Origin of the sequence: Paenibacillus sp. ACRSA, from assembly GCF_022346845.1 — a bacterium.
GTDB lineage: Bacteria > Bacillota > Bacilli > Paenibacillales > Paenibacillaceae > Paenibacillus.
This window is the reverse complement of sequence record NZ_JAKRNP010000003.1, coordinates 576,715-807,400: the sequence shown is the minus strand read 5'-3', so window position 1 is coordinate 807,400 and position 230,686 is coordinate 576,715. Positions and strand designations below refer to the sequence as shown.

The window sequence follows — 230,686 nt, the reverse complement described above, 5'->3', positions numbered from 1 at the left end:
TATTTGATACTGAGTCGATGTATGTAAAGAGAAGAAGTAAACGATTTATTTAGTCTATAGACCTGCTGGTATTGGGAGTTCAGTGTAATTATTATTGGGACAATGTATTCAGTGGCGAAAGCAATATAATTAGTTCTTATACGCTGAGAGGGATGGATCAGATGCAAAATAAGTATGTATCTTTTATAACTGATGAGGATTTACTTGAGTGTGTAGGGTTTCTATATGAGAAGTATAGAGAGGCTTTGAAAGAAAAGGACATTAAGGATTTCTTTCATAATAGAATTGATCCTGTTAAGTTCTTATTCGATTCCACCATACTGAATATAGATATGAAGAAGTACCTAGAGAACGAACTATTAAGACAAACAGACAAAACGATCTCTAATGCGATAGGAACCTTTCAAGAGAAATTAATCGGGAAGATAGAGGGATGTTGTAATTTATCTGTTGGTCAAGATATTGATATCGTATGTGAAGGCAGGAATCTCATAGCGGAAATCAAAAACAAACATAACACGTTAAAGGGAGAAAATAAGAAGGATCTATTCTCAAAAATTAAGGAGCAATTAAGAGAAAGGAACGTAGAAACCGGCTATTACGTTCGAATCATAGATCAAACCTCAAAGAATGAAGAGTGGAAATTTACACATAAGAATGAAGAGTATTCTGACCCTAATGTGAAAATAATTTCGGGTGATCAATTTTATTATTTATTGACTGAAGATAAAAAAGCATTTGCAAAGTTATATAAAGCTCTACCCATCGCATTACGAGATTACATAAACAGTTTAAAGGAAAATGAAAAAATTAAACCAAGTGAAGTGACAGTAATTGAACAATTAGCCACATTGATTAATGGTAATCAAGTAAGATTAGGGAAAGACGAGAATAAAAAATTGCTAGAAGGAATCACTAAAATAAATTTTGAAAACTATCTAGGCTTCGAAGCAATCAAGGGGAAAAAGAAGAAGAAAAAAGCTAAGGGTAAAAAGAAAGAAGAGGAAAGTAAAAAAAGAAAAAAAGTGAAGTAAACAAAAAACGATTCATAAAAGGTTACGCTAAAGCTGATAGATTCAAGTCTTTAGCGCAAACCTATTCTACTCTTCTTAAAATTCGCCTTTACTGTTTAATGATATCAATGATTTTGCGCTGAGCATCTTTGGCTTCAGGGATCGGGTATAACACGAAGACATGATTCATTTTGGGATAAACAAAGGTATTGTGCACAATGCCTTGATCCGTAAGCATTTTATCAAGCTTCATATTATCGGGAAATAATCCCTCGTGGGTTCCAATAAAGATACTAATTTTGCCAAGCCCTCCAAAATCACCGTAGATCGGGCTGATGAGTGGATCGTCTAAAGGTTTATCGGCTGCCCAGATCCGTCGAATCACATCATATCCTTCTAAGGCGAGCATCGGATCTCTAGTTTCATAATCAAAGATGACTGGGTTGTCTAGTACCATATCAACGCATGGTGATAACAAAATAATATCTTTGGGCTGTGGTAGAGAATTCATGTTGATGTAATGAGCGAAGCTAAGTGAAATATTGCCCCCTGCTGAATCTCCCATAATGGTGAGTTGAGAGGGAGATTTTACGGATTTAATCATTTCTCGGTACAGATTTAGGAGTTTAGGGTACGTATGCTGATAATTAAAATGAGGCACTTTGGGATAGATTGGAGCGATAACTTTGGCATTCAGCGCTTGTGCCATGCGATCCATGAACCGCCAGTGAAAGGACAAAGGCTGATGGGTATGCGCACCTCCATGAATATATAGAATTACGTTTTGGCTAGTAGACTGCTGATCATGCAAGGTGAATACCTGCATATCTTCAAAGGAGCCTTCGACTATGTTAGACGTTAGCTTAACCTTCCCTAGCTGATACGGTTTGGTATTCTGGGTACCCATGTGCTCAAGATGCTTCATTGTGTTTTCCCGTGAAGATAAATTTTTCTTGGTGTCTAGCAATCCGATATATTTCTCAAAGAGATAGCTCATAACAGAACGTTTGTTAGGATATATGTTTAGACTCATCTATATGCCGCCTTTCATGGTAGAAAAGTAATACATCTACAGTATAAAGGTTGAAGTATACTTCAAGGTCAATGCTGGAAAAGCGGGTAGGCTATGTATGTTAGTGTGAAACTCAAAGTACTGACATGTTATAATTTAGGAGATTGATTGCACATTGTGGAATAATAAGGAGGGTGCCAATGGCGAAGTTCAACGGTAAGGTGAAAATGTTTAACAAAACCAGAGGATATGGCTTTATCTCAGGTAATCATGGTAGTAAAGATGTAAATGTACATTTTAGCAACATCCAGGCAGAAGGGTTCAAAACATTAATAGAAGGCCAGAGCGTTGAATATGGTATAGAAGAGACACCACGCGGATTAACCGCGATTCAAGTTCGGGTTCTGGAGCGAAATCAAGCGATTGAGCATAACACCGAGGATAAGCTGTATTGGTGCCGGGCAGGGGAGATTGAAGAAGAGGCATTTGTCCGTGAGATTGTTCCCCGCATCCATCGTAATCTTATTGTTCATCCAGACAAAAAGACTCGCAAAACGATGATAGATCTACTGAACACGGATCAAGGAACACTAGCCGATCTCAAAACACAGAAGACACCCTTTTTCTCAGCAGGTCGTTATGGATACGATCCCCAGTACACGGTGACTTTCAATCACAAAGATTATGATCATTATAAAAGATTGTATCCGACAGCCGCCATATACTTCTGGGTACACTGGGAGCAGCTTCAATATAAAACGTACACGGTAGAACCGATGTATGGCGTTTGGGAAGTATCATTTACATATCTTCAAGAACGGATTGAAGCTAACGAAGTAGCTTTACACCAGTATAAACATCGAATTGGTGACACGAAGAACGCCACGGAAAGTTATTTATTTAATCTAAATGAGTTTCATAGACTACTCTAATCCAGATTCAAATACATAAAAACTGGTAATTCAATGTTAACTATAATATGTTATACATAAGTTGGACTGCGAGGTTCAACTTGCAATATTGTGGTATCGCTTTCATTACTGACTGAATCAGGGTTGTTATAAATTTAACTTGAAGGAGAATAGTGCATGTACACCCAACCGAAAGCTTTGCGATCTGTACTAGATGGTAGATACTTAGAATACATGATGAGTGAGCAGTTTGACATTGGAAATTGGCAAGAATGCGTGTACTGGCTACGAGGTCTAAATGACACATATCGAGTAAAGACGTCAAAAGGACTGTATATTCTGCGTGTGTATCGTACGGAGATCAAGGAAGCAGATGTGAAGTATGAATTAGAAGTATTATCTCAATTGAAGGAAACCTTGGCTTCTGCGAGCCACACAGATGTCGGAGAGCATATTGCGAAGAAAGATCATAGTACATATACCGTTATAGATGCCCCGGAAGGTACACGGATTGCCGTAATGTTCCGCTATATTGATGGAGTAGAGAACAATCTTGAGGAGGAGGCATCGTGTTATGCATTTGGTCAATCTGCCGCACAGCTGCATGAGGCGTTAGATCACGTCGTTGTCAATCAGCCGCGTTATGAACTGGATACATCATTTCTTATTGATCAACCACTTGAGCGGATTATTCATTATATTGGTGAAACACATGAAGCGACTGCTTTCCTACAGACATTCGCGAGTACATTGAAAGAACGCATTAACATTGCGTCCCAACATGGGTTAGATGTAGGCTTATGCCATGGAGATATGCATGGAAATAATAATGTGTTTCAGCAGGGGGAAGTGTTTACTCATTATGACTTTGAATGGGTAGCTAAGGGATGGCGAGCTTATGATCTGGCTCAGGTGAAGGCACGTAAGCGGCAATCTGGCGAGAAGAAGGATGTGTTATGGCAGGCGCTTCTGTCCGGCTATCGTTCTATTCGAAACTTCTCTTCCGAGGACGAACAAGCCGTTGATCTCTTTATCATGGCTCGGCGCTTCTGGGTCATGGGTCTGGACGTTGCCTTTATTGATAATGATATGGGGGCACTAGATTATGGTGAGGATTGGCTTAATGATTTTGTGGATGAATTTCGGGGTATGGGAATCGTAGTTTAACGGGTTGTTTCTAACAGACGGTTTCGCAAAGCGAGTGGTTAGCAAAGGAGAAAGGAGAATTCCTTCTCCTTTGCGCCACTTTTTACATCGTTCGAATCTGACGTTTACTGAAGTGCTAACCATATCAAATGAATGGTTGCACCCAGTCCCATGAAGTAGACGATGGATCTGGAGAAGCTGTTTTTGAACTCATTGCGCGGATGCTTTTCGAAGAAGAAGTGTAACACAGTATGTATAATGAAAAAGATATCGAGTACCCAGAAGGTAATACTCTGATACGAACTAAATAGAAGCGATAGAATGACGGTGTACAGCGGTAGGTGAATCCAAGTGAAGTACTTAAAGGCTTTGTCGTCTTCCATATCTTTCAGTACGATAAACAATCTCCATTCGGATCGCCTAATGGCATCCATTTCGTGCAGAAGAAATAGAGAGAGGTTGAATAAAAATAAGACCAACAATAGATCGGGCATGCGGAGCCTCCCCTCATTCGGAATGAACATCAGATATAGATACGAGCGTTGAGTTGCGTTGGTTCCAAGAACGCGTTGAGGCTGATGAAGTACGAGAAAATGACCCTCCGATCCATTCGATCTCGGAGAGTCTTTTAAATTTCGGGAATTCCCAATAGAATGATGAGTTGCACGATGAACTCTAACTATTATTTCACTAGAGCCTGCTCAACAAGTTCAAGTGATTCAACCTTAATATTAGGATAATCCCCAAACACCCACTGTGGCATGATGTGAATGTTTCCCGCTTTTACGGCCTTCAGATTGCTCCAGACGGCAGATTGCTTCATCTCTTCGAGCAGCTTCTCTGCTTCATCATCATGGCTAACTGTGGATTTGCCTATGGTCATGAAGATATGATCCGGGTTCAACTCTGGGAGTGTTTCTAGAGATAACGTCTCGTACGTATCCGTCATGTTTGCCAATTGAGGCACATACTTGAGCCCTAGATCATTGGACAAGGTTGCCCCCAGATGAACATTAGGGCTAGCGACCTGTACATTTTTTTGAACACGCATGAATAGGAACGTCTCATCTTCACCGATATGCTGTGCCATTTTTTCTTTCAACTGTGCTGCTTTGAGATCGTACTGTGCTAGCCAGTCTTCGGCCTGTTGCTCTTTACCCACGACAGTGGCAATCTCCTTCATTTCTTCTCGCCAATCGCCATCCCCACGGAATACGATGACCGGAGCTACTTTGCTCAATTGCTCATAGACGGCGGGTTCAATGTGACGAGCGATGATAAGATCTGGCTCGCTTTCCACAGCGGCTTCAAGATTGATCTTATCCCCTAAAGGCAGAATATCTGGATTCTGCTGATCTACATCCATATATGGCAGAACCGTAGAGCCCCCATAAGTGGTTGTGGCATGAGGATGTACACCTAACGCATACAGGGTATCCATGATTCGATAATCGGCAGCTGCAATTTTATTCGGTGTGCCTTCGAGCTTCGTGACGCCCATATCATGCTGATATTCAACAGACGTGCTTGTCTGAGCAGTTTGAATGCTGGTACCGCAGGCACTGAGCATAATCATCATGCACATGAGCAATGCTACAGCTAGTGGTGTCTTGTGTTCTTTTGACATGAATGAATCTCCCTTCTCGCCTACATGATCGACAGCGTTGCTACGCCATTCAGTATAGTTCAGAGAAGCAGAGTTCCATATGGATGATGTGAGCCTCTTGTATGTAACATTCGATAACTGCTGCTCAGCGGCTTGCTTTCGAAATTGTCCAGGGACGAGACCCGTATGTTTTTTGAATCGTCGTATAAAATAAAACAGATCATCGTAACCGACTTGCCGCGCAATATCTTGAACTGTCGCATCGGTTTCTGATAACAGAACAATGGCTCTCTCCATGCGAAAATGAATCAAGTAATCAATGGGGCTACGTCCCATTTTGGATTTGAACTTGCGAGATAAATACTGCACGTTATAATTCAGCGCTCGCGACAGAGCATCCAGCGTTACGGATTCGGCAAAGTGTTCTTCAATGTATCGAATCGCCTGATCTACAATATCCGGCTTAACGGTTACCGCCGACTGCTGATCCAGTTGGTGCATGATTTCATGTAGAAACAATTGAAACATGGCGCGTGCTTTAAAGCGTGCTAGATCTCCGCCATCCATCCAAGTATGATACAACTCCTGTGCATGTTGGTGCAGTACAGCGGGATAATCTGTTTGGAGGGCAAAAGAGTCTTCCAATGCGTTATGCAAACCATCCAGCACATGAAGAGGATCTGTGTTTGCTGTATGTTCTGTCTTATACAAAATGAGATAATAGGCCAACGGCTCCTGACTGATGACCTCCATATGAAGTCCTTTGTTACCATGAAGCACATGACTGTGGGAGACAAGGTAGGAAGTCTGATTCAGGACAAATTCTCCTTGCCCTCGGGAGACAAGTAAGAAGGCGTTCGCGGGAAATCGATAAGGTGGAAGCTGTTTACCCGTTGGGATTAGCGTATAACGAACATCAAGTATATGTAAGGACGATTGAGTCCATTGCCGAATATAGGTGGATAAATCCATGATGCCTCCTCATCCATAGTGAATGTCAGAATGGGATTTTTGTTGTTATTATAGTTGATAATAATTCTCATTTCAATCCTTCCTCACATTCCTTGTTGTATTTCTGCGACACATCTCGTACAATTTGGTGAAGTAATTCTGCATTGCGTTAATGTGGATGTGAAAAGGCGGTTTTTTACAACATGAAGAATGTACACAAGAAAAGGGGAATGACGTTTGGAATCGAAGCAACTATCTAGAGGGCTGAAGCCTAGGCACGTTGAGCTGATTGCACTCGGCGGCACGATTGGCGTAGGTTTATTTATGGGATCGGCAAGTACGATTAAATGGGCTGGCCCCTCCGTATTGCTCGCCTACCTGCTGGCTGGAATTGTGATCTTTTTTGTCATGCGTATTATGGGAGAAATGTTGATTCAGGAACCGGTAACAGGCTCCTTTGCTACATTTGCCCACAAATATATTAGTCCACTTGCTGGCTTTCTCACCGCCTGGAGTTACTGGTTCCTATGGGTAACGGTCGGTATGGCAGAGGTTACGGCGATTGGTATTTACGTGGGGTATTGGTTCCCGGATATTCCGCAGTGGATTCCGGCGCTTGCTGGGGTGCTAATTATTGCTGCCGCGAATTTGGCTGCGGTGAAGTTCTATGGTGAATTCGAGTTTTGGTTTGCCATGATTAAGGTGACGGCCATTGTTGCAATGATCGTGATTGGTACAGGGCTGATCTTCTTCGGCTGGGGGAATGGCGGTCAAGCGATTGGGCTATCGAACCTGTTCAGCCATGGTGGATTCTTCCCAGGTGGGCTAAAAGGATTCCTATTTGCACTATGTATTGTCACAGCAGCATACCAGGGCGTTGAGATGGTAGGTATCACAGCGGGAGAAGCGGAGAATCCCAAGTATACCTTGCGCAAAGCGATCAAAAACATCGTTTGGCGTATCCTTATCTTTTATGTAGGGGCGATCTTCGTTATTGTAACCTTGTATCCGTGGAATGAGGTTGGGGAGACAGGAAGCCCGTTCGTGCTGACGTTTGCTAAGGTAGGCATTGTGGCTGCAGCAGGGATCATTAACTTCGTTGTACTTACGGCTGCGATGTCAGGCTGTAATAGTGGTATTTATAGTGCAGGACGAATGCTGTATACCCTCGCGGAGAATGGACAGGCGCCAGCCTTTTTCAAAAAGTTATCCAAGGGCGGGGTTCCCCGCAACAGTATTATCGTTACGATTTCCTTGTTGCTTATTGGTGTAGTTCTGAATTATCTAATGCCAGATTCGAAGCTGTTCTTATATATCTACAGTGCGAGCGTTCTACCAGGGATGGTTCCGTGGTTTGCACTGGCGTTTAGCCAATTCAGGTTCCGTAAGCGCTGGGGCAACGAGATGGGCGATCACAACTTTAGATCCAAATGGTTCCCGATCAGTAACTACATCATCATTGTATATCTAGTGCTTGTTATTATTGGGATGTGTTTCAATCCAGATACACGGCTACCGTTGCTGGTGGGAGCGACCTTTATGGCGATTGTAGTCATCGGTTATTTCCTGTTCGGAATCGGGAAAAAGCAGCGAATCGAGCAAGATCCAACTCGACATTAATAAGCTATGGGATAGATGAAAAAGGATTAAGCCTCTTAACTATTAATGGTGGTAAGATTTCAAATTCCAAGATGAAGCTGAGAAAATTTCAGCTTCATCTTTTTTTTGTTCTTGAATCTCCTGTAACTGGAGGTTCTAGGATAGGAGATAGAAAAGCTGCTCTATTTTACAGTGTTACATATTTATGCGAAGCAGCGAAGGAGGGAGTAGAACGATGAGATGGTTAGAGTGGATTTACATCATTTTCAATGTAGTCATGTTGGTAGGGTTGGTGGTTAATCCACGTAAACGCCGCCCAATGATATGGGGCGGATTCGCAATATCGCTGCTGTTACTGTTGTTACATGGTTGGATGGAAGGGCTGCGGTGGCCGATGATTCCAGGGTACGTCATGACATTTATCCCAATATTAATGTTAATTTCTAGTAGAGGAAAGCAACGTTCCGCAGAACCGTGGAGCCGTCTACGGGTCGCTGCAACGTCGCTATTCGTGTTGATTTATGCTGCAGTTACCATAGGACTGCCGCTGTTATTTCCGGTATTTACTTTTGCAGAACCAGTGGGTTCATACGGAATTGGTACGGTTTCTTATGACTGGACAGACGAAACTCGTGAAGAGTTGTTCACAACACAAACTGGGAATCATCGCGAACTAATGGTACAGGTATGGTATCCAACGAATAAAGATGTGAAGGGAACACCAGCACCTTATGTTTCTGATTCGGCAGTGTACAGCACCGCCTTCAATGAAGTGCTGAAACTGCCCAAAGCACTCTTCTCCAGCTTAGGTGACGTTAAGACTCATGCTATCCAAGATGCAATGCTGTCGGATGCAGAGGCCAAGTATCCTATACTTATTTTCTCGCATGGACTGCATGGTTATGAGAAACAGAATACATTTCAGGTCGAACAGTTGGTGAGTCAGGGATATATTGTGGTTGGCATTAATCACACGTACAGCAGCTTGGTCTCCATCTTCGAAGATGGGCGTGTGGCACAGTTCGAGTCTGAGGGGAAGGAAGGGTTCGACCAACTGCAATTTGAATATATGGACAAGCTTAACGAGACTTGGGTGAAGGATGCCCAATTTGTACTGAATCAGATCGAGCAATTGGCATCGAGTGACCTGGAAGGACGCTTTACAGGTTATATGGATCTGGAACGTATCGGCATGTTCGGTCATTCCTTTGGCGGGGCAACAACCGTACAGATATTGATGGATGATCCTCGTGTCCAAGCAGGCATCAACATGGATGGCGTATTATTCGGAGAGAAGCGCATTCCAGCTCAAGGCGTGGGTAAGCCGTTCCTGATGATGAGTGCTGATGAGACATTGGCTGGAACAAGTGTGATGGATGACAATGCCATTGCCGCTCTAGGAGCCACTCGTCCAGAAGCAGAGAAGTATTATGAAGAGGTATATGCAAGGTACGAGCCTGTCACTGCAGGCGGGAACTACTGGATGACACTGAACAATACAAAACATCTCAGTTTCTCGGATCTTTATCTCATATCCCCAATTCTGGAATGGTCGCAGGGTGTAGATGCTAGAGGAACACAGGAACTCGTGAACGAGGCAACGCTCGATTTCTTCAATCATGTGTTAAAAGGCGAACCATTGAAGCTCTTGAATGGCGAAGCTGGAGATCATCCGACATATGCATTGCAAAAAGGATGATCCTTACGTTCGTCATTGCACTCCGTCCAAATTTTAAAAAAGGAGTAAGATCGCCCTACTCTGGACGATCTAACTGCTGTAGTCTCCAGCGCATTCCTCTCTGTAACAATTCAATGCATTCCACCAACTGACCCCATTCAGAATTCAGGACGGAGCATAGTTTGTTAAACCGTAGAATGCGTTCTGTGACGGAATCAAGCATGTATCGGGACTGTTTACGAAAAAAATCCTCTGGATTACTGGACTGTTCGCTACTGCCGTACATCATCACGAAATCCCAGACGATGGATTGTACTGCCGGGCTGTCTTCCGGCCACTGGTTTTCCAGCGCCTCAATGGCTCGGATATGGATCGCTTCCATTTTCTTAACCCAAGTCGTAGCTTGAACCTGTGGATGGTTAGCCATCGTGAAGAAGGGAAGCTCCAAACGAGCCAGATCGGCGAGATAGACTGGATCATTGAGTAAGGCTTGGATTTCTTTCCAAGCAACGTCTTGTTTGGCGGACAGCTTCGTGTCTTTCATGATGTATTTATCGAAAAAGTGAAGAAATGAGACTCTCCACTCCTGTGGAATATTTTCCAATAAGCGAGACTGTTCTAACTTGGCAGAGACAAATTGTTTCCGTCTAGCTGCACTGGCGTTCATCGATTCGACCAGGCTGGATACATAACCAAGAGATTGTTCTGTACTTAGAGCGGATTCAGCTTCATATTGTTTGGCTTGATGCAAAATGGAGAGCATGGAATGGAGGGTATGCACCTGGGATTCCAACGCTTCAATCTGTAAGTCCAGGGCTTGTGACATACCAAGCTCACCGGACATGAGTTTGCGAATATCGGGTATGCCAAAATTCAAATAACGAAGCGTTGTGATAAGTTCTAATCGCCACAGATCTTGTAGTGTATAGAGACGGTGTCCGCCTTCTGTATATTGGGACGGCTGGAGCAGTGCAATTTCATCATAATACCGAATTGTTTTGACCGTAGATCCAATCATCTTGGCCGCTTCACCTATGGAATATGTCGTCTGTTGTTGCATAATGAAGTTCACCTCAAGATCCATTATACAGGTTCAAGTTCTTGGAGATTTATCTGTAGGAGCATATGGTAAATAGGAATGCTCAGTTTAAACTTTGTCCATCTCGGTTACAAAGGAAGGAGTGAGACTTTTATAACAACCTATATCAAATTAAACGATAATAACCGAGGAGGAAATTGACGATGGCAAACCAAGACCAACACACCATACAAGATCCGACTACACAATATCCGAAGGCTACACAGGAGTGGAAACAACAGCAGGAAGAGCCGGGATTACAGCGTAAGATGACCCCTGTTCCGGATTGCGGTGAGAAAACATATAAAGGCAGCGGTCGGCTGACAGGTCGTAAAGCGGTCGTTACTGGTGCGGACAGCGGGATCGGTCGGGCAGCGGCGATTGCATATGCTCGTGAAGGTGCAGATGTGGTACTCTCCTATCTGCCGGAGGAAGAAGCGGATGCGAAGGAAGTCGTGCAATTAATCGAGGAAGCTGGCCGAAGAGCTATTGCTGTTCCAGGTGATCTAAAGGATGAGAAATACTGCGAGAAGTTGATTGAAACTGCGGTCAAAGAACTAGGCGGCATAGACATTCTGGCTAATGTGGCAGGGAAGCAGCAGTTTGTCGAGCAGATTGCAGACCTGACAACTGAACAATTCGATGCGACGTTCAAAACCAATGTGTATTCCATGTTCTGGCTCTGCAAAGCAGCCGTGAAACATATGAAGCCAGGTGGTTCGATCATTAATACATCGTCGATTCAAGCATACAGTCCGTCACCGATTCTGTTGGACTATGCGACTACGAAGGCTTCGATCAATACCTTCAGCAAAGCACTTGCTCAACAAGTTGGTAGCAAAGGCATTCGTGTGAATGTTGTCGCGCCAGGGCCAGTGTGGACACCGCTTCAGATTGTCGGTGGACAACCTGTAGAGAAGTTGGCTGAATTCGGCAACAATACACCGCTGGGTCGTCCGGGACAACCTGTTGAGATGGCTCCAGCATACGTATTTCTCGCGAGCCAGGAATCCAGCTATGTGAGCGGAGAGACCTTGAATGCCAATGGCGGTACAGTGAGTCCGTAACCGTAGCATGTATTGTACAGATAAACGATTATTTGGGGACGTTACGTCTCATAGGTTTAAAAAAGAAAACGGGACAATGCAGTGGTAAGCTGCGTTGTCCCGTTTTGTCTGTCGCGTGTTAGGTTAGAACTTGAACTATTTCTGTTCTGGCTTAGATTCCAGAATAGCATAGCTGCCGAGGGTGGCAAGCTGTGCCGTATTCAGCAGTGATTCGTCCACTGCAGCGAGCGCCTCACCAGCGGCTGTCATCAGTTCATCTGAGTTAACAGGTGAAGCAAACCGAAGGATGACAGATGTCTCCCCTTTTTTCAACTCTGTCTCGGCCTTGGTTTTATATTCGCTAATGGATGCGACCTCAAGGTTGTTCTGTACATAATAATCGTTGGCGTCACTTTCGCCTTTGAACAGATCCAGCTCGGAATCCAGCCAATAGTCTTTATCTGCGATCGTCTTCTGACTCTGAGCCGTTTCATCATTGGCATTGTATAGGAAATAAGGAATTCCGGAGTTGGTCAGGTTATTGGTTGCATCAACGTGTAACCATTCGTCTCCAATCTTGACCTTGTTCCATGCATGAGGCACCCCGCTGGAAGTTCCAGTGACAACGATACTTTCCAAGTCTGAAAGGTCTGAAAGCAGCTTGTATACGGAAGCGTAACTTGCACAGACGCCTACACCTTTCACCAAAATACCGTACGTGGTAAACGAGTCATTAAACTGTGCATCCACTTGCTTGAAATTGTTCTGCTCCGCATTTTCCAGCGCGGCATTATCATAAGTTGCATTGTCATTGAGATAATCATAGATCGCTTTGCGCTTCTCGTCATCGCTCATGCCTTGTTTGATAATGGAAGCAACAACCTCTTTGGCTTTTGTGATGATTTCGCTCTGTTTTCTCTGAATATCCGCCGCCGATTCTTCGTAATAAATGGACAGGGTAAGTGTACCGTAGTTGTATTCGAAGCCTTCAACCCCAAGAATCAGCGGGTTCTGGTACATTACTTTCAAGACGACATCCGAGAGCGTGGTGAAATTCTGGGCTTCAGGAAAAGCTTTCAGTGAGATTTTGTCTTGAGCGGCAATCATATTTTTAGCTAAAACTTCCTCAAGTGCAGAATCTGCATTGATGAAATCATCACCGGTAGCGGGCTCCGGCACGATCTCCTGATTGCCTTGTTCAACATTTTGCTCGGTATTGGACTTTTGCTCATCTACAAGGTTTTGCTGGGAGTCTGTCTGAGTATCTGTCTCAGTACCTTTATCTGTATCTGGAGCAACTGACTCATTTGAAGTATCACCAGTAGATTCATTTGCCGGTTCATTGGAGCTTTCATCCGTGCTGTCATTGGATTCCGTTGTTGTCGCTGCTGAAGAGTCTGCATTATCCTCTACAGCGGGTGTCTCATGATTATTGATAATCGTTGGTACATCAGGTGCAGGTACATAAGGTGTATCATTTCTGGGTTCAACCAATCCATTGCTGGAATCTGCCACACGCTGCTGTGTAAGCTTGTCTAGATCCTCTTGAGTAACATTCTCTACGCGTACGTAGCTTTTAAGTGCCGTTCCTTTGATGTGAAAAGGAATTTCGGTTTCATTGAACTCTGAAATTTTCACATTAGCTGTATCATAGACAAGCGTTTCACGGGCTAGTGTGCCATCATTGTACTCTACCGTTATTTTCTGAGGTAGTCCGGTAACGCCGCTATATTTATGGAGATAGAGTTGTTCTTTCAACTCTGACGGTAACTGCGATGCGAGTGGAGCTGTGGCAACGCCGTTACTAAAATTAGATTCTTTGCCTTCACCGAGTGCAGTTACGTAGTACTCGCCCTGAATGCCGAAATTTTGATGCGTTGTAATCATGTCATTATGTATACTAAGGCCGCCTTGTCCATCTTTCATAAAATCGTTAAAGGTCGTTTCGGTTGTCGTTGCGATAACCAAAGGATTACTATCACTATAAGCCTCTTCTGCACCTTGCAGAGGAAGGTTGTATGGATCAAAAACTCTACTGCGGTCGATCCGTTTATAAATTTTATATTGGGCCGCACCGTCAACCTTGTCCCATACCAAAGAGAATCGTCTATCTTTATCGATAACATAATTCAGTTTAGGAACAGGTAACTCCGATTTCACCGTAAAAGGGATAATGAGTGGTTGATCCAGCAAAGTAATCTTCTCCGCATCTGGATCATAGTTCAGACGGATGTAATAGATCGGAGCGCCACCCCAACCACTTTCTCCAGTAGTCATCATTGCTTCAGAACTTAATACACCCCAGCCCAGCGGTTTGATGGATACGCTGTCTCCGTTGATCTCAGGAAGAGCATAGACTTTACTGGCTTTAAGTCCTTTAATATCGGTATGTACAGAAATAATATCATCGGAAGACAATCTCGATTGGCTCATATCTGCTCTAAACTTAAACGTAAATTCTTCATCCTGTGCTACATTGTACATGGGCATAATGGCTTTGTCGGATGCCGAGCCATACTTTTCTTTTAAGCTTAAAATGCTGGAGCCTTGCTGTAATTCGGTAGGTTCATTCTCGGATGGACTGCTCTCTTGATCATTACTCTGGCAACCAGCCAGCATCAGGGTAAGAGCGAACATAATGAAAAATAATCGTTTCATGGTACACCGCTTTCTACTTGTTCTGATTTTCTACGTTTGTCTTGGTCGCGCTACATAAGATTCTATCTACATTCTAAATACTAAGAAGCTTTCATCCGAAGATGAACATAGATGGGTAAAACTCGTTCAGAATCCTCTTACCACTTAAACCTCCTATTAATTCCCTAATATCTTTGCTAGTTTATGGTCATATTAGCTTATTGTCAAGGAAGTGTAGGGGGTTCATAGACCTAGGAAAACGCAAAAGGGCCTTTCTTATTTAATAAGAGAGACCCTTGTTGGCTTTGAATCGATTACTCCAACACGATGGAACTTTATGGTATGTATTTCTTAATCCGATACCAATACGTATAGGCATGGGTATAACCCAATTTTGCATATAGCCGTCGTGCGGGGGCATTGTTTTCGACCACTTGCAGATAGCTTGAAACAGCACCATGACTTTTACCCCAGTGCAACAGATGCAGAATCATCTGTTCCGCAAGGCCGCGATTACGGTAGGTTATATCTGTAATGATGTCATGCAGTCCAACGACTCCCCGCTCAACCACGCCAAGTCCGCAGGCCGCCACGAGCCCATCAACAGACAGAGTGATGAATGCCGTCTTTGCAGGAATATTTAAGAGCATCTGTGTCATCGTTTCCTTGGATTCTTCGTTGACCGCATTCAAACGACAGAAATGATGTAACCATTCGTCAGTTAACTGTTCGTTGATATGTACCTCCAGATGCTCAGGAGCTTTCAGATCCTCAAGACGTCGAAGCTGTACAAGGGTACGATCTATGACGACATAACCTTTATCCTGCAAAAGCTGATCCAATTCTTCTGGCTGAACAAACGGTGTAATTTTGAAAATAGTACTTAACTGGTTAGACGTATAGAATTGCTCACAGGCCGTGATTTTCTCATGTACATCCAGGGTAGAAGGGTAGAGCGCTTGAACTGAGTTGGCTCGCTTTGTATACCCTTTGGCAAAACGCAGCACCCATCCGTCATACAGTGAGGTTGATAAAGGCTGCCAGTGGTTAAGCGTCAGTTCTTCAATATGCCGATACGTATACTCTATTGCATACATTTTGTTCATCCTCCCAGTGTAATGATCAAGTATATGTAAGATTTTAATTTAATAATAATACATATAAATGAATAAAAATTCAATTGGAGTTATTCGGATGTTAAACATTTGATTATTGGTATACAATTTGTAGGATAGAGTAAAATGCAGCAATAAAAAGTTAGGATAAATAAGAAATTACATCAGTAAACAAGCATTAGCATACAGCTTAAGTTGCAGAAATGGAGTACAACATGATTACTATAGAGATCCAGGGACAGATCATTACATGTCATATCGAATATGGCAAACGAAAAAAAGCTTCCATCACGATGGACTTGCCCTACATGGTTACGATTAAGGCACCTAATGGCACTAGTGAAGAGGCGTTAACAGCACTCGTGAAGCAGCACGGAGAGGTCATCCTCACAAAGTCGGCGCTTATGCAGCAGGCACTGGAAGGCCCTCAGGCTAAGGAGTACGAGCAAGAGGGCAAGGGAGCATTTTTACATTTTGGTAAAGAGCATGCTCTGCATGAACTAATTCCTGTCGAAGGATTAGGGGAGGATGAGCTGAGAGCGACCCTTAAGAAGTTCTACTTTGCTGAGTGTAAACGGGTAATTGGGGAGCGCATCGGTCGCTATCAACAGGAGCTTAAGGTGAAGCCGAAGTCTGTAGACATTGTGGAATCAGCCACGAAGTGGGGGAGCTGTAGCTGGGACAAAAAGCTTACCTTTAACTATCGTTTAGCTATGGCACCGTATGAAGTTATTGACTATGTCATTATCCATGAGCTCTGTCACATTCATCATATGAATCATGACCGCTCGTTCTGGCGTCGTGTCGGCAGCATCATGCCTGATTACAAATCGAAGGAAGACTACCTAATGAGACATGGACGAGCTATGACGTTGTAAATTACAATGAATCCAAATACCCGTACCACGAGGTTTACTCTGTGGTGGAAGGAGTTAATGATGCCAGATAGTACCCCCTTTTCTGTGCAGGTGGATGAATACATTATGGGATTTGCACCTGAGGTGCAGACACGACTTCAAGCTTTAAGGCAGATGATACGGGAAACAGCCCCGAATGCAGAAGAGAAGATCAGTTACAAGATGCCCACGTATGCACAGCATGGAAATTTGGTTCATTTTGCTGCATATCAACATCATATTGGGTTCTATCCGGCTCCTAGTGGGATCATTGCGTTTCAAGAGGAACTCTCCACATTCAAGGGAGCGAAGGGATCGGTTCAGTTCCCGCACAATCAGCCGTTACCCGAAGAGTTGATCCGGCGAATCGTCGAATTCCGGGTGAAAGAGAACGTGGAGAAGGCAGCAACGAAGAAGCAGAAGAAGAAATAAACCGACCTGATCAAAGGAGAGTTTAGATGAATAAGGCTTTAATTGTGCTGGATGTGCAGCAGGGTATTGTACGTTTGCGTGATGTATCAGAACCAGTTGCCAAGATTCAATCTGTCATTGCCGAGTTTGAGGAACGAGACTGGCCAATTGTATATATGAAGCATGTAGATTACGAGCAAGAGGATTCGTCTTTGTACTATAAGGAGCGTGCCAATCTAGAGATTGTGCTCGATACGAAGCTGCATCCTGTGCTGGAGAAGAGCAAGCCAAGTGCGTTCAGCAACTCGGAGTTAAAGACATGGATGGTAGAACGGCACATTGAGCATGTATTTATTGTAGGGTTCAATACGGAATACTGTTGTCTGTTCACAGCAATTACAGCGGAGCATGAGGGTTTCCAGGTGACCTTGATCGAAGATGCGACGGGTACTGTCAACAACGAGGAGACGTATGAGATGAAGGGATTAGACATTCAGGACTTTGTCGGCTCGATTCTCAATTGGTCTGGGTGTATTGAAGTGTTATATGTGGATGAGTTCAAGGAAATATACACCTAAGTTTATCTATAAAAAGATTTCTGCCACAGATTCCTGATCCCTGATAGAATGGAAATAAATCTGTACAAGAAAACAGTCGGAAATGCCTTTCAAGGCTTTCCGACTGTTTTTGTTGTTGTGGATACTATTTAATCTGAGTTTTAGATTGAACTATATATTTACACAAGAACGGAGAGGACAGAAATAACGTGAAAAAGCGTAGCGTTCGGCTGAAAGCTTTCTGAAAGAAAGCTACATCGAAAGCATATGTTATCACCGGATTTTTCCCTTTTAGAGAAGGGGATCAATAGAATCTGGGGATAACAGCGATCGGAGCGTTGTTCTGTCATCGGAGTGGTTCGTGTAAACAGTTACAGTTGAATCTAGTTAATTAATATAGTAGGTCACGTTTGAGTTGCCAGCCGCTGTAATGAGATAGGTAATATCATCGCTGACCTTCATGTAAATGTTGAGATCGGAAGCGGACAGGTTAGGCAGTGTAAGACCGAATCTACCACGTGCATCTACATTTACAGTGACTGTTCTGATATGGCTCTCATCAGGTGATGGCCCATAGATCTGGAAGGTGAAGCTTTGGTTAGCGTATTTCAACAGTGTCCCATTAATCTTTAACGTACGGTCTGCTGTGTATTCAAATTTAACTAGGAAATTATCCAAGATATCTTGGGGATCTGGTTCCTGTGTACCGGGGTCTACTCCCGGATTCGGTTGTGTCTTATTTACAGAGAAGAATCGGGTTTGATACGAAATCTCGGCATTGGAGCCGTCTTTCTTCTTCAGACCTGTGATTCGGATGTTAAACGTGTCATTTTCTTTCAAAGACTGGATCTGATCTGGACGGAAAATGATAGCGTAATTGTATGCATAAGAATCGTTATTTACATTAAAGTATGCCCCTGAAGGGTCAGTGCTGTTCTTATGGTTGGCTCCTAATACCCACGTCCGTTGATCTGATGAACGAACAACCTCAACTCGCACATTCGATTGGGAAGGCTTTGCGAAGACATCGGGGTTCAGTTGTACGGACCAAGCTTGAGAGCTTTTGAACGCTTCAATCGGGAAATCCCCTTTATTCGGATACAAGGTGTAATTATAGTTTACCTTTTCCGCACGGCTGGTATCGAGAACCTGCATGGTACTGAACTGGTTGGCATATGACTTGTTATCACGGTACGCAACACCGAATCCAGTCTTCTTCAATTGTGTGCTCAAAATCCAGCGCCGATGACCTAGTGCAGCAATGTTGCTCGCATCTGAATCATCCATATAAGCTTCAACACTGTTGACCGCGACGTTCCCTCTGGAGCTGTAGGCTGCAAACAGGTTGGAACTTGATGCCGACTTGGCACCTAAGTCGTAAAAGTCCTTTGGCATGTCCGCCGGTTGAGGTGGGTAATGCGACAGCGCCGATGTAGAAATAACGACTGCACCATGTTGTGCTTGTTGATTGAGCGTAGCATCTAGAACGAGATCTCCTTCGAGTCCTGACAGGAAACGATAAAAGTTAGCTGCATTCAGAGCGTGCTCTAAGGAAGCATCACTAATTTTCCCCGCAATATAAGGAGCCATAGCGGAAGGTGTCTCGGTGAACGTAACTGATTTATCTTTCTCACTCATCCATTCATTCCACTTCTGAGTAATTTCTTGCTCGCTCCGCTCAGGTAACAAACTGTCGATGGGAGCTGCCGAAGCCTGCTGGGATGCAAGCAAAACGAGTAGTAGACCAGCTAAAGGTACTGCTAATAACGAACGGATGTAGCGTTTTCCATTAAACATGTTTCAATCTCCTTTTTTAATTATAAATTTTAATATTATGTATCCAATGGTTATTATCGACAGTGGAGGTATCTTTCGTTAGCTTTGCTCTCCTTGAATTCAGCGATTTTTCAGTTAGAGACCTTATAATACTCCATCATGATCTGGTACCAAGACAACACGGAGAAGGTAGAGCGGATTGTGATCAACTCTTTCTGATGTTTGTGGATGTTATATGGTAAGCGTGAAGTGGTGAGGCAATTTTGTAATTGCTTACATGAAATATATGGATTAATATAGAAATAACTCTGTTTCTCGAAGGGAGTGAGCGTCATGAAACGACGGGCTAAGATGAACGCAATGACTACAACCATTAAGGTGATTATGAACTGAATAGATATGGCAGACATCGGGGGTAGGCGCGGCAATATGCTGCTCAGGATACCATTCGATGGCTGCTGACCATAGGGATATAACTGCATTTTTTCCTGGTGATCACGAGGTTTATTTGCTTATGCACTTCTTCTCGTACACCACGAATTTTAAAAGCCGCAGGCATAGCCTGCGGTTTTTTGCGCGCCAAAACAGCCATTTAACCCGGCGGCGGGTCAAGGGAACGATCCATTGCAGGCAATAGCTGCTGGGAATCATTTCTTTTATCAGGCAAACCGGAGAAGTATTAACGAAATCAAATAATGAGGAGCTCGATGCCTATGTTAAAATTAAAATATTTATTCCACAATCATGATCTGGCTGAGATGATATTGAAGCAATGGGACTATGACGCAGAGTCGCTGGATATGTTCCGACATTACCGGATATCGTCGAATGCGGTGTACCCGTTCCGGTTTCAAGATGAGGTTCGATTGCTGCGTTTTGCACCTGTGGACGAAAAGGATAAATCGAATATAGAAGCCGAATTAGCATTCCTGCATGAGCTTCATCGACAGCAATATGGAGCGCTAGAGGCTGTTCCAGCACATACCGGGGAGGAGCTTGTTCAGGTTCATACACCGTGGGGAGCCTATTATGCATCGGTGTTCAAGCGGGTTCCAGGGATTTCGCTGGCTCGTGTTGATCTGGATGAGACGATTGTTCACGGTTATGGTCAGGCGTTAGGCGAGCTGCACAACGTGTCCCGTCAATATGCGCCTGAGCATACGGTTCGCTGGACTTATACAGAAGTGCTGGACTGGATGCAAGGTGTGTTAGCAGGTTTTCCTGATGAGACAGAGGCTCTGAACGAGGTGGATGCTGTACGGACGGTATTAGCCTCATGGCCTGTTACGAAGCAGAACTTTGGTCTCATTCATTATGATTTTGAACTGGATAATGTATTTTATGATCAGGCGGAACATGCATTTTATGCCATTGATTTCGATGATGCTATGGTTCACTGGTATGCGATGGATGTGCAGCAGTCATTGGATAGTCTACAGGAGGAGATTGAACCAGAGCACTGGGAGCAGATGAAACAATTCTTTATGCAAGGATACTGGTCTGTATCCGAAGAAACGGTTGATATGGAGACGATGTTTCCGGCATGTCGCCGCTTCTCCAACCTGTACGGCTATGTACGAATACTTCGATCTACCTCGCAGCAATGGGCGCATGAGCCTGAGTGGATGTGTGAATTAAGAGCGAAGCTGGAAGAGGCAAGGATAGCCAAAGCGAAGCTATTCGGTCAACCGCTGTCGTAGAGTTGTATGAGCTGCAATGCGTACGTAGTATGACGTAAACCTTATCAGAGTTCAAATCGTGCAAATAGCACCTGATAGCACCCACAAGCAGCACTCATAAGCAACATGCCAAAGGGACATTATGCTTCACTATCATCAAAGAGCGCAGGTTAACCCACGTCAGAGGGAACCTAGCGCTCTTCATATTATGTACCGCCAAACTATGATTCCGAAGCATGAATGGTTAGATCGAAATCGGGTTTACGCATGTAGCTAAGGGGATAGAGATCATCCCTGGCAGAGATTAAGGCACGAAAATGAAGCATACCGTAGCGCTGACCTGTGGTTGAAGTAGTGGAGTAAGGAACAATCTCGCCTACTACAAATACGTCTTCTTCATTCGTACATCGATAAATGACATTGTTTGGATTGCGCACTTCTTCAGCGTATCCGTAAGTCATTACGTGAAATGTCCTACCACGCCAATTCGTACGGATTACTTGATAGGATTGTGTCTGTACCAGGTCAATATAACGCTCCAGTGGGAACGTATGCTCAAACTCTGTAATGTACCCATTCTTGTCCACATCAATGGTAAATTCAACATCATAACTCTTCCCAAATTCCTCTTGATAGGTGCCTTCCATCATGCTCATTGTGTCGAAGCACGCGCCGTATTCTTCATCTTCCACGTAGGGGATGGCGATTCGTTCAGGATCAACCACATTGGTGATCTGGCTGCTGGAGCAGTCTACGTCCAGTGTCTCTGGTTGAAGTGCAATCATTCCAATCGTAAATCCAGTACCAGCTTCACAAGTTATCCGCATAGTCATCTCCTTATTCCGTAATTAGTGATTAGACGAACGGCGGCAGGAAAGGTTGCGTATTTCCATTCGATAGATTCTTTTGATAGAGTAGTTATAGATCATCCTGGAGGAAGACACGAGCGCGCGAATTGGAGAGGGGAATTTGTGATGAATGTAAAGTATAACGTTATTGAGCAGCAGGCTCTTCATTTTGTTGGGATCAAACGAACCTTCTCTTGCGTAGACGGTGAGAATCTTAGAGGCATTCCCCTAATGTGGCAAGAAGCTCTGGCTGAAGGAATTGAGGATCGTTTGAGCGAGCTGAATAACGGGATAATCGCTGGTTTGGTGGGTATCTGTGTAGATCAGAGACAATTGCATGATGGGCAAATGGAGTACTGGATTGCTACCTCTCATTCGGATGAAATCCCAGCAGGCATGTATGGAATAGAGCTTCCCGCAGTGAAATGGGTTGTATTTGAAGCAGATGAACTTGCGCCAGAAGCGATACAGCGCTTGTGGAAATATATTATGTCTGAATGGTTGCCTACAGGCTCTTATGAGCATGCAGGCATTCCAGAGCTTGAAGTATACAGTGGTGAAGGTGCTCCGCCTCAAGTGTGGATCCCAGTAAAGTCGTAGATGGGTTAATTTCTAAAAGGCTCAATCATTAGGAGGCGTATCATGTTATCAACTCGGGTAATGGAGTATTGTGAGGATCAAGGCTGGTGGCATGAAGATGTCCCGGCAGATTATGAAGAAGCATTACGGAAACTGGGTATTGCTCTGGAGTCCGATTTTGCGCAATTTTATTTGCATGCTGAGGATGGGCCTACATTCTATAGTAGAAATCAGGAGCTATATCAGATTTGTTGGTTTATGGTGAATACCGTTTATATGGAAGACATTACTATGGCTCAACTGACGTTAGGGCTGCCGGATGCTTATATCCCGCTGGATAGCTTCGAGGGTGAAGGTGGGTTCTTTTATAATCGAGTGACGGGGGAAGTCATTTTGGTTGAGCTAGGCGAATCGATTGAGCGTTTCCTTCGGGGAGAGAGTACACCGCAATGGTCGAATTTCAACGTATTTCTAGAATGGTATTTCAAGCTCAATGAGGAACCTACGCAATGAAGGAACGATAATATTGAAGTGAAATTGAAGTGAATCTCAGCGGAGAGCAAGTTACGACCTAGCCTAGTGACATACCCAAGTGTCATAGCCAGAAATCATGCAAAAAAGACGAGCCTTGGCTCGCCTTATTTGTTTCACCTCTGTACAACGGCTTAGCTTGGTGCTATGTAGTGTGCAGCGGGCAAGTGGTATTGCTCTAATCAGAGATGTTGCGCGTATAGTATTCGATAATGTCTTTGCGGCGGATGATGCCGAGGAACACACGATCTACATCAACAACAGGTACGAAATTTTGATCGGCTGCCAATGTCAGCATATCCTCCATCTCGGCCTCAATGTATACGCATTCATTGTACACACGGTTGTTAATCTCATGTACCTCAACCTGATCCATATTATCAAAAGTCAATCCAGGCGTACTTCGCATTTTCCATAACAAGTCACCTTCGGACAGGGTAGCAACATATTTTCCATCCTGATCAATTACGGGTATGGCAGTATAATGCTGCGCTTCAAGCTGCTCGATCGCATCCTTCATGGAAGCGGAGGACTTGATATAGGCCACTTCGGCTTTGGGGAGTAAAAAATAGCTGATTTCCATCATCGGGCTCCTTTGCAGTAATTTCACTCTCCTTATTTAAACATATTATGTGAGTATTCGGCTATTTTTTATGATAAAATCGTCAGATTTGTGCCATTGTTTAAATGAGCTTGGAAATCTATAGTATATTGTAGAGGTGATATGACCATGAAAAAGAAACATAAAATTTTGTACGGACTACTTCCGATCTTGTTTGCGGGTGGAGTTGGAATGTACCTATATATGCAGAACAGCAAAGCTGAAGAAGCGAAGCCAGAGGCCACTGTAACACAGTACATAGACCATTTGCAGAAGAAGGAATTCGATCAGCTATATACGATGATGACGCCTGCTTCACTGGATGAGTCTGGACTGAGTAGAGAACAGTTCGTGGAAAAGTATAACGCAATCTACTCCGGCATGGAGGTATCCGAGGTCAAGGCAGAAGTGAAGCCACAGGCCACCGAAACGACAGCGGATTCCAATGAATCAGAATCAGGAGCAAGTGGAGAAGCAAGTGCCGACGCACCCAACCCTGACATCTACGAAGTGGACTATAATCTGCAGTTGACAACCTTGCTTGGCGACGTGAACGAGACCCAGTCCTTGAAGCTTGTCAGACAAGAGCTTGAGGATGGCACCAAAGTCTGGCGGATTGATTGGCAGCCGTCGATGATTCTCAAAGATATGGTTAAAGGCAGTAAGGTGAGAGTCCGGACACTATTTCCGGAACGTGGCAACATTGTAGATCATGAAGGAATGCCTCTTGCGACAAAAGGGTCGGTCAATGAATGGGGCATCGTACCAGGAGAGCTAGGCGAGAGCCCGGAGGCTAAGATTGCCCAGATTGCTCAGCATTACAAGGTATCTGAAGATGCCATTAATACAGCATTAGCCCAGAAGTGGGTGAAGCCAGAATATTTTGTACCGATTGCTACGACCGATGAATCCATGGTGCCTGACGGGCTAAATGGCGTGAAGCTGCAATCCAAGACGATTCGATACTACCCGCTGGGTGAAGCGGCTGCTCATCTGGTTGGTTATGTGCGTAAAGTGACAAAAGAGGATCTGGAGAAAGATACCGAGGGTTATTACCGGGCTGAGGACTGGATTGGTAAAGCCGGTCTGGAGCAATCAATGGAGAAACAACTTCGCGGCGAGCGAGGTGGCTTGATTGAGATTACGGATGAACTAGGCAATGTCCGCTCTGAGCTAATTCGCCATGATGCAGTTGATGGACAAGATGTGCAGCTGACCATTGATGCGCAAACACAGCAAAAATTGTATCAGACCCTTTCCAGCGGTGGAGATGCCGGAGCGATGGTGCTGATGAACCCGACAGATGGCCATCTACTTGCTATGGTTAGTGCACCAGCCTATGATCCAAATAAAATGGTTACAGGTCTTACGCAGGCAGAGTGGGATGCATATTCCGCTGATGAAGGGCTACCTTTTATCAATCGATTCACGAATCGTTATGCACCAGGGTCAACCTTCAAAGCAATCACAGCAGCAGCAGGACTCATGGAGAACGTAACTACTGCGGATAAAGAACATGATATCCCTGGTTTACAATGGCGTAAGGATGAGAGCTGGGGTGGTTATTATGTGAAACGTGTGAAGAGTGTATCACCTGTAAATATGGTCGATGCCTTGGTATATTCAGACAATATCTACTTTGCCCAAGAAGCCATTGAGATGGGCAGTGCCAAATTTATCGAAGGTATTCAAAAGTTTGGATTCGGTGATAACTTCGGATTGGACGAATTGTACTTGAAGCCAAGTCAGTATGCGAATGAGGCACATCTCGATCTCGCATCAGAGGTACTTCTCGCTGATACGTCCTACGGTCAAGGAGAGATGTTAATGTCTCCGATCCATCTAGCAACTTCGTTTACGCCCTTTATTAATGAAGGGAAAATGGTGAAGCCTGTACTGATTGTAGGCAAAGAAACGTCTGAGCCCGAGGTGATCATCACACCTAATGTCGCAGCTACGGTTAAGGATGCACTCGGTCAAGTCGTCACCCGTTCAGGTGGAACAGCTCATTCCCTTAATCCGCTTCCAGGTGCATTAGCCGCTAAGACGGGAACCGCTGAATTAAAAGCAAAGAAGGGAGAGAAAGGACAAGAGAACGGATTTGTCGTGGTGTTTGATACCGAATCCCCCTCCTTCCTCATCTCTGCGGTCATTGAACAAGTGAACGGCCGTGGCGGAAGTCATTATGTCGTGGATAAACTAGAGCCGTTTCTGGAGAAATTGAACGTACCCGCATCATGATAATATATAACAGCCCACTAGACCCGATTGCGTTGCCAAAGGTCTGGTGGGCTGTTTCTTTGTTATTTTTTAGCTAAACTATAGAGCTTTATTTGTGAGCTGTTATCATGAAACGGGCGGCGTTTGTACGGATGCCCTGATCACACTGATATTGCTGAATAAAACGTTGGAGTGTCTGCACATCTGTAACTTGTTCTCCGAAGCCGGGAATAATCGGCGCATGAGCCAGCAGGAAGAGCAGATCTTCTGGGCGAGCATAATACTCGGTCGCATTATATTCCTTGAGGTGAATATCACGGAATCCAGCCTCACGCAGTTCGTTCAGATATTTCTCCGCTAGTGTACTTGTTGGCAAGTCTTCGGTTGCCTCTAAGCCGAAAGCTTTTTTAATGTTATATTTATCATTTTCCCGAACCTGCTGGGTCAGGAACATACCTCCATCAGCAAGTACACGATATGCTTCTGATGCGCAGAAGGGGGCATGTCTGCTAGAAATAATATTGAAAAATTGATCGGGGAATTGAAGCTGCTCTGCATTCATCTGTATGAATCGGACGTTGGAGCGCCCTGACGCAAGAAGATTACGCTGTGCAGTCTGTATCATGCCGTGGGAAAGGTCGATCCCTACAAGTAATGATGCAACCTCGGCATGGGAGAGCAGTGCTTCTCCGCCACCTGTGCCAATATCGAGTAAGTGGTCAGAGGGAAGGGTATGGTGCATAACTTCAGTATACAGATCCCATAGGACTCCTTCGGATACAACCTGTATGGAACTGAAATCCCAACCGTTGATTGCCCCGATCTGTTCATAAAAAGCTTCGTATTGCATGGTTTGTTTCATTCGTTATTCCTCCAAATTTGTGTGGATACAATGAGTAGTTGTTATTCACGTTCGATACAATAATCTACCGAGTTAGGTCAAGAAGACAGACGTATCCCTCTATAGCTGGTACGCGTTTTGACCCAGCCCGACCTCTAATTACTTCGAACGAATTGGAATAACATCCTTGTCACCTCACCATTTGGAATATAACTAGTATAATTCATTTGACAGCCTATATGCGAAATGTTATTTTGATTTGGGAAACTAATCCAATAGATCGAGGTGATCGATGGTGGCTGTAAGTGCTAAGCAGATTTTTGTTAACCTACCCGTCAAAGATTTGAATAAATCGGTGGAGTTTTTCACCAAGATTGGGTTTGAGTTTAATGCTAATTTTACGGATGAGTCAGCTACCTGTATGATCATTGGGGACAACATTTATGCTATGCTGCTGGTGGAAGAGCGTTTCCTATCGTTCATTCCTAAGAAAATCTCTAATGCTGCCGAGACAGCCGAAGTCATCGTTGCTCTATCCGTAGATAGCCGTGAACAGGTCGATCAGATTGTACAAGCTGCTCTGGATGCAGGTGGTAAGCATTACAATGATCCGCAGGATCATGGATTTATGTATGGCTGGAGCTTTCAAGATCTGGACGATCACCTGTGGGAAGTATCCTATATGGATCTGAGTGCATTCCCGACAGCGGAATAATTGGAAATGAAGCAAGTTAACATTCAATTGTATATATGAAATTGAGATAGCCTTCCTATTCAAATAGGAAGGTTATTTTTTGGGGAATTCACTATAAATCCAGCATTCACACAACTCTTCAGGTATGGACATGAATAACATAGAACATGCATGACCCACAACGATGTACAGGAGAGATGGATATGAACCGTTCCAACGTGAAAAGTTACCGGTATCGTGTCGGGAAGAATCAATATATTGTTATTCAGATTCACCAAACCGCCAAAGGCTATGCGGAGTCAGGGAATGTGCTCGCGAGTAATGCTGTTAACGTTCAGATTATAAAAGAGAAGAAGAAGGGACGCCGATCTTCGCGTAAACGCTAGTCTACTGGTCTAATTAACGTAGCAATAATCGTGAAATGTCCATGATGCATCTATTTCTGTAGAGAAGAATAATAAGAGGAGGCGGATCGGTATGGCTAAAAAACCAAAACATGCTAAACACGTTAACCGGGTAGAGGTAGACAAAAGTCGTCTGAAGTTTAATGCGAGACAATCTGCGAAGGCTTCGGTGGGTCAAGGCGGTAATGCATTTGCCATCAATGCCAATGAACTCGGGAATATTCGGGTACGTGCAGGACAACAATAAATGGTATGAAGTAAGTAAATAACAGTAGCTAAGAAGGTGCCATCCGGCACCTTCTTTGTTGTACATCTCACTGTCGTTAGTGCTGGGAAAAAGGAAGGATTGCGAAGAGGCCAATTTGGTATGTAATTTTTGTCATGAAAACAAGCTGGCTAGATATTGCTTATTCAACATTCATCCGTTAAAATATAGAACGAATGTTCAGTATGCAAGCAGTATAAAAGCAGTATGTAAGAAATGGAGTGAAAGAATGAACAAAAAGCAACTTCAAACAGAGCAGACGAAGAAGAAACTAGCGGATGCCTCTAGAGCTCTTTTTATACAAAAAGGCTATAAGGCAACATCCATTGAAGATATCGTGGCGGCAACAGGGAGCAGCAAGGGCAATATTTATTACCATTTCAAAAGTAAGGAAGGTCTCTTTCTATATTTGATTGATGAGTGGGATCGGGAATGGGATGAAAATTGGACAGCCAAAGAACATCTCTATCGTACCTCTACCGAGAAAATTTACGGTTTAGCTGAACAGCTTGTCCTGGATGAGATGAATCACCCACTGACCAAGGCAGCCGATGAATTTTTCACCAAGGAGAAGAAAGAGAACGATATCGAAGAACGCATCACGGTGATGTTTGAGCGGCATATTCAATTTAACCGGCAACTGGTACAAGAGGGGATCGATAACGGAGAGTTCAAGGCTGACAATGTAGATCACCTCGCGCTTATATTAGAAAGTACCATAATCGGATTGAGCCACATGTCGCGCAACATGGAGCCAGAACAGGCTCTTGCCTTATATCGTCACGCTGTAAGTGTATTCTTGCACGGCATTGCAAAAGATAAGGATTGAACACAGGTTGCCAATTGAGCGGAGTATATGAGAAGGCAACATTTTGACAACTACGGAGGATGCAATCATGGCTTTACTAACGCGCAATAGGGGCGCACTACTACTATTAATGGTTAATATTTTTATCGTCTTTACAGGTATAGGTCTTGTTGTGCCCATTATGCCTGCGTACATGGAGCTACTGCATATCACCGGATTCACGGTGGGGCTGCTGGTAGCGGCATTTTCCTTCACACAGTTTCTATTCTCCCCGGTTGCGGGTCGTTGGTCCGATGCTTTGGGGCGTAAAAGGATTATCGTCGTCGGCATGTTAATTTTTGCTGTATCCGAATTTATGTTTGGTGCGGTTAATGAACCTGTTCTGCTCTTCGCTGCACGTATGCTTGGTGGAATTGGCGCGGCGTTGATCTTTCCGGCAGTTATGGCCTATACTGCAGATATTACGACAGAGGAAGAACGCGGTCGAGGAATGGGATTAATCAATGCTGCGATCTCCACCGGGTTCATCATTGGACCTGGTATCGGCGGCTATCTAGCTGAGTTCGGTATTCGTATTCCGTTCTATGCTGCAGGTGTTGCCGGTTTGTTAGCTGCAATCATCACACTGACCATTTTGCCAGAGTCGACACGTAGTCCCGCAACGAGTAAACCTGATATGGGGGCTGCCAAAGTTAAGGTCAAAACGCAGAGTTTGGCAACTCAATTGCTACGTTCATATCAGGCGCCTTACTTTTTCAGTTTAATTATCGTATTCGTGATGGCATTTGGACTTGCAAACTATGAGACGGTATTTTCGCTATTTGTATATCAAAAATTCGGATTTACAACACAAGATATTGCATTTATCATTACGTTTGGCTCCATTGCAGGTGCTGTAGTGCAGGTCGCTCTCATCGGCTGGTTGCTGAACCGGTTTGGGGAGAAAAAGGTCATTTCGGTATGTCTGTTCTTTGTAGCGTTGTTTGTCATGCTGACCTTATTCGTGCATACGTATTGGCTGATTCTGGTCGTTACCTTTATTGTGTTCCTCGGAATGGATATCTTACGCCCGGCAATCAGTACGCAAATGTCGAAATTGGCGGAGGAGCAGCAAGGTTTTGTGGCGGGATTGAATTCAGCGTACACAAGTCTAGGCAATATTGCAGGACCGATTGTTGCTGGGGCATTATTTGATGTGAATATTAACTATCCGTACGTTTCTGCTTCAATTGTACTGGGGATTTGTTTCCTATTGTCCATGTGGGTGCTTCGAGGAGGCAAACAGGCTGGACAATTGAAAGCTGAAATGTAACGATTAACGATATTTGAAGTGATATTTTGTTATAATAATATATGCTGGAAGTGAATAATTGGGCTGGGTCACGATGAACGTTATCTAGGATGGTCATTTTTAAGCATATACAGGATTATTGGAGTGATACGATGAGTAAATCTAAAGGTGGCGGAACAGGCCGCGGTACAGGCAAAAAAGGCTGGAATCGCTGGCAAGCGAGTGCCAACCGTGCCAAAAGTGCACCGAAACCCTATAAGAGTAAGGGTACGAAGAAAAAGGATGATAACGAAACCTCAGATGACAAGTCCCAGTAAATGGGGAATGGCGAAGCGAGAGGTATTCATGATGAAGAGATCTGACCTAAAGACAAGGGTAGGTCTCTTTTTTATATTGATCCCCCTTTATTATTACATCCAAATTGCCGATATAAATGGTAAAATTCACCTTTGTACTCTAGGGTGATTCTCAATATTTTATCAAAGGAGTCTTTACCATTGGCTAAGCATGTTGCTAAAGTTATTTTACGTACCGCTATACTGAGCTTGTCCGCGATGGCTACACTTACTGGATGCAGTACACCTTCTACACCGTCCTATGTATCTGAGCCCACCATCAACTCTGAGTCCATCGTTTCTTCGAAGGATGCTTTGGAAAAGCTCGTAACGTTTTATCCTCAGCAGAAAGAACTATCAGTCAGCCTCCCTTCCGAATGGGAAGTTGTCACGGAGGAAATCAGCCCGTCCCTTTTAAAATTAGCTACAAAGGATCAAACGAGATCACTTCGAATTGACCGAGTGAACCGTGAAGACTATATTCCAGACATGTCATTGACGGATTATATGGTTCGGCATCAGGAAAACATAAATGCAGCACAAGAGTCGGTAGATACAAGTTATGAGGTGATTAGAACAAGTCAGTTGATAATTGACCACCAAAAAGCTTATGTAAAAGAAGGACGCACGAAATATGGCAAACATCAATTCGGACACATTACCGCATTTCTAGAGACAGATCAGCATTTCTATATCATTACATACACGAAGATGTACCAATTTACGGCAGCAGATCAGGAGTTTTTTGAACAACAAGTGGCTAAGCATTTTAATATTTTGAATGACCAGCCAACGGACTATAGCACATCTTCGGCAGAATTGGTTGCCCATCAAGGAAAATACGCACAGTTCCAGATTAGCATACCTTCTAACTGGCAGGTTCATGAATTTGATCTGTCGGAATCAGCGCTGGATGTATCTTTGGCTGAGAATAATGAGCAGTTGTCGGTATACCTTGCATCCAAGGATGAGTTCGATTCAGATCTAACATTGGAGGAATACGGACGATACGTCGCCGAAGTCTACGCAGATGGCAAGGATACTCCCATACCAGATCTGAAACCTGTTGAGATTAACGGTCTGAAAGGCATACAGCTGGAAGGACATTACGTCGATAATGAACGCCAAACCGCTGAGTTAAGAACTATACTAGAGTCCCAAAATCATTTTGTAGAGATTGTGTTCTATACCACAGAGAGCCGATTTGATCGGGTGAAAAAAGACTATGAAACGTACACGAGTACGTATGAGGAGCCTGAGAAGTAAGATTCACAATCAATGTGAACTTGAACTTGTATCAGAATAGTTCACAAAAAATAGCTCAAACTATAATATTACAGCGGTTCTTAGGATACGGTACGTCGTATCTAGGGGATCGCTGTTTTGTGTATGACATACGAATATGTATTTGCTTTAACAGTTAAGTCATCATTCTGTGTCCTTGGAGGTGCAGTTATGACATCATATCTGCATGTTATGACCATATAACGTAGGTAGTTTAGCGGGATGCTACACTCAATTTACATACAAGGCATGAAGTGATTGGGAGGTAGTATTAATGCAAACCGTATTCGCAGGAGAGAATATTCAGTTCAGTTATAACAAGAAGAAACCTGTATTAAAGCAACTAACATTGTCGGTAGGGGATCGTCAAATTTATGGATTGCTTGGCCCCAATGGTGCGGGCAAATCCACGTTAACCAGAGTGATGTTGGGACTGGATAAGCCCCAAAGTGGGAAGATTCAATGGTTCAATGAATATCTCAATGCAAGTACAAATAAACGTGTAGGATACGTTCCACAGGATCTAGCGTTGATCTATGATTTATCTGCCTATGAGAATGTGTTTTTTTTCGGTAAGTTGTATGGCTTAAAAGGAGAACGCTTGAAAAAACAAGTTCGCTTCGCGCTTGAATTCGTCGGACTGTGGGAAGAACGCAAACAAAAACCTAAAAAGTTCTCCGGCGGTATGAAAAGAAGGCTAAACATCGCATGTGGCATTGTCCACAATCCCGATGTCATTATACTTGATGAACCAACGGTGGGAGTTGATCCGCAGTCCCGCAACCGAATCTTAGATGCCATTATAGAGCTGAATCAGCTCGGAACGACGGTTATTTATATCTCGCACTATATGGAAGAGGTTGAGAAGATCTGCTCTCATGTCGGTATTATGGATGATGGACAATTGTTGTGCCAAGGCAAATTAGATGACGTTATACAGGAGTATACCGATCAGGCGATCATTCGATTGGAGCTGCAGCAGAAAAGTACAGCGTATGCTAAGCAGCTTGAAGATTACGTTGTACTCCTGTCAGAAGGCAACCGTGTAGAGCTTGGTGTTCCCAAAAATGATATAAATACGTTAAGTCAGATCAGAGAATCGTTCGGGGAAGACATGAAGAGTTTTCAATATGTAACGCCGAATCTAGAGCAAGTTTTTTTCCAATTAACAAGAAAGAACTTGAGGGATTAGAGCGATGTGGACGATATTTGCTACTAGTATGAAGCGCAAGCTTCAGAACCCTGTCGTGTTTGTAAATTATATTCTGCTGCCCCTGTTGTTAATTCTGATTCTGGGAAACGCATTGTCAGGGGTGTTCCAGTCAGAGAATCAGGAAGCGAAGCATTCTCTTATCCCACAGATCTCTACTGTTGTTGTGAATGAAGATGATGGGGAGGTCGGCAAAAATGTAGTTGCCTTCTTGACTAGTTCAGCGAATGAAGAGATGTTCAATATCCAGATGCAGACGAGTAGTGAGATGGCTATGGAGATGCTTGAGTCTGGTCAAGTAGAACAATATATCTATCTGCCTAGTGATTTAACGATGGACTATGAAGCACATCAGATTGGTAACATCACCGTATATGGAAAAGACAATCATATTGAAAAAGTAAATATAACCGATTTGGCGTTATCTGCCTACGGGGATGGATATATGGCGATGGAAATCGCAAGTGCAAGCAATCAGAATATCGTTTACTCTCATCAGTACAGCAATATGTTAATTGCATCTGGAGAAACCGATCAGGCATCTGTCTCATCAAGTGGCTCCAGTATTTCAGCAATGAGTTATTACGGTGTGACCATGCTCGTTCTAATCCTGGTATATGGTCTGGCTAACACGATGAACTTTGTACAGGAAGAATACAGTGAAGCGTTGGGGGATCGTTATCTGGTTACTCCAATCTCCAAGACAGCGTTAATTCTGGGACAATTTCAGACGGGTGTGACGATCTCCATCATGCAAGGGGTAGTCATCGTCGTATGTGCCAAATTGTTTTTCGATGTTAGCTATGGAGACAGCATTATGTTTGTGTTGTTCATTATCCTTGCAGGTGCAATCTTCTTCAATGCACTGGGATTGCTGCTCGGTGTGATTGCCCGTCGAATCAAGCAAGTGGATGGTCTAGTTACTGTATTGATTCCAGTGATGACGTTTGTGGGTGGTGGATTCGTTAAACTGGATATGGGAGAGCTGAGTTCAATAAGTATCAATGAAGTGTTCCAACGTCCAATGTTTGATTATATTCAGCAGGGCGTCATAGATCTGATGCCTGTATTTACAGCGCTTATTACCGCAATGGGTTTTGTCCTCGTTTCGGTGTACTCCCTGACTAGAAAGGTGGTTCGATAAGGTGCGGGTATTCGAACTATATCTCAAGCGTATTTTCAAACGAAAGCTAACGTTTATCCTGATTTTATTGTTGCCCGTTGTATTTACGTACTCGGTAGTTGCACAGTATGAGGAAGCGACGAAGGTTACACTTACAATGTATATAGAGGACGCAACGGTGAATTCATACGTATCAGACATGCTGAAGAAGCAAAATGTCACCATTACACAGGCCTCATCCGCAGATGATGCCATTCATCATCGTACTAATCTGGGTATCGTGTTTACGCCAACGATTGCGGATATCACCGCTAATCCGGATACACTGAATGTGAGTAGCTATGTGAACGAACCAAGCGTGAACTCGAATTCATTGCAGGTTAAACTGAACAGTGTGTTTTCCGTGTTGAAAACACTCGCCAAAAATACAACAAGCGAACAATCTTTAACCACAAGTATGCAAGAAGCCGCTGCAGCGAGCGCTCCAATTCAAGTGGAACAGAAGATTCTAGGAAACCCTAATGCAGTTGTCTTGACGAGTTCATTTAATATGATCGTGTTTATTATTATGTTTCTTACGATGACGAACACACTATTATTCCTAGGTGATAAAGTGCATACAACAACCCAACGCCTATTACTGGCTGCGGGTAGCAAATTAAGTTACTATCTACAGACCGTTAGTGTGTTTGCGGTGATTGGTGTGGGACAATTTATACTTATGGTTGCCTTGATGACAGGCGTTTTCCAAATAGATCTTTCCCTATCTGTGGGGGAACTACTGTTACTCGTGCTAGCCTATGGACTATTAAACATGATTGCAGCAGGACTTGGGTTGCTACTCATAAGTCGTACATCCAAAATGTCTACGGGACGGTTGCTTATTACTGTTGTATCGCTACCTCTGGCGATGCTAGGAGGTACCTTATGGCCAAGTTCAATTATGCCTGAAGGTATGCAGAAGCTGGCGCAGATTCTGCCAACTCAGTGGATTACTGAACTAAACAATGATATGTTCAGTGGTTTTACAGGTAACAGTAGTATGATTGCTGTGCATATCATCAGTCTGTTCGCCTGTGCTGCGATCATTTTCTTATTGCTGACAAGAGTGAGGACAGAAGATATATAATAGATTCGGAATTCTATAATAGGCTATCTTATCGTATTCTCAGTTAAAGACTGATGAAGGTAAGATAGCCTGTTTCATTGATAAATGTTATATTGTTCCATATAGTCATTATCACATAGAGAGATTCAGTATAACGTTGAAAGAAGGATTTTGATCATGTTATTGTTCTTGGCCACTATCATACAGATGGCAACGTTTAGCCTGTCCATCCCGATCATGTTGAAGCATCAACTTAGCAAGAATTCGATTGCTTTTATGTTCGTTGGCTCAATCATCATTGGCTACTCACTGTTTGGAGTGATGGGCTCAGCAAGTAGTTTTGTCGTCTTATTCTTCTTGGTCATCAGTTTATATTTTAAGCTGAGAAAGATCCTTCTCAGTATTTTATTTCCAACGATAACGCTGATTTTCATGGTCATCAGTGATTATATGTGCGGGATAATCAATATTAATGTGTTTGGTGGTTCGAGTGCATCGATTCATACTAATATGTTCTATACGGTGATCTATGTAACAGGCATCATGATCATGACATTTCTATTGAGCGCACTTGTCAGAGTACTGCTTACGAAGCTGAAGAACCACGATGCATTTTTCAGAAGATATGGTCTATTTCTTACGATTCTGACCTTCTTCACCGTTGTCATTTTCTACATCAATATATGGATCGGCCAAAGCCAAGGTTTCTCCGATGATAACATTCAAGCGAATAGTATTTTGTTCCTGTTTTATTTTGCCTTACTCATTGGTGTATTTGTGATATTAAGCCGAACGATTATGAAGGAAGCAGCGATGCAGAACCAGCGGGAACAGTACGAGCAATTAACGGAATACACAGAGAATCTAGAACATTTATACACCGATATGCAAAAGTTTAGGCACGATTATATTAATATTCTTCTTAGTATGTCTGAATATATTCGTCATAAGGATATGGATCAATTACAAGCTTATTTTGAGCAGAAAATTATGCCGATCAGTCAAGGAATGCAGTCCAATACATATAAACTGGGAGCCTTACATCATCTAAAAGTACAAGAATTAAAAGGCATTATCTCTGCGAAGATGATCAAGGCACAGGAGCTTAACATCGATGCTATTATTGAGGTTACTGAGCCAATCGAACGTATCCACATGGATGCCGTACTACTATGCCGCTGTGTAGGAATCTTACTGGATAATGCCATTGAAGAGGCAATTCATTGTGAGTTGCCAAGTGTGCATATGGCGTTGATTCGCCAAGAACATGGCACATTAATTGTGGTCAGCAACAGTTGCCGCGAAGAGACACCTGAGTTGTACAAACTGTTTGAGAAGGGCTTTTCAACCAAAGGCAGTAATCGCGGTCTAGGTCTTAGTAATTTGAGAGAGATGGTTGCTCAATATCAAGGAGTTGTGCTGGATACTCAACGTAGAGAAGGTACATTTATTCAGCTATTAGAGGTTGTTCAAAAAGTCCGCTTTTGATTACGAAGTATGCCCTGAGGCATCTCGGCGTCAAAGTTGGGATTCAGCCGAAATAAGTCGAGGCTTACGAAGTTTGTTTCCTTCGGAAACAATGTAGTTGCTCACGTAGTTTTGCCTACGCTCCGCTACTCTATTTCTATCTTCCTCCCATCTTCTCGGTACTGAAAACCGCCCTTTTTGAACACGCACTATTAGACATAACGATGCTCCGGCAATCCAAACTGGGGATAATAGCGATCGGAAGGTTGTCGTGTCATCGAAGTGATTAGCATCAATATTCTTTAGTTGAACCTAAATAAAGAATTAAAGCACAGAGGAGATGAGGCAATTGTTAGAGATTTTTATCTGCGAGGACGATGAGGAGCAACGTAAACGTCTAACCCAATATGTGTCCGATTACATCATGATTGAGAATCTGGACATGAAGGTTGTGATCTCTACTGCACACTCCAAAGACATTATTAATTATCTACAGCAGAATGATACAACCGGTTTATATTTTCTAGATGTTGATCTACAGGAAGAAAAGAGTGGAATAGCGCTAGGCGCGGAGATTCGGCAATATGATACGCAAGGTGCGATCGTATTCATAACCACACATCCAGAATTAACGTATCTGACATTTACATATAAAGTGGAAGCGATGGACTATATCACGAAAGATCAGTTTACCGACATTCAGAAACGGGTTATTGACTGCATTGATACAGCGTATCATCGCTACATGCAAAACAAGCATAATCATCGAAAATTGTTTCAAACCAAGATGGGGGATAAGGTTATCAGCATTGAGTACAATGACATTCTATTTTTTGAAACCTCCTCCCAACTTCATAAAATCATCCTGCATGCCCACAATCGTCAGGTTGAATTCTATGGGAAGTTAAAGGCGTTACCTGAGATGGATAATCGCTTCTATCGCTGTCACAATTCTTATGTGGTAAACAAAGATAATATCGCCGAAATTGATATTGCTAAGCGGGAAATCCGAATGGTTAATGGACAAATTTGCTATGCCTCCAGTCGGTTTCTAAAAGGGCTGAAGGATATTGTCCCAAAATAAGGTTACAACCCAATAGCACAATATGAAGCAGATAGAATAACCTTCTTACGATTACCTAAGGTCAGGTCAGATCACAAGAAGGTTATTCTTATTTCTAATTCCAGCGTATGGAACAAAAAAAAGTCTGTTCACTAGAGAAGTAAAGGAGAAGCTTTGCTTTGCAGCACAAACGGAAGTCAATCTTCGCAATAACTTACTTACTGCTCCTCGCGGTAGCTCTCCGTATATTCCATGTACGCTTCCTTCGTTTGGTCATATCGACTGCTCGCCGCAGCGAAACTAATGACCGCAAAGTGATCGGGATATTCAAGAATCGTATATAAGTAGCCGTATTTGGCTTTGTCCACAGAGGCATGAAGTTCAAGCTGAATACCTGGTCTGCCATCAATCTCTACAGCCAACCGATCTGACTCCGCGATATCACTCAGGAATTCCATCTCATATTCCATATACGCGTCGAAATACTGATCCAGTGTTGTTCCTGGGTCGAATTCAGACTTCAAATGCTTCAGGTGCATCATATATTCTTCACCGTTTGGCGAAGTGGCTTCTAGATCGGCATCGGGAATCATTTTTAATTCACTGAGCCAAATAGAAGGAACACGGATCGAGGTTTTCTCGTCATCCGATTTGATCACTTTAGTAAAACTAGACGCTGGAGCGGTCTCCACTACAGTAGGTTGGTCGTCCAGAATTCGCAGCGATTGGGCTATCTGGTTGAACAATTCTCGATCTTCATCATTCATTTCACGCTGTAGGGAGAAGAGTAGACGATAGAAGTGATTCTCCTTCTCTAGTGAAGCACTGATAAAGTGCCCTGTCGTTTCAGGCAAAGTCATTGTCCCTTCAGTAAGATAGGCTTCTTCTGTATCGATCGTCATACTTCCTGTCCGTTTTGATTCAAACGTACTGCCTTCACCGAAGGAGAACTCGTCCTCCCAATTTTTCATAAAATCCTCAATAGATGCATCAGCCGTTGTATCTGCTCGACTTGAACGATTAATCATAATCATTCCATCGCCTTTTTTGTTCATTGCAGTAAACAGCGCTGGCAACCCAGCATAGTCAAAAGTATTCCACTCAAGTGGGGCGGTGATTTCAACTTCATTCTTTGTCGAAGACAGAACATGATTTTTTTCTTCGTTCTTTGTTGCTGTTTCCGTAGTTACAGGTGCTGGGCTAGAGGTACTAGCTTGGGTAGCACAACCTGTTAGCATTAGAGTAAGTGCAGTGGCCATCGTTATCGTTCGAGGAAGTGAGCGTGTTGTCTTCATGAATTGGTGAATAATGTTCAGCAATCTAATTCTCTCCTTAGAGCATCATGAGATGTCGTGGTATGTAGGCTCGATAGTCTTGTAACTGTAATTAAATAATATAATAATAGTAAGAGGGTTATTTTACCATTTATAAAATCATTTGAATATATAACTTTAGACTTAAAGTTCCAAAAGTGGGGATAAGGTCTTTCATCCGATGAATCATTGGCTCTGTTACGTGAATGTGCATAATATTCATTTAATACATAAAATACTGGCCTTCGATGCCACGAAGCTGTGATACAATAGGTGAGGTCTATAGAGAAACGGAAACACGCATAAGCACGAGGAGGAACAGGAACACGATGAAATCAGCCCCATTTATTGCTGTGGAGGGTCCAATTGGTGCTGGGAAAACAACACTCGCAACAATGCTTTCTCAGGAGTTGAATCTTCCACTAGTGAAAGAGATCGTAGAAGAGAATCCATTTCTGGCTTCCTTTTATCAGGATATAGATGAGTGGAGCTTCCAGCTTGAGATGTTTTTCTTATGTAATCGATTTAAGCAATTGGAAGACACCGGCGCTCACTATGTACAGCAGCATTCACCCGTCATTTCAGATTATCATATCTACAAAAATATGATTTTTGCCGAACGCACTTTGAAAGGCACGAAGCGGGACAAGTACCGTCAAATCTATCATCTGTTAACCGATGACCTGCCAAAACCTAACTTGGTACTGTATATCGAGGCAGAGCTTGATACATTGATGTATCGGATCAACAAGCGAGGCAGATCCTTCGAGCAGGATATGGATCCTGCGTATATGGAACAGCTTATTGCTGATTACAAAACAGGCATGGCCTATTTAGCAGACAGCCCTAATCCTCCGATTATTATTAAAGTGGATGCGGAAGCACTCGATTTTGTAGAGCATCCTGAACATTTCAAGCAGATCGTTAATCAGGTAAAGGAGTATATCACATGAATAACTATGGCATTCCGAACAATGCATTAATTACCGTTGCAGGTACGGTTGGTGTGGGGAAATCCACACTGACAGCAGCGCTTGCGGAGCGTTTGAATTTCAAAACCTCTCTGGAACAGGTGGATCATAATCCGTATCTGGAGAAGTTTTATCATGATTTTGAACGGTGGAGCTTCCATCTACAGATCTACTTCTTGGCAGAACGCTTTAAGGAGCAGAAGAAAATTTTTGAAATGGGTGGAGGATTCGTACAGGATCGTTCGATCTATGAAGATACGGGGATCTTTGCACAGATGCATGCGGATCAAGGTACAATGTCTGCAACGGATTTCGAAACCTACAGCAGTTTGTTCGAGGCTATGGTCATGACGCCATATTTCCCGCACCCGGATGTACTGATCTACCTGGAAGGCAGCTTGCCATCCATTCTGAACCGGATTACCGAGCGTGGACGTGAGATGGAGATTCAGACAGATCGCTCGTATTGGGAGCATATGCATGAGCGCTACTCCGTATGGATTGATCAATTCACAGCTTGTCCGGTACTGCGCTTGAACATTGATGAATATGATGTGCATGATTCGGCATCGGTTGATGCCATTCTGGCTCAGATCGCGGCTGTGATTACACCAGCGAAGGAAGCACAGCGTTAAGCATATCAGCTTGTTGAGGCTCTAAGAATTAATTAGCAGAAGAAAAGTACGATTAAATAGAATGGAATGGACTCTCCTTATGTCATGTTGAATAGTGGGGAGTTTTTTTTGTTTGTTTGGCTGCGGGTTGACGGTGTCCTATTCGGAATTGCGCAATTATACACGGGTCATGAAATGCACGGCATTGAGCCAGCTCGGGTATCGCTTACAACTTCATCATCATAGAAAATGGTTGAATTAACGAATGAAATGTGGTTTTATTAGTTAGGTGAATTTTGGAAAATAAGCCTATGCATGACTCAGGAGGGAAAGACATCGTGGAAGAAAAGCAAGGAATTAAGATTGGTATGCCTATTGTGGGCGCTCTAATTTCGGCAATTGTTGGGGGTGCCGTATGGGCTGCAGTTGCAGCAATGACGGAGTATGAGGTAGGTTTGATTGCCATTCTTATTGGTGCGCTGACAGGTTATGCTGTCGTGTTGTTATCCAATAAACGGATTGCAACAGTACATAAAGTGATTGCGGTCATTTTTGCACTTGTCGGGATTGTACTAGGGAAATACTTGACGGTAGTTTATTTTGCATCCGAGATGTTTGATGAAAGCTTTATGCAATTGATATTTGACGGCGAGATAGTCAATGCGTATATCGAGACATTCTCGGACTATTTCGGTGAACCGATGGATCTGTTATTTATTGGTCTTGCGATCGTATCAGCATGGCAGATTCCTGGCCGAATGGCCAAAACCAGTATGGCAACCGAAGCCTCATCCACAGACCACGCTCCACGAGCGTAATCGGTTGAGATTGGGAAGTAGTAGGGTAGAGTTGGACAAGATCGTAAGAAGTAGAAGAGTAGGAGAGTATGCTTCCACTGTGGGCAATCGAACGAATCGATAGCATTTGCCAATAAAAAAGCAGGGCTAGTAAATCCAGCAATTCTGAATAATCCTATATTCTTCATTCAAAAAAATCTCAGAGTGAATGCGCCAAGAAGGCTCCTTCACATTGCGGCTGAGAAACAAGCAAGAAGGGACGTAACGCCAGAAGGCGTGTGTCCCTTTTTTTGGTGATGATATTTTACCTTGTGAATAGATTTGGATCTACCGTGTGTGAATCTACAGAGAGCCTGAGTCTAGAGCGTGTCTGTAAATACTAAAAGTGGTCTAAAAATGCTCTAAAAATGCTCTGAAAACACGCTGGAGGAAGTAGTGTTTGAAATTTTTGTTCCAAGCAGGGATGTTTTCCGCAGGTATGCCTAAATAGATGGCCTAGGCAGGACAGGGAAAGTGACACAACCTGGCGAGAAGACGGCGGATGATGCACCACCTCTAACGAACTCAGACGGCCTTATTGGCGGCAAAATCACATTCAGGGAATGCTAACGAATAGTTGACACGCTAATGGGCCGTTGGGGTGTGAGAATTAGCCCTATTGCATGGTATTTCGGCATATAACGTTGCTCAGATTCGTTACCATTTTTATTCCTCGCGATACAGCTGAATAAGGTGTCTCAGATTCGTTAGCATCGAAGCAGCGGGCTATATCTAGTCTGCTTGCTGCTGATCCGCAAAGATCGCCATGGCTTCTTTCATAAAGGTAGCTAACCCTTGACCAAATTGGTCAATGTTACGTGTGAAGCGTTCATCATCCACATACATCTGACCTAATCCTCGAAAAGCCTCAGGTGAATAATGTCCCATCTGATTCAGATAGGTGTACCACTCCGCAATGACCGCTTGGGATTCAGCCGATGCGGGTGAAGTGTCACGAAGCTTTGCCAAATGAGTAAAGATGCTATTCATTTGATCTGACATTGCCTTTTGTTCGTTGGGTGATGAGCGTTGTAACTTTTCATTCGCCTGGTCTACAGCTTTATTCCCCCAGCGCTGATGCGCTTCTTGTTCGTATGGGTTCTCCTTGAAGTTAAAACCTTCAAATTGTTCCTTCGTCGTCATATCGATGTCTCCTCTCATATGCAGAACACTTTTATCAATGGTGGCAATCATACGGTCTATTCGTTCTCTTTTCTCCATAAGGATCTGGCGGTGCATCTGAAGTGCTTCCTCCCGATTGAAGGAAGGGCTATTTATGATGTCTTTGATATCTTTTAATGAGAAGTCGAGTTCTTTGAAAAATAAAATCTGCTGCAGCATGTCTAGATTACCATCTGAATAGAGTCGATACCCTGCTGAAGTGACTTCATCCGGTGTTAACAAACCAATCTCATCATAGTGATGCAGTGTGCGCACACTGATCGAGGCGAGCTTAGCGACTTCTTTTACCTTCATGGCCATGTTCCAACCTCCTTACATCACCGATTGTACAGTGTCACGTTACGTGAGAGTCAACCCTGTGGATTTGAATGTAGCACCTAAACTAAATTTTAAGGAGAAGCACAGTAGGAAGGAGAAACTGAAGTGAATGATATGAAGCCGAGAGGGAGCAAACAAGAAGAGAGCAAGAAGAAAACAAGAAGCATACAGGATATCAATTCGGCAGCTGCTCATATTTTGTATGTAGTGTTGTGAATCATTACGCCATACTAATTAATGATTGCGAGCTGTTAACAAAAGTTACTCGTAGACAAACCATTCACAGACTGTTTATGAACATGAATGAGGTTACATCAACATTATAGGTATAGACAATCTTGCTAATATTGATGCAAATGAAGTCTTTGAATTCAAGCGTAAATTCAATGCGGAGTTTTCTGGGGTATATCTAGAGCTGTGCCGGAGGTTGAGGTGTGGAACTTACATAGTTCATAATGCATAATGCTTAATCCATGATTCATAATGCAATAAAGCTAAATGATGTAGATGCGAGGCATCGGCTCAGCGCGTAAACCCTATGCAATAAAGCTAAATGATGTAGACGCGACGCACAGGCTCAGCGCATAAACCCTGCGCCCCTGCGGGGTTGCCGCGGTGCAGGGGCGCATGGCTACGCCAGCATCCCACGCACCGCTGCAGCGAACCGCGCAGCCGCTGCGCGCACGTCGGCCGCGCCCGCAATGGCGGAGATGACGGCTACGCCGTCGGCTCCAGCCGCCATCACGGCGGCCGTGGTATCGGGCGTAATGCCGCCGATACCCACCACCGGAACTGCGATGCCTGCGGCGCGCAGTTCCGCAACCCCTGCGGGGCCCAGCACAGCATGGGCATCCGCTTTGGAGCGCGTCGGGTACATTGGCCCGACGCCAAGATAGTCGGCGCCCGCCTGCACCGCACGGCGGGCTTCCTCCACGGAGTGGGCGGATACGCCAAGCATCCGCCCAGCTCCAATGCGGGCGCGTACCAGCGCCGCGTCCGCATCGTCTTGGCCGACATGTACGCCGTCGGCCTCCACAGCTACAGCCAGCTCCACATCATCGTTCACGATGAACGGAATCCCGTGCTGGCTGCACACCTCGCGAAGCTGCCATGCCAGAGCCAGGCGGGCTTCGCCAATCAGGGCACCAGTTCCTTTTTCCCGGAACTGGAACAGCGTAATGCCGCCAGCAATCGCCTGGCGCAGCACCTCCACAGGGTCTTGCGTGGTATTCACGCTGCCCATCACCAAATACACCTGCATTGCGCGTCGCACCGCGTCTGCATTCAGCTCATGCATCACTGCTCACCTCGCTGCCTGCGCTGATACGCAAAATGATTCGTCGGCCCATGTCCAGCTCCAATGCCGAGCTCATCTTCTATGGCTGCCTGAATAAATGCTCGCGCAGTCGTAACGGCAGCCAGAACGGATGAACCCTTCGCTAGTTCAGCTGTAATGGCAGCTGAATAGGTACAGCCCGTTCCGTGGGTATGAGGAGTCACGATACGAATATTCTCTAGATAGTGAAAAGACTGCCCATCATAGAGTACATCGATAATCATACCACCCGTATCATGGCCGCCCTTGATCAGGGCATACGTGGAACCCATCTGCACAAGACGTCGGGCTGCCTCTTCCCGATCACTTAAATTTCGAATGGCCATGCCTGTTAACAGTTCAGCTTCAGGGATGTTTGGCGTGGTGATCTGTGCATGCGGGATCAGCTCCGTAATCAGTGTCTGAATAGCCTGTTGCTGAAGCAGCGGGGCACCGCCCTGAGCTACCATAACGGGATCGATGACCAGATTAGACCATTCATAATGGCGCCATTTCTCGGCAACCAATTGAATAATTTCTGTACTGTAGAGCATGCCTGTTTTTACTGCATTTGGCTTGAAATCAGCGCCGGTCGAATCGAGCTGTTGGGCTATGCCTTCATACGAAATGGGAAACACACCTTGAACGCCCGTCGTGTTCTGCGCCGCAATGGCAGTGATCACGGTCATGCCGTATACATCAAGTTCCTGAAAGGTTTTGAGATCGGCTTGAATCCCAGCGCCGCCGCCATTATCTGATCCAGCAATCGTTAGAGCCTGAGCTATACGCATGGTGTATCTCCACCTCCATTGCTGTGGCGAATAAGAGCACGCTGCTGTAGTTCCAACGGGGATACATGGTCGAGTTGGTTCAACAGCTCGATCTGGAAACTGCCGGGGCCCTGGCTCTCCGTACGATCTGCAGCAATCTCAGCGGCAACGCCGTAGAAGGCGAGGGCTTCTACAACGCTATCCAGAAGCTCCTTGTCATCAGTTGCCACAGCTGCAAATGCACCAATCACAGCACTGAGCAGACATCCCGCACCTGTGACCTGAGTTAAGAAGACATGACCGTTACTTACCAGATAGGTCTGATGTCCATTCGTAATGACATCTTCGCGACCTGTGATCACAACGATACAGTTTAACTGTTGAGCTGCCCGCTCGGCTATTCCGATACGATCTCCTTCACCTTGTCCAGCATCTACACCTTTGCTATTCCAATGCTCACCAATTACATTAGCGACTTCTGCCACATTGCCACGCAAGATCGTGAGACGTAGCTCACGAACGAGCATTTGCACCTGCTCAGAGCGATAGGATGTCGCACCAGCACCAACAGGATCAAGCACGACAGGCACTTGATGGGTGTTGGCAGATATACCAGCGAGCAGGATGGACTGCACAACATCTTTATTAAGTGTGCCAATGTTGAGGACGACCGCGCCGGACATTTTCGCAACATCGGCAACCTCCTCGTGTGCATAAGCCATAAAAGGTGATGCTCCAAGTGCAAGCAAGCCATTGGCTACAAAGGGAGCTACTACAATGTTGGTGATATTGTGCACTAACGGATTCTGAGTGCGTATACGTTCCAAGTAAGACATCTGTGTTCCTCCTTAAATTCATTTTCATAACTTACTAGCATTTCCCAGAATTACATGTAGGCCAAGCGCCTGAGATATGCTATATTCTGACCTGCGATGACTCATTTTTTATCCTAAAAATGCAAAAAGCCCCGCCCATTTCCGGAGAAATGAGTGGGGCTGTAGATTCAATTCGCAATTGGTTTTCATCATCCATATTCTGTATGATGAAACGCATTATGTTTATTGAAAGGCCGCTCCACTTCCCTCCGCTGGTATGATCCAGATCAGGTTCAAAGGGTCCGAAAGTTCATTCGTCTCAGCCGTTAGGCTCCCCCAGTGCATTGCTATATTCAGTTATAAGAGGTTGTTCCAAAAGTCCAATTTTGATTACGAATGATGCCATTAGCATCATCAGCATCGAATATGGGATTCAGCCGAAATAAGTGGGATGCTTACGAAGTTTGTTTCCTTCGGAAACAATGTAGTTGCTCACGTAGCTATATCTACGCTCCGCTACTCCATTTCTAGCTTCATCCCATCTTCTTGGTACTGAAAACCGTACTTTTTGAACAGGTATTTATAGCTCCAGCATATATCACATGCAAGTCAGATGTAAAGAAGGGATGTGCCAGATGTTTGCTTTGGCCGAGCAGCAGGAATCTGATTTGAAACGTTGTTGTTCCCTACTTCCTAACCCGATATAATAGAGGTTGTTCCAAAAGAACACTTTGATCGCGCACTAGTGAAAGTGTTATCGTTATATCACGAAATGAAGGTGGGACGCTCTCCCTCCGGAGAAGAATGGGGATCCGAGTTGAAAACATTCAAGAAAGTCTACATCGAAATTACAAGCATCTGTAACTTGGCGTGCAGCTTCTGTCCGCAGACCAAGCGTGCCAAAAATTTCATTGACCCTGACGTCTTTAATAATATACTGGATCAGATTAAGCCACATACCAAACACATATATCTTCACGTCAAAGGTGAGCCGTTACTGCATCCCAAAATCGATCTGCTGCTGGATTCTGCACACGAGAAAGGGTTCAAGGTTAATATTACGACCAATGGTACGCTGCTGCCCAAGACACAACATAAGCTGCTAGGCAAGCCAGCGTTACGTCAGATGAACTTTTCCTTGCACAGCTTCGACGGACATGAAGGCTCGACAGACCGTGAAGGATATTTGAATAACATATTGACCTTTGTTCGTGAAGCGGTGAAACATAATGTTATTATTTCATTCCGACTATGGAACCTGACACAAGATAACTTCACGAATGCTCAGATGAACCGAAACCGGGAAACGCTTGAAGTATTGGAGCGAGAGTTTGACTTGGATTTTCGGATCGAAGAAAAGGTTTTACCAGGTAGCGGTGTCAAAATCGCTCCGAATGTATACCTCAATCAAGATCATGAATTCCAGTGGCCAAGCTTGGATGCACCAGAGGATGACGGCAAAGGCTTCTGTCACGCACTTCGTAGTCAGGCTGCTGTATTAGTGGATGGCACGGTTGTACCGTGTTGCCTGGATGGCGAAGGTGTAATTAACTTAGGCAACGTACATGAGAAGTCCTTCTCAGAGATCGTTGATGGGGAACGAGCCAACAATTTAGTATATGGATTTTCCAAGCGGGAAGCTGTTGAAGAGTTGTGCCGCAAATGTGGGTATCGCCAGCGGTTTGGAGCATAGTTAGCATCGTTAGACATAACAAATATTCAATTGAGATCACGTTATCTGGTTACAGATGGCGTGATTTTTTGCTGTTTTTGCACAATATTCATGTGTTCATCTGCCCTAAATAGAGCATATATGAAGTTCAGAATAGCATACTGCTCGGATAACCCAGCGTACAAAATGTGCTGATAAGGGAGGCTCCAAGGCGAATACCAAGACATATCATCTAATGATTATTCTCGTTACATTCCTTATTTGGTAGGATCAGGATACGTTCCAAGCAGAGGTGCACATCTGGGGGAACCGTGAGGACAAGCTTAAGCTTATGCGCCACCAATTCATATGAATAGAGGAGGACATGTTCGATGAAAAAATTGTTAACGGTGTTATTGTCGGTTGGTCTGGTCGCTTCCGTATTTGGGGCAATCCCTGCGTCTGCTGCTCCCGAGATTGTGAAGACAACCATCATTGTAGAGAAAGGCAAGACGTATGATGGAAAAGGGAAAAGCGTCGCTGCCGATCCGAATACACTTGGTGATGGCAGTCAGAAGGAAAATCAAAAGCCTATCTTTCGCCTTGAGGCAGGCGCCACATTGAAGAACGTAGTCATTGAAGCTCCAGCAGCTGATGGCGTGCACTGTTATGGAAGCTGTAACATTGAGAATGTCACCTGGAAGGATGTTGGAGAGGATGCATTGACCTTGAAATCATCAGGAACGGTGAACATTACGGGTGGAGCAGCTTACAAAGCATATGACAAAGTATTTCAGATGAATGCATCCGGAACTATTAACATCAAAAATTTCAGAGCAGATGATATTGGCAAGCTCGTTCGTCAAAATGGAGGCACCTCGTATGCCGTGACCATGAATGTAGATAATTCGAACATTTCCAATGTGAAGGATTCCATTTTGCGAACAGACAGCGGCAGTACGAAGGGGAAAATAACGAACACCAGATATTCGAAGGTACCTACGTTATTCAAAGGGTTCTCTTCAGGCAATACAAGTCAATCAGGGAATACGCAGTATTAATGCAGTGTACAGATAAAAGGCATCCCGCGGGATGCCTTTTATGCGACCAGTAATTAACTGACTCTCTCGTGAAAAGGTATAAAGTCATCGTATTTATATAGCATTGCCATAATAACCCAGATGGTGTACATTAGAGGCAATGAAATAAGTGAACCGGGTGCTCAATGAAGTTGGGCTGAGAGGGTGGCCTTATGCCGCTGACCGTATCTGATCTGGGTAATGCCAGCGTAGAGAACATAGAATCACAGTGAACAAGACGTTGAAAATAGCGTAATGAGTATCATTTCGAAGCTAGTGTGAGTCCGATCACGTAATGAAATGCACTTGTTATATTTTTGGTATATTGTCTACTGCTGATCACCATGACGATACGTAGGTCTGCCTGGAAACCGGGGAGGCTTTTTTTGTGTTCTACCAATCTAGGACGAGGAGTTTTCGGACACGCCCTAAACAAGACAAAGGAAGGAAGTTGTTTATATGGGAAATGCAGTGCGCAGTAATAAGTTGAGGTTGACGGATATTTTGGTAACGATTGTGATTGCGGTTGTATTTGGCGTGATCTACAAAATATGGGGGCCTACTTACGACCTAATGAAGCCTTTCGGTATTCATGCCGAGCAGATGATCTATGGCATGTGGTTTATGGCGGGAACCTTTGCATTTATTGTGATTCGCAAACCCGGCGTAGCGATCTTAGCCGAGGTTGCCGCAGCAACGGTAAGTGCTTTTCTGGGAAGTGAATGGGGCATGTCTACGCTAGTCTATGGATTACTGCAGGGATTAGGTGCCGAGGTCTTTTTTGCAGCATTTCGTTATCGTCTTACAAACCTGATGGTAACCTGTCTAGCAGCAGTTGGTGCAGCAGCGGCTTCACTTATACTGGATTACCAATATGGCTACATCGATTCATTATCGGCATGGAATTACACCTTGTTTATCGGTTTCCGCTTCCTTGGAAGTATTATCATCGCTGGTGTGTTTGCTTATTACTTAGCCAAAGCACTTGAACTTACAGGCGTGACACGTTCACTCCGACCTGTATCCAAACAGGATTACGAGGCATTGGACTAAATGCATGAAAAAGAGCGCCCGCAGGTGGTAGGGGTAACCAATTTAAGATGTAAGTTCCCTGGAGAGCAGGGCTTGTTATTTCAAGGCTTGTCTCTCTCTGTACGCCAGGGGGAAAAGGTACTGTTGCTTGGGCCGAGCGGCTCTGGCAAGTCAACGTTATTGCAAATATTGAGTGGCATCATCCCGAATTCGGTAGAGATCCCGATGAAATGTGATGATATTCAGGTGCCGAAGCAAGCCGGGTTTGTTTTTCAGGATCCGGATACCCAGTTTTGCATGTCCTATACAGATGAAGAAATTGCCTTTGTGCTGGAGAACCGGAATATACCGCGGGAACATATGCCTGAGCTAATTAGCCAATACCTGAACCAGGTGGGATTAAGGTTCGAACAGAATCGCCTATTGATCCATTCGATGTCCCAGGGCATGAAGCAACGCCTAGCTATGGCCTCCATGCTTGCGATGCAACCTGATGTGCTGTTTCTAGATGAACCGACAGCTTTGCTGGATGACGAGGGAACTACGCAAGTGTGGGATACGGTGAAGCAGATCATGCAGAAAAAAACGCTGATTATTGTGGAACACAAAATTAATGAGATTGTGGAATTAGTTGATCGCATTATCGTGCTGTCACCAGACGGAAAGATTGTCGCGGACGACCGTGCAGCGCAGATCTTTGCGAATCATCGTGAAATGCTGCGAGACTATGGAATTTGGTACCCAGGGGTATGGGATGAGCAGGAACAAGAACATGGGCAAAATCAGAAACAAGAGCAAGGGTTGCATCAATCAAGTAATAGATTAGCATTAGAGGATTACCGAGTGATGACCGATACGGGGCCTGGCAAGACAGATTCCCTAAATGATCCTGTCAAGGTGAGTACACCAGAAGCTAAGCCTGCACTTGAGTTACAGCATTTCACCGGATGGCGAGGGAAAACGCCGTTTATTGAGATTGAACAGGCACAGGTGTGGCATGGGGATTGGATCGCGGTTGTTGGAGCTAACGGTGCTGGCAAAAGCTCCTTGTTATTAGCTCTCATGAACATATTGAAAACAACAGGTTATTATCGCGTAGAAGGGCAATTACCTGGTAAAACAGAGAAATTGGCTGATCATATTGCGTTTGTATTCCAGAATCCAGAATTTCAATTTGTTGCTCATTCCGTCAAGGATGAAGTGGAATTTTCACTTCTGTCTGGAACGCTCTCTGCGGAAGAGCGGCATCAGCAGACGTACGCCATGCTGGAGCAATTTAACCTGCAGGATTTAACGGATCGACATCCGTATCAATTATCCATGGGACAGAAACGGCGGTTAAGTGTTGCTTCCGCTCTGGTACGTGAGCAACGCATTCTGTTGCTGGATGAACCGACATTTGGTCAGGATGCCCGTAATACGTTTGCGATGTTATCACAACTGGAGCGTCTACGCCGCCAAGGAACAGCAATCATTATGGTCACGCATGATCGAGAAATCGTGAAGAGGTATTGCACACATGTCTGGACGATTGATAAGGGGAGGTTGACCAATGCAGATCTCGTTTCCACACCGTGAAACCTGGCTCCATTCGGTTAACCCGGGTCTCAAGCTCGTTATTTTGACACTGATGTTTATTATGGTTATTCTCATACACAATCTGAATGTTATGGCTAATGTAGCGATTGTCATGCTGCTATTACTATGCTGGTCAGGTCACCCGTGGTATAGGCTGCTTTTGTACGCCTCGCCCTTCATCCTGGTGTTCATCTCTACTTCAACCGGGATGATGATGTTTGGTACGGGGCAAACCACTTGGTTCCGCTTGGGACTTATTCATATTACAGAAGAAAGTTTCTATCGTGGGATGCATCTGGGATTCCGTTCTTTAAGTATGGCAGCAGCGGGTTTGTTATTTGGACTTACGACCAAACCTGTTCGTTTATTCTATTCATTAATGCAGCAATGGCGGTTACCAGCCAAGTATGCGTATAGCTTTCTTGCGGCGATGCGTATGATCCCGATTCTATTGGATGAGTTTCAGACGTTACGCTATGCCATTCGTATTCGAGGTACGAAGCAGCGTAGTTCTCGCTGGAACTTATATGGCACGTTGAAACGGTATGCCATTCCTCTACTCGCTCAGAGCATCCGTCGCGCGCAACGAATGGCGATTGCGATGGAGGCAAAAGGGTTCGCAGAAGGACAGCATCGCACCTATTACGTGCAGGTTGGTTACTCACGTGCGGATCTATGGTTCACATTGTATTATGTTATCCTGTTATCCACCGCCTTTGCTATGGGAATCCTGTATCCTTATCACCCTCATCTGGTGGACGTTAGATAGCTTCGTGAGAAAAAAAGTTGTGATGAGGCGGTAACTTTATCTGGTTCCAAACGTCTTTAATGGAAATAACTTCTACCTGAGTGGAGTGAATATAGTGAAGACTGGGCCAAATGGAAGAAAAGCAAGGTATGCATGGGTTACCGTTATGGGAATTTCCTTCCTGCTCGTCACAGGTTGTACGTTAATGGATAATCGCACGGATGTGGGAGCAGTTGAATCAAGCTCTGGCGCAGTAAAACAAGTTAATCCTACGAAAGTTAGTTATAAACAAGGCGAAGCCGTGACGGTTGTGTCCGATACACCTTTGTACATCCAGAGAGTAGATCGTCGTGAAGATCTAGACAGTGTGAAACTGCAATCGTACACGACCCATATGGAGAAATGGAAAGTGCGGTCTGCAGCAGGGGAATGGATTAAGGTTCAGGATGAGAATCGGGGAACGGTGTGGTTCCCGGCGTGGTATGCATCGAAAGAGAGTCGAAGTATTGAAGCGGTCACTCCACAGACTTTCAAACTGCATCCAGGCCGTAAATTATATTTGTATCCAGGAAGCACAACAAGTTGGCCAATCGGTGCTGAAGAAGCATTTCTAATAAAAGAATGGAATGGATGGTATGGTGTCTCAATAACGCCACGCAACTGGACGAAGAATAGTTTGGATTACCTTCCTCCACTGCTCTGGGTTAAGGCAGAGGATATTGACCAATATGAAAATATAACGGATGGTTGGTTGCAGCAGAATTCTTCGCTGACCACTACATCGATAAGGCATCTAACCTATCTTAAGTTCAATAAGGAAGCAACTTCCAAGCAGGTGAAGCAATGGCTTGGTGAACCGGATTGGAAAGAGCATTCAAGCAATCTCTCCGATACAGGCCAGAAGATGAGTATTGGCGAGACTTGGCGGTATGAACGTGAGGATAGTCAGTTTCTTGTTACCTTTACTCAAGCGGGTAAGATTGCTCGAACAGAGTGGCGGATTCTACAGGGTGGACAGACTTACAGTTGGGATAAGTATTATTTTAGTACCGGTGAAGAGTATGAACATACGAACAAGACAGACGCCAAAGTGCTGCCAGCTACGTTGCCATGGAAGCCAATCTGGACGAACCAGGGCGGAATTAATTATACCTTCTTACAGGCGGCGAATGAGGATGTGCTTTTAATGGAAGGTGACGATGGTGGATTTAGCGGTTTCCATTACGAGAGTTCAATGTATGCCCTGGATCGACACTCTGGAGAGAAGCTGTGGGAGATCAATGCCGGTTTTGGTATACAGCAAGCTCAGATGGATATTGAACGTGAGCATGTAACCTTGTTCACAGATTTTAATCCGGATAAGAAAAGCTACAATGATCGTGTCCGTCAACTCAGACTGAACGATGGTAAGGTGATGTGGGGTTTCAATCCTAAGCAGGGATATGAAGTGAACTATGTAACGGCAGCGAAAAATGTGGTCGTTGTGGATAGTCGTCTGAGCGAAACATCCAATGGTGGGCATCTATCCGTACTTAATAGCAAGAATGGCAAGATATTGTGGACACGTAAGCTTAACATGGACTACCAATTGTTGAACCAGCGTGCTGAAGATCCTTATGTACTCTATTGGGACAAAGGTAAATTGACGGCTGCTGACCCCTTAACAGGGCGTGTCGTTTGGAATATCGTAGCTAAGAAGTCTACGGTAGATCACCCAGAGAACAATCCGTACTTTGATGGGATATATCGTAAAGATCCGTTTCAGAGTGCCAAACCTGAACGCTGGATGCTGCTTGCAGATCAGTGGACGCTAGTCGATTTGAATACAGGCAAGAAGCGGGAACATTTTGCTGCTAAACAAGAACAACAGATCGAGGTATTGAACGATGGGATGGTATTGATTCGTGAAAATAAACATGGAGATCAATATGGTGAATACGAAGATTTCACAACTACACTCTATGATCCACAGCGTGGACAGAAACGTTGGAGTGTGAACGCTAAGATTGAACGTGGCCTTGTAGAAAATGAACAAGTATACGTGATCAGGAATGGCTCCCCGGCTGCACTGGAGTATAAGACAGGAAAATTGCGCTGGAGTGTTAAGCAGACGTTAGGCACGGTAAGCCACACGATCAATCAAGGAAGTTACACCCTTATTGATGATCAATTATTGCTTCCCATGAGGGCAGATCTGCTCGTCTTCAACTCACAGAATGGAGAACTATTAGGCAGAGTGTATGATATTGTAACAGGCGAGCCGGAGCACAGAGAACGACAGGCGAAGAACGGAGCGATAAACCGCATTGGAGATGAAGTCTATATCGGCTCATCCAATGGGCGATTCAGTTTATATCAATCAAAAGACTTATTAACAGAGATGGTTCAATAATGATCCCTTTTGAACTCTCATTCATAGAGGTTGCGCCTTAAGGGTTGTCTCATAGTGCATGTTGATTTATTATAAATAAACAGGATTGCTCGCGCTCCGGTTATCGGCTGTGCGGGCTTTCTTCATGTGTTCGCGAAGAACCATGCACGATTAATCGCGGGAGGAATCTCCATGATTTCATTATACGGAGTAAGCAAACGTTATTACGAGCGGGGCGAACGTGCAGATCAGTGGTTCGAGGCGTTAAGCTCTGTCTCGCTTGAGATAGGACAAGGGAAGATTCATGGCATTATCGGTGCCAGTGGTGCCGGCAAATCCACGCTGCTACGACTGCTTAATGGGCTGGAGAAACCGGATGAAGGCGACGTGCTTGTCAATGGACAGAACCTCACGGGGATGAGTGAACAACATCTTCGTCTGGCTCGTCAATCGATCGGTATGATTTTCCAGCATTTTAATCTGGTCAGCAATCGCACCGTGATTGGTAATGTCTGTATGCCTTTGGAGCTGGCAGGTGGATTATCCCGTTCTGAACGGACTGTACGAGGCATGGAGGTCTTAAGATTTGTTGGTCTTGAGGATAAAGCGAAGCAGTATCCTGCACAGTTAAGCGGTGGGCAGAAGCAGCGTGTGGCGATTGCCAGAGCGCTCGCTAGTCGTCCCAGTGTGCTCCTCTGTGATGAGCCGACGTCCTCACTCGATCCACAGACGACGAGTGGACTCTTGGATGTGCTTCGTCATATTAATCAGACGCTAGGTGTGACGATTGTTGTGGTTACCCATGAGATGGAGGTTGCACGTAGGCTCTGTCACCAGATATCGGTGATGAGAGAAGGACGTATCATCAGAACCTTATCTGAAGCAGAAGTTAACAGCATTCCAGAACCTCAACCCGACATGCTGACATCATTATTGTTGCATGATGAGGCGGAGAGTAAGCCAGAGTGGACTGGCTCAGTCTCAGGTCACACGGAACAAGGGGGACGTAAGCATGATACCTGAATCCGTGATCAAATATCAGGATGAGATATGGCAAGCGATCGGAGATACCTTTGTCATGGTCGGTATCTCCATTGCGGCAGCAATTCTGATCGGGTTGCCTCTGGGAACGCTGCTATATTTGTTCAGAAGGGGTCAGCGATACGAAAATAAACCGTTGTTTACGATTCTCGGAAGCCTGGTTAATATTATTCGTTCGTTTCCCTTCCTGCTACTAGTTGTATTCATGATTCCGTTCACTAGGATTGTGGTGGGCACGTCCATCGGTACACTTGCGGCATCTGTTCCACTATCAGTGATTGCTATTGCTTTATACGCTAGACTCGTTGAACAGGCCTTGCTCGATGTGCCCAAAGGCGTGGTTGAAGCGGCTACATCGATGGGAGCATCAACCTTACAGCTTGTTGTGAAATTTCTATATGTAGAGGCTCGATCAAGCCTTATATTGGGTCTTACGACGGCGACCATCAGTTTTATCTCCTACTCCACAGTGATGGGGATTGTTGGTGGAGGCGGCGTTGGTGATTTTGCGATTCGGTATGGTTACCAGCGGTACGAAACGGATATTATGTTATTTACGATTATCATTATGATTATCTTGGTACAGACGATTCAATTTACAGGCAGCCGATTATCTCGCTGGCTTGATCGTCGATCTTGAGCGTATAATGAGGTCGAAATGAATATGTCACACACAGACTACATAATGAAGGGGTTAACGATGAAATGAAAGCAAAATTAATGCTCACACTGCTTGCAGTGATGCTTGTAGTAGCTGGTTGCGGACAGAAAGAAACAGCACCTGCGGCGGAAGGTACGAACACAGACAACGAGGCAGCACAGGAAGTTACATTGAAAGTGGCTACATTAATTCCACCAATGACGGATGTGTTGGACATTGTTAAACCATTGCTGAAAGAAGATGGTGTGAATCTGGAAGTTGTGGTGTTGTCCGATAATGTGCAGCCGAATACAGCACTGGCGAACAAAGAGGTGGATGCTAACTTTTTCCAGCATTTGCCTTATATGACGCAATATAATGAAGCACATAACTCCAATCTGGTTGGCGTTCAACCTATCTACAATGCGATCTATGGTGCGTATTCCAAAACATACAAGTCAATGGATGAACTGCCGGATGGAGCGACGGTTGCGATTGCCAATGATCCTTCGAACACAGGACGTTCTTTGGTCATGATGGAGCAGAATGGTTTGATTAAGCTGAAAGAGGGCGTAGGCTTCGATGCTACACCATCGGATATTATCGAGAATCCTAAGAACTTCAAGTTTAAGGAAGTAGATCTGTTGATGCTGGCTCGTATGTTGGATGATGCAGATCTCGTTGCGATGACACCTGCTTATGCAAGCCCACTGGGTCTTACGCCGAAGAAGGATGCACTTTTCACGGAGAAGGATGATTCTCATTTTGCCATCACATTGGTTGCTCGTGAAGATAATAAGGACTCTGAGGCAATCCAGAAATTGGCGAAACGGATGGCTGGTCCTGAGGTAAAAGCATTCTTCGAAGAAAATTATGCAGATATCGCAATTCCAGCATTTGAATAAGATGTGAACCTGAACACGTAAATTTAATAAAATAAAAACTTGAAGATCTGAGCGATGATGCTCAGGTCTTTTTTGTTGGCTGTTGAGTAATAGACACTTTTCTTCATATGTGTTTAAAAAGTTAACATTTTGGTCATATCGCTAATTTACTTTATTTAATAACTTTTTCTTATAATTAACTTGAAAAATAGTTCTTTAGCATTAGGGAATGCGAAATTCGAAAGAATTTTTGATGAAAAAAGTGTCGTTTTATAGTTGTTAGACCTATTTTTAGTAATTGGATGAAGTACGTCTAGCAGACCGAGCCTTGTCATGTGTTAGAAGAAAGGAGTAGAACGAAAATCTAAAGGAAAGAAATAATCTAAACTAAATATATGTTGGAAGAGGTAGAGAAACTTGGTGAGAAAAAAGAGGAAGTTGATTTCATTTACAAAAATTCATAAAAATTTTAAGGCTAAACTAGCGTTGTCATTAATCGCTTTTTTGGTCATACCTTCGTTTTTGGTTGGCATATTAGCATTTAACAATGCCAGAGCTGAAATAGAGAAACAAATCTTACATAGTGCGATAGAGAATGTTAATCTAGCAAATTCAACCATTAATATTGTGATAAATGCTAAACGTAGTCACATCGAATTCTATGCAGATAAGCTAACAGAAGTAATGAGTCAAGAAGATGCGGAGACATCGATTGTGGATGAATTGAAGGACTATGCCGGGCAAAATCCAGATATTATTACCATTGGTCTGGGGACGGAGGACGGTGTGTACCTCATGTCATCTGACGGTGAAATGCCGGATGGCTATGATCCAAGAACAAGACCGTGGTATATCGAAGCGATGGGAAACCCGGATGAAGTTATTGTAAGTGATCCATATACTTCTGTTGAAACGAACGATGTTACCATCACCATTGCGAAGGCGCTTCGTGACAGATCTGGTGTGGTAGAGCTGGATCTGGATTTGACCGACATTAGTGGTTTGGTTAGCGGAATTAAGGTAGGGGAAGAAGGATATATGATTTTGCTGGATAGCAGTCAAAAGTATATTTATCATCCAACTCAGCCTGCTGGAACAGATGCGACAGAGGATCTGTGGACACAGGTGTACGAGAATGCATCAGGGCAATTCAACTATACACTGGGACAAGACGAGAAAATTATGTATTTCGATACTAACGCATCGACAGAGTGGAAAGTGGCTGGAACGATGTATGCCTCTGAAATCGACACTGCGGCTGCGCCTATTTTGCATCGGATGATTATTATCATTTCCGCTTGTCTTATCGTAGGCTGCGTCATTATCGTGCTGGTCATGCGTTCTATTGTTCGACCGATTCGCCGTCTGAAAGACCAAGCGATCCAAGTGAGCGAGGGGGATCTTACCCAGACGATTGTTAGTACAAGTCATGATGAGATCGGTGAGCTAAGTGATGCGTTTGGAAAAATGCAGGGCAATCTGCGATTGTTAATTCAAAATGTTGAGAAAAGCGCAAGTGAAGTTGTTGCTTCCTCAGAGGAAATGACACAGAGTGCAGAATCCACCAGTGCCGCCAGTGAGCAGGTTGCACGGGCTATCCAGGAAATTGCGAGTGGTGCAGAAAGACAGACAAGTGGCATCGAACATAATCATGGCGCGATGAACGAAATGACGGTAGGCATTACTCGTATTTCCGAAAGCTCTATGCGTGTGGCCGACTTAGCGAAGCGTACAACCGTTCAGGCGGAAGAGGGCGGGGAAGCGGTCAAACAGACCGTCAGCCAGATGCACTCCATCCAGGACACGGTAGAAGAGACCAATCAATTGATTCAGGCATTATATGAACGTTCTAACCAGATTTCTGCAATTACAGAACTGATCGGTAACATAGCCAAGCAGACGAATTTGCTTGCCCTTAATGCATCGATTGAAGCTGCTCGTGCAGGTGAACACGGTAACGGTTTTGCCGTCGTAGCGGGTGAAGTGCGCGTATTGGCGGAACAATCCCAACAATCTGTGAGCGAAATTACGGCTCTCACGAATGCTGTTCAGGAGGATATGGCTGCCTCGGTTCGTATGATGGCAAAGGTAACTACAGAGGTTGGTGATGGTATGACCATCTCAACAGAAGCGATTCAGAAGTTTGAATATATTTTGAATAGCATGAGAGATACAACACCACAGATTGAAGAGATTGCAGCGACGTCACAGCAGATTACAGCAGGTGTGCAGGAAGTAGCAGCGATCTCTAAAGAGTTGGCAGGCATTGCTTCGGCTAATGCGGCAACGTCCGAAGAAGTTGCGGCCTCGTCAGAGGAGCAACTAGCAGCGATGGAGGAGATTTCATCTTCAGCGCGAAGCTTAACGTCCATGGCTGAGCATCTACAAGGTGTGATCCAGAAATTCAAATATTAAAACTCTTATAGGATGTAGGAGTGTTCTCCGAAGGGATAAGTTAGTTTACATCATGTTACATCAAGAGGAGGTATTTTCGATGCAACTAGAACTTAAAACATTTTTATTGTTAGAGGATGCGGTCATGATTACTGATGAACATGGTGTAATTCTGGAGGTGAACTCCATCTATGAGGCCAAAACAGGTTGGACTAGGGAGCATATGGTTGGTCAGCCTGCTCGCTTAGACATTAATACACATTGGAGAGGGAATCAGACCTGGTCTGGTGTTGCACAAATTGCAAGAACCGATCAAGAGGTTTGGGAAGCAGAAGTGACAATCACCTCTGTTTATTTGGATGATTCACTCTTTTATATTAGTATTTTCAATGATTTGTGTGAGTGAGGCGTCGTTTGGGTAAGATTAAAAATAGTTTAATTGATTAAGATAGATTGGCATAATATGATTTGTTTACTCGGAAGCTGCAAACGTGAATCCAGCTCAATTCATGAATGCACATACCAGAATCCGCGATTTGGACGGTGACCTATTGCTGCGCGATCTTGTACTGAATATTACGTTGATTCTGATCTTCGTTTTTCTCACACATTATTATCTAAACCAGACGAGTACGAAGCGTGTTTCATTCATTGTGCATCGTATGTTTGTTGGTGTTCTTTATAGCATTCTTGGCACGGCTTTATATTATTTTAGTGTTCAAATCAGCGACGGTTCATTGTTAAATTTTAGAGCGAGTGTCTATTTTCTAGCCGCATATTTTGGTGGAGGTCTCTCTGCATTCGTCACTTTTGCGTTAATGTTAAGCCTCAGATTGGTTATTGGTGTTACCCCTCAATTCGGTAATTTGCAATTTTTAATTGTTGAAATTTTATTTGTCGTTATCATATGTCTGATCTTCAAGTATGTTAGGCATTTTGTGCTGAAATGGATATGTGGAGCAGTGCTGTTGAACTCGGTGTATATCTTCACTGTGAGCGAAATACAGTCACTGTCTTTGCCCATTTTGGGCATTCATTTATCGTTTCAGAGTGCGTGTATCTTGTTAGTTTCGTTATTTTTGCATTATCTTAATCAGAATCATAACTATCGGTTACTTGTTATTCAGAAAGATCGGGAAATGCTAGAGATGCTGCGTATGCAGACTGGCTTTGCCTTTAAAATACAGAAGCGGAACACTAATTTTGAATATTTAGTATTAGAAGGAGAGATGCTCTCCCGCATGGGCTTGGACATGAAAAACGTAATGGAAAAAAACAAACGAGGAGGAACGAGCCTTTTACCTAAGGAAAAAATGGATTTTCTGAATGAACAATATGAGCGGGCTTGGCAAGGAGAGTCCTTGTTTTATGAGTTTGAATATAGGGGTTATTATGCAATTGTGAAAATACAGCCTCTACTGGAAGACGGCGAAGTGAAGTATATCATTGGTCACGGACTTGATATTACGGAACATCATGCCGTGAAGCGAAGAGTTCAGGAGAGTGAAGAGCGGTATCGAACGTTGGAGCGTGTCTCACAGGATTGGTTTGTCGGATTTGATGCAAATAAACGCATTGTGTCGGTGAATCAGAGGTTTCTCGATGCGCTTCAGACCAGCAAGGAGCAGGTCTTCGCACAGCAGCTTGAGCACTTGATTACAATTGAGGAACTGGAGAGCTGGTCATTACTATTGCAACAATCCTTGTATAATCAGTCTTCTCAAGAGATGGAGCTTAGCCTGAGGCTTGGAGATGGACAGCTACAACATTATCGGGTGCACTTACATCCAGTTCAGCTTGTTAACTCATCAGAACGTATCAAGGGTGTATTTCATGATATTACGGATCAGGTTCAACGCTTGAAGGCTGACGAGGCCAGTCAGGCAAAAAGTAATTTTCTCGCATGGATGAGCCACGAGATTCGCACCCCGCTAAACGGCATCATCAGTTTTACATTATTGCTTCAACGTACAGGTCTTAACACCATGCAAATGGAATATTTGAATAAAATAAATACGTCATCTCAATCCCTGCTTACCTTAGTGAATGATATCCTCGATTTTTCCAAAATCGAAGCAGGCAAGCTTACCATTGAGAGAGTCCCCTTTTCTCTAGAAAATTTCTTCAAAGGTATTGCTGATCAAGCGGGCGCGGCAGTGGGTTACAAAAATATTGATGTTATCTTCAATACAGATCCAGATCTGCCTTTGCGTGTATTCGGTGATCCGGTGAGACTTGAACAGATTCTGCTGAATTTACTCAGCAATGCAATCAAATTTACAGAGTATGGTCATGTTCTTGTTACGGCTGAGCTCATATCGCTGGATACTGAGCAGGCCGTTGTTCGGTTTGTTGTAGAGGATACGGGCATCGGTATAGCACCAGAACATATGGAGCGGTTATTTGTACCCTTCACACAGGGAGATCCATCAACGTATCGTAAATATGGAGGTTCCGGTCTGGGCTTAACCATCTGTTATCATTTGGTAAGCTCATTAGGAGGAATCTTACAAGTGGATAGTGTACAAGGGGCATATAGTCGTTTTTCCTTCGAGTTGGTAATGGATTTGGCGGATACGGAAGAGAACTTCTTCCTTCACATGTATCCTCAACTGCAGCCTCTGATGGGTGCGGCGATCATTGAAGACAATCAACGACTGGGTGAAAGCTTGATTCAAATGATGCATTCCTTTGGTGTCCATGCAGTGTTATATCCTGAACTAGTTGAGATAGCAGCAGGTCGTGAGTTTACTTCCGATCATGATGGCACATACTCGGTATTTATGATCGATATGGACATCATAGAGACGGGTAACGGGACGGATTGGAACCGCTTTATCGATAGTCTCGATCGATCAAAAGTTAAGGTGGTCGGATATACCCATCCGTTCAGCGATCATGATATCTGGGAAGAGGGAAATTTAAGCCGCCCTGATCTCATGCTGTTCAAACCGATTACTCGTCTAGGCTTGTTCGAAGCGTTGCTTACCCTTCAGGGAAATGGGTCAATAGAGCAACAAAGGGGCGATTATGATTTAGTTGATTCGCAGATACATCATAAGGGACATATTCTTGTGGCAGAAGATCATGAAATTAATCAACTCGCCATACGTGCAACACTCGAACATATGGGGTTTGAGGTCACATTGGCGGCTAATGGGCAAGAGGTCATGAAGAAGCTGGATGAACAGAGATGGAAACTCATTATGTTGGATCTGTATATGCCTGAAATGAATGGGTTCGATACAGCACGTCATATCCGTCAGATTAGGCGGTATGATCATACGCCGATCCTTGCTCTAACGGCAAATGGGTTACAAAGCGATTATGAGAAATACCTTGAAATGGGTATGAATAGCATCTTGTTTAAACCCATCAATGAGCAACAAATAGCAGAGAAATTATCACTATGGATCAACCTGAGAGGTATGAAAGAGATCAGGGGTATGCATGTGGAGCAGGCCATCAAACAGATGGGCGATAAGCCGCATATCTTACAATATGCGCTTACGAAGTTTAAGGCGGAGTACAGTTTGTTTCAGAAAAGGGTAGAGTTGCAGCTTCAATATCATCGGCTGGATGATGCCATTCGCAATGTTCATTCACTCAAAGGTGTTGCTGCAAACCTGCATGCCGAAAGGTTATTGGAGCTTGTTCTTGAACTAGAGACATGTTTAGTTAATCTGTCACCTAGAGCTGATGTGGCTGCACAACTAGAGAAGGTGCAACAAGAAATAGATGTGATTACTACGTCTTTGCCATGGTGAAACAAAACGATAGATGATGGTTCACATTAAGGTGTGAACTTATATCCCACCCCCCAGATGGTATGGATGTATTGGGGGTTTTTTGGGTTGATTTCAATTTTTTTGCGTAATTTTGCAATGTGAACATCGATGGTACGATCATTAATATAGGCATCCAAACCCCGAATGGCTTCAATCAAGGCATAGCGACTGTATACCCTGCCTGGATTAAGTACAAATAATTTCATGATTTCAAATTCAGAAAATGTAGTTTCAATCTTCCGATGATTGAGCAGAATCGTTCTGCGTTCCAAATCAAGAGAGATTCCTGGCTGCTCTTTAGACATGATGGAGTTATGATGTATTGCCGTTCGGCGCAGTACAGCTTCTATGCGTGCTTTGAGCTCTTGCATGCTAAAGGGCTTACATACATAATCATCGGCTCCATCCGATAAGGAACGAATTCGTTCAGAGATATCGGTTAATGATGAGATGACGATTATAGGTGTGGTTGTATGCTCTCGAATGAGCAGACAAGGGTTCTTACCTCCCAGGTCAGGGAGCATTAAATCAAGAAGAATGATATCAGGCAGCGCTTGAAGCTGTAGAAGACCATCTCTTGCGTTATCGACACGAATTACGTCATATCCTTCCCCTTGAAGATATAGGGATAATGTGTCACCTAACATATTGTCGTCTTCTATTATAAGCACTTTGGTCATGATGTTCCTTTCTAAAATCCACAATGTGGAAGTGGGCTAACTGTCCTAAATTCACCTTAATCTACCTGATAATCTATACTTACGAGGGGATGATGTCAAGGATAGGATGGACGCTTTCCGAAATGTAGTTTTCATCCTAGTTGATTTTGATATTGGCTAGAGCCATGCTGGTGTAAATGTAGCATCAAATCAGGTTATACTGAGCCGCCGAGGTTCCTCGGATCACGTTCCATGAGATGCATAAGCTTCTGTTCAGTTGCTGTGTCCGCTGCCGGTGTATAGATGCTACAGCGCAGGTCAGAACTGCCATGAATCTGCAAGGATGTAAGGTCAAATAACATTTTACCTGCCTTAGAGTGTCTAAACTCAATGAGAACGTCAGGGGCGCTGCTGACACTACTCTGTTTCCACAGTGTGCGAAAGTCTGGATATTGATCCATCATCTCCTCCAAAAACAAATTATACCATTCATCCTCCACATACTGACCATAATAGGCACGGAATATCGCCAGAAAGCCGCTAACAAAATGCTCCCAGTTCACCGCAAGTCTGCGGAACTCCTTACGTTCAAATAACAGACGAATCATATTGCGTTGTTCAAGTGGAATGAGGTCAAAGTCGATAAATACATGTCTCGCTGCATCGTTCCAGCCAACAATGTAGCATCGTCGATCAGAGATAATGCTCGGACAATGCTCCAGATCGCGAAGAATCCGTTGTAGTGGTGGACTGATCTGCAATGGTTCTTCTTCCGCAATATGTGCTGCAGCTTGATGTTCCAATGCTAGCGAGAACAAATATTTGCGTTCATCGGGCGTTAACTTGAGGGCCGTCGAAATATTATCCAACACGGAATGAGATACCTGAATATCCCGTCCCTGTTCCAGCCAGGTGTACCAAGTGGTACTTACCCCAGCAAGTTGAGCTACTTCTTCCCGTCTTAAACCAGGTGTTCTTCGCCGCGTGCCTGCAGGAAGGCCGACGGATTCTGGCGATATTTTGGCACGCTGGGTTTTCATAAAAGAGGATAGTGCTTGAAGCCTGGCGTCATGATTCACGAATTCACCCTCCATCTAATCCAATATCCTAGTGGTCATTATACTAGGATAAACAACAACTTGTAATAGGATAACACCCATGACAATATTAAATCGAACTTAATTTTGTATACATGCTGGAGGGAAAGAAGATGGAGCGTGTTGTAATTACAGGAATGGGAATTATCTCTCCTTTGGGAAATGATGTGGAACCATTTTGGAATAACCTCGTTCAGGGTAAATCAGGAATTTCAATGATTGATACGTATGACATGACACAACATAAATCTAAAATGGCTGGTGTGGTTCGAGATTTTGATGGGGAGCAGCAATTCGGACGTAAAGAGGCTCGCCGTATGGATCGCTTCACCCAATTTGCCGTTGCAGCAGCAGAACAGGCTTTGACGCAATCGGGTCTAGAACTGGAGAAGCTAGAGCGAGAGCGAGTGGGTGTGTATGTTGGTTCCGGCATTGGGGGAATTCAAACCTTGGTTGAGCAGAGCAACCTGCTTACTGCGCGAGGTCCGGGAAGAGTCAGTCCTACCCTTGTGCCCATGATGATCTCGAACATGGCGGCATCGATGATCAGCATGAGGTTTGGTTGTTGGGGGCCAACGCTCTCGCCAGTGACCGCTTGCTCTATCGGTAATACCGCGATTGGAGAGGCATTTCGGTTAATTCGACATGGCGGAGCTGATGTTATTTTTGCAGGAGGCACGGAGGCTGCTGTGACTGAGGTCGCTTTGGCGAGTTTTGCTAACGCAACGGCATTATCTACGCGTAATGAAGAGGTGAAGGCAGCGAGTCGTCCGTTTGATGCAGGGCGAGATGGCTTCGTTATGGCTGAGGGTGCAGGAATCGTTGTGGTGGAGTCGCTGACTCATGCCCTTGCTAGAGGTGCTCATATTCTGGCTGAAGTTGTTGGATATGGCGCGAGTTCAGATGCATACCACATGGTTGCCACCCACCCGGAAGGAAGAGGTGCATTTTTGGCGATGAGGGCTGCATTGAAGGATGCTCAGCTCGAACCTGAGAATGTGGATGTCATTAATGCACATGCGACAAGCACAGAAGCAGGTGATCTTTCCGAGACCCGGGCGATCAAGAAGCTATTTGGCGAAACGGCTTACCGAATTCCTGTGACTGCGAATAAGTCGATGACTGGGCATATGCTCGGTGCGGCCGGTGGTGCGGAAGCGATCTCTCTAATCCAGACGTTGAGACATGGGGTTATTCCACCAACAATTAACCAGGAACAGTCAGACCCTGAATGTGACTTAGATTATGTCCCTAATGAAGCTAGAGAAGTCAACATGAGCATCGGGATGTCCAATTCGTTCGGCTTTGGCGGACATAATGCAGTGTTAGTGTTCCAAAAGTATAAGGCTTAAGTTGTTGAAGATCCTTAACGAACTAACGAAGTAAGGAAGTAACATTCAAGCACCAAACGAAAAAAAACAGCGTTTGCCACAAGGCAGTCGCTGTTTTTTTGGTGTGTAGAGCGTTCGTACCATGCCATGCCATGCTGCAACATAACTTAGGATGTCACTAGGAGGACATGGAGGGAGCATCCGCTTGTTTCGTAACGGAGCCTTTCAACCAGTGAGCACGCCATTTGGATTGCATAACCAGCACCAACAACATGGATGCTGCAGCAATCAGACTTAGGATGACAAAGCCCGGCGTGTACGATTGATAAGAGCTATACAACTGGCCGAGTATGAGAGGCAGCGCATATCCACCAAGTCCACCGGCTGCACCAACAATTCCGGTCATGAGTCCAATTTCATTACCAAACCGTTGAGGAACCAATTGGAACACTGAACCATTGCCGGCACCAAGACACATCATGCCTAGGAATAACATAACGACAACTACGGGAAGTGGAGGGATGAAAGATACACCTACTAGCATGATGCATGCTCCTGTATAGAGGAAGGTTAACATGCGTGTCCCGCCGATTTTATCTGCCAGATAGCCGCCAACAGGTCGGAAGAAGCTGCCTGCAATAACGCAAAAGGTAGTGATATCTGCTGCACGAACAGGTGACAGTCCGTATTGAGTATTGAAAAAGATAGTCAGATAGTTACATAATCCAACGAAACCGCCAAAGGTTACACAGTAGAACGCGCAGAACACCCAAGCATCTCTTTGCTTCAACAAGCTTCCGTATTGAGATAATTTCTTCGGTTCAGGACGGTTCGGACTGTTACGGGCGAAGATGGAAAAGAGGATAAATACAATGACGATTGGGATAATCGCTAGACCAAATACGACTTCCCAACTACCAAAGTGAGTGGCTAACCGGTTAGCGAACAATGTAGCGAGAACGGTTCCACTATTCCCTGCTCCTGCAATCCCCATGGCAAGTCCTTGATGTTCCTTTGGATACCACTGTCCTGCAAGTGGCAAGGCCGCTGCGAATGAAGCACCTGCTACACCGAGCAAAAGTGCAACCACATATAACTGGCTTAGTGATTCTACCCATAACCAGCCTAATAATAAGGGGATAATGGTGACAATCATACCAATCTGAGCCGTTCGTTTCGGGCCAATATAATCGGACATAAATCCGAGTACAAGTCGAAGAATTGAGCCGCCCAGAATAGGGAGTGCCACGAGATTAGCCTTCTCTAGGGGGGTCATCGGATAATCCAAGGCAATGACAACGGCCAGTGGACCAAGCATACCCCAGATCATAAAGCTGATATCAAAATACAAAAATGCGCCAAAGAGGGTAGGCTTATGCCCGCTTTTCCAAAAACTTTTGCTCTCCATCATCCATCATCGCTCCTCATCCAATTGAAAATGTTTCTTACACGTGGTGTGTGATCCAATAGAAAAAGGCCACAAATCGTCCAGTTCATTGAACGATTTGCGGCCTCTTTGCCGACTGGCGTAACACGTCATTGTGTTTCCGCACCCGATAGGATCACAGCACTGTGATTTTGATTCAAATTATAAAAAAGGAATTTGAGTATGTCAACAAAAATTACATGAAATTTAAAATTATCTAATTTTTAATGTCCCACCTTCTTTTTGTGTTAAATTTGTTGACATCATTTAAATTTTAACTTAATCTGAATCTAATATGAATTCACACAATGGCGTGTGAATTCCGGAGGCAACGGTGCCCTTTTCCGAATGATGGAGAAGGGATTTTTCTGTTTTTTTATCAGCATGTGAACGAGTAGGGGGTAGCTCATGGATAAAAAGAAGCTGGTGGTCATCGGAAATGGTATGGCTGGCGTGAAGTGCATCGAGGAGATCATCGCCATTGCTCCACATACGTATGACATTGTGATTTATGGTAATGAGCCAAGGCCTAACTATAACCGGATCATGCTGTCCAAGGTTCTGCAAGGCGAGCATACGGTGCAGGGTATCATTCTTAACGATTGGAGCTGGTATGACCAGCATGGAATTCGGCTTCATACAGGAGAGACGGTTACTGGAATCAACACGCAGGAGAAATATGTAGAGACAGCATCGAGAATGAAGGAATCATATGACATCCTGATTCTAGCAACAGGATCATCCCCATTCATTCCACCGATTCCGGGTGTAGATAAAGAGAGAGTAATGTCATTTCGAACAGTGGATGACTGTACACGAATGGCTCAATATTCGAAGCAATGCGGCAAGGCTGCTGTCATTGGTGGTGGCTTACTTGGACTAGAGGCCGCTCGAGGACTTCTGCATCTTGGTATGGATGCGGTTATCGTTCATAACGCGCCTTATATTATGAACCGTCAGTTGGATGCCCAAGCCGCGGATATGTTACAGCGGGAATTGGAGAGTCAGGGGATGAAGTTTCTTCTATCTAAGAACACTCAGAAAATTGTGGGCAGATCCCAAGCGCAAGGTTTAGCTTTTACGGATGGTTCGAGGCTCGAAGCGGATGTGGTGATCGTAGCTGTAGGTATTCGCCCCAATGTCGAGTTAGCTAGACGGAGTGGGATTTATACCAATCGTGCCATTGTTGTTGATGATTATATGCGTACCAGTGTTCAAGATGTATATGCGGTTGGTGAATGTGCGGAGCATCGGGGGATTAGTTATGGACTGGTTGCACCATTGTTTGAACAAGGAAAGGTTCTAGCTCGTACGTTATGCCAGCAGGAAACGGGAGCGTATGCAGGCTCAATTCCGTATTCGCAACTGAAAGTATCTGGGGTGGATGTATTCTCCGCAGGAGACATTAGCGGTGAAGGCATGCAGACAGCAATACAGATACTGGATGGTGTTCAGGGGACCTATAAGAAGGTGCTTATGCAAGCAGGCAAGGTTCGAGGGGCTATTTTGTTTGGGGATACGACGGAAGGAACTGCATTACTCAGTCTTGTTCAACGGGGAGCTAACGTAGCTGAGTTACGACCACGTGATGGAGAACCTGATCCGGCGGAAAAAGCGGCCGCAGCATTACCTGCACAGGACACAGTATGTGCTTGCAACAATGTTAGCAAATTGGCGATCATGCAGGCGATCCGAGAGCATGGGTTACAGAATGCGGATCAGGTTAAGGAGCGAACAAAAGCATCCGGCTCATGTGGTGGATGTCGTCCCATGGTCGTAGCTCTGGTGAAGCACACGCACAATCTCCAGAAGAACGGCAGCGGCGCGAGTACTGCTGCGGATACCGAAGTGGATCAGAAGGAGCTACCGATATGTGGCTGTACAACGCTGGGACATGATGGACTCAAGAGTGCGATGGAAGAGATGTATCGTGAGCAAATATATTCGGTCGAGCTGACATTGGATATTCAAAATGGAACCGATGGGGAGTCAGAGAAGAATCTATTACTGCAAAGGTTGAGCTGGGAAACAGCATCGGGATGTGAGGTTTGCGAACCAGCACTTCGTTATTATGCACAAGTACTAAAACGTGGAGTTGCGGGTATGAACTCGGATCGTGAATGGGGTGTTTACGGGACAGGGCAAGTTCATGGAACTCTAGTGTACAGTGATGACGTTATGTATGATGCTCTTTCGGGGTCTGATATGGGTGGGCTCTTAACTGAACGACTTCGTTTGACGTGGAGAGGTATGGCGATGCCTGCTCCAGTTAGAATTGCGGTAGCTACAAGGCTGTCGTCACCTCTTAGCCCTGTTGTTCAAGATTTAGGTCTGCAAGCTTCTCCTGCTGGGTGGGAGGTATATGTTGGCGGTCATGCAGAGCAGCCGGTTAAGCAAGGTGGATTGTTAGGGCTTGTGGAAACGGTAGAGGATGCAGTGCGCCTTACCTCGGCGTGTCTCCAGTGGTATCGCCAGACAGCGCGATTTGACGAATCGATGTGGGCATGGTCGGAGCGACTAGGATTCATGTCGATTCGAGAGACACTGCTGGATTATCAGTTGCAGGGTGAGCTGGTGATTAGAAAGAACGCCGAGATAGCGAGTACATCGGATGCTCGGGAAACAGTTTCATCATATGGAAGGACGGCTGTACAAGGTCAGAAATGATGTGAATGATCATTTTAGTGGAATGGCGGGATGAGGATGACACCATCTATGAATGCAGAGAAGAAAGCTTCAATGCTCCATGTACAGGAAACGCAGTGTCCCTATTGTAGTGTGCAATGTAAGATGAAGGTGAGCGAAGTGGCAGCGCCAGTTACAAGTGAACGTCGAGCGGAATATATCGTGGAAGGTGTACCGAATAATGCTTCACAAGGGCGCTTATGTGTCAAAGGCATGAATGCACATCAACATGCGCTCAGCAAAGAACGCTTGCTGCATCCATTGATTCGCCGGAATGGTGAACTTGTGACCAGTTCATGGAGCGAGGTAATTCAGTTCATATCTGAACGGTTCAGCCATCTGCAAGCGCAGTATGGCGCGGACACACTTGGGGTGTACGGTGGCGGTTCTCTTACCAATGAGACGGCATATCTACTCGGCAAATTCGCAAGAGTGGGTTTGGGTACGCGGTACATCGATTACAATGGTCGGTTCTGCATGTCGGCCGCAGCCTCCGCAGGTAGCAAGGTGTTTGGCATGGATCGGGGGCTAACGTTTCGTTTATCGGATATTCCGCTCGCACGTTGTATTGTGCTGGCTGGTACGAATATTGCCGAATGTCAGCCGACACTCCTTCCTTACTTTAATGAGGCAAAAGAAAATGGAGCATTTATTATCGTGATTGATCCACGTAAGACGGCAACTGCGGGGATCGCTGACCTTCATTTGCAGGTTAAACCAGGAATGGATGCGTTGTTGGCAGATATGATGATGAAAATAATTATAGATGCAGGTCATGTAGATCATCATTTTATAGGGAATCGAACTCATGGATTTGAACAGTTACAACAGGAACTGGCGGCTATGGATCTGGTAGAGGCTGCTGCCAAGTGTGGGATTGAGCTTGAACAGATTCGTCAGGCTGCACTTGCTTATGGTCAGGCGGATACCGCAATGGTTATGACTGCCCGTGGGGTTGAACAACAAACTGATGGACATATGGCGGTTCGGCATTTTCTGAATCTGGTGCTCGCGACAGGCAATATAGGTAAACCCGGCTGTGGTTATGGCGCAATCACTGGTCAGGGTAACGGTCAGGGTGGTCGTGAGCATGGTCAGAAAGCCGATCAATTACCAGGTTATCGTTCAATTGAGAATGAGCAAGATCGTGCCTATGTTGCATCCGTGTGGAGTGTAGATCCAGCGAGTTTACCGGGAAAAGGGGTCTCTGCTTATGAAATGATGGAACTCGTTCATGATCAGAAGATTCGTGGTCTATTCGTGATGGGCTCCAATCCAGTGGTGTCGAATCCTAATGTACGTTTGGTGGAAGAAGGACTGCGTAAGCTGGATTTTCTAGTCGTGGCAGATATGTTCCTCTCGGATACAGCGCGGATGGCAGATGTAGTGTTACCCGTTACGGCTTATCTGGAGAATGAGGGGACATTAACGAATCTGGAAGGTCGTGTTCTTCTTCGTGAGCAAGGCATACCAGCACCAGGTGAGGCGCTTCATGATTGGGACATCTTATGTCGCATCGCTGCGGAGATGGGCAAGGGTTCGTATTTTCAATTTCAGTCTGCCGAGGAGATCTTTAATGAACTGCGAGAAGCCAGCCGGGGAGGCGTTGCTGATTATTATGGAATCACGTATGAACGTCTACGTTATGAAAAAGGAATCTATTGGCCTTGCCCGTCAGTGGAGACCACGGGAGAAGGATTAGTATTTGCTGAACGCTTTGCTCACGCCGACGGCAGAGCCTCCTTTACTGCAGAGACGAGTCCAGGTTGGGATGAAGTATCCCGAGAATTCCCGTTAATTCTTACGAATGGCCGTGTGCTTCCGCATTATCTTACCGGCGTACAGACGCATCGAAGCCCGACGCTTGAAGCTCGCGAGCTGGAGAATTTTGTAGAGCTTCATCCAACTACGGCTTCTCGTCACCGCATTCGGGATGGTGAATGGGTAGAGGTTCAATCTGTGTATGGTAGCTTCACGGTTCGAAGCAGAGTGAAGGAGCATATTCGTGAAGATACGTTGTTCGTACCGATGCACTGGGGCGGCATTCAGAATGTGAATAGAGCTACAAGACCTGAACTGGACCCGTATTGCCGTATGCCCGGCTTCAAGACGGCAGCGGTTACGATCCGTCCTTTGCGTTTGGTATGATATACATTTTTGTGTAACTGATCAGAAGGTTTCCTTGAAAAGAGGGGACCTTCTTTATTTTTTGCTAGATTATGAGGTAGTTCATAGGTTTCATATAAAACGTGAGAAATGACTCATGTATGTGAAGAAAGATTTGGTTATCATAATAAATAGGGGTACATATGTACGCATTATTTTGATTTTGATAAGGTAGACTCATAATCTAGTTCCGTAGTTGGCACTCAAGGACTTATTAATGAGATAATGTATATATTTAATAGATAGGAAGGGGGCGGCGAAGTGAACGTATGGGTCACAGTCAAGAGCTTGGGTAAACGAAAACCTGCTCTCGCCAAACAAGCTACCGAACTTCCGGAAACAACGGGCACGCTGAGACAACTCATCGGCAACATGGTTTCTCGGCAAGTACAGGCACTAGAGGACAAGAAAAATCAGGTAGAATGGCTTGCATACCTTATGCCTGAAGAGATTGAATCCCAGAGAGCTGCGGGGAAAGTGGGCTTTGGGGCGGTTAATAATGAAGGGATTCCTGAATTGAAGCAGGCGATTGAAACGGCCGTGTTAGCACATGAAGATGGTTTATATAAAGTGTTTGTTAATGAAGAAGAAGTACATCAATTGGATGAGCCGTTAACACTGCGTGAGGGTGATGAGCTAGTCTTTATCCGGTTCACCATGCTTGCCGGTCGTTTGTGGTAGGACGTATCTCAAGGAGGAGAATTAGATGAATCAGCAAGAGCAGGAACAGGGATATCTGAACGAGTTACGGGAAAAGGCTGCATCATTGCCTGAGGAACAGCATGAGCTGGCTGCTTATGTTGTAGAACTGGCTGGATTAGGTTATTTGCGTGAAGACGAAAAACTCTATTTAAATATGCGACATACCTTATTACAACTGGCGGCAGACACTGGCCGGCCATTGTTCCAGCCTGTTCTAGACATACTGGGACATGTGGCGAGTGAGCAACTATGTGCACGGTTCCGTTATATTGCGGAGCAAGCATCGAAGTATCCATACAGCAGTAACTATGAACGCAGACCGTTCCGTACATCTGACCCCGCACTACATATGGGTCAAGTATTACGCAAGCTAGTCGGACTATTCCGTATGGAGATCCGTGCATTCTCTCTGACCGAGTATGTGTCACTTCGTGAATACAAGTTCGATTACCAATACGAAATCCGATGGGTGCTCCCTGATTGCATCGCCTATGAGCTGGATCATGATAACGGCGAAATGAAGCAGGCATTACATGACATCATCTATGGAGACAACCAGAACGCACTGTTAAGCGGCGAGATGATCAAAGGCATTGTACTGAGTAACCAGACCGAAGCGTATCAGATGGTGGGTGAACTACTGGTTGCTGCAAGACTGCAGGAGGGACTGCGGCAGAGTATCGTAGAGCGTATGGATGAAGGTACGATTGAGGCGTATATATACATATTAAAAATCATCATCGACAACAATATGATCCGGTTCAGCTCGGTGGTGCGTGCGCTTGCTGTCTGGACAGGTATTGGCATTGAAGCGGCAAATCAACGAGTTGCGACCCAGCTTATAACGCAGGCTCACGAGGCTCTAGTTGATCCTGAGGTACGCGCAACATGGCAACTGGATGATAACGCAAACAAGCTGTTTATTAGTCTCTGGGCTACGGCAGTAATTGAAGAGAGCGAATTGGGCGCTAAGGTGATCCAGATCATGGATCAAGGCCAATTATATCAACAGATTGTGGCTCAATATGTGCTTGCGAACAGCCAGAACCGAGAGCTGCGATTGAGTTTGGCACGTCAGTATCTTGGTGAACATGACATGGAACTAATGCACTGGATTGTCCGAAATTACGACGCGATGTACACCTATGACTGGGGTCGGTTTGACGATGGAGATCATCAGCGCAGAGTGAATGTTTGGCCTCTACCTGTATTTTCAGATAAAGCTGTACGGCGACGGGATTTTGAACTATTCAAACAGATGTTAGACGTCATTCCTCAGGCAGGAGCGGGAGGGCCGTCAGGCGTTCTTGAATTTGTTCAGTATCGTATTGATGCGGATGATGTCGTGAAGAAGATGCTCTATCTAGCAGCCTACGATATGGATCCGGAATGGGTTAGCGAAGTGGTTGCGTTAAAAGACAAGCTCAGCGCCGATCTGAGAGGGGAGCTTCTGTCTCTATTTTTACAAGATCCTCAACAGGAGGTACAGCGACAGTTTATTCTCGATAGTTTATCGGATAAAAGTATGACGAACCGTGAAAGTGCGCTTCTTAAACTGAAGAAACTCACCTTAACGACAGAGGAAATGAAGCAACTTGAGGCTTTGCTCAAATTGAAGACCGGTTCACTACGCCAGAAGGTCATACAGGTGCTTTTACTTCAACCTGTAGATGAGCTTGAGAGTGCGTTGCAACGGCTTCTAACTGCCAAAGGTGAGTTGCAGCGGCTAGGTGCGCTTGAATTGTTGACAGAGATCGCATCCGATCCGGAGCGAACATCACAACAAAACCAATTACAGCCATTAGCGGAGTTGATCACAGCGCCGACAGCTAAAGAGCAGAAGTTGCTGGATAAGTTGAACGAGCAGAATAGTCAGTATACCGCTGCGAATGGATTTGGTTTGTTCGACCCTTCACGGGAGCAGCCTCTGCTTGAAGAGCATCGTGATTTTGGTAACTTTAATGTGAAGGAGATGTTCACCCTTTCCTTGGAAAAGGCGGAACAATTCCTGGGTGCGCTTGATGCGTTGGTGCATGAGCATAGAGATGTGGAATATGAAGTGGAGTATTACGCGGGCTACAAAGAAACACTTCTGGTTGGAGCTAACCTACGCTCGACGGTTCCTTATACGCAACGTAATGAAATGCCTTTAATGGAGCAATTCCCATTACATGAGGTGTGGGGGGAATTCATTAAGCGTAATGGTCTGGATCACCAGGAATTGCTACAGCTCGTTTTCAGCATGCGATTCCACGATCTGAATAAAAATTTGGACGACCACTACAGCTATTATAGTCAGGCATATGAATATGATGAACTGCGAAAGATTCCGTTGCTGGAGGGGTGGCGCAAGGCGTTTGCAGAGCACATTTACCCTCTATCTTATATCGAGCAGTTGAAGGAACTGTTTAAGAAATTGACGTATTCCGAGCAAGTGGAAGCGATCGTTACAGCTGCTTTTGAGGATAGTGACAAGGCAGATACATTCGAGATTGCTGAGAAGGCATGGGCATTTATTATAGCGAGTATGCCGAAGGAGCAGTTGGAGAAGGAAACGGGTATGCTTCATATCTTAACCGGTTCATGGAATTACCTTGTACACGGCAGAATCTATGATGACCATAGTTTTAAGCGTTATTTCCAGACAGCCTATCAATTGAAGAACCTTGTTAAAGATACACATCCGTTAAACTTGTTATCGCTGGAAGACTTTTTACGTGCTTACAAACTAGATTTAATTGATGATCAGGAGATCTATCAACAATTGTTGACGGGGGCAGATCGCCATGGCTTCATTCGAGATTTAACGTATAGCCGTACCGAGGGTGTTGCGGATGATCCAGCGCTGGTTCTTATACGGGATACCGTTGTTAACCGTATTGTGGAGATTGAATTAACACGGGGCGAGCTATCCACAGAAGTTAGCACACTTGCGATGAAGCTTGATCGAATTGAAGGCATGGAGTACTGGGTGCATCTTGTCTCCGCAATGGATCAGGACACCTTCGTTCGTGGTTATATTTATGGTTATGGGAATAACACGACACGCAAAGAAACATTCAGCTATCTAATTCAGAAATGTCATCCAAGAGATGGTGAGAATGAAGAGCTTCTACGCGAGCTGCTAGAACGGTATCCAATTCAGGAGAAAAAATTGCTTGAGGCAGCGATGTACGCGCCGCAGTGGATGGAGATTGTGGCGAAATATCTAGGCTGGGATGGGCTGCGTAGCGCAGCATGGTACTTCCATGCTCACATTAACGAGAGCTTTACGGCGGAGAAAGAAACGATTGTGGCGCATTATTCTCCAATTTCCCCACAAGAGTTCAACGATGGCGCTTTTGATATTGCTTGGTTTGAAGAAGCGTACGCAGCTGTAGGTGAGGAACGTTTCAACCTGTTATATGATTGTGCCAAGTATATATCAGGTGGAGCTAATCATCGCAGATCGCAATTGTTTGCAGATGCTGCTCTAGGGAAATTGCGCCTCGAGGATATGCGGAAGTCTGTTGAAGAGAAGCGTAACAAGGATCATTTGTTGACATACAGTCTGATTCCATTTGCTGAAGAGCGGGAGCACGACCTACGTGAACGGTATGACTTCATTCAGAAGTTTCTAATGCAGAGTAAACAATTCGGAGCACAGCGACGTGCTAGCGAGGGAGCTGCATCCCAGATTGCGTTGGGTAATCTTGCTCGAAATGCAGGCTATGCCGATATCACCCGTCTGATCTGGGATATGGAAGCCCGCAAGCTAGATGAGATGAAGTCTTATTTCGAGCCTCATGAGCTTGATGAGACGACGACAGCACAATTGGTCATTGATGAAGAAGGGCAGCCAGATCTCGTCTTGATCAGCAAAGGAAAGACACTTAAGTCTGTGCCTGCAAGATTTAAGAAGGATGGATATATTACTGAATTGAAGGAGTTAAAATCAGACCTGGTACAGCAGTATCGCAGAGCCAGACAGGAGCTTGAACGCTCTATGACATCAGAGACTGCTTTTACCCGTGAAGAGATTTCGAGTCTGTTCCAGAATCCAGTTCTTCGACCTTTAGTGAGCAACCTTGTATTTAAGACCGGTGAATACGTAGGTCGATTCGATGCATCGACAGGTGGTCTAATTAACGTGGATCAGGAAGGCTCTATCCACCCGCTGACAGATCAAGATGAGCTGTTGATTGCACATGCGTTACATCTGTACAACAGTGGTCAATGGAGTACGTTCCAACGTGATCTATTCACCCGTCAGGAGCGGCAGCCATTCAAGCAAGTATTCCGAGAGTTGTATCTGCCTAATGAGGATGAACTGGCGAATGGTACTGTATCCCGGCGCTATGCTGGATATCAGATTCAAACCCAAAAGACCGTGGCTCTGCTCAAAGGACGCCAGTGGACAGTAAGTTATGAAGAAGGTCTACAGAAGGTGAGTTATGAGCATAACCTGATTGCTAATCTGTATGCGATGGCAGACTGGTTCTCCCCGGCTGATACGGAGTCACCTACGTTGGAGACAGTTCAATTCTATGATCGCAAGACGTACAAGCCTGTAGCATTACAAGATGTACCACCGATCTTCTTCTCTGAGGTCATGCGAGATATTGATCTGGTTGTGAGCATTGCACATGTGGGCGGAGTAGATCCAGAAGCAAGCTTGACGACAATTGAGATGCGTCATGTGATCGTTAATGAATCTCTGCGTTTGCTGAAAATAAGCAATGTACGTTTGGACGGGAATTATGCGCGTATTGATGGTGAGCTGGGAGAATATGCTGTTCACCTAGGCAGCGGTAATGTGTTCAAGCAAGCGACAGGAGCGCTTCACATTGTGCCAGTGCATAGTCAGCACCGTGGACGAATTTTCCTGCCATTCTTGGATGAAGATCCAAGAACTGCGGAGATTTTATCCAAGATTATGCTGCTGGCCGAAGATAAGAAAATCAAGGATCCTCAGATTCTTGCCCAATTGCAGAATTAGAATGATAGCTTGGTATAAGCCATAAACATAGCCGAAGTACCTGTTAAAAGGGACTTCGGCTACTTCTCTATGTCCTTATTCATGAATTTTATATGTTGTATCCGATTTCAAAATGACCTTGGACCCAGGGGCACCAGCATCCTTCCTGATATTGATAATTAATTGTATAAACTAGGAGAATCCAAGTGGGCCTATAAGACTGTTTTTAAAAGTAAATATTTTGTACAAAAGTTGTTACGGAAATGTAATTAATTCGTTTTCTTTTGTTGTTAGGAGTAGTTGAAATCATATGATGCATAGGAACTAGGAGCCGTTTATCCAGCCTGTTTCCATATTTAAGGGGATGCAATCTCGTCGTGGGTCAGCTATCGTAAGAAAGCGAAATAGCTCGCTTGCTTGTAAGCGATCGTTTCTGAACGTAAGATGCAAGGCTTACCTGAATGCTTGAAGAGCTGGGCACACGTCAGCTTGCATTCCCTTGTATACATGTATTCAAGCATGTGGACGAGACAAATGATCAAGAGAGAAGGAGAGCGCAACATGAACAGAAGATTCAATCTAATTTCCCTTAAACGATGGTTTATGGTGTTAATCATCGTGGCGGTTGCGGCTATGCCGTTACACGCCTTCGCCGCAGAATCTGGGGCAGACCACCCATGGATGAACACATCCTTATCTGCGGAGGAACGTACCGAACTGTTACTTCAAGCGATGAGGCTAGAAGAAAAGGTTGGGTTTGTGACAGGTAAAGTCAATAACTATTATGGTTTCTATAATGATGGGCTGGAGCGTCTAGGCATTCCTGCATTACAGATGGCTGATGGGCCAGCAGGTGTGAGGGTAGCAAACCCGGATGTTCAGGATAAAAAGTCCACGGCATTGCCTGCGCCAATTGCTCTGGCAGCATCTTGGGATACAGATCTAGCCAAGAAATACGGTGATCTGATCGGACAAGAGGCTCATAATACAACACACAATGTAGTACTTGGCCCTGGGCTGGATATTGCACGTACACCATGGGGCTCTCGTAACTTCGAATCGCTGGGTGAGGATCCGTTGCTGGCTTCTGGTATGGGAGCAGCGTATGTGAACGGAATTCAGAGCAATCCCGTGATTGCGACAGCGAAACATTACCTTCTGAACAATCAGGAGACGGAGCGCTTTACCACCAACGCAACAGCAAGTGAGCGTGCGATTCAAGAGGTGTATGCACGACCGTTCAAGGCTGTGGTAGAACAAGCCGATCTAGGATCAGCGATGTGTTCATTTAACCAGGTGAATGGTACATATGCTTGTGAGAACCAAGAGTTGCTGACGAACATACTGAAGGATCAGATTGGCTTTAAAGGCTTCGTAATGAGTGATTATGGTGCTAACTTCAGTACCGTTGAATCTGCCAATGCCGGACTCGATCTGGAAACACCAGGTGAGCCGTACGGTAAATGGGGAAGTAAGCTACTGGAGGCCGTGAACAAAGGCGAGGTTAGCGAACAAACTATTGATGAAAAGGTTAGACGTATTTTGCTTCAAATGTTCGATAAAGGGCTGTTCGATAAGCCTGTAACGAATACAACAATCAATGCGAAGGCAGATGGAGCGAAAGCTCGTCAGTTTGCAGAAGAGAGTATGGTTTTGCTGCAAAATAATGATAATATGTTGCCACTCTCCGATAATAAGCTGAACTCCATTGCTGTAATCGGTCCGGATGCAGATACAGCATCTGCAGCTGGAGGCGGTAGCAGTCTGGTTAATCCAACGTATACCGTGAGTCCATTGGAAGGCATTCGCAAACGTGCTGGAAAAGGCGTTGATGTGAATTATGCAGCGGGGACGGATCCCGTCTCAGCAGGGGATGCATTTAACGGCCCATCTGCGGTACCGTCTGCAATTTTGTCTCCAGCTAATGCTCAGAAGAGTGAGCAGGACTACGGGACAGATCAAGCAGAATTCGGCCTTCATGCAGAATATTGGACGAATAAAGATATGGAAGGTGACCCTGAACTTGTTCGCACAGACAATCAGGTCAATATGAATCTTGGTTTTTACAACTATGAAGGCTTCAATGCACAGTCTTCTAAACTTCCAGTGACACCGACCAAGTTTAACAGCAAAATGTCTGCTCGCTGGACAGGTGCAATCACAGCACCAAAAAAAGGGGAATATCAGCTATCTCTAACGAGCCTAGGCTCTGCTAAATTGTATGTGGACGATCAGCTTCTTGTGGACAATCAGGGTGCAACTCTAAGCACAACGAAGAAGGGTATTACCTTGCAAGAAGGAGAATCCCATAATATTCGTATTGAATATCGCACGGATTTCCCAGTACAGTCGAATCATGATATGGGAGCGCAGGTTCGTTTTGGCTGGGAAGCACCGGAAGAAGCAGTGGATGCCAAAATGGAAAAGGCCGTTGAATTGGCCAAAAAATCGGACGTAGCGGTTGTCGTGACACGTACGTATGACAGTGAAGGTTATGTAGACCGTTCCGATCTGGAACTGCCTAACAACCAGGAGCAGTTGATCCGCAAGGTTGCGGCAGCTAATCCGAAGACGATTGTAGTACAGATGAGTGGGCGAGCTGTCGAGATGGATTCTTGGCAAAAAGAAGTGCCATCCATTGTACAAGCTTGGTATGCTGGTCAGGAACAAGGAAACGCTGTTGCTAGGGTATTGTTCGGGGATGTGAATCCTTCAGGTAAGCTACCTGTAACGTTCCCAGCAGATGACCAACAAACGCCAGTATCAACTGCAGCGCAGTTCCCTGGTGTAAATGGAGTAGGAAACTATTCGGAGGGAATCTTTGTAGGGTACAAAGGATATGAAAAGCAAGGGCTATCACCCGCATTTGCGTTTGGTCATGGTCTGTCATATACAAGCTTTGATTACCGCAATCTGCATGTGAAGAGCAATGGCAAGGGAGATAACGCAAAGGTAGAAGTATCTCTCAACCTGCGCAATACAGGCAAACGTTCGGGTGCCGAAGTAGTTCAAGTATATGTAGGCAATCTGCCAACAAAAGTAGAGACACCAGCCAAACAGCTTGCTGGTTGGGCGAAGGTAGATCTCAAAGCAGGTAAACAGCAGCGTGTAAACATCAAGCTAGATCGTAGCGCCTTATCTTATTGGGATGAGAAGTCGAATGAATGGATCATGCCTAAAGGTAAAGTATCGATCTATGTCGGCAGCGCTTCGGATGATGTCCGTCTGACAGGTAGTGTGAATATCGGAAGTCCTTCCGGTAAATAGAAGGTAATAGATATATTAGTCGTGGCCTTAGGGCCGCGGCTTTTTCTACAATAAGGTCTAACGATCCTAGCTGCAATACGATTGAAGAATTTCGAGTAGATAGGATAAGGAGTGTGAATAAGATGAAAAGAGTGCTCCTACGGAACAAGCTTAGCGGCCGAATGAAGCCTGTTATCGTATTTGCCATATGCATTATATTACTGTTGCTGTGGCTTGTATTACGTAGCTTCAGAGAAGAACCCGTCCCTCCATCTGCAGAACAGATGCATGCCGAGGTGGAAGCTTGGTTAACTACAGGAGATCAGCAACACTTGCTTGCCCCGCAGCAGCCGATTCCGTTACTTCAAAGTGAAAGAACTAGCTCATCCCCACTGGAAGCCACAATCACGATTAATCCCGAGAGAACATATCAAACCATGGATGGGTTTGGGGCAGCCATGACAGGGTCGTCAGCACATCTTATGAACCAACTCCCACAAGAACAGCGAGAACAATTGCTTCATGATTTGTTTACCTCTGAGGGACTAAATCTAGATATGGTCAGGCATACCATCGGAGCTTCCGATTATTCGGTAGATGCGTCCGGTGCGCCTGCAAGCTACACCTATGATGATGTGGAATCAGGAACAGATTATACCATGGAACATTTCTCAATTGATCAGGATCGGGAGCTCGTAGATATGCTGCAACAGGTGACCCATTTGAAGCCACATATGAAAATTATGGGGACACCCTGGACAGCACCGGCCTGGATGAAATATGGCGAGAAGACCTTACATGGCTGGTACTTGAATTATGAAGATCCGCAGGTGTATGAAGCCTATGCACAATATTTTGTGAGATATATTCAAGCCTACCAAGACAAAGGGCTACCCATCTACGGGATTACACTCCAGAATGAACCTGGATTCACTTCTCCGAATTATCCCAGTATGAGTATGGGGGCTGAAGAACAGGCACATTTTATACGTGATTACCTCGGTCCGGCACTGAAAAAGGCAGAGCTAGACACCCGAATCATTACGTATGATCATAATTGGGATGAAGGTGTAGAGTACACCAATCAAGTTCTTGGGGATAAGCAGGCTGCGACCTATATAGATGGCTCGGCTTTTCATTGTTACGCCGGTGATCCTTCTGCTATGTCGGAGGTGCATGATCGTTTTCCGGACAAGTCCATTTATTTTACGGAATGTAGTGGTGGAGACTGGAGCCCTGATTTTGGCGAAAACCTGAGCTGGCAAATGTCCAACCTTATGATTGGTGCACCGCGAAACTGGGCACAAAGTGTGTTGCTCTGGAACATCGCATTAGATCCACAAGGTGGACCAACCAATGGTGGCTGTGAGAATTGCCGTGGGGTCGTCACAATTGATCCAGAGAGTGGCAAGGTAGATAAAAATGCAGAGTATTATGCATTGGGACATATCAGTAAGTTTGTTCGCCCTGGAGCGGTAAGAGTGGATTCCAATCAGGAGCAAGGCAAGCTTGAGAATGTTGCTTTTCGCAATCCCGGTGGAACGTTGGTAATGGTTGCAGTTAATACGGGGGAGGAAGATACCTCGTTTAAAGTGGTGATGGATGGAACAGAATTTCACTACAGCTTGCCTGCGAAGTCAGCGGTAACTTTTCGCTGGAAGACATAACCGCGAGTGGAAAGCTGCATTAAGATTGGATTACTCAGGTATTGGATGTATGCTGAGAATGTTACAATAATACACAAACAATAGTTTAGTCGTATTGGGGTGTATTCAAGGATGGTTATCGTTTTATATCGTGAACAAGATCATGAGCAGTTGGTTCGGATCTGGGAGAGCGCTGTTCGAGCAACGCATACGTTTTTGGAAGAGCATCACATTCAGTTCTATCGAGATATGGTTGGTGAAATACTGGAGCAACGACAAGTTGAGGTGTGGGAAGTGCTAGATACGGAGCAACAACCTGTCGGCTTTATCGGGTTACAAAACAACGTTATTGAGATGTTATTCGTTGATCCAAGTCAGCACGGACAAGGCGTAGGACGTCTTCTGATCCAACATACCATCGAACTCAAAGGACATCACCTCAAGGTGGATGTTAATGAACAGAATACTGGGGCAGCTCAATTCTATAAGAAAATGAGGTTTGTACAGATTGGGCGTTCTGAACTCGATGGATCTGGCAATCCGTTCCCGCTGCTGCATCTGGAGATTTCATAAACAAGCTGGCACATTAATCAAGAAAGAGTAAGTGATCTATGAGGGTAAAGACATTCTGGAGTAGAATCGGGTGGGTGAATAATATAAAAACGCGAGAAACTAAAAACCATCTCAAATCGTGAGTGAGATGGTTTTTTGCTGTTTTTTAATTCAAATGCTTAACGATCTTACACGTCCTTGGACACTTGCCTGGCTTACATGAGGAAGCAACCTATGTCTGTGTTACAGGGTTAGGTCATGGTGTTAATGTGTTTCCTCATCTAAGAATGGTTTGTTCACGGTGTAATACATAAAGCCCATTAAGAATACACCGCCGACCAGATTGCCCAGTGTAACCGGAACCAGATTGTGGAGTACACCTCCGAACGAAATGGTCCCCGGATGGTTCAGCACCAGAGCAATCGCAAAAGTACACATGTTAGCTATGCTATGTTCATAGCCCGAGATGAAGAAACAGAAGACAAAGAGCATCATGGCGAACATTTTGGCGCCGTTCTCTTTCATAAACATCGGTACGAAGAACGCTAGACATACCAGCCAGTTACATAGAATGCCTCGGAAGAACAGCTGCATCGTGGGAGCTTCCATTTTATGTTCAACCACACTGAGCAGGAAGCCATTAACTTGAGCTGAATCAAACAAACCGGTGAGATAGATTAATAGGGCAAATACTGCGGCTCCCATGAGGTTCCCACTGTAGCTTGCAATCCATAGCTTCACCACTTCAAGCCAGCGTAGTTTCTTGCGTAATGCAGCATACGTGTAGTAAAACGTATTTCCTGTAAACAGGTCACCACCACCGTAGGCAATCAGAATGATGGCTGCTCCGAACGTGATTGCTGCCATTGGGTATGTAAACGGGGACTGTTCCATATAGAAGAAATTCCCTGTCTTAAATGCTACGATTACCCCAAACCCGATGAACATACTCGCAAGCATCGAGCGTGCGATATAGCGCATTAAGCTTTGTTTGAAAATCTTGTGTTTCTTCAAGGCCAAACTCTCAACATTCCGTAAACCTTCCGTTTCCATAATCATCCTCCAATGACTAAGTTGTGTGAATTCATAAACTTACCAATCTCGCCAAGTTCTTTCCATTATAACGAATTTTTAGATAGAGGCACGTTATTTCAAAAAAAGAATATTTTATAAATCTGTATTGATGCCAGACCCATTATTAATAAAAAAAATAAACCCTGCATCCATTTTCAATGTTAAGTGAAACACTAGAAAATGCAGTTGGAGAAGCTCCTTTAAATTGGAACAAATGTTAGCATTTCTGTTCAGAATTTGTTCAGAACATCCTGATAAGCTATGTGCCGAAAACGAGTTTCTTTGGGAGGAAACGTACATGAATCAGGATTGGAAAAAAGTATTGCTGACTTCGGTTGTAGTGGGCATGTTGTCGAGTACACAACTCGCTAATGCAGCAGACTTATCAGGGGGAGCACAGAGCCAAGCAACGTCAGTTTTTACCGATCAAACGGAAATTCGTTCCACTTCTCTGCAAGCGGTGCAGGAAGCGGTTAATCAAGGATTAATTTCAGGATATCCAGATGGATCATTTCATCCACGCCAGCATTTGACTCGCAGAGAGATGGCTGTATTGTTAGCCAAAGCATCACAGTTAACTATTCAAGAAACATCGAATACTGGGGTCAAATATTCAGATTGGGCTGCGCCTTATATTGAAGCTATCCAAAAAGCAGGATGGATGACTGGAGATAAATCCGGGAACTTCCGTGCCAACGATCCAATTCGCCGGGAAGAGCTTGCATCCATTTTGGTAAGAGTCACAGGAACACAAGGTGCCAAGGGCGGCCAAAAACAGACGCTTTCGGACGAAGCTACAGTGAGTGGTTGGGCCAAAGAACAGGTACATACAGCGTTGAAGCTGGGCTTGTTGGATTCAAGTGAAGGTAAGTTTGAATCCAAGGCCTATGTGGAACGGCAAGATATTGCCAAAGTGTTGGTAGATGTATTCCAGACGGGAGAGCGGACAGCCTCGTTAACGAAATTAGACGGCGATGTTGCCTACATTGAAGGACGTCCTTTTGTCATTAGCAAGGAATTGCAGAGCATTTTGAATGAGAAAAACCAAGCAGCATTACAGAACGCTGTCATCACGTATGACGCACGTACACGTAATTTATCTTCTGTGTCCGAGATTCAGGTTACCCAGGCAGGTACGGCTAAAGACTCCGTAATGCTAGATCTGAAAGGAACCTCTTATCAGGGAACTGTTTCTGTGTCAGCAGATCATATTACTTTGAAAACAGATACATTGTCCAAAGTTATTCTGAAACAAGGTGCAGCTTCTATAACGATTGATGGGGATATCAATTCCGTAACGGTAGATACAACGGACAAGCTAACTGTTCTCGGAACAGGCACGTGGAAAGAAATTGTACTGAAAAATGTGAAGTCCCTTATTCAACTGCCTACGGGTATAAAAACAGACAAAGTTACACTACCACAAGGTGGGGTAATTTCACAGATCATTCGTAATACGCCTTCTGCGAGTGCTCCGTCCAGTAATCAGGGAATGAGCACTTCAAGTGGAGGTTCATCAGGTTCATCAGGCGGTTCGCCAGCGCCATCTCCATCACCAACGCCGGTACCACAACCGCAGCCACAGCCACAGCCACAACCACAACCGCAGCCACAGCCACAGCCACAACCACAACCACAACCACAGCCAGAGCCGGAACCGGAACCGGAGCCACCTGTTGTTGTACCTCCGACACCGGAAAATCAATCGCCTATTGTCAAAGCCGCTATTACGGATAGAACGGTGGTTGTGGGAAGTCTTGTCCAACAGATCGATCTTACGACTGTATTTTCCGATCCGGATGAGGATGAATTGAGTTATGAAATTACGGAGATCAATCAGGGCATTGCTAGTGCAAGTATTCAAGGTTCAACATTAGGGATTACACCAGTAACGATTGGGAGTACAGCGGTTAAAGTACAAGTTAGTGATGGTAAAGGAGGTAAGGTAACGGCAACTTTTAATTATTTGGTTATGCCATTCTTATTCCCACCTATGCCGCCATTCCCACCCGTTCCGCCAATCATCATTCCACCGATCATTATCCCAATTCCTCCATATGAGGTAAAAAAACTGGACACGGTAAATGTTGATTTAGGTACAGTGAGTAAAACGGTTCAATTGACAGGGGTGTTTGCTGATCCGAACGGAGATAACCTCACGTATACGGCAGTTTCTTCTGATCCGTCAGTAGTAGAGACGAGTGTGCAAGCAGATACGTTGACGTTAGATTTCAAGGATAAAGCTGGTTCAGCTACGATTACAGTGAAGGCAACTGACCCTACTCTTCTCAGCACGCAGACTACATTTACGGTTAATGTGGCAGATCCCGATGCAGGTAAGGGGCTGTTTATTTCAGAGGTTGTATGGGGAGATGGGGCAACTCAAGCGATTGAACTATATAATCCGACATCGAAAGCAATTGAGCTATCCAGTTACTCTATTACACGTGGTGATGGTGGGGAACTGATTACGTTTGATAGTGGTACCACAATTGAACCTAATAAAACGTTGGTCATTGCGGATAATTCTACACTCTTCCCGTTAGATGAAGATGATCAATACTTTATTTCTTTCAACGTAGATCAACAGAACCCTCAAGGGTTTGTTCTACAACTCTATCAAGATGGTCATGATGACCCGATGGATACAGCAATGATGAGCCCTGCTCAATCCATTGCAAGAATATCTGGCGCTATGCATGGTGACGCGTCCTACAATGCAACACAGTGGAACGTAAGTGGAGCCAATTATTATGACGGTTTAGGCAACTACACATCCACAATTCCCACCCCATAGTCATTGCAATATTCTATTTTGAAGGAGCACCTCAATGTCTAAAATAAGCAGAACTGTACAGCTCACCTTGATCGCATTACTACTTTCCAACGCTGTACCCGTATCTGCACAATATGATAAGTCAGGGGCGCAGGCTATGTCTGCGTCCGGCGTATCAACGGTTGCGCAAGATTCCACCAACATGAAGTTGAGCAGTGCAATGAGTAGGGCAGTATCAATGGGAATCATTAAAGGTGACCCTAATGGAGATGTTCGGGCGAATGATCGGATTACTCGCCAAGAATTAGCGGTTATATTGGCTCAATCGCTTGGGTTAACGATAAATAAACAAGCATCAGCACCTTTTGCCGATGTCCCATCGAATAGCTGGTCAGCACCGTATATTCAAGCGGTTAAGCAGGCTGGACTGTTACAGGGAGATGCTAAAGGGAGTTACCACCCTACAGCGCCGATTACGGGACAGGAGCTTATGACGGTTCTGGTAAGAGCAACTTCTTTTGCCAAAGAGGAAGCTCAGAAGAAGCCTCTTTCCTCGGATTGGAAGGGGGCTAGTTCATGGGCGACTCCGTATATTCAAACAGCGGAGAAGGCGGATCTTCTAAGCGAGTATCAAGGAGATATTAAAGTTAAACAAGGACTTGTTCGAAGCGAAGCTGTCGGAATGTTGTTGTCGGCTATGTTTCCAGAAAAGCGTCTATCTTTGGTTCAGTCCATTCATGGAAATCAGATTCAGATCAATGGAGTCACCTATCAAGCCTCTGAGCAAGTGGCCGGTCTTCTGAATGAAGGTAATAAGGCGATATTGAACCAAGCTGAAATAAAGTTCATGAGCCATAATCGAACCATTACTGAAGTTAATGAACTGGAGATCAGGAAGGGTGGCTTAGAAGCAGCCGAAGGTAAACCGGAATTCAGTAATAATTTGTTATTGAATGGTAACGGGGCCGTATTGAATGGAGATTTGACGATTAAGGCAGATTTCACTTCTGTACAGGGACTTACAGTGAAAGGCAAGCTGACAATTGCCCCTGAGATGGAGCATGATTTTTACGCCCAGAATATTAAAGTAGAACAGTCCGTGTTGGTTCAAGGTGGTGATTCCAATACGGTTGTATTCGATAACTCCGTTCTGAACACTGTAGGTATCAACAAAACCGATGTGCATGTTGTGCTTACGGGGAATACCAGCGCTCAAGAGGTGAGCGTAGGATCAAACAGCGCAATTGATATCGCAGCAACCGCAACCCTTCCGCTTTTAAAGATAGTTGAAGGGGCAAGTCAGGTAGAGTTACAAGGAGCTATTGATACGGTTGTTCTGGATTCAGCCAAGCCTTTGCAACTGAATGGTAACGTTGCGATCCAGCAACTTAAAGTAGAAGGTTCGGGTGCAATAAGCTTAAATGTTGCAGGTACCGTGCAACAGCTTCAAGTTAACAATTCTGCTTCCCAGATTAATGTAGCTGGCAATGTAAAGGTATCTGATGTTTCTTTGGCTGTGGGAGTACCCGCTTCAGCAATAAGTGGAAATACGGGCACGAACAACTCAAGTGCAACACCAACGACGTCTGCTTCTGGAGGAACGAGTGGGACGGATAGTAGCAGCAGTGGTGGTGGCAGTGAATCACCTCCCGTTGTGGCGAATCGTTCGCCTGAACTAATCAAGCCATTCGAAAATCGCAAATTGACGGGCAATAGGCAGGCGGCAACGTTAAACCTTAACGAATATGTGACTGACCCGGATGGTGACGTGATATCGTATACTGTTAGCTCGTCCAAATCTTCCGTTGCCAAGGCTGTGCTTACGGGAACTCAATTAAATATAGTTCCATTAGAGCACGGCATCGCTACAATTACAATTGCATCGAATGATGGTCGAGGCAAAAGATTAAGATCCACATTTGAGGTTAACGTAAACGCATCACCTTTTGCATCACCTATTCCAGATCAAGAACTTCACGCGAAATCAGACAGCGAGAACGTGGATCTTAGCATCTATTTTATGGATGATGAGAAATATGAATCAGAGCTGCTGTACAATGTAACCAATATGGACACGGACATCGTTGGTACAGAAGTGAACGGCACGATATTGAAATTAACACCCAAAAAGGTAGGGGAAACTGTACTTAAAGTTAAAGTGGATGATCAGCAGGTTGCCGATGACGGCAGTACGGGTGTTACAGAAGTGGATCTGAGAATTGTTGTTCTGCCACATATTAACCGTGAACCTGTAGGCGCAATTCCTGCAAAAGTTAATGTATACCTAGGGGATATGATCCCTGGAACAAACTTAAATGAGCATTATACAGACCCAGACGGTGATTCTTTGACGTATACGGCATCTTCTTCCAACCCAGATGGCCTTGCTGTTGAAGAGAATGTGGGGGTATTGAACTTATCTGCACTCCAAATCGGAACCTACACCGTTTCATACACCGTGAGTGATGGTAACGGAGGGATCGTGAATGGAGCATTCGAGGTAGAGGTGTTGTCCATACCTAATCAGCCTCCAGTTCTGACAGATAGCCCACCCAAGCAGTTTCTTGTTCTTGGAAAAAACGATCAGATCATTGAATTGTCTAACTATTTCATAGATCCAGAGGGCGAAGCATTGAACTACGTTGCATCCTTGGACAATCCCGATGATGTATCTATGCTGGAACCAAGCGTAACGGGCAATGTGTTGACTCTACGTGCAATTCAGGCTGGTACAACAAAGATTAAAATTGTTGCAACTGATTCTCAAGGACAAGAGGCTGCAGGGTATATAGACGTAGTGGTGGTCGAAGCTGGAATGATTGCTACTATTCCAGATCAAACGATAACATGGCCTTGGGCTATTCTGGATATGGATCTTGCTCCATATCTATCTGGCTTTGATACAAGTACATTGTCAGTCAATGCTATAACACTAAATGAAAATATTGCTACCGTTTCTACTGACGGTTTACAGGTTGCGATTACCCCTGTTGCGGAAGGGAATACGAAGGTAATGTTCATGCTGCATGATCAAAGCGGGCGAAGTGAACAAGCACTCGTAGGCCTGATCGTACAAGGGGAACACGCCAGCTCTAACACAGTACCTGAGGTTGTAAGTGCCATTTACGAGCAAGTCTTAACGCCGAATGTAACGAATGATCGCACATTTGACCTGGGGCAGTTGTTCAGTGATCCAGACGGGGATTCATTACAATTCACGGTTAGCAACAGTTCAAATGAAGCGGTGGATGCGAGTATTCATGGTAGTCTGCTGACGCTGAAACCAGGAACAGGGAACACGGTTGCTCCCTTAACGCTGACTGCAAATGATGGAAAGGGTGGACAGGTGGATTACACCTTTAATGTCCGTACCGCTACTCTGGTAAACAGTGGTGTCATACAGGTTAGCACCAAGTCAGGTGTAAGAGATCCACTGACCTTTGCAGCGTCCAATTGGTTTCCTGGTCAATCGAGCTTCCAACTATACAGCGGTACGGCATACTCGACCTTTACAGGGCCAGATATTATTACTTCTTCTCAAATTCCCTTAACCGTATCTCCGCTATTATTCTGGATTATCGGTAATGATGGCCGAGCTGTAGTGGTTCAGGTGAATTCGACAGCTCAAGGAACGCCAGAGCTATTCTTCTCGCAATATGTGGATGCAGGAGCTGAGAAAGTTGTTGTGCAAGTGCATTACACAGGAGGAGGCGACCCGTCCCTCAAAGCGTCAGGGTATCAATTGGAAGTGCATCAATGGATGAACCAAACCTCCACAAAGAGAATAGTTACAAAGAATTTATTTGATATTTATGCTAATGTACCTGGGGTATATGTTAATGAGACATATTACGATTTTATGGATGAAACTCACTTTGGGTATATTAATGATTTCCTGTCATTATATAATCCTTTAAATCCGAATGAGTATAATGTCGTTGCATTGGTTCTCAAAAAGGATGGACGAGTTGTGGATGTATTAGGTGACCCCGATTCACATGATAGATTTATGCCTGCTGGCGGAACCATTGTTCGCAAAGGTGGCATCTATACAGGTTCACAGCAATTCTCGTTAACAGGTGAATGGAACGAGTTTCCGAAAGGAACTATACAGTATATCGGCTATCATAATCCCTAAGTTGTGATCAATCACAAGGGATAGTGACCAGTCGTTCTAATGAATTGAATCAAACGTCTCCTTAACCTAAACATGAAGAAGAAATCTCTATACTCAAACTACGAGTATAGAGATTTTTTTATTTCACCGGATATGGAAACATACATGCTCGCAGAATTTCATCCTTCTGTACTGTGGATCGCTCCCGCGGTGCTAATTCTTCTGCGTAGGAGCGTTCTAACTTGTCACGCATGAATGTCTCTGCATATTCATTAGGGCGAGAGTGAAGGTCTTTCGCGAACTCTCCGAATCTACTTGCATCACGCGCCTTTTCCAATACGCTGTTCAGTAAGGGGCTACCAGCGTAAAGGAGGGAATCGGTCTCGTTGCATTCAAACTTGAGATACATAATGGCTTTCTCCAGTGCGTTGATCTCCCCTTGGGTAAGGTGTATCGGGTGGGTTGAGTGCTCGCCAAGTTCATTATGATCGTCTCGTTCATGGTTACTGTTATCGGGTACATCCGTCATTGTAGGCGTTGCCTCCTTATCCTTAAGATTGGGACGGGGGCGGAAGCTGGATAGGGCGGGCAGCGAGTGCTTCTTCTACGATCTGCTCAGGAGACAGGTCTCGATCATCCCAGTAAATGAGATTGCTGATCTCTGCATAAGGTAACCTGTTGCTGCAGCTCACTTAACATCTCATCTAACTCTGCCTCTGTTCCTTCCGCGTTCATTAGCTTACGAACCCATTCGATTAGCTCTACACGAGTAACTTCAGTCATATGTGCACCCCCCAGAGTTTTTTTTGTCATTGTATCTATGAATGAGGCTCCATCTAACTCAGATGTCAATCCATAACGATGGCGAGATTGCCGAACTGCTCTCCATTGGCCATACGTTCAAACGCCTCAGCACTGTTCTGTAACGAGTAGATCCGATCGATCACCGGATGAATGTCATGTTTCTCCAGCCATTGCAGCATCTGCACAAACTCTTCACGGCTGCCCATAGAGGTTCCGATTAGGCTAACTTGTGGGAAGAAAATCGCACGAATTGGCACCGTCAGATCATCTCCTGAGCTTGCCCCATACATGACGATACGTCCACCTGGTTTAATTATATCAAAATATTTTGGGAACATCGCTTGTCCGATGCTATCCAAAATCATGTCAACCGTTTCAAGATCGCCATAGAGATGCCAATCTTCATGACTATCTAATGCCTGTGAGGCACCCAAGTGTAGAGCCTGGTTTCTCTTGGCTTCACTTCTTGAGGTAACCGTTACTTTGGCACCTGCGGCAACGGCCATGAGCAGGGCATAGGTCGCTACACCTCCGCCGATCCCCGGAATTAGAATATGTTCACCCGGCTGAAGCGCGCCACGAGTAAATAAGGCGCGGTACGCGGTCAAGGCTGAAAGGGATAACACTCCTGCTTCCTCCCATGATAGATGAGAGGGTTTGGGCAAGACATTTCTAGCAGGTAGCGTAATATATTGTGCGAGAGTTCCATGGGTAGGGCCACCTACAATATCAGGGACAGTAGGCACATCAACAGCGTGCTCCCAATAAAGGGTTGGGTGGACAACGACCTCGTCACCTACAGATAAATCATGCACACCTGTTCCAATCTCGACAATGATTCCTGCCCCATCCGATCCAAGAATGAGTGGCTCGTCCTGAGCGGTATGTGCTGCCATAATAAACAGATCACGGTGGTTAATTCCAGCGGATTTCAATTGGATTTGTACCTCGCCTTCCAATGGCGCTTGGGCTGTTGTTGTTGTCAATTGAAGACCTTGGCGTCCGGTATGCTGAGCATGGATCATAGCTTTCATCTCTCTTTTTCCTCCCTGTGTGTGGTATAACGTTGCGTATTGAGCCTCATTGTACAGATGGGAGAGATTCACGTAAAATGAACAAAAATGAAGGTGAATATCAAAAATGATGATAGACAATAAGCAGGTGATTAGGGCATGGATGCAGGAGATTTAAAAATATTTCAGGCGGTTGCCCGCGAAGGCAGTATCAGCAAAGCTGCAATAGCACTGAATTATGTGCAGTCCAATGTGACAACACGGATCAGACAGCTCGAAGAACAGCTGCAAGCACCTCTATTTCGACGTTCTAATCGGGGAATGTCGCTCACGCCGGCGGGTGAGAATCTGCTCTTGTACGCAGACAAAATCGTCAGTCTGATCTATGAAGCGGGGCAAGCGGTTTTAATAGGAGATAAACCTGTAGGTTCACTTCGTTTGGGGTCGATTGAGACAGCCGCATCGAAGTTGCTAACTCCATTATTGGCAGAGTATCGTTCACATTATCCAGATGTGCAACTCGCACTGGCGACAGGGGGAACCCATGAGTTGATGCAAAAGGTCATTCGACATGAGGTGCATGGCGCATTCATCTATGGACCACAGAATATTCCCGATCTGAGCTATATGAAGGTAATGGAGGAAGAATTGGTATTAATCGCAGAACCCGAGGAACAAGAATCATATGAACTACAAGATTGGTTAAGCAAACCGATGTTGTTCTTTGAAGTAGGCTGTACACATCGAGAGCAGGCAGAGGCATTACTCAGGGATCAAGGGGTGCCAACCATACAGGTTACCGAGTATGGGACGTTAGACAATATCATACACGGCGTCTCTGCTGGGCTTGGTGTATCTTTGCTGCCACGTTCCACTGTGGTTCAAGCGCAATCCAGAGGTGAGGTGCATATCTATTCATTGCCTGAGCCTTATCGTAGACTGGAAGTGGGCTTCATCTATCCCCACAGTGAGCATTTGTCAGGAGCCATGCGTGCCTGGTTATCATTGTTGAAGACAGACGAGAAGGGCAGTTAGTAAATAGAAGGAGTGAATAATGGATGGAATCATCCCTAACGTTAGCTGAAGCATTTCAGAATGCGGATTATATTATCGGCGGTCATGGTAGCCGAAAGATTAAAGTTCTTCAAGAAGCGTTTAGGCATGTGGATGGAGAGCTGACGAGTGATCACTATGGCAACGGAGCCGTCATCGATAATTTTCAACAGCAGATGGCTGATGTGCTAGGTAAGGAAGCGGCTGTATTTTTCCCAAGTGGAACGATGGCACAGCAGATTGCATTGCGGATCTGGTGTGATCGCCAAGGGCTGAAACGAGTTGCTTATCACCCGCTGGCTCATCTGGAGATCCATGAAGAAGATGGGCTGAAGGAGCTACATCAGATAGAAACCATTTTACTGGCAGATAAGGATCGGCTCATTCGTTTAGAAGATGTACAAGGATTGGATCAGGAGATTGCTTGCCTCTTACTTGAGCTGCCGCAGCGGGAGATTGGTGGGCAATTGCCAAGTTACGAAGAACTGGAGTCCATCTCAGCGTATTGTCGTGAACGTGGAATTAAGCTTCATCTAGATGGAGCGCGTCTGTTCGAGATTACACCTTATTATCAGAAGACACCTGCGGAGATATGCAGTTTATTTGACAGTGTGTACGTATCCTTTTACAAGGGCATCGGCGGGATTGCAGGAGCCATACTTGCTGGAGATAATGATGTGATGACAGAGTCCAAGGTGTGGAAACGACGTCACGGTGGAGATCTAATCGGCCTATATCCATATATTCTAAGCTCACAATACTACTACAATGAACGGATTGGCAAAATGCGACTATATTACGAGCAGGCTAAAGAGCTGGCTGCCTTATTGAACGCATGTCATGGCATACGTACACTACCTGAAGTTCCGGTATCAAATATGTTTCATGTTCACATTGCGCTTGCAGCTTCGGAGGTAGAACCTCTGCTTGTGCAGATGACGCAGCATTATGGGATAGGCATTACGTCATATTTGAACAAAACAAGCGGAAACAGCTGTGTCTTCGAACTCTCTATGGGTGATCGTTATGCTCACGTACCACAGGATAAGCTGCGAGCAGCGCTGACATGGTTGAACGAAGAGATGCAGAAGCAGTCGGTGTAACTAAGGGTGAGATCGTACAGCGTTAAGAGTGGAAGGGTTCAACATATTATAATCTTTTCATTCGAGGAGGAGTTGAGTTCGTATGACGTCAACTGAATTGGATTCCATTCGGGAGCTGTTGGTACAAGCTTATCAGACCACGATGGGTAAGGGGTGCAAACCTGATACAGAGCAGGAGATGCAGGCTTTTGAGCAAAAGCATAACGTGAACATTCCCGCAGCTTATCGCGCGCTTTTACTTGAATTCGGTGCTTGCAACTTCGGTGATCCTGCCTTGTATTCGGTAAAGGAATTAGACTGGGCATATCCCGAGTTTCTGGAGGCATACCGCGAGTACAAGCTTGAATACGATCTTCCAGCGGAACTTGAGCCCTTTCCAATTGGCGGATTTGGTGAGGGGAGTATTGCTATACTGGATCAGCCCTCTGGCAAAGTGTTAATGCTGGTTCATGATGCGTATGAGCTTCCTCTAGAGGATGTTGCTGTTGATTTTAATGAATTAATGACGATGCTGGCAGAAGCAGCAATATGGGTTCAGGAACAGATGAAATCATAGATGAGCAGGAGAGAGACGATGGATTCCGGTGGAAGTACGGACTGGTGTATGTTGAGGTGATGAAAGCATCACCTCTTTTCTGTTTAAAATCATTCGCATCTGGGGCTTATTGCTTCTGAATGTATTTACGATAAAGGGCAGGGGTAATTTCCTCAAACTTCTTGAAGATTTTAATAAAATAACCTGATTCATTGAATCCTAGTTCATCACTAATCTGAGAGACAGGCATATCGGTAATCTCAAGTAATTGCTTGGCCCATTTTATCTTGAGTTTAGCTAGATAAGTCGTGAAATTCTCACCCGTTTCCTTGGCGAATAAGCGACTGAAATAACTTGGACTTAGGTGACAGAGCTCAGCCATATGCTTCAACGAGACCTGCTCGCTTTTGTGACTATGAATGTATTCAAAGGCGGGTTGTAACACCGGATTGGTAGATTCGGCTTCATTAGGACTGGTTTTCAGATAAGCATCCGCAATCGCATTGGTCATTTCTTTTTTGATGGATTCAATATTACGAATGGAATATCCCGGCAGGATGGTCGCGAGGTTCAGCGATTGTTGATTGCCAGAAGCCTTCTCAAACATTTCAACGAGCAAATTTTTGTTCAGCGCTTCCTCCACAATATAGTTGCAGAGCAGGGACAGCATATTTGAAATTTTCACAACCTCTTCATACGTCATGACCGGTAACTGGTTGTACTCTTCCTGTAACTCATTCAGCTTCTCGGCGTGCAACGGTACATTCTTGGAGGTCACGATCTGTTCCAGATCGGTACCCTTCTCCGGGTCAGCCAGCTTAACTTGTCCTGCCATAACAGCCCCGATATATTTTCCGTCAATTGTGATGGGAATGGCTATATCTACTATGTTGAAATGACATAGATACACATAAGGTTCATTCAGTCGCACAGCTTCCAGACCGCCGCGTGAGTCACATTTTTGGCAATAGGGAAGTAGCTCGGGATCTTTGCGTACACTCTGGCAGAACGCCTGACAACTGCTGTGACTGGTCACGGGAATCCCTTTATAATCCACGGTTAAGATAGCTAGTTTCGTCACGGTGGCAAGTGAATCCTGTAGCCGCTTCCATTTGGTCAGGTCAAGAATTTTATTAATATGCAAGTATTCCTTAATCATGGTGAAACCTCCATAGCAGGCTGGATCAAGACGGTATGTCGTCCTACGTTATGTTCTTATTTGAAGTACTTGTTCTTAGTTACATGAGGTGAATTAAAAACGGACTTATTGAACAACCTCTAAAAGTTAGGAATTTGTACATATTAAAATGTAATGCCTGTGGGTAATGTATAAAAAGCCCATGACAATAAGATACCATGATTGTAGTAAAAAGCAAAAAATTACGATTGCAAATTATAATAATTTGTTATCAAAATCCACTGTAAACCTCACATACCTGATATATATTTATATTATTGTGAGTCATTTAAAATTTTATATGTTGAATTGAATGGTTAATCCATTAAATATTTTATAGGAGGTTTTCTACTATGAGAAAAGCATTTATTAGCCCAACGAAGTATGTACAAGGTGAAGACGAACTACTTAACTTGGGGTATTTTGTGAAATCGTTCGGAGACTCCGCGCTCTTGATCGCTCACCCAGATGATGTACAACGTGTCAAAGCGAAGCTGGATGCAACAGCTGAGAAATTCAATATTACGTTTGTTGAAAGCGGTTTTAAAGGCGAATGTTCCCGTGAGGAAGTTGCTCGTCTGCAAGAGATCGCAAAGGAAAAAGGATGTGACTCTACGATCGGTCTTGGTGGAGGTAAAGCCATTGATGCAGCAAAATGTGTAGCAGAAGGCGAAGCTTTGATTATCTGCCCAACGATTGCAGCAACGGACGCACCAACAAGTCACTCTGCTGTATTGTACACGCCAGAAGGCGCATTCGATGATTATGCATACTTCAAACAAAGCCCAAGTGTGGTGCTTGTAGATACAACAGTTATTGCCAATGCACCAACACGTTTCCTCGTATCGGGTATGGGAGATGCACTATCTACGTATTTTGAAGCAAGAGCAACAGCAAAATCCTATTCTCGTGTGAACGCGAGCCTACCAATGGGATCTCGCGAAGGATATACACCTTCTGCTGTAGGTACGAATGCGGCACTTGCACTGGCGAAGCTATGTTATGAGATGCTTCTTACTGACGGTGCAAAAGCTAAAGTAGCTAGCGATAGCAACGTGGTAACTCAAGCACTGGAGAACATCGTAGAGACGAATATTCTGTTGTCTGGTCTTGGATTTGAGAGCGGTGGTTTGGCAGCAGCACATGCGATCCATAACGGTCTGACTGTTCTTGAAGGTACGCACCATTACTTCCATGGAGAAAAAGTATCCTTCGGTACCATTGCTCAGCTCGTGCTTGAGAATGCACCAACCGAAGAGCTGCATGAAGTGATGGACTTCTGCCTTGCCGTTGGACTGCCTGTAAGCCTGGCAGATATCGGTGTAGAAACAATTACACAAGAAGAACTGATCAAAGTAGCAGAGATTGCTTGTATTCCGGAAGAATCCATTCACGCAATGCCATTCCCAATCACAGTTCCTGAAGTGGCAGCTGCCATCGCAGCAGCTGACCGAATCGGTCGGGAGTACAAAGCTCGCCAGGAGGCAAAATAATGAAAAAAATTATTAACCAGGCCGAGAATGTTGTAATGGAAATGTGCAACGGGATTGCGCTTGCGCACCCGGAGCTTGAATTCCTGAAGAAATATAAAGTCATCAAACGTAGAGAGATTAATGCGGATAAAGTTAGCCTGATTAGTGGCGGGGGAAGCGGACACGAACCGGCTCACGCAGGTTATGTAGGTAAAGGCATGCTGGATGCAGCTGTGTGTGGAGATGTATTCGCATCTCCTTCACAGATTCAGGTATACCAGGCGATCAAAGCTACAGCTAGCAACAAAGGTACGCTGTTGATTATCAAAAACTACAGTGGCGACATGATGAACTTCAAGAATGCGGCTCATCTGGCAGAGGAAGATGGCATTAACGTACAATATGTGCGCGTTGAGGATGATATCGCAGTACAGGATAGCTTGTACACGGTAGGACGCCGTGGTGTTGCTGGTACTGTACTGGTTCACAAGATTGCCGGAGCAGCGGCGGAAGAAGGCCGCAGTCTGGATGAAGTGAAACAGGTTGCTGAGAAGGCAGCGCAGAACGTGCGTAGTATCGGGTTTGGCTTCACTTCATGTACTGTACCAGCGAAAGGTACTCCGACATTTGAGATCGCCGAAGATGAAATGGAGTTCGGCGTGGGAATCCACGGTGAGCCAGGGATTCGTCGGGAGAAAATTGTGTCTGCGGATGAACTCGCAGGACGTATGGTTGAAGCATTGCTGGCAGATATGAAGCTGGACAATGACGCTTCTGCGGAGATTGCTGTGCTTGTGAACGGATTTGGCGCTACACCGCTACAAGAATTGTACTTGCTGAACAACTCCGTTCAACGTGAACTTGCAGGACAAACAGGTCTAAAGGTTGCTACAACGTTTGTAGGCAACTATATGACAAGTATCGATATGGCAGGTGCTTCAGTAACCATCCTGAAGCTGGATGATGAACTAAAAACGTTGTTGTTCAAAGAAAGTGATACGCCTGCATTCAAGGTCTCCGGTGAACCCGTTGCTCAAGCAGCGTATTCTGAAGCACTTGAAGCGGTTGTGAGTGAAGATGCTCCGGTATCCTTCGAGGTTGAGACACCTGCAACGTCTGCGGTAATCAACAACAATCAGTTCTCCCTCGATAATGTCGTGTACCTGATCGACAAAATGGGTGAGATCATCATCAAGAATGAAGTACCGTTCTGTGAGCTGGATTCTCATGCGGGCGATGGTGACTTCGGGATGAGCGTGGCCAAAGGCTTCCGCCAGTTGAAACGTGAATGGAACCACATCATCAACGAAGAGAAAAAGGACATCGGTTCATTCCTTGATGCATGTTCATTAGTTATCATGGAATACTGTGGGGGCGCATCCGGCCCGATCTGGGGTTCGGCATTCCGTGCGGCTGGCAAAGCTGTAGGCGAGAAGCAGCAATTAAATGTTGCTGCATTCGCTGAGATGATTCAAGCTGCGGTCCAAGGCATTCAGTCCACTGGTGAACGCTCCTTCGGACGTGGTGCAGTTGTCGGTGATAAAACTTTGATTGATGCGCTTGTACCTTGTGCTGATTCTTGGACACAAAGCGCTGAGTCAGGAGACGACTTCAAAACGGCGTTTGCCAAAGGTGCAGCAGCAGCGGTCGAAGGTGCGAAGAAAACGGAAGACATCGTAGCTCGCATGGGTCGTGCAGGTACGGTTGGTGACCGCAGTCTAGGATATCCTGATGCTGGTGCGTATGCATTGGGTGTTATTTTCACTGAATTGTCTGAGGCAATGAAATAAATCTATGATAAGTCAGGACGTTACAATGAGAAATCTATTGTGATGAAGCGTTCTACCACAAGGAGTATGACATAGTCATACTCCTCTTTTTGTGATTCGTAAACTTTTTTCGAGGATGATTTCGAATACATTTGGTGGAGAATTTGGAGGGTGATATACGTTGAAAACACCTGACAATACTAGACAAAGCAAGCTCGGAACGGGTATGTGAAATAGGTATGAAAGTAAATGGGTTCATAATTTCGACATAATTTACAGGTGATAGGATGTTGAAAATGCTCGCTAAGTTGGTATAATGAATTTTATTGATATTGATAATCACTATCATTTGTTGATTTTAACATGATAATGATTTCATCTAAAAGACTCTACCTATGGGTCATACATATCTAAACTAGGGGGATACAAATGAGAAAATCGATTTCTAGAAAATTCATGTTTATGATGGTGGCAGCTTTGTCGTTGGTGCTCGCGGCATGTTCCAGTAATGAAGCTACGAATTCAAATGCAACGAGTACGAATGCGACCGACACTAGTGCTTCTACAAGTACGGCTACTCCTGCTACTCCTTCAACCGTTGAAATTACAGATGCACATGGAACGGTAACAGTTCCTGTAAACCCAACGAATGTAGTTGCTCTAGATAACAGAACATTTGAGACATTGGCGAACTGGGATGTTAAATTAGCGGCTGTGCCGAAAGAAGTTATGCCTGCGAGTTCACCCTATGTAGCTGATGAAGCTGTACAAAATATCGGTAATCACCGTGAACCTAATCTGGAGCTGTTGGCATCGATCCAGCCTGACCTTGTTATTGTTGGTCAAAGATTCTCGGGATTCTATGAAGATATCAAAAAATTAGTGCCTAATGCAGCAGTAATTGATCTTACTTTTGATGTTTCTGCTGAAGCCGGAACACCTGGAGAAAACCTGGTTAACGGATTTAAAGATACAACGACGAGCTTAGGTAAGATTTTCGATAAAGAAGAAGAAGCTAGCCAACTGAACGCTGAATTCGATAAATCTATTGAAGCAGCAAAAGCGGCTTATAATGGCGAAGATACAGTTATGAGTGTCATTGTTTCTGCAGGGGATATTGGTTTTTCAGCTCCTCACTCCGGACGTGTATGGGGACCATTGTATGAAATCTTTAATTGGGTGCCAGCGCTAGAAGTTGACAAGTCTTCTGCGGATCACCAAGGTGATGATATTTCCGTTGAAGCTATTGCTCAGAGCAATCCAGATTGGATTTTCGTACTGGATCGTGATGCAGCTATTTCTTCCGATGAAGCTTCTGTGCCTGCACAAGATGTTATTGATAATGCACCTGCTCTTAAAAACACAACAGCGATTACTAAAGCACAGATTATGTATGCACCGAACGACACATATACCAATGAATCCATTGAAACGTTCATTAAAATCTTCAACAACCTATCAGAAACTTTAGCGAAGTAGTCAAAGGAGTATGACGCAGTGCTGAATAACTTTATACCAAAACTAGCTGGGGTTGAGAATTCTCAACCCCAGCGTCATAACCGTAAGAAGCTCTGGACGATCCCTTTTATCATCGCCATCACAGTGACAGCTATTCTAGCAATCCTATCGCTGTTTACTGGCGTTTATGACATCAGAGGACAAGCGGATGGCATGGAGATGTTCTTCATCACGCGTGTACCTAGAACCATTGCCTTGATGCTCACTGGAGCCGCAATGGCCATGGCAGGATTGGTCATGCAGCTGATTACACAGAACCGTTTAGTAGAACCTACCACCACAGGAACGATGGAATGGTCAGGTCTCGGACTTTTATTTGTTTATCTGTTATTTCCTGCTCCAACGCTAGTGCTCAGAATGACAGGCGCAATCATTTTTTCTTTTGTAGGAACAATGATTTTTTTTGTTTTTCTAAGAAAAGTTAAACTTCGTTCGTCTCTAGTTGTGCCTATTATTGGGATGATGCTGGGAGCAGTCATTTCGGCATTTTCAACGTTTATCGGACTTGTTTTTCAAGTGACGCAAAATATTGAGAGCTGGTTTGTAGGCTCTTTTTCGCCTGTTCAAATTGGTCGGTATGAGTATCTATGGATTATTATTTTGGTCACTATACTTATCTTTATATTTGCTGACCGGTTGACTCTGGCTGGACTTGGGGAAGATGTCGCTACCAGTCTCGGCGTAAACTATAACAGAATTATTCTTATTGGCACGGGTCTCATTTCTCTAGCTGTTGGCGTTGTTGCAGCTGTTATTGGAAACTTACCATTCCTAGGGCTAATTGTCCCCAATATCGTTTCCATGTTTAGAGGGGATGACCTTAGGAGTAACCTACCATGGGTGTGCGTGTTAGGGATGGCTACCATCATTGTATGTGATATCCTGTCTCGCATCATCATTATGCCTTTTGAAATACCTGTTTCTATGATCCTTGGAACGGTGGGAGCCGTTGTATTTATTGCTATTTTGCTAAGACAAAGGAGGTCAAAAAGGAGGCTAAGATGAGCGAACTAACTAGTAGTAATCCACTAAATGTCGACATCGACTCTAGCCGACCTCCCCGAAAAAGATCAGCTAGAGCCTTTCGTACCAAGAAGGAAGAAAAGCGTTATTGGATTTTGCTGATAACATTGATTGTTGTGGGTCTTTTATCATCGTTCGGACTACTGGTGTATAACAATCCGGTTCCGGTAACCTCCCCTTCATTCATACCTGTTGTTACAAGAAGGGTGGTAGCCCTTGTTGCCATGCTTATGGCTGTAATTTGTCAAAGCTTAGCAACGGTTGCTTTTCAGTCGATTACGAATAACCGAATTATCACTCCGTCACTCTTAGGTTTTGAAGCTATTTACTCCACCATTCATACAAGCACGATCTTTTTCCTTGGAGCTGCGGCGTTTGTAAATTTTAGTGGTGTAGATGCCTTTTTATATCAGATTGCTGCTATGGTCTTGATGTGTCTAATCCTCTATGGATGGTTGCTCTCTGGGAAGTATGGCAATTTACAACTCCTGCTTTTGGTCGGTATTATTATTGGAACGGGGCTAAGGTCTGTATCTTCTTTTATGAGAAGACTTCTGTCACCATCTGAATTTGATATTTTGCAAGCAAGAATGTTTGCTTCCGTCAATAATGCAGATGCTGCCTATTTCCCGATTGCCATACCGATTGTTATCGTTGTAGCGATCCTTCTGCTTGCGAATGCCAAGCGACTTAATGTATTGTCGCTGGGTAAGGATGTCTCAACGGTTCTGGGCTCTAAACATCAAGTAAGTATCATGTATACGCTTGTTCTCATTTCCATTTTGATGGCTGTATCAACCGCTTTGGTTGGCCCACTTACATTCTATGGATTTTTAGTTGCCACGTTGAGTTATCAAGCAGCACAGACCTATGATCACAGGTACGTGTTCCCGATGGCTCTTGCTATAGGCTTTGTAATCTTAACGAGTGCGTACTTTATTATGAATCATATTTTCCATGCGCAGGGTGTTGTCTCCATTCTTATTGAATTGATTGGTGGCCTAACATTCTTAATTGTTATTTTAAGGAAGGGTTCTTTATGATACAGATCGATAATGTCAGAAAGTCCTATGCAGCCGAGGTAGAAATAGGCCCCTTGAATATAAGCATCCCCAAAGCCGGTCTTACTTCATTAATCGGACCCAACGGAGCGGGAAAGTCAACAACGCTTCTGATGATCGGTAGGCTTCTGAATTTGGACGAAGGCCAGATTAAGATTGCCAATATGGATGTTTCCAAATCCAAGTCCAAAGACTTGGCCAAAATTGTAACGGTGCTACGGCAAGAAAATCATTTTGTCACAAGACTAACAGTAAGACAGCTTGCCGGATTTGGGCGTTTTCCTCATTCCAAGGGAAGATTAACAGATGAAGATGAAGCGATTATTTCGAAATATATTGATTTTCTAGACTTAACTGATCTGGAAAATAGATATTTAGATGAGCTTTCTGGTGGGCAACGGCAGAGAGCGTATGTAGCTATGGTTTTGTGTCAGGAGACAGAATACGTGCTCTTGGACGAGCCGTTGAACAATCTGGATGTGGCTCGCTCTGTTCGAATGATGGAGCATCTGAGATATGCAGCTAATGAATTTGGACGAACCATTCTAACGGTTATGCATGATATTAATTTTGCCGCCAAATATTCGGATCGAATCTGTGCGATGAAGCATGGGCAGATTGCTGCGTTTGGAACAGTGGATGAGGTTATGGATCCCGAAATTTTAACCGATATTTTTGAGACCAAAATTGAAATTATCGAGGGCCCATATGGACCAATAGCGATTTATTAAGTGCAGGATGTATTAAAGGCTGTTAAATTAAAAGGGTTCTCCGAAAGTAGAGTGATTATTTCACTCTACTTTCTTGTATAAAGAGGGTGAAATTTGGCTTGCTTATGCCAAATAGTGTAATCTGGAGAACAGATAACTCACTTTGAACGAGAAGGGAACGGAACTGTACAATGACAGATAAACTTTATTACAACTCAGCATATACACATGAATGGCATACACAGATTACAAATAGAGCAGACAAGGAGGACGGTACCTACGTCACATTAGCAGAGACCGCTTTTTATCCGCATGGCGGTGGACAACCGTGTGATCTAGGACAGATCGGCGGCATTGCTGTTCTTGATGTCAATCTTGAAGATGGAGAGGTGTGGCATAAGCTAGAGCGCTCACCTGAACAAGTGGACGTGGACTGTGCGTTGGACTGGCAGCGTCGATTCGATCATATGCAGCATCACACCGGACAACATTTACTGTCAGCAATCACGCTGAAGCTTGCTGATGCCATGACACTCAGCTTCCATCTGGGAACGGATTATGCCACGATTGATGTGGCGGCAGAGTCACTCCGTGCAGAGCAGCTTGCAGCCATCGAGCACGAGGTGAATCAGCAGATTTATCGTAACGCTCCAATCCATACATCCTGGGTAACCGCAGAAGAGGCAGCACGTCTACCCTTGGTGAAGCAGCCGAGTGTAACTGAAGATATTCGGATCGTTGAGATTGCGGGTGTGGAATATAATGCTTGTGGTGGCACACATGTGTCGGCAACGGGGGAGATTGGATTAATCAAGCTGCTGAAAACTGAGAAGGTGAAAGGTGGCACTCGGATTTATTTTAAATGTGGATCGAGAGCATTGAACGAATTCACCGCTACACAGCAAGTATTGAACGGCTTAACGACGAAATTGAAGACGAGCAGGGACGAGCTGCTGGAACGCATTGAGAAAATGGAACAGGAGCAGAAGCTGCTGCAAAGCGAGCTGAATGCGGTAAAGGCAACGAATGATGATTACTATGCACAGGAACTCCTCGCAGCGCGAGAAGGGCTAGTCATCGCGCAAGTATTTGAGGACAAACCGCTTAAGGATATGCAGAGTCTTGCGACCAAGCTCACAGCAGAACATGAAGGCTTAGTGCTCTTTGCCAGTATCTCGGAAGCCAAGGTCGTGCTGGCACAGAATGGACAACCAACAGAATGGTCCGCAGGCCCGTTCTTCAAAGGCAATCTTGGTGCGTATCAGGGCAAAGGTGGGGGAAGTGATAAAATGGCTCAGGCAGGCTTCGCAACCAGTGAAGATGCGCTTGCTTTTTACGAATTCACGAAGGAGCAACTGGGTCATCACTAAGCAAAGCTTGGATTGGGGAGAGGTCTAATGACAGAACGTATTCCTTGTCGTCGAGAGGGGTGCAGTAACACCATTTTGCCCGCAACAGCAGCCAAAACAGGTGGCATCTGCATGCCATGTAAACAAGAGATTGCGCGGGAGGAGCACCGTAAATATATCGAGGTGAATCGGCGTGATGTGAACTTGTATGAAGGTATGACTGATCCTGTTGAGATCCTGAAAGTTATGCATACACATCATGTCCGCGACGAATTAATTCGCTATATTCCATACGGGCAGTCCAAAGAGCAAGTGTTTCTGTCTTTATCAGCAGAGCAGCAGGTTATGATGGTAGAGTTCGCAATGGATCTCATTCGTACAGAAGATGCGGATACAGGCAAAGATATTCTGGTAGCGCTTGTCTGTTATCATGGGACTTCGTTATCCGAACAAATTCCAGAGCTGTTAGCGCATGAGATCTATTATCCGGTCATTCTGTATAAGAGTGCGAGCCCGGAAGTGCGAGATCAATTGCTACAACAGGTGAAGACCGATGATGAGAATCGTAATTTCCTGTTGCTGATGCTTGCGTATATTGGGGATGATGTTGTTGTACAACAATTTCAGCAATGGAAGCAATCTCCCCCACCTTGGGCAGATCAATTGTATGTAGCTCCCGAGCAGTATGCGACAGAGGCTGGTTGGGAACTGACAACAGAAGGTAAGCGTAGAATGTTGTTCACAACACCGAGTTATTCCTTATATGTCGTCGATGAAGAAGAGTCTTCTGCCACTGCTTCAGGCGGAGAGCCGATCTCCATGTTAGTTAACAGCTCGGATTGCTGTCCATGGTGCAGTCGAGAATTAACCGTTCTGGTTAGTTTAGATGCTCATCATCCAGCACTGCGTGAGGTGTCATGGAAAGCCGATGAGCTTCAAGTCCAGACTTGTATGAGCTGCAGCTGTTATGGGGTAGTTTACATGGAGATGAGCGCTGAAGGTGAACCCGTCTGGAGTACGCATAACGTGATGCCTATGGGCGTGGATGAGATTGATGCAGAAGATCACGATCCGTTTACACTAGATACAGCTCCTCATTATCATATCGCGACGAAACCGCGTAACCCTTACCACGGCAGTGAATGGGCGAACGAACCGTCACTGTCGCAAATAGGCGGACATCCGGGATGGGTTCAGGATGCGGAATATGCAACTTGTCCGTCCTGTTCTACCCGTATGAAGGCGGTCGGGCAGGTGAATGGTGAGGAACTAGCTGAGTATGGAGAAGGCATGTATTATATGCTGCTATGTGAGCCGTGTCAGATGACGGCGGTAACGTATCAGCAGAGCTAAATTGCCCGTCTTCACCGATATGAATCTACATCATCGTCATGGTCTGAGTTAATGATGATTGGATATAGGATATGGAACGCATGAATAAAGGTTCTATGGATAAGGTTTTACGCGTCGCAGAGTAAAATTGTAAAAACGTTCAGGCATTGATCCCTGAACGTTTTTTGGTATGTGTTGTGTATTGATATGGATCAGTAATTAAGGTGAGAGCTCTGCTGAGAGGGTTTCCCACTCGGATCTCAGAATACCCATCATTAGACGATCATATCGCTTGCCATCCCGATAAACTGCTGAGCGGATGCGACCCTCCAGTTGAAAGCCTACCTTTTCATAAGCGCGAATGCCTCGGGCGTTGTAGGAAATGACATCAAGACCTACTCGATCCAAATTTAATTCATGGAATGCATATCGAAGAATCAGCTTCAACGCTTCTGTACCATACCCTTTGTTTCGATGTTCAGCAAGTCCAATACCAATCGCAAGCTGCCCGCAGCGGTTATTCCATTCAATACTATGAATAACAACAAAGCCGATCAGTTGTTCATCCTCTTGGGTGCGTAGCCGAAAATATACTTCCTTATCTTTCGTTTCGCCTTCGTCCTCAAGCTGTTTCTCCGAATAGGGAATCGCAATATCCGTATCCACGTTACGCAGATATTCAGGATCTTCGTTCCACAATAGCATCGTCTGCACGTCTTCTGTGCGGGGAGGGGTCATTTTTAAACGCTGGCTGTAAAATAGATTTTCTGTTGATAGTGTCATGTTAATCTCCTTCAGATCCAAATTTAAGTTCGCTTCACCTCAGAACAACCGTTAGCCATATGTATTGTACGCAATATGCCTCGCTCCTTTAGAAATCAGATAGGCTCATCATAATGAAAATTTCAGGGTGATACAACACTCGATCTAGAGAACATGCATAATATCCTTGTCAGAAAACCTGCCATGGGAGTAATATGAAATACAGAAGATTAACGAGCATAGATCATACTTAACATTAACGTAGGAGTGGTTATAGTGGAGATTCGTGTAGATGATTTGAGCGGGGCACAAGTGATTGGACTAATTGCAGAACATTTACAAGGAATGGCGGAGGACTCTCCACCAGAAAGCATTCATGCCCTTAATCTAGACGGCCTGAAGAAGCCGGAGATTACTTTTTGGTGCGCATGGGAAGATCAGGAGCTTCTCGGTTGTGGGGCAATCAAGGAACTGGACAAAGAGCACGCAGAACTCAAATCGATGCGCACTGCTAAGAATCATTTACGTAAAGGTGTTGCAAGAAAGATCCTTGCTCATATTATTGAAGTTGCCATAAGTCGTGGATATAAACGGATCAGTCTAGAGACTGGCTCCATGGATTCATTTATCCCAGCTCGCAAGCTGTATGAAGATTTCGGCTTCACGTATTGTGAGCCTTTTGCAGATTATATTCTGGATCCGAATAGTACATTTATGACGAAGGAACTGTAGTACACGTTTTGAGAATGTTCAAACGTTCATAGTATTACAAGTATTAAGAGCATTCAGTACACTCTATTAATAAATAAAAAACACTTGAAGAACAGCATTCTGAGTTACAAGGGATGCTGTTCTTTGATGTATATATGGCACCTTCTATACAGTAGAAGGATGAGAATGTGCTGCAATGCCAGTCATAGTTAGATTGTATCAAAAGACACATAGTTCGATCGCAAACTAGATTAAAATGACTGCATACACACGTGACTAACGTTCCACAGAGAGGAGATCCAACGTGATCTATTGGATATTTGGTGATCTGAATCCGTTATTTGCAGTTTTTATACTGAGTCCGATCATTGCACTAATGCTTGGTGTGGTTTGCTTTTATAGAAGGCGGTTTAAAATTATGATGGGGATGGGCGTTTCATTTGTACTGCCTTTGCTGTTCATCGCGAGTGATTGGGCAACTCTGTGGGCTAATGTAGGCATAGGGATGGTGTATGGTGTTGGATATAGCTTAATCACACTACTGATGTATAAAGGATTGAACTTTATCAAGAATTGAATGAAATTCCCATGTAGATGTTCTGTTCTGAGGTATGGACTATAGGGTATACTGAAAATTATGTATTTAGGTAGACTTGAACTAAAGAATCACAGACGTGTTTTACATCAGGAGGACTGGAATTGGCTCAGACAGAAGGAACATTACAGAAGAAACTCAAACCAAGACACATTAGCCTGATGGCGATGGGTGGTGTCATTGGAACTGGAATTTTCAAAGGCAGTACCGAAACGATTGGACTAGCAGGGCCTGGGGTCATTGTGACCTATATTTTCGCCGGATTGTTGCTGCTCGTTGTCATGGCAGCTATGGCAGAGATGGCCACCGTCTATAAGAATCGGAATATGAAAGACTTTGTACAAGAAGCGTTTGGCAGCAGAGTATCATTTGTCATGGGATGGATGTATTGCTTCCTGTGGTTGTCTGTATGTGTCATTGAAGTGATCGCAGCGGGGAGTTTCTTGCAATATTGGTTCCCAGACGTGCCATTATGGCTCATGAGTCTGGCATGCGCTGCGTTTATTATATCCGTCAATTTTCTCAGTGTAGGCGTGTTCGGGGAATTCGAATTCTGGTTAGCAGGGATCAAAATTGCGATGATTATTGCTTTTATTTTCCTAGGTACTGCGCTAATCTTCGGAATTATTCCGAGTGATAACACACCTTATTTGCAAAATTATACACAATCGGGTGGCTTTTTCCCTAATGGTTGGGGCTCAATCTTCTCTGCTCTGCTTGTTGTTATGTTCTCCTACGGGGGTTCTGAGCTGATTGGACTAACGTTGACCGAAACGGAAAATGCAGATCGTGTACTGCCCAAGGTCGTGGGCAATTTCATGTTAAGGATCATTCTATTCTTCACCTTACCGATTCTCATCATCTGTGGCTTAATTCCGTGGAATGAGCTTGGACCAGAAAGTAGCCCGTTTGTACAGGTACTCGCTTCGACTGGCCTACCAGGTGCTGCTCATATTATGAACTTCATTCTGGTTACGGCTGTCTTATCAGCTGCGAACTCCGGGATCTATGGTGCATCCCGAATGATGTATTCGATGGCGGTCGGTGGTGAGGCTCCTAAAGCTTTGGCGAAGACCAATGCGAACGGCAGCCCAATTAACACACTGCTTGTATGCAGCGTCATTCTGTTAGCTGGATCATTGCTTGGGCTGTTTGCACAAGATCAGCTATTTAGTGTGCTACTAGCGGTTCCTGGATTTGTCGTAATTCTGGTGTGGATCTGTATCTCTTCATCGCAGTTGAAGTTGCGTAAGCAGTATCCCGTGCAACCTTCCTTCAAGGTGTGGGGCTTTCCTTATATCACAGGTGCGACAACCCTTTCTCTAACCGTAATTGCAGTGATGTTCATTTTCGATGAAGGCAATCGTTTCAGTATTAGTGTCTGTCTCTCCGTGCTGGCGTTTCTTATCATCTGGTCTTTGGTTCGATTCCGTAAGGCAGATGGGAAACAGGCGAAATAACGGACTGCATCTATAGGTCGCATGTAGATCGGATAGAGAAAAGGGTTTGAGAATTAGCAGAATTAAATATTGTTTAATTAAGAAGAAGAAGACATCTCAGTGGTTTATACTGGGGTGTTTTTTGTACTTGGAGGTATACTTGCATATGAAAGAAGGGAGGATTGCACAATGAAGAATTGGGCTGTCGTTAGAAGGTTAGATCCCCACATCGAAGAAGAGGTAACTCTTGAAATGAACGGAGTTGAATTCACAGGGTTTGCTAATATCTGTCCATATCTTATTGAAATGGGACATGCTTACCCCGTATCCATTGGGATTACAATATTAGATGATGTCATTATTCAGGAGCTGCACGAGCCTAAGAAAGAGTTAGAACGGATTGATTCAGGATTTGCCTATAACATTCGAGGTGTGATACAAGCAGACTCTTTGGATGCGGGGATCGTCCTAACCGATGAAGAATTGTTCAGAGACTATGCTTATTTAATAGGTACATACGTTGAGATGAAAGTAGATCGCATTAGTATTGAATTTCTGGCGGAGCGGGAAGATGAATAGGTTCCAGGTACTGTTATATTATGGATTAATTTAGGTTAATGTGGACTATAAAAATACTTCGGTAGTCGCTACCTATTCTTGGGGTGCCTCATTATAATGAAAGTTCATTATACAAGGTTTAACGTACTCTTATGCTAATGAAATTGTGATGAGATGTTCGTATAACAACGAAAACTTATAATATGAGGTACGACATGACGACTATAAAAGTAAAACCAGGACAGCTGCTTGCCGTATCCAAACAGTTCGAAGAGGCTCATTATCAGATTTCCCAAATGACTAACCGCTTGAAACAAAGGATCGTTGAGATTGAGCAAATGTGGGATGGCAGTACGAAGGAAAACTTTTATGCCAATTTTATCTATGCGCAGCAGGCGATGGATAAATTTTTGGATGGATCCATAACGATTTCAAAAGAACTAGAAAGGCATGCTGAGAAATTCAAGAATGCTGACAATCAAACCTTAGAAACCTATGGCCCTCCTGAGTCAAATGATGCTAAAGCGCCTGCTGCTGATACGCGGAATGCCTTTCAGAAGTCTGCCGATAGTATAGTCGAGTTAGGACAAGCCTTTTTGCAATCAGCAGATGATCGATACCAGAAGCGTTATGATAGCGTTGGCGGTTTTTTGGATTATTGGACGTTCGGTATCCCAAGTGGCCTTGTTTCTGGATACGTGGATCGTGCAGAAAAAGCGTTTAACTCACCTAATGATGCAGCCAATTGGATTACATTCGGTATTCATGGTACGATCCGTGAAGCCACTTTTCCAACGAATGCCTGGTCTAGTGAGCACTGGGCAAATATTTTTGGCGTAGGTGGATTGATGCTGGGCGGTGGGTATGCGTCTTCGATGATGAAGCCTCACAATCTATTTACAGGCGGTGGCCCCAAGATCAATCCGTCCACTCGTCCTGGTACAGACAATATGACAGGTGGCTTTAACGGTTTTCAAGACCAACGTATGCGAGTCACCGAGAACATTGCTGAAAGCAAAAAGGCGAGAGAGTCTTCTAAATTCTCTGAGTTTGTGGAGAAGGAAAAGGAGATTGGGAAGGGCACGAGGAGTGCACTGGTTGAAGACACTGGAAGATTAGTGGATAACACCGTAAACTTAAGGACTTGGGCAGAAGAAAATACTTGGGTGAGACATGATACTGCTGGTGGTGTCGAACAATGGGGAGTTAAGGACACCAATGGAACGTTTAGTTGGAGACTTAAGTTGAAACCGGAAGCTAGTAGAAGGGAAGGACTAGGTGCAGGTAGTAATCAACCTCGATTCGATGCTAGATTAGACGATAAAGGAACGTATATCAATCCATTTACAGGAGAAACGGGTGGGAGAAGTGTTGGAACTCATATTCCGCTAGGGGAGTGAATTTTATAATGAGAGAAAGATTACTGGAAATCTTAAGAGACCCTAAAGCATCTGATGCAGAAAAAGATGATGCAGTGATTGAATTGGGAGAAAACTTCCAAGATGCTGAGACTGTGGATATGTTGATTAAGATTTCTAACGAGAGTAACTATGATGAGATGATTAAGGCAAGTTGTGGGGAGTCTATAGGTCAAATTTGGCTTTCAACACAACATATAAGTTATGAACAGTTATCTGAGTTAAAGGGTATTGCATTTACAGAGGCAATTTCTTTAATTAAGGCACAACGGCCTGATTGGTACGAAACATTTTTGAATATGTCTCCCGGAGAAATAATGTGATTATTTTCATCCATTTTAGTTAAAATCACACTACATGTTCTTTGAACTTAATAGAAATAAACTTACAAATTTTAAACAGGTCGATTATGGTCGCATGACACCGTGATTAACCTGTTTTTCTATAATTTATATTTTCTTGCGAAGATTTAATTTCATCAGAGAATGAAAAAAATAAAAAAACGGAAATCGCTACTGACATACTGTTGGCAACAGGGGCTCTATATAATCAAGACATATAACATATCAACCCATACACTAAGGAGGACATTAACATTATGTCAGTAATTGGACCCGACTTCATTTCACTTCAAGTAAGCAATCTGGAAAGCTCTGCGGAATTCTATCAAAACTATCTCGGACTGGTTCGCTCACAGGCGGGGCCACCTCATGCTGTAGTCTTTGATACGAAGCCTATTGCCTTTGCCCTTCGTGACTTAATTCCAGGAGTAGAGCTGAGCTCAGTTAGTCAGCCTGGCTTTGGTGTAGCTCTGTGGTTGCAAGCCCCTGATGCGCAAGAAATCCATGACAAGCTTGTTACAGCTGGAGTAAAGATTACTTCTGCCCCAATCGATGGGCCGTTCGGGCGAACCTTTACATTTGCTGATCCAGACGGTTACTTAGTTACCCTTCACAGCAAAGCCTAAACCGCAATTCGATTAAGCTTAGTGATAAGAGTGGCAACTTCACTCTGTTGGAGCAGCTTATATGGTTACACTATCAAGGCTGCTGTTTAAAAAAGTGGTATACTCCCCTATAGTACACAGGTGAAATCGTAAAGACCCTGTTACTATACGGGGAGTTTTTAATATCAATATCATTCTGTTTTATTCTGATTGATTAGATAAAGGGCTTGGTGTAGGGGTCCTGCTTCGCTCCATGTAACTGCGAACTGCGATCTGAGTTGAATGAGGATTCCCGAGTCTAGATAGAGGAGGTAGCTATTAATGAATTTAGAACAGATGAAACAGACTTCTCTTAGAGGTAGAGTGGCATATGGGATCTGTTGTTTTGAGAACGTGCTGATTACCTTAGAATATGATCTGAAAGATTGGAGAAACGTTCTGAACTACCTATGGCAATTTACTAGTATTCAACATTTAGATGATTGGAATGAGATTATCGTTGAACTGATCCCGGAAAATCTAATGGAGTTCAATACATACGAAGAGCAAGAATTTGAGCGACTGAGCCGAGAGGAATTTGTTTCTCTATCTCAACTGTATCAATCAACGGAGGAATCCATTGGTATCTTACTTCGAGACATATATGAACTGGGCATCAGTCATGCGTATTCTGCCATTGAAGGACATGGAGAGCGCAGCTTAGTACTGGTTGATAAAATGACAGATTACATGTTACAGCATGGTTTTCCATTGCCGGATATGGATTCCTTCCTGAAATACTCCATAGATGAAAATAGAGGTTGGGGTAACAGTTTTGACGGTACAGTTTTATCTAAAGTTATACATAATTAGCCTTCCAATTGATCTAAAATGATGTATAGCATATCCATGACCGCATTGTGAGCTGGCTGCTCGTAATGTGGTTTTTGCTCATGAGTTTTGGTCAGTCTCGGCATGTCTATAGTTTTCTTGAAGTATTATTTTGCAAAATTTCTAACATTCCTGATATCTATTCGTTATACCCATGAAAGGTGGTGAAGCATGAACGCCGGACAGATGAATGAAGAATTACAGCCTAAGCTCAAAGAGATCCGGAACTATCTCATTAGACTCGGCGCTTCTCCATCCGATGCGGAGGATATTTTACAGGAGACGGTGTACAAAGCGTTTTTATATATAGACTCCATAGAGAATGGGAAGTTCAGTGCTTGGCTGTATAGAGTAGCGATTAATCGATACTATGATCTTTGCCGCCGTAAGAAATGGACGATGGTTCCGATCGATACGATGGACATACCAGATGATAACCTTCCTGAGGACGCTCTCCTACAACAGGAAAAGAAAGAAGAAGTAGAGGCTATACTTCGTCAGCTTGCCCCGCTCCACAAACAGCTACTAATTATGAAATATGAGATGGAACTTCCTTATCAAGAAATAGCGAGATTGCTCGGGATACGGATGGAACAGGTCAAAGCGTCGTTATACCAAGCACGACAACAGTTCAAAAAAAAGTATGGGAGTGGTACAACGTGAAAGGATTAAACAGCGAGGAAGATTCAGTGAATATTAGTCAAATGATTAAGAAAGCAAAGTGGAAATCGACGATTCGCACGGTGCTCATTTCGTCACTGGTTTCGGTGATAGCTTTGTTTGGATTAATGCTAGGCAATCAGTATCTAACAACGAAGAGCTTTAACCGTGCGATGAACAGCGAGCAGATTATGAACCAGATCAGCGGGCCTAATGAGGTTCAGACAGGGCAAGTGAACTACAGTGGTATTCTGAATGGCACCCTGCAGACGTATACAGCTAAAGTGATTGATGGTGTACCTATACCTTGGTCAGATAAAAAATACAATTATCAAGTGTTCCCTTTCTTGAACTTTTCAATGTTGAGTGGGGATGTCTCACAACTTGTTTCGTTACCAGATGAGAATATGAAAAAGGAAGGTTATGAGTATACACGTAGCTACAACGGGTTGAACGGACAAAGAGAGATGTTATTTTACATTCCACAGGTGAATTATAACGGGAAAATCTTAAATGATCTTCCCTTACTTCAAGAAATGGGTTCAGACAAGCGGGTAGAAATGGCGATTTCCTTTGACAAGGACTATTCGTTAAATGAAGTGAAGAAACTGACCCCTCCAGGGTTGAACCAAACCTGGTATTGGGTGGACACATACGATAACAAGGCGTTTTATGATCCTTACATCGACGGTAATGGTAATCAAAGCTATGCGAGTCCTGATATTGGAGATTGGGTTAAGGGATTTGGGATCTTCTATACCGATCCGATTGAAGTGAGCGAGAAGAAGTTTTTGGATGCATTAGAGCGAGGCGTTCAATTGAATGGACAGTATGAGTATGAGTTCAATCGAATCTATAATTATTTGAAGAAGGATAAGGATAAACCCGATGAGAGTGATATTCGAATTCTAGGAGTCGTTGTTACTGGAACAGCACAGGAGCTTCAATCCCTAAGTGGACAGCCTTATGTGAGAGGAGTAACTCTGGGAGCCGTAGTGGACAAATATTAAGAGTTTGCTTAAAACTAATATGTATATACTTGAACCGTTTAAATAGTGATATAAAGGTAACACCTTACCGCAAAAATTAAAGGCTTATTCCCACTGTAAAGCAGAGGAGTAAGCCTTTTTTTTCTGTGTACTTCATGAAGAAAATAGCCGTATTTATGTCAACCCAATATTTTCTTGCGAAAATCGACATATTCGTATACTATTTTCACATTACATAGTGCTTCAAGCATGGTGAAATTGGGTATGGGCTAGTCGAAAAGGCTTACACGGATGTGGGAGGAAGAGGAGCGAATGATCGGAGTGTTCAGAAAACGTTTAGTTGTCCGCATAGTTGCCATCGTTACACTTGTCATGTTGGTACTATCTGCAGGAAGTATGTTGCTTCAGTTGGCTAATACAAAATTGGCTGCACAGAAGGCAATCTCAAGTTACAACATTCAGATAGCTCAAAGTTATGTAAGTCAGTTAGATAAGGAGCCCTATGTAGAATTTGTGCAAGATCCACAAGAAAACAGTACATTTCTGAAGATTAGAGATGAACTAGATGATTTTCGTGTAAGGATCGGCGCAATGTACGTGTACTATGCAAAAATAGATGACAAAGATACGCCACTCATGATGGTGGACGGAATCAAGGATCCAGACAAAGCATCCGCAATTAATGAAGTAACAGACATTCCTCCAGATGCCGTGGCCGACCTGCGCCAAGGGAAAACGGCAAGCTCTTCTATTATTAATAACGAAGAATATGGTGACTACATATCCTCCTATGCGCCAATTATGGATAACAACGGTGGTCTAGTAGGTGTAATCGGCATCGATACGGCTGTATCAGTTATCGGAACGATCGAGTCGGATATCCTGACTTCGAGTATTCCGTTCTACGGCGTGTTGTTGTTCATTACACTCGCAGGAATTGCCATTGTACTATGGTTTATCGTAAGAGGTCTGAGACCTTTGCAACCACTAAAAGCAAGTGTAGAACGAATGGCGCAAGGTGAACTGGCAGAAGCGAATCGAATTCTGACCGCATACCCACTTCGTAGCCAAGATGAGATTGGTAGTACGTTTACAGCAATGACCCAGATGTCTGGGAATTTGAATAAAATCGTGAGTGACATGGTCGCGGGTGTATCTGTGACTACAGATATTCTTGCAGAATCCACTGAGGAGTTCAATCGGAACGCAGAAGAGATGTTGGTCATGAGTAAAACTGTGGATTATGCTGTGCAACAGATCAGACAGGGCGCACATACGCAGAAGCAAGGCGCAAGTGATAGTGCTCACGCGATGGAAGAGATTGCGAAAGGCATCACGGACATATCCGAGTCCTCCACAGCCGTGTCGGACGCTGCGACTACGACGCTTGCTACAGCACAATTGGGTAAGCAGAGCATGACAGACATGAAGAAGCAGATGGAGAATATATCCGCCGTTGCGGGAGAAGTGGTAGCATTGGTTCAAGTGCTGAGCAACTATTCGCAGGAGATTGGGGGCGCTTTGCACACGCTGCGGGATTTTGCCTCCCAGACGAAGCTGCTTGCACTCAATGCTTCGATTGAAGCTGCTCATGCTGGAGAGCATGGGAGAGGCTTCTCAATCGTAGCGGATGAGGTGAGGAAGCTGGCAGAAGCTTCGAGTTCATCCGTACAGACCATATCGGATTTGCTAACTGGCATTCAGCAAGAGTCCGAACAGATTGGCACACAGATGAATGTGACTGCCCAGGAAATAGGTCAGGGTGTGACGCTGACTGCAGATGCGGAGGTTGCCTTTACACAAGTAGTCGACGCATTGCGACTCGTAACCGAGCGAATCCAGGAAGTCTCTGCTGCAGCAGAAGAAATATCCGCGGGATCCGAGGAAGCAGCCGCATCCGTGAACACGATCTCCGAGATCTCATCCGGCGTATCGGATCATTCGGATGATATCTATCGTTTGACCCGTGAACAATCTGCGATGTTCCAGCAGGTGTTGGAGGCATCCAATGTACTGCAGCAACAGACGCATGAAATGAGCGAAGCAGTGAAGAAAGTGAAAGTATAGAATGAAATAAAACGCTATATTTGGAACGTTATTAAAACACCCTACTTCTTAGTCGAAGTGTGTTCATGCAGACATCGACTAAAGAGTAGGGTGTTTTTTAGTTATAAATGTCCTAGCTCAATAGCCTGTCTGAACTTTAACGTAAATCGCTCCGCTGCCAGAGCAATTTCTTTCGACTCTGCCTGTACGAATCCAATCTGCATTTTGGGTTGATCAATGCCTGTGATCTCAATGAGTTTGAGTAGACCCTCTTTCCACAATGGATGTTGGTAGAAGGAGAAGTCATGTCCGATGGTTGCTGCCATATTACTTCCGAGAACCGTTGTAATGGCTTCGGAATTATTGGTGCGGAACAAGATAGAGAGTGAGCCGTGATCATAGGAGAAATCTTGGATAAAATCATCGATGAATCCATCGCGATACAATGCGAGCTTATGAAGCTTGAGCTGTTCAGGCGTGACCCGGTTCAGTTTCGCCAGCTCAGAGTGGTGATGGGTGCAGACAACAAGCTTGCCTGAGTACATGGGGATGAAGTGTAGGCCGTCGAACTCACGTAGCTGTTTCGTATAGATGGCGATGAATCCCAGATGTATCTTGTTACTGCGAATATCCTTGATAATCTCCATCGAACCCTTTTCTTCAATCGAGATATCCAATTGGGGATGTTCGATTTTCATCTCGGCTGTAGCCTGAACCAAGTAGGGCATGACACTGGGAAAAGTAGCTACATGAAGCTCACCTGTCAAGGCGGAAGCTTCGATATTCATCGTTTTCAAATCATCTACACGCTGGAGAATATCCATGGCTTTGGCTATAAACCGTTTGCCTTCTACCGTAGGGAACGTACCGCTGCGTGAGCGCTCAAATAACACCACACCAAGCTCATGTTCAAGTCGATGAATGGATTGGCTAATTGCTGACTGAGTGATGTGCAGATTCGCAGAAGCAGCAGAAAATGATTTCGTTTTGGCAATTTCAACAACGTATTCAAGCTGTTCAAGGTTCATGTATTCATCTCCGTATTTGTATTACTATAACTAATATTAACATTAGTATCTATAAATATGAATAATGTTTGAACAGGGCTATACTAAGAATAGAAGTTGTGTTCATCTTATAAATGATAAAAAGGGGATGCATCCAATGAAAGCAGCAGTATGGTATGGAAAAAAAGATGTCCGCGTTGAAGAGCGGGAGGTTCCGACAGCACAAGCGGGACAAGTGAAGATTAAAGTACAGTATGCAGGAATCTGTGGCAGTGACTTGCACGCGTATCATCATGGCGTTGGTATACAAGAAGGCGACAAACATCCGTTATCCGGTCAAAATGCGCCGCTTACACTTGGACATGAGTTTGCCGGAGTGGTTAGTGAACTGGGGGATAATGTAAGCGGAATCAACGTTGGAGACCGTGTCGTTGTAGAGCCGTTGTATCATTGCGGTAAATGCGAGTACTGTATCCAAGGACGTTACAATCAATGTACACAATTTGGCTTCGTTGGCTTGAATGGGGACGGCGGCTTTGCAGAATATGTTGTGGTCGAATCCTATATGGTACATGTTCTGCCAGATAACGTATCCTTTGAAGAAGGAGCGCTTGTTGAGCCTACAGCCGTTGCCCTTCATGCCGTTCGCCACAGCAAGCTAAAAGTAGGACAGAAGGTTGCCGTATACGGTGCTGGTCCAATTGGACTGTTGACAATCTTGTCAGCAAAAGCAGCTGGAGCATCCGAAATCTATGCGGTCGATGTATTTGATGAGCGTCTTAATCTTGCAGTGGAGCTGGGCGCTATTCCGGTGAATAGCGCTCAAGTGAATGCAACGGAGACCATTCTACAGCAATCCGGTGGGATTGACGTTGCTTATGAAGCTGCAGGTGTGCAGCCAACAATGGACAGCGCCATTGCCGTGATCAAGAAAGGCGGAGAGGTTGTCGTCATTGCGGCTATTCCAACACCACTTCAAGTGAACTTCTTCGAACTGTTGGTGAAGGAAGCGAACCTAACTTCTACGCTGGCATATCGTCACATTTTCCCAGAAGTGGTTTCTTTGATCGCAGAAGGAGCACTGGATGTGAAGCAAGTTATTACGAAGAAAATCAAACTCGATAATATCGTGGAAGAAGGGCTTGAGCTGCTCATGTCCGATAAGAGCCACGCCAAAATCCTCATCGAAATTAACGGGTAATGAGTAGGTTAAAGTAATTAACGGATAAACATAGTTATCTTGCGAACACATTTCACAAAAGCTTACCTCTCATGATCCAAACGGATTAGATTTACTGATTTGTATGGGCGGCCTAGGCACTAGCCCTTAGTCACTCCATGTCACCGCAGAAGCCACCACCTATGAACTGTTCTCTCAAATGTTAGACTGCATTTTAGCTATGAGGGACAGGGAAGTAGGAGGTGGTTTTTTGTTATGCGCACGAAGACTATGTTCCCTATACTTGTCCTACTTACGATTCAATTGTGTTAGGTAGAGATGGTTGCGATACTCCGAAGGAGTGAGTCCTTCATATTGCTTAAACATTCGTAGAAATAGTTTATAGTCTGAGAATCCGCACGCGCCAGCGATTTCCTTCACACTTGCATTAGTATTCAGCAGCATCTGTTTGGCTCGATTGATGCGCTGAGTCAGAATATACGTTTTGAGACCTACGCCTTTCTCGCGCTTTACCATTTTGGAGATATAGTCCTTGTTGAAGTTAAACGTCTCCGCCACCTTCGCTACGGTAAGATCCGTATGAATATGAAGATCAATCCATTTGCAGATATGATCCACAATGGCATTATGTGCACGATAGTCGGACTTGGTATTACGCGCCAGCTCCTTCAATAACAGTAGTAGCGCTGCATTCGCTTCCTCAACTGAGAACGAAGAGACATGCAATAGCTGTTTGAATAACTGATTCGCCGTTGACGGTACCTGAATTGTGGAGTAGGTAGGATAATTCAGGAATTCCTGCTGCTGCGTGTCATAGTGAACCCAGTAGAAGCTTACGGGTGCATCACTGGCCTGATAGCCAAAATGCTGGCGCCCGGATTGAAGGAATAACATGTCATTTGGGCGCACGATATACTTCTGATCTTCCTCCGCAATATACATCTCTCCCTCTAACATCAAAATGATCTCTTGAAAGGGCATGCTACGCTTCATATGTGTCCAGTTACCTTCCGAAATAAATTTCCCACAGAGGTAATGTTCCAATAGCTTTGGCATAGGACGGATTTATCCACCTTTTCTTGGATTCTGAGTCTGATTCATTTGTATTTTATTTGATAACATGAGGAAGTACAAGGTTTACCAGAGATGTCTGGCTAATCGACGTGAAGATAGAACGACGGATTTTATCCTTTTACTCAGATGGAAAATATATGATTACAGTTCATGAGGAGGAAATCAATTGATTACACAAACGAACAGAGGATTTTTGAGTCCTGCACAGGTTGATCTGTCGGATAGCGTATTCCGCACGTCACAGCAGGTGGGGGAGCAGTATCTCTTATCCCTAGATATGGATCGATTCCTTGCCCCATGTTATGAGGCACATGGATTAACTGCACGCAAGAAGCGTTACGCCGGTTGGGAGGCGCGTTCCATTAGTGGGCATTCCTTAGGACATTATATGTCTGCGCTCGCTGTGACCTATCAGGCGACGGGCAATGAGGAGTTGAAGCGTAGATTAGACTATGCAGTTAGCGAATTGGCTGGAATTCAGCAGACGACAGGTAGTGGTTTTATTGGCGGCCTGCCTGAGGAAGCATTTATCATCGGATTTCAAGCTGAGCACATTGGTGGTTTTAACATCGGGGAGTATTGGGTTCCTTGGTACAGTGTACATAAAATCTATCGTGGGCTTATTGATGCGTATAGGCTAGCAGCGAATGAAGAGGCTCTTCAGGTTGTTACTCGTTTTGCAGATTGGGCAGTGGCGGGATTACAAGATATGACGGATGAGAAGGTACAGAAAATGCTTCAGTGCGAGCACGGGGGCATGAATGAAGTATTTGCACAGTTGTTTGGCATTACGGGCAAAGCGATTTATCTGGATACAGCGAAACGTTTTACCCATCAGACCATTTTGGCACCACTGGAGCAGGAAAAAGATGAGCTTCAGGGATTGCATGCCAATACTCAAATTCCGAAAGTGATCGGAGCAGCAGAGATTTATAATCAGGATCACTCCCACGAGAGCTATCGCACAGCAGCTGAATTTTTCTGGGATACGACAATACATCACCGTTCTTACGTCTTTGGCGCAACGAGCATTTCAGAGCATTATGAGGCAAAGGGCATGGAGAGCCTAGGGATCAAGACAGGAGAGAGCTGCTGTACCCACAACATGATGCAGTTAACGAAACAGCTCTTCACTTGGAACCCAGATCATGCATACATGGATTATTATGAGAACGCTGTCTACAATCACATTTTAGGCACCCAAGATCCGGATACAGGGAACAAAACGTACTTTGCTTCAACGCTCCAAGGACATTACAAAATCTACGGAACTCATGATACCGCATGGTGGTGCTGCACAGGATCAGGCATGGAGAATCCGGGCAAGTATGCCGAAGCGATCTATTTCGAGGAAGACGATAACTTGTATGTGAACCTGTACATTGCCTCGACGTTAGACTGGACATCACAAGGACTGTCATTAAAGCTGAACACCGATTTCCCTTATTCGGAAAAAGGAACCCTGACGATTACCGGAGGCAATGCCTCGGCGAATCTGAAGCTGCGCGTTCCATCCTGGCTCCAAGAGCCGATGACGGTCATCGTGAATGGGGACACGCAGCAGATCGTGTCCCAGAGCGAGCCGGGATACATTACCCTTTCGCGTCATTGGAGCGAGGGAGACGTTGTTACTTTTACCCTTCCAATGGCGCTCAGTCGGTATACATCCCGAGATGATGAGCATAAGGTAGCTTTCCTGTACGGGCCTATTGTACTTGCCGGTGCGCTTGGTAGCGAAGGTCTTCCTGTAGATACGATCGTTGACGAGACTGCACTGAATCCCAAGACCGCGCCTGTACCTGTCATCTGGACAGAAGAAGAGGATGTACGGAAATGGATTCGAGTTCTCGACCAGAGAAAGTTAACCTTCGAGCTGAGTGAAGAGGTAACTTCCACAGGAGAGCCTGTGAAGCTCATTCCGTTCTATGATGTGCATCATCAGTTCTATACGGTGTATTGGCCGCTCAACGATGAAGGCGATGCGCTGGAGAAGGTATTGAATGATATCACCATCGATCGGGTTCAACCGGATGGTCAGCAAGATGAGATTGGACACCAGCTGGACGGGAACTGCCGTGAGGCGCAGTATAACGGCTCGTCTACGGACGGACGCAACAAGCTGCACATGTGGCGAGAAGCGTACGGTACTCGTGATGCTCACTTCAGCTATCGACTGGCCGTGCAGCCGGAAGTGCCTAATCATCTGTGCGTAGCCTATTGGGGCGGAGATCATTCTCCTTTTGAACGTGAGGGCATTCGGTACGATCGGCACTTCAATATTATCGTCGATGGAGTTGTTATTGGAGAGCAGCGAATTCATATGAACAAGATTGGCGAGACGTTCTATGTTGCCTATGATATTCCACAGGAAATCACGTCGGGCAAAGACAGTGTTAAGGTGACGTTCCAGGCGCTGGGTGATAACGGATGTGCTGGTAAAGTTACAGAGGTGCGAACCACACGAAGTAAACCGGAATTTCTAATTATTTGATTGGAGAAGCAGTGATGGATTTTCACAGGGCAATGTTATAATACAAGCATAAAACGGATGACAAAGAGTAGGAACCATTCCTGTAATGAAGTGATTTGAGCTTTGAGCAAAAAAAGCGCCACTTGTTATACGGGGAAACGTTCCACCCAAAGAACAATCTCAATACGAAAAGAGGCGCTCAATATAAAGTATAAAATGAAACAGAAACAACGTATTGCAAGAATTACGGAAGGAACGCTGGTCGTTGGAGTAGACATTTCTAAGTAATCCAAGTGGCAAGAGCTGCCGATTTCCACGGGAGGAACCAACAGGCACTACTGGTTCCTTCTAGCAGCTTTTCTAGAAGCAAAGTTGTTCCGTTGCGTGATGCCCATGGTAACAAAGAATGAGAAGTTTAAGAATCTTCACAAGTATTTCACAACACGAAGTCAAAATCCGTTAAAGAAGAAACAGTCGCCTATAGCGCTATGTGGCAAACTGACCCTTGTTCTACACATGCTCGAGACAAAGCAAAGAGAGTAATGAAAGGAAGTGAAAGTTGTGAGAGTCGGGAAATCATCGGATACTTCATCATTAACTTGGGTGGGAGCACTATCTGATGAACTTCAGCCTGTGTTTGAAAAAATGGAGCAGCAGTATGCTGTTTGTGAAATAGAATTGTTCTTTGTGTTTCGTTGTCTTCCGGATAAATATGAACGGAACTCAAGAGTTCGGTACGCTAAGGCAGAGAATGTGCTCTATTTCGATATCGTAACAAGTGAAGATGAATATAAAACGTTGACTAAAAATCGTCAGCGGTATGAATTAAGTCATGCTTTCTATGCTTTCTTTAGGGAAAAACTGAAAAAATACAAAGTCCAAGGGCTTGATTATAATCAGTTCATGAGTGATATAAAACATTGGTTGCAGGAGATTGGTTGGTTGCAAACAGAGCTTGAGTCATACATGACCGATACATAAAATGTTGCGTATAGTGGTTTGCAGGAAGAAAATGAGTGGGAACGATAAGATACATGGTTTAATGTACATTATTAACAAAAACGTCTCTACGAAGATAGAAATCGTAGAGGCGTTTTTGTAGTGGTGCAAATTTGTTCGCTATTATAGCCAGTTTTAGTAAAACAAGACCTACCATTTTAAAAAGCGTAACAAGGGAGATCGAATAGTTGAACACGCATTTATATAAAAAATGACACGCACAGCAATTTTCCGCGTATTACCGAATAACATCTGAACATCCACAATCTGCTATTTTCAAAAATACACTTCTACAATTTGACCACAAGATAGCCAATTCGTTTCAACGTTGTCCCTTAAAGATGAAATGGGATAAGCCCAAGCCACGTATAGTTATAGAAGTTATTCAAAAAGTCCGCTTTTGATTATGAATATCCAATCATATCCACCTGAGAGCGTTAACATCATGTACAATGAGAATGAGATAAACAGGGAAAAAACGACATGAAGCCTAATATCTAACATGAAAGGAGGTCGAATGATTGAACATGACCAATTACATAAAGTTTCTCGGACTGATCCTCGGCATTGTAGCTGTGAATGTTCTGGCATTCTCACCGGGCTTTATCGGGCTGGAATTTGGGGGGAGTGCATTCACGACAGCACTTTCGGTGACGCTGCTGTTTGGCAGCGCACTTGCTCTGTTCTATGGCAGCTACAGCTTGTTGTTCAGACAACCGGTTGTTCTGCCTGTGAGGCATATTGAAACACATGAGGATTATGTGGAGGCTTTATCTTTTTATAGACGCATCAAAGTGCTGGAAGAAGATATTACGCTGGGATTATCCCAACTTAGCCGTATGAAAAAGAAGAAAGAGACGCTCATGAATGTATTACAACAACGATTCGATCCTGGAGAACTGAGCTACAAGAAATTTGCTTCTGTCACACTAGAGGTGGAGAAGCTATTATATCTGAATATTCGCAGCGTGTTGAATCGTTTGAATGTATTTGATGAAGCGGATTATGCCAATATGATGAAATCCAAATCCGCGAGCTTGCCACAGAAGCTTTTTCAGGAAAAAACGAAAGTGTACAACGACTATCTAACCTACGTAAAAGATTCACTCCACACCAATGAGGAAATTCTGCTCAAGCTGGACCAGTTACTACTGGAGATTTCACGCCTAGACAGCTACGAGGCTGGAGATATTGAACAGATGCCTTGTATGCAGGAGATTGATCAATTAATTAAGCACACCAAATTATATAGACAGTGAGGGGTTGCTCGTATGGCGAAGAAAGGGAAGTTTTTTTTCATATCCATTTTAATGCTGGTGCTTGTGTTTGGCCTAGTCTATGCAGGAATTACACTGACGTCAAACTTCGGTAAATCATCTTCACAGGTCAGCACGGAGAACGCAGGTAAGGAGCTAGGTAAGTTGTATGCAGACATTGCGCCGGCAACAGCCGAACCGGTTAAAGGCCAGATTGATCTGGATCCGGTTGATGTAGCAGAATCACTGCCGGACATATCCAAATTCCCGATTGCGGTAGAGAATACAACGAATGATTATGTTGAAATCTTCTCTTCCACGGAGAAGTCGGGCAGCGGGGTGGACGGCTGGTTAACCGAAGTAGCGCAAGAATTCAACCAAGCAAATATCAGCGTTGATGGTAAACCAGTGTCGGTGAAGATTCGGAATATTGCCTCTGGAACAGCTACCGACTATATCAAGTCAGGCAAGTATGTGCCCAATGCCTTCACACCTTCCAATGAACTGTGGGGCGAGATGGTAGAGGCAAGTGGAGTGAAGACAGAGATGGTGTCCGAACGACTTGTTGGTAACGTGCCTGGGATCGTTATCTCCAAAGCAAAATATGATGCACTGGTTGATACGTATGGGTCTGTCAATGTGAAGACAGTCACTGAAGCGATTGCGAAAAACGAACTTGCGATGGGGTATACCGATCCATTTGCTAGCTCCACAGGACTTAACTTTCTCGTGACGGCACTGAACACGTACGACAGTTCGAATCCGCTTGGCGAGAAGGCGATCCAAGGCTTTGAGAAATTCCAGGCGAACGTACCGTTTACCGCGTCTACGACAATTCAGATGCGGGAAGCTGCCAAGTCAGGCCGTTTGGATGCTTTTGTACTTGAATACCAGACATTTGTGAATACCGCCGATCTGAAGAGTGGATATGTGTTCACTCCCTTTGGAGTAAGGCATGACAGCCCGCTCTATGCTCTCGGTCAATTGCCGCAGAACAAGCAGGAGATTATCCAGAAGTTTGCGGAATTCGTGACGCAAGATAAATACCAGAAATCAGCCGAGGAGTTCGGATTTAATGGCCTCTCGGATTATAAATCAGAGGTAGCAGCGGTAGATGGCGGTACGCTGTTGTCCGCACAGAAAGTATGGAAAGAGAAGAAAAATGGCAGCAAACCTATTGCGGCTGTGTTCGTTACCGATGTATCTGGAAGCATGGATGGAGAACCGCTTAACCGGCTTAAGGAGTCCTTACACAAAGGGCAGAAGTATCTGGGTACGGACAACAGCATCGGCTTAGTATCCTACTCCAGTGGAGTTACCGTCAACTTACCTATTGCCAAGTATGATACGAACCAGCAATCGATGTTTGTAGGCACGGTGGATAGCTTGCAAGCAGGTGGAGGGACAGCGACCTTTGACGGGATCGTTGTGGCGATGAAGATGCTGGAGGATTACAAGGCCGCTAATCCCAATGTGAAGCCGTTGATTTTTGTCCTAAGTGATGGTGAGACCAATGAGGGGCATACGTTGCAGGATATTCGTGAGTTGGTTGAGACGTATCAGGTGCCGATTTATACCATTGGCTATAACGCAGACATCAAAGCATTGGAGAGCATCTCCAGCATTAACGAAGCGGCAAGCATTAATGCCGATACCGACGATGTCGTGTACAAGATTGGGAACCTGTTCAACGTACAGATGTAATATTTTAAGGGGGAACGTCAATGTCATTTTCCATGGAGATACCTAGTCAGAAGGAAATTCAGAAAGTGATTGAGGAAGAAGTGAAACCAGTGCCTGCGGAGGTAGCAGAGCTGCAACAAGTGGCGAATGCCAACGTAGAGATGATCATGACACTTGACCTTGAATCGTTGGAGAAACGCAAGGAAATTCTGCAATCCATTGATGGTTTTGGCATGAACACGATGAGAACCTCTTCTGAGAAAAACGCGTTGCTTCAAGTCTCCGTTGGACATCTGTCCAAGACCGGAGACGAGGGCGGTCAGGTAGCCAAGGGCTTAACTGAGCTGCATATGCAACTGAAGGATCTCGACCCGAGCGTGGTCGACTTTGCCAAGACCGGCTTTCTGGGCAAGTTATTCAATCCGTTGCGCGCGTATTTCTTGAAGTACCAGAAAGCGGATGCGGTTATTGCAGACATCGTGACCTCTCTTGACAAAGGGCGAGCGACTTTACGGAATGACAATACCACCTTAGAGATTGAACAGCAGAATTTACGCGATTTAACGAAGCGATTACAGAAGGAAATTCAGTTAGGTGTGCTGATGGACGAATCCATTGATGGACAGATTGAGGCGGCAAAAGTACGTAATGAAGATCCAGAGAAGGTTCGCTTTATTACAGAGGAAGTGTTGTTCCCGCTTCGGCAACGTGTAATGGATCTGCAGCAGATGTTGGTGGTTAACCAACAAGGGATCATGGCGATTGAAGTGGTCATTCGTAACAACAAGGAACTGATTCGCGGGGTAGATCGAGCGAAGAATGTAACCATCTCAGCGCTGAAAATTGCCGTAACCGTAGCAAGTGCGCTCTATAATCAGAAGATTGTTTTGCAGAAAATTGAACTACTGAACCAGACGACGAATGACCTCATCGCAGGCACATCCAAAATGCTCAAGGATCAGGGCATCGCCATTCAAAAGCAGGCGTATGATGCAAGTATTTCGGTCGATACGATGAAGCAGGCATTCACGGATGTCCTGTCTGCATTGGACTCCATCAGTGTGTATAAGCAGGAAGCATTGCCCCGGATGCGGGAGACAATCAACCAGTTCCGTGAACTTGCTGATACGGGGGAACAACAGATTCAGCGTCTAGAGAAAGGACAGAAGCTAGGTTTGTAATCTCTACAACCTGTGTTTCTTAGCTGCATAGAAATTGCATAGACAATGATTGCATGAACGGTTGACCCGGAATTACCCAGGGTCAACCGTTTTTTGCCGTTGCATGTATAGCGCATAAGGGATCAGCAGCACAAGAGCAGACAAGGCGACGAACAGGGAGAACAATAGACTCGCTTGAATGAACAGGAGTGCGCCCAGAGCGGCGCCAATGACAAACGTAATCCAGGATAGTGCCAGAACAGCCCATTCAGATGCAGGGGCTTTGCCACGCACAGCCTTAGCGATGGCTTGTCCGATCCCGAACAAAGTTCCTGACACGAAGCCTTTACCGACATCGGCATGGGCAACCATCTGGTGCATCGTATTTTGCATGCCCATCGCCACTGCGAGTGGAAAGAGAACACTGTTGGTGTGGAGCAATAAGACCAAGGTGATCGCAATAACGAATAAAATGGATTCCGCACTTAAAATTAACGTCAAATGATATTGCCTGAATAGATCCGTTATCAACGTACCGATAAATGCCCCCACAATGAATAACAGCACGACGACCCCCGTCGTTGCCCACACGGAGTAGTCCCCTTTAAAGAGTGCAATCCCTAGCTTGGTGCTATTACCGCTCATAAAAGACAAATAAACCTTGCCTAATCCTAGATAGCCAATGGCATCAATAAATCCGGCAATCAGCACTAGAGCTGATGATAATATAAGCCGGGATAATCCCGGCTCTAAGCGTTCTACAGTATGTCCAATACGTTTAGTTGTGTCTTGATGGTTATTGGTCGAATCAGGCGTTAAGGTCATAGACATAGCCTCCCTTCTGGTTCGTGAAAGCAGGGATGCAGATCAGTCTTGCGGATGCGATACGATCGGAGTCAATCAAGTAAGTTGACACGAACCTCTAAGTTCTTATCCAACAATTAGTTGAGAACGTATATATATCTTGGTTTAGCATGGATGCCTAGACCTAGTGCTAGACGTAGGCACGTTAGGACTGAGAGCTATCCTTATGCTGGTCTGGTGCAATGAAGAGTGTATCATTCGGAAGCTGAGCCGCTTCTTCTTTGGACATACCCAAATTTGTGGACAATAGATCGTCTGGGTTACCTGCAATCCATTCACTCAGATCAATGGCTTCGTAGTGCCCGCTGTTGAAGCCAATTAACACACGGCAGACGTCGTCTCCGGTATTTTTGATATAATGCCCAGCTCCCATAGGTGCATAGCCAACATCGCCTGCTTCAAAATGCTCTGTTACCGCATGACCCTCTGCGAGGAATACTGTCATTTCAGCCTGACCACTAATATAGTACTGCCACTCGTCTGCGTTAGGATGCCAATGCATTTCCCTTAGCGCACCTGGCTGCAATTCAATGAGTGACCCAGCCATCGTGGTGGAGATCGGGAAGTCCTCAACGGTCACAGTCCGTTGTGTGCCGCCTCCGGGAGCTCGTCTAGGCTGTTTGGCAAGGAGTGGATACCGGTGAATGGTGGTCAGTTCTGAATTACGTCGGTATGTACCGGAAGAGGAGCTATCGTTCGGTACGGGTCCTTTGGCAAAATAGGCTTCACCCTGATTAAGCTTGGCGGCCTGCTCTTCGGTGATGCCAAGATTCTGAGCGACGATGTTGTTTGGGGTCTGAGTAAGGAAATCTGTGATGCTGAAGGTGTGATCCTCCGAGAAATCCCCATTATCAAAAATCAAAATAAAGTGACATTCATCCGGGCCGAGTCCCTGAATGGAATGTCCGTATCCACGGGGGAAATACCAGACATCTCCAGGCTCGAATGTATCTGTGTAGGCATGTCCATCGGGATGAATCACTGTAGTCCGGCAGGAGCCACTGATGACATATGCCCATTCTGCTGCATTCGCATGCCAATGTAACTCGCGCATCCCCCCTGGCTCTAAGCGCATGGATACGCCAGCAATGCCAATGGAAGCAGGGAAATCTTTAACAGAGGCGCCGCGGGTGATTCCGCCAGAGCCTGTCCGAGGTTCCTTTTGTTCAAGCCGATATTTAAAAGATGTCATCATGATTCCTCCTCACATCAAATTAGGTTTACATGTAAAAAGTTGAATATGCCGTCTATGTTCTTTTAACCATATCCTACGAATCTATTCAGCTATACCTTAGTTAATATGAGGCAAATGGGAATCATTCATTCGAGAGTCATTCCATTTTTTTGTACATATTGTGTTGCAGGTTCGCGCTGAGTTGAATGATAGACCACATTAGCAGGTTTATAATTAATAATTTTGAGCAATTCCTCGGCCATATAGCCAGGGCTGTGTCTGAACTCCTGATGAATCCATTCGATAATCATGCCGAAGATAGCATGAGATTGATAACTTGCGAGCAGCTCGCGGTTGATATGCGTTGGGAATATTTCGTTTAGATCCTGTAAGGCGAGGTCGCGTAAAACATTACAGATCATCTGTTGGAAGCTGGAAGATGCCTCGGATTTGACGGCAAGAGTATAGAATGCAGCGTGCTGATAGACATGCTCAAAGATGCGAATGGCTGATGAGGGCATATGACTCACTTCAAATATTTCTTTGCCTTGATACGGTTCACGGTAAGAGGTCACCAGGTCTTGGATGACATCATCTATGATCTCATTAAACAGGTCTTCTTTGTACTGATAGTGCTTATAGAAGGTTCCCCGATTCAGATCCGCCAACTTCACGATATCGGTGATGGATATTTCTCTAAAAGGGTGCTTTTGCATGAGTCGGATGAGCGCATTTTTCAGAGCAGCTTTGGATTTCTTAATTCTTCGATCCGTGGATTCGGTAGGGTCTGACATCTAATTTCCTCCCTTATTATAGGTTGTTCAAAAAGTACGTCTATCTTCATCCCATCTTCTTGGTACTGAAAACCGCTCTTTTTGAACACACATTTATGGACTTGATTAATAAACGTACAATAGGCGTCTGAAGTGTTGGTTAATGTACAATAGGGCAAGCTTTTACTGATTGATCCCAAAAGCTATGACTTATTATACTAAGGATACGAGTTAATGAACATTTGTTTGTTAACTTATTGTAAACGAATACAAAAAGGAGGAATTAAGATATGAAACTTCAAGATAAAGTTGCTGTTGTGACAGGTGCAGGTTCAGGCATGGGGAAAGCGATTGCCACACTATATGCTAGAGAAGGTGCCAAAGTCGTTGTGTCAGACATTAACGAACAGTCCGCTCAGACGGTTGCTAGTGAGATCAAGGAATCAGGCGGAGAAGCCATCGTGGTTTTGGCTAATGTAGCCAAAGAAGAAGATGTGCAAAATCTGATTGATGTGACGGTAAGCACCTATGGGACTGTGGACATTCTGGTGAACAATGCAGGCATCATGGATGGCATGGAGCCAGCAGCGGATATCACCGATGAGAAGTGGGAGAGATTGTTCGCCGTAAATACAACCAGCGTAATGCGGACTACGCGTAAAGTATTGCCGATCTTCCAAGAGAAACAAAAAGGAGTCATCGTGAATATTGCTTCAGCAGGTGGATTGCACGGCGGACGTGCGGGAGCCGCTTATACAGCTTCCAAACACGCGGTGATTGGTTTCACCAAAAATACGGGATACATGTATGCCGAGCAAGGCATTCGTTGTAATGCCATCGCTCCAGGGGCTGTGGCAACTAACATTAGCTCCTCAATGACAGGAATCAGCCCATTTGGAGCTGGACGCCAACAACTAGGTATGGCGATCAACCCACGTGTAGGTACGAGTGAAGAGATTGCCAAAGTGGCTTTGTTCCTCGGCTCGGATGAATCTAGCTTCGTTAACGGAACCGTCATTACGGCTGATGCAGGCTGGAGTTCATACTAATTCGAGTGCGTAGTGGTAGAATCGCTAATGAAAGAATGATCGGACGGAGCATGTAAAAATCAATGCAATTACAGCACTTCAAGTGCTCAAAGAGAACATACACGACCGTGCGTATAATTCTGTGGAATGAACTAAGAGCCGCATCTCATGATGCGGCTTCTTCATGGTGACTCTACAAACGAGTGTCAACCTCGTGTATCGTGTTCAATTCCATTGGGAATTGGGACAAACGTTTGCACTGACACACTTAGACCTGTCTACGTCAGCTCAGCGATGACTTCGTTTTGGAGTACAGTGAGGATTCTCGCACAATCAGTCGATGCGGAATAATGACGGGATTATGCGTTTGCGGCTCCCCGCTTATAATTTTGAGTAACACTTGAACTGCTGTATAGCCAAGCTGATAGGTTCCGATATCGATGGAACTGAGTGGCGGTGAAGCCAGTTCGGATAAGGCTATATTGTTAAAGCTGACCACGCTAATATCCTCAGGTACCTGATATCCCAGCTCGGCAAGAGCTCTCAATACTCCAAAAGCGACATTATCATCAATAACAACAATAGCTGTCGGTCTATCCGGCAAAGACATGAATAGAGACATCGCTCGGAATCCGCTCTCCTGTAGGAATTCACCTTCTACAATCCAGTCCCGATTGGCGTGTAGTTCTGCTTCGGCAAGAGCCTTCTGATATCCTCGCATACGATCATGGGATAACGTAATTTCCGGCGGGCCACTCACGAATCCAATCCGCGTATGTCCTTGTGCAATCAGATGCTGCGTTGCATCATAAGCAGTTTGCACATTGTCGTTATCCACCATGGGTGCATTCGGGTGAGCTTCACTGCGGCCAATCAGTACAAAAGGAAACTCTTCCTCTTCCAGAAATGAAATAATCGGATCATCTCGCTTCGAACCTAGCAGCAGAATGCCATCTACTCTTCGGCCATGGACAAGCCGGGATATGGCATGCAATTCATCATCGGATGATGTTTCAGTTGTTAGCAGCAATTCATAATTGTTGCGTGTGGCGAGTGTAATAATACCTCGTAATAATTCCCCGAAAAAGTAGTTCTGGAACAACTCCTCTGCAGGGCGCGGAAGCATAATCCCAAGGGTTTGCGTCGTTTTGGACACGAGGCTCTTCGCCATAATGTTGGGATGATAGTTGAGTTCTTTCATAATTTGCTTTACTTTGAGAGACGTCTCGGTGCTAATTCTGGGATGGTTGGAAATCACCCGTGATACTGTAGAAGGGGAGACACCCGCCAATTTGGCAATATCCTTGATCGTAATCATCTAAAAATCCCCTCTGAACAATCATTTCAACTTTCCACTATGGTAATGCAAAGGATGCGAGAAATCAATTAGTACCTATACGATACAGAATGCGAAGGGAGTAAAATTAAGGAAGAATGAGTTAGAAGAAGGGCATAGAGGATTACTTCGGTAAAATGAAAGAAAATGGTTAAAATTGAAGCAATATGGCTTGTGCAAACGTTTGTACAAAGAAAGTATCGTATTGTATGATGTGAGTGTTATTGTAGCGCTTACATCATTGGTTTTACATACTTCTTAGTACATTTCCCCCTACATATTGAACAAAAATGTGATTCTTTCTTTTATTTGAGCAAACGTTTGTACAAAAAAGAACAAGGATCACAATACCTGACATTTTACGCAGATCAAAGGGTGAGAGAGCGCAATTTCGTTGAACCAAACAGAGGGAAGGGGACATTTTACATGAGAAAATGGCAAGGGGCAACATGGTCTATCGTCATGGCTTTTACACTGGCTGCATGCTCGGCAGGAGGGGGAACTGCATCTCCGACGACAGCAGGCGAGAATCCCGAGGAAGCTGTACAACTAACTGCCGAAAATCTTCAGCCAGAGGAAGGGGCAACCTTGGTCATCTGGGAGGATAAGAATCAAAGCAGCTTTATTGAGCAAAGAGTTCAGAAGTTTGAAGAGAAGTATGGTGTTACCGTCAAAATGGAAGAATTGCCTCCGACGGATCAGGTAACGAAGCTGACAACAGACGGACCGGCAGGGCTGGCAGCAGATGTGGTTGTGTTCCCACATGACAAAATTGGTAGCGCTTCAGAAGCAGGACTGATCTTGCCGAATGACATTTTTGAAGCAGAAACTGCAGCGAATACAAGTGAGAATGCCCTCAAGGCGGTGACGTTCAAGGATATCTTGTACGGATATCCGTACAGTGTTGAGACATATGCCCTCTTTTATAACAAAGCATTATACCCGGAAGCTCCAAAAAACTTCGACGAAATTATCAGCTTCGCCCAAACGTTCAATGATACCAAGTCCAATCAATATGCGCTGATGTGGGAATTGCAGCAATTCTACTACAATTATGCATTCCTGGCCTCGCAGGGCGGATATATCTTCGGTGATAACGGGATGGACAGCGGAGATCTTGGTTTGAATAATGAAGGCGCTCAGAAGGGTGGGCAGTTCCTACAGACACTGAAGTCTGAGGTATTGCCGCTGAAGATGGGTGACGTGAACTACGATATCAAAAAAGGATTGTTCTCCAGCGGCAAGCTGGCGATGGATATTAATGGTCCATGGACCATTGCTGATTACCGCAATGCGGGAATTGACTTCGGTGTGGCACCGCTCCCAGCGATTGATGGCAAACCGATGACATCCTTCTCAGGGGTCAAAGCTTATTACGTAAACGCATTTACGCAATATCCGAATGCCTCCAAGTTACTGGCTGCGTTCCTCTCCAATGAAGAGGCTCAGATGGAGAACTTTGAACTAAATGGCACACTTCCGGCGAACAAGAACGTCGCAGCTGATCCGAAGGTTCAGGAAGATCCGATCAACAATGCCTTCCTGGAGCAATTCAACAACTCCACTCCAATGCCTTCGCTTCCTGCAATGGACAGTGTTTGGGGGCCGATCACATCTGCCATTACGGATATCTGGGATACGGGCAAGGATGTCAAAGCATCGCTGGACAATGCCGTGAAGCAGATCCAAGAGAGCCTTGCAACCGTGCAGTAAGAACGAACGACGATAGAATCTGGGATAACAGCGATCGGAAGCTTGTTCTGTTATCGGAGTGGTCAGTGTAATTACTCCGTTAATCAATTTATACAGATTAGCAAGGGTCGGAGAGGAGAGAGCGAATGCAACAGCAGCATGTCCCGGTGCCTGTCGGCCCCGGAAGGGAGAGGCAGCACCGGATGACAGCGGCCATATGTTCCACCATATTGCAAGGTCTGGGGCAGTTATATAATCGGCAATGGATCAAAGGAATTGTACTACTGTTGCTGGAGGGAGTAGGGCTTGCATACCTGCTTCCTCGCCTGTCTCAAGCAGTATGGGGAGTATGGACACTGGGCGAGAATACACAGCGTTTTGTCAAAGTGAATGGTTCCACCGTGCTTCAAAAAGGAGACCATTCCATCTTTTTATTACTGGATGGGATTATTGTATTACTGGTATTTTTTGTGTTTATTCTGATCTACATTTTGAATATCCGGGATGCGTACATGACCGGGCTTGCTAGAGAAGAAGGCAAGCAGATACGAAGTGCAGGAGCCACGATCCGAAACATGATGGATCGAAACTTCCCATATTTGTTTCTGTCCATTCCGGCACTTGGGATACTCTTTTTCACCATTATGCCGATTTTGTTTACGGTCACGATTGCTTTTACCAACTATTCGGCGCCGGATCATATTCCGCCGGCTAAACTGGTAGACTGGGTCGGCTTCAAGACATTCAGTGATCTAATCCAGCTCAAGTCATGGAGTCAGACGTTCTACGGTGTCCTCACCTGGACGGTGATCTGGGCCATTTTAGCTACAGTTACTACCTATTTCGGTGGTGTTCTCGTGGCGTTATTGATTGAACAGCGGGGTATACGCTTTAAGAAGGTGTGGCGTACGATTTTCATCCTGCCTTATGCCATCCCGCAGATTATTTCCCTGTTGTTGATGCGCAATCTGTTCAACGGTCAGTTTGGTCCGATCAATACGTATATGAGAGCTTTTGGACTGGAGGGATTACCTTGGCTGACCGATCCGTTCTGGGCAAAGGTTACAGTCATTGTCGTCAACATGTGGATCGGTATTCCAGTCAGCATGGTGCTGATTCTGGGCGTATTGACAGCCATTCCGCGTGATCTGTATGAGGCTGCCGAAGTGGACGGGGCTTCCGCATTCCAGAAATTCCGAATCATTACGATGCCATTCATTTTATTTGCGACTACGCCAGTGCTCATTATGCAATTTGCGGGTAACTTCAACAATTTCAATGTGATCTTCCTGCTAACCAACGGCAATCCGCTGCGTGGGGATTATCAGTACGCTGGCGCAACGGATCTCCTAGTAACCTGGCTCTACAAGCTAACGCTGGATAACAATAAATTCAACATGGCTTCTGCGGTAGGTATTATTATCTTCCTGATTATCGCTTCATTCTCCATCTGGAATTTCCGCCGCTCCAAATCATTTAAGGAGGAGGACATGATTCAATGAAGACACGCAATAATCCGGTGCGCCTGGCAGTAAGTTACCTGTTACTACTGATCATTGCCGTCGTCTCCATCTATCCGGTGCTCTGGATCTTTCTCTCTTCCCTAAGACCGGGTGCGGCACTGTTTAGTGAGCGTTTATGGCCAGAAGCCTTCACGCTGTCCCATTATGGTGAACTGTTCAACAATCCATCTTTTATGTATGGCCGATGGTATATGAATACGCTGAAAATTGCCTTTTTCACCATGATCTTCTCTACACTCATGGTGACACTGGGGATGTATGCCTTGTCGCGTTTCCGTTTCCGTGGTCGCAAAACAATTCTTTCTACCATGCTGATTCTTGGCATGTTCCCGAGTTTCATGAGCATGATTGCGATCTACATCATTTTGCTACAAATTAAACTGCTCGACACCCATACTGCGCTTATTCTGGTCTATTCTTCAGGAGCAGTACTTGGGGGATTCATCGTCAAAGGATTCTTCGACACCATTCCGCGCAGTCTGGATGAAGCGGCTCGTATCGATGGTGCAAGTCACTTGCGGGTATTCACCAGCATCATTTTGCCATTATCCAAACCCATGCTGACCTATGTAGCTTTAACTAGCTTCACAGGGGCATGGATGGACTTTATTTTTGCCCGTCTGGTACTGCGTACGAAGGAGAATTGGACACTTGCGGTAGGGATGTGGGATCTGGTCAATCGGTATCAGGACAGTAACTTTACGATGTTCGCCGCAGGAGCGGTACTGATTGCTATTCCAATTACGCTGTTGTTCGTTTTCTTACAGCGCTTCCTAGTTCAAGGTCTTACATCAGGGGCGTCCAAGGGCTAACTGTGCTCGGTACATTATTTCGCTGTGATCTTATGGTAGATCAAATAAATGAAGTGATAAAACACGTGGCAGATCAAGTAGTAGTTAAGTACTAAGTACGGTTAAGTAGCCATCACATATCGATCAAGTAGCACATGAAGTAAGAGAACAAGCAAAACATCAAGCAAAACATAAGCAAAAAGATCAAGTCGCACATCAAGTAAACATTCTAGCAATACGCCAAGCAGGCACTTCCTGTGATGTTATGTCTAAAGTTGACTGACATCATTACGGAAGTGCCTTCTGCTTCAATATGAGTTTACGAGCCACGAGTCTTGTATAACTTATACATTAAAACTAGCTCAATCAGCGAGCGATTAATAAATCATTTAATTAATTTATCAATCATGTAATCGATCAATGAATCCCTAACCTCAATCCAATCAACCCGTACCTATGTTTAAACCCGGAGTATACGCTGTCTCAGCGCACTCCGGGTTTCGTGATCAGTTTATCTTTCTTCTACATGTGTTATTGCCAGTTCACTGTAACTGTAGCTGTTCCACTCGTCGGAGTGGTGAAGGTGTGGTTAGAACCACTTTCCCACGTGACCGTGGAGCCATTCTTTTTGAAGAATTTGAACTCGAGCGGTGTACCCGCAGGAACACTTACGTCATAGTACCAGGTTGGATAGGCATGAATGACTTGGTTAAAAGCTGGGCCAATTGCGGTGGAGCCTGTGGACCAACTTCCCAACTCAGCCACGTTTCCGGTCAGATAGATGTTCTCACCGAGTGAAGTGGTAGCGTTATTGATGACAAAACGGACAGAAACCTGATCTCCGCTAAGAATCGTAAAATCATTATACGCGTTGCTGCTAACTCCACCAGCCGTTACTTTAACCGCATAGTTGCCTGCCGCAACGGCAGGAATCTTCACCTTGATCTGCGTATCTTCCCAAGAGGTGATGGCTGTACCGGTTACCGCTGTAGTTCCGAAGTTCACCGTGCCTTTGGAAGCACCGAATCCTCGACCATCAATCGTGACTTCATTTCCCGCTTTACCCATCTTAGGTCCAACATTACCAATGGTTGGGGTGGTCTCATTCGCTGTATACTGCCAAACGGCTGTTGCACCGGCTGCAAGGTTGAAGGACGTGATGTTTCCTCCATTAGAGGAGATCTGATTACCATTAAGTGCGCCACCGAGCACATCCGTATATGTACCTGTAGGAAGCGAAGTGGTTAGACCTGAGATGGATGCAGACGCTGAGGTACTACGATTGATAGCAACGACAGCAACGCTATTACCGAATTTTCGTTCATAGATGTATACATCATTGTTGATCCAGCGTTGCTGCGTCGAACCATAGGCTATTGCTGGATTGGACTTACGTAGTGGAGCAAGCTTGCTAATCACATTGAACGCCGTGGATGTTTTGGAGAAGGAGGGCATCTTACCACGGTTATCTGGATCACCGTTCCCGGTCATATATTGTTCTGTTCCATAATAGATGGCAGGTACACCGCGCGAAGTTAATGTAAATGCCAAAGCTTGCTCCAGACGCCGGTTTTGGACTGCATTCGTTTTGAAGCGATCCATATCGTGATTATCAATAAAAGTAACCTGATCATGGATATGGTCGTAATCCGATCCGGTACTGTTGATCATGGAATCTAGGGCGTACATCGTGGCCGTATTGTCACGGAAGACATTCCGAACTTCTTGATTGAAGCGGAAGTCCAGCAGACTCATACCGGATTTATTCGCAAAATCATTATTATCTGCATCTGAAGCAGATGATCCCAGGAACCACTCGCCAAAGGTAAACACAGGCTGATGTGTATAGATCGAAGACATCCAATTCTTTTGCCAGCCCATCGGCATATGCTTCACTGCATCAACACGAATTCCGTCAATGCCCATGTCCAGCCATTGTTTAATCGCATCCTTGAAATACGTATCAATTGTTCCGTTATTGTGGTTCATGTCAGCCAGGTCGTAGAGGTTTTTATAGATGCCGTTCTCAAGTGTGGAGAAGTCAGAACCGCCATTATGATGGAAATACTGGTTGGTATCATTGGTGTACCCGCCTACAAGGTTACCATTGTCGTACAACCTGCCATTCTCAGCAAAGGAAGTATCGGTTTCCATGGCGGGGGAGGTATGATTAGGAGCGAAGTCGATGATGATCTTAATGTCTTTAGCATGAGCTGTGTCGACCAGGTTTTTGAAATCAGTCATCGTGCCGAAGGCTGGGTTCGTTTTTTTGAAGTCGCGTGCCCAATAGCCATGGTAGGCTGTGTTGTTGACACCCGAATAGTTGATGAGGGAGTAGATATTTTCAACAGGTTGAGAGATCCAGAGCGCGGTTATACCTAGATCGGTAAAGTAGTTATCATTAATTTTGTCGATTAATCCCTGCCAGTCGCCACCACAGTATAGTTTAAGATTGCTGCAACTTGCGTCATAGGCTCCTCCTGTCGGATTGTTGGCGGGATTGCCATCTGAGAAGCGGTCTGTGAACACCTGATAGATGACATCTGTACTGAAATTCTGCTTATTGGTTACGGCAGTATCCGGATCTGCAAAAACAGACGCTGTGGTTAGAAAAGGGAAGGCGCTTCCCGCCATCAAGCCCAGTGCCAGTGTGGCACTGAGTATGACTCGCTTGGTTAATTTGAACATGGTAATCCACCCTTCATCATGTAGTTTGGATATCGTTCTAACTTATTTTAATAGCGCTTACAAATAATGAATCTCTCAATTCTGTTGAACACATCGCCTCCCTTATGGCATGCCAACAACCCCGGCATCTCCTGCTGGAGTTACCGGGGTTGTTCTGAACCATATCGGTTCAAAAGCATAGCCCTCGAGTTATCTTCACAACGATATAATAATTAAATATTGGTTTAGTTGTCAATATATATTTTAAAAGCATTTATTTTCTAGTTACCTATTGTTATATTATTCTTCAACTGTAATAGTCGGAATCCGTATGCTTCAATCTGTAACTGATTCTTCTGATCCGTTTGAAATGAATCTTTGTTGAATACATCATGCCAGGTTCCCGCTACAGAAAGCGTGAGATCGAGCGAGCGGGATTGATCATCAGCGTTGAGTATGAGCACAAAATATTCCCCTGTGTGTGGATCATGTCGTTCGATAACAAGGCAAGCATCATCAGCTCTGGCATGGAGCATGTTGAGATTAGCGCTGCGAAGTGCAGGGTGTTGCTTACGCAAATGAATGATCGTCTTGAAGAAATGGAGAAGATCCTTGTTTTGTTTGTCCTCGTCCCATTCCATGCATTTGCGGCAGCCAGGATCGTAGCCACCTTCGAGCCCAACCTCATCTCCATAATAGATGCATGGTACGCCTGGATAGGTGAAGAGTAGGAGGAGGGCGAGCTTCATTTTACGCACATCCCCCTTACATTCGGTCAGAAGTCGCGGCGTATCATGGCTATCTAACAGGTTAAATGAAACCTCAGTAACCGATTGAGGATAAGCGATGAGCAGCTTACCGATCTCGTCAGCAAATCCTAAGCCATCCAGTTTACCGTGTACAGCAAAATCGAGCACGGAGTTAGTAAACGGGTAGTTCATCACCGCATCAAACTGGTCACCCTGAAGCCACATGATGGAATCATGCCAGATTTCACCCAATAGGTAGGCATCGGGGTTAATGCTTTTGACGGTTTGTCGGAATTCACGCCAAAATTGATGATCCACCTCATTAGCGACATCAAGTCGCCAGCCATCTATGCCAATGTCCTGAACCCAGTAACGTGCCACTTCCAGCAGGTAGGATTTCACCTCAGGATGCTCTGTATTTAACTTAGGCATTAGGGGTTCGAAGGCAAAGGTATCATACGTCGGTATGCCATCTTCGATCCGTGCGGGCCAATCCCGAACGTGAAACCAATCAGCATAGGGGGATAATGCACCATTTTCAAGGATATCGGCAAAAGGGAAAAACTCTCGGCCAGAGTGGTTAAATACCGCATCTAGAATCACTCGTATCCCACGTTCATGACAGGCATCCACAAGCTCTTTCAGTTTCTCATTCGTGCCGAAATGAGGATCTACCTTGAGATAGTTGCCCGTGTTGTACTTATGGTTCGTCGTTGCCTGGAACAATGGACAGAAATAGATCGCGTTAATGCCCAGGTTAACCAGATGGTCGAGGTGGTTGATAATGCCCTGCAAGTCACCTCCGAAGAAATTAACGGGCGTAGGCTCGCCGCCCCAAGGCTCTGCGTTTGCCGGACTGATGGAAGGATCGCCATTAGCATAACGTTCAGGGAATATTTGATAAAAGACAGCTTCTTTTACCCAAGCAGGAGCTTCGAAAATATCTGCCGGATTCATGAATGGAAAATCGAAAAACTCCAGTGAATTTTCCGGCATTGCTGTCTCGAATCTGCGTTCAGTCATCCACACACATTGATCATCCTTCTCTAATCGAAAACCGTAACGTAACCGGCGATACGGTGGCTGTACTTCAACCTCCCAGTAATCGAACAGGGCATCGCTGGTGAACAAATGCATAGGGCGAGTTTCCATTGTTCGATCCCAGGCATACTTATCTCCAATGATGGCATAGGCGGCGTCAACATCTCCACGCTTGGATCGCAGGCGAAGATGCATCGTAGAGCGGTCATAAGCGTACGACCAATTTAATTTGGGACGATGGTAAATAGCTTCGAGTAGCATTCAAGTCACTCCTTATGGATAAAAGTTATAGAACCCGGCTATAAACGCAAAAAAGGCACAACCCCCAATGTTCACGAGGTTGTACCTTTCGGCAGCATAGCCTTTTGATTATAGCGTTATTATACGAACTAAATCCGTAAAAGAAAACACTTTTTTTTACTTTTATCTCACTTTTTTGATCTCGCCATAATGAGCATTACAGTTTACAGATCATAACCAAGTTTAGCTGCATATTTAACTAGCTCATTATTGGATTGCTCGATCAGTTTAGCACCTTGAGCAAGTTTAGCATTACCTTGTTTCAGCAAAGTGCTATTCACTTTAGTTTTGGATACCGACTTCTTGAACAATTGGTACGCTTCGAGCTGTGTGTAGCTTCCTTTGATCAGTTTGGCATGAATTTTTTGTAATTCGGCATTTTGTGGTTTTACTAGTTTCAGCTTAGATACATATTTGGTGTAGTTAGGAATAGCGGTATTGGTCAATTTCAGAAACACAGATTTGCGATTAGCCGAAGTGATGATGGTACCGCCACTTACAGCGTTGAACGCTTTTTCTTCATATACTGCGGCTGCTGTCAATTTATCAATGTAGTCCAGAAAATCAATCTCTTCGTCCGTCGGTAACGGTTCGTCTTGAGATGTATCGTAACCATATTCACTGTCTTCTGAGTAGGTAGATGTTGTATCCTCAGCTGCAGCCGCATAAGAACCAGCAGGTAGGAATATGCCTCCAAGCAAAGCAAAACTCATAATCAATGATAATATCCAAGATTTCTTCATGTTTCATAACCCCCATCTTGGGCATGTTTTAAATCTCACTTAACGGAGTTCTAAGACAATCCCTAATTTATGTATATTATTCCAATGGATAATCTAACATAGTACGACAGTAAATTACAGGAATAGATTTACATAAAATCGTTCTAAGCGATAATTACGAAATAGTACCTATGCAACGTTTCGTAGGGGGTCTGAGTAGTAGGTATAAAGAGGTATTAGCATGTTCATATGTGAAAACGAGAGGGCATTGCTCTTAGACTTCGTATATTGCGAATTGAATTAAAAGTAAAATTAGAGGGCAAAACTAAATCGCAATCTTTTGGGAATTTTTACAAAATAAATGCTTGAACATAGTACTCAACTGAATTACAATACAATTGATAATGAGATTCAATATCATTTAGAGGATAGATGTGAACTTTGGTACGATGCTCAGTTTCAATAAAATGCATGCTTAATGCCATTGACCAACCAGCTGAGGCTTAAGGTAAATTGCCCTACCTGGAAGGGGCAGCCGTATATTTGAGACTCATACCTTTTCATATTGGCGCTATCACATACCCACCATCCTGTTCCAAACCGCATACATAAGAGAAAGCAACATCCCCACCCACATCTTAGCCATTGCTCACCAAGCCGATCCCATACAGACTCTGTACCCCTCTGCGTGTCAAGCACTATCCCAAGATATACTTAAAATTCCTTTAAAGTTCCTAATTGACATAAATACTATATTTACCATAAAATAGATTCAGGTGATATTGATAATCATTATCAAAATAAACCAACTAAAAATCGGATGAAGCAGAGGCTAGAATGCGTCTTCATTGGATCGGGGAGGATTTCCAGTGTTTCCGAAAGGGATTCATAATCTGCAAAACCGACTCATTCTAAGTAAAGCCCTGGAAATGGGAATCGACTGCAAGCCACTCCTTGCAGGGTGTGAGGATTTTCTAAAGCTTTCGACTCAGGATAGAACGATCATCATCAACAAGACGAGGTCTCATCATCTACCGCTAATTGCCGGATTACTGGCGAAGAACAAGCAGGTGTGTAACATGCTACTAGAGCAGCAGGGAAAGCCTGTACCTTCCTTTGTTGTCCTGAGTGAAATGGGAGATGAGGCTGTTCATTTTCTAGAAGCGAATCAGTCGATTGTCGTCAAACCTCTTGATGCAAGTGGCAGTGCTGGCGTAACGCTTGATGTACGAACTGTCCAGGAGATGGAGACAGCGATCGATCGAGCGTTAGCCCATAGTGTAAGCATTATGCTCCAGCGCTTTGTGAGAGGGATAGATTATAGGGTTCTAGTCATTAATGGTGCTATTGCCGCTGTCAATAAATATCGTCCTGTCTTCGTAGAAGGCAACGGCATCTCAACGATTAAGGAGTTAATCCAAAGGTTGAATCAGGAAAGACTTCAATTGACCCATATCGGAGAATATGAAGCATTCCCGGAGCTTGAAGAGGACTCCGCACAACTGCAACAAGCCTTGCGAGCACAAGGAGTTACATTGATGGATGTGCCTTCCTTAGGCAGACAGATTGAGCTTTACCTTCTACAAAATTCAGCCGCTGGGAACATCAGCGAGTTCTATATGGATTGTACAGAAGATATGCATGAGGCTAACGCTCTCATGGCGATCCGAGCTGCGAACGCACTACAGATTGATGTAGCCGGGATTGATATCCGCTGCTCCGATATTCGGGTTCCGATTACGAAAGAGAACGGAGGCATTTTGGAGGTGAACGCACTTCCAGATATGACACATCACGTTTTTCCTCATGGAGGCACTACACGTGATGTTGTGCGCATGTACTTAGAGTATCTTGTTCAGCATGAACCAGTCCTGACACCTTCTAAAGGTTGTTCAAAAAGACCGCCTTTGATTACGAGGGATGCCTAGAGGCATCTCAGCATCGAATATGGGATTCAGCCGAAATAAGTGGGGTGCTTACGAAGTTTGTTTCCTTCGGAAACAATGTAGTTGCTCACGTAGTTTTGCCTACGCTCCCTTACTCCATTTCTAGCTTCATCCCATCTTCTTGGTACTGAAAACCGCCCTTTTTGAACACGGATTTTCATTGAAGTGGCAGGTCTCCATGAACTGTAGTTCATCTCAAATTGATCATAAGGAGCGTAATATGCAATGTCAGTAGAAGTGCAGTCCGACTATCTGAAGCTTCAAAATGAAAAGGAATCGAATGCGCGCTCGTACCCTAGACACTTTCCACTTGTGATCAGTAAGGCTAAAGGGATTACGATTACAGATACTGAAGGTCGCAACTACTACGATTGTCTTGCAGGAGCAGGAACGCTTGCTTTAGGACATAACCATGAGACCGTTACGGATGCGATTCGTGGTGTGCTTGATCAACAGATTCCGTTACATACCTTGGATTTAGCAACACCATTGAAGCTTGCATTTATGCAAGAATTACTCTCTATTCTTCCGAATGAATTAAAGGATACGGCCAAAATTCAGTTCTGTGGGCCAACTGGAGCTGATGCGGTAGAAGCGGCAATTAAACTAGTCAAAAATGCGACAGGTGGCAAGTCGATCCTTGCCTTCCAGGGAAGCTACCATGGTTCAACTCAGGCGACTATGGCGATGAGTGGCAATCTAAGCAAAAAGCAACATCTGCAGAGCCTTTTACCTGATGTGCATTTCCTGCCGTTTCCCTATGAGTATCGCTGCCCCTTTGGGATGGGAGAAGGCATGACCGCTAAGCTTAGCGCACAATACATTGAGAATCTGCTGGATGATTGCGAGAGCGGTATTCCGCTGCCGTGTGGAATTATTCTGGAAACTGTGCAGGGGGAAGGCGGAGTAATTCCTGCGGATCTCGAATGGCTGCGGCAATTACGCCGTATTACGTCTGAGCGGGGCATTCCATTGATTATTGATGAGGTTCAGACAGGCATTGGCCGCACGGGGCGGATGTTTTCATTTGAACATGCAGGGATTGTGCCCGATGTGATCATCTGCTCCAAAGCAGTAGGTGGTAGCTTACCTATGGCTGTTGTGATCTATAAAGAAGAACTGGATCAATGGCAACCCGGCGCGCATACGGGAACATTCCGAGGTAACCAGCTAGGGATGGCCGCAGGGCTTGCTACCCTTCGCCACATGCAAGAGCAGAACATTCTTCAGAACGTGCAATTGCGAAGCGAACAGTTCATGCATCGATTGGAGCAATTGAAAGGACAGTATGCAGAGGTTGGAGATGTTCGGGGCAGAGGACTGATGATTGGGGTAGAGATCGTTGATCCTGCTGGCTCGAAGGATCGCTTAGGACATTATCTACAGAATGGAGCGTTAGCTGCGTCCATCCAGCATGAATGCTTCAACAATGGCTTAATCGTGGAAGTCGGTGGTCGTCATTCGGCTGTGATCCGGTTCCTGTCACCACTCAATATTACAGAGCAGGAGACGGCAGCAGTACTGGGGATTTTTGAGAAATCCGTGCAAGCAGCTATTGCTTTAACGACAGCTACAGCATGAAGTTATCGCTACTCAAGGGTCATGCCGTTCTGTGGGCTATTCTTACGGGAGCCTTTGCTCTGGTGCTGACGAATAGTGCATTTAATCTGCTGTTACCCTACTTTGTCCAACACTATGATATTTCGACGACAGCAGGGGGATGGATCATTGTATTGTACATGCTTGCAATGACGCTGACGATGCCGATGGCCTCTCTGATCGTGGATCGTTTGGGCAGAAAACAGACCTATATGTTAGGCATATGTTTATATGGCATATTCTCCATCATTGGTGCACTGTTCCATGCCTATTTTGAGGTGTTGTTGATCGTACGATTCGTGCATGGCGTAGCAGCAGGTCTGATGATTCCGTTATCCCTTGTTTTGTTGTTTGACTATTACGGCACCGAGGTGCGAGGCAGGATCACAGGAGCGTGGGGAATGCTCCTAATGCTTGCTCCGACGGCTGGACCGACCTTAGGTGGATTCATCATTGAGTATGGAAAACTGGAATATCTATTCTGGTTGAACGTTCCCTTTGCCGTATTCTCCCTGGTCTTATGTGGCTTATACATTCAGGTGTACTTGCCAGCCCGCCGCAAGCGGTGGCATCTATCCAGCATCATCTTGTTGATCGGAGGGATAGGCGCTCTTAGTCTGGGACTTCAACTATATGCTAGTCCTATTGTGGGTAGCGGAGTACCTTGGAGCCTCATGGCAGTAGGAATTGCACTGCTCATCCGTTTTATTCAAACGGAGAATCGACGGAAGGAACCGTTAATTCGCTATCAGCTATTACGTCGGAATAAAGTGTTTCCATTAACTGTACTCATCTCCACCATTCAGGATTGCGTGATGTTTGGGGTGATATTTACTTTACCACTGCTATTCCAAGATGTCTTTCACATGTCACCGGCTTTATCCGGTGCGATGTTCATTCCGCTATCGATCTGCACAAGTCTGTTCATGTGGATTGGCGGCAGTCTGATGGATCGTGGTCGATCGTTGCAATTTATCGCATGGGGCACCGCCCTTGTGGCGTTCTCGATTGTATCGTTTGCCTTCCTGCCGCTGAATATCTCGCTAATTATTCTGGTCATGCTTATGGCCTGCAGAGGAATTGGAGTTGGACTGTCAGGTATGAGCATCTCGGCTCTAGGATTACAGGCGTTATCAGAAGAAGATATGCATGAGGGATCGGCATTGTCGACGACGATTGAACGTTTAGCTTCATCGTTTGCAATCATGGGACTCACGTTGTTCTACGATATGCGATGGCAATGGCTTGCTCAGACAGGGGCATCGGTAGAGATGGCAAAGTGGGGTGCATTACGAGAAATATGTATCGTGCTTGGAGGCGCGATCCTGCTGACACTGCCCCTAGTTTTACTTATAACACGAAAGAAGGTTGGCCTCATTGTTCAAGATGGAAAACAAGCTCCAGTCTGAGGCGAAGCAGCAGGCGAATATGCACTCGTGCAAGCTGCTTCTCAACACGTACATTCGTGAGCTTGCATACAAGAAGCAAGATGATATACAGATCATTGCGATGACCAAGACGTTCCGAGTGTCGTTTCTGGAGAGTGATGTCATCGTTACTGGACGTTTATCGTATTACTCCGCCATAGGTGAGCATGAGTACGATACCATACAAAATCTCAGTGGGCAGATGGTGTATGTGCAGGATTTGGTTCACTGGATTATCCGAGAGCTTTCCGCAGAGGGAAGTGATGGAGTAATTTTGCATGGACAGAAACGAGAAGAGGGAGAAGGGGTTCAGGACGAGCTCATTCGTGATTTTGCCGAAAAAGTAGACAATAGCCTCGCGAATTTGACGCTGTTCATTGAGAAGGCTGCCGCCTTCAAAATGCATGATTACTGTACATCGGAACAATCTCTATTGTATGGACATCCGTTCCACCCGTTTCCCAAAAATTCACGTGGGTTCACTGAACAGGATGTGCTTAGGTATAGCCCGGAGCTACGTAATGCCTTCCCACTTTGTTACATTGCCGTGAGGAAGGATGTGTTTCAAGAAGAGTGGGTGAGGGGCCAGGGTCAGATCGATTGGCCTGACAGTGTTCAACAACAGTTGGCACAAGTTGTGGAGAATTCATCTGAGATCTATGGCGTACTGCCCGTACACCCTTGGCAATATAAGCACATCTTGGGTATTGCCGAAGTGCAATCTTACATCCGAGAACGAAAAATCGTGCTGCTTGGCAGCTTTGGTTCACTCGCCTATCCAACTTCCTCGGTGCGCACCGTATATGTGCCTGATATGAACTGTAATATCAAGCTGTCGCTAAATATGCAGATAACCAACATGATTCGTACGAACAGTGCAGAGCAGATGCGTAGAACGCTGGATGCCTCACGTTACTTGGTACAACATGATTGTTTCCAGAAGGACAAGAACACGCACATTGCATATGAAACGGGAGTAACGACGTGTCACTTCGAGGACGAAGGGTTGACCAGTTTGTTTACTGTAGCTTATCGCCCGATTGAATTCGATCCAGCGAGTACATTCGTTGTATCCAGCCTAGTAGAAGCACCATTGCCAGGAATGCCATCGCGGTTGATGCGTATGCTTGGCGGTGGAAGGAACGAGGCGGAGCAGTGGTTATCCCATTACTTACGTTTATCTCTCTTACCACTGGTGCGTGCAGGTGGGGAGCGGGGCATTCATTTTGAAGCCCATTTACAAAATACGCTGGTAACCCTAAAGGACGGTTGGCCTGTTGCCTTTATTGTGCGTGATCTGGAAGGGGTAAGTGTGGATATTGAGCATCTGAATTCGGCTGAACGTGATCGTTCTGAGCTGTTATTTTATCCACGGGAGAAGGCGTGGGCAAGGACATCTTATTATTTTATGATCAATCATCTGGGTTCACTTATACATGCACTTGCTAGGGATGTGAGTGTACAGGAAGAGCATTTCTGGGAGATGGTGCGTGAAGTGCTTGAAGAAGAATTAAAGCGGACAGGGAATGCCTATGTTCAGCATTTGCTCAAGGCAGATGCATTTATGGCAAAGCAGAACCTGGTGAGCTGTCTTCGAGGAATCAGTCAAACACCGGATTATGTGGCCGTTCAGAATGTAATGAACCGAATAGGAGTGAAGTAAGTGGGAGCCGTTCAAGTCGAGAATGAAATCAAGGACAAAACGGAAGTACACAAGGATGTGCAGGAACGCATTATGCGTCAGGCACTGGAGGCTTTATGGTTCGAGGACATTATTGATTGTAAGAAGCAAGGCAGCGAGTGGGGAACTACCGGAATCGATGGGCAAGGTCAGCCTGTTCAATATACCTGTAAAGCACAGCAGAAGTACTCGTTTGGTAGAGTGAAGATAGTTAAAGGGTCGATCCAAAAAGAAGGCGTGCCTATGACTGATCTGAATCGATTTCTGGAAGAAATGATATTGAACAAACTTACAGGAGCTCATGTCGATTCCTTCATTCAGGAGTTGCTGGAGACACTGGCGAAGGATAGTCAGTGCCGAGCTGTATTGGCAGAGTCGATTCCGATCGTGGATCATCATTATGATGCACTCGAAAGTCATATGACGGACGGTCATCTCTATCATCCGAGCTATAAGTCGAGGTTAGGATTTACGCTAAAAGACAACCTGGCCTATGGCCCCGAATTCAACATGGATGTGCCGCTCTATTGGCTTGCGGTGAAGCAGACGTTGGTACAGACGGCTCTCTCCAAAGGTTGTAGATCAGATGATCTTGTGGGACAACATTTGATGGAGGCGGATGTACGTCGGTTCAACCGTGTTTTGCAGGGAGAATCTGTTCTAAAGCTTGGCGATGTGAATGTTGCTGAGGGTGGTATCGTTGACAATACCAGCATTAGTAGCAATATCAATAGTAATAGTGGCGACAGTGATAATAGCAGTAGCAGTAGCAGTGATGGAGAAGGCGTGGCTCACATTGACGCTCATGGTAACCCTTATGTGTTCATCCCAGTTCATCCTTGGCAATGGGAGCACCAATTGCAGTCGGTATTTGCTGTTCAATTATTGGAGAAGGATATCATTTTCCTGGGGGCATCTTCTTCTTCATATCGTGCCCAGCAGTCGATCCGTTCGCTCTCCAATCGGGTTAATTCTAGTGCTCCATATATCAAACTAGCACTTAGTATTACGAATACATCGAGTACACGTATTTTGGCTCAGCATACCACCCAGAATGCACCGCTGATCAGCGATTGGTTGGAACAACTTATTCAGGAGGATGAGCTGTTGCAGCAGGAGCAGTTTGCCATACTGAAAGAGATCATGGGATTGTCCTTCAGATATGAGCAACTATCTGTCATCCAATATCGCCGTGCGTACGGAACATTCGGTGCAATCTGGCGAGAGAACGTAACCACCCATCTGCATGAGGGCGAGACAGCTTGGCCACTAAATGCATTAATGCTGGTGCAACCAAACGGTGTACCTTTTATTCAGGCTGCAATCGAACGTCACGGTATTGTGAAGTGGAGTGAAGCGCTTGTTCGCACGATCACACTGCCGATCATTCATTTGTTATACGCCCATGGCATTGCACTGGAGTCACATGCCCAGAATATTATTTTGGTGCTGGAGAATGACCTACCGAAACGAATGATCGTCAAGGATCTGCATGATGGGGTTCGTTATGTACCAGATAAATTGCTCCACCCAGAGCGTGCACCAGAGCTGCATCCTGTACCGGAGACTCACCGTAAGTTCAATCGGTATTCCTTTATCTATGCCGAGGATGTATCCGAGGTTCGAGACTATACCTATGATGCATTTTTCTTCATCTGTATGACCGATATTGCTCTGGCGCTGGAGCCCTTCGGATTGTCTGAGGAAGCTTTCTGGCAACTGAGTGCAGGTGTCATTGTGGATTATCACCAACAGCATCCGGAATATAGCGAACGCTTTGCGTGGTTTGATCTGTTTGGCGAGGATGCGTTAATTGAAGAGATGACAAAGCGACGTCTCTACGGTGATGGGGAACTGTATTTCCGCAAAGTCAGCAATCCGTTGAAACGGGCGAAGGATACATTGGCATGAGAATTAATACGCTGAAGGAAAAAATATCGCGAGGGCGACCTGTATTCGGCTTGTTTGTATCGATTCCACATCCGGTAATCATTGAGATGATCGGACATGCGGAATATGATTTTGTCATCATTGATCTGGAGCATGCAACGACGAATATGGAATCGTTGGAAGAGATGATTCGGGCTGCTGATCTATGTGGCATGACACCGCTCGTACGCATCTCGAAGGTGGAGCGGGCAGAGATTTTGAAAGTGCTGGACTGCGGGGCACAAGGCATTGTGATCCCTCACGTGGAAGGACGAGAACAAGTGGAAGAAGCAGTTCGTCACACCTACTATCATCCACTGGGAATGCGCAGTCTGAATAGTGGACGTGCTGGTGTGTTCGGTAAATATCCACTTACTGAGTACATTGGACAGGCAAATGAGCAGATCATGGTGATTCCTATGATTGAGAGTGTGCAGGGCATCCAGCAGAGCGATAACATTTTGTCCCATCCACAGGTCAGTTTTGTGTTGGAGGGAGCTGCAGATCTATCACAATCTCTTGGTGTACCTTGGCAGACAGATCATGCAGATGTTCGTTCTGCACTGACGACCTTACATGATCAAGCGCAGCAGTACAATGTCCCGTATGCAACCGTGACGAGAGGTATCAAGGATATGACACTGTGGACAGAGCGAGGGGTACATATTTTTGTATTAGGGGATGACCGGAATACAGCTTTTCGTGCATATGTGCGGAAACGGAATGACTATGGGAGTGTAGGTGGCCAGATATGATATCCAAAGTAGAAACTGTGATCCGTCAGTTACAAGAAAGCACTGACGAGCCTGTATGCGCGTATCTCTACGACCTCGCGGGAATCCAAGAACAGGTACGCCAGATGTTACAGCACATGCCACAACATACCTCTTTGTTCTACGCGATCAAAGCGAATCCTGATCCACGAATCATTGAAGCGCTTCTGCCATGGGTTAAAGGATTTGAAGTTGCGTCGATTGGCGAACTGCTCAAGGTAAGGCGTATTAGTGCCCAGGTTCCTATTCTCTTTGGCGGACCAGGCAAAAAAGAAGCTGAGTTAGAACAAGCGCTGGAACATCAGGTCACCTTGTTGCATGTGGAAAGTTTGCTAGAGCTGCGAAGACTGATTGCTATCGCGAAGCGAAAAAAGCAGGTCGCCAGTATTCTGCTGCGAATTAATCTGAGAAGCAGCACACTGCCACGAACTAAGATTGTGATGGGCGGTGGGCCAAGCCCATTTGGATTAGATGAGGAGTGGGTTGAGCAAGCGATACAGATCATACGTGATGAAGGTACAGGAGCCGTACACCTGCGTGGGTTTCACTTTCATTCGTTATCCAACAATACCGATGCGCGATTGCATGCTGAGATGATTGATCTGTATTTAAACAAAGTTAAGGCATGGCAAGAAGCTTACGATATACAGGTTGAGATCCTTAACGCAGGCGGTGGATTCGGCGTGACGTATGACGGCAGCCCGGGGTTTGACTGGCCGTTATTCACTTTTCTACTGAAACAGAGCGAGGCAAGGAAACGACTTGATGGTGTCCAGCTATACTTCGAACCAGGACGGATTCTCGTCGCAGATCATGGTTATTATGCAACAGAGGTTACGGACATCAAAGATTCCCATGGCGAACAGTTTGCCGTGATCAGAGGGGGAACACACCATAATCGGCTACCTGCCTCATGGGGACATAATCACCCTTTTCACGTTATGGCTACAGAACGCTGGACGCATTCATACGCAAGACCTGAAGTGAGGCATAGCAAAGTGCATATTGTAGGCGAGCTGTGCACACCGAAAGACCGGATGCATTCGAGTGCAGAGGTTGAGCTGCTCCGCGTCGGGGATATCGTTGTTTTTGAGAAATCTGGAGCATATTGCTGGACGATCTCTCACCATGACTTTCTGGGGCATCCGCACCCGGCATTCCATTATTTGACGGAGGGAAACGACCATGTCAACAGTGATGAAGCTTTCCAGTCTGCAAGCCGCTGAGCACCAGATCATGGAGGATCTGATTAATGCATTTCTAGCAGAGGGGCTACTACCCATTCCCGGTAATACCTTGATTGAATTATCTGCTGCTCCAGAGAAAATCCGCCGAATGATGGAACCGTATCAGTACGGGCAGCGGGCAGGTTGGCAGAAGGATCAAATGGTGGGCAGACAAGAACACGCAATAGGAAACAAGCGTACGTTTGCAGAAGAAGGGGCATTGGAAGGACACTGGAAGTTGGATGAGCAACGGGCTTTTAGCGATGAAAAGTCACTTGGGGAAGAGGGAAATAGGTCATCTCATGCTGGATTACTATGGGAGGATGCTAGAAGCAAAGAGGCTCGTCAAGCTCCTAAGTTTCTAGTTCATCTGGAAGGAATCGTGTTCATGGTTCAGTCCAGTATTAGGCAGGGCAAACAGTGGGTACAGGGCTCCCCGATATATACTCAAAATACTGAAGGTGATTGGATCATGCTCTCTACACCGGTAGCCGTTGGACATACTGTACTGCGACTCGCACTTTCGGACGAAGCTTATGCTCATCCGGGCGTAGCTGAATTTGTGGATAGCATCGAGACGGCGGCCGAGCAGTTGGCCTTGGGACTAGAACAAGTGGATCAGCTGCATAACGTGAAGCCATCCAATGCCTACGAGTGGTTCATTAAAGGAGAACGAATTGCCGCGTTACGGGATCGACCTTTCCATCCAACATCCAAAGCAAAGATTGGTTTCACGGAAAAGGATGTGCGTCGTTATGCAGCAGAATTCGGAGAGAAGATACCTCTGCGCTGGGTTGCAGTGCGTAAGGATGTCGTGCAACAAGGATGTGAAGATAACAAGGGATTATCAACACTTGATATATTGGATGAGCCCCAACGAAAGATGGTGGAGGACGCATTCCAGCGTAATGGAATTGATCTGAAGACATATATGCCCATGCCGGTTCATCCTTGGCAATTGCAGAATATCATTCTCCCACGTTATGTAGCGGAAATAGAGAATCGTACAATCATCGTGCTTGATATAGAGGCTGGTCAGGTTCAGGCGACATCCTCCCTTCGTTCGATGTCTTCCGTAACTTCATCAACTTATATGTTGAAGCTTCCTGTCAGCGTATTGTCTCTTGGGGCAGCACGTTATCTCCCGGTCGTTAAGCTGTTGAATGGTTTAGCTGGAGAACGGATGCTACGGCAGGCAATTGCTTGTGATGATTCTCTTACTGGAAAAGTGTTCTTATGCCAAGAACAGAATTGGTGGGGCTACATGCCTGATGACATGGGGTTATTTGATGATCATCCTCGCCATCTTGCGGCTCAGATACGGATCTATCCGCCAGAGCTTCTGGAGGAAGGGGTAAAAATCATTCCGATGGCTGCCCTTGGGGTGGAATTGGATGGTCGACATCTGCTGTCCGAGCTGTTAGATGAGGAATTATCAAAGGAAGATGTGGTCGCATTTTATACCAAACTGGCGGGATTATTTTATGATGTGGTCATGCGGCTTTTCAAGGTAGGGGTTGTTCCTGAAATCCATGGACAGAACTGCTGTGTGGTATTTCGTAATCAGCAGGTGAAGGGATTGTTATTCCGCGACCACGATTCTGTGCGATTGCATCAGCCTTACTTGGACAAACATGGCATCGCTGATCCGGCGTATTGGATTAGACCGGGATACTCTAATAGTCTGTATAACGAGACGATTGAGAAGCTTATATTCTATGTGCAATCTCTAGGCACACAGGTTAATTTGGCTGCCATTATTGAGGCATTCGTTGCAGTCTATGATCTGCCTGAAGCGAAGTTATGGGACATTACGGAGCAGATGTGGAAGGAAGCGTTGCACCGTGTGCAGCTTCCGGAGGCTGACCGGGCCGAGCTATTCCGCCTCATCTTTCAAAGGCAGGAATGGCCCGCGAAGTTAATTGTCCGTCCGCTGTTAGAAGCGGATGGGGTGCCTGGGGCAATGCCATCGGGCAAAGGCGCGGGGCATAATCCTTTTTACATTGGATGAAATAAGAGGATTGGGGTGATCTGGCTATGCCAGGTTGCCTTTTTTTGTGATGCAGGTGTTGTATAAATTGTTGGTTTTATATTCAATCCTGTGCAGTCACTAGATGGATCAGATGGTATAATCGGGTAGAGTAGAAGGGTTTATGTAACGATGATCGAAAAGGTTATCGATGTAGCTTCATTCTTATTATGTAAACGCAATCATATTGAGACAGGATGTGAGAGAGCGATGAATTCGAGAAAACTCTTTAATGATGGATGGGCATTTGCCAAAAGTGGACTAGATGTTACGGAGCCTGGGGGATTAACGTTCGAACCTGTGGAGCTTCCGCATGATTGGTTGATTTATAACACATTGGATCTGTATGAGGATAGTATTGGCTGGTATCGCAAGTCGTTCCAGATTACGAAGGATGATAAGCACAGACTGTTGTGTTTTGACGGGGTGTATATGGATTCATCCGTGTATGTGAATGGGCAGTTGGTAGGGGAATGGAAGTATGGATATTCTGCGTTTGAACACGAGATTACAGAGGCCTTGGTCGAGGGAGATAATGAAATCATTGTCAAGGTGGTGCATCAGAGCCCTAACAGTAGGTGGTATTCCGGTGCAGGAATCTATCGTAATGTATGGCTGAAAACGAGGGATCACAATCATATCGTCACCAATGGTACCTATGTATCCATGCAGAAGCAGTCCGATGGCTGGCAGGTTGAGGTGGATACAGATGTCGTTATTGATCGGGATGCACAGCTTGTGCACACTTTGCTCTATGAGGGCAAGGTTGTAGCAACCACAACGGCGGCTGTGACGCTGGATACTCAGCAAGCTGAGGATGATTATATAGCTAATGCTGGTTATGATAGTAAATCTAGCAATGCTAGAATGATCAAGAACCGCCAGCAATTTGTAGTAGAGAATCCGAATCTGTGGGGTACAGAAGAACCGCAACTCTATCAATTGGTGACCGATTTACAGGTGAAGTCAGTGGATCACGACCAGACTCACGCCCGGACTCAAGCTGAAGTTGAGACTGAGACTCCAACTGAAAGTAAGAATGCTCAGACTCAGGTACAGCATCAAGGTAGCCTAGGTTATGAAACGATAGAGAGCATCACCCAGAACGTTGGTTTTCGAGAAGTTAGGTTCGATCCGCAGGAAGGCTTCTTCCTGAATGGGGTCAAAATGAAAATGAACGGTGTCTGTGAACACCATGATCTGGGCGCCTTGGGTGCAGCATTCAATCTGGTCGCTCTGCGTAGAAGGTTCGAGTTGTTACAGGACATGGGCGTTAACGCCATTCGAACCGCTCATAATATGCCTGCCAAAGAGTTCATGGAGCTAGCCGATGAGATGGGCATGCTGGTTGTTTCAGAAGCTTTTGACATGTGGGAGCGTTCCAAGACCCCTTACGATTATGCGAGATTCTTCCCAGAGTGGGCGCATACGGATGTGAAGAGCTGGGTTATGCGTGACCGCAACCATCCAAGCTTGATGATGTGGAGTATTGGTAATGAGATCTATGATACGCATGCAGATGAGCGGGGGCAGGAAGTCACCCGGATGCTGATGGATTATGTGCTGGAATTCGATCCGAAGCACAATGCGCGTGTTACGATTGGTTCGAACTACATGCCTTGGGAAAATGCGCAGAAATGTGCGGATATCGTGAAGCTTGCAGGATATAATTACGCGGAAAAATATTATGATAAGCACCATGAGGAACATCCGGACTGGATTATCTATGGCAGTGAGACGGCATCTGTGGTGCAGAGTCGGGGAATCTACCACTTCCCATTCGAGCAATCCATTCTGGCTGATGATGATGAGCAGTGCTCCGCGCTGGGAAACAGTACGACAAGCTGGGGAGCGAAGTCGGCAGAAGCGTGTATTTTGGCAGAACGCGATACCCCTTATTCGCTTGGACAGTTCCTATGGACAGGATTCGATTATATCGGTGAGCCAACACCGTATCATACGAAGAACTCCTATTTTGGACAGATTGATACGGCAACATTCCCGAAAGACTCCTACTATATCTACCAATCCGCTTGGACGGATTACAAGAAGGCTCCGATGGTGCACCTGTTCCCTTACTGGGATTTCAGCCCTGGTCAGGTCATTGATGTACGCGTGTGCAGTAACGCGCCAAAGATTGAACTGCAGTTGAATGGCGATACGATCGGCACGTATAACATTGACCATGCTCATGGAAAACAGCTTGTTGGTTGGTGGAAAGTGCCTTATGTCGCTGGTGAGCTGAAGGCGATTGCGTACGATGAAGTCGGCAATGTGATTGCAACCGATGTTCAGCGATCTTACAAAGATGCACAGGCTGTTCGTCTTCATGCAGACCGTGAGCAATTAACTGCGAATGGTAAGGATCTTATTTTTGTCGAGATCAATGTGGAAGATGAAGATGGCAACCCGGTGCAAAATGCCAACAATCGTGTGCAGGTGAGCGTGACGGGTGCGGGGCGTCTGTTAGGGCTGGATAACGGGGATAGTACGGATTATGATCCATACAAGGGAACAAGTCGCAGATTGTTTAGTGGTAAACTAATGGCAATCATTGGCGCAACGAATGAATCGGGAACAGTGAAGATCGTGGTATCCTCGGAAGGCTTAGCAGGCGCAACTACTGAGTTCCATGCCGTGCCTGTGAATGAAGGTACTGATGCTTCAGAGAAGAGTGTTTCGGAGATTAATGTTCAAGAATTACATGTTCAGGAGACCAATGCTCAGGGTACGAAAGTACAGGCGGTATTGGAGCACAATGAGGATCAGGCTGTTCATACGGGACAAGCAGACGAGATCCCTTTACGCAAAATTGAAATCATTAGCCCGGCAGGCCAGTTGCTAGACCCTTCTACCCCAGAGATGGTGGTTCATGCAAAGCTCTATCCAGAGAATACAACATACCGAGATATCGAATGGTCTGTGGTGAATGATGCGGGCATTGAGTCGAACATCTCCAAAGTGGAGCCGCTCCATGCAGACTCGATTGAGAATCCAACTGAAGCAGGTCACGTGAAGGTCATTGCGCTGGGAGATGGTGCATTCCGTCTTCGTGCAACGAGCAAGAACGGTACGGACAAAATTAAACTGATCTCCCAGCTTGAATTCACCGCCACGGGGCTAGGAACGGCATATCACGATCCATACGCCTTTATCTCCGGTGGGCTTTATGATTATTCAAAGGGCGATGTGGGCAATGGGAACGAACGTGGTGTAGCGACGAGCCGAGATGGGGAGACACATGTGGGCTTCCGCAATATCGACTTTGGTGCATATGGTTCGGATACCATTACGATTCCGATCTTTGCTCTATCGAATGAAGAGTATCCCATGCAGATCTGGGAAGGTATGCCTGGTGAAGAGGGAAGCACATTGATTGCTGATGTGGTATATCAGAAGGAATCCAGATGGAATGTGTACCAGGAAGACACGTATACGTTATCCAAGCGGTTGCGTGGAATTACATCGATTTGTTTTGTACTAAAGCAGAAAATTCACATCAAGGGCTTTACCTTTGAACGCCAAAGCCGAGCCTTTGAGCAGAATGCCGCTGCATCGTGTGACCAGCTGTATGGAGATACGTTTACGATCCAAGGTGATTCGGTTGAGGGGATCGGGAACAATGTCTCACTGGAGTTCGATCAGATGGACTTTACGGCAGCAGGTACGTCCAAACTTGTAATCTGCGGTCATTCGCCTATCGACAAAAACACGATTCATATTCGTTTCTCAGGAGCAGACGGGCAGAGCAATCAGCTTGTCGAGTTCACACAGTCAGAGGGGTATGAGGAACGGGTATTTGAACTTGAACAGGTGACAGGTGTGCAAAAGGTGACCTTTATCTTCCTGCCAGGCAGTCTGTTTGACTTTGGCTGGTTCCGTTTTGAGTGATGAAGAACCCGTTAACCAATGTGACTTTGGTTAACGTCCTTCCAAAGTAAAGTAATAGAGTAATCCCCTTTAAACGGCTTCCTTTAAGTATAGGACGATCGCTTGAAGGGGATTCTTTGTGTTTTTTTGAACTCATGATAAAGTAAGGGGGATGTAGCTTATGATGATGAAGAGGGGTAGTTCTGATGACTGACAGCAGACTTAATCCGAAGGTTGATGAGTATTTAAGCAAAGCCAACACGTGGAAGGAAGAATCGGTGCGGCTTCGGGAGATTATTTTGGACTGTGGGTTGACCGAGGATTATAAGTGGATGCATCCATGCTACACCGTTCAGAATAAAAACGTGGTGTTGATCCATGGCTTCAAAGAATACTGTGCGCTTTTGTTTCATAAGGGAGCCCTGTTGAAGGATACGGATGGGATTCTGATTCAACAGACAAATAATGTACAGGCAGCACGCCAGATTCGATTTACGAATGTTGAGCAAATAGATGAGATGGAACACCTGATAAAAGCATATATCCAAGAGGCCGTTGAGATTGAAAATTCCGGCCAGAAGGTAGAAATGAAGCAAACGACAGAGTATGCCATTCCAGAGGAACTCTCACAAAAGTTCGATGAAATGCCTGAACTGAAAACGGCATTTGAAGCTTTGACCCCTGGGAGACAAAGAGCATACATCTATTATTTCTCAGACGCTAAGCAATCAAAGACGAGAGCCTCTAGGGTTGAAAAGTATGTGAAGCCAATCCTTGAGGGTAAGGGATTAAATGATTAGATAAATATAAATTAGCCTAGTATCGATCATGATGCTGGGTTACTTTGTTGATGGGCCTGTTTTACCGAAGCTGTTTGCAGCAGAAGCGGGTATGTTAAAATAATAGGAATACATTGGCGTTACATGTTTGAAAGGAGATAAGCCGAGGTGAAAATAATATATTGCAGTTCTCCGCTGAATGAGCGGAAAGTGGATGAAAGTTATGAGGAAGAGTATACATATGCGAAGCAACTAGGTCTGGATGTAGGGTTAATTCACCTAGAATTATTGCTCATTGATGGCAAACCAAGACGTGCAATTCAGCATCTTGCTGCCGCGATAGAGCCAACCCTGACGGTATACCGTGGATGGATGATGAAGCCAAGTGAATATGAGACGCTGTACAATGCGCTTACCTCAATCAATCTGTATCTCATTAATACACCTGAGCAATATCGGCATGCACATTATCTGCCTGATTCATATGATCTGATTAAGCCATACACCCCACGTTCCGTTTGGATTCATCAGTCTGAGATGGACAAGTCGGTAGACTGGCTTAGGGACGCAGTCAAGACGTTTGGCGCAGCACCTATTATGGTCAAGGATTATGTGAAATCAAGAAAGCATGAATGGCATGAAGCCTGTTATATCCCAGATGCATCCGATCAGGCAAACGTGCAGAAAGTGGTTCAGACCTTCCTTGAGCGACAAGGCTCGGACTTAAATGAGGGGCTGGTATTCAGAGAGTATGCCCAGCTGGCATTCCTATCGAATCATCCACAAAGTGGTATGCCCTTGTCTCAGGAGATGCGAGTCTTTGTCCTAGATGGTAAGCCACTGTATGTATCGAACTATTGGGATGAAGGGGAAGATGCAGGGTTTGTAGCCCAGCTAGACTCGTTCATGGGCATAGCGAGCACGATTCAAAGTCGTTTCTTTACGATGGATTTTGCCAAACTCACGGACGGTTCATGGATCATTCTTGAGCTTGGGGATGGACAAGTGGCTGGGTTACCAGATTATGCAGATGCCCAGCAATTTTATATGAATTTGAAGTCAGCAATGATTAAGCTTTAGAGAGTCGCATTCACCAGAGTATTCATTGGTATGGTGGTTGGGAGGAGGGATATGTGGTGGAAAGCATATTTGAAGAAGGTTGGATTCAACGTATTGGAACTCAGTTCGTATGGGTGATTCTAGCGGTGTTGGTATTGCAAATACTGCTCTCCATTCGAAATCGAATGTCCAAGGGCAGTTATACCGATGAAGAGATTGAACAGGCTGATCCACTTTTTCTTGCTTATGTGTTCAATAAAGGTAAAATGCGCCTACGAGACACCCTTGCTTCATTATTTGCTCTGACCCGTTCAGGGATATTATCTCTCCGCGTTATACCAACCAAAGGACGATATCAAGATGATCAATATGCGCCTAATGTGACGTTGGAATTTCAGAAGACGAAGCAGATCGGTCAGATCATGCCAGACGAAGATGAATTAATCCAATGGTTTATTGGCGAGCATGGTTTTGGAGCACAGAAGTTCCGTCTAGACACGTTAGCTGGTCCCAGCTCAGAGGAAAGTAAAAGTGCCGAAAATTTGTATTATTACCGTGAAAGAGAGAAGCTCGACAACAAAAGGCTGCGGCGATGGGTGGCACAGATTCGTGAATCAAGAGGATGGGAAGGCATCATTCGAACGCCAGTATTACTCCGATTACTGGTAGGAATTCTTTACCCGGTTCTCTTTATACTCGTTGTAGCTTTAGGTCAGATAGATGGATTAGGTATAGCTGATATTATTGGATTAAGCCTAGCATTGCTGTTATGGCTATTGAGTTGGAGGCGTGTGTATGTACGTTGGGTGTTCCAGCTTGCGGTATTTAGTTTATTCATGACGACTGTATTGATGGAGGGCGTTCAATTTGCATTTCGATCCGATGTGTTGACCGCAATCATAATCATGTTATTCGTTCGCTTGTTCCTCCCAGGACGAGAGATTGCACCTATGGCTCGTGAATGGTCAAGATCACTGCATCGCTGGCGTAGGAAGTATAAAAAAGGAATACCTACGGAACGGCTCGGAGAAGCAGCGGAGTCTCTGGAACGAGTGTTGCAGATCGCTCTTGTACTACGAATTGGCTCACGTTGTAGCCGAAAAACGGATTGGACTCATCTCCAGAATCAATTCGAACCGGAGATTAGACAGATGTTACAGAAGGAGCAGAAGAGATCATCCAGGGCGACGGTATCTAAGAGCATATCGGCAACGCCTTTGCTCCTGCTGGTTCTATCTCTCCGGGGCGAATATCGTCCATTGTTTGCTGCCGAATATCCATACGAACGTCTGAACTACAAGGTTGGCCTATTCGAACATGGTACCCAAAAAAGGAATAAAAAAGCTAACTATCACAAAACGAGTGGTGCAAGCAGCAGTGGTACCTATACATCTTCATATGATAACGATAGCTCGTATAGCTCAGGGAGCGACAGCGGAGGTAGTGATTCGGGTGGAGGCGGCGATTAGTCTCCACGCTTCTCCTGTAAAGTGATTTATTCCATAATAGTATAAATGTAACATATATTATAATGTGGAGATGGATATTTCATCTGTTGAAGGGGGAAGATGGGGGATGAGCTTCTGAATCATTTCCATGAACCCCAAGAAATTCTTCAATATGTTGAGAATGAATAAGACCAAGAGAAAGAATGAGAGGTAGCTCCTAGTAAATAAGTTGATAAGTCGGGAGTTTCATTGCTTTCCAAGAGAGGATATGTATTATGAAAAAATGGTTCGTACTCGTTGTAGCGCTAATGCTTCTAATTTCCGGTTGTGGTCAGAATGATAAAGAGAAGGCCATCGATTATTTGGTGAACGGTCAAACGAATGATGTCTCGGTGATCGTGTTCTCCAACCAAGATTCTGATCGCGAATTTGTTGAGGGTTTGCTGAAGAAAATACAAGAGATTAATACAAGCGTAAGGGCAGATAAACCGATTCAACATATTAACTTCTATGATGTTAGTGTAGAGCAGAAGTTTGATTATGAGAAAATATTTGATCTCAATACCTATCCAGTAATACTTGTATTTGAGAAAAATGAAATCGTACTGAAGGCAACGACCCCTGATGAAGTTGTTCAGTACTTTGAGGGGAAATAAGAAGTTACAAAGCTAATAAGCCGTATAACCACTTGCTAGATGATAGCTTGTGCGTTATCGGCTCTTTTTTGTTATTATGCTTTACCTTCCTCATGCAACTGGCGCAAAAATTTCTTAATGTTCTCGGGAGCGCGGATAATCCCGTAGATTTTCACTTTACCAAATGCAGCTTGGGCTAATTCTAGCGATACGTCCTTCGAAACAATTAGACCTCCAATGACTTTGATACTAAGCTTGGCACCGTTCCGCAAAACATCTTCCAACCGTTCGCGATCAAAATCCATAATTCCCATCACGTAATAATACTCTTCTCTGAACTGCTTCAGATCTGCCGCATGACTATCTAATTGGTTACGAATTGCTATGCGAATCAGATCGGTACGATTCGTATAATACCCTTGATCTACCAGAAGGTCGATCTGCCCCAAGTCAACAGGTCCGAGGTTAATGCTGACTTTCTCTAAATCTGCCATTCTATCATCTCCATTAAGAGAACATTTGATTCTCCAATATTTGTCGGCTCTCTTCGTTATGTGTACATGTACATCTTATGTGTATTAATCAAGTCGTCGTTCTCTTCATATTCATTCAATTCAGCTATGTTGTCAAGGAAAGTTGAAATAATGTGTATTGAAATATTTGGAATTGTGTAATAAGATATACTCCATTGAGAATCCCTCTGGATTCCAAATGGAATCTATATGGATTCTCAACTGATTATAATCCGAAATGAGAAAGGTGGATCATATGAAACCTAAACACACGATTTGGCGTTTGATGAGTTATTCTCTACAGTACAAGAGTAGCTACGTTATCCTATTTTTCACGATGATTCTGGGTATAGGACTGGATCTGGGAATGGCTTGGTACCTGAATCAAGTAACGAATGCAGCCATTGCGGATGGTCAAGTTTTATGGAAGTCTCTGGCCTTAACCGGGGTCATTATTCTTCTGCTCAATGTGATTAACAGCTATGTCGATACATACTTCAAGACCAGAGTATCCTCCAAGATCCGTAACCGTATTCGTCTGGACACATTGAAAAAATTACTTCGTTTGCCTGAATCACACTATAACGAGAATCATTCAGGTGAGCTGCTGAGTCGTATGACCAGTGATAACCAAGCGATTGGCCGTGCATGCACAGATACGATTATTGATCTGATTCGCAGTCCGTTACTTGCCATCTTAGCTTTTGTCTATCTGTTAACGATCCAGTGGCAACTAGCCTTAATCTGTGTAATCATCGGTCCCATGACCGTACTAATCGGTGCATTATATGGGAAATCCCTCAGGAGAAATTCACAGGCGCTCCAGACTGGTGTCGGGAAAATGACATCTCTTCTGCAGGAGATCTTCGGCTCAAGTATTGTATTCAAAACCTTCGGCTTAGAGAAAAAATTGTTCGGCAGATTTCATACGAGCAGTGAGGATATCAGTCGCTTGGAGGTTGAAGGCGGGCGTATTCATGCTTCGCTGTCCGCTACAGCAATCGCGGTAGGACATTTTTCTTTTATCATTACATTCGTTATGGGTGCTCTCTTTGTGTCAAACGGCTCAATGACGATTGGCGGATTAATCGCATTTATCCAGCTTCTGAATCACCTGACTTGGCCGTTCACAGGCATGGCTTCACTCTGGGGAGATTTACAACAAGCCCTTGGGGCGGCAGATCGTATTTTCAAATTAATGGATCAGAAGCAGGAGTATACAGAGTTGCCTGAGCAGACGATTAATCAGCAACCTGCATATTTGGAGGTAGATCATCTCACATTTGCCTATAACCCGAATCATCCCGTATTACATCAGATTTCGTTCGCTGTGCAACCAGGGCAAGTAACTGCAATTGTAGGATCTAGTGGCGGAGGAAAGTCGACGATCTTTAAGTTGTTGTTAGGGCTATTCCAGCAGAATGAAGGGCAGATTCGAATCAATCATACGGATACGCAGTCAATGCAACTGGAGGAATTGCGAAGTTACTTTGCTCTTGTTCCTCAGGATAACATCCTATACAGTGGCACTGTCCGCGAGAATATTGCGAATGGCAATCTGAATGCCACGGAGGACGAGATCAGGTCAGCGGCACAGGATGCCAATGCGCTAGATTTTATCTTGGAACTGCCAGATGCATTCGAGACAGATATCGGTGAGGGGGGAACCTTTTTATCAGGGGGACAGAAGCAGAGGATTGCAATCGCCAGGGCTTTACTTCGGAACGCTCCAATTCTTCTATTAGATGAAGCCACGGCTGCTCTAGATCGTAAATCGGAAAGCTTAGTGCAAGGGGCATTGGAGAGATTAATGGTCGGGCGAACGACAATCATCATTGCTCACCGGTTATCGACAATCCAGAATGCAGATGAAATTATCGTATTAGATCAGGGAAAAATTGTGGATCGTGGAAGTCATGAGCAGCTTCTGGCGGCTGGAGGGTTGTACCAGCAGTTAGTTCACAAAGGCAATCAGACAGATGTCATCGTGGATCCTAACGTAAGTGGAGTAAGCAACGCATAAATGCATAGTGACCGGTACGGAAGGAAATGGTAGGATGATGCTATATGAACTTCGGATATCAGGGAGGCAATCTAGCAGATGAGTGAACTGAAACTACACGATGACACGTTGAGAGAGATTATTACGAAGGCGAAGGACTTTTTCAAAGCAGAGATTGTACCTAGTCATCAAAAGAATACGGAGAAACTTCGGAGATTAAAGGAATTCAATCTGAATCCTTTTCTGGATAAGTATAAAGCGAGCTTTCTCACAGGGAAGGATGATCCGGAGAGTATCGCTAGGGCCTTAGTATATCCTCGTGTGTTGGGGACATCTATTAATACCATTTTTGGAGATCGGCTTCAGAAGTTCTGTAGTGAGGTGTTGGAAGGATTCGCATCGACTACATCGGGCATTGATATTGAATTTATAGATAAAGTGGATGGACGGAAGAAATACTGCCAGATCAAAGCCGGACCCAATACGATCAATAAAGATGACATCGAGACAATCAAAGGTCATTTCAAAGCCGTTAAAAACCTAGCTAGGACCAATAAGTTGAACGTTGGTACGGAGGATTTAATCGTTGGTGTATTCTATGGTACTCGGGAGGATCTAAGTAATCATTATAAAGTCATCCATGAAGAATATCCGGTTATTATTGGGGAGGAATTCTGGTATAGGCTAACGGGTGAAGTGGATTTCTATCAGAAAATTACCGATGCCATAGGGGATGTGGCTTCCGAAGTCGATAGCTCAGAATTAATAGAAGATGTGATTCGCTCCCTGGCGAAGGAGATTGAAGAGACATTGAAGCCGAAGAAGGTTTTAACTGAGATTTAAGTAGATTTAAGGTCGAATTCAATTCTAATTTAACTAGTGGAAGATAAACGTGCTGATTGCTATCTATACGATGTGTTAAACGAAATATTGTGTGGAACGAGTTTTCTTGTGGCAGCAGTCGTGTTTGGAAAAAAAGATTAAGTGGGGAGTCTAGTCCTCCTTCATGTATATCAAAAGGGGATGTTCCATCAGTCATGAATATGACGAGAGACATCCCCTTTAGTATTGTGCTGATGTAATGAACCTGACACACGCTATTCGCTCCTATTTTCCCGGATCTGAGATCTAACGAATCACAGAGGCTTTATTTCGCCGCTTCAGCTGATTTTTCAGGTTTCGACACCGTTTTATGACGGAATAGCGTTACTGAGGTTCGTTAAATTTTGCACACATAGCTAATCCGTAGTTTAAGATGTGTTAGGTTCGTTAGCACTTGAAGCGAAGAGGAATTTCTTTTAAAAAGAGCCCCTCTGAAAAGTACTCCTCTGAAAAGAAATCCTCTATAATATACTTAGTTCATCTGATTCAATACATTAACAATGGACAAGCCGATGGCCTTCGCCATGTTCACTGGAACGGCATTACCGATCTGTTTATAGGCATTGTTCATGGAGCAATCGAACACCCAGTCATCAGGGAAGCTTTGGATTCTAGCATATTCTCTAACGTTGAACGGTCTAGTTTCGTCAGGATGACAGCGCTCCGTCTGTTTCTGAGCTGGGGAGCAAGTTAACGTGAGCGATGGTTCTTCCCAGGATAATCTGCGAGCCATGCCTGTTCTGCCTCCACCAGAGTAATAACTTTTGCCCATATACTGCATCGCAATGTTGTCAGGTAGATCTCTCCAGTATCCACCAGGAGGCACGAGATCAAGCACTGTACGTTTGGATTCAGGGTACTTTGCACCTTCAGATTCAGGAACGTTCTGCAGCACATCTTTCAAGGTCAACTGGTAACCGTAGGGCTGAGGAAGTTCATATTTCAGATCATATTGTTCAACGAGATCATTCCGAATACCGATCATGACAATGCGTTCTCTTTTTTGAGCGACATCATAATCCAGTGCCCGTAAGACTTTCCATGTTACCGTGTAGCCGATCTCGGAGAATACTTTGAGCATAAGCGCGAACGTTCTGCCTTCATCATGACTAATGAGTCCACGTACATTTTCCGCTAAGAAGGTCTTCGGCAGAAGCTGCTTGAGGAGCTGCGCATAATAATAGAACATTGTACCGCGCGCATCGGATAAGCCCATTTTCTTACCTGCATAACTGAACGCCTGACAAGGGTAGCCTCCAGATAACAGATCCAGTTCTCCTATCCCAATATCTTTTACAAAGTTCTTAATACCTTGCTCTGTAACCTCGATAATATCCTTCTCGATGACGTTCCAATCTGGTCGATTCTTTCTCAGCGTCTTACAAGCGTATTTATCGAACTCCACGAGACCTTTGGACTCAAAACCCGCCTGTTCCAGCCCCAGTGCCAGCCCGCCGGCACCTGCGAATAGTTCGATAGCTGAGTATTTTCGATTAGCGGTGATGTTATGAATATCAATGAAATCTTGACCCTCAAAGTCATCCACGTTCACCTCTAAATCCTCATCATGGGATTGTTCCACTAGCGTATCCGCTTCAAAGGGGAATTCGATCTGCTCGGACATCAGAATCTCTTCGAGTTCCACATCTAAGACTTCACATAGACGCATCGCATTTGTTTTGATCGGGTTAAAGTTCGGCGAAAGCAGCATCGACAGCTGATTCTTGCTGATACCTAATTGATCGGCTAATTCCTTCTGCGTGCTAATGCCATGTTTATTCATATGTTGTCTTACTTTTTCTTTGCTGAGTGTATACAATCGATAACCCTCCAATAGAGTTAAAAAAATATTTAACTTTAATAGGGTTATTATATTGGAGCGAATCGGGATAGTCAATGAAATGATAGAACATTCGTTTGGTGGTTCAACTGAAAAACTAAGGTCAACAGGGGAGGTTTACACGGGTCACTCCGAGTACAGAACAACCTTCAGATCGCTGCTACCCCTAGATTTCTCTGAATCCCTTTTCCAAAGGGGGAATCCGGGGATAAGCTTAAACTTCCGATGTAGCTTTCCTTCAGAAAGCTTTCAGGCGATCGCTTCGCTTCTTCCTGTTATTTCTATCCTCTCTGTTGATGTGTAAATGCTAGATGTTGAACAGATTTGTAAGTTGAACTGGGGTGGGGAGTAGAGGAGGGGCTTGTAAGAGAGCAACAGGGCAATGTATCTATCAGTGAACTCTCTTATTAATCGTTGTCCGATTTTCGGATATGATTCTCTTACCTGTAGCAAACTCCAGCAGACCAATCAGCAAGAACACAATTAAGAAGTACCATGATTTAGAGAAATCTGGGATGAAAGCTAGTAAGGATTGAATCACAACAAAGAGACTATCTGCCATGAGACAGATGCCAAAAGCTACGCCTACTTGTGCACGTTTTCTCAACATGGACAGAATTCCAGTTAACACTGCTGCTACTGCAAGAATGACTGAGGGAAGGTACCATAATGTGCTTAATTGCTGATTATAAAAGAAGAAATAATCATCTTTAATTAAATGCATTAGGTCGTTATATCCTCTACTAACCACCAAGATCATGACAATAATTTTAGCGTAGAGCCAATCATTTTTCATAGGTATGTACCTCTGCATTAGTTATAAAGTTGAGCTGTCTATTATATCCAATGGACTTCAATCAGCGTACCATATGACGAACAGAGAAACTACCGTTACCATTATACTTTGTTAAAATAATACATATGAACTAGAGGTTTTATAATTCTATTTTGTCAGTTGTTAATCATTAGGATTAGTGTTTGGTAGAGAGGCATTAATCAACCCTCAGGAACAGACTTGTACAACGTATACGTGCCTCTATCATTGGAATAGACATACTCAGGATGTTCGATAGAACGATATATTTGGGTACCTGGAGGCAACACAGAAGCTGCTCCTGACTGGAAGTTTTTGTTCTTCTGATAATTGTGAGAAATACTTCCATATGGTGCGATATTTACAGAGTTAAATTGTTCTTCATTAATTATTTCGACTTTCTTATACAGGATCGACTCCAATATAAATATGTCGCTGTTCTGATTCTCTTTCATTATCGTTCGAGCCATTTCTTGAGTAGCGCTGTTCTCTGATATACAGCCGGTGATGCTTAAAAAGGCAGAGCATATCATGAGAAAATAAAATATTCTGATTAGCATTTAGAGTCCTCCTTTTCTGTATTGAAGTGAAACTATTTACTCTAAGAATTATTGGCCTTGGTAGGTCGACTCTAAATATGAAAAGAAGATATATAGAATACATAATAAAATATTGATATTCGTTCAATGCTTCGTCTCTGCATTGCTTGTTTTGCTATTCTACTGTCTCTATCAAGACAAAGAATGTACGAAGAGTACCTCCCTCTAATGTAAGACAACAACTGATCGTTTTGAAAACTTCTATTAAGAAAACGAGCTGATTTTGGGATAGGATAATGGCTAATGGCACTTATTGAATGAGACCGTTTAGCTGGGAGCAAATGACTTTATTGAAGGTGAATTTAAATGATGCATAATTGCGCAAATATATTAGTGGGAAATAAGTTTTTATTCCATTCCATTACCGCCTAGAATAGGACAAAGTGATTTGGGCACATCAAAGTATATTATTGAATGTTTTAATGCTCCTAACGGTATAGATGCTATAAAAGCAGACAATATAAGTTCAATTGGTGTTCAAGTTATAACATCTCCAGAGGAACTAATTACCACACTAAAAGGAGAAAAATAACAATGTCGCAAACAAATATTGTAATGTACATGGAAGAAGAACTAAGTACCGAAAAGCTGGAAAATATATTATTAGAGTTTAATGCCAAAAATCAAATATCTTCTTGGGCCATGGAACGATCCAATAGTTGGATATGGGTTAATTATTATACTCTTAAACATCATAATGAGATAAGGAATATTTGGTTTGATATTTCTAAGGATATGGTAAAAGATGTAGAGCAAACTACTAATGTAAAAACGGCATTGTTTATACAACCCAGTAGGGATCGGAATGCTGTCTTCTTCGCATTATCTTTTTGTAAAGAAATATACACTATCCTTGATACCAATAAAAATGTGTTTTTATATCATGGAGCTAGTGGCTTCTTTGCAAATGAAGAGATTGCAAATCTTCAATTCATGAACACTCAGCAATTTTATGATTCTAGGTTTGCTAATGATGCAATAGCTGAAAGTATCATTGAGTGTTTAAATAATGAGGTTACTGGGGGAATTGAATGTGTTGAGGAAGAGGGAGGATGGGATGGAGAGGAGCTACAGTATATTGATTTGTTTAGAAATCTTTTTAAGATGAGAGAGCAATTAAGAGTATTAGTAAAATCTATAAATAACACAGCATTGTTCAATGCAAAAATAATTGATATAGATAAGTTGATTTTAAGATTATTGGATATAGATGATGAGAAATTGTTGATTTCTGCTGGGGATCAGAATAGAGATTATCCTATAAACAGCTGGTGGTGGCATCTCGATCAAGTAAAGTCAGGCGTTCTCAAAGTACATGTTGAAGAAGGGTTTGTTATTTACCAAGGTCAAATTGTCCCTATCTAAGGATAATTTGACCTTTTGCTTTATAGTATTGAAGAATATTATTCTGGATGGGTAATATTTATACTTTGAACACCTCGGCCTTTAGGTTCTTTATGCGGATTTTGTGGGATTTCAATAGGTAAAATTCTCTCCCAGCTTGAATCGCGAATTGCCTCATTCTATTCTGCAGAGTAGGCTCCTGAAGACTTTTGGGGAAAGAGACGCCTATGAAATAGATAGAAAGGCATGCTTTCATTTGGAAACAGCTCTTGCAGATACAGTAATAAGACAATTAAGAGAGTATGACAAGAGATGAAAACTGAATTTATTAACCAAATGACGTTCTAAAGTCTTCACCATCTAAAGCTCGAATGATATGATTATGTGAACTAGTTCAACAAACACCGGGTTCATGGTTCACTAAGTTACATGACACCCGTTCAGTATAAAGCTTCAACTGTGCTTCATGGCCTTCATCCTTAGTCACAAATCGCGTGAATTCGCGGTCATTCCAGTAACTCTCGAAGGTCGCTTCAATCTTGCGCATGCGGCTCTGAATAAAAAAAGATCAATCCAAACTCTTTCACCTCGACATTCAGCCTTATGATTATCAAAAAAGAAGTGCTGGAGTAGCTGTACGCTCAGCGTACGCTGTACGGATGAACGCGCAACCTGATCGTCGCCGCCACTGGCGTATGTATGGCGACTGCGGGAAGAGATGCCTGCGAAGATGGTGGCGGTGGAGAATAAGTGTATTGTTTGAAAACTAGCAGTATTAGAATATGTATGGAGGCAAGGTCATGTGGGATAGAATTTTGGATGGACAATTTTTATCTAAATTAGGCGGAGTGGGCGGGATTGTTACTCTTTTTAGCTTTATGTTAACTTTCTTTAAGAAAAATCACGTAATAACATCGTTAACTTCATCCAAGATCGAAAGGTTAATTTCTTCAAAAGAAAAGAGGACTTTGATAAAAATATCTAATTACATTGTATATGTGATACTAGGTTTAATTGCTTCTACTTTTCTTACTCTTATATACATGGTTATTGATTTGAAAGGATATCTCGTATTTGTTATCTCAATCATTGGAACTTTTTTATATTTAGTTGTTTTATATATTACCTTAACCAAAAAGAGTGTTTTTGATAAAAGGTTTTCAAGATCCAAAAATCTTAATTTTACAGTTAGTCTACTTTTGCTACAAACATTATGTTTTTTCTCTGTGATGCCAAGCTTTATAGCCAGTAGTGTGTCAGAAGGTAGTTTAGTGTTAGCTACAGACAAGCCAGGAGAATTATTAATTAATATAACTCTGTGTCTACTGTCATTATTATTTGCGAGTTCAATGTTTGTATTACTGATAATAATGACATTCTCTCAACTCCGTGAAAAATTTAGTAAGTACGATTATGAGTGTTTTTACGTTTTAGATCAAGAATATGAAGACATGAAATGGTTTATTTATCATCTTATTGATAAAGAGCATTTTTTACTTGGGAATAGTGAGTATATACATGATGCAACAATCTTTCGTACAGAAGAACGTTCACAGATACTCTCTGAAAAAATACATCTTTTAAAAATACTAAAAAACAAAGAAGACTCAATAGAGTACTATATTTAAAAGAGATACTGAAAAACTAATTTAATTCAGGCGGTGCATCATGATCATCTACAGCAGCAACGCATTAGCTTTTAGAGAATCTGTGGATAACAACCAGATCACAGTTCAGATTGAAGAAGCTTTTATTAAAGGGATGGGGAAAAGACCTAATCAAGGGGAAGTACGTGCTTGGAACAACTCTATGCAGTTTATGGAGAAAATTATCCGTAATTCGAAGGTAGCAGATGACTGCGGGATATTAATTGAGTACAACATTCCTTCTACAAGTAAACGAATAGATTTTATCATTGCAGGTCAGGATGAACAAAAGAATGATAACTTTGTAATCGTTGAGTTAAAACAATGGGATGCAGTAGAGGCTATGGATCACGAGGATGTTGTAAGGGCCTTTATTGGAGGTAGAACAAGAGAGACACCGCATCCTTCATATCAAGCTTGGTCATACAAACAGTATTTGAGTGATATGAATGAGGCCGTATATTCCAAAGATATTAATGGACACTCATGTGCATATCTACATAACTACAGGACAGTACAGCCCGACCCCCTTCAATATAATCAATATCAGGATATCATCCGTGAAGCTCCTTTGTTTTTAGCCGATGATGCATCTAAACTTCAAGATTTCCTAAAAAGGCATGTAGGTCAAGGGAATGGAGTTAATTTACTTTATTTAATTGAGAATGGTAAAATTCGTCCTTCCAAGAAGCTAATTGATCATATCGATGGATTATTTCAAGGGAACTCTGATTTTGTTTTACTTGATGAGCAGAAGGTTGCATACGAGGCCATTATGAGCCTTGCCAAGCAAACAGATGTAAAACGCACAATCATTGTGCAAGGTGGGCCTGGAACAGGTAAATCAGTGATATCTATGAATGCCCTTGGTGGATTACTTAAAAATAAGTTGAATGTTAAATTCATTGCCCCGAATGCTTCATTCCGGACGGTTATGGTAGAGACCTTGACTCAGCGACAAGCTAGAAACAAAACTAGGACAAAGATGTTATTTACGGGATCAAGTCAGTTTTACAAAGAGCCAGCTGATATGTACGACGTACTTGTTGTGGATGAGGCGCATCGCTTAAAAGGTAAAGGAGCATATCAATATCTTGGGGAGAATCAGATCGAGGATATCATAAAAGCATCTAAAGTGAATGTGTTTTTCATAGATGATTTTCAGCGTATTCGTCCTGAAGATATAGGTTCTATAGACGAGATTAAACGTTTAGCTGCCCTATATAATTCGGAAGTGCATCAGTATTCACTAGCAGCACAGTTCCGTTGTTCTGGAGCAGAAGGATTTTTGAATTGGGTTGATGATGCTTTACAGATTCGTCCCAACGCTAATTTTGATGGTTGGGATCAAGATTCTTTTGAATTCAAATTAGTAGACACGCCTAACGAAGTATACGATCTAATAAAAGGTAAAAAACGATCAGGGGTATAAGGCGAGGATGTTGGCAGGTTTTGCTTGGAATTGGACAGCTGATAAAGAAGGTAATCGCAATGGGGAAATTCCGGATGTAACTATTGAAGAACATCGTTTTGCTATGCCTTGGAATGCACGTTCTATATCAAGCACCTGGGCCATTCATGAGAGTGGTATAGATCAGGTTGGGTGCGTTCATACGTCTCAAGGTCTTGAGTTTGATTATGTAGGCGTTATTATAGGGAATGATCTTAAATTCGATTCGGAGAAAATGGAACTTTATTCAGATTATGATGAGTACAAAGATAGAATGGGAAAACGAGGGCTTAAATTTAAGAATGAGGAACTAACAAAACTTATCAAAAATATTTATAAAATCTTGATGTCTCGGGGGATGAAAGGCTGTTATGTTTATTGTAGGGATCAAGAATTGATGAATTATTTTATGCAGCAGAGCAAATTCAAGATGATGTCCACCAGGGACTATGCAAAGTAGAGAGAAACCCTATCCTTCCATAAAATAGAAGGGTAGGGTTTTCCGTTTTCACATCAATATTCCTTTAATAACATTTTTGGCAACACGAATATTATCAGGAGAAGAATCTCTTAGCAGTTGTACAATTTCTTTGATTTGTTTCTCATCTTCAGTTACTTCAAACTCTTCTTCTACATAAGCAAATAATTGAATCAAATTAACATCCAGTGACTCAGCGATCTTTGCTAAGTTCACCAAAGAAACATTCTTTTCTCCACGTTCGATCTGTCCTATGTATGAAAAATGAAATCCGCCTTTTTCTCCGAGGGCTTCTTGTGAATACCCTCTTTCTTTGCGTAATGCGCGAATTCTGGCTCCAACCAACTTCAAAACTTCTCTGTCTTCGTTCATGGTATTCACCTCTCTATGTTCAAAAGTGTAGACAAGTTTTCTCAAGGTAAACACCAAACAAAGAATACAAATAATTTATTTGATTACTATAAGTATCATTTTATTGTATAATACTGGTATTAACTCTTTGGAGGGATGACAATGGCAAGAAATTGGTTCACCACCGAAGCGCATTGTAATCACCAAGTAGATTTTACTGAAAGTTCTCAAGACAGTGATAGCTTCATCCTGTCGAAATCACAAGGTATCCCGGAGTATCACACGTTACATACTACCACTGTGGATTATCACCAACTTGCTCAGCATCACCTGAAGCTTGCAGTTATCATGCGTAATCACAATCAGTTCACGACCTGTCTAATTCTCTGTGATTGGGCGCTGATTTCAATGGTTAAGGCATTATATATCCATAGGTATCAAACCGTGCATCTACTTAAGGAACTTACGATGAATGAAATTTTACCTTTAGTGCATACGGACACAGAATCAGGACTAGATATCGCATTATTCATCGGTACGATGCAACATATGTCCACATTAGAGGAGTGCCCGCAGAATCAGTCATTGAATATAAACAACATTGAGAAGCTTCTACGACGAACGGAAGAAATAGTGGAGGAGCTAAACAACCGATTGAAGTAATGTAGGCTTAATATATAATGTTTCGTTTATCTGAATAATGGACGAGAACAGAGGATTATATGTGATGTAATAAAAGTTTTTTTCAGGAAAAGAAATCCAGGAACATGGGCGGATGTATATAGCAAAAACTTCTGCTAACATAGTAAAATCATATTTTTAACGGGAAATGATATGAGTACAATTAAAGTAACACCAGAGCAACTACTGCATGTATCTAAACAGATCGAACAGGGCAGGCAACAGTTGGAAAGTATTCGCAATGACCTAACTGCACGAATTGGGCTCATTGTCAGGTCGGGACGATTACTCCAGATAACTCAAAACAACCGTGAGGAGATTAAGCATGGTAGACTGTAGTGAAAAGTTGATTTTATTAGTAGAGAAGAGAACAAAACTACATCCCGATGATCTAGCGATCCAGATGATATGGAATGAGATAGTAGATATTTTGAAGGAGAATGAGCAAAGAGCGATTGCATTTTTCAATCAATGTGAAGAAAAAGATTTATATTGGCTTAGTGAGATATTTGAAGATTTATCTTCTGAGTTACAAAGTCGAGCATTTATAGATTGTCTCCTTCAACTGCAAGAGAAGTACCCTAACTTGGATATGGAACAGGATATAGAATACGCGATTCAATCAATTCAGGAATGAATACTAACATTGTTGATCACGGATAATTTGGCAGATGAACGTATTGCCCGGATGCAGCATGTGTCCGGGATTTAATTATGACGTCCTTTATTGCATCGGGGGTAAGGCGAGGGATTGGGTATATCGTTAAAGACTCTTTTCTTGATTCTAAACAAGAACCATTAAATTTTGCGATTTTCAAATTTAAAATTATTTTTTGGAGTAGGAGAGATTCTCTTGGCACAAAGTGCAATTCGTTATGCTCAGCGTACACGTTATATACAGGATGCTCAGTTAGGCACGGTAATACAGAGTCTTTTCAAAATTGTAGATCAAAATACAACTGAACTTTCCACCGAAAGTGAGTGGTTATTCAAAGCAATAAGCGAATGGTGGAGTGACTTTGAAAATATGCCGCCAGGGCTAAAAGATGTTGAGTTAGACAAATGGTTGACAGTTGCAAGTCGTAAAGAACTATTTAAAGGGTTGTTAAGTGAGGCTTATAAACAATGCGATGAAAATTTAAAGGGAGAAATATATAAAATTATTGAGATACTACAAGATTAATCTAGCAACATGAACATAAGAAGAGATCTAGGCGCTACTTTTAACTTAATGGAGTGAGATAATGAGAGTACAGCTTAAAGATACAATTACATTACAAACTAATTTATCATTAGGTCAAAGATATTTCGTATATGAAATAGAATCTACACCTTCAGGAAATACGTATTACAGGATTGAAAATGATGCTAAGCAGGTTGTTCCGTATGATTCGGCTTTATTAAATGTAGTTTCAGATAAGCTTTATGGTGACTGGACTGACTTAAATAAACCTAATCAATCATCTGCCAAAGTACCTGGAGAGATAGCTTATATAACATTTTGGGAAGAGTTTTATAATGATGATCCTAAAGCTCTACGTGCATTTAGAAAAGTTAAGGCTAGATTGTATCTTGAAGAATTAGATGAGTCCGAAATCAGAGATATTCTGGAAAGTAACAACGAAGATGAAATTTACTTTGTGTTAAATACTTTAATCAGTGTAAAGAGTGACACGTTTACTAACGAAATCATTCAGTTGGCTCAAACGAAACTAGTAGAAAATAACTATTCTGAGGATGATGTGTTGACAGCTGCATTCCAGTATTTGAGTTTATTTCAAGAAGAACATATCAATGAATTTTTTATACACTACTTGACTAACATTGAACTTGGAAATGATAAATTAACAGAAATCGTGAACAATTACTTTGCTTCATAGCAGAAATGGAGATTGAAATGGGCAAATATGTATCTATTAGAGGTTGGTTAGAGTGTGATGAGAGTACGATTAATGAAGTGAAAAAGATACGGGATGACTTCACAGACAATTACAATAAAGGTTTGATGGAAAAAGATAAATTGGAATTGTATCAGTCGGGTTGGACATTCCCGGATAAACAAATTAATTGGACAGCTTATGTATTTTACGGGGCAGATATCAGAGAGTATCATCTTGATTTTATGAAGAAACAACTTTCTGCAATGGCTGGTATTCAAGATATATCTGGGTATTTTTTGATAGATGATCATGATGGAGATTATCATTCGTGCTGGCAAATATGCGAGAATAAAGTTATTGAAAGTGAACAGCAGAATATCGTGTTCAACAAATGATTAAGATTATTATCAAAATCCCATATCTACTCCTGTACGAGTAGCCATGGGTTCTATTTTTATTTCCTCGACATTCTCCACCACTTTACAAAAATCACCCCATCCCTCTCTAGGGCAAATGGTATAATGGCAAAAAGGGAGATTCTGGCGTCAGGTTCGAAGTTTCTAACAGCAGAAAGGATGATATGCCATATGCCTACATATAACAAATTAGTACGGGACAAGATTCCACACATCATTACATCTAGCGGGAAAGAATGCCGTACACGTATTCTTGATCCTGAGGAATATAAGCAAGAACTGAGAACGAAATTGCGCGAAGAAGCGGATGAATATGCAGAGGTAGCTAACGATCAAGACGCACTCGAAGAGTTGGCAGATATGCTGGAAGTGATCCGCGCATTGGCTGAAGTGCATGGGGCGAATATCGCACAACTGGACAAGCTGCGGGCAGATAAGGCAGAGGCACGTGGTGGATTCCAAGAACGGGTGTATCTAATCGATGTCGACGAAGCTTAACGTTAAACTCATCACGGATAACTTGGCAGATGAACTCATTGCCCGGATGCAGCATGCGTCCGGGATTTATATTATGACGTCCTTTATTATGCAATCGGGTGTAAGGCTGCTTGCACCACATTTGAAAAGCGCAGTTGAACGTGGTGCCGAGGTGCGAATGCTAGCTGGAGACTACTTATACATCACTCAACCCGAAGGGCTACAGGCATTATGCGATGTAGATGAACGGATTGAGGTACGACTGTGGAGAAGTATGGGAACATCTTTTCACCCCAAGGCTTATTTGTTTGACTATGATAACGGGGAAGGGTTGCTGATTGTAGGCTCGTCCAACTTTTCGCTCTCTGCACTAAAGACAGGTTATGAATGGAATCTAGCGATGAATGCTGAGGCGGAACCGTATACATTCCAGATGGCACTGGATAAGTTCATGCAGAGTTTCTATCATGAAACAACCTTGCCTGTTAACTCAGATTCTATCTCTCTGTACGAAGGAGAGTACCGTAAATATCATCAAAAGAATCCTGAACTAATTCAGCGGATTACGGAGCTAGAGGAAGCAGAGTTCGGGAATCGACTGCCGGAGGATGCGGAGGAAATGACGGCCGAATTATCTTCGGAGATCATTGAACCGAGAGCCGCACAATCAGCAGCTTTGGAAGCACTCGAAGGGATTGTGGAAGAGCAGTATGATAAGGCGATGGTTGTGATGGCGACAGGACTTGGTAAAACTTATCTGGCTGGCTTCTTTGCTCGTCGCTTTAAAAGGGTACTGTTCATTGCGCATCGGGAAGAGATTTTGTTCCAAGCGAAAAAGTCTTTTGCACGCACCATGCCAGAACGTAGCTTCGGTATCTATAACGGTCAGTACAAAGATGGAGAGGCAGATTGTGTATTTGCTTCGATCTATACTCTTAGTTTACAGAGACATCGGGATGTGTTTACACCTGATGCATTTGATCTCATTATCGTAGATGAGTTTCACCATGCTGCTGCAAAGTCGTATATGTCTGTCATTAAGCATTTTCAGCCCCAGTTCCTGCTTGGCATCACGGCTACGCCAGATCGACTGGATGGTAAGGATGTATACGCCCTGTGTGATGGGAACGTAGCGTACCAAATGCATTTTATTGATGCGATTCGGCGAGGCTGGCTTGCCCCATTCCAATATTACGGTGTTTTTGATGACACGGATTATTCGCAAATTCGCTGGATGGGCACGAAATATGATGAAGAACAGCTCATGGCAGCACAGTTGCATGAGGAGCATGTGGAGAAAATGTATTCGGCGTGGCTTCAGCATAAGCAGACACGTACGATTGGCTTCTGCTCCTCCATCCGTCAGGCAGATTATCTGGCTGCGTATTTTCGCAGTCAGGGAGTGAAGGTGCTGAGTCTACATTCGCGTACATCGGAGATGTCTCGTGAAGAAGCCATTCGGCGGCTTGATGAGGCAGAACTGGAGATTATTTTAACGGTGGATCTGTTCAATGAGGGGACAGATATTCCGCGTGTGGATACGTTGTTGTTCGCGCGTCCAACCGAATCTCTTACGGTGTTCACCCAACAGTTAGGACGTGGTCTTCGGTTAGCGGAAGGTAAATCTCATTGTGTCATCATCGACCTCATCGGGAATTATCGGAATGCGGATATCAAGCTGAGTTTACTGGATATGCGTGACCACGAAGAAACAAGTGGGAAAAGAAACGATTCTTCTGTGCCTGAGGTTCCCGCTAACTGTGCTATTCATCTGGATACCCAGGTCATAGACCTGCTACAGGAATTAAGCCGGAAGAGGATGCCTCGTCGAGAGAAGCTGCATCAGGACTTTCTGGATGTGAAGAGAGAATTAGGACGTATTCCGACATATCTGGAGCTGCATCTGATGGGACGTTCCAAAAGCATTGGGTATCGAAGTGACTTTGGATCGTACGTTGGTTTTCTATATTGGGCAGAGTTACTGTCGCCGTATGAGAGCGAAGTTTATATTCGTCAGGAAGCGTGGCTGCGAGATGTGGAGAAGACCATCATGAACAAAAGCTATAAGATGGTTGTGCTACTCTACATGCTGGAACGTGGAGAGGATCACTGGATGGAGCCAGTAACACCAAGCGAGATGGCACGCTTCTTCCATATATACCTGACAGAGAAGGCATATCGGAAACGCAAAGACTTTTCGGATAAAGGTAAGCTCAAACTTTGGGACTGGAATGAGAAGACGGCATCTGAGATTGAAAAGTTGATTATCGACATGCCGATGTCTATGTGGAGCGGAGCGAAGGGCAGTATGACTCGTTTCGTGGACGGAGTGTTTTCACTGAATGTACAAGTGCAGGATGCAGAGGAACGATCGCTGTTATATCGTTGGACAAAAGAAATCTGTCTGTACAGATTGCATGCATATTTCGAGCGGGGGAATTCTAGTATAAAAGCTTAAGGATAGAAAAAAATCCTATCTAGAATGTAATTGAATATACCAACTAGAATGATCTAAACGAAAACCAGACTACTCACACGGTTCAATGACATGTAGTCTGGTTTCTATTTTTTTGATTTTCTTGAGCTCCATAGCGTGTAGACATACTGTACTTGTATCTCATTCGGAACTAACCTCTTCCTCGCTCTTTCGTTTGTTAATAAAATCTCCAGGTCCCCCGGCTGTCTCAACTTCTAGGGAAGGTAGGGAAAAAGACAAAGTGAGAGAAGTATAGGGATCATTATAGTATTAAAATAAAGTGAAGGGAGTGATCCAAATGAAATCTCAAAAAATATTATTACTTTTAGGATGTCTAGGTTTGGTAATAGTGCTTATTTTCTCCTATAGCTTCTATAAAGAAAGAAGTATGTACGAAGATTATCTAATTTCTAATGTAGGTCAAGATATAGTTGAAATGAAGAGTGCAATTAATAACAATGAAATAATTTTTGATAGCATACTGACTAGTGACAAAATAACTAACCAGATCATACGAAATGGAGAACAGGCTGAGCAGGTAACTAATAATCTGACTGAGATGATGCAAATTTTAGATAAGTACAGTTTAATGAATCAAAGCTTTAATAAAAACACAAATATATTAACCAAGCCCGCTAAACCATTAATAGTTTCACTAGATCAGAATACTATTTTACCAAGTACGCTACTGCGGATGAGAATGACGTTTGAAAGATTAGATTACACTAGCTATCCCTTAACGCCCGAATCCAAAGCGCGAATAAAGGAATATCGACAACTTAATAGCCGTTGGTTAAAGATTGTTGGAGACACCGAATCAACAGAAATTAATGTTAAAGATTTGCCACAATTTTTAAGTGATATTGAGAATGAGACACAAGTTTATTTTCAAGAGCAAGATATCAACTTTAAAGAAGATGAACTTTGGAAAGATTCATTAAACCCTAGGTATACATGGGAGTGAATTTTTTTGAGAAGTAGAGACTAGAGTGATTCCATCCCCTTTAAGTAGACACTTAATAAAACCATCATGTTACTTTGGTGGTTCAAGTGATACTTGAAGGGGGTATTTTTATGCACAAAAAGTGTAAACGGAGAACGTTCGACGAGAGAAAAAACAGTGTCCCTAATCCGCTGAAGAGACACACACATGACAACGGTGCTGTGGAAGGCTGGTCGGAACGTCAATCACAAGAAAGCAGATCGTGCTGGACGCTAATCTAAAATCATAGAAACCCGGTTGTGGTAGAATTTAAATAGTTGAGGAACATTAACAGCACTGATGACGTCTGAAAGAAGAATATATCCGATCAACTATACGAGAGGATGACGCTCCAATGAAAAAGGTGGTTATGTTCATCGCTGCGCTGTGCGTAGTCACGGTGGCGGGGACTTTATATGCTTCGGCAGGCAAAGTGAGTGCAGCGGCTCCGGCGTATACGTTAACCGTGAATGGAAAACCGATGCAAGTAAGTAAGTCTGAGCTGATGCCTTATGAGCAAAAAGGAACCGTCTTGGTGCCATTACGCGCTACGGCGGAAGCACTGGGCTACAAAGTCAGCTGGGTGGCTGCTGAAAAGGCCGTATCTGTCGAAGACAGAATACAGTCAGCTCTGGTGAAGAACGGCAGTACCCAAGTGAAGTTTACAGGCAAGCTGAAAATCATCAACTTGAGTCAGGATATGGAGCTACCCGTTCCTGCACAGACCAAGAAGGGCACGATGTATGTGCCAGCTTCGTTCTTCGAACCTTTCTTCAATGAAGTTGTGGTGAAAGAAGGCAACGTTTCGATCTCGGCGCAGATGTCTTCGATTCAATAAAATTGACGTTTGTACTAGCTCTACCACAGAAAGACCTTTAATGACTTGCAGCCTCTATAGGGAGGCGAGTCGTAAAGGTCTTTTGTCGTTATATATACAATGAATTCCTTACTTACACGAGGCTCGGTTCGTCGCCTTCTCCTTGCACATAAACCATAATAGCCTGGTATAAAAACCTCAAAAAATGCTCATTGCCAAACTGCTCAAAATATAGGGCATATCGACGATCTGACGTATAAGTCTCTGCAATACAGACCAGAATTTCAGGATCACAGACCATAAAGGATTCAAGGTTCTTTTTCCATTGATCTACCAGTTCTTGTACCTCAGGAGAATCAGGAGAGCGATCTTGATGTTTCGCCAATTCATGAAATACCGTCTCCATGTTTACAGAGAACTGTTGGTAGGCTTTTTGCTGATCTTGTGCGGATAGTCTGTTTCTATTGGCTTCGAATTCCTGATATTTAGAGGTGTCCCCATAGACGAACTTCGCCTCAGATTCATACTGTTCTTGAATGGTCATGATGGGAGAATCGTCAAACAGTTGAAGTTGAGAGATAGGCGTTCCATTCACCACTTCGTCCAATTGGTCAATGATCGTTTCTAGCTTTTGTTTTCGTTGCACGAGTGTACCGCGATGTTCTTTTAAAATTTCCTTTTGTGCATCTTTGGACAGTTCCATCATCGTTGCAATGTCTTTCAGTGAAAAATTCATTTCTTTGAACAGAAGAATTGTTTGCAGATTCCCCAGTGCTTCTTGATCATATAACCGATAACCATTGGCTTCGATTTTGCTCGGTTTCAACAGATCTGTTTTATCATAGTAGTGCAATGCGCGCTTGGTTACACCGGTGATCTGCATAATGTCTTTAATGGTAAAATAGGGTGTCTTCATTCCAAAAGTCCTTTGTTTCAGCAAGAATAATACTTGCCGGAGTGATGGTGGCTTCCATAATGGAGGAGCCCGTTTGTTTCAGATAGTATTGGATCAAGTGATAGCCACAGGCATAGCCAGCAGCATAGGGCATTCCTACAGGACTGAAATTTTGCAATTTCGCCAGTTCATCTCCATATAGATACGGATTAATCTGGTCGAATCCAGTCACGTGAAGTTGATCCTTCATGTTAGGTTTAATGATGGAGTTCAATGTTTCCATGCTTGTTTTGGCTACCCAGGGGCCTAATAACTCTTCTCCATACAAGAATGTAGCAAAGCTTTCAGCAAGTCCCTCACTGACAATCATTTCTCCCAGCGTAATCTGTGGGTTCCACTGGATATATTGATATCTTACGTTATGATTGCATTCGTGCGCTAACACGGATTGGATTCGAGGTAGAGTATAGCTATTGGGGATGAGGTTCGCAATAATATACCCCGGAATGCCACCATCTCCGCTAATTCCTTCGTTCATCGTAAGTGAAGGACTATTCTTGTCACCTAATAAAATCGTGTACAGATATTCGGAGACAGATAACTTAATCCCACTCTCCCTAAAGGTAGATAGACTCCTAGTAACGGCTTCATGACACTTTTGCCAAAATGCTTCAGACGAAATCGCTGCTAACGGCTCGCAGATCTCAGTGGTTATATCCTCAGGGGAGATATTCATGAAATTATTCATCATAATAACATCAAACCCATGTGGCTCACTCGCGCGAAATGGGATCTGCTGAATGTTCCATTTGTTCATAAAAGGCTTCATCATAAGTTGACGGTACAGCTCTAACTTTTCCTCAGGTGCGGCTTCCATTATCGTTTTATAAATCTGATCTGAACGCAAAGCGGTAATCTGCATTAGTCATCTCTCCTTTTGGATAAGCTAGAGCTTATTATCAAGGATGACCTTACGTTACAGTCAAGGATGGATTATTAGCTTGTTGAGATATGTTCGTATATGGCCAAAAAACCTCTGATCTACTCCACAATTCCGGAGTTCACGATCAAAGGCTTCTAACTACTCCAGTTTACCGCGCACGGAACGATTACGGCTTGAACGCATGCTGACCCATACTTGATACAAGAATAGTGCGGCGAGTACACTCGCTGGTAATAGAAGGGGCTGCAACAGATTACCAATCGACAAGGCGGAGAATCGAGATACCATATAACCGGCAATTCCAATGGTGGCGATTAGTACGGTGTTCCAAATAAGGAAAGACTTTAGCGTCGAACCAGATCGCCAAGAGCGGTATACACCCAAAATGAATGCACAACCGAATAATGCATAGAATATCACTTCGGTCGTCGTTGACCAAGTGCCTACAAGTTGAATGGGTATCACATCTTCCTGCGATAGTTGCCTAGAAGCGAGCCAGTATTGAGCCTGATCTAGACGGTACTGTTCAATCCAGATATATGCACCATAGACGAACGCCATTAGAATGAGATAGACCAGAGCTAATAAGGAAACTCCCTTTGGAGTAGTTTTGCTTGTTTTCATCATTTTGCTAAAAGACCTCCTAATATGACGTAAACGTTCTTAAGATTAGAGAGTACATTGTCACAAAAAAATGGATATCCTTGTAGTATAATTCATCTCGAACTGAATCGAAACCATAAATTGTATATGTGAGATATTACGTTTCTTTTTCTGAGAACCGCAAACATAGAAAAGTCGCAACCCAGCGGCACAGGTGATTGGACTTAATTATTTCAAAAAACGCTTACAAAATTTCAATTCTGCCCTACCTTTTCGTCTCGGAAGCTGAGATAATGGGGAAGGCTAAATCAATGAAGATATTTAGGCTATATCAGAGATAGCGGTTACTAGACCGCTTACATATGAAATGGGAGGAATAGAGATGACCACACAGGTAACAGAACTCATTCAATCAAAACAGGGACAGGCATTGCTCGCGCAAATGTACGGACCACAGCATGTCGAAGAGCAGGGTGCTCGTTATGTGAAGCTGGATGCTTCATTCCGTGAGCACTTTGGTGAGCAGCAGCAAGTTCAATTGTTCAGCTCCCCGGGGCGCAGCGAAATTGGTGGTAACCATACAGATCATAACCATGGTAAAGTTTTGGCGGGTAGCATCACGCTTGACACCATCGCGGTAGCTGTACCTACAAACGATAATGTGATTACGTTTTATTCCGAAGGATACGACAAACAGTATGTTATCGATCTCGCCAACTTGAAGCCGAACGCGGAGGATGACGGTACAACTGGGCTGATCCGTGGTATCGCTGCTGGACTCGTGGAATTGGGACACAACATCGGTGGATTCAAGGCAGACATCTCCAGTAACGTATTTGCGGCTTCTGGCGTGAGCTCTTCTGCATCCTTTGAGATGTTGATTAGCGCGATCCTGAACCATTTCTACAATGAGGGTAAACTGGACGTGGTGACACTGGCGAAGATTGGGCAATATGCGGAAAATCACTTCTGGAATAAACCGTCCGGTCTTCTGGATCAGATGGCTTGTGCCTACGGCGGACTGATCTCCATCGATTTTGCCAATCCGGCTGAACCTGTGATTGAGCCTGTGGAATGGAATTTCCAAGAAAACGGATATTCCTTGGTCATCGTGAATACAGGTGGTAACCATGCGGATCTGACCGAAGACTATGCTTCGGTGCCGAACGAGATGAAAGCAGTCGCACAGGCGCTTGGTAAAGAGTATGTTCGTGAAATTACGGAAGAAGATATTTATGCGAAGCTGCCAGCGATCCGCGAAGCGGCTGGAGATCGTGCGGTGCTGCGTGCGCTTCATTTCTTGTCCGAGAACCAGCGTGTAGATGGACAGGTGCAGGCACTGCGTGATGGACGTTTTGCTGATTTCCTATCCCTGATTACGGCATCCGGTAACTCATCATGGAAATGGCTCCAGAACGTTTACCAGAGCGGAGCTTCCCGTGCACAGGAAATTTCGGTGGCTCTCGCGCTGACAGAGAATTACCTCAGCAAGCTCGGCGATGGCGCATGTCGTGTACACGGCGGTGGATTCGCTGGCGTAATTCTGGCGATTGTACCGAACGAGAAAGCAGAAGAATACATGAACTGGATGCGCGGTATGCTGGATACACCAGTAATCGTGGTTAACGTACGTCAGCATGGTTCCATCTGCCTGAATGCGGAACTGAACAAGGCTTAAGAGGATATTCATCATTAATATATAAAAGCAGCGATACACCTGAACATCACTGTTCGGTGTACGCTGCTTTTTTTGTGTAGGCCAATAAAGTGCATTTAGTCCTCATACATCGAGTTAAGAGGTTGGATATCATCTGGTACTGAGCCTGTTTTGACGTCATATGTATCATAGTCGACCATTGCAAATATTTCTTGAGACTTGTTCCCTTTAACATGCCCCGTCAGTGATACGGTATGGGATAAGTCAGACGGAATGAATCGGTGGCCTGTGAACTCCACATCAATTCCATAGATTTCTTTGAAATAGGTTAGGCTGGCGATCTCAGCTTTTTCAACAATTTCTTTTTGCTCGCTGGACATGCAAGCTGATAATAAAACGATGATTAAACTAAACGTGAATAACACGGCTAGAGGTGACCGTCTTCTATAATCAAGCATATCTACTACTCCTTGCTGGAAATCACTTGATTTTTTTATCCAATAACGCTTTTGGTACAACGGCTGTCTGAACTTCAAACGTATCATAATCAATGAGGATCGTAATCGTAGTCTCTTTGTTATTTTTAACATGTCCACTCAAACTGATATTGTTACTCAGATCCTTTGGCATGAATTTATGCTCAGTGAATTCCACTTCAGTATTATAGTGATCAATAAAATATTGATGCCCCACTTGAGAGGCTTCTTCAATAACCTTGTGTTGATTGGGAATTGAATTGCATCCCCCCAATATGAGGATGAAGAATATAAAAGTGATTGATATAAATTGAATATTTTTTATAAAAATATCTTCAACCTCCCATATATGTACAATGAATACTTAATAATATACGTTAACTTTTTAACTCAGTAAACACCGGTTCATCCAAAGTAATTAAGCCAGATGGATCAAAATTACACATGCATAGAAAGTTTGGGCTTCATGGATCGCCGGTTTTATTAGGTTCATAAGTGTGCTAGGCTTGAATAGTAACAATGAAGGAGTTGAGTGAAAGAAGACTCTTATGATGAAGAAAAAAATTGCATCAGCATTTGTTATATTATCTGTTCTTGAACTCATCGTATTAATTTTTATTGGTAGATCTATTATCCATACCATCATTCAGCCGGATACATTCACAGGAATTATATCCTTACCCTTAGCAGCCTGTTTTCTTTCGTTATGGATGTTTTTCTCCAAACAAAAACTAGAAGAACCTATCGTAGCAATGCAAATTTGCTTCATTACAGCATGTCTGACATTCGGGCCATTAGTCTGCCTATGGTTGGTGACTTCAGGATAATGCATACAACGATATTCATGCAGGCAGCAGTTCTTTGACCACTCGAGGGTCAGTCGAGAACCGCTGTTTGGGATGTTCTTGATTAGATCCGTCAGATAGTCGATTGAACCTGCATGTGATATGCTCAAGGAGATATAATACATCAGGACATAGCGGTAGATGTGAATGTTAAGGATCTCTTCAACCGCACTTGATACATACATAAGTTACCCGTTGCCCTGCGTGCAGGTGGCGGGTCTTTTAGATATCACTTTGGATTGCAGATCAGCGTGGAAGGAGAAGAGAAAGAGAATGATGTCTACGTTATATGAATGTCAGGAGGTTCGTAAAGTAGCTGATACTGGAACGGTATTTCCGATTCGTCTGCACGTGTCCAATCCTACGTTGGTGATTCCCTTATCCGGAATTCATCTTCGTGCAGATGAGCGTGAGTACACGCTAGGGAGTGGGAAATGCATTTTTCTTCAGCCCATGTCTGAGGAGCTTGAATTGGAACCCATTGAGCTGGAAGCGATGCATTCCGTATATATCATTTCGTTTCAGCGTTATCAGCTTGTGGAGCAGACGGAAGACAGTGTTCAATATCAGCTCAGTGATGAGCAATTGCCGGAGAATGGCAGGGTGATGAAGTTTGCTCGGCATCTACAGGGCAGTCTTCAGGAGCTGGTAGAGCGTGTTATGCATACGGCCAACCCTAAGCGTAATCCTCAAGTGAATCTAATGTTAAATGAATTACTTCAACAGGTGTTTATTCATTGGGATGATGCAGAGGGGAACTATGTGCGGGAACGATCTATCAAGCAAGTATGCACCTATATGCAGCACAATCTGGACACCAATCTGACCCGGTTACAGCTTGCGCAGATGTCGGGATTTAATCCAAGCTATTTCTCGTCTTTGTTTCGTAAGGAAACAGGGTGGAGCTTCGGGGATTATCTCAATCGTCTTCGTCTGGACGAGGCCAAACGTCTCTTACTCACCACATCTGATTCACTTCAGACGATTGCGCTTAGGACAGGGTTCTCGGATAGTTCGTACCTGAGTAAAACATTCAAAAAACATGTGCATGTCACGCCGGGGGCATTCCGCAACTTGCAACAGACGAAGCGGATCGCAGCTTTACAGTTTGTGGGAGCCTTACTTGCGATCGGCATCACGCCCATCCTGACCACAAATGAAATTTATGATTCATCCGAGCTGCTTCATGATGAGCTGCAACAAACGGTCGTTACCGACAACGTCAAGTTGATCGAGCAAATGAGAGAAGTGCGTCCTGAGCTTATCTTAGCGCCAACGTATTTTTATCATTTTCCAGATGTGCTGACAGCGTTAGAAGAGGTTGCCCCGGTAATTACGCTCGAATGGGGGAAGATGGATAAGATCGAAGAGGTGGAGAAGGTTGGAGCATTGTTCGCTAGAGAACAAGCATCTCGGGAGTGGCTCTCTCAGTACCAATCCAACGTGATTGAGACACGTCGTTTGTTGAAAAGTGTTATTTTGCCACAACAAACAGTGGGCATCTATGAACTGAATTACGATCAGCGATGGTTGATTCCTCATACGAAGGTGCGTTCCGCCTACAATCTATATCAGGCTTTGAAATGTGCTGCCCCTGATCGGATTCAGAAGGAGGTATTGGACAAGGATAGACCTTTATTTATTCAGGAAGAAGAAATGATAGCGTATGCTGCAGATCATATGTTGGTCATTATACCTAGCTTACCTCATGAGAATGGGCTCGAGAAGTTAACTTCCAGACAGGTGTGGCAGCGATTGATCACAGAGCGGGGATGTCACGTATATCCTCTGGTCCTTAATGAATTCTGGATGGATGATGGGCTGTCACTGGATAAACAACTGGAAAAGATACGACATGCGTTACTTTCTACGAGTGAATCCAACGATTGTACAGGCATGAAACCCGACCATAACACATCGACGATCCGTTAACCTGATCGTTATAATAATGATTGTTATAGAGAATGATAATCATTATTAATTGGAGGGTGTTATGCAGACACAGAGAAGAGGTTTACATATTTTCAAAATCGTTATACTCATGATGCTAGTCTTGATGCTCGCTGCTTGTGGTTCTACAACGAATACAGCAGCGACGGAGCAGGGAACTGAGGCGGATACAAGCACAGTGGCAGCGAGTGGAGAACAGACAGATGGAGAAGCCAATAACTCCGAAGAAGCTGGTAAGGAAACACATACCATCGATACGCCGAATGGAAAGTTGGAGTTACCTGTTCATCCGCAGCGTATTGTCGTAGATGGCTATCTGCCCAACATGCTGGCACTTGGGATCAAGCCGGTAGGTGCAACAAGATGGGAATTGGAGAACAAAGTCATCCAAGATCAGATTGAGGGCATTGCCGATATTGGTGAACGTTCGCTTGAGAGCATTCTGGAGTTGGAACCAGACCTCATTATTACTTGGGTGAATCCGGCGGCAGATGCTCAGATCATTGAGCAGTATGAGAAGATCGCACCAACGCTTGTTATACCGTATAACCATTTTCCGGATATCCATGAGAATATGCGTTATTTCGGAAGTGTATTTGACAAAGAAGCGGAAGCTGAGGAATGGCTTATAGGACTGGATCAGGTCGCTGCGGATGCACGTGAACAGATTAGCCCTTACATCACGCCAGAAGATACATTTGCTTTGATGGGTGTGTTTGTAGCTGATAAAAACTTTTATGTCTACGGTAATGGTGGATACCGGGGTGGCGAAGCGATTTACACACATCTCAAGCTGAATCCTCCAGAGAAGCAGCGAAATGAGATTATTGGCAAAGAAACGAACAGACAGATCTCATACGAGGTAGTTGGCGAGTATGCTGGCGATTTCATTTTCCTGGATCAAGGGGAGATGCTTCCAGAGGTGTGGGGCAGTAACGAAGGCGTATGGAAGACACTGGATGCGGTTAAAAATAATCGAGTGTTCCAACTCGATCCAGACTTGTTCTGGGGTAATGATCCGATCTCATTAAAACTGCAGATTCAAGAGATTGCGAAGATGATTGTGGAACGTGAGCAATCTAAATAAATGCTAACGAAGAGCAGCCTGGACATACGTGTCTGGGCTTTTTTTATTCATAATGATGATAAGTTTTCAGCAGGCTAAACAATGCGATTATCGCAAGAAAAATGACAACGAAACGTGGTCTGTCTTCTGTAAAAGTATGATGATAGGCACTTTTCTTACGCCAGGCTAAGCCTGTTGAATCCTACGCTTATACGCATTCTGTAAGAGTGAATTTCCAAATTTAGGTTGTGTGATCTGAGTAAAAAAGGTAAACTTTCCTTTCAAAGGATTTAGGCAAATGCAGCTTAAAATAGAAGCATATTCACAGCGTTTAGCATATCGCATCCATTTAACAATCGTGATAAGGAGAGTGAGTTTCTTTTGTCTATAACTACACCACTTTTGCAGGACATCAATATGATTGGAATTCTTCTTTTACTAGTGGCAAACGCATTTTATTTGATGCATCTTCGTAAGGTTAAGAGAGAAAGATCGCTAACAAAACGGGAGTCAGTGATGGTTGTAGTGGCGCAAGCGGGGTATTTATTGTGGGCAGGAAGTCATCTGCTTGAGATGTTATCCACATAAGTGGAGGTATGTATGTAGAAAAAACGAACTTCCTCTGCTATGAAAGTGTTGATAAAGTAGGGGCTTTGCGTAGAAGTAAATCAATAGAATCGTCGTGTTATCCGAGCCGACTAGTTTTGTGTTTATTTTTCACTTAGAGGAGGAAACGCAGAATGAGTACACGCACTGCATGGGATCAGGAAGAGGAACGGATGTACAACGAGCTACGAAGTCTGGTGGAAGAGGTAGAAGATCCACAGCAACGAAAAAAGATGTTAAATCGCATGATCAAACAGCTTCGTAACGCCAGATGGCGGAAGAAAGTGCTGAACATGGACAACCATCCCTTATCTAATTTGAGACCCGCACAACTGGGGATTATGATTACGACTGGAGCACTTGCTCCTGTTATACTTTTTAGCATTTTTATATGGGTTTCGTTGTTGCTTGAATGATCTCGTTATAAAAGGCAACCGTTAACAGGGAAGAGAAGTTTTCCGAGCTAACGATTGCTTGGTACAGATGGTTCGCTACGTGATGCCGCAGATCCACTATTGAGACACTTGGCTACGTTCGTCATCTAGCGACTGAATGTGTTGTTGCATGTACTCATGATACTCTCGGAAGCTGCTGATGTGATGCAGGGCATCTGATTTGGAAGCGGACTGCAGCTTGATCTTCCCATCAGTAGGATGGTCTTTCATCTGAGCTACCACGGATTTGGAGCCTTGAATGTCAATCGACATTTCTTGAATCCGTTGTAAAAGAGCCGGATGTCCGCCATATTGAAGCATCTCAGCAAGAGGTCTCATCTCCTCCAGTTTCTGACTGGAGCGCTCAAGTGTAGTCATCACCTTATCACCATCGGTACTTGCACTAAGGGATACCATGCGATGAATGTGATCTTTTTCCATCCGCTCGAGGGCTTCTAGGTGAGAGGCTTCCAGACGCTTAGGATCACCGAAGCCTTGAGATTGAACGGTATCATTAGTCTCGGCAGTATGATTCGTATTTCCGTTCCCGCAGCCCCATAATAGGGACGAGCAGGCGAGAATTGCTCCAACGGCAACGATGCTTTTTAAACGCATATTGTCACTCCTTCAACATTTTCCTGAAGGTAGTATGAGCTATAAGAATGAAAATAATGCCTTTTTATTTTACTTTTAGAGGATGTTCAAAAAAGTCCGCTTTTTGAACACATTCTTTTATTAGAGACAATCAAGGAGACACCATGAACATATATACGAATCCGATCTGGAAATGGGCGATTACAGTCCTGTATCCGATTTTTTGGTTTAGCGTTATGACTTGGAAATCGCCGCTAAACTCCTGGTTTATGACCATACTTATCCTTATCCTTATTCTCTTTTGCATGGCATGGGCGGGTGTAAAGGAAATGCTTGTCTCGACAGGGCTGACCTGGCTGGTCGCCATTCCAAGCTGGTGGTTTTTGGTTGCACGCCCAGATCCGTCCGCTACTGCTGCCAATTTTGCTGCACACGTATGGATCATTCTTGTTATTTACCTGTGCGTTGTATTTCTGCCTCAGATGCTTATTCTCACAACACGAATGCGGGTGATGCTGTACTATTCCAAATGACCAAGGTAGGCCAGCCGCTACTATATTAAGGATATACATCTGGGAGGACTATAATTGAGGAAACAAGTATTGAACAACAAGGAAACGAGTCATATGTATATTGTCGTATTTACCTTCTTATACGGTGTGACCTTGCTAGCGTGGCCTCTCGTTGCATTTGCCATGGGAATGTCTTTCGCTGCGCCAACGTCACCGGAATTTCAAGTGGCCTCAGACTTGCTGTTCAAGATTTTAATGTCGTATCCAATTAGTGTGATCGTGGCTATCATCGGAGGATGGGCTTCATATCGGTCGGAACGGTATATCTTTCCTTACTGGATGATGCAACTGCCTCTATTATGGATTATTGCATTCTTTACAGTCGACAGATTTGGAAAGTATCTAAACTTTTTGGGTTAGCAAGGGGAGAAGCACATGACTCATATGAGAACGCGTGGAATACGAATAGGTTTAGGTTTGTTCGTTGCAGCGCTAGTTAGTGCGATGTTATTGCTACTACTGAATACATACGGATTTTCCAGAGATTTGCACACCATGCTTAACGAATATAACATTCAACCTGAACAAGTGAAGGTCGTGGCAGATATTGATTCCAGAACGCAACTCGCTGTTTATGATAACTATGCTACAGAGGGACTTTCCCTTGCTTTTGCGAAGCAGAAACGATGGTCTTCTGAGTTAAGGTTAACTGGAGGTTCTCTCTATGACGACCCTAGCGAAAGGGTAAATACCCGAATCTCTGCATTAAAGTGGTCGGATACAGACTATAACACCATTCTGTATGGAAAAATTCATGATCCGGACATCACACAGTTAAGAGTGAGCTATGATACAGCCTCTGCCTCAACTCCAATTGAAGCGAACATTGCCCCTTTAGCGAACGAGGACAGGCTCTGGTACGTTATCCTTACAGAACCTTTAACAGAAGTGAAGTTAAACATGGTTGGATTAAACGAAGCTGGAGGTACAATCTATACGTATGGAGATGCCGAGATCTAGAGATGGCATTTAAGAAGATTCAATTGAGCTACCGCTCAGAACTGAATCATCAGCATGTCTGTTCCAACTTTATAGCTTCATCTATATAAATGGTTTTTTTTTAGTGTTTTTGATAGAAAGCTGCAATCGAGATGGACGAACCCGTCTGAAAGGATTAACATGAAACGTATCACTATCCTTGAGATAGCACGAGAAGAGGTTGTTCCAAAAGTCCGCTTTTGAACACGTATTTAAAAGAAGAAATAGAGATCGTTAAGGGAGGAAACCTACGATGGCACTATCTAAGGTACCTGGAGAAGTACATGTTGGCTTTATAGGAACAGGCGTGATGGGCAAAAGCATGGCAGGGCATATCCAGCAAGCAGGCTATCCGTTACATGTCTACACCCGAACTGCAGCCAAAGCAGAAGCTTTGGTAAAGGAAGGTGCGGTATGGCATGAATCACCTGCCAAACTTGCGGCTGCCTGTGATGTTATTATCACCATGGTTGGATATCCCAAGGACGTGGAAGAAATCTATCTCGGCGAGGACGGATTAGTTGCAAATGCCAAACCGGGATCAACCTTGATCGATATGACTACATCCAGCCCATTGCTGGCTGCTCGGATCTATGAAGCGGCTGAAGCGAAAGGGCTACACGCCCTAGATGCACCGGTATCAGGCGGTGACATTGGTGCTCGTGATGGCAAGCTGTCCATTATGGTTGGTGGATCTTCAGAGGCATTCGAGGCCGTTCGTCCTCTGTTTGAACAGATGGGTACAAACATTGTATTGCAAGGCAAAGCGGGAGCTGGTCAACATACCAAAATGTGTAACCAAATTGCGATTGCTTCTGGCATGATGGGTGTATGCGAAGCACTCGCCTATGCGAAGACTTCGGGATTGGACGCGGAGAGCGTGCTGAAGAGCATTGCCACCGGTGCAGCCGGCAGCTGGTCACTTAGTAATCTCGGACCGCGGATGATCGCTGGCGACTTCGAGCCAGGATTCTATGTGAAACATTTTATCAAAGACATGGGAATTGCCTTAGAATCAGCGAAAGCCATGGGCATGAAGACACCTGGATTGGCACTTGCAGAGTCGCTATATCAAGAAATAGCCCAGAATGGATTCGACGAGAAAGGTACGCAAGTACTCTACACTTATTATCTTCAAGCATAATAACGATGATGACAAAGGTCGTGTGTTCTTTTTTCTTCCGATTGGAGAAAGGCACACTGCCTTTTTTCATTTCCCCTCATATTTATGCGTCTAAAGTCACAGTATTGGTTAAATATCCATGTATAATGGAAGTGAAACTTGAATTTTTGGCGTATATCCCTTTAATTTTCTCGCAAGTTATCCGACATAAGTAATAGAAGTTTACATAATACAGTTGCATAAGACCCGAATGGATATTGTTCCGCTTCCCGCAAAGACCCGTAAACCTACACTAAATAGAACGGAGCTTGCCCATGTTCAAAAAAATAATGTCTCTGTTCAAGTCGCAGCCAGAGCTAGCCAATTCGATCACAGCTTCAGCCCCACCGATGCCTTCAGCAATTCCAAGTCGGTCACGGATGACGCGCAGTCGTCGTAAAACGGAAGGGGACTGGTCCCAGCAACCAGAGGAACCAAGCACGGCGGAGCAACTGTACCGTCTCCCCTCAGAGTACAAATGTTTGCATGATTTACTTGTAACCAATCCCAAATCCCGCTCAGGTTACTCGCAGATTGATCATGTGGTCATCGGGCCAAGAGGGATTTTCGTCATTGAGACTCGTAATTTAACCACAGGAGAGATTCGTGGGGGAAGAAGAGAGGCCAATTGGACGGTCAGCAGCAGCCGAATTAAGATGTACAATCCGTTAATGCAGCATCGCGGACATGTGGAGGCCATTCAAGCACATCTAGGGGATTACAAAAGGGTTCGCATGATCTCCATGGTGACGTTCACCAATCGTTGCCGAATTAGCGTTGATCCTGCTGTGCGCTATGTTCAATCGGATGAACTGATCATCTATGATCATGAACTCGTAGAGACGATTCTGCGTAAGACAGAGAAACTTGAGTCAGAAGTCCCGGAGACGGTGTACAAGGAGCAGGACATTCAAGCCATCTATGAGATGTTATCCTCCGCGAATTCGACAGACTCTCAGATTCGAGCAGAGCATATGGAGAAGGCGAAAGGGATTAAGTAGATTCAAGCCATCTGTATAAGCTGTACAAGTAACAAGTGATTGACCTTAATTCAATAGGCATCCATGAACATCGTTGTCTTCTACTAGATAACGGTGTTTCTTTATTTTTCAGCGCGATATGGGTAGGTAGATTAGAGACCCACATGGCACAGGTATATCGACGTATACACCCAAGATTTAACTTATGCTAAAATACAAATCATATGTAATTGTGAACTATGCATGTTATGTGAATCAAATTTGTGAGGTATGTAATCATTCCATATGAATGGATTGCGTTCGGAAGTTCTATTCATTCTTTGATGTACAGGTTAATGAATCTCAGAGACAATCACAAGATAAGGGGAAGATCACACAATGAGTTGGAATCGTTCAATTAAAATGTTCGTTGCATTGTTTAGCTTGGCGGCTGTGTTGACCGCCTGTGGTGGAGGAGCAAAGGAAGCGAAGACGGCGGAGCCGACACAGGACTCCACTCAAGTAACGGCCGCAACTGAAAAGCCAGCAGATCAGACAGCAGCTAGTTCGGATGCCGACACTTCATCTGATTCCAACACAAGCGAGCCAGATTCTTCTGTAAAAGAGGGGCAGATCGGTCTTGATTCAACGATGGATGAACTCGTTGAGAAGTATGCGGACAACGTAGGATATATCCGCATTCCGTTAGATGACCACCCGGTGCGCCGTGTAAGTGAGAAAGATTCCAAGAACGTGAACATTGCCAACTACAGTGATGCTGTAGTTGATCTGAATACGGGCACTCCAATTCATGCGGATTCACAGCAATTGATTGATGATGCGTTTCCTTTCTTTACGACAACTCAAGCACCTGATGTATCCTACATAACGTGGGGGGAAGCGACTAACCTGGAGCGTGCTATGGTCAAAACGCTGTTTATTGCTCGAGAAGGTCTGTTAATTACCGAGGATACGATGAATAACAAGGATTATAGTGCTCCATCCTTTGTTAATACATTGCGTTTCTTCCAACAGTCCTCCGAGTTTGAGTCGATGGCACCTGTTGCACAAACGACGGATGACATCACACTGACCACGTTGTATGACAAGGCTCGTACCTCATGGGGCAAACTAGCAGAGCTCGATCCTACGCAGGATGAAGCAGCATTTGCCGAAGCGTACAAGGCAGCGAGAACAGAGGCAAACAATGCTATGGGATTCCTGAATGTCTTGTTGTCTACGAACAAGGAAGAGCGAATCAAGGAAATTTACGGGGAATAATGACAGCTTGACCAAGAGCAAGTCTGGTCTGGTTGTACAATTTCATTCCTTCATTTGCAATATGCAACGGATTCAAATGTGTTCAAACTCTGATTGCCGCTTCTGTGGTTGTCAGAGTTTTTCTGTTTTTTCACATAGGGGTATGATATGTTTTTACAAGAAACTGGTAAGGAAGTAAGAGTGAGGTGAGTGTATGTGAAGTGGTGGAATCATATTTGTAAACGCTTTAAATTCAAAACTAAACTCATATTGTTTTTGTCGGCGGCCACAGTAGTCATCTCAGGAATCACGGGGCTGATCACCTATCGCATACATATCGACCTTTTCAATGAAGAAGTGAGTCGCCAGTACAGCCTTACCGCAGAACAGATCCTTGCACGTCTAGATTCCCGGGTCAATGATATGTACAAAGTCACCGATTATATCACCCTGAATCCCTCCGTTAAAAATGCCATTAAGGCACAAGAAACAGGCATCTCCTCCTATGATCAGATGAAGCTGGAAGATGAATTGGATGATCAATTGTACCAGGTACGCTTGGATGCACCTGAGATTATGGGTCTTCGTATTTATGATCTGAAAGAAAACGTGTTTAGTCTTGGAGCCTTTGCGGGCTCATTTCAACAGATGAATCCCTCCTATTTGGCAGAGATGGTTCATAGATTAGAAGGAACAGGCGGCGAATATGTTTGGAATCGTCTGGATTCGGATGCATTTATACAGGAAGAGAAGACCAATTGGATCTTAGCAGGACGATTAATGCGCTCTGTTGATCTGGAGACTTATGGTGTGATGTTAATACTGTTTAACACCTCGCTGTTTGAATCGTATCTCAAAGACCTGCGACTAAATGATGAGGTTGCGGTGTATCTGTTCGACACCAATGGTGAGCTTCTATATGCCTTTCATAATCAGGATGCCGATCCACCACCCTTGAAGGAGTTGAGTATAGGGGCAACCGAGATTAGGGATGAACAGGGCACGACGCATTTGTATACCAAACAAACCTCAGACAAGGCTAATTTCACCTTGGTCAGCAAAGTATCATTAGCTCAGATTCAGAATAAAGGTAAGATCATCGTAAAAGTCGCCGTTTTCTCTGCGGTTGCTAGCATAGTATGCTCCTGGCTTATTATCACAATCATTAGTGGTAGGTTGTTGCGTCCGCTGGCGAGTATAGTCAATGCGATGAAAAGAGTGCGTGATGGACAGTTCAATACACGGGTACAGATTGAGACCCGGGATGAGCTAGGTTTCATCGGTGAACGATTCAATGCGATGGCTTCCCGGATCGACACACTGATCCATGAAGTGTACGAGCGGGAACTCAGTGAGAAAGAAGCGGAGCTCAAAGCAATTCAAGCACAACTAAACCCTCACTTTTTGTATAACACACTCAGTATGTTTTTCTGGAAATTCTATATGCTTGGTGACGAGAAATCAGCTCGCCTTGTCACTGCCTTGTCCGAAATGCTGCAATATACGCTTGAACCTGTACAGCGATTAACGACCTTACAAGACGAGATGAACCAGATCGAACATTACTTGCAGATCCAGCAAGCACGTTACCAGGAAGCGCTGTCGATTGAAATTTTCGTTCCTCCAGAATTGCTTCGTTGCCAGGTGATTCGCTTGCTGCTTCAACCGATCGTGGAGAATGTGTTTGTTCATGCGTTTGCAGATAAGAGAGATAACCGTCATCTGCATATTCGTTGCTCACACCAAGATGGACAGGATGCGGTACCAGACATGCTTATCATAGAAGTCTCAGATAATGGCTGCGGCATGCACACATCGGTGATGGAACGCATTATGGAACCTATGGCACCTGTGGATGAGGAGCGTCAACATATAGGGATGCAGAGCGTTCTTCGAAGAATTGAGCTCATTCATGGCGAACCCTATGGTGTGCAGATCGAGTCGAAGGTAAATGAAGGCACTCTTGTACGGCTATGCTTGCCTTATCAGTTAGGTGAGAATTCTCGTTCAGAACATTCAGATAACAGAGAGGAGTAGGTTCTGTGAATGGACGTTTGCTTGTGGTGGATGATGAAACGTTATTTCGTCAAGGACTGATCCATCTGATTCGGAATAATCCCCTTGGCTGGGAAGTTGTTGGGGAAGCAGCAGATGGAGAAGAAGCGATACAAGCAGTAGACAATTGCACACCTGATCTAATTATTACGGATATCAACATGCCTATAATGGACGGTCTGGACTTGACTGAACGTATACACGAGAGTGGACGCGACATCATGATTATTATTTTGACAGGGTATCGTGAATTCGAATATGCACAGCGTGCCATCCGTTACGGAGCGATTGAATTTTTGCTGAAGCCGTTTTCCCTCGACGAAGCATGTCAGGTGCTCCGTAAGGCACATGAACGTTATCGTCAGAAACAGTCCGACAATCGAATCAGGGCACAATACAGTCAGGTCGACCGAACCGAAAGACTGAAAGAGGAACTGAATTCGCTATTGCTTCACCATCAATTCGCAGCGATGACTCATCGTATAGATGGTCTCTTGAAAGAAGCATCCCAGATGACTCTGCCACGAGCGAAAGAAGAGGTACATATGCTGATGAAGGTGATGACAGAATTGCTGGCACAGCAGCTTCAACTCCAGGATTTCAGTAGCACGGAGCAATTTGGTCCAGAGCCACTGCTATGGGTTCATCACGTACCCGAAGTCATCGCCTGGGCTCGCTGCAAGAGTGAAGAGTGGTTGGATATGCTGAGAAGGTTAACTCAGGAACATCAGGATCATGTCATTACACGAGTGATGCAGTACGTTGAGATGAATTATTTCAGAAGTTGCACACTGCAATCAGTCTCCACGCATGTTCATGTGACACCCAATTATTTAAGTCATTTGTTCAAAAAAGAGACCGGACAAGGCTTCAGCCAATATGTTAGTAGACGCCGAATTGAGAAAGCCAAGCTGCTGCTTCACCGTACCCGGCAGAGCATGGCGGATATCGCGGAACAAACGGGGTTCGATAATTCCAGTTATTTCACGACGGTATTCAAACAAATGACAGGTGTCTCACCCCGCGAATACCGTAAGCAAAAAGGTGAACAGGTAGACAAGGAAATAGGCGGAATTCCCCATAAGTAGCCGTGTAATAAACAGCCTGCTTTACCTAATGTATATCGTTTCGAACGAAACCCGCTCCCTTAGCGCAAAATCAAGGATGACCCCATCAGGCCATGTGGGGTTATTTTTGTGTAGAAATTTAAAAAAGAATCGTTAAATATCGAATGTTTACGCTTACATTTTTATCTAAAATACAACTATAGTACATCAGCAGTAGAAGGGAGTGATGCAAATGAAGGGGGAACTGACCGCAGGTTCGCCATCTGGATTCCAACCACCGGACGATGAAATGAAGCAGCGTATTCGGCAGCAACGGTTGCGACGATTCAAGATGAATATTCCGTTAATGGTGATGTTTGTTCCGGTAATTTTGTTCTATCTGACCTTTCGTTATGCACCCATCGGGGGATTGGTCATGGCCTTCAAGGATTATAATTTTTACGACGGTCTATGGAATAGTCCATGGGTGGGCTTGCAGCATTTTCAGACACTGTTCAGTGATCCACGTACGGTGGAGATTATTCGCAACACCTTGTTCCTCAGTTTATTAAGCATCATTATTGGATTCCCCATTCCGATTATTCTGGCGATTATGCTCAATGAAGTGCGTAACATGGCTTTCAAACGGACAGTACAGACGGTAGTCTATATGCCGCATTTCTTCTCTTGGGTCATTATTGCGATGATGATCATGACGGTTTTCTCGTTAGAAAATGGAATCGTAAACCGCTTCGTTGAGGCTTGGATAGGAGAACCTTATCCGTTTATGTATAACAAGGGTTCCTGGGTTGCGGTGTTTGTCGGGTCAGGGATCTGGAAGGACATGGGCTTCAACGCTATTATTTTTCTCGCGGCTTTAACAACGATTGATCCGAGTCAATATGAGGCTGCGCAGATGGATGGAGCCAGTAAGCTGCGTCAGATCTGGCATGTGACCCTTCCAGGCATTCGCTCTACGATTATCCTCCTACTGATCTTGTCGATGGGACGGGTGATGGAGGTTGGATTCGACCAAGTGTATATGCTTCAGAACTCCAATGTTAACGAGATTGCTGATGTCATCAGTACGTATATATACCGCACGGGTCTTCAGGGAGCACAGTTCAGCCTGACGACAGCAATGGGACTATTTGAGTCACTAGTCGCCTTTATCCTCATTTTCAGCGCGAACTATATTGCACGTCGATTTAACGAAGGCTTGTGGTAGGGAGGGGAACAAAAGCGGCATGAGAAAAACTAGAGGAGAAAAAGTCTTTTACCTAATCAATTATGTATTGTTGTCATTGGTAGCGATTAGCTGCATCCTGCCTCTACTGAATATCGTCGCCTTATCATTCAGTGATGCAAGAGCCGTTGTATCTGGTCAGGTAGGCTTATGGCCGGTTGATTTTACATGGTTCTCGTATCACAGTCTGATTACGGGGACGCCGATTCTGAATGCATTTTGGAACAGTGTGGAGATTACTTTAATCGGTACAGGGCTAAGTATGGCCGTAACCATTATGGCGGCTTATCCGTTGTCACGTAGACATTTTTATCACAGACGCTTTTTTACGATGGCGATGGTATTTACGATGATTTTTAACGGTGGACTCATTCCAACGTATCTGGTTGTGCAGAATCTCGGTCTCGTGAACAGTTATGGCGCACTCTGGTTACCGGGTCTCGTGAGTACGTATAACATGTTGATCATGCGATCTTATTTTGAAAATCTACCAGGGGAAGTGGACGAGGCTGCACGCATCGACGGTTGTGGAGAGCTTGGGCTCTTGTTCCGAATCGTACTGCCGTTATCCAAACCATTACTGGCGACGATTGCTCTCTTTTACGGCGTAGGCTATTGGAATTCATTCATGAGTGTGATGATTTATATCAATGATACATCCAAATACAACATGACCGTGCTAGTCCAAAACATGATTATGTCGAATCTGAATGTACAGGATTTTACCGATCCAACGATGATTTCAAATCTGACTCCAGAAGGTATCCGAGCAGCGGCTGTCATCGTGATGGTCATACCTATTTTGGCGGTATATCCGTTCTTGCAGAAGTACTTTGTCAAAGGGGTCATGCTTGGCTCCATTAAGGGTTAGGCAGACTGTCGGTCACATCGCATCAGTTCATAATATAGGGAGAAAGAGGGTCTTATCTATGGCATTAACGATGAAGGCATGGATGAAGTCGAGTCTCGTTCTGGGCTTAATTGGCGGGTTATTGGCTGGATGCACTGGGGGAGGTTCAGGTGAACAGGCTGAGGGCGAAGGTAATAGAGGGAACATCACGTCAACGATCTATGATCGAGGAGCTGTCCCAAGCGGAATGGGTACGATTGAAGATAATATGTGGTCGAAGTGGATTAATGAGAATGGCCCGGCAAATGTAAAATACACAGCAGTTCCCCGCTGGGAATCCCAATCCAAGCTGAATGTATTATTTGCTTCTGGCAGTGCGCCGGATCTTATCTTTGAATTCGGTACACCGATCCGAAACACACTGTTTAATCAGAAACAGTTGATGCCATTAGATGACCTGATCGAGAACTCCAGTGTGGAATACAAGGCGCTGATGGAGAAATATCCTCAACTCAAAAAGGCTGGCCTGAAGAGTGATGGCAAGTTATATGAAGTGGGGCGTATGAACGAGGTGTTTCCGCTGACGAGCTTTTTCATTCGGGAAGATTGGCTGGAGAAGCTGAATCTAGAAGTGCCGACCAATGAAGAAGAGATGCTCGCAGTCGCGAAAGCCTTTACTGAGCAAGATCCGGATGGAAATGGAGCCAACGATACATACGGCATCGGCGGGTTTCAGTTTGGCGATACAGCAGGTCTATTCCGTTATATGTACAACGCCAACTGGGTGAATGTGGAGAACGGCGAGGTTGTGGTCGGACCGAACAATATGAAGGAAGCAACAGCTTTCAAACGTGCGTTATATGAAGCTGGCGTCGTAGATAAGGACCTCCTGACGGATAAGGATGGGGCTAAGGCCAAACAGGATTTCTTGAATGGAAAAATAGGCATGTATGCTGCCATGACTTCAGATTATACGGGATTTGCAGCTAAGGAACTGGATACGCTGATGCAGAATGTTCCCGAAGCCAAATTAAAGGTCATTGCGCTGCCTATGACGTCGGTAGGACAGCATACGATGGTGTGGAACAATCCCGTTCAGATGACAGCCGCCATTAATGCTCGTGCCAAAAATCCGGAAGCAGCGATGCAATATATCGACTTTCTGACCAAAACAGAGACGGGCCGAACCTTCAAAAATGGATTTGAAGGCACGCATTATACGTTGAACGATCAAGGCTGTCCGCGGATTTCGGATCAGGAGAAATATAAACAGGAGGTAAGCTGGGCAGGTGATTATGCAATGCTGTACAGTCGTCTAGAGGAAGGTAAATGCGGATACACTGAAATGCTATTCAGTGAGGAAATTCCATCGCAAAAAGAAGGGCTCCGTCTCTTTAAAGAAGCGCGAGAGGTATATATGACAGATCTTCCGGTAGGTGAAGGTGTTACCCATTCAGAGCATATGCCGCAGTTGCCGAAGGAATTGCAGGTGAAGCTGACCAATGTAACGACAGCCATCAATGATATTTACACACGTTCCATTATTGGCGGCAGTAAGTATACTGTGGAACAGGCTGCGACGGAAGCGCAGCAGAAGTGGGAGCAAGGTGGCGGCTCGGAGATTGAAGCGTGGTACAAAGACTGGTGGAGTAAGGAAAAGGACAATGTATTAGTATGGGAAGATTTCTATGAAATCTATGAACAGCAACAGGCTGATTTTGAAAAGTCAGAGTGAAATTATTGCTTGGAATGAAGTATATCTGGAGGGACTAGATTACAGTGAAAAGCACTGGTCTACTTCAAATCAAAAGAACCAGGACATGATGTCCTGGTTCTTTTGATTTGAATGTTAGCTCTAAACTAAAGGGATGGTAGGAGGGAAGTATTAGGTTAGGTTCATCAGATATAGACAGATGAACCTTTCATTCTGCTGGTAGTCAAGGGAGGTGAATAGTCTGGATATGGTCGGTATGCATAATTAAAGAAGTCCCTTCCGCTTCTACCAGTGCAAGTAAATGACCATTAATAGTCTTCAGTACTCCTGCATGGTAAGGCTTGCAATCAAGGTTGATAATAACAAGTTGGCCTATCATTTTATGCAGTTGCTGATCGAATGTACGGGAGAGTGACATGGACGAGGGCTGAATAGGAAAGTGTTGCTGACTAAGAGAGTAGGGGGTGCTGTTGGTAGGAGATGGAATAATATACTTCAGATGATTGATTGAAACGTATAGAGAAGAATGATATAAGGGAGAGTAGAACATAAAATAGTCATTCATAATGTTCGTAATATAACCATGCAGTTTTCGTCCTGCGATAGATATCTCGCTGAATCGTCCACGGGCGTTCATCAGCATTTTTCGGTACGAAATGTTGTCGTGATCTATCTCGGGATCAGGCTTCGGAATAACTACACTTAAATCTGAGGCGTTGGCGTGCATGGTTTGAATATGGTGAAGTGGAACATAGACAAAACGATTGTTTTCATAGACTACAATCAGATCCTGACCTACATCAATGATCTCTCCTTGAATTGGAAGTTTACAACCAGACAGTTCCAATTCAATTGATTTACCCAGCCAATGCGTAACGAGATCCACAGTATTCCTCCTCTCAATAGATTATAGATGTCCAAATAAATAATGAAATTAGGCTAACAATCAGACTGATGGGTACCACAATGATGGTTACTTTCATATACTGTTTCCAGGAGACTCGAATATGATGGGTCTTTAATATATACATCCAAATTAATGTTGCTAAGGTACCTATCGGTGTCAGCAAGGCTCCGATATCACTTCCCAGAATATTTGCAAGATACGCAAGATGTAGTTGAGATTCACTCAGTTGAAGATCTGTAACGGCAAAGGTTCCAATCATGACAGAAGGTAAATTGTTGAACAGATTGGAAAGTAGAGTGAGCATCAACCCCGATACAGCGATAATACTGGCATTTCCCCCTTCTATCATAGGTTGCATCCACTGAATAATGGATGCTGTCATTCCTGCTCGGTGAAGACTATCCACAATAACATAAATGCTGAAGGCGAAGAGTAGAATGTGCCAAGGTGTTTGTGTTATCACATCTTTGAGTCCAGTACGGGTACGGTACCAACGCACAACGAGCATGAGAATAACACCGGTGAGTGCGACAACTTCCATGCGTATACCGACTTGCTCAGCTAAAAAATATCCTGCTCGGATAAATACAACGATGCCTATACAGACACGGAACAGCCACCAGTCTACTTTATTCTCCGTTTCATCCGTCTGTAGTGGGTGATATCCTGAACCTGATGAAGATTGCAGGGATACAGGGAAGTGATGGATGACTTTGGGAATACTCTTGCGGAAGTAATAGAATAGAAGTACGGTCATCACCATGATCGCAAGCATAGAGGGCACAAACATCATCAGAGTATACGTATTCAGATTTAAGCCTACCATTTGCAGAGCAATCAGATTAGCCAGATTACTTAGTCCAATTGGCGCACTGGAAGCCGTAGCGATGAGCGCACCGGAGATCAGGTAGGGCAACTGTTGATGCATTTTCAAACGAAGAATGAAACAGATTCGAATAATAATCGGTGTTGTGATTAGAATACTGCCATCATTATTGAAGAAGATGGTCATGAGAAAACAAAGTAATAGAATTAGCCAGAACAATCGAAAGCCAGAACCTCTCGCTTTCTCAATCATATTCAAGGCGATCCAGCGAAAAAAACCGATGCTATCCAGAATAATTGACATTACAATGGTAGAGAGAATCGTTACGGCTGCACCAGATACGATTCCGAAGATTCCAACAATATGAGCATAGCTGCTCACTCCAGTTAAAATAAGAAGAAGGGCGCCAAGTGAAGTGGGGATGGATTCATTTAATCCACCAGGACGCCACATCAGGAAAATGACAGTGATGATAAATACCCCAAAGGTTAACCACATCTGGTAGTCCGACATTTACTGTGATTCACCTCCCAGGGGGAGAAGTCCGGACGAAGCTTGGAGTAGATATTCATGGGATGGAGTGGTAGGTCTTCCGGGCGCAACGATCCAGTAAAAAGGCACACCAATTAAGACTAATGTGATGAAGATCAACATGATAATTCCCCCCTTTAAGCTAATAGATAACTTAAGATATTAGTTTAGTTTGATTACTTCTTTTTACCGCTAGATTTGTTGCCACGGGATTGACTGCCTTTGTCGCCTTGATTGCCACGGGATTTGTTCCCACCTGATTTGTTGCCATGGGCTTGGTTCTCTTGAACCTGTTGCCCCTGGGAGCGATTGCCTTGATTGTTCCGCGACTTGTTGCCACTGGATTTAGTACCGCCGGATTTATTACCTTGGGCTTGATTTCCTTGGGAACGATTGCCACGGGATTGGTTTCCTTGAACTGCCTGATTACCTTGAGCGGCTTGGTTTCCTTGACTTGTATTATTACTGTTGTTGTTAGTATTACCGTTATTGTTATTGTTGTTGTTGTTGCTACCACCACGTACGACGGATACAGATTTCACATGTTGTATCGGAATACGAACAATCTCCTGATTTTTCAAAGCCATGATTAATTGGGTCTGGTTGGCATCAGCCAGGATACCTTCGACTTTTTCAGGGCCTCCCCGGTTGATCTGAACACGGCGGAAGCGGAGAGCCTGCATAACGCCCAAAAACGTGTTGGAGGGAATAGGATTACCCATGGCTGCATTTCTGTTACCACCGGAACGACCTGTATCTGTTATGCTTTTGACATGTGATTCATTAACGTAGACGATCCCTTCTTTACAGTTGATTGCCATATAGTCCCAGCGTACGTCCGTCAGTGTACCTTGTACTGAATCAGGACCTCCCCGGTTAATCTTAATTTCTCTTCCCAACAAACCTCTCATACCTTGACCATTCATAGACATTGTGTTTTACCCCTTCCATGATATAAGTTCAGATGGACAAAAATGGTGGATGTGATCGTGATCCCTTCCATTTGTCATTCGTGTCTGTCTGTAGTTTAAGCATATGTGACATGCTTCTTGGAGGGACTAGCCAGGAATCTATTTTTATACTATTTTGGCTATAATCTATGAAATTTGAATGTATACTTATAGATTAATAACACGGTTACTTCACATTTTTACATGTGAAGTTGGATGTGATACATACAGGACTGTGCATTCGCCCATACGATTTTCTGTACTTCTGCATAGGATGAGGTAAAGACCTACGGGCGAATCTCACAGGTACTCGAAAGGCGGATGGAAATGGCTTTACCTGTCTACCATATCAGCTTGTCTACAACCGAATATCAACAGTTAACGTCCAATATATGGTCGGATACGTTTGTGAACAGCACGATGCAGATGGATAGCAAGCAGCTTCCGATCCGGATTCGTTACCGAGGGGGGCATACACGCGGTTATGCCAAAAAATCATTCGAGATTCGCACAGCTAGTCGAACGTATCACTTTAATGCAGAGTACGATGATCCTTCGCTCATTCGCAATGCGCTGTCTTTTCGCTTTTTTGAGTCGATCCGGGTGCCTGCGCCATCTACCAAGCACTGCGTTTTATACTTAAACGGACAGCTACTGGGTGTATACCTGAGAATCGAAGGTGTGAAATCCTTCTTTTTTCGCCAAAGGAAAATACCTGTACGTAGTATCTTTTACGCGGTGAATGATCATGCTGGTTTTACATTAAATTCGGATTCCTCTTCAACAAGCACCGATCTATTATCCGGATACAGCTTAATTCGAGGCAAAGATGTGGATCGTACAAGGTTAAGTACCTTTGTTCGGCAGTTGAACACAAAGTCCAGGCTGGAATTGTTTCGTTTTTTACAGTCAAGGGTAGATACGGACAACTATTTGCGCTGGTTAAGTGGAGCTGTGCTTACAGGAAACTTTGACGGATTTCATCAAAATTACACATGGTATGAGAAAATCAAAAGCGGGAAATATGGCATCTTACCTTGGGATTATGAGGGCACTTGGGGGAGGAACTGTTATGGAACGCGAGTTGACTCCAATCTTGTTCGTATTCAGGGCTATAACAAACTTACTGGACGACTGCTGGCATTCCGCAGTTTCCGTCAACAATACAAGAAGCTGATGCAGCAGCACCTAATGAGCGTTTTTACAGAAAAGAGGATTATGCCGCTTGTATATCGTATGCACCGTGAAATTTCCGAAGCAGTCGAGCAAGACCCTTACATGAAATGGCCTATGGATGTGTTTGCTGGTGAACCCGAGAGAATTCGTACCTACGTGGCAGAACGCCGGGAATATCTCCAAGAGAAGCTACATCAGTTGTGAGCATCCAAACAGCTTGGGAAGGGCATACCTTCCTTTTTTTTGCGTTAAAAAAGAGGGGAAGACTATTTCTTGCAGAAAAGTAGGGTAATAAGAATAGGAGCAGGATTGTAAAATACGTTATAATAACCATATATGTACATAGAAAATGATTACATAGTGGGCAAAGTGGAGAAAACAACATGTCTAAGGGAGGCTCTGAACTGGAGTAAAATATACGTTTAGAGCGCTCCGAGCCGGAGGAATGCTTATGATCAAGCTGTTGCACTACTTGAAGAAGTACCGAGTTGCCGCCATTGCTGCCCTGGTCATGATGTTGATTGAGCTTGCAGTGGAGCTGGCTCAGCCGTATCTCATCTCGAAGATTATCGATAACGGCATTCAGGAAGGGAATCTGTCGGTTGTCTGGTTATGGGGCGGCGTGCTCGTGGCGAGTGCGGTTGTTGCTTTTGCTGCCGGAATTGCCAGTTCGTTTTTTGCATCCCATGCGAGCTTAGGATTCGGATACGATCTGCGGGAGAAGCTGTATGATAAAGTGCAAGCGTTCTCTTATGCCGTATTCAATCGTTTCGCCACCTCATCGCTCATTACCCGCTTAACAGGGGACGTTACCCAGGTTCAGGATACCGTCTTCATGAGTCTGCGATTCATGACACGTGTGCCTCTGGTCGTGATTGGTAGCATGATTATGGCCGTGGTTGTGAATCCGCGATTAGGTCTGCTGCTGGTCGTTATGGTGCCTGTGTTGCTTATTGTCGTGGTTTGGATGATCAAAAAGGCAGCGCTGCTGTTCCGCAATGTGCAGCGCAGGCTGGATGCCGTCAACGGAGTCATCCAGGAGAATCTGACAGGCATTCGGCTGATCCGTGTCTTCGTACGGATGGGCCATGAGATTGAACGCTTTGCCGGCTTCAGCGGCAAGCTGATGAAAGGCACGATCTCCGCGCTACGCTTAACGGAGACGACGATGCCGTTCATGCTGCTCATGATGAACGGCTGCATTATCGCTGTGCTATGGTTCGGGCGAGTCGATATTAACTCGGGCAGTGCAACGGTGGGGGAAGTGGTTGCTGTCATTAACTACCTGCTTCGTACCATTGGGGCGATGTCTGCTTTATCTTGGATTCTGGTGACATTCTCCCGAGCAAGCGCTTCAGCGCAGCGGCTGAATGAAGTATTTGAGACAGAGGACGATTCAGAATCGGCTCAGAAGTCAGCATCTAGCTTCTCAGCAGATGAAGGAGGGTCTGCCTCATTAGGACAACGAGGGACATCTGTGTCGATTCAAAAACAACAGGCGATACAAGGCGCAGTCGAATTCAAAAATGTTGGTTTTCATTATCCGAACAGCGATATTACCGTACTTGAAAATATCTCGTTCTCCGCTGGCCAAGGTGAGCGCATTGCCATTATGGGAGCGACAGGCTCAGGCAAGTCTTCACTCGTACAGTTAATTCCAAGGCTCTACACCGAGGACACAGGTCAGATCCGGATTGACGGTACCAACGCAGAACGTCTGGATACCTCGTTGCTGCGAGGGGCAATCGGTTATGTTCCACAGGAGGTCGTTCTATTCACAGGCTCTGTCCGTGATAATATCGCTTGGGGTCGAGAGGATGCTACGCTGGCTGAGATCAAGGAAGCCGCCAAGCGTGCTCAGATTCATGAGACAATCGAGAAATTACCGAATGGTTATGATACACAGTTAGGTCAACGCGGAGTGAATCTATCGGGTGGGCAGAAGCAACGTTTATCCATTGCAAGAGCGTTGATTCGTCGTCCGAGCATTCTAATCCTGGATGACAGTACGAGTGCGCTGGATGTAGCCACAGAAGCAAGATTACTGGATGCATTGGAAGAACTGTCGTGTACGACCTTTATTATTACTCAGAAAATTAGCTCCACAACCTCTGCTGATCTGATTCTGCTACTGGATGATGGACGGCTAATTGGGCAAGGTAAACATGAAGATCTGATGGATTCATCGGAATTGTACCGTCGCATCTATCAATCACAATATGGGGAGGGCACGCCGCATGTTCAAAGCATTCATTGAACCCTTCCGTCAACCGCCACCACCGCTTGATCCTGCAACGCTCAAAGGCGGCGGCTCTAAGCCGAAGGCAAGGGCGAAGAATTGGTCAGGCACATTGGGGCGGATCTGGACGTATCTTGCACGCCGCAAAGTTAAGCTCTCACTGGTGCTACTGATGGTATTTGCAAGCTCAGCACTTGCGCTGCTTGGGCCGTATATGGTGGGCGTCGCAGTAGATAGCTTTATGGATGGAGAATCAACCAGCGCTAGTTGGACCAGGTTCCTGCTTGGACTGGTTGCGGTGTATGTATTGTTCTCCCTGACATCTTGGCTGCAAAACATATGGATGATCGAAATCGCACAGGAGACGGTATATCGTATGCGGTATGACCTGTTCTCCCACCTGCACAAATTGCCTATTCCATTCTTCGGCAAGCGCCAGCAAGGTGAGATTATGAGCCGGGTTACGAATGATATCGAGAATGTTAGCGGTACATTGAACAGCTCAGCCATTCAGATTTTTTCAAGTATATTAACGCTACTGGGGACGTTTGGTGTCATGCTCTGGCTGAGTCCATTGCTGACCTTGCTTACATTTATCGTCGTACCGCTTATGGCTCTTGGCATGCGCTGGATTACGCGTAGAACAGGGCCACTCTTCAAGGAGCGGCAGCGTAATCTGGGTGAACTGAATGGATATATTGAAGAGACGTTATCTGGTCAGCGCATCATTAAAGCATTTTCCCAAGAGGAACGGGTTATTCGTGGGTTTGAGGAGCGAAATACACGAATCCGGATTTCCGGCTTCTGGGCGCAGACCATCTCGGGTTTTATACCGAAGCTGATGAACGGACTCAACAACCTGAGCTTCGCCATTGTAGCAGGGATCGGTGGTATTCTGGCGATTCAGGGTACGGTTACCGTGGGGATCATTATCATTTTCGTCGAATATGCTCGTCAATTTACACGTCCGCTGAACGATCTTGCGAATCAGTGGAATACGTTATTATCGGCAATAGCCGGAGCGGAGCGTGTATTTGAAGTGCTTGATGAAGATGAAGAAGCGAAGGATGAAGGTGCAGCGGTATCCCTTGAGAAGGTAGAGGGAGCGGTGCGCTTTGACCGGGTCTCTTTTGGATATGATGAAGGTCGTGACATTTTGCATGAAATTAGCTTTGAAGCGAAGCCGGGAGAGATGATTGCGTTAGTAGGTCCAACTGGGGCAGGCAAAACCACGCTAATACAGCTATTGTCCCGCTTCTATGATCCAACTGCGGGTACGCTGACTGTGGATGGACGGGATCTCACAACCATTCGCCGAGAGAATTTGCGTTCTCATATGGCATTTGTTCTTCAGGATTCATTCCTATTTCAAGGGACGATTCGGGAAAATATCCGCTTCGGCCGTCTGGATGCATCAGACGAAGAGGTGGAGATTGCCTCCAAACTAGCCAATGCTCATTCCTTCATTACGCGAATGAAGGGTGGCTATGACAAAGTGCTTCAGGCCGATGGCAGCGGCATTAGTCAAGGGCAGAAGCAACTGCTTGCCATCGCCCGCGCGATTCTGGCCGACCCGTCCATTCTTGTGTTAGATGAGGCGACAAGTAGTATTGATACCGTTACGGAGATCAAAATACAAGAAGGGCTGCAACGTCTTATGCAGGGGCGTACCAGCTTTGTCATTGCTCACAGACTGAACACGATCCGCCAAGCAGACCGGATTCTAGTGCTGAAGGATGGACATCTGCTGGAACAAGGCTCGCATGACGTCTTGTTGGAACAAGGTGGCTTCTACAGCGAGCTGTATTACAGTCAGCTACGCAAGAAAGCACAGTAATGGCTGGGTGAGTCATTGGCATTCTCAGATAGAGCTTCTCGGTACCACAGGTGCTGAGCGAGATGAATTCATGACCCAAGTAAGAGCAACGGAATAAGAGGAGATACAGAAAAACGGACATCTATAGGGCAATGTCATTAAGATAAGCTAAACTTAATGACATTGATCTTTAGGGGTGTCCGTTTTTGCATGAATTGAATGATGTACTTTGTTGTTATGATACTGCCTACCAGGCGGTGCCCTGCTTCATGAGAAGGGTGGTTGGGCAGCGATTTGATTACACCGATGAGCTGTTAAACATGGCCTTGTTATATTGTTTACAATCAGGCAGCCATATGAATGATTAGTGTAGCATTCACGTGATGTATTAAATACGATGCTTGACAGTGTAACGAGGCGGATGTATATTTAGCTTACGAACACTTAGATATCTAACTTTAAGGTGTCATACTAAAAGGAGGAGAGTACTCTTGCGGAAAGATACACCGTATTCGGATCTATTTCAAACGATTGGGATTAAGATCAAACGCAAAGCCGATGATCAAGTGAATGAGTTAGGGCTTAATGCTCAACAAGGTCGAATTATCGGATATATCTATGAACATCAGGATAACGGATTGATTCAGAAAAACCTAGCCGAGGCATTCAACCGACGGGATGCAACGATTACGAGTATGCTGAAAGGCCTGGAGAAGAACGGATATATCGAGCGGAAGATTCCCTCGGATAATGAACGGCAGAAGAACTTATACGTCTTGCCTAAGGGTGAGCAAGTGATTCAAGATGTAGCCCAGATGTTTGCCAAGGTTGAGCACGAGATTGTGGCAAGCTTGACCGAGGAAGAACAGGCAACATTGATGCAGTTATTGACCAAGGTTAATCAGAACCTCTAAGTAGGCTGATGTACTGAGCAGGATTCACTGCTCATATTTAAATAGTTAGAATTCAAACAGTTCACATTCTATTTATCAGTTTTCCAACGTTGGTTGGTAATGCTTGAATATTTTTTTGTCCGAAAACTTAGAAGTCTAATTGTTATAATTAAAAGAGAGGCGGAATTCCGTTGAAAGAAAAACATTCAAACTCATATTATCTGAGCACAGCCCCTGTCCACAAGTCCATTATGCATCTGTCTATTCCTATGATGTTGGGCATGTCTGCGGGGACGTTGTATAACCTCATCAATGCTTTTTTCATTGGTCTGGTTCATGATACAGGCATGTTCAGTGCGATTACCCTCGGCTTACCAATCTTCACTGTGTTGATGGCGTTTGGCAATATGTTTGGAGTCGGTGGCGGAACCTTCATTACGCGTCTAACGGCTACGGGTGAAGGGGAGAAGGCGAAGAAAGTTGCAGGTTACTCGCTGTACTTCAGCTTAGCTGCCGGTTTATTGATTGCCCTCATTTCGTGGTTGTTCATCACGCCGATTGTTCAAGGACTTGGCGCCAATGAGGCTGTATATGCATACACGAGTCAATACGCCATTACGTTATTGGCAGGTGGAGCGATTGTCATTGTGAACTTTGCACTGGAACAGTTGGTTCGGTCAGAAGGTGCATCGAAGGAATCGATGTATGGTATGTTCATTAGCATTGTTGCCAGCATCCTATTGGATGTACTATTTATTCTTATCTTAGATTGGCATGTATTCGGAGCTGCGTTATCCATCGTATTAGCGAATGCTTGCTCAGCAGCCTATTATATCTGGTATTTATCATATCGAAGCGAGAATCTGAGAGGGTTCCTGAAATACTGGAAGCTAAATTTACAGGATCAGCTAGAGGTTTATAAGATTGGCGTATCCGAACTGCTGCAAACTTCATTCCTGATCGTGTCTACTCTGCTGTTGAACCACTATGCGATGACATTTGGTGATCATATTGTCGCTGGCTTTGGTATTGCGCTACGGATTGTGCAGTTGCCTGAGTTTCTAACGATGGGGATCTTCATGGGAATTATTCCGCTCGTGGCGCATAATTTTGCAAGTGGGAATTTTGCTCGATTAAGAGCAACGTATAAACAAGCGACGCTGTATATTGCGGCGATCGCGGTAATTTTTATCGGCATCGTCTATTTATTTAAGGAACAAGTCATTCGCCTGTTCTCATCTGATATCTCGGTGCTTGAGGCCGGAACCGCTATCCTGATTGCGATGCTGATCTCAGCTCTGTTTACCGGACTTACTGGACTGTTTACTGGTATTTTCAAAGCTGCTGGAGAGGGGATCCCAACTAATGTGATGGCAATCTGCCAGGGAACCTTGTTCATTCCAGTTATTATTATTTTCCATAAGTACTTTGGTCTCACAGGTGTGATCTGGTCTATGACTATAACTGAAATTATCACAAGTGTTCTAGGGCTGATCCTGTTTGTATTCCATTACAGACGTATTAGTCAAAAAACAATCAGCTTGTAGTCAATGCTTAAACTTAGGCTAGGCTGAATATAAGAAAGGGATGGAGGGGCGTAATTCCTTCTGATTCTGCTCTTTGCTAATGTTCAATCCTGGCTTGTATACGGAGTGCGTGATACCAGTATTCACTCCAAACTATCAGATATCTCACAGGGCAAATATGGAAGTAGTAACCATGACGTTATGTAATAAAATGGATATAATAGAGCTTATTCACAAAGCTCGGGTACTTGTATAAGGTAAGCTAAGTAATGGAGGTTGTCTGGAACATTGAAAAACTCAACAATCGCAACATGTCTCTTTTTATTTAATGGTTTGTACTTATTAACATTATTTGCGTATCCCATCGTGTTGATGATGAGCGTATTTATGTTTGATGCCCTAACTTCATATGAATATGCATCGAACTATGCTGCTGCCTTTTATTTACTGATGTCTTATCCGATTGCTGTGTTAGGATCACTATCTTGTTGGGGATTCTATCATAAAGGGAAGTATAAGTGGGCTATAGCTATGGCGAACCTGTTGTTGGTATGGATTGCTTTGTTTATACTCGTGCTCATTGTGAACAGTATATTACCTTTTTAGAGGTTCAGGCGAATGCCTGGCCAATCATGAAATGAAATAGCCTATGAGAGATTCTTAATCAAGAACCTTTCATAGGCTATATTAATTTGGTAGAGGTTTTTCTAACCTCCAAGTGGTCTTTATAATCGTTTCAGTTGAAGTTAAGACATGTCCGTGTCCTAGTTCATAACCTTCCAATTATTCGCCGGCTGCACCGTCAACGGTTGATGTCTACGAATGTAATCCTCCACTAATGCAGCCATATCCGTGGCTCCTTCATGCAGCACCTTTTTACCTGGATACATAGCATAATCGCCTCCCCCAGCAGCACGGTAGCTATTCATGACCACAGAATAGGAGCTATCCATCGCAATTGGTATACCATGACGCTCTAGCTTCACGACTCGATTGCCTACAGGCTGAGAGATATCAAGCTCGTATTCAATGCCTGCCCACATATCATAATTGTAATGCTGTGGTTTAGGTTCGATGTAGGCCGGGTTAACGATAACATTCCCTGAGGAATCCAGTTCGAAGTAGCGTGCACTTTGCTCCAACGCCTCTCGAATATCCTGACCACTCAGCTCTAATACGGTAAGCGTGTTAGGATAGATGAAATTCGATAACACATCCCGAACCGTGATCTGACTTCCGAATCCGCGGGCTTCTTCACTAAGCATGGCCGTATTTGAGAGCTGTGCTCCCGTTGCTTCCATCTGTACCTGATGAACAAAATCAATGAATGGATGTGCCTGAAGTCGGAGCGTTGTCGCATCGGAGATCGACAAGTCACCGGATACCGCACCAATCGGTTGATCTAACCATGCTTGAGCCTGTGTCTCCAGTTCATCCGTAAGTGTCATAACCATGGCATCGGGTTCAAGCTCATGCTGTTCATCCAAGCGCAGAAGCTTAGCTTGTTTATCTGTAATCTGCCATGTTTCATCTGGACTTTGCTGTAACTGAACCGATACATGCCCTATGCCGCTTCCACTGAATCCAGGCTGAATGACGGTTACACCATGGATTTCGGTAGCGAGCTGGCGATGCTGATGTCCTGTGAGAAGTACATCGATCCCTTTGATATCTCGACAGATCGCATACCCTTGATTCTCTCCAGTCAACCGTTCAGCCGGTTCCCCAGTCTCTAGGTCACTCTCGAATCCACCATGATAACTAACCACAAGCACATCTGGCTTTTCCACTTCGCGAATGTAATTAACCCATGCACGAATGGTATCTAATGCATCAAGGAACTGTAATCCTTCAATATTTTTGGGATGTTCCCAGTTCGGGATGTAGTGTGTAGTCGCACCTAGTAGAGCAATTTTGACACCCGTAGATAATGTCTTAATCAGATAGGGAGGGCCAAATGCAGGAATGCCAGCTTCCAATGGTGCTAGGGGACGTTTCCCTTTTTCGGAATCAGTTCCGTAAGAATGAACAACAATGGAGTCATCCTCATAAGTCATGAAGCTTGGCTTTTCGCCCCCAACAGCTTGCTCACTTTCTAGTAATCTTTCATGATCTTCTTGCGGACGAGTCCGAACGATGTTAGCAGACAACCATGGGAATGTAGAGCCTTCAACGGCTTCATGGAGCAGCTCCTGACCATAATTGAACTCGTGATTTCCCATGACTGCTGCATCATAACCGAGTTCATTCAACACGGTGATGAAAGGATGAATATGATGCTTGGATACGTTGGCAGCCGCGTAGGAGGCCAGGGGAGAGCCTTGTAGTAAGTCACCATTATCCACCAGCATCAGTTCAGGAGAACGCTCACGTTCTTTACGAATGAGTGTAGCTAGCATAGCAAGCCCGGCAGGGCGATAGGCATTGGTGTTGTAATGAATCGGACGGATGGCTCCGTGCAGATCACTGGTGAACAAAATATCGAAGGTTGTCGTCGGGTAAGTAGGCTTCATTTTACAATCTCCTCTAATATATAAGTTTATATATATGGAATGACCCCAAAAAATGGAACGATAGAAAGAATGGAAGAAATAGATGCATGCCTGATATTTGTGCCTATTCGATGCTTGTCTTCTTCAATTCTCATCCATAATGAGCCTATTCTAACAGATGAAATCGTCCCTGACAGCATGACAAAAAACTTTACAAAACTCCAAATTTCGTTTCACATGGCGCAAATATTTGCCAATTATAGTAGATAAGTATTGAAAAATAGAAACTCTTTGGAGGGTGTTCGCTTGAAGAAGTCCGCTTTATTTTTACCATTGTTGATTTTGGTTCTGTTTCTGAGTGCATGTGGGTCTAATGCTACGACAGGTTCGTCTAACGGGGCTGATACGAGTTCGAATGCGTCCGGTACGTCTACCGATACGGCAGAAACAGAAAAAGAAGCCGAAGGTTATGTACCAACAGAACTAACGGTTCAATTCGTTCCTTCCCAAAATGCAGACACGCTTGAAGCAAAAGCTAAGCCGCTGGAGAAACTGCTTGGCGACAAATTGGGCATTCCGGTAAAAGTCAGCGTATCCACAGACTACAACACAATTATTGAAGCAATGGCTTCTAACAAAGTAGACGTAGGTTTCTTGCCTCCGACAGCTTATGTACTAGCTAAAGAAAAAGGCGCAGCTCAAGTTATTTTGCAAGCTCAACGTTTTGGCGTAAATGATGAGACAGGTGCTCCAACAGAGGAATTGGCTGATTCTTATAAATCGATGTTTATCGTGAAGAAAGATTCACCGATCCAAACGATCGAAGATCTTAAAGGTAAGAAAATCGCTTACCAGAACGTAACGTCTTCGGCTGGTTATGTATGGCCTGCAGGTTTGTTGCTTGATAATGGCATTGATCCATTGAAAGATGTATCACCTGTAACATTGAAAGGTCATGACCAAGGTGTTATCGCTGTACTGAACGGTGACGTTGATGCAGCAGCAATTTTCCAAGATGCCCGTAACACTGTAGCAAAAGACTACCCAACTGTATTTGAAGATACACGTGTACTGGCGTTCACAGAGCCAATTCCTAACGATACCATTGCTGTTCGTACAGATATGAATGCAGATTGGACTGCGAAGATCAAACAAGCTTTCATCGATATCGGTAAAGACACAGAAGGCCACCAAATCATTAAAGAGATCTACACACATGAAGGTTACGTAGAGTCCGATGATAGCAAGTTCGAGATCGTTCGTCAGTATGGCGAAAAAGTAAAAGGCGAGTAATTGTAGCTTAGAAGTGCTACAACTCTAGAAGTCGTTTTACAATCTTGTTGCTTCACGTATCTCTTTTGATGGGACTAGCTATATCGTATCAGAGTGGGCAGGCCAGTTCAGCGTGATCTACGCTGCGCTGGCTTGTGCCATTATAGCAAGGCTTCGACCTGTATGATCATTACGAATGAAAGAAGGATTATTGCCATGATTGAGCTTCATAACGTCACCAAAACGTATGCAAACGGCACAAAAGGCCTGGATAATATTAATCTGAAGTTTGAGCAAGGCGAATTTATTGCGGTCGTTGGTTTGTCTGGAGCAGGGAAGTCAACCCTCTTACGGTCCATTAATCGACTGCACGATATTAGTGAAGGTGAGATCAAGATCAATGGAAGTTCGATTACGAAGGCGCAGGGCAAACGCCTGCGTATGATCAGACGTGATATCGGTATGATCTTCCAGAGTTTTAACCTAGTGAAACGCTCCAGTGTACTCCGTAATGTACTGTGTGGACGTGTGGGATATCATTCCACCATGCGTACCATCCTGGGTCGTTTCCCGAAAGAGGATGTTGAATTGGCATTTACCGCGCTAGATCGGGTTAACATCTCGGAGAAGGCTTACTCCCGTGCAGATCAATTGTCTGGTGGACAACAACAGCGTGTAGCGATTGCGCGTGTACTTGCCCAAGAAGCCAAAATTATTCTAGCTGATGAGCCGGTGGCATCACTAGACCCACTTACGACGAAGCAAGTTATGGATGATCTGAAACACATCAATCAGGAGCTAGGCATTACAACAATCGTCAATCTCCACTTTATCGATCTGGCAAGAGAGTATGCGACCCGGATCGTAGGATTGCGGGCAGGTAAAGTTGTATTCGACGGTCCAGTCGAAGAAGCAACGGATGAGCGATTTGCTGAGATTTATGGCAGACCGATCCTGGCCGACGAATTACTGGACAAGCAGGCTGTGCATGAGCAGGGAGAAGTTCTGGTATGAAGGGACAATCCAATGTTTCACTCCAGAATTCAGGCAAGCCAGGCATAGGCAAGGAACCTGGTTCCAGCCCGAATCAGGTCGTTAATCGTCCCAAACCCCCTGGACGCACGAAGCATCTACTCACGTTAGCCATTATTTTGCTTCTTCTCTGGGCGAGTGCGAAGCAGACCGATGCAAGCTTTACGGAGCTTTTTGAAGGCTTGCCGAACATGTGGGATCTGCTAAAAGAAATGTTTCCACCCCGGTGGAGTTACTTTGATAATATCGTTCAAGGCATGCTGGAAACCATTCGTATGGCTCTGATTGGTACAACCATTGGGGCGATCATTGCCATTCCGGTGGCTATTATCTGTGCGGGTAACCTAATGCCTAGTCGCTGGATTTACTTCCCTGCACGTTTTGTACTCAACCTGATTCGGACAGTGCCGGATCTGTTGCTTGCTGCTTTGTTTGTTGCGGTGTTTGGCCTAGGGCCAATTCCTGGTATCCTGGCACTGGCGGTATTCTCTGTAGGTCTAATTGCCAAGCTCACCTATGAGACGCTAGAAACGATTGATCAGGGGCCACTGGAAGCGATGACAGCTGTTGGCATGAACCGTATTCAGCTCATTGTGTATGGCGTTGTACCACAACTGGCTGCTCAATTTACATCCTATGTCCTATATGCCTTTGAAATTAATGTACGTGCTGCTGCCATTCTGGGATTGGTGGGAGCCGGAGGTATTGGACTTTATTATGAGGCTACACTTGGATTCCTGGAGTATGACAAGACCAGCGTAATCATTCTATTTACCCTTGCTATTGTTCTAATTATTGATTATGTAAGTACTAAGCTGCGGGAGAAATTGCTATGATGAAAAATGAAACAAGCCGCATCCGGCCGAAACCACGGAAGAACCCGCTTCGCTGGGTTATTGTTATCCTGCTGATTCTGGTGTATGCCTGGGCTCTTGCCGGTGTACCGTTTACCGGGTTTAAAGAAACCGCTGGACAGATTATGAAGGCGATTATCGCTGGTATATTCTCACCAGATTGGGACTTTGTTTATTTGCCTGAAGGAGAAGATTTGCTGCGTGGATTGCTGGATACACTCGCCATCTCCGTACTCGGTACGGTGATCTCTGCTGTATTATGTATTCCATTTGCCTTCTGGTCTGCACGTAATATGAGTGGGCATCGCTCAATCTCGGGTGCAGGTAAAATGGTGCTTAGCTTCATTCGTACGTTTCCAGAGATTATTATGGCTTTGATGTTTATCAAGGCTGTAGGTCCCGGATCGTTCGCTGGGGTGCTTGCCCTTGGTTTACACTCCATCGGTATGCTCGGCAAATTGTACGCGGATGAAGTGGAAAATATCGACTATGGTCCTTCGGAAGCGTTGCTCGCTACTGGAGCCAATCGTATTCAGCAATTATGGTTCGCTATTTTGCCGCAGGTCATGCCTGGATTCTTGAACTATACCCTGTATCGCTTTGAAATCAATGTCCGGTCTGCGACCATCCTGGGTGTCATTGGAGCCGGGGGGATTGGTACACCGCTGATCTTTGCACTGAGTACGCGGAACTGGCCGCGTGTAGGTATTATTCTGCTTGGCATTATTGTGATGATTACAATCATTGACTTGATCTCGGGATATATTCGGAAGAAGCTGGTGTAATGTGGAGAAGATTATTAAGTGCTAGTTATGATACAGCATTTAGTAGTCTTCTTTTTTTGTTTGTATCTAAGTCAGGACGTGTTATACCCTAGGTGTTAACGAATCGGAGAAGCGTTATATTTCGAAGTACTAGGTAATGTATCTAATTTTTGCGCCCAAAAGGCATATGAGCGTGCCAACGATTCGTTAGCATTTCCTGGATGCAGTTCTCCCCCGAATAAGGCTAAATGAGTTCGTTAGAGATGGAAGGTGCAGGATCAATGGAAGTGACTTCAGATCGTCAAATGCTGTTTCTTTGGAGAATTTTTGGTATGATTTCTTTATAAATACATGATTGAAAAGGAAAATTTATAATTTATTCACTTTCACTTATCTAGTGAGGGGGCTTTAGGTTGAGGTTAACACAATTACGTTTGTTCATTATTATTGTTGTTTTAGTTGGAGTTGGGCTGGTTGCATGGCTCTATCCATTTCCGAAGAATATTCATATTGAGCAGAAAGCTATTCAATATACTCAAGATGATCCAGCATCTGCGGTAACTACGAAGATCAAGGTGGAAGGAAGGATGGTTCGTCCTCTTTTCCGTCAGGCATCCTTTGAAGGCCACGTGTCTGTAGATAACTTTGATCTAACCCAGAAGGATTATATGTCGACGATTTATGTACTAGAGAGGAAGAATCATATTAATAAAGGTAGTTTAACTTACAATAGAATGGAAACTCCTTTCGATTATAGCTTGATTGGTCTCATTTATTTCAGTGATGATTGGAGAGAGATCAGTATGTTTCTCGGATCTACTGGGGATGAGAGAACACAAACGCATGTGGTTACAGGAGCTTCCAATTACGAAAAAGCTGTGGAGATTCAAGAGAAGATGAGAGGGAAGTAATGAGAACTGCGACCATTTTAATCATAATTTTGCTGACATTTGTTACCGGCTGTACAGGGCAGAATCAGCGCATCGATCCAAACGAGTTTCTACATCAATTCCAAACCTCACTTGAAGAGCAGGGGCTGAAGGTTAAGATCATGGAGCCTTCATCCAGTGTTGATATGCAGGGTTTGATTCCTCATCAATTCAGCATTTCTCACAATGGGGAGGACAGCGACACCGTATTTATTTTTTTTACGGATTCTATTGAACAAGCAAGGCAAGCGCTGGTAAAAGCGAACTTTAACATCTCGCTCATAACCAAGGTCGGTGAGTATACCAATAATAATGTCATTCTTATGCAATTCGCATATGACGGTAACCTGAATAAGTATCGTTCTCAGATTTACACAGCGATATCTAGTGATGAAGAGTGAGGAAAGAAGGTGAAGCACATGGAGACATTTACTATCGTCTGGATTGTGTTTATGATAGCCATATTATTATATCGAATGATTTTTCAGAAGTTTAAGGAGCATAACAGAGAGAATATCGGACTTAGTGGAATCCTGATCATTTTTACGTGGATTAACTATTCCTCAATACAGATAAACCAGATCGTATTTTTTGCCATCATTGCCATCGCTGCGTATTCTGCTGTAGTGAACGGCATGCAGTTGACCAGAAAGATCAATGAGCCAGAGCGATTGTCATGAACTTATGAATTGATGAATTAATGAATATAGGTAAAAAAACCGAATCCAGGTGGCTCAACATGGGGATCGACCCCATCCAGGCTACTCGTGGTTTCGGTTTTTTGGTTTGTTTTATTTAATATTAACTCGCCAATGGCAGAGCTGCTTTGCTTACTTGAACCGTGATGGTCTCTGTGCTGGTTACACCCGCTGCATTGATCAGTTCCGCACGGTACGTGTACGTCCCGTTGGCACGGCCAGACAGATCGGTTACAGCACGCTGAGATGCTGGTGTTGCAGCCTTCAATTCCTGTGTATCGATAAGTACATCATTTTCATAAAGGCGGTATTCTGTAGCATTTGTACCCCACCAGAGATTCATCGTTACGCTGTAAATGCCATCGCCATCCCAGTTATCTTGGGAAAGCGTAGCTTTACCTGGTGCCGCATTGGTTACTTGTACCGTCAGTTCGTCACTACGTGTCGTGCCTTTGCTATTAGTCAGCTCGGCTACATACGTATATGTGCCATTGGCTTTGTCTGCGATCGCTGTTTTGGTTGACTGTGCAGAAGGTGTAGCTTCAGTTAGCTTCTGTGTGTCAACGAGTACGCCGTTCTCATACAATTTGTACTCTGAGCCGTTATCGCCCCACCACAGATTCATACTTACGTTATAGGAGCCGCCGAACAGCCCTGTTGTATAGCCGTTATCGGAAGAAAGCACCGGTTTACCCGGTGCTCCCACAGCTGGAGTGGAAGGCACTTCGCCTCCACCTTGATCCTCTGCAGCAACAAAATCGTTCAAGCTTCTAGGTTTCAATTGATATACATCTTTGAAAATAGCCGATACACCTGTGATATCAATCTTGTCACCCGCAGCATAAGGGAAGGAAGTTTCAGTTACACCTGTACGTGTATCCACACGCACATGTGTAGTTGTTCCATCAGCAGCCACTGCATCGAATTCAAATGATCCAGCAGGCGTAGCGCTAATGATATTTTGAACTGTTACATCTTTCAGCTGTACGAGTTGACCTTGGTTAGCATCATTAATGGCAGTAACGAGAGCCGGAGCGGGAACAGAAGCAGTACCCGTCTTCTCAATAGCTACAACATCGGTAAGCTCAAATTCACTGTTATAGATCGTCGTTGGTGCTGTAACTTTCACTTTATCGCCAACTTGGAAGCCACTAGTATGCTGGAATACATAGATTCCAGCTGTCTCATCCTGAAGATAGAAGGCTTGTCCGCCGAATGAACCTGGCTGTGTTGTAACTACACCTTCAATCGTTACCGTTGAACCAACTGCTTTGGTACGAGCTTCAGCAACCGTAATTGTTGCTGGGATTGGTCCTTCTTCCTCTGGCAGCGGCGTAGCTGGTACGTTACCTACAGTTACGGCACTGGTGATCAAGTTGCTGCCGTTCAAGCGTAGGCGCAAGCTTGCATTGCCGTTTGTACCTGGTTTGATGCGAACGTTGAGGTCTTTGATTGCACGACCTTTACTGTCTGAGGTTACACTAAAAGTAGAACTATAACCGTATGATGTCGGCCATGTGCCGCTGTCATTTTGGATCATAGCTACTTGGGTTCCACCAGTCAGATAGATACCAGCGCTATAGCCTGATACCGTTGTATTTGGAGGCATGTTCTCTACTACAACACGTACCTGGAAGTCTTCCGCATTAGGGAGTGTATCCTGTTTTACGAAGCTGTAAGAAGCATTCGCGCTAGATGCAGGTCCACCGTAAGATCCAGCTTTGAATGTGGAACGATCATACCACTTGTATCCAGCAGCAGGTGCAGCCCAAGGTTCAGCTTGTGGTTCTGTAGAAGCCGCTGGCTCTTCGAATGGCAACAGGGCAGTAGCGGTATCTAGTTCCAGCCCAGCCACTTCTGTCAGGCTAGTATAGTTTTCTTGCGTCGCGAGCCAGTTCACGGTGTTCACGAGCAATACAGCATCATCTGCTTCTTTGAAGCCGTCATAAGTTGTTTTGCGTGTGCCTGTCTCTTCACGCAAGTATTTAGGCGATGCATCTTCCACAGGGGAAGAGTCACCGATGAAGGCAGCTTTACCCGCACCCAGCTTGGATACAGCGACGTAAGGGCCTTCTTCAATGCCACCACCGTTGTATACACCTTGGTCAACAGCGTTATTCCATTTGGCATTGGTTTTTGGCAGATACACGATACCTTTCGCAAGCGTTGGGTCTGTGATCGCCAGTGTGGAGCCCGCGTGCATCGCTACGGAGGATACACCTTCCGTGATGCCAAAGGCTTGGTCAGCCGGTACGATAATGTTGGCGTCAATATCACCAAGTGCGTTGTATCGGAAACGGATGCCGAAGTTTTCGGACAGCCAGTCTGTGCTCGTTACATTCTGCATAGCCTCAGAGTTACGTTCCTCTGTGCTCATGCCCTTAGTTGGCTCTTCGAACGCCCCACGGCGATAACCGTTAATGGCTTCTGAACCGTCCCAGCGGTTTTTGTTACGATCGGCATTATAATGATCTCCGATGAAGAAGATACTGCCGCCTTGCTCAACATATTGTTTCATTGCTGCTTGTTCCGAAGTTTTGAAAGGAATCTGAGGTTCTGCAATAACGAATACGTTATACTCTTTCAGATCCTCATAGGTAAATGGGGTTGTCTTGCGCAGTTCCTTTACGTAATATCCATCATTCGCTAACGCATTTCCGAAGTCGGAGAAACCTCCATCAATTACCCAATCTGCGGCTCCGGCCGTTTGACCGTGTGAGTTGTCGAACAATACCTTTTTGCCAGCATTTTCGTTAACGATCTTTGCCTGAATGAATGGTGCCGGATCTGTCGGCCCTTCCGCATGTACCGCTGCGTCTCCGTTCCACAATCCAATCTGAAGCGGCAAAGCCATGGACAATGCTAGGAGTGATTTTAACCAAACTCCCCGCAAACTTCTCAATTTACCCAACCAAATCCCTCCCAAATATTAGTTGATTCATAAGTTCGTCCATATTCTACCACACCAAAATCTAACATAGTCATACCAAATTGTAAAAATTAACTCGATATTTGTAAAATTGGGCATTATGACATATTCATATAGGTCTTAGGTATATATAATCACTTTTCCATGTGCTACAATATGTTCATTTTCGTAATAAAAAAAGTCATCTCCTAAGAGATGACTTTAGCCCGGATTCGATTGACCGCATGGAAGACAGAGGACTTAATCATGCCTTCACTGCGGTTGACCAGCTCCGCTGTTTCTTTAATAGAATATCCATGGATCAGGCGTAGCTCTAGTATTTTACGATGTTCGGTATTGTTAATATGGGAGACAAGGTCGTTAACACCTTCATTGATTTCAAGATTTGGTATGTCTACATGGTGTGTTGGTACCTCTAGTCGGCTGTCACGCCGTAACGTGCGAGTACGTCTGCGGAAGCTATCCATCGCTAGATTACGAGCAATACGTTTAAGATAGTAGAGAAGTCGATCTTCAGGTATGGGATCAGTCACTTTCATGAGCCGAATGAAGCACTCCTGAGCCAGATCCTCGGCATCCTGAGGTTGTTTGACGATACGTGATAGATACCTTGTGATTTCTGATTTATAGTTGACGTAAGCGTCATTTATCTGTGTGTTGTTCATATGATGTGAATCCCCCTTGGATACAGATCAGGCTTGGTTCCGGTCTGGTTACTCTTGCTTATGATGCAAGTATATCGGGCGGTTGTTTCCAAACCGTTCAGAGTTGTATCGGAGTTGTAACATTTCTCGCATTCCTCTGTTCAAGGAGCCAATTTGCGATACAAAATAGGGCGTGACTGAAAACTCCGAAGGAAGCAGATTTTGCTGAATTTTCGTTCCAAGCAAGGAAATTTTCCGCAGGCGTGCCGGGGCACGTCAAGGGAAAGTGACGCAGTAGGGGGCGAAAAGGCGGTAAAAGATGCACTTCAGCGAGTTTTCAGACACGACCTAGTCAACAAAAGAAATTCATAGAGCAGGGAGATTACGAGAGGATCATGAGACAAAAAGAAATTTTGATTATTGAGGACGAAGAATCCATTCGAGATATTTTATCGTATTCATTGCGCAAAGAAGGATTTGAGATGAAGGAAGCCGCTTCTGGGAAAGAAGGCCTAGAACTGCTTCGTCAATCGAAGCCCGATCTGATCCTGTTGGATCTGATGCTGCCGGATATGAGCGGGTTTGATGTGTGCAGACAGCTATCTGTGAATTCCAAAATTCCTGTAATCATGATTACAGCGAAGTCTGATATGTTAGATAAGGTGCTCGGCATGGAGCTTGGAGCAGATGATTATATTACTAAACCATTTGATATCCGTGAAGTCGTTGCACGTATTCGAGCCATCTTTCGCCGAATTGACCTGATAAGTGAAACGCTGGAGAATCAGTCTTATGAGGTAGTAAGGCTAGGTAAACATATCGAAATCCGTAAGGATGAGCGTGAAGTATGGAAGGACGGGGAACGCGCAGGTCTTACGAATAAAGAATATGATTTGCTGTTGTTTCTGGTAAACCATCACCGCAAGGTGCATACACGCTCTGAGCTGCTGGATAAGGTGTGGGGGTTTGAATTCGCTGGAGATACCCGAACGGTGGACATTCATGTCCAACGAATCCGCAAGAAGCTCGATAGCGGAGCACAAGGGATATCCATGATTGAAACGGTATTTGGCGTAGGCTACAAGTTGAATATTCAGGTGCAGACATGAAGTGGACGATTCAGTTCAAAATGGTGGTGCTATTTTCAGCAATTGTGTTCATCGGATTCTCCGCTCTCTTGATTCTCTCAAGCAAGGTAGCCGAGGAGAATATGTACCGAGAAGTGCATGAAGATATTGTTCAATCAAAAAAAAATCTAGATATTGCCCTGAATCAGTATTTCTTGATTCATAATAAACGAATGAATAAGGATGCGCTCGAAACAGGAAGCCGCGAGCTTGCAGAGCAGATCGGTTCTGCGGTTGGTGGTACGATTACAATATACCGTCCTGATGCTTCGTTATATGGTGCCACAAGTGGCGGGGTTAACGTCGCTAAACGGACTGACATTCCTGATGTTGAGCAGGCTATGCAGTCTAAGATTGCATACACAACAGAGGTGGAGCAAGGTCAAGTGACCGCAAGTTTATCTTTTCCCATTCAATCTGGTCAGCAAGTGATTGGTATTGTGCAATTGGAGAAGGATTATAGCGATCTGTATAAGCGGAACGTCCGTTTCCAGAATACGATTAAGTTATTTGCAGCGGCTATTTTTATATTTATATTTATTGCATCGATCTTTATTTCCCGGAAAATCACTCAACCGATCCGTGTACTGACGAAACGTTCTGCCGAAGTGGCGCAAGGGAGTCTTCATGCAGATATTCAGATTACAACGAAGGATGAGATTGGTGAGCTGGCCTCAAGCTTTACGGTCATGATTGACCGGGTTCGCGAGCAGATTGACGTTATTGAGCAAGAACGGGATGAAGTGAAGCAAGTACAGGCACGAAGCAAAGTTTTTTTTGATAATGTAACGCATGAATTAAAAACACCTTTAACGACGATTCTGGGATACGCCCAGATTTTGCGGGATAATGGATTCACAGATCAGGCATTCTTTGATAAAGGCATGACCTATATCATCAAAGAAAGCCGTCGTCTCAATACGATGGTTGCCGATATTTTGGAAGTTTCGGTGTCGTCAGCCGTCATTCAGGCGTATCGGTTCGAGCGTATCGAAGTATCCGATATTATTCGAGAAGCTTGTGAGGACATGTCCATCAAGGCAGGAAAGTACAACATTGGTATCCACTATGAACTGGAGGAAGAACTGTACCTTCACGGGGATCGTGATAAGCTGAAGGAGGTTTTTCTCAACGTTCTGGATAACTCGGTGAAGTACAGCGAT

193 protein-coding genes, 2 pseudogenes and 1 riboswitch (1 of these 196 cut by a window edge) are annotated in these 230,686 nt (G+C 44.4%); of the genes and pseudogenes, 144 read left to right on the top strand and 51 right to left on the bottom strand.

The window, feature by feature from the left end; genetic code table 11:
- Positions 1-161: 161 nt before the first annotated feature.
- Positions 162-1,034: an Eco47II family restriction endonuclease gene (locus MH215_RS13090; protein WP_239290696.1), complete on the top strand. Its 873-nt coding sequence runs from the start codon at positions 162-164 to the stop codon at positions 1,032-1,034.
- A gap of 88 nt (positions 1,035-1,122) precedes the next feature.
- Here the strand turns inward: MH215_RS13090 and MH215_RS13085 are convergent, their stop codons facing one another.
- Entirely contained in the window at positions 1,123-2,046 is a 924-nt protein-coding gene (locus MH215_RS13085; protein WP_239290695.1) for an alpha/beta hydrolase fold domain-containing protein, read from the bottom strand.
- A 179-nt stretch (positions 2,047-2,225) separates the two neighbouring features.
- Between MH215_RS13085 and MH215_RS13080 the strand changes: the two are divergent.
- Positions 2,226-2,432, top strand: a pseudogene (locus tag MH215_RS13080) (cold-shock protein); the annotation flags it as partial.
- A gap of 681 nt (positions 2,433-3,113) precedes the next feature.
- A complete protein-coding gene (locus MH215_RS13075; protein WP_239290694.1) occupies positions 3,114-4,103 on the top strand; it encodes a phosphotransferase in 990 nt (329 codons plus the stop codon).
- A gap of 104 nt (positions 4,104-4,207) precedes the next feature.
- On the opposite strand, the gene MH215_RS13070 is transcribed toward MH215_RS13075, so the two are convergent.
- A complete protein-coding gene (locus MH215_RS13070; RefSeq protein WP_239290693.1) occupies positions 4,208-4,576 on the bottom strand; it encodes a DUF6713 family protein in 369 nt (122 codons plus the stop codon).
- Positions 4,577-4,764: 188 nt separating this feature from the next.
- Positions 4,765-6,660: an AraC family transcriptional regulator gene (locus MH215_RS13065; protein ID WP_239290692.1), complete on the bottom strand. Its 1,896-nt coding sequence runs from the start codon at positions 6,658-6,660 to the stop codon at positions 4,765-4,767.
- 216 nt (positions 6,661-6,876) lie between these two features.
- On the opposite strand from MH215_RS13065, the gene MH215_RS13060 reads away from it, so the two are divergent.
- Entirely contained in the window at positions 6,877-8,259 is a 1,383-nt protein-coding gene (locus tag MH215_RS13060) for an amino acid permease (protein WP_239290691.1), read from the top strand.
- A 214-nt stretch (positions 8,260-8,473) separates the two neighbouring features.
- Positions 8,474-9,937: an alpha/beta hydrolase family protein gene (locus tag MH215_RS13055; protein WP_239290690.1), complete on the top strand. Its 1,464-nt coding sequence runs from the start codon at positions 8,474-8,476 to the stop codon at positions 9,935-9,937.
- A 55-nt stretch (positions 9,938-9,992) separates the two neighbouring features.
- Here MH215_RS13055 and MH215_RS13050 read toward each other — a convergent pair whose 3' ends face one another.
- Positions 9,993-10,976 (bottom strand): MerR family transcriptional regulator, encoded by a 984-nt coding sequence (locus tag MH215_RS13050; RefSeq protein ID WP_239290689.1) that lies wholly within the window; start codon positions 10,974-10,976, stop codon positions 9,993-9,995.
- Positions 10,977-11,158: 182 nt separating this feature from the next.
- Here MH215_RS13050 and MH215_RS13045 point away from each other — a divergent pair, with 182 nt between their 5' ends.
- Positions 11,159-12,061: an SDR family oxidoreductase gene (locus MH215_RS13045; RefSeq protein WP_239290688.1), complete on the top strand. Its 903-nt coding sequence runs from the start codon at positions 11,159-11,161 to the stop codon at positions 12,059-12,061.
- 135 nt (positions 12,062-12,196) lie between these two features.
- Here MH215_RS13045 and MH215_RS13040 read toward each other — a convergent pair whose 3' ends face one another.
- Both MH215_RS13040 and MH215_RS13035 read right to left on the bottom strand, forming a co-directional pair.
- Entirely contained in the window at positions 12,197-14,698 is a 2,502-nt protein-coding gene (locus MH215_RS13040; protein WP_239290687.1) for a transglutaminase domain-containing protein, read from the bottom strand.
- A gap of 314 nt (positions 14,699-15,012) precedes the next feature.
- Entirely contained in the window at positions 15,013-15,774 is a 762-nt protein-coding gene (locus tag MH215_RS13035) for a GNAT family N-acetyltransferase (RefSeq protein ID WP_239290686.1), read from the bottom strand.
- A gap of 236 nt (positions 15,775-16,010) precedes the next feature.
- Between MH215_RS13035 and MH215_RS13030 the strand changes: the two genes are divergently transcribed.
- Genes MH215_RS13030 through MH215_RS13020 form a run of 3 tightly spaced genes read left to right on the top strand, consistent with a single transcriptional unit; the run spans position 16,011 to position 17,677 of the window.
- Positions 16,011-16,670 (top strand): M48 family metallopeptidase, encoded by a 660-nt coding sequence (locus MH215_RS13030; RefSeq protein ID WP_481857435.1) that lies wholly within the window; start codon positions 16,011-16,013, stop codon positions 16,668-16,670.
- A gap of 60 nt (positions 16,671-16,730) precedes the next feature.
- Positions 16,731-17,120 carry an iron chaperone gene (locus tag MH215_RS13025; protein ID WP_239290837.1) on the top strand — a complete coding sequence of 130 codons (390 nt, stop codon included), beginning with the start codon at positions 16,731-16,733 and terminating at the stop codon, positions 17,118-17,120.
- 26 nt (positions 17,121-17,146) lie between these two features.
- Complete coding sequence (locus MH215_RS13020) at positions 17,147-17,677, top strand: isochorismatase family protein (RefSeq protein WP_239290683.1); 531 nt, start codon at positions 17,147-17,149, stop codon at positions 17,675-17,677.
- Between the two features lie 366 nt (positions 17,678-18,043).
- Here the strand turns inward: MH215_RS13020 and MH215_RS13015 are convergent, their stop codons facing one another.
- On the bottom strand, positions 18,044-19,453 hold the full coding sequence (locus MH215_RS13015) for a CAP domain-containing protein (protein WP_239290682.1): 1,410 nt from the start codon (positions 19,451-19,453) through the stop codon (positions 18,044-18,046).
- Positions 19,454-20,145: 692 nt separating this feature from the next.
- Here MH215_RS13015 and MH215_RS13010 point away from each other — a divergent pair.
- Positions 20,146-21,132: a phosphotransferase enzyme family protein gene (locus MH215_RS13010; protein ID WP_239290681.1), complete on the top strand. Its 987-nt coding sequence runs from the start codon at positions 20,146-20,148 to the stop codon at positions 21,130-21,132.
- Positions 21,133-21,332: 200 nt separating this feature from the next.
- On the opposite strand, the gene MH215_RS13005 is transcribed toward MH215_RS13010, so the two are convergent.
- Positions 21,333-21,938 (bottom strand): hypothetical protein, encoded by a 606-nt coding sequence (locus tag MH215_RS13005; RefSeq protein ID WP_239290680.1) that lies wholly within the window; start codon positions 21,936-21,938, stop codon positions 21,333-21,335.
- A 147-nt stretch (positions 21,939-22,085) separates the two neighbouring features.
- On the opposite strand from MH215_RS13005, the gene MH215_RS13000 reads away from it, so the two are divergent.
- Both MH215_RS13000 and MH215_RS12995 read left to right on the top strand, forming a co-directional pair.
- Positions 22,086-22,559: a GyrI-like domain-containing protein gene (locus MH215_RS13000; protein ID WP_239290679.1), complete on the top strand. Its 474-nt coding sequence runs from the start codon at positions 22,086-22,088 to the stop codon at positions 22,557-22,559.
- A 42-nt stretch (positions 22,560-22,601) separates the two neighbouring features.
- Entirely contained in the window at positions 22,602-23,051 is a 450-nt protein-coding gene (locus MH215_RS12995; RefSeq protein WP_239290678.1) for a hypothetical protein, read from the top strand.
- 196 nt (positions 23,052-23,247) lie between these two features.
- Here the strand turns inward: MH215_RS12995 and MH215_RS12990 are convergent, their stop codons facing one another.
- Positions 23,248-23,652: a CBS domain-containing protein gene (locus MH215_RS12990; protein ID WP_056692743.1), complete on the bottom strand. Its 405-nt coding sequence runs from the start codon at positions 23,650-23,652 to the stop codon at positions 23,248-23,250.
- 147 nt (positions 23,653-23,799) lie between these two features.
- Between MH215_RS12990 and pbp4 the strand changes: the two genes are divergently transcribed.
- Positions 23,800-25,911, top strand: a complete 2,112-nt coding sequence (gene pbp4 / locus MH215_RS12985) for a penicillin-binding protein PBP4(5) (protein WP_239290677.1) — start codon at positions 23,800-23,802, stop codon at positions 25,909-25,911.
- Positions 25,912-25,999: 88 nt separating this feature from the next.
- Here pbp4 and MH215_RS12980 read toward each other — a convergent pair whose 3' ends face one another.
- Positions 26,000-26,752: a class I SAM-dependent methyltransferase gene (locus MH215_RS12980; protein ID WP_239290676.1), complete on the bottom strand. Its 753-nt coding sequence runs from the start codon at positions 26,750-26,752 to the stop codon at positions 26,000-26,002.
- Positions 26,753-27,026: 274 nt separating this feature from the next.
- Between MH215_RS12980 and MH215_RS12975 the strand changes: the two genes are divergently transcribed.
- The 12 genes from MH215_RS12975 to MH215_RS12920 all read left to right on the top strand — a co-directional run bounded on the left by MH215_RS12975 (position 27,027) and on the right by MH215_RS12920 (position 37,804).
- Complete coding sequence (locus MH215_RS12975) at positions 27,027-27,446, top strand: VOC family protein (protein ID WP_239290836.1); 420 nt, start codon at positions 27,027-27,029, stop codon at positions 27,444-27,446.
- A gap of 182 nt (positions 27,447-27,628) precedes the next feature.
- The gene (locus MH215_RS12970) at positions 27,629-27,811 is read left to right on the top strand and encodes a hypothetical protein (protein WP_239290674.1); all 183 of its coding nucleotides are present in this window, start codon (positions 27,629-27,631) and stop codon (positions 27,809-27,811) included.
- A 91-nt stretch (positions 27,812-27,902) separates the two neighbouring features.
- Entirely contained in the window at positions 27,903-28,076 is a 174-nt protein-coding gene (locus MH215_RS12965; protein ID WP_156395345.1) for a hypothetical protein, read from the top strand.
- Positions 28,077-28,323: 247 nt separating this feature from the next.
- Positions 28,324-28,923, top strand: a complete 600-nt coding sequence (locus MH215_RS12960; RefSeq protein ID WP_239290673.1) for a TetR/AcrR family transcriptional regulator — start codon at positions 28,324-28,326, stop codon at positions 28,921-28,923.
- A 67-nt stretch (positions 28,924-28,990) separates the two neighbouring features.
- On the top strand, positions 28,991-30,214 hold the full coding sequence (locus MH215_RS12955; RefSeq protein WP_239290672.1) for an MFS transporter: 1,224 nt from the start codon (positions 28,991-28,993) through the stop codon (positions 30,212-30,214).
- A gap of 131 nt (positions 30,215-30,345) precedes the next feature.
- Positions 30,346-30,510, top strand: coding sequence for a DUF3934 family protein (locus MH215_RS12950; RefSeq protein ID WP_082560289.1), 165 nt, complete (start codon positions 30,346-30,348; stop codon positions 30,508-30,510).
- A gap of 180 nt (positions 30,511-30,690) precedes the next feature.
- Positions 30,691-31,794 carry a DcrB/PsbP domain-containing protein gene (locus MH215_RS12945; RefSeq protein WP_239290671.1) on the top strand — a complete coding sequence of 368 codons (1,104 nt, stop codon included), beginning with the start codon at positions 30,691-30,693 and terminating at the stop codon, positions 31,792-31,794.
- Between the two features lie 292 nt (positions 31,795-32,086).
- Entirely contained in the window at positions 32,087-33,004 is a 918-nt protein-coding gene (locus tag MH215_RS12940; protein ID WP_239290670.1) for an ABC transporter ATP-binding protein, read from the top strand.
- Between the two features lie 4 nt (positions 33,005-33,008).
- Positions 33,009-34,166, top strand: coding sequence for an ABC transporter permease (locus tag MH215_RS12935; protein ID WP_239290669.1), 1,158 nt, complete (start codon positions 33,009-33,011; stop codon positions 34,164-34,166).
- 1 nt (position 34,167) lies between these two features.
- Complete coding sequence (locus MH215_RS12930; RefSeq protein WP_239290668.1) at positions 34,168-35,274, top strand: ABC transporter permease; 1,107 nt, start codon at positions 34,168-34,170, stop codon at positions 35,272-35,274.
- A gap of 156 nt (positions 35,275-35,430) precedes the next feature.
- The gene (locus tag MH215_RS12925; RefSeq protein ID WP_239290667.1) at positions 35,431-36,741 is read left to right on the top strand and encodes a sensor histidine kinase; all 1,311 of its coding nucleotides are present in this window, start codon (positions 35,431-35,433) and stop codon (positions 36,739-36,741) included.
- A gap of 328 nt (positions 36,742-37,069) precedes the next feature.
- Complete coding sequence (locus MH215_RS12920) at positions 37,070-37,804, top strand: LytR/AlgR family response regulator transcription factor (RefSeq protein ID WP_056692704.1); 735 nt, start codon at positions 37,070-37,072, stop codon at positions 37,802-37,804.
- 197 nt (positions 37,805-38,001) lie between these two features.
- Here MH215_RS12920 and MH215_RS12915 read toward each other — a convergent pair whose 3' ends face one another.
- Positions 38,002-39,102, bottom strand: coding sequence for a hypothetical protein (locus MH215_RS12915; protein WP_239290665.1), 1,101 nt, complete (start codon positions 39,100-39,102; stop codon positions 38,002-38,004).
- 323 nt (positions 39,103-39,425) lie between these two features.
- Here MH215_RS12915 and MH215_RS12910 point away from each other — a divergent pair, with 323 nt between their 5' ends.
- From MH215_RS12910 to MH215_RS12900, 3 genes are all read left to right on the top strand, one after another.
- Entirely contained in the window at positions 39,426-40,049 is a 624-nt protein-coding gene (locus tag MH215_RS12910) for a deoxynucleoside kinase (protein ID WP_239290664.1), read from the top strand.
- Complete coding sequence (locus MH215_RS12905; RefSeq protein WP_056692695.1) at positions 40,046-40,702, top strand: deoxynucleoside kinase; 657 nt, start codon at positions 40,046-40,048, stop codon at positions 40,700-40,702. Before MH215_RS12910 ends, MH215_RS12905 begins: the two co-directional genes overlap by 4 nt.
- 317 nt (positions 40,703-41,019) lie before the next feature.
- Positions 41,020-41,499 (top strand): hypothetical protein, encoded by a 480-nt coding sequence (locus MH215_RS12900; RefSeq protein ID WP_239290663.1) that lies wholly within the window; start codon positions 41,020-41,022, stop codon positions 41,497-41,499.
- 750 nt (positions 41,500-42,249) lie between these two features.
- On the opposite strand, the gene MH215_RS12895 is transcribed toward MH215_RS12900, so the two are convergent.
- The 4 genes from MH215_RS12895 to thiM form a co-directional block, all read right to left on the bottom strand.
- Entirely contained in the window at positions 42,250-42,999 is a 750-nt protein-coding gene (locus MH215_RS12895) for a MerR family transcriptional regulator (RefSeq protein WP_239290662.1), read from the bottom strand.
- Positions 43,000-43,648: 649 nt separating this feature from the next.
- A complete protein-coding gene (gene thiE / locus MH215_RS12890) occupies positions 43,649-44,314 on the bottom strand; it encodes a thiamine phosphate synthase (RefSeq protein ID WP_239290661.1) in 666 nt (221 codons plus the stop codon).
- A complete protein-coding gene (gene thiD / locus MH215_RS12885) occupies positions 44,314-45,123 on the bottom strand; it encodes a bifunctional hydroxymethylpyrimidine kinase/phosphomethylpyrimidine kinase (protein ID WP_239290660.1) in 810 nt (269 codons plus the stop codon). The genes thiE and thiD overlap by 1 nt, the downstream gene beginning before the upstream one ends.
- Positions 45,114-45,938: a hydroxyethylthiazole kinase gene (gene thiM, locus MH215_RS12880; protein WP_239290659.1), complete on the bottom strand. Its 825-nt coding sequence runs from the start codon at positions 45,936-45,938 to the stop codon at positions 45,114-45,116. Before thiM ends, thiD begins: the two co-directional genes overlap by 10 nt.
- Positions 45,939-46,164: 226 nt before the next feature.
- Positions 46,165-46,265, bottom strand: a riboswitch (TPP riboswitch).
- A 469-nt stretch (positions 46,266-46,734) separates the two neighbouring features.
- On the opposite strand from thiM, the gene MH215_RS12875 reads away from it, so the two are divergent.
- The 12 genes from MH215_RS12875 (at position 46,735) to MH215_RS12820 (ending at position 63,102) form a co-directional block, all read left to right on the top strand.
- On the top strand, positions 46,735-47,610 hold the full coding sequence (locus MH215_RS12875) for a radical SAM/SPASM domain-containing protein (protein WP_239290658.1): 876 nt from the start codon (positions 46,735-46,737) through the stop codon (positions 47,608-47,610).
- Between the two features lie 350 nt (positions 47,611-47,960).
- A complete protein-coding gene (locus tag MH215_RS12870) occupies positions 47,961-48,629 on the top strand; it encodes a pectate lyase (protein ID WP_056692675.1) in 669 nt (222 codons plus the stop codon).
- A 477-nt stretch (positions 48,630-49,106) separates the two neighbouring features.
- On the top strand, positions 49,107-49,700 hold the full coding sequence (locus MH215_RS12865; RefSeq protein ID WP_145049158.1) for an ECF transporter S component: 594 nt from the start codon (positions 49,107-49,109) through the stop codon (positions 49,698-49,700).
- Positions 49,701-51,257: an ABC transporter ATP-binding protein gene (locus tag MH215_RS12860; RefSeq protein ID WP_239290656.1), complete on the top strand. Its 1,557-nt coding sequence runs from the start codon at positions 49,701-49,703 to the stop codon at positions 51,255-51,257. It abuts the gene before it with no gap.
- Positions 51,232-52,026 carry an energy-coupling factor transporter transmembrane component T family protein gene (locus MH215_RS12855; protein ID WP_239290654.1) on the top strand — a complete coding sequence of 265 codons (795 nt, stop codon included), beginning with the start codon at positions 51,232-51,234 and terminating at the stop codon, positions 52,024-52,026. The genes MH215_RS12860 and MH215_RS12855 overlap by 26 nt, the downstream gene beginning before the upstream one ends.
- 94 nt (positions 52,027-52,120) lie before the next feature.
- A complete protein-coding gene (locus tag MH215_RS29225; RefSeq protein ID WP_239290652.1) occupies positions 52,121-54,397 on the top strand; it encodes an outer membrane protein assembly factor BamB family protein in 2,277 nt (758 codons plus the stop codon).
- A 171-nt stretch (positions 54,398-54,568) separates the two neighbouring features.
- Entirely contained in the window at positions 54,569-55,399 is an 831-nt protein-coding gene (locus MH215_RS12845) for a methionine ABC transporter ATP-binding protein (RefSeq protein ID WP_239290650.1), read from the top strand.
- Positions 55,389-56,057, top strand: coding sequence for a methionine ABC transporter permease (locus MH215_RS12840; RefSeq protein WP_239290648.1), 669 nt, complete (start codon positions 55,389-55,391; stop codon positions 56,055-56,057). Before MH215_RS12845 ends, MH215_RS12840 begins: the two co-directional genes overlap by 11 nt.
- A 65-nt stretch (positions 56,058-56,122) precedes the next feature.
- Positions 56,123-56,962 (top strand): MetQ/NlpA family ABC transporter substrate-binding protein, encoded by an 840-nt coding sequence (locus MH215_RS12835; RefSeq protein ID WP_239290647.1) that lies wholly within the window; start codon positions 56,123-56,125, stop codon positions 56,960-56,962.
- A gap of 399 nt (positions 56,963-57,361) precedes the next feature.
- Positions 57,362-59,356, top strand: a complete 1,995-nt coding sequence (locus MH215_RS12830) for a methyl-accepting chemotaxis protein (protein WP_343224580.1) — start codon at positions 57,362-57,364, stop codon at positions 59,354-59,356.
- 79 nt (positions 59,357-59,435) lie between these two features.
- Positions 59,436-59,741, top strand: coding sequence for a PAS domain-containing protein (locus tag MH215_RS12825; RefSeq protein ID WP_239290643.1), 306 nt, complete (start codon positions 59,436-59,438; stop codon positions 59,739-59,741).
- Between the two features lie 85 nt (positions 59,742-59,826).
- Positions 59,827-63,102 (top strand): response regulator, encoded by a 3,276-nt coding sequence (locus tag MH215_RS12820; protein ID WP_239290641.1) that lies wholly within the window; start codon positions 59,827-59,829, stop codon positions 63,100-63,102.
- A gap of 26 nt (positions 63,103-63,128) precedes the next feature.
- Here MH215_RS12820 and MH215_RS12815 read toward each other — a convergent pair whose 3' ends face one another.
- Positions 63,129-63,803 (bottom strand): response regulator transcription factor, encoded by a 675-nt coding sequence (locus tag MH215_RS12815; RefSeq protein ID WP_056692644.1) that lies wholly within the window; start codon positions 63,801-63,803, stop codon positions 63,129-63,131.
- Positions 63,804-63,997: 194 nt separating this feature from the next.
- Positions 63,998-64,861 (bottom strand): helix-turn-helix transcriptional regulator, encoded by an 864-nt coding sequence (locus tag MH215_RS12810; protein ID WP_239290639.1) that lies wholly within the window; start codon positions 64,859-64,861, stop codon positions 63,998-64,000.
- 131 nt (positions 64,862-64,992) lie between these two features.
- Between MH215_RS12810 and fabF the strand changes: the two genes are divergently transcribed.
- Positions 64,993-66,231, top strand: coding sequence for a beta-ketoacyl-ACP synthase II (gene fabF / locus MH215_RS12805; protein WP_239290637.1), 1,239 nt, complete (start codon positions 64,993-64,995; stop codon positions 66,229-66,231).
- Between the two features lie 157 nt (positions 66,232-66,388).
- On the opposite strand, the gene MH215_RS12800 is transcribed toward fabF, so the two are convergent.
- Positions 66,389-67,618, bottom strand: a complete 1,230-nt coding sequence (locus tag MH215_RS12800) for a nitrate/nitrite transporter (RefSeq protein WP_239290835.1) — start codon at positions 67,616-67,618, stop codon at positions 66,389-66,391.
- Positions 67,619-68,044: 426 nt separating this feature from the next.
- On the opposite strand from MH215_RS12800, the gene MH215_RS12795 reads away from it, so the two are divergent.
- The 7 genes from MH215_RS12795 (at position 68,045) to MH215_RS12765 (ending at position 83,611) form a co-directional block, all read left to right on the top strand.
- Entirely contained in the window at positions 68,045-70,303 is a 2,259-nt protein-coding gene (locus MH215_RS12795; protein ID WP_239290636.1) for an FAD-dependent oxidoreductase, read from the top strand.
- A gap of 36 nt (positions 70,304-70,339) precedes the next feature.
- Complete coding sequence (gene nasC, locus MH215_RS12790; protein ID WP_239290635.1) at positions 70,340-72,469, top strand: assimilatory nitrate reductase catalytic subunit NasC; 2,130 nt, start codon at positions 70,340-70,342, stop codon at positions 72,467-72,469.
- Between the two features lie 279 nt (positions 72,470-72,748).
- Positions 72,749-73,168, top strand: a complete 420-nt coding sequence (locus MH215_RS12785; protein ID WP_239290634.1) for a hypothetical protein — start codon at positions 72,749-72,751, stop codon at positions 73,166-73,168.
- Between the two features lie 25 nt (positions 73,169-73,193).
- Complete coding sequence (locus MH215_RS12780) at positions 73,194-78,167, top strand: DUF4132 domain-containing protein (RefSeq protein WP_239290633.1); 4,974 nt, start codon at positions 73,194-73,196, stop codon at positions 78,165-78,167.
- Between the two features lie 540 nt (positions 78,168-78,707).
- Positions 78,708-81,413: a beta-glucosidase gene (locus tag MH215_RS12775; protein WP_239290632.1), complete on the top strand. Its 2,706-nt coding sequence runs from the start codon at positions 78,708-78,710 to the stop codon at positions 81,411-81,413.
- 122 nt (positions 81,414-81,535) lie between these two features.
- Complete coding sequence (locus MH215_RS12770) at positions 81,536-83,059, top strand: glycoside hydrolase family 30 protein (protein ID WP_239290631.1); 1,524 nt, start codon at positions 81,536-81,538, stop codon at positions 83,057-83,059.
- 111 nt (positions 83,060-83,170) lie between these two features.
- The gene (locus MH215_RS12765) at positions 83,171-83,611 is read left to right on the top strand and encodes a GNAT family N-acetyltransferase (protein WP_239290630.1); all 441 of its coding nucleotides are present in this window, start codon (positions 83,171-83,173) and stop codon (positions 83,609-83,611) included.
- A 243-nt stretch (positions 83,612-83,854) separates the two neighbouring features.
- Here MH215_RS12765 and MH215_RS12760 read toward each other — a convergent pair whose 3' ends face one another.
- The gene (locus MH215_RS12760; protein ID WP_056695170.1) at positions 83,855-84,643 is read right to left on the bottom strand and encodes a formate/nitrite transporter family protein; all 789 of its coding nucleotides are present in this window, start codon (positions 84,641-84,643) and stop codon (positions 83,855-83,857) included.
- Between the two features lie 319 nt (positions 84,644-84,962).
- Here MH215_RS12760 and MH215_RS12755 point away from each other — a divergent pair, with 319 nt between their 5' ends.
- Together MH215_RS12755 and MH215_RS12750 are read left to right on the top strand one after the other, a co-directional pair.
- Complete coding sequence (locus MH215_RS12755) at positions 84,963-87,461, top strand: S-layer homology domain-containing protein (RefSeq protein WP_239290628.1); 2,499 nt, start codon at positions 84,963-84,965, stop codon at positions 87,459-87,461.
- Between the two features lie 34 nt (positions 87,462-87,495).
- Positions 87,496-91,578 carry an S-layer homology domain-containing protein gene (locus MH215_RS12750; protein ID WP_239290626.1) on the top strand — a complete coding sequence of 1,361 codons (4,083 nt, stop codon included), beginning with the start codon at positions 87,496-87,498 and terminating at the stop codon, positions 91,576-91,578.
- A gap of 118 nt (positions 91,579-91,696) precedes the next feature.
- Here MH215_RS12750 and MH215_RS12745 read toward each other — a convergent pair whose 3' ends face one another.
- The 3 genes from MH215_RS12745 to MH215_RS12735 form a co-directional block, all read right to left on the bottom strand.
- Positions 91,697-92,086 carry a hypothetical protein gene (locus MH215_RS12745; protein WP_239290624.1) on the bottom strand — a complete coding sequence of 130 codons (390 nt, stop codon included), beginning with the start codon at positions 92,084-92,086 and terminating at the stop codon, positions 91,697-91,699.
- 104 nt (positions 92,087-92,190) lie between these two features.
- On the bottom strand, positions 92,191-92,340 hold the full coding sequence (locus MH215_RS12740) for a hypothetical protein (protein ID WP_239290622.1): 150 nt from the start codon (positions 92,338-92,340) through the stop codon (positions 92,191-92,193).
- 65 nt (positions 92,341-92,405) lie between these two features.
- Positions 92,406-93,395, bottom strand: coding sequence for a quinone oxidoreductase family protein (locus MH215_RS12735; protein WP_239290620.1), 990 nt, complete (start codon positions 93,393-93,395; stop codon positions 92,406-92,408).
- 138 nt (positions 93,396-93,533) lie between these two features.
- Here MH215_RS12735 and MH215_RS12730 point away from each other — a divergent pair, with 138 nt between their 5' ends.
- The 3 genes from MH215_RS12730 (at position 93,534) to MH215_RS12720 (ending at position 96,086) form a co-directional block, all read left to right on the top strand.
- On the top strand, positions 93,534-94,409 hold the full coding sequence (locus MH215_RS12730) for a LysR family transcriptional regulator (RefSeq protein WP_239290618.1): 876 nt from the start codon (positions 93,534-93,536) through the stop codon (positions 94,407-94,409).
- Positions 94,410-94,432: 23 nt separating this feature from the next.
- Positions 94,433-95,530, top strand: coding sequence for a threonine aldolase family protein (locus MH215_RS12725; protein WP_239290616.1), 1,098 nt, complete (start codon positions 94,433-94,435; stop codon positions 95,528-95,530).
- Positions 95,531-95,612: 82 nt separating this feature from the next.
- On the top strand, positions 95,613-96,086 hold the full coding sequence (locus tag MH215_RS12720) for an SMI1/KNR4 family protein (RefSeq protein ID WP_239290614.1): 474 nt from the start codon (positions 95,613-95,615) through the stop codon (positions 96,084-96,086).
- Positions 96,087-96,192: 106 nt separating this feature from the next.
- Here the strand turns inward: MH215_RS12720 and MH215_RS12715 are convergent, their stop codons facing one another.
- Positions 96,193-97,224 (bottom strand): PocR ligand-binding domain-containing protein, encoded by a 1,032-nt coding sequence (locus tag MH215_RS12715; RefSeq protein WP_239290612.1) that lies wholly within the window; start codon positions 97,222-97,224, stop codon positions 96,193-96,195.
- A 371-nt stretch (positions 97,225-97,595) separates the two neighbouring features.
- Here MH215_RS12715 and MH215_RS12710 point away from each other — a divergent pair, with 371 nt between their 5' ends.
- From MH215_RS12710 to MH215_RS12675, 8 genes are all read left to right on the top strand, one after another.
- Positions 97,596-98,735 carry a glycerol dehydrogenase gene (locus MH215_RS12710; RefSeq protein ID WP_239290610.1) on the top strand — a complete coding sequence of 380 codons (1,140 nt, stop codon included), beginning with the start codon at positions 97,596-97,598 and terminating at the stop codon, positions 98,733-98,735.
- Positions 98,735-100,504: a dihydroxyacetone kinase subunit DhaK gene (gene dhaK, locus MH215_RS12705; protein WP_239290608.1), complete on the top strand. Its 1,770-nt coding sequence runs from the start codon at positions 98,735-98,737 to the stop codon at positions 100,502-100,504. The genes MH215_RS12710 and dhaK overlap by 1 nt, the downstream gene beginning before the upstream one ends.
- 408 nt (positions 100,505-100,912) lie before the next feature.
- Positions 100,913-101,962, top strand: coding sequence for a siderophore ABC transporter substrate-binding protein (locus MH215_RS12700; protein WP_239290607.1), 1,050 nt, complete (start codon positions 100,913-100,915; stop codon positions 101,960-101,962).
- 33 nt (positions 101,963-101,995) lie between these two features.
- A complete protein-coding gene (locus MH215_RS12695) occupies positions 101,996-103,006 on the top strand; it encodes an ABC transporter permease (RefSeq protein WP_222125997.1) in 1,011 nt (336 codons plus the stop codon).
- The gene (locus tag MH215_RS12690; protein ID WP_239290605.1) at positions 103,003-104,067 is read left to right on the top strand and encodes an iron chelate uptake ABC transporter family permease subunit; all 1,065 of its coding nucleotides are present in this window, start codon (positions 103,003-103,005) and stop codon (positions 104,065-104,067) included. Before MH215_RS12695 ends, MH215_RS12690 begins: the two co-directional genes overlap by 4 nt.
- Entirely contained in the window at positions 104,064-104,816 is a 753-nt protein-coding gene (locus tag MH215_RS12685; protein WP_239290604.1) for an iron ABC transporter ATP-binding protein, read from the top strand. Before MH215_RS12690 ends, MH215_RS12685 begins: the two co-directional genes overlap by 4 nt.
- Positions 104,817-104,986: 170 nt before the next feature.
- Positions 104,987-106,165, top strand: coding sequence for an alanyl-tRNA editing protein (locus MH215_RS12680; RefSeq protein WP_239290603.1), 1,179 nt, complete (start codon positions 104,987-104,989; stop codon positions 106,163-106,165).
- Between the two features lie 27 nt (positions 106,166-106,192).
- On the top strand, positions 106,193-107,497 hold the full coding sequence (locus MH215_RS12675; RefSeq protein WP_239290602.1) for a DUF1963 domain-containing protein: 1,305 nt from the start codon (positions 106,193-106,195) through the stop codon (positions 107,495-107,497).
- A 198-nt stretch (positions 107,498-107,695) separates the two neighbouring features.
- Here the strand turns inward: MH215_RS12675 and MH215_RS12670 are convergent, their stop codons facing one another.
- Positions 107,696-108,259: a GNAT family N-acetyltransferase gene (locus MH215_RS12670; RefSeq protein WP_239290601.1), complete on the bottom strand. Its 564-nt coding sequence runs from the start codon at positions 108,257-108,259 to the stop codon at positions 107,696-107,698.
- Positions 108,260-108,514: 255 nt separating this feature from the next.
- On the opposite strand from MH215_RS12670, the gene MH215_RS12665 reads away from it, so the two are divergent.
- The 11 genes from MH215_RS12665 (at position 108,515) to MH215_RS12615 (ending at position 118,491) form a co-directional block, all read left to right on the top strand.
- A complete protein-coding gene (locus tag MH215_RS12665) occupies positions 108,515-108,970 on the top strand; it encodes a GNAT family N-acetyltransferase (protein WP_239290600.1) in 456 nt (151 codons plus the stop codon).
- A gap of 283 nt (positions 108,971-109,253) precedes the next feature.
- The gene (locus tag MH215_RS12660) at positions 109,254-109,526 is read left to right on the top strand and encodes a hypothetical protein (RefSeq protein WP_239290599.1); all 273 of its coding nucleotides are present in this window, start codon (positions 109,254-109,256) and stop codon (positions 109,524-109,526) included.
- A 179-nt stretch (positions 109,527-109,705) separates the two neighbouring features.
- Positions 109,706-111,004, top strand: coding sequence for an amino acid permease (locus MH215_RS12655; protein WP_239290833.1), 1,299 nt, complete (start codon positions 109,706-109,708; stop codon positions 111,002-111,004).
- Positions 111,005-111,172: 168 nt separating this feature from the next.
- Complete coding sequence (locus MH215_RS12650) at positions 111,173-111,562, top strand: hypothetical protein (RefSeq protein WP_239290598.1); 390 nt, start codon at positions 111,173-111,175, stop codon at positions 111,560-111,562.
- A 194-nt stretch (positions 111,563-111,756) separates the two neighbouring features.
- On the top strand, positions 111,757-112,941 hold the full coding sequence (locus MH215_RS12645; protein WP_239290597.1) for a WXG100 family type VII secretion target: 1,185 nt from the start codon (positions 111,757-111,759) through the stop codon (positions 112,939-112,941).
- A gap of 8 nt (positions 112,942-112,949) precedes the next feature.
- Positions 112,950-113,282 carry a hypothetical protein gene (locus MH215_RS12640; protein WP_239290596.1) on the top strand — a complete coding sequence of 111 codons (333 nt, stop codon included), beginning with the start codon at positions 112,950-112,952 and terminating at the stop codon, positions 113,280-113,282.
- A gap of 275 nt (positions 113,283-113,557) precedes the next feature.
- Entirely contained in the window at positions 113,558-113,926 is a 369-nt protein-coding gene (locus MH215_RS12635; protein ID WP_239290595.1) for a VOC family protein, read from the top strand.
- Between the two features lie 300 nt (positions 113,927-114,226).
- Complete coding sequence (locus MH215_RS12630; protein ID WP_239290594.1) at positions 114,227-114,757, top strand: hypothetical protein; 531 nt, start codon at positions 114,227-114,229, stop codon at positions 114,755-114,757.
- Between the two features lie 189 nt (positions 114,758-114,946).
- Positions 114,947-115,438: an RNA polymerase sigma factor gene (locus tag MH215_RS12625; protein WP_239290593.1), complete on the top strand. Its 492-nt coding sequence runs from the start codon at positions 114,947-114,949 to the stop codon at positions 115,436-115,438.
- Positions 115,435-116,445 (top strand): anti sigma factor C-terminal domain-containing protein, encoded by a 1,011-nt coding sequence (locus tag MH215_RS12620; protein ID WP_239290592.1) that lies wholly within the window; start codon positions 115,435-115,437, stop codon positions 116,443-116,445. The genes MH215_RS12625 and MH215_RS12620 overlap by 4 nt, the downstream gene beginning before the upstream one ends.
- Positions 116,446-116,736: 291 nt before the next feature.
- The gene (locus MH215_RS12615; protein WP_239290590.1) at positions 116,737-118,491 is read left to right on the top strand and encodes a methyl-accepting chemotaxis protein; all 1,755 of its coding nucleotides are present in this window, start codon (positions 116,737-116,739) and stop codon (positions 118,489-118,491) included.
- Between the two features lie 101 nt (positions 118,492-118,592).
- On the opposite strand, the gene MH215_RS12610 is transcribed toward MH215_RS12615, so the two are convergent.
- On the bottom strand, positions 118,593-119,498 hold the full coding sequence (locus MH215_RS12610; protein ID WP_239290588.1) for a LysR family transcriptional regulator: 906 nt from the start codon (positions 119,496-119,498) through the stop codon (positions 118,593-118,595).
- A 136-nt stretch (positions 119,499-119,634) separates the two neighbouring features.
- Here MH215_RS12610 and MH215_RS12605 point away from each other — a divergent pair, with 136 nt between their 5' ends.
- Positions 119,635-120,678, top strand: a complete 1,044-nt coding sequence (locus MH215_RS12605) for a 2,3-butanediol dehydrogenase (RefSeq protein WP_239290587.1) — start codon at positions 119,635-119,637, stop codon at positions 120,676-120,678.
- Positions 120,679-120,945: 267 nt separating this feature from the next.
- Here the strand turns inward: MH215_RS12605 and MH215_RS12600 are convergent, their stop codons facing one another.
- On the bottom strand, positions 120,946-121,713 hold the full coding sequence (locus MH215_RS12600) for an AraC family transcriptional regulator (RefSeq protein WP_239290586.1): 768 nt from the start codon (positions 121,711-121,713) through the stop codon (positions 120,946-120,948).
- Positions 121,714-121,897: 184 nt separating this feature from the next.
- Here MH215_RS12600 and MH215_RS12595 point away from each other — a divergent pair, with 184 nt between their 5' ends.
- From MH215_RS12595 to MH215_RS12570, 6 genes and pseudogenes are all read left to right on the top strand, one after another.
- Positions 121,898-124,222 carry a beta-L-arabinofuranosidase domain-containing protein gene (locus tag MH215_RS12595; protein WP_239290585.1) on the top strand — a complete coding sequence of 775 codons (2,325 nt, stop codon included), beginning with the start codon at positions 121,898-121,900 and terminating at the stop codon, positions 124,220-124,222.
- A gap of 339 nt (positions 124,223-124,561) precedes the next feature.
- Positions 124,562-124,744 (top strand): annotated as a pseudogene (locus MH215_RS12590) (IS110 family transposase); the annotation flags it as partial.
- A gap of 18 nt (positions 124,745-124,762) precedes the next feature.
- A complete protein-coding gene (locus MH215_RS12585) occupies positions 124,763-125,182 on the top strand; it encodes a hypothetical protein (RefSeq protein WP_239290584.1) in 420 nt (139 codons plus the stop codon).
- Positions 125,183-125,727: 545 nt separating this feature from the next.
- Positions 125,728-126,459 carry a hypothetical protein gene (locus MH215_RS12580; RefSeq protein WP_343224574.1) on the top strand — a complete coding sequence of 244 codons (732 nt, stop codon included), beginning with the start codon at positions 125,728-125,730 and terminating at the stop codon, positions 126,457-126,459.
- A gap of 12 nt (positions 126,460-126,471) precedes the next feature.
- Positions 126,472-128,160, top strand: a complete 1,689-nt coding sequence (locus MH215_RS12575) for a vWA domain-containing protein (RefSeq protein WP_239290582.1) — start codon at positions 126,472-126,474, stop codon at positions 128,158-128,160.
- A 20-nt stretch (positions 128,161-128,180) separates the two neighbouring features.
- On the top strand, positions 128,181-129,320 hold the full coding sequence (locus MH215_RS12570; RefSeq protein ID WP_239290581.1) for a toxic anion resistance protein: 1,140 nt from the start codon (positions 128,181-128,183) through the stop codon (positions 129,318-129,320).
- 72 nt (positions 129,321-129,392) lie between these two features.
- Here MH215_RS12570 and MH215_RS12565 read toward each other — a convergent pair whose 3' ends face one another.
- The 3 genes from MH215_RS12565 to MH215_RS12555 all read right to left on the bottom strand — a co-directional run bounded on the left by MH215_RS12565 (position 129,393) and on the right by MH215_RS12555 (position 132,131).
- On the bottom strand, positions 129,393-130,124 hold the full coding sequence (locus MH215_RS12565) for a YoaK family protein (protein ID WP_239290580.1): 732 nt from the start codon (positions 130,122-130,124) through the stop codon (positions 129,393-129,395).
- Between the two features lie 184 nt (positions 130,125-130,308).
- Positions 130,309-131,358 (bottom strand): cupin domain-containing protein, encoded by a 1,050-nt coding sequence (locus tag MH215_RS12560; protein WP_239290578.1) that lies wholly within the window; start codon positions 131,356-131,358, stop codon positions 130,309-130,311.
- 125 nt (positions 131,359-131,483) lie between these two features.
- Positions 131,484-132,131, bottom strand: coding sequence for a TetR/AcrR family transcriptional regulator (locus tag MH215_RS12555; RefSeq protein ID WP_239290577.1), 648 nt, complete (start codon positions 132,129-132,131; stop codon positions 131,484-131,486).
- Positions 132,132-132,400: 269 nt separating this feature from the next.
- On the opposite strand from MH215_RS12555, the gene MH215_RS12550 reads away from it, so the two are divergent.
- A complete protein-coding gene (locus MH215_RS12550) occupies positions 132,401-133,159 on the top strand; it encodes an SDR family oxidoreductase (protein ID WP_056695098.1) in 759 nt (252 codons plus the stop codon).
- Positions 133,160-133,421: 262 nt separating this feature from the next.
- Here the strand turns inward: MH215_RS12550 and MH215_RS12545 are convergent, their stop codons facing one another.
- Entirely contained in the window at positions 133,422-134,456 is a 1,035-nt protein-coding gene (locus MH215_RS12545; RefSeq protein WP_239290576.1) for a LacI family DNA-binding transcriptional regulator, read from the bottom strand.
- A 444-nt stretch (positions 134,457-134,900) separates the two neighbouring features.
- Between MH215_RS12545 and MH215_RS12540 the strand changes: the two genes are divergently transcribed.
- The 3 genes from MH215_RS12540 (at position 134,901) to MH215_RS12530 (ending at position 138,501) form a co-directional block, all read left to right on the top strand.
- Positions 134,901-136,187, top strand: coding sequence for a sugar ABC transporter substrate-binding protein (locus MH215_RS12540; RefSeq protein ID WP_239290575.1), 1,287 nt, complete (start codon positions 134,901-134,903; stop codon positions 136,185-136,187).
- Positions 136,188-136,312: 125 nt separating this feature from the next.
- Complete coding sequence (locus MH215_RS12535; protein ID WP_239290574.1) at positions 136,313-137,668, top strand: sugar ABC transporter permease; 1,356 nt, start codon at positions 136,313-136,315, stop codon at positions 137,666-137,668.
- Complete coding sequence (locus MH215_RS12530; protein WP_056695093.1) at positions 137,665-138,501, top strand: sugar ABC transporter permease; 837 nt, start codon at positions 137,665-137,667, stop codon at positions 138,499-138,501. Before MH215_RS12535 ends, MH215_RS12530 begins: the two co-directional genes overlap by 4 nt.
- A 510-nt stretch (positions 138,502-139,011) precedes the next feature.
- Here the strand turns inward: MH215_RS12530 and MH215_RS12525 are convergent.
- From MH215_RS12525 to MH215_RS12515, 3 genes are all read right to left on the bottom strand, one after another.
- Positions 139,012-141,168 (bottom strand): alpha-amylase family glycosyl hydrolase, encoded by a 2,157-nt coding sequence (locus MH215_RS12525; RefSeq protein ID WP_239290573.1) that lies wholly within the window; start codon positions 141,166-141,168, stop codon positions 139,012-139,014.
- Positions 141,169-141,428: 260 nt separating this feature from the next.
- Positions 141,429-143,198: a glycoside hydrolase family 13 protein gene (locus MH215_RS12520; protein WP_239290572.1), complete on the bottom strand. Its 1,770-nt coding sequence runs from the start codon at positions 143,196-143,198 to the stop codon at positions 141,429-141,431.
- Between the two features lie 203 nt (positions 143,199-143,401).
- A complete protein-coding gene (locus MH215_RS12515; protein WP_239290571.1) occupies positions 143,402-143,980 on the bottom strand; it encodes a hypothetical protein in 579 nt (192 codons plus the stop codon).
- A gap of 848 nt (positions 143,981-144,828) precedes the next feature.
- Here MH215_RS12515 and MH215_RS12510 point away from each other — a divergent pair.
- From MH215_RS12510 to MH215_RS12450, 13 genes are all read left to right on the top strand, one after another.
- Positions 144,829-145,887, top strand: a complete 1,059-nt coding sequence (locus MH215_RS12510) for an ATP-grasp domain-containing protein (protein ID WP_239290570.1) — start codon at positions 144,829-144,831, stop codon at positions 145,885-145,887.
- A 243-nt stretch (positions 145,888-146,130) separates the two neighbouring features.
- Positions 146,131-147,486 (top strand): diaminobutyrate--2-oxoglutarate transaminase, encoded by a 1,356-nt coding sequence (locus MH215_RS12505; RefSeq protein WP_239290568.1) that lies wholly within the window; start codon positions 146,131-146,133, stop codon positions 147,484-147,486.
- Entirely contained in the window at positions 147,483-148,913 is a 1,431-nt protein-coding gene (locus tag MH215_RS12500; RefSeq protein ID WP_239290566.1) for an MFS transporter, read from the top strand. Before MH215_RS12505 ends, MH215_RS12500 begins: the two co-directional genes overlap by 4 nt.
- Complete coding sequence (locus tag MH215_RS12495; protein WP_239290831.1) at positions 148,891-150,594, top strand: IucA/IucC family protein; 1,704 nt, start codon at positions 148,891-148,893, stop codon at positions 150,592-150,594. The genes MH215_RS12500 and MH215_RS12495 overlap by 23 nt, the downstream gene beginning before the upstream one ends.
- Positions 150,595-152,523 carry an IucA/IucC family protein gene (locus tag MH215_RS12490; protein ID WP_239290564.1) on the top strand — a complete coding sequence of 643 codons (1,929 nt, stop codon included), beginning with the start codon at positions 150,595-150,597 and terminating at the stop codon, positions 152,521-152,523.
- Complete coding sequence (locus MH215_RS12485) at positions 152,520-153,296, top strand: HpcH/HpaI aldolase family protein (protein WP_239290562.1); 777 nt, start codon at positions 152,520-152,522, stop codon at positions 153,294-153,296. Before MH215_RS12490 ends, MH215_RS12485 begins: the two co-directional genes overlap by 4 nt.
- On the top strand, positions 153,293-154,540 hold the full coding sequence (locus tag MH215_RS12480) for a type III PLP-dependent enzyme (RefSeq protein WP_239290560.1): 1,248 nt from the start codon (positions 153,293-153,295) through the stop codon (positions 154,538-154,540). Before MH215_RS12485 ends, MH215_RS12480 begins: the two co-directional genes overlap by 4 nt.
- Positions 154,500-156,551, top strand: coding sequence for an IucA/IucC family protein (locus MH215_RS12475; RefSeq protein ID WP_239290559.1), 2,052 nt, complete (start codon positions 154,500-154,502; stop codon positions 156,549-156,551). The genes MH215_RS12480 and MH215_RS12475 overlap by 41 nt, the downstream gene beginning before the upstream one ends.
- A gap of 228 nt (positions 156,552-156,779) precedes the next feature.
- On the top strand, positions 156,780-160,460 hold the full coding sequence (locus MH215_RS12470) for a glycoside hydrolase family 2 TIM barrel-domain containing protein (RefSeq protein WP_239290558.1): 3,681 nt from the start codon (positions 156,780-156,782) through the stop codon (positions 160,458-160,460).
- 185 nt (positions 160,461-160,645) lie between these two features.
- Positions 160,646-161,239: a YdeI/OmpD-associated family protein gene (locus tag MH215_RS12465; protein WP_239290557.1), complete on the top strand. Its 594-nt coding sequence runs from the start codon at positions 160,646-160,648 to the stop codon at positions 161,237-161,239.
- Between the two features lie 147 nt (positions 161,240-161,386).
- Positions 161,387-162,298, top strand: coding sequence for an ATP-grasp domain-containing protein (locus MH215_RS12460; RefSeq protein WP_239290556.1), 912 nt, complete (start codon positions 161,387-161,389; stop codon positions 162,296-162,298).
- Positions 162,299-162,354: 56 nt separating this feature from the next.
- Positions 162,355-163,746: a hypothetical protein gene (locus MH215_RS12455; RefSeq protein WP_239290555.1), complete on the top strand. Its 1,392-nt coding sequence runs from the start codon at positions 162,355-162,357 to the stop codon at positions 163,744-163,746.
- 254 nt (positions 163,747-164,000) lie between these two features.
- Positions 164,001-164,381: a hypothetical protein gene (locus MH215_RS12450; protein WP_239290554.1), complete on the top strand. Its 381-nt coding sequence runs from the start codon at positions 164,001-164,003 to the stop codon at positions 164,379-164,381.
- 74 nt (positions 164,382-164,455) lie between these two features.
- Here the strand turns inward: MH215_RS12450 and MH215_RS12445 are convergent, their stop codons facing one another.
- Positions 164,456-164,854 carry a CopG family transcriptional regulator gene (locus MH215_RS12445; protein WP_128100465.1) on the bottom strand — a complete coding sequence of 133 codons (399 nt, stop codon included), beginning with the start codon at positions 164,852-164,854 and terminating at the stop codon, positions 164,456-164,458.
- Between the two features lie 274 nt (positions 164,855-165,128).
- Between MH215_RS12445 and MH215_RS12440 the strand changes: the two genes are divergently transcribed.
- Both MH215_RS12440 and MH215_RS12435 read left to right on the top strand, forming a co-directional pair.
- Positions 165,129-166,895 carry an ABC transporter ATP-binding protein gene (locus tag MH215_RS12440; protein ID WP_239290553.1) on the top strand — a complete coding sequence of 589 codons (1,767 nt, stop codon included), beginning with the start codon at positions 165,129-165,131 and terminating at the stop codon, positions 166,893-166,895.
- Between the two features lie 78 nt (positions 166,896-166,973).
- Positions 166,974-167,717 carry a PmeII family type II restriction endonuclease gene (locus MH215_RS12435; RefSeq protein WP_239290552.1) on the top strand — a complete coding sequence of 248 codons (744 nt, stop codon included), beginning with the start codon at positions 166,974-166,976 and terminating at the stop codon, positions 167,715-167,717.
- Between the two features lie 511 nt (positions 167,718-168,228).
- On the opposite strand, the gene MH215_RS12430 is transcribed toward MH215_RS12435, so the two are convergent.
- From MH215_RS12430 to MH215_RS12420, 3 genes are all read right to left on the bottom strand, one after another.
- A complete protein-coding gene (locus tag MH215_RS12430; RefSeq protein WP_239290550.1) occupies positions 168,229-169,575 on the bottom strand; it encodes a DNA cytosine methyltransferase in 1,347 nt (448 codons plus the stop codon).
- A gap of 412 nt (positions 169,576-169,987) precedes the next feature.
- A complete protein-coding gene (locus MH215_RS12425) occupies positions 169,988-170,392 on the bottom strand; it encodes a hypothetical protein (protein WP_239290548.1) in 405 nt (134 codons plus the stop codon).
- A 200-nt stretch (positions 170,393-170,592) separates the two neighbouring features.
- Positions 170,593-170,970, bottom strand: coding sequence for a hypothetical protein (locus MH215_RS12420; protein WP_239290546.1), 378 nt, complete (start codon positions 170,968-170,970; stop codon positions 170,593-170,595).
- A gap of 573 nt (positions 170,971-171,543) precedes the next feature.
- Here MH215_RS12420 and MH215_RS12415 point away from each other — a divergent pair.
- The 4 genes from MH215_RS12415 (at position 171,544) to MH215_RS12400 (ending at position 175,909) form a co-directional block, all read left to right on the top strand.
- Positions 171,544-172,374: a hypothetical protein gene (locus MH215_RS12415; RefSeq protein WP_239290544.1), complete on the top strand. Its 831-nt coding sequence runs from the start codon at positions 171,544-171,546 to the stop codon at positions 172,372-172,374.
- 779 nt (positions 172,375-173,153) lie between these two features.
- On the top strand, positions 173,154-173,981 hold the full coding sequence (locus MH215_RS12410; RefSeq protein WP_239290542.1) for a hypothetical protein: 828 nt from the start codon (positions 173,154-173,156) through the stop codon (positions 173,979-173,981).
- Between the two features lie 40 nt (positions 173,982-174,021).
- Positions 174,022-175,431 (top strand): DNA/RNA helicase domain-containing protein, encoded by a 1,410-nt coding sequence (locus MH215_RS12405; protein WP_239290540.1) that lies wholly within the window; start codon positions 174,022-174,024, stop codon positions 175,429-175,431.
- Positions 175,432-175,438: 7 nt separating this feature from the next.
- Complete coding sequence (locus tag MH215_RS12400; RefSeq protein ID WP_239290538.1) at positions 175,439-175,909, top strand: DNA/RNA helicase domain-containing protein; 471 nt, start codon at positions 175,439-175,441, stop codon at positions 175,907-175,909.
- A gap of 48 nt (positions 175,910-175,957) precedes the next feature.
- On the opposite strand, the gene MH215_RS12395 is transcribed toward MH215_RS12400, so the two are convergent.
- Positions 175,958-176,299, bottom strand: a complete 342-nt coding sequence (locus tag MH215_RS12395) for a helix-turn-helix domain-containing protein (RefSeq protein ID WP_239290536.1) — start codon at positions 176,297-176,299, stop codon at positions 175,958-175,960.
- A 141-nt stretch (positions 176,300-176,440) separates the two neighbouring features.
- Here MH215_RS12395 and MH215_RS12390 point away from each other — a divergent pair, with 141 nt between their 5' ends.
- From MH215_RS12390 to MH215_RS12345, 10 genes are all read left to right on the top strand, one after another.
- Positions 176,441-176,941, top strand: coding sequence for a hypothetical protein (locus MH215_RS12390; RefSeq protein WP_239290534.1), 501 nt, complete (start codon positions 176,441-176,443; stop codon positions 176,939-176,941).
- Between the two features lie 171 nt (positions 176,942-177,112).
- Entirely contained in the window at positions 177,113-177,298 is a 186-nt protein-coding gene (locus tag MH215_RS12385; protein WP_239290532.1) for a hypothetical protein, read from the top strand.
- Positions 177,285-177,596, top strand: a complete 312-nt coding sequence (locus MH215_RS12380; protein WP_239290530.1) for a hypothetical protein — start codon at positions 177,285-177,287, stop codon at positions 177,594-177,596. Before MH215_RS12385 ends, MH215_RS12380 begins: the two co-directional genes overlap by 14 nt.
- A 216-nt stretch (positions 177,597-177,812) precedes the next feature.
- Positions 177,813-178,142, top strand: coding sequence for a hypothetical protein (locus MH215_RS12375; protein WP_239290528.1), 330 nt, complete (start codon positions 177,813-177,815; stop codon positions 178,140-178,142).
- Between the two features lie 61 nt (positions 178,143-178,203).
- Positions 178,204-178,839, top strand: coding sequence for a hypothetical protein (locus MH215_RS12370; protein ID WP_239290526.1), 636 nt, complete (start codon positions 178,204-178,206; stop codon positions 178,837-178,839).
- 17 nt (positions 178,840-178,856) lie between these two features.
- Positions 178,857-179,234, top strand: coding sequence for a hypothetical protein (locus MH215_RS12365; RefSeq protein ID WP_239290524.1), 378 nt, complete (start codon positions 178,857-178,859; stop codon positions 179,232-179,234).
- 192 nt (positions 179,235-179,426) lie between these two features.
- Positions 179,427-179,753: a nucleoside triphosphate pyrophosphohydrolase gene (locus tag MH215_RS12360; RefSeq protein WP_239290522.1), complete on the top strand. Its 327-nt coding sequence runs from the start codon at positions 179,427-179,429 to the stop codon at positions 179,751-179,753.
- Positions 179,737-182,190 (top strand): DEAD/DEAH box helicase family protein, encoded by a 2,454-nt coding sequence (locus MH215_RS12355; RefSeq protein ID WP_239290520.1) that lies wholly within the window; start codon positions 179,737-179,739, stop codon positions 182,188-182,190. The genes MH215_RS12360 and MH215_RS12355 overlap by 17 nt, the downstream gene beginning before the upstream one ends.
- 316 nt (positions 182,191-182,506) lie before the next feature.
- Positions 182,507-183,172: a hypothetical protein gene (locus MH215_RS12350; RefSeq protein WP_239290518.1), complete on the top strand. Its 666-nt coding sequence runs from the start codon at positions 182,507-182,509 to the stop codon at positions 183,170-183,172.
- Positions 183,173-183,545: 373 nt separating this feature from the next.
- A complete protein-coding gene (locus tag MH215_RS12345) occupies positions 183,546-184,028 on the top strand; it encodes a copper amine oxidase N-terminal domain-containing protein (RefSeq protein WP_239290516.1) in 483 nt (160 codons plus the stop codon).
- Between the two features lie 112 nt (positions 184,029-184,140).
- On the opposite strand, the gene MH215_RS12340 is transcribed toward MH215_RS12345, so the two are convergent.
- From MH215_RS12340 to MH215_RS12330, 3 genes are all read right to left on the bottom strand, one after another.
- The gene (locus MH215_RS12340) at positions 184,141-184,923 is read right to left on the bottom strand and encodes a MerR family transcriptional regulator (protein ID WP_239290515.1); all 783 of its coding nucleotides are present in this window, start codon (positions 184,921-184,923) and stop codon (positions 184,141-184,143) included.
- Positions 184,898-185,824, bottom strand: coding sequence for a DUF2268 domain-containing putative Zn-dependent protease (locus MH215_RS12335; RefSeq protein WP_239290514.1), 927 nt, complete (start codon positions 185,822-185,824; stop codon positions 184,898-184,900). The genes MH215_RS12340 and MH215_RS12335 overlap by 26 nt, the downstream gene beginning before the upstream one ends.
- A 159-nt stretch (positions 185,825-185,983) precedes the next feature.
- A complete protein-coding gene (locus MH215_RS12330) occupies positions 185,984-186,472 on the bottom strand; it encodes a hypothetical protein (protein ID WP_239290513.1) in 489 nt (162 codons plus the stop codon).
- 358 nt (positions 186,473-186,830) lie between these two features.
- Between MH215_RS12330 and MH215_RS12325 the strand changes: the two genes are divergently transcribed.
- On the top strand, positions 186,831-188,126 hold the full coding sequence (locus MH215_RS12325; RefSeq protein ID WP_239290512.1) for a galactokinase: 1,296 nt from the start codon (positions 186,831-186,833) through the stop codon (positions 188,124-188,126).
- A gap of 95 nt (positions 188,127-188,221) precedes the next feature.
- Here MH215_RS12325 and MH215_RS12320 read toward each other — a convergent pair whose 3' ends face one another.
- Entirely contained in the window at positions 188,222-188,563 is a 342-nt protein-coding gene (locus tag MH215_RS12320; RefSeq protein WP_239290511.1) for a hypothetical protein, read from the bottom strand.
- 22 nt (positions 188,564-188,585) lie between these two features.
- Positions 188,586-188,798: a hypothetical protein gene (locus MH215_RS12315; RefSeq protein ID WP_239290510.1), complete on the bottom strand. Its 213-nt coding sequence runs from the start codon at positions 188,796-188,798 to the stop codon at positions 188,586-188,588.
- 331 nt (positions 188,799-189,129) lie between these two features.
- Here MH215_RS12315 and MH215_RS12310 point away from each other — a divergent pair, with 331 nt between their 5' ends.
- The 5 genes from MH215_RS12310 to MH215_RS12290 all read left to right on the top strand — a co-directional run bounded on the left by MH215_RS12310 (position 189,130) and on the right by MH215_RS12290 (position 193,464).
- Positions 189,130-189,408: a hypothetical protein gene (locus tag MH215_RS12310; protein WP_239290509.1), complete on the top strand. Its 279-nt coding sequence runs from the start codon at positions 189,130-189,132 to the stop codon at positions 189,406-189,408.
- Between the two features lie 291 nt (positions 189,409-189,699).
- Positions 189,700-191,358, top strand: coding sequence for a helix-turn-helix domain-containing protein (locus tag MH215_RS12305; RefSeq protein ID WP_239290508.1), 1,659 nt, complete (start codon positions 189,700-189,702; stop codon positions 191,356-191,358).
- Positions 191,359-191,419: 61 nt separating this feature from the next.
- The gene (locus MH215_RS12300; protein ID WP_239290507.1) at positions 191,420-192,463 is read left to right on the top strand and encodes an ABC transporter substrate-binding protein; all 1,044 of its coding nucleotides are present in this window, start codon (positions 191,420-191,422) and stop codon (positions 192,461-192,463) included.
- Positions 192,464-192,823: 360 nt separating this feature from the next.
- Entirely contained in the window at positions 192,824-193,030 is a 207-nt protein-coding gene (locus MH215_RS12295; RefSeq protein WP_239290506.1) for a hypothetical protein, read from the top strand.
- A gap of 152 nt (positions 193,031-193,182) precedes the next feature.
- Entirely contained in the window at positions 193,183-193,464 is a 282-nt protein-coding gene (locus MH215_RS12290) for a hypothetical protein (RefSeq protein WP_239290504.1), read from the top strand.
- A gap of 96 nt (positions 193,465-193,560) precedes the next feature.
- Here MH215_RS12290 and MH215_RS12285 read toward each other — a convergent pair whose 3' ends face one another.
- Positions 193,561-194,097, bottom strand: coding sequence for a hypothetical protein (locus MH215_RS12285; protein WP_239290502.1), 537 nt, complete (start codon positions 194,095-194,097; stop codon positions 193,561-193,563).
- Positions 194,098-194,240: 143 nt separating this feature from the next.
- Here MH215_RS12285 and MH215_RS12280 point away from each other — a divergent pair, with 143 nt between their 5' ends.
- The 11 genes from MH215_RS12280 to MH215_RS12230 all read left to right on the top strand — a co-directional run bounded on the left by MH215_RS12280 (position 194,241) and on the right by MH215_RS12230 (position 205,939).
- Positions 194,241-194,609, top strand: coding sequence for a hypothetical protein (locus MH215_RS12280; protein ID WP_239290500.1), 369 nt, complete (start codon positions 194,241-194,243; stop codon positions 194,607-194,609).
- Between the two features lie 54 nt (positions 194,610-194,663).
- On the top strand, positions 194,664-195,008 hold the full coding sequence (locus MH215_RS12275; protein WP_239290498.1) for a hypothetical protein: 345 nt from the start codon (positions 194,664-194,666) through the stop codon (positions 195,006-195,008).
- Positions 195,009-195,023: 15 nt separating this feature from the next.
- Positions 195,024-195,608: a hypothetical protein gene (locus MH215_RS12270; RefSeq protein WP_239290496.1), complete on the top strand. Its 585-nt coding sequence runs from the start codon at positions 195,024-195,026 to the stop codon at positions 195,606-195,608.
- Between the two features lie 271 nt (positions 195,609-195,879).
- Positions 195,880-196,770 carry an NAD(P)-dependent oxidoreductase gene (locus MH215_RS12265; RefSeq protein WP_239290494.1) on the top strand — a complete coding sequence of 297 codons (891 nt, stop codon included), beginning with the start codon at positions 195,880-195,882 and terminating at the stop codon, positions 196,768-196,770.
- A 293-nt stretch (positions 196,771-197,063) separates the two neighbouring features.
- Complete coding sequence (locus tag MH215_RS12260) at positions 197,064-197,789, top strand: nuclease-related domain-containing protein (RefSeq protein ID WP_239290492.1); 726 nt, start codon at positions 197,064-197,066, stop codon at positions 197,787-197,789.
- A 357-nt stretch (positions 197,790-198,146) separates the two neighbouring features.
- Positions 198,147-199,028 carry a hypothetical protein gene (locus MH215_RS12255; protein ID WP_239290491.1) on the top strand — a complete coding sequence of 294 codons (882 nt, stop codon included), beginning with the start codon at positions 198,147-198,149 and terminating at the stop codon, positions 199,026-199,028.
- 195 nt (positions 199,029-199,223) lie between these two features.
- Positions 199,224-201,044, top strand: coding sequence for a cache domain-containing sensor histidine kinase (locus MH215_RS12250; protein WP_239290490.1), 1,821 nt, complete (start codon positions 199,224-199,226; stop codon positions 201,042-201,044).
- Positions 201,045-201,049: 5 nt separating this feature from the next.
- Entirely contained in the window at positions 201,050-202,150 is a 1,101-nt protein-coding gene (locus MH215_RS12245; RefSeq protein ID WP_239290489.1) for a response regulator, read from the top strand.
- A gap of 268 nt (positions 202,151-202,418) precedes the next feature.
- Complete coding sequence (locus MH215_RS12240) at positions 202,419-203,336, top strand: ABC transporter permease (RefSeq protein WP_239290830.1); 918 nt, start codon at positions 202,419-202,421, stop codon at positions 203,334-203,336.
- 19 nt (positions 203,337-203,355) lie between these two features.
- Complete coding sequence (locus tag MH215_RS12235) at positions 203,356-204,225, top strand: carbohydrate ABC transporter permease (protein WP_056694637.1); 870 nt, start codon at positions 203,356-203,358, stop codon at positions 204,223-204,225.
- Between the two features lie 58 nt (positions 204,226-204,283).
- Positions 204,284-205,939, top strand: coding sequence for an extracellular solute-binding protein (locus tag MH215_RS12230; RefSeq protein WP_239290488.1), 1,656 nt, complete (start codon positions 204,284-204,286; stop codon positions 205,937-205,939).
- Positions 205,940-206,141: 202 nt separating this feature from the next.
- Here MH215_RS12230 and MH215_RS12225 read toward each other — a convergent pair whose 3' ends face one another.
- Genes MH215_RS12225 through MH215_RS12210 form a run of 4 tightly spaced genes read right to left on the bottom strand, consistent with a single transcriptional unit; the run spans position 206,142 to position 209,114 of the window.
- Positions 206,142-206,804 carry a DUF2642 domain-containing protein gene (locus tag MH215_RS12225; protein WP_239290487.1) on the bottom strand — a complete coding sequence of 221 codons (663 nt, stop codon included), beginning with the start codon at positions 206,802-206,804 and terminating at the stop codon, positions 206,142-206,144.
- A gap of 13 nt (positions 206,805-206,817) precedes the next feature.
- Positions 206,818-208,164, bottom strand: coding sequence for an arsenic transporter (locus MH215_RS12220; RefSeq protein ID WP_056694632.1), 1,347 nt, complete (start codon positions 208,162-208,164; stop codon positions 206,818-206,820).
- Entirely contained in the window at positions 208,165-208,305 is a 141-nt protein-coding gene (locus MH215_RS12215) for a hypothetical protein (RefSeq protein WP_156395389.1), read from the bottom strand.
- Between the two features lie 53 nt (positions 208,306-208,358).
- Positions 208,359-209,114, bottom strand: a complete 756-nt coding sequence (locus MH215_RS12210; RefSeq protein ID WP_239290486.1) for a hypothetical protein — start codon at positions 209,112-209,114, stop codon at positions 208,359-208,361.
- Positions 209,115-209,459: 345 nt separating this feature from the next.
- Here MH215_RS12210 and MH215_RS12205 point away from each other — a divergent pair, with 345 nt between their 5' ends.
- The 6 genes from MH215_RS12205 to MH215_RS12180 all read left to right on the top strand — a co-directional run bounded on the left by MH215_RS12205 (position 209,460) and on the right by MH215_RS12180 (position 217,388).
- Entirely contained in the window at positions 209,460-210,512 is a 1,053-nt protein-coding gene (locus MH215_RS12205) for a CotH kinase family protein (protein WP_239290485.1), read from the top strand.
- 247 nt (positions 210,513-210,759) lie between these two features.
- Positions 210,760-212,565: an ABC transporter ATP-binding protein gene (locus MH215_RS12200; protein WP_239290484.1), complete on the top strand. Its 1,806-nt coding sequence runs from the start codon at positions 210,760-210,762 to the stop codon at positions 212,563-212,565.
- The gene (locus tag MH215_RS12195; RefSeq protein WP_056694624.1) at positions 212,546-214,384 is read left to right on the top strand and encodes an ABC transporter ATP-binding protein; all 1,839 of its coding nucleotides are present in this window, start codon (positions 212,546-212,548) and stop codon (positions 214,382-214,384) included. Before MH215_RS12200 ends, MH215_RS12195 begins: the two co-directional genes overlap by 20 nt.
- 470 nt (positions 214,385-214,854) lie before the next feature.
- Positions 214,855-215,277, top strand: coding sequence for a MarR family winged helix-turn-helix transcriptional regulator (locus MH215_RS12190; protein ID WP_239290482.1), 423 nt, complete (start codon positions 214,855-214,857; stop codon positions 215,275-215,277).
- A 230-nt stretch (positions 215,278-215,507) separates the two neighbouring features.
- On the top strand, positions 215,508-216,803 hold the full coding sequence (locus tag MH215_RS12185) for an MATE family efflux transporter (protein ID WP_239290829.1): 1,296 nt from the start codon (positions 215,508-215,510) through the stop codon (positions 216,801-216,803).
- Positions 216,804-217,070: 267 nt separating this feature from the next.
- Positions 217,071-217,388, top strand: coding sequence for a hypothetical protein (locus MH215_RS12180; protein WP_239290480.1), 318 nt, complete (start codon positions 217,071-217,073; stop codon positions 217,386-217,388).
- A 158-nt stretch (positions 217,389-217,546) separates the two neighbouring features.
- Here MH215_RS12180 and MH215_RS12175 read toward each other — a convergent pair whose 3' ends face one another.
- Positions 217,547-219,295 (bottom strand): bifunctional metallophosphatase/5'-nucleotidase, encoded by a 1,749-nt coding sequence (locus MH215_RS12175; RefSeq protein ID WP_239290478.1) that lies wholly within the window; start codon positions 219,293-219,295, stop codon positions 217,547-217,549.
- A gap of 270 nt (positions 219,296-219,565) precedes the next feature.
- Between MH215_RS12175 and MH215_RS12170 the strand changes: the two genes are divergently transcribed.
- The 7 genes from MH215_RS12170 (at position 219,566) to MH215_RS12140 (ending at position 224,805) form a co-directional block, all read left to right on the top strand.
- The gene (locus tag MH215_RS12170; protein ID WP_442952587.1) at positions 219,566-220,567 is read left to right on the top strand and encodes a phosphate/phosphite/phosphonate ABC transporter substrate-binding protein; all 1,002 of its coding nucleotides are present in this window, start codon (positions 219,566-219,568) and stop codon (positions 220,565-220,567) included.
- Between the two features lie 195 nt (positions 220,568-220,762).
- Complete coding sequence (gene phnC, locus MH215_RS12165; protein WP_056694609.1) at positions 220,763-221,560, top strand: phosphonate ABC transporter ATP-binding protein; 798 nt, start codon at positions 220,763-220,765, stop codon at positions 221,558-221,560.
- Positions 221,557-222,414, top strand: coding sequence for a phosphonate ABC transporter, permease protein PhnE (phnE, locus tag MH215_RS12160; RefSeq protein WP_239290477.1), 858 nt, complete (start codon positions 221,557-221,559; stop codon positions 222,412-222,414). The genes phnC and phnE (MH215_RS12160) overlap by 4 nt, the downstream gene beginning before the upstream one ends.
- Positions 222,411-223,217, top strand: a complete 807-nt coding sequence (gene phnE / locus MH215_RS12155; RefSeq protein ID WP_156395388.1) for a phosphonate ABC transporter, permease protein PhnE — start codon at positions 222,411-222,413, stop codon at positions 223,215-223,217. Before phnE (MH215_RS12160) ends, phnE (MH215_RS12155) begins: the two co-directional genes overlap by 4 nt.
- Before the next feature lie 392 nt (positions 223,218-223,609).
- On the top strand, positions 223,610-224,107 hold the full coding sequence (locus MH215_RS12150) for a hypothetical protein (protein WP_239290476.1): 498 nt from the start codon (positions 223,610-223,612) through the stop codon (positions 224,105-224,107).
- The gene (locus tag MH215_RS12145; RefSeq protein WP_239290475.1) at positions 224,107-224,526 is read left to right on the top strand and encodes a hypothetical protein; all 420 of its coding nucleotides are present in this window, start codon (positions 224,107-224,109) and stop codon (positions 224,524-224,526) included. Before MH215_RS12150 ends, MH215_RS12145 begins: the two co-directional genes overlap by 1 nt.
- A gap of 18 nt (positions 224,527-224,544) precedes the next feature.
- Positions 224,545-224,805 carry a hypothetical protein gene (locus tag MH215_RS12140; protein ID WP_239290474.1) on the top strand — a complete coding sequence of 87 codons (261 nt, stop codon included), beginning with the start codon at positions 224,545-224,547 and terminating at the stop codon, positions 224,803-224,805.
- A 121-nt stretch (positions 224,806-224,926) separates the two neighbouring features.
- Here the strand turns inward: MH215_RS12140 and MH215_RS12135 are convergent, their stop codons facing one another.
- Both MH215_RS12135 and MH215_RS12130 read right to left on the bottom strand, forming a co-directional pair.
- Positions 224,927-227,734: a chitinase N-terminal domain-containing protein gene (locus MH215_RS12135; protein ID WP_481857431.1), complete on the bottom strand. Its 2,808-nt coding sequence runs from the start codon at positions 227,732-227,734 to the stop codon at positions 224,927-224,929.
- 206 nt (positions 227,735-227,940) lie between these two features.
- Complete coding sequence (locus MH215_RS12130) at positions 227,941-228,417, bottom strand: RNA polymerase sigma factor (protein WP_239290473.1); 477 nt, start codon at positions 228,415-228,417, stop codon at positions 227,941-227,943.
- Positions 228,418-228,791: 374 nt separating this feature from the next.
- On the opposite strand from MH215_RS12130, the gene MH215_RS12125 reads away from it, so the two are divergent.
- Both MH215_RS12125 and MH215_RS12120 read left to right on the top strand, forming a co-directional pair.
- Positions 228,792-229,505 carry a response regulator transcription factor gene (locus MH215_RS12125; RefSeq protein WP_145049421.1) on the top strand — a complete coding sequence of 238 codons (714 nt, stop codon included), beginning with the start codon at positions 228,792-228,794 and terminating at the stop codon, positions 229,503-229,505.
- On the top strand, positions 229,502-230,686 hold the 5' portion of the coding sequence (locus MH215_RS12120) for a sensor histidine kinase (RefSeq protein ID WP_239290472.1). The gene runs 282 nt beyond the window's last position; the window shows 1,185 of its 1,467 coding nt (coding positions 1-1,185); the start codon lies at positions 229,502-229,504; its stop codon lies off the right edge, out of view. Before MH215_RS12125 ends, MH215_RS12120 begins: the two co-directional genes overlap by 4 nt.

Coding starts and splice junctions, on each gene's coding strand:
- MH215_RS13090 (WP_239290696.1), top strand. CDS start 162: ATGCAAAATAAGTATGTATCTTTTATAACTGATGAGGATTTACTTGAG.
- MH215_RS13085 (WP_239290695.1), bottom strand. CDS start 2,046: ATGAGTCTAAACATATATCCTAACAAACGTTCTGTTATGAGCTATCTC.
- MH215_RS13075 (WP_239290694.1), top strand. CDS start 3,114: ATGTACACCCAACCGAAAGCTTTGCGATCTGTACTAGATGGTAGATAC.
- MH215_RS13070 (WP_239290693.1), bottom strand. CDS start 4,576: ATGCCCGATCTATTGTTGGTCTTATTTTTATTCAACCTCTCTCTATTT.
- MH215_RS13065 (WP_239290692.1), bottom strand. CDS start 6,660: ATGGATTTATCCACCTATATTCGGCAATGGACTCAATCGTCCTTACAT.
- MH215_RS13055 (WP_239290690.1), top strand. CDS start 8,474: ATGAGATGGTTAGAGTGGATTTACATCATTTTCAATGTAGTCATGTTG.
- MH215_RS13050 (WP_239290689.1), bottom strand. CDS start 10,976: ATGCAACAACAGACGACATATTCCATAGGTGAAGCGGCCAAGATGATT.
- MH215_RS13045 (WP_239290688.1), top strand. CDS start 11,159: ATGGCAAACCAAGACCAACACACCATACAAGATCCGACTACACAATAT.
- MH215_RS13040 (WP_239290687.1), bottom strand. CDS start 14,698: ATGAAACGATTATTTTTCATTATGTTCGCTCTTACCCTGATGCTGGCT.
- MH215_RS13035 (WP_239290686.1), bottom strand. CDS start 15,774: ATGTATGCAATAGAGTATACGTATCGGCATATTGAAGAACTGACGCTT.
- MH215_RS13025 (WP_239290837.1), top strand. CDS start 16,731: ATGCCAGATAGTACCCCCTTTTCTGTGCAGGTGGATGAATACATTATG.
- MH215_RS13020 (WP_239290683.1), top strand. CDS start 17,147: ATGAATAAGGCTTTAATTGTGCTGGATGTGCAGCAGGGTATTGTACGT.
- MH215_RS13015 (WP_239290682.1), bottom strand. CDS start 19,453: ATGTTTAATGGAAAACGCTACATCCGTTCGTTATTAGCAGTACCTTTA.
- MH215_RS13010 (WP_239290681.1), top strand. CDS start 20,146: ATGTTAAAATTAAAATATTTATTCCACAATCATGATCTGGCTGAGATG.
- MH215_RS13005 (WP_239290680.1), bottom strand. CDS start 21,938: ATGCGGATAACTTGTGAAGCTGGTACTGGATTTACGATTGGAATGATT.
- MH215_RS13000 (WP_239290679.1), top strand. CDS start 22,086: ATGAATGTAAAGTATAACGTTATTGAGCAGCAGGCTCTTCATTTTGTT.
- MH215_RS12995 (WP_239290678.1), top strand. CDS start 22,602: ATGTTATCAACTCGGGTAATGGAGTATTGTGAGGATCAAGGCTGGTGG.
- MH215_RS12990 (WP_056692743.1), bottom strand. CDS start 23,652: ATGGAAATCAGCTATTTTTTACTCCCCAAAGCCGAAGTGGCCTATATC.
- pbp4 (WP_239290677.1), top strand. CDS start 23,800: ATGAAAAAGAAACATAAAATTTTGTACGGACTACTTCCGATCTTGTTT.
- MH215_RS12980 (WP_239290676.1), bottom strand. CDS start 26,752: ATGAAACAAACCATGCAATACGAAGCTTTTTATGAACAGATCGGGGCA.
- MH215_RS12970 (WP_239290674.1), top strand. CDS start 27,629: ATGAACCGTTCCAACGTGAAAAGTTACCGGTATCGTGTCGGGAAGAAT.
- MH215_RS12965 (WP_156395345.1), top strand. CDS start 27,903: ATGGCTAAAAAACCAAAACATGCTAAACACGTTAACCGGGTAGAGGTA.
- MH215_RS12960 (WP_239290673.1), top strand. CDS start 28,324: ATGAACAAAAAGCAACTTCAAACAGAGCAGACGAAGAAGAAACTAGCG.
- MH215_RS12955 (WP_239290672.1), top strand. CDS start 28,991: ATGGCTTTACTAACGCGCAATAGGGGCGCACTACTACTATTAATGGTT.
- MH215_RS12950 (WP_082560289.1), top strand. CDS start 30,346: ATGAGTAAATCTAAAGGTGGCGGAACAGGCCGCGGTACAGGCAAAAAA.
- MH215_RS12940 (WP_239290670.1), top strand. CDS start 32,087: ATGCAAACCGTATTCGCAGGAGAGAATATTCAGTTCAGTTATAACAAG.
- MH215_RS12935 (WP_239290669.1), top strand. CDS start 33,009: ATGTGGACGATATTTGCTACTAGTATGAAGCGCAAGCTTCAGAACCCT.
- MH215_RS12925 (WP_239290667.1), top strand. CDS start 35,431: ATGTTATTGTTCTTGGCCACTATCATACAGATGGCAACGTTTAGCCTG.
- MH215_RS12910 (WP_239290664.1), top strand. CDS start 39,426: ATGAAATCAGCCCCATTTATTGCTGTGGAGGGTCCAATTGGTGCTGGG.
- MH215_RS12905 (WP_056692695.1), top strand. CDS start 40,046: ATGAATAACTATGGCATTCCGAACAATGCATTAATTACCGTTGCAGGT.
- MH215_RS12895 (WP_239290662.1), bottom strand. CDS start 42,999: ATGGCCATGAAGGTAAAAGAAGTCGCTAAGCTCGCCTCGATCAGTGTG.
- thiE (WP_239290661.1), bottom strand. CDS start 44,314: ATGCATGAGCTGAATGCAGACGCGGTGCGACGCGCAATGCAGGTGTAT.
- thiD (WP_239290660.1), bottom strand. CDS start 45,123: ATGCGTATAGCTCAGGCTCTAACGATTGCTGGATCAGATAATGGCGGC.
- thiM (WP_239290659.1), bottom strand. CDS start 45,938: ATGTCTTACTTGGAACGTATACGCACTCAGAATCCGTTAGTGCACAAT.
- MH215_RS12870 (WP_056692675.1), top strand. CDS start 47,961: ATGAAAAAATTGTTAACGGTGTTATTGTCGGTTGGTCTGGTCGCTTCC.
- MH215_RS12865 (WP_145049158.1), top strand. CDS start 49,107: ATGGGAAATGCAGTGCGCAGTAATAAGTTGAGGTTGACGGATATTTTG.
- MH215_RS12860 (WP_239290656.1), top strand. CDS start 49,701: ATGCATGAAAAAGAGCGCCCGCAGGTGGTAGGGGTAACCAATTTAAGA.
- MH215_RS12855 (WP_239290654.1), top strand. CDS start 51,232: ATGCAGATCTCGTTTCCACACCGTGAAACCTGGCTCCATTCGGTTAAC.
- MH215_RS12845 (WP_239290650.1), top strand. CDS start 54,569: ATGATTTCATTATACGGAGTAAGCAAACGTTATTACGAGCGGGGCGAA.
- MH215_RS12840 (WP_239290648.1), top strand. CDS start 55,389: ATGATACCTGAATCCGTGATCAAATATCAGGATGAGATATGGCAAGCG.
- MH215_RS12835 (WP_239290647.1), top strand. CDS start 56,123: ATGAAAGCAAAATTAATGCTCACACTGCTTGCAGTGATGCTTGTAGTA.
- MH215_RS12825 (WP_239290643.1), top strand. CDS start 59,436: ATGCAACTAGAACTTAAAACATTTTTATTGTTAGAGGATGCGGTCATG.
- MH215_RS12815 (WP_056692644.1), bottom strand. CDS start 63,803: ATGACCAAAGTGCTTATAATAGAAGACGACAATATGTTAGGTGACACA.
- fabF (WP_239290637.1), top strand. CDS start 64,993: ATGGAGCGTGTTGTAATTACAGGAATGGGAATTATCTCTCCTTTGGGA.
- MH215_RS12800 (WP_239290835.1), bottom strand. CDS start 67,618: ATGGAGAGCAAAAGTTTTTGGAAAAGCGGGCATAAGCCTACCCTCTTT.
- MH215_RS12795 (WP_239290636.1), top strand. CDS start 68,045: ATGGATAAAAAGAAGCTGGTGGTCATCGGAAATGGTATGGCTGGCGTG.
- nasC (WP_239290635.1), top strand. CDS start 70,340: ATGACACCATCTATGAATGCAGAGAAGAAAGCTTCAATGCTCCATGTA.
- MH215_RS12780 (WP_239290633.1), top strand. CDS start 73,194: ATGAATCAGCAAGAGCAGGAACAGGGATATCTGAACGAGTTACGGGAA.
- MH215_RS12775 (WP_239290632.1), top strand. CDS start 78,708: ATGAACAGAAGATTCAATCTAATTTCCCTTAAACGATGGTTTATGGTG.
- MH215_RS12770 (WP_239290631.1), top strand. CDS start 81,536: ATGAAAAGAGTGCTCCTACGGAACAAGCTTAGCGGCCGAATGAAGCCT.
- MH215_RS12765 (WP_239290630.1), top strand. CDS start 83,171: ATGGTTATCGTTTTATATCGTGAACAAGATCATGAGCAGTTGGTTCGG.
- MH215_RS12760 (WP_056695170.1), bottom strand. CDS start 84,643: ATGGAAACGGAAGGTTTACGGAATGTTGAGAGTTTGGCCTTGAAGAAA.
- MH215_RS12755 (WP_239290628.1), top strand. CDS start 84,963: ATGAATCAGGATTGGAAAAAAGTATTGCTGACTTCGGTTGTAGTGGGC.
- MH215_RS12750 (WP_239290626.1), top strand. CDS start 87,496: ATGTCTAAAATAAGCAGAACTGTACAGCTCACCTTGATCGCATTACTA.
- MH215_RS12745 (WP_239290624.1), bottom strand. CDS start 92,086: ATGACGGATGTACCCGATAACAGTAACCATGAACGAGACGATCATAAT.
- MH215_RS12740 (WP_239290622.1), bottom strand. CDS start 92,340: ATGACTGAAGTTACTCGTGTAGAGCTAATCGAATGGGTTCGTAAGCTA.
- MH215_RS12735 (WP_239290620.1), bottom strand. CDS start 93,395: ATGAAAGCTATGATCCATGCTCAGCATACCGGACGCCAAGGTCTTCAA.
- MH215_RS12730 (WP_239290618.1), top strand. CDS start 93,534: ATGGATGCAGGAGATTTAAAAATATTTCAGGCGGTTGCCCGCGAAGGC.
- MH215_RS12725 (WP_239290616.1), top strand. CDS start 94,433: ATGGAATCATCCCTAACGTTAGCTGAAGCATTTCAGAATGCGGATTAT.
- MH215_RS12720 (WP_239290614.1), top strand. CDS start 95,613: ATGACGTCAACTGAATTGGATTCCATTCGGGAGCTGTTGGTACAAGCT.
- MH215_RS12715 (WP_239290612.1), bottom strand. CDS start 97,224: ATGATTAAGGAATACTTGCATATTAATAAAATTCTTGACCTGACCAAA.
- MH215_RS12710 (WP_239290610.1), top strand. CDS start 97,596: ATGAGAAAAGCATTTATTAGCCCAACGAAGTATGTACAAGGTGAAGAC.
- dhaK (WP_239290608.1), top strand. CDS start 98,735: ATGAAAAAAATTATTAACCAGGCCGAGAATGTTGTAATGGAAATGTGC.
- MH215_RS12700 (WP_239290607.1), top strand. CDS start 100,913: ATGAGAAAATCGATTTCTAGAAAATTCATGTTTATGATGGTGGCAGCT.
- MH215_RS12690 (WP_239290605.1), top strand. CDS start 103,003: ATGAGCGAACTAACTAGTAGTAATCCACTAAATGTCGACATCGACTCT.
- MH215_RS12685 (WP_239290604.1), top strand. CDS start 104,064: ATGATACAGATCGATAATGTCAGAAAGTCCTATGCAGCCGAGGTAGAA.
- MH215_RS12680 (WP_239290603.1), top strand. CDS start 104,987: ATGACAGATAAACTTTATTACAACTCAGCATATACACATGAATGGCAT.
- MH215_RS12675 (WP_239290602.1), top strand. CDS start 106,193: ATGACAGAACGTATTCCTTGTCGTCGAGAGGGGTGCAGTAACACCATT.
- MH215_RS12670 (WP_239290601.1), bottom strand. CDS start 108,259: ATGACACTATCAACAGAAAATCTATTTTACAGCCAGCGTTTAAAAATG.
- MH215_RS12655 (WP_239290833.1), top strand. CDS start 109,706: ATGGCGATGGGTGGTGTCATTGGAACTGGAATTTTCAAAGGCAGTACC.
- MH215_RS12650 (WP_239290598.1), top strand. CDS start 111,173: ATGAAGAATTGGGCTGTCGTTAGAAGGTTAGATCCCCACATCGAAGAA.
- MH215_RS12645 (WP_239290597.1), top strand. CDS start 111,757: ATGACGACTATAAAAGTAAAACCAGGACAGCTGCTTGCCGTATCCAAA.
- MH215_RS12640 (WP_239290596.1), top strand. CDS start 112,950: ATGAGAGAAAGATTACTGGAAATCTTAAGAGACCCTAAAGCATCTGAT.
- MH215_RS12635 (WP_239290595.1), top strand. CDS start 113,558: ATGTCAGTAATTGGACCCGACTTCATTTCACTTCAAGTAAGCAATCTG.
- MH215_RS12630 (WP_239290594.1), top strand. CDS start 114,227: ATGAATTTAGAACAGATGAAACAGACTTCTCTTAGAGGTAGAGTGGCA.
- MH215_RS12625 (WP_239290593.1), top strand. CDS start 114,947: ATGAACGCCGGACAGATGAATGAAGAATTACAGCCTAAGCTCAAAGAG.
- MH215_RS12615 (WP_239290590.1), top strand. CDS start 116,737: ATGATCGGAGTGTTCAGAAAACGTTTAGTTGTCCGCATAGTTGCCATC.
- MH215_RS12610 (WP_239290588.1), bottom strand. CDS start 119,498: ATGAACCTTGAACAGCTTGAATACGTTGTTGAAATTGCCAAAACGAAA.
- MH215_RS12605 (WP_239290587.1), top strand. CDS start 119,635: ATGAAAGCAGCAGTATGGTATGGAAAAAAAGATGTCCGCGTTGAAGAG.
- MH215_RS12600 (WP_239290586.1), bottom strand. CDS start 121,713: ATGCCAAAGCTATTGGAACATTACCTCTGTGGGAAATTTATTTCGGAA.
- MH215_RS12580 (WP_343224574.1), top strand. CDS start 125,728: ATGACCAATTACATAAAGTTTCTCGGACTGATCCTCGGCATTGTAGCT.
- MH215_RS12575 (WP_239290582.1), top strand. CDS start 126,472: ATGGCGAAGAAAGGGAAGTTTTTTTTCATATCCATTTTAATGCTGGTG.
- MH215_RS12570 (WP_239290581.1), top strand. CDS start 128,181: ATGTCATTTTCCATGGAGATACCTAGTCAGAAGGAAATTCAGAAAGTG.
- MH215_RS12565 (WP_239290580.1), bottom strand. CDS start 130,124: ATGACCTTAACGCCTGATTCGACCAATAACCATCAAGACACAACTAAA.
- MH215_RS12560 (WP_239290578.1), bottom strand. CDS start 131,358: ATGATGACATCTTTTAAATATCGGCTTGAACAAAAGGAACCTCGGACA.
- MH215_RS12555 (WP_239290577.1), bottom strand. CDS start 132,131: ATGTCAGACCCTACCGAATCCACGGATCGAAGAATTAAGAAATCCAAA.
- MH215_RS12550 (WP_056695098.1), top strand. CDS start 132,401: ATGAAACTTCAAGATAAAGTTGCTGTTGTGACAGGTGCAGGTTCAGGC.
- MH215_RS12545 (WP_239290576.1), bottom strand. CDS start 134,456: ATGATTACGATCAAGGATATTGCCAAATTGGCGGGTGTCTCCCCTTCT.
- MH215_RS12540 (WP_239290575.1), top strand. CDS start 134,901: ATGAGAAAATGGCAAGGGGCAACATGGTCTATCGTCATGGCTTTTACA.
- MH215_RS12535 (WP_239290574.1), top strand. CDS start 136,313: ATGCAACAGCAGCATGTCCCGGTGCCTGTCGGCCCCGGAAGGGAGAGG.
- MH215_RS12530 (WP_056695093.1), top strand. CDS start 137,665: ATGAAGACACGCAATAATCCGGTGCGCCTGGCAGTAAGTTACCTGTTA.
- MH215_RS12525 (WP_239290573.1), bottom strand. CDS start 141,168: ATGTTCAAATTAACCAAGCGAGTCATACTCAGTGCCACACTGGCACTG.
- MH215_RS12520 (WP_239290572.1), bottom strand. CDS start 143,198: ATGCTACTCGAAGCTATTTACCATCGTCCCAAATTAAATTGGTCGTAC.
- MH215_RS12515 (WP_239290571.1), bottom strand. CDS start 143,980: ATGAAGAAATCTTGGATATTATCATTGATTATGAGTTTTGCTTTGCTT.
- MH215_RS12505 (WP_239290568.1), top strand. CDS start 146,131: ATGTCAGTAGAAGTGCAGTCCGACTATCTGAAGCTTCAAAATGAAAAG.
- MH215_RS12500 (WP_239290566.1), top strand. CDS start 147,483: ATGAAGTTATCGCTACTCAAGGGTCATGCCGTTCTGTGGGCTATTCTT.
- MH215_RS12495 (WP_239290831.1), top strand. CDS start 148,891: ATGGAAAACAAGCTCCAGTCTGAGGCGAAGCAGCAGGCGAATATGCAC.
- MH215_RS12485 (WP_239290562.1), top strand. CDS start 152,520: ATGAGAATTAATACGCTGAAGGAAAAAATATCGCGAGGGCGACCTGTA.
- MH215_RS12480 (WP_239290560.1), top strand. CDS start 153,293: ATGATATCCAAAGTAGAAACTGTGATCCGTCAGTTACAAGAAAGCACT.
- MH215_RS12475 (WP_239290559.1), top strand. CDS start 154,500: ATGTCAACAGTGATGAAGCTTTCCAGTCTGCAAGCCGCTGAGCACCAG.
- MH215_RS12470 (WP_239290558.1), top strand. CDS start 156,780: ATGAATTCGAGAAAACTCTTTAATGATGGATGGGCATTTGCCAAAAGT.
- MH215_RS12465 (WP_239290557.1), top strand. CDS start 160,646: ATGACTGACAGCAGACTTAATCCGAAGGTTGATGAGTATTTAAGCAAA.
- MH215_RS12450 (WP_239290554.1), top strand. CDS start 164,001: ATGAAAAAATGGTTCGTACTCGTTGTAGCGCTAATGCTTCTAATTTCC.
- MH215_RS12445 (WP_128100465.1), bottom strand. CDS start 164,854: ATGGCAGATTTAGAGAAAGTCAGCATTAACCTCGGACCTGTTGACTTG.
- MH215_RS12440 (WP_239290553.1), top strand. CDS start 165,129: ATGAAACCTAAACACACGATTTGGCGTTTGATGAGTTATTCTCTACAG.
- MH215_RS12435 (WP_239290552.1), top strand. CDS start 166,974: ATGAGTGAACTGAAACTACACGATGACACGTTGAGAGAGATTATTACG.
- MH215_RS12425 (WP_239290548.1), bottom strand. CDS start 170,392: ATGAAAAATGATTGGCTCTACGCTAAAATTATTGTCATGATCTTGGTG.
- MH215_RS12420 (WP_239290546.1), bottom strand. CDS start 170,970: ATGCTAATCAGAATATTTTATTTTCTCATGATATGCTCTGCCTTTTTA.
- MH215_RS12415 (WP_239290544.1), top strand. CDS start 171,544: ATGTCGCAAACAAATATTGTAATGTACATGGAAGAAGAACTAAGTACC.
- MH215_RS12410 (WP_239290542.1), top strand. CDS start 173,154: ATGTGGGATAGAATTTTGGATGGACAATTTTTATCTAAATTAGGCGGA.
- MH215_RS12405 (WP_239290540.1), top strand. CDS start 174,022: ATGATCATCTACAGCAGCAACGCATTAGCTTTTAGAGAATCTGTGGAT.
- MH215_RS12400 (WP_239290538.1), top strand. CDS start 175,439: ATGTTGGCAGGTTTTGCTTGGAATTGGACAGCTGATAAAGAAGGTAAT.
- MH215_RS12395 (WP_239290536.1), bottom strand. CDS start 176,299: ATGAACGAAGACAGAGAAGTTTTGAAGTTGGTTGGAGCCAGAATTCGC.
- MH215_RS12390 (WP_239290534.1), top strand. CDS start 176,441: ATGGCAAGAAATTGGTTCACCACCGAAGCGCATTGTAATCACCAAGTA.
- MH215_RS12385 (WP_239290532.1), top strand. CDS start 177,113: ATGAGTACAATTAAAGTAACACCAGAGCAACTACTGCATGTATCTAAA.
- MH215_RS12380 (WP_239290530.1), top strand. CDS start 177,285: ATGGTAGACTGTAGTGAAAAGTTGATTTTATTAGTAGAGAAGAGAACA.
- MH215_RS12370 (WP_239290526.1), top strand. CDS start 178,204: ATGAGAGTACAGCTTAAAGATACAATTACATTACAAACTAATTTATCA.
- MH215_RS12365 (WP_239290524.1), top strand. CDS start 178,857: ATGGGCAAATATGTATCTATTAGAGGTTGGTTAGAGTGTGATGAGAGT.
- MH215_RS12360 (WP_239290522.1), top strand. CDS start 179,427: ATGCCTACATATAACAAATTAGTACGGGACAAGATTCCACACATCATT.
- MH215_RS12355 (WP_239290520.1), top strand. CDS start 179,737: ATGTCGACGAAGCTTAACGTTAAACTCATCACGGATAACTTGGCAGAT.
- MH215_RS12350 (WP_239290518.1), top strand. CDS start 182,507: ATGAAATCTCAAAAAATATTATTACTTTTAGGATGTCTAGGTTTGGTA.
- MH215_RS12345 (WP_239290516.1), top strand. CDS start 183,546: ATGAAAAAGGTGGTTATGTTCATCGCTGCGCTGTGCGTAGTCACGGTG.
- MH215_RS12340 (WP_239290515.1), bottom strand. CDS start 184,923: ATGAAGACACCCTATTTTACCATTAAAGACATTATGCAGATCACCGGT.
- MH215_RS12335 (WP_239290514.1), bottom strand. CDS start 185,824: ATGCAGATTACCGCTTTGCGTTCAGATCAGATTTATAAAACGATAATG.
- MH215_RS12330 (WP_239290513.1), bottom strand. CDS start 186,472: ATGATGAAAACAAGCAAAACTACTCCAAAGGGAGTTTCCTTATTAGCT.
- MH215_RS12325 (WP_239290512.1), top strand. CDS start 186,831: ATGACCACACAGGTAACAGAACTCATTCAATCAAAACAGGGACAGGCA.
- MH215_RS12320 (WP_239290511.1), bottom strand. CDS start 188,563: ATGCTTGATTATAGAAGACGGTCACCTCTAGCCGTGTTATTCACGTTT.
- MH215_RS12310 (WP_239290509.1), top strand. CDS start 189,130: ATGATGAAGAAAAAAATTGCATCAGCATTTGTTATATTATCTGTTCTT.
- MH215_RS12305 (WP_239290508.1), top strand. CDS start 189,700: ATGATGTCTACGTTATATGAATGTCAGGAGGTTCGTAAAGTAGCTGAT.
- MH215_RS12300 (WP_239290507.1), top strand. CDS start 191,420: ATGCAGACACAGAGAAGAGGTTTACATATTTTCAAAATCGTTATACTC.
- MH215_RS12290 (WP_239290504.1), top strand. CDS start 193,183: ATGAGTACACGCACTGCATGGGATCAGGAAGAGGAACGGATGTACAAC.
- MH215_RS12285 (WP_239290502.1), bottom strand. CDS start 194,097: ATGCGTTTAAAAAGCATCGTTGCCGTTGGAGCAATTCTCGCCTGCTCG.
- MH215_RS12280 (WP_239290500.1), top strand. CDS start 194,241: ATGAACATATATACGAATCCGATCTGGAAATGGGCGATTACAGTCCTG.
- MH215_RS12270 (WP_239290496.1), top strand. CDS start 195,024: ATGACTCATATGAGAACGCGTGGAATACGAATAGGTTTAGGTTTGTTC.
- MH215_RS12265 (WP_239290494.1), top strand. CDS start 195,880: ATGGCACTATCTAAGGTACCTGGAGAAGTACATGTTGGCTTTATAGGA.
- MH215_RS12260 (WP_239290492.1), top strand. CDS start 197,064: ATGTTCAAAAAAATAATGTCTCTGTTCAAGTCGCAGCCAGAGCTAGCC.
- MH215_RS12255 (WP_239290491.1), top strand. CDS start 198,147: ATGAGTTGGAATCGTTCAATTAAAATGTTCGTTGCATTGTTTAGCTTG.
- MH215_RS12240 (WP_239290830.1), top strand. CDS start 202,419: ATGAAGCAGCGTATTCGGCAGCAACGGTTGCGACGATTCAAGATGAAT.
- MH215_RS12235 (WP_056694637.1), top strand. CDS start 203,356: ATGAGAAAAACTAGAGGAGAAAAAGTCTTTTACCTAATCAATTATGTA.
- MH215_RS12230 (WP_239290488.1), top strand. CDS start 204,284: ATGGCATTAACGATGAAGGCATGGATGAAGTCGAGTCTCGTTCTGGGC.
- MH215_RS12220 (WP_056694632.1), bottom strand. CDS start 208,164: ATGTCGGACTACCAGATGTGGTTAACCTTTGGGGTATTTATCATCACT.
- MH215_RS12215 (WP_156395389.1), bottom strand. CDS start 208,305: ATGTTGATCTTCATCACATTAGTCTTAATTGGTGTGCCTTTTTACTGG.
- MH215_RS12210 (WP_239290486.1), bottom strand. CDS start 209,114: ATGTCTATGAATGGTCAAGGTATGAGAGGTTTGTTGGGAAGAGAAATT.
- MH215_RS12205 (WP_239290485.1), top strand. CDS start 209,460: ATGGCTTTACCTGTCTACCATATCAGCTTGTCTACAACCGAATATCAA.
- MH215_RS12200 (WP_239290484.1), top strand. CDS start 210,760: ATGATCAAGCTGTTGCACTACTTGAAGAAGTACCGAGTTGCCGCCATT.
- MH215_RS12195 (WP_056694624.1), top strand. CDS start 212,546: ATGTTCAAAGCATTCATTGAACCCTTCCGTCAACCGCCACCACCGCTT.
- MH215_RS12185 (WP_239290829.1), top strand. CDS start 215,508: ATGCATCTGTCTATTCCTATGATGTTGGGCATGTCTGCGGGGACGTTG.
- MH215_RS12175 (WP_239290478.1), bottom strand. CDS start 219,295: ATGAAGCCTACTTACCCGACGACAACCTTCGATATTTTGTTCACCAGT.
- phnC (WP_056694609.1), top strand. CDS start 220,763: ATGATTGAGCTTCATAACGTCACCAAAACGTATGCAAACGGCACAAAA.
- phnE (WP_239290477.1), top strand. CDS start 221,557: ATGAAGGGACAATCCAATGTTTCACTCCAGAATTCAGGCAAGCCAGGC.
- phnE (WP_156395388.1), top strand. CDS start 222,411: ATGATGAAAAATGAAACAAGCCGCATCCGGCCGAAACCACGGAAGAAC.
- MH215_RS12145 (WP_239290475.1), top strand. CDS start 224,107: ATGAGAACTGCGACCATTTTAATCATAATTTTGCTGACATTTGTTACC.
- MH215_RS12140 (WP_239290474.1), top strand. CDS start 224,545: ATGGAGACATTTACTATCGTCTGGATTGTGTTTATGATAGCCATATTA.
- MH215_RS12130 (WP_239290473.1), bottom strand. CDS start 228,417: ATGAACAACACACAGATAAATGACGCTTACGTCAACTATAAATCAGAA.
- MH215_RS12125 (WP_145049421.1), top strand. CDS start 228,792: ATGAGACAAAAAGAAATTTTGATTATTGAGGACGAAGAATCCATTCGA.